The following is a 207,109-nucleotide window of genomic DNA, read 5'->3' on the forward strand; positions in this document are numbered from 1 at the left end:
CCGTTCCATGATCGAAAGTGATTTTTCGACCTCCTCGTCGCTTGGGAGCCCCGATGTGCGGGATGAGCTTTTGGTCTCCAACTGGGTGACGCGCTTGTCGAGCGCATCGAGTTCCTGCTCGAAGGCCTTTCGCTCGTCGGCAGCCAGACGGCATGTCAGTCCCGAAGCCTCCTCCCGGCAGAAGCTTACGTCGCCGGTTTGCTTGTCGAGGCGGATGAAGCCCTTTTCTGTCCGCTCCAGTTGAAAGCGTGCAGGATCCGCAGCACTCTGCGCCAGGACGGCACCGCTGGAGAGAAGCAGAACGGTGGTGGTAAAGATGGCGCGAGCCGACATTGCTATTTCCTCCCAATATCGCATTTTCGAGTAATGCTACCGATGCGATGGACAAGTGCGCCCGTTTGCGGCAAAGCGCAGGGTATAAGCTAGGACACAGCCGGATCATCGCAATGAGTCATGTCATCTATAAGATCGTGCCAGAACCCCTTTGGGCAAGCGCCGAACAATCAGGCCGTTTCGAGGGTGCGCCTGTCGATCTGGCGGATGGCTTCATTCATTTCTCCACCGCAAGCCAGGTGCGCGAAACCGCAGCCCGCCACTTCAAGGGGCAGGCAGGTCTGCTGCTGGTCGCCACTGATGCCGATCGTCTGGGGGAGCAGTTGAAGTATGAACCGTCTCGCGGCGGTAATCTCTTTCCCCATCTCTATGCAAGCCTGACGCTCGATGCGGTCATCTGGAAGCGCCCCCTGCCTGTGGGACCAGATGGATCGCATGTATTTCCAGAGGAGCTTGTCTGATGCCGATTTTCGATCTCGCCCGCAATGCTCTTTTTCTCCTCGATCCTGAAACGGCTCATGGTGCTTCGATCGCAGCTTTGAGATCCGGGCTTCTTCCATCGGTTCATCTGCCGCCCGATCCGCGCTTGCGGGTTTCCTTGGGCGGTCTGGAGTTTCCCAATCCTGTCGGCCTTGCTGCAGGCTATGACAAGAATGCCGAGGTGCCGGGGGCAATCCTTCGTCTCGGCTTCGGCTTTACGGAGGTCGGCACCGTCACACCAAAACCTCAGGATGGAAATCCCAAGCCACGCATTTTCCGCCTGACCAGGGATGAGGCGGTGATCAACCGGCTTGGCTTCAACAATGAGGGTCACGAGGCGGCACTCGCTCGACTGCTGGCAACGAAAATTCAGGGCATTGTCGGCGTCAACATCGGTGCCAACAAGGATAGTGAAGACCGCATTGGCGACTATGTGCTCGGCATTCGCCGCTTCTATGATGTCGCCCGCTACTTTGCCGCCAATATCTCCTCCCCCAATACGCCTGGCTTGCGCGACCTTCAGGCCCGCGAAAGCCTTTCGGCACTGTTGAGCGCAGTGCTTGCAACCCGCGATGAGGAAGCAGCCAGAACGGGGAAAACTGTTCCGGTCTTCCTGAAGATCGCGCCGGACCTGACCGAGGAAGGAATGGATGATATCGCAGCCGAAGCGCTGGCACATCCGCTGGACGGTTTGATCGTTTCCAACACCACGCTTTCCCGCGACGGCTTGCGCGATGAGGCGCAGTCCAGGGAAACGGGAGGCCTTTCCGGCAAGCCGCTGTTTTCCCGCTCAACCACGGTACTGGCAAAGATGCGCAAGCGCGTTGGTCCGAACCTGCCCATCATCGGCGTTGGCGGTGTATCTTCGGCGAAGACGGCGCTCGAAAAAATCCGGGCCGGTGCCGATCTCGTGCAGCTTTATTCCTGCATGGTCTATCGGGGACCGGGCCTCGCTGCCGATATCGTGAGGGGACTTGGCGCGGAACTCGATCGTCTGGACGTCAGGTCTGTCACGGAATTGCGTGATACCAGTCTTGATGCCTGGGCATCCAGACCTCTCTGACTTGTCGGAAAGCCAGACGGCGGCTTTTCGCCACATTCACTAAATTGTTCGGTTAATCTTGAGCATTTGGTGATATCCTCACTCTATGTTACCTTCTGTAACATTGAACGAGGATGGGAAGATGAACATACATCTCAACTTGCCCGCACTCACATTCGGTTGCCTCCTGTTGTGTGCAATCGGTCTGCGTATCGGGATCTGGATGGTCGCTCCGGGCGCTTGAGCCCGAAGCCAAAGCATGTTGCGTAAAAGTGTGCAGCGGTTTTGCGATAACGACATGCGTCAACACAAAGAGTTAGAGCGTCAGGAGCGAATCTGAAAGATCGCGATAAGCTCTAGATCGACGTCAGGCCATGAAGGCTGTTTCAAGTCAGGCAGACAGTACCATCGCCCAATAAGTGCGATTGGTGGACGGCGAGCGTGCCACGGCGACACCTACACGATTGTAACTGCCGAGCATGTTTTGAAGGTGCTTGGGGGAATCGATCCAAGCCTGCACTGCTTCCGTAACCGTGGTTTGACCGCTTGCAATGTTTTCGGCAGCGGGCAAAGGCACGTCATTGCGCTTCATCCGCGCGCCATAATCATCCCCAAAGCCAATGAGATGGCTCATCTGGTTGGCTTTCGCCATACGCACAGCCTGCTCTGCCGCCGCCCGTCCCGTGGGCACGCTTGCAGACAGGGGCGAAAGACCATGCTTCTTTCGCAGTTCATTGACCAATGGCAGCGCGGCCCTGGTATCGTCCGTCGCGCCATCGACTTTTGCTGGGCCGGTGGTCGTTACGCATCCGGCTGTCACGAGAAGCGCACTGCCGCAGCCAAGCAGAAATATACGTCGGGAATTTAAGACGAGATTCGGTGTCATTAGCGTCTGTAGCTGAAAATACGCAGGAGAATGAAGGCTGGTATGACGATGACCGCACCGGCGATCAGGTAATCACCAACGGCGCCCAGCGCATGGAATCCGCGATACCAGAGGTCCAGAACCAGATTTCGGATGCCATAAACGATGTCCCAGGGATGGAGATCGAACATCGCCATGACAAAGCCGACAACGAGGGACACGACAATCAGTTTCACGATTGTGCGGGCTGGCGAATCGCCCAGCATTCGGTTCATCTGATCAGACATTCCTGGCCCTTAAAGTGTGTTGAGACGGATGAGACATAGTTTCGCAGGTGCTCTGTCGCAAGTTTAGACGCAGGCATTCCGATAGAACTTGAGTTTTTTTGTGGCTTGGTTCAGATGCCGCAAATGCAACGAGCCGGTTTCAAGTCATGAGCGCCAACCAGTTTTCTTCCGGTGATGTCATTGCCGATCGGCGCGCCGATTATGCCCGGATGCTGGCGGAAAGTGGCGATCATGCCGCAGCCGCCGAACTCTTCGAGCAGGCTCTCGAAATCGCACCCGATTGGACAGCGGGCTGGCTGTTGGCCGGAGAAGCTCATCAGAAAGCTGGTGCGCGCGAAGCAGCAATCGCGGCATTCGAGCAGGTGATGAAAAGGGATAGGCAGGGCCTGTTCGGCGCAAGTCTGAAACTCGCAGCACTTGACGCCACGCCCGCGCCGGACGCACCGCCCTCTGCCTATGTCGAAGGGCTGTTCGACGACTACGCCGATCGCTTCGAGATCTCGCTGGTCGAGAAGTTGAATTATTCAGTGCCAGCCAAGCTGTTTGCACTTGTCCAATCTCATGGACCGTTCGATCTGACTGTCGATCTCGGTTGCGGCACCGGTCTCTTTGGTGTCGAAATCGCATCAGACACGGCAAGGCTCGAAGGTTTCGACCTTTCAGCCAACATGCTGGCAAAGGCCGGGGAAAAGGGCATCTACCACCATCTCGGCCAGGCAGATCTCTCCCGCACGGATGCGGATACATCGCTCTTCAGCGAGGACCGGCCACGCCATCGTGCCGATCTCGTCTCGGCGGCCGATGTGTTGATGTATCTTGGAAATCTGGATGTCCCGTTTGCGCTGGCTGATGAACTGCTGAAACCTCGCGGTCTTTTCGCTTTTTCCGTCGAAGATGCTGGTAGTTCTACGGACGGCTTCGTCCTGCAGCAATCACTCCGCTACGCGCATACGCAAAGCTATATCGAGACACTTCTGGCAAGACATGTTTTTGATCTCGTGGCCTTGTCTCGTACGGACATTCGGATGGATGCCGGAAAACCGGTTCACGGCATCCTTTTTCTTGCGCGCAAACGCGCCTGATTTGTACGATTCTTGTCTTTTGCGTCAGGAGTACTGTCCTATCTTGATTTCGTAAATGCTGCGGCGCACAATCGAAGCGTCGGGACAGATAGACGGAGACTTCGGAGATGGCGCAGAAGATGGCATTGGGTTTCTACAGCACGGATCCGTCGCGTCACACACTCGCTGAAGATAGCCAGGGTCTCATTTGCGGCGCACTGATTTCTGCGCTCGGGTTTTACTTGTTGAACCGTGTCGGCCTGCTCACGGGCGGCACGGCTGGCGTTGCCTTTCTGCTGCACTATGCATTCAACATCTCGTTCGGCCTTCTGTTCTTCATCGTCAATCTTCCCTTCTATTGGCTGTCCTTCAAACGATTGGGCTTCGCCTTCTCGGCCAAGACCTTCATTGCCATCGGGCTGGTGTCAATCATGACCGAGCTTGAGCAACGCTACCTGTTGATTGGGTATCTTCATCCCTTCTGGGGTGCGCTGATGGGCGGTCTTTTGCTAGGTTTCGGCCTGCTCGCCCTTTATCGGCACCGTGCAAGCCTTGGCGGCGTTGGCATCCTCGCAATCTATGTCCAGGAGCGTTTTGGCATCCAGGCGGGCCTCATTCAGCTGGCCTTCGATGCCTGCGTCATGGCGGCGGCCTTTCTCCTGCTTGAACCGGGCATTGTTCTCTGGTCCATTGTCGGCGCGGTGGTTCTCAATCTGTTTCTGGCGATCAATCACCGGTCGGATCGCTATATCGTGGTGCGCTGATGGCGAATGTAAGCGAAGGCAAGTCTCCGGTCGGATTCTGGGCATCCAGCACGGATCGCCACTCCATCATCGAGGATATGCAGGGCGTGGTTGCCGGGTCCATGCTTGCAGCACTGGGCGTAACACTTCTCTCGGCGGCTCATTTGTTGATTGGTGGTACGGCGGGTCTCGGCTTCCTGCTTCGCTACTCCACGGGTTTCAGCTTCGGCGTGGTCTTCTTCGCGCTTAACCTTCCGTTCTACTGGCTGGCCTACAAGCGTCTGGGCTTGGCTTTCACGATCAAGACCTTCACGGCCGTCGCCCTGACGTCTGTTTTGACGGAGGTACTGCCGTCTCTCATTCCGATCGCTGGCATAGATCCGCTCGTTGCCGCGCTCTTCGGCGGACTTCTCATCGGAACCGGCATGCTCGCCTTGTTCCGCCATCGTGCAAGCCTCGGCGGTTTCGGCATTCTTGCGCTTTACCTGCAGGACCGGCTTGGCTGGCGTGCTGGCTTCGTACAACTGGGTCTCGATCTCGTCGTTCTGGCTCTGGCCTTTCTGGTAGCCACACCCTTCGTCATCCTGTGCTCGATCCTTGCGGCGGTGACATTGAACCTGACGCTTGCCATCAATCACCGCACCGACCGTTATATAGTCCGATAGAGCGTTCCCGGCTGAAGCGCTCTATCTCTTGTTTTCCGCAATTCCGGACGCAAAACCGCTTCCCACTTTTGCTGGAATTGCTCTGACCCCTTCTTTTTCACGCGGAAATCATTACTTCTGACCGCGTGGAAAAGACCTTGGCCGATTATCAGAACGCCCTGCCGGACCTCCTGCCTCGCCCCTTCCTGAAATGGTTCGGCGAGAAAGGCTGGTCGCCGCGTGCGCACCAGCTGGAATTGCTTGCACGTTCGACATCCGGCGAGAATATGTTGCTGATTGCACCAACTGGTGCAGGTAAGACACTTGCCGGATTTCTACCCTCGCTGACCGACTTGACCCGGCGCGGCCAACTCCCGCCGGGGTCGCCCTTTGTGGGTGTCCACACCCTCTACATTTCGCCGCTGAAGGCGCTGGCGGTCGATATCGAACGCAACCTCATGAAGCCGGTTTCCGAAATGGGACTTCCGGTGTCTATCGAGAACCGCACGGGGGATACGCCGCAGGCCAAGCGCCAGCGCCAGAAGACGAACCCGCCGGATATCTTGCTGACGACCCCCGAGCAACTGGCCTTGCTTCTGGCCAACAAGGAAGCGGAGCGCTTCTTCAAGGATCTGAAATATGTGGTCCTTGATGAACTGCACTCGCTTGTCACATCGAAGCGAGGCCACCTGCTGTCGCTTGGTCTGGCCCGGTTGAGACGACATGCGCCTGGTCTTCGCACCATCGGGCTCTCGGCCACGGTTTCTGATCCCATGGATCTGAGGCGTTGGCTTGTCCCGCAGAATACGCCGCAGGATGATGGGCCGGAAGCACCGGCCGGTCTTGTGCATGTGACGGGCGGCGCGGCACCGGACATCACCATCATGACGACGGAGGACCGCATACCCTGGTCCGGGCATGTAGCCACCTATGCCATTCCGGCCGTCTATGAAGAGATCCGGAAGCACAAGACGACGCTGATTTTCGTCAATACGCGCTTTCAGGCTGAGCTCCTGTTTCAGGAGCTTTGGACCATCAACGAAGATAATTTGCCGATCGCGTTGCATCACGGCTCGCTCGATGCGGGACAGAGGCGCAAGGTGGAAGCTGCCATGAGCGCGAACAGACTGCGCGCGGTGGTGGCGACCTCGACGCTAGACATGGGACTTGATTGGGGCGATGTGGATCTGGTGGTGCATGTCGGCGCGCCAAAGGGTGCATCCCGTCTGGCGCAGCGCATCGGTCGTTCAAACCACCGGATGGACGAGCCGTCAAAAGCGATCCTTGTGCCTGCCAATCGTTTCGAGGTCATGGAATGTCAGGCCGCGCTCGATGCCAATTATCTGGGCGCACAGGATACGCCGCCCGTTGGGGAAGGCGCGCTTGATGTTCTGGCCCAGCACGTTCTTGGCATGGCCTGCGCCGAACCCTTCGATGCCTTGGAGCTCTACGGCGAAATCACCAGCGCTTCACCCTATTCCGGGCTCACTTGGGAGCTGTTCGAGCGTATCGTCGATTTCGTTGCGACCGGCGGCTATGCGCTGCGCACCTATGAACGCTATGCCAAGATCCGCAAGACAAAGGAGGGCCGCTGGCGGGTTTCCAATCCGCAGGTCGCCCAGCAGTATCGGATGAACCTCGGTACGATTGTGGAGGCGACGGAACTGAACGTGCGCCTCGTCAAGCGCAACCAGCTGGGTTCAGTCGGGCGCAGCGGTATGTCGCTTGGCAAGGTCGAGGAATATTTTGTGGAGCAATTGGTGCAGGGCGATACCTTCCTGTTTGCGGGCAAGGTACTGCGCTTCGAGGGTATTCGGGAGAACGAATGCCTTGTCACCAATGCCTTTTCGCTGGATCCCAAGATCCCTGCCTATGCCGGCGGCAGGTTCCCCTTGTCCACCTATCTTGCCGATCAGGTGCGGGCCATGCTGGCTGATCCGTCCCGCTGGCATGTGCTTCCTGATCAGGTGCGGGACTGGCTGGCAATCCAGCGCGACAAATCCATGCTTCCGGCGCGTGACGAGCTTCTGATCGAGACCTTCCCACGCGGAAACCGCTTCTTCATGGTCGCCTACTGCTTCGAGGGGCGGCTTGCGCACCAGACGCTGGGCATGCTTTTGACACGGCGGCTGGAACGGGCAGGGGCAAGACCGCTTGGCTTCGTGGCGAATGACTATGCGCTGGCCATCTGGTCGTTGAACGATATGGGTGGCATGATCGAGAGCCGTCGTCTCTCGCTGGGTGATTTGTTCGACGAGGACATGCTGGGCGATGATCTGGAGGCATGGCTGGACGAGAGCTTCATGCTGAAGCGCACGTTCCGGCAATGCGCGGTGATTTCAGGCCTGATCGAGCGCCGGCATCCGGGCAAGGAAAAGACGGGGCGGCAGGTCACCGTTTCGACCGATCTCATCTATGATGTTTTGCGCAGCCATGAGCCGGATCACATTCTGCTGGAGGCGACGCGGCGCGATGCCGCATCGGGTCTTTTGGATATCGGGCGTCTTGGCGCTATGCTGGCACGAATCAAGGGGCATGTGATTCACCGCCCGCTGGAGCGCGTATCCCCGCTCGCCATTCCGGTGATGCTGGAAATCGGCCGCGAGCCGGTTGCTGGCGAGGCGCAGGACTACGTGCTGGAAGAGGCGGCGGATGACCTGATTGCCGAGGCCATGGCGTGAGGCAACCCTCACGGGTAGATGAGAATGATGAATTATAGAATGGCGCTCGCCGCGTCACAGACAGCCGGTCCGGTGGCCAGCGCGGAAATCATGGTCAATGGCGTCGCCGCGCATTGCGACCCGCTGGGCGCGCTGTATCTGCCGGATCTATCCTGCCTTGTCGTCTCGGATCTGCATCTGGAGAAAGGCGCTGCCTTCGCGCGTCGCGGCATGATGCTGCCGCCTTATGATACGCTGGCAACTCTCAATCTGCTCTCCGCCGTCATCGCTAGGTATGATCCCAAAACAGTGATTTCGCTGGGGGATAATTTTCACGACAGGCGTGGCTCGGAACTCATGCCCGCAGCATTCCGCGAAACGATCGGCGCGCTCGCCCGCGGACGTGACTGGATCTGGATCAATGGCAACCATGATCCGGACGGCATTTTCGGTCTGCCCGGCCAGTCCCTGGACGAGCTTTTGCTGTCCGGGCTTGTTTTCCGGCACGAGCCAAGCCTGATTGCAGGACGGGGCGAAGTGGCTGGTCACCTGCACCCTTCCGCCACCGTCGCGCGTCGCGGCAAATATGTCCGCCGCGCGTGTTTCGCTACAGACGGTGCGCGTCTCGTCATGCCTGCCTTCGGCGTGCTCACAGGCGGGCTGGATCTCAAGCACCGTGCCATGCACGGCCTGTTCGATCATGCGGCACTGATCGCACACCTCTTGGGACGCGATCGCATCTACTCGGTCCGTTTCGGGAATCTGATCGGCTGATTACCGCGTTACTTTCGCAAAGCCCTTGGCAAGAATTGGACCCGTGGGTCGACCGGTCGGCGATCCGCCTGCCGGCTCAAGCGTTATCTCGTACAACTGCGCATCCTTGGGCGTGGGGAGGCTTGGCGGAACAAGCCTTGCAGACCGGGCCTGGGGCAGTAACCCCATGGAAACGGGTCCGGTCTCCTTGCTCGGGAGTGTCCAGACCTGCATCGTCCGGTCTCCTGGCACGGAAACATCCGCCAGAAGGCGCACCACGGCTCGCTCGGTGCCGAAATCTTCGACAACGGCCTGAACCTCGCCTGTTTCATTCACCAGCACTGCGACGACCAGCGGCTCGGCTGTTCGTGTCAGGTTCCAGCCAAGGGCAACCGCCAGAACCAGGCTGGCAGCGAGGCCTGCAAAACTTGTGACACGCCAGAAACCGGCATTCTGGATTGAGCGATTGTCGTTGGCGACAACTGGCTCAACCTCTTTCTTCTGCTCCGGCACCTCCTGTTGTTGAAGATCTTTCTCGATCCTTGTCCAAAGATCATGCGAAACCTCTGCAGGTTCGGCTGTCATATCCAGCGGAAGAAAACGCTCTCGCGATTGTGCCACGGCTCGTCGCAGAGCGGCGTTACGCTCCAGTTCGGCCTCCACCGTCTGCATGTCAGCAGGGTCAAGCAGTCCTAGAACATAGTCGTCGGCAACAGCATCCGGCTTGGTCAGATCAATCATGCCATGCACTCCCGAAGGGAGGCGAGCCCTCGGCGTATCCAGCTCTTTGTCGTGCCGAGCGGGAGTGAAAGCCGCCCGGCAATTTCGCCATGGCTGTAGCCGCCGACATAGGCCATCAGAATGCTTTGTCGCTTTGGTTGATCGAGACCCTCAAGGCAGGAGCGCAGCCGCGACGTACGATCGAGCGCCGCCCAGGCGGTCAGAACGCTTTCAGGTTGGTCGGCCTCCTGCAGGCTCTGGATGGCGTCTTCACTGAGGAGATCCTCCCGGCTTCCGTCTCTCAGCATGTTGAGGGCGCGGTTGCGAATAATGGCATGGATCCACCCGCGTGCGCTGCCGCGATCCGGCGCATACTGATGCGCCTTGGTCCAGATGGCAATGAAACCGTCCTGGACAACTTCTTCTGCGAGGTCGCGTCGCTTCACGATTCTCTGGGCAATGGCAACGAGGCGGCCTGCTTCCGCGTCGAAGATACGCTTCAAGGCCTGCCGGTCGCCGCGCGCGCATGCGCCAAGCTCTGTCCCCAAAGGATCTGCCGTCATATCCGCCAAGGTGTTCGTACTCCTAATCTCTTTGTATCCTAATATGGTTCTGCTGAAGATTTGGATGCGAGAGGACAAAAATTTGAAAAATATTTTTTGGCTCTGCATCCAACGTGCTCACCTCCCGTGTCTCATGGTCAGGAAGCGCAAAGTGAAGCGTCTTCCCCAACCGTTGAATGGGAGAACGAGATGACGATGTTCAAGACACTGATGGCAGCGACTGCACTTCTCGGCGCGTCGGCTGCACCATCTCTCGCGGCGCAGGCTGTTGGCCTTGTCGGAGACAAAACGCTGGTCATGTTCGATACGGATATGCCCACTGTTTCTAAGACGGTGGAAGTTCAGGGCGTGACGAAGCTTGCGGGCATCGATCTTCGCCCGTCGAACAAGATGCTGGTTGGCGTTACCTCCGAGAACGTCATCGTCACCATTGACCCGGCCACCGGCAAGGCAACCGAAGTTGCCAAGATGGACAAGCCGCTGATGATGGGCGAGACGCCAGTTGTCGTGGACTTCAATCCCGCCGCCGATCGTCTGCGCTATATGACCGGCACGACCAATCATCGCGTCCATCCGGATACCGGCGCTGTGACCGTGGATGGCAGCCTTGCCTTCGAAGAGGGCGATATGCACAAGGGCGAAAAGCCGAACATTGTCGGTGCTGCCTATACGAATTCATTCGGCAAGCCCGAAAAAACGGCCATGTACAACATCGATGCCACCATTGGCGGGCTGATCCAGCAGACGAAGCCGAATGATGGAACGCTGAAGGCCGTCGGCAAGCTGGGCGCCGAAAAGAAGGCGGCAAGCTATGCCTTCGATGTTCACACCTCTGCAGAAGGAAAGAACACGGCCTGGCTGGTCGCAGACAATGTGCTGCACACAGTCGATCTTGAAACCGGCAAGGCGATGAAGACGGCAGAAGTCACCGGGACCAAGGGCATGATCCGCGACATCACCTTCATGCCTGCCATGTAATGCTTGCCGTCAATCCTTGCGGAACAACAGGCTGGCCCCCCAGCCTGTAACGACTGCGACCATGACACAGAACAGGCCATAGGCCAGCGGCTTCTCATGCGCCGCATCGGTAATGGCCTGTTCGAGACCAGTCTTGACCACGCGAAGAGGAAGATCCTTCTGCGCGATCAGCACGCCGCTCTTGAACAGATATGCATGCACCAGATGGACGCCGTCCGGTACATTGGCAGGTAGCCGGAGCGAAGCACGGAAAAGACTGGAGCTGACGAAGCGAACACCGGTCGTATCGTTCTGGTAGAGCCCCCCGCCAACTTTCAGGCGTCGATAGGCTTCACGAAAATCCGTCAGCTGCGCCGCATTCCCGAGATAGCCGGTTGGTGAAAGCGTCAGATGGCTGATACCGAGACCAAGCCGGTTGAGCTGTGCGACAGGCTGAATGTCGGCCAGCGGCTTTGTACTGGCGATCGAGTAAGATTCGGGCGTCTGCTCGAAGGTCATCGATTGCGTGTTCATCCAGATGCCGAAGACGCGCTCCTTGCGCCGAACGGTGGCATAATCCCGCGGTCCCTCAAGCGTTACCACCACGTCATACTGCCCGATGGCTAGAAACAGTTCGTCGGCATTCGTCAGGGCGCCGAAGACTGTGAGATCTGCACCGCGAAAATCGGACGTGATCGCGATTTCCGTTGTGGATGTGCCGATTTCCAATCCTTCTTTCACCGGAGGCAGCGCTCCCGGCAATCCCTGGGCTTTTGCTGTTGTGAATGGCAGAGCCAGCAGGCCAGCCATCAACAGGTGTCGGACGAGCGGAAGGAGGAACTGTCTCATCCGCGGCCTCCGCCTATCTGCAGCGAATAGAGATCGGCTGGGGTTATGATGAGATCGATTGCGAGGCGCACACCAACCGCCAGAACGAGAAGGGCAAGGAGGGCGCGCAATTGCTCGCCACGCAGCTTCTGGCCCACGCGAACACCATATTGTGCACCGATGACGCCTGCCACCATCAGAATGGTCGCCAGCACGATATCGACGGAATAGTTCGTCGCAGCCTGCACGATGGTCGTGTAGGCGGTCACGAAGATGATCTGAAACAGTGATGTTCCCACGACCACATTGGTTGGAATGCGCAGCAGATAGATCATGGCCGGAACCATGATGAAGCCGCCGCCCACACCCATTACGGATGTCAGAATGCCAATGCCGAACCCCAGGCCAATGACCGGGATCGCAGAGAGGTAGAGCTTGGATTTCTTGAACCGCATCTTCAGCGGAAGTCTGTGCACCCAGTTGTGCTGGCCGGGTCGCTTCAAGGTTACCGGCTGGTTCTTGGCCGCCCGACGCATGGCTCGAAGGCTTTCCATCAGCATCAGGCTGCCGATGGTCCCGAGAAAGACGACATAGAGAAGCGAGATGATGAGGTCCAACTGGCCCATTCGCCTGAGCCATGAAAAGATCCAGACGCCGACGGTCGCACCTGCCAGACCGCCGATCAAGAGCACGCTGCCGAGCTTCACATCCAGCGTTCCACGCCTGAAATGGCTGATTGCACCCGAAATCGACGAGGCGACGACCTGGTTTGCGCCGGTAGCGACAGCGACGACCGGGGGGATATTGTAGAAGATCAGAAGCGGGGTGATCAGGAAACCGCCGCCGACACCGAACATGCCGGACAGAAAGCCCACAGCTGCGCCCATGCCGAGTATGATGAAGATATTCACCGAAAGCTCTGCTATTGGCAGGTAGACTGTCACTGGAACGCCCCTGAAAACGAAAAAAGCTCCGCCGTCGCGGGCGGCTTCGCGTTAAAGCATAATCCGACCGGAGTGAACGAAGATCGACAAGATTATGCTTCACAAACAGAAAGTGGAGCGCCCGCTGCGGCGTAGCGAAAAGTCCAAGTGGCCTGCGGCGCGATCTGGGCGCCGCTAGCCTTATTCGTCATGCGTCCTGCCAGGTGGCAAGTCAAATCAAACAACTCAAAAAACTGAGATTTGTCGATTTGTCCTTAACCGGTCGATCCGCTGACCTTTGCCTGATGCTGTTCCAGCAGCTTGCGAACAAGTTCCTCGGTAATATTGCCGTCGTCAGACATGCCGTTGCTCTTCTGGAACGACTTGATGGCGGCAATCGTCTTCTTGCCCATAAGGCCATCCGGCTGTCCCGCATCATAGCCATTCTTGTTCAAGATAGCCTGAATGTTGCGGATAGCCTTGCCCATATCGATGGAGCCGGTCGAAGTCTGCGCGCCGCCGGACCATTCGGTGGGGATGTTCACGCTATTAGCGCGCTGGTCGAGAGGCTTGACCGTCCAGCTATCGGCAGCGGCTTTGGCCTTTGCAAGCTGATCCGGCTTCAGTGCCCGACCGACTTCTTCGCGCTTGTCCGCAGCATCCTTGTCTCCAGCTTTGGCCGCTACCGCAAACCACTTGTAGCTTTCCTCCAGGTTCTGGGACGTGCCGTTGCCGCGCGCAAAAAGAATGGCGAGGTTGAACTGGCTGTCCGCGATACCGAGATCGGCGGCCTTCGTGAACCAGTTGACGGCTGCCTTGTAGTCAGCGGTTCCCGTTGCTCCCGACGCATAGAGAACGGCGAGATTATGCATGGAGCTTGCATTTCCGGCGTTGGCGGCCTTCTGGTACAGGCTCATCGCCTTCGCCAGATCGCGCTCTACGCCGGTGCCTTTTTCGTAAAGACTGCCAAGACGATATTCTGCAGGCGCAAAGCCACGTTCGGCCGCCATCTGGTACCAGCGCGCCGCTTCCTTCGGGTCCTGCGGGACGCCGTTGCGGCCCTCGGTGTAGCGGGCAGCGATCTCGAACAGAGCCTGAGGATCGCCAGCTGCCGCTGCGTCGGCCAGAGATTTCTGCGCAATGACGGCCGGCACTTCGATCAAGGCTGTCGGTTTCGCAGCGGGTGCAGTCTGCGTCATCGGCGAGGCCGGAACTGCCTCGACCGGTGTGGTCGGCGCCGCCTGAGCAAGCGCCGGGGCTGGTTCCGTCACCGGAGGGAGAGGCTTTTGCGCATTTTGCTGGAGCGCCGTGCCGTCGACGACGTTGCCCGCGCTCGCTCCACTCTCGGACGAAGCGACTGTGCTGCTGGTGGCAGGTGGCAGGCTCATCTGTGCCGATGGGGTTGTCTTTGTGACAGGTGGAGGTGGCGTAATGACCTTGTCCCCGCGGGTGAGGGTATTGATCAACGGTACGGTCATCAAGACGAGCAGAACCGCACCGATAGCCATGAGAATCGGACGGCGATGACGGGTGAAGGTGCTGCGCAAGCCGCCACTCGCGGCGGACGTCGGAACCGCGGATTTGCTGCGTGCTGTCTGGGCCGGCTTCGCTCTCGATTGACCCGCCTTGGCAGGATCGGTTTCCTGCGCCGCGGCCTTTGCCGCGCGCCGCGCAGCAGCGATATAGTCAATTCGCTCATTGTCGCCGCCGGATGACGCTGTGTTGACAGCCTGGCTTGCGCGCACCCGCTCAAGGATCTTGCGGACGTCCGGCTTGCCGGAGCCCGGCTCGAGAAGATCGTTCTCATGTTCCTGAGGTACGACATCGACCGGATCGATGGAGGGCGCGGGTTCAACGAAGGTGCGTTCCGGCTGGGCAGAACGCTTGCTTTCAGTCTTGGAAGCAGGTTTCAGGCGCTTGGAAAGACTGGAGAGAAAGCCGGATTTGCCTTTCGCTTTGCCGTCTGTTTCCACCGGCTCCAAGAGGTCGTCAGTCTCGGGCTCATGATAAACCGGCGCGGTTTCGCGCATCAGTTCTTCCGTATTGCGCGCAAGAACTCTGGGCTCTGGTTCCACCGGGGATGGCGCAGCCATTGGCGCACGGATAGCGGACTGCGGTTCGAAAGCCCCTGGCGACGAGTAGGAGGACGCCGCGCGCGAAGAGAAGTGGTCCTCCATCTTGTCCAGACGGCCCGCGATCTGAACCAGCGTGCGATGCAGGCTGTCGAACGTGGTTTGCGTGCGTTCATCCGAGGCGCGAGCAAGTTGTTCCAGATGCCGCAGATCCTCTGCCAGCCCCAGGAACTGCGCCGGGTCTGACCCAGTGCCTCCCGCCGTCGTTCCCGCGGGCGTTTTGCGATAGGCTTCCACCACTGTTTCTGCAGCCTGGCGGGCAGCCTCGAGAATGTATTCGTCGCTGGTCGCCAGATAATTCTCGATGGAGGCCATGCGCTGATCGAGATCGGCAGGCAAGCCGGCCTGCTCACGCGGAGCCCTCTGCATCATGCTGGTCAGATCGGCGATCTGCTTTTCAAGATGGGAAAGACCCCGCATGTCTCCAGCGGGACTGCGCGCAGTCTCGCTTAGACGCTCCGCGATTTCGTCCAGACGCTGCTCCAGCCGATCAATGGAGCTGCCGTCATTCAGCAGGCTCCGGTTACCGGATTGGGCGCGGTGCAGATGGTCTATGCGGGCGGCGAGATCGTCGAGGCGCGCCACCAGCTGATCCGCTGGCTGCTCGTGCATTGCATCGATGCGGCGGGAAAGATCGGCCAGGTAGCCGGTCAATTCGGTCTGGTTGTTACGGCCGAGGCTCGCAACCACTTCCTCCAGCTTTTCCTCGATTCGCTGGGTTTCCTGAACCTGCGAAAGGCTTTCGAATTTTTCCGTCAGGTAGCTCATTCGCTCTTCAAGACGACGGAAGGCGGCCTGTTCTTCAGCGCTATCGCGCACCCGACTGTTGCTGGCAACGGCCCGGCTGATTTCGTCCAGACGCTGATCGACCTGCGAAAAATGATCATAGACCGTGTCCGGCAGCGGCGAGCGTGTGCCGAGATCCTCGATCACGGCTGCCAGCATCAGCACTTTGTCTTCCAGTGCGCGCAGGGCAGGGCTGTCCGACATCGTGCCGAGTTCGGCCTTGATGCCGTCGATGCGGTAAGCGAGCGCGATGAGCTCTTTCTGGATACCTTGCGTGTCGATGTCCTGGATACGATCCTCAAGCTCGTTCCAGCGGACTTCCATGCGGTGGACGCTTTCCTCGCGCGCCAGCCCATCCATCATAGCGCGAAGCTCATAGAGTTCGCCTTGAAGGCGCTGTGAACCTTCCGGCGCCTGATGATGCATGTCCTCTACGATCTGGGCCAGACGGGCCAGTTCGCTCCGCAGTTCATCGGGAAGGCGCCGATCGGCGGAGAGATCGCGGATCGCGTGGATTTCATGGCGCACATGCTCCATCTCGCGGGAAATTCCCTCGGAGATGTCCTGCTTCAAATCCTGACGCAGCATTTGCAGCGCACCGACAAGATCGCCCACGCTATACTCCGGTGCAGCCGCCGTACGATGACGACGGTGCTCTTCCGGGTGGTGAGCCTCAGAACGACGTTCCTCGGTCCGCCGCGGCTCGCGGTGCCGCTGCTCGGAGGGGGCTTCGCGGTAGGCCTGCGGTTCTCTGTAGTCGCGCTCGCTCGCTCGCTCGTCTAGATGTCTTGCGGGGCTGCGCATTGCCGGTGCTTCCGGCTGACGCTGAGCCTGCATGGACGGGCGGGGCGCCGGTCGGTCCGACGGAGGCAAATAGACGTTGCGGTTTTCTTGCAGCGATGCGTGGGCTGCCCGGTGTGCCGGAGCTCTTTGTTCCTGCCGGAGGCTTTCCTCACTGCGAGCAGTCTCCTGCCTGCGTTGCTGATCGCGCTCATCCTGTCGCTGGCGAGGCTGTTCGTGCGCAGGCTGATCGCCTCGCTGATCACGCGTGCGCTCGCCGCGCTCGTTAGGACGCTCATTGCCAAGGGAACGCTGGCGCTGACGAATTTCGTTCAGGAGATCCTTGTCGATCCGCGGCTCGCGGCCGGACGCCTTGAGCAAGCCTTCAATGCGCGCTTCCAGATTGTCGATGGTCTTGTTCAACGCATCGAGAGAGCGTTCCCCGCGCGGATTTTGATTCAGGCGTGATCCGTTCATGTCTAGCTCGCTCGCTTTCCGCTGCGCAACGTTCCGTCAGGTCTGCTGATCCTCACGTCCAGCATCCTGGTCGGCTGACGATAGACTTCGCGCGCATTCTAGGGCTTTAGCCGCCGAACCTTGTTCAGGGCTTGCCCGCGCGCGAAACTGCATTGCGCCGCAGACCGAAGCGCTGGATCTTCGGTCAGGATTCACCTTTCGCGAAACGTAGTTAATACTGTGTTAACAGGCAGGCGTATGAGGCTGGCAAGTTTGTGATTTGGCAGGAACAGTGCTCTGAAATGGCGAGCGGAATATGTGCCTGAGATAATACATTCACTCATCGGTCCTTCACCTTTGCACGTGATGATCGACAGCGCTCGTCTGTCGCGAATCAGGCAATATGCGTTGGAGGCAGCGCGGGAGGCTGCGCAACCGCAAGGAGCCGTCGATCCGGGGCAAACCTCTGTCGAAGATTTTATCGCGCCGAGACACATTGCTGGATTGACGTTTACGCGCACGTCAATATTTTAGGAGCACAAATGCCGGTCAAGTCCGGCCGCTGATCTGGAGGAGTTCGCGAATGCCTGTCTTCAAGGCCCCTGTCGCCGATACACTGTTTATCCTGAATGACGTGCTCGGCATCGAGCGCTACAACAATCTACCGGGTTTTGCCGATGCGACCCCGGAAATGATCGACGCGATTGCGAGTGAAGCAGCCAAGCTTTCCGAGGAAGTGCTGTTTCCGGTCAACTATTCTGGCGACCAGGAAGGTTGTGTGCGTGCCGACGATGGCACGGTGAAGACCCCGAAGGGCTTCAAGCAGGCCTATGACGCCTATTGCGAAGGTGGCTGGATCGGTCTGGCCGTGCCGGAAGAGTTCGGCGGGCAGGGATTGCCCTATACGCTGCATGCGGCGGTTGGCGAATATACCTCCGCTGCCAACATGTCGCTCATGATGTATCCGGGCCTGACGCAAGGCGCTATTGCCGCGATCCTCGTTCACGGCAATGACGAGCAGAAGCAGACCTATCTGCCGAAGATGGTGGAGGGCAAATGGTCCGGTACCATGAACCTGACCGAACCCCATTGCGGCACCGATCTGGGCCTGCTGCGCACCAAGGCCGTGCCAAATGGCGATGGCACCTACAAGATATCCGGCCAGAAGATTTTCATCTCCGCTGGCGAACACGACATGACGGACAATATCGTCCATCTGGTTCTCGCCCGTATCGAAGGCGCACCTGCTGGCACCAAGGGTATTTCGCTGTTCATTGTGCCGAAGTACATCGTCAAGGAAGATGGCTCGCTCGGAGAGCGCAACAAGGTCGTCTGCGGTGCCATCGAGCACAAGATGGGTATTCACGGCAACGCCACCTGCGTAATGAATTATGACGAGGCGACCGGCTATCTCATCGGGGCGGAGAACAAGGGCCTCAACGCCATGTTCGTGATGATGAACGAAGCGCGTCTGGGCGTTGGCCTTCAGGGGCTGGCGATTTCCGAAATCGCCTATCAGAACGCCGTCGCCTACGCCAAGGACCGCATTCAGGGACGTTCGCTCTCCGGCCCCAAGGCTCCGGAAAAGGCTGCCGATCCGATTATCGTTCATCCGGATATTCGCCGGACCCTGATGACGATCAAGTCGTTCAACGAGGCCGGCCGCGCCTTCATGCTGTGGACCGCGCTGAAGTCGGACATTGCCCATCGTTCGTCTGACGCCAAGGAACGTCAGGATGCCGACGATCTGCTGGGTCTTGCCACGCCGATCCTGAAGGGCGTGCTGACCGACAAGGGCTTCGATCACGCCGTGATGGCGCAGCAGGTCTATGGCGGCCATGGCTACATCGAAGAATGGGGCATGAGCCAGTATGTGCGCGACGCCCGTATCGCCATGATCTACGAGGGCGCCAACGGCATCCAGGCGCTCGATCTGGTTGGCCGCAAGCTCGCCCTGAATGGTGGTCGCGCTGTGATGGCAGCCTTCAAGGAAATCGGCGATTTCTGCGAGGAAAACCGCTCGAACGAGGCGATGGCGCCCTACACCAAGGCCCTGAAAAAGGGCTTGAACGACCTGCAGGCCTCCACCATGTGGTTCATGCAGAACGCCATGGCAAAGCCCGATAACGCGGGTGCCGGATCGACGGACTACATGCACCTCTTCGGTCTGGTGATGCTGGGCTATATGTGGGCGAAGATGGCCAAGTCTGCGCAGGATCTTCTGGCAGCGGGCGATGAGCGCACGGATTTCCTCAACGCCAAGCTCGTTACCGCCCGGTTCTACATGGACAAGATCATGCCGGAAACGGCCCTGCGCAAGGTTCGTATCGAAGCAGGCAGCGACACGCTGATGGAACTGGCCGCCGAAGCGTTCTAAGCTCGCGACCGGCAAGATGCGCTCTCCCCGTTGCGGGGAGGGCAGCTTCAATAATGCTCCATAGGCCATGACCCCCTGTCATGGCAAAAAAATGACAGGCGCCCGGGCGCCCAAGGGAGAGAGACAATGACCGAAGTCTATATCTATGACCATGTGCGCACCCCGCGTGGCCGTGGCAAGAAGGACGGTTCGCTGCATGAAGTGCCGTCCGTCCGTCTGGCAGCCAAGACACTGGAAGCCATTCGTGACCGAAACGGCCTGGACACTGCCAATGTCGACGACATCATCATGGGTTGCGTCGATCCGGTCATGGATGCTGGCGCCGTTATCCCGAAGGCTGCGGCATTCGAGGCTGGCTACTCGACCAAGGCTCCCGGCATGCAGATCTCGCGCTTTTGCGCGTCCGGTCTCGATGCTGTGAACTTTGCCGCTGGAAAAGTGGCAGCAGGCTCGGATGACATCGTTATCGCCGGTGGCGTTGAAAGCATGTCGCGTGTTGGCATGGGCATGTCCGGCGGTAGCTGGTACATGGACCCCTCGGTCAACTTTCCCGGCTATTTCATGCCGCAGGGCGTATCTGCCGATCTGATCGCCACCAAATACGGCTTCTCCCGCGATGACGTCGATGCCTATGCGGTGGAAAGCCAAAAGCGCGCCGCGCACGCCTGGGAGCAGGGCTATTTCAAGAATTCCGTCATCCCCGTGAAGGATCAGAACGGACTCATCATTCTGGATCGTGACGAGCACATGCGTCCCGGCACCGATATGCAGGCGCTGGCTTCGCTGAACGCATCCTTCCAGATGCCGGGCGAAATGGGTGGCTTCGAGGCGGTTGGTCTGCAGGCCCACCCCGAAGTCGAGCGGATCAATTACGTTCACCATGCGGGCAACTCTTCCGGGATCGTTGATGGCGCCGCCGCCGTTCTTGTCGGCTCGAAGGCTGGTGGCCAGACGATGGGCTTGAAGCCGCGCGCGCGCATCCGTGCCTTCGCCAATATCGGTTCCGATCCGGCTCTCATGCTGACCGGTCCGGTCGATGTGACCGAGAAGCTTCTGAAAAAGACCGGCATGTCGATTTCCGATATCGACCTTTTCGAACTGAACGAAGCCTTCGCCGCCGTCGTGCTGCGTTATCTTCAGGCTTTCGAGATCGATCACGCCAAGATGAACGTCAATGGCGGTGCGATCGCCATGGGTCATCCGCTGGGCGCGACCGGTGCGATGATCCTCGGCACGGTTCTGGATGAGCTGGAGCGCCGCGATCTGAACACCGCGCTGGTCACCCTCTGCATCGGTGCAGGTATGGGTACGGCAACGGTTATCGAACGCGTTTGAGAGGGGGAACGGCCATGACTTACAAGAATTTCACCATCGAAACCGATGCAGATGGCATTGCCCTCATCACCTGGGACATGCCGGACAAGAGCATGAACGTGTTCACCGAAGAGGTGATGAACGAAATTGATGCCATCGTCGATCAGGTGGTTGCCGATGCCGCAGTCAAAGGCGTTGTCTTCACCTCCGGCAAGTCGACCTTTTCGGGCGGCGCAGACCTCACCATGATCCGCAGCATGTTCAGCCTTCTTCAGGAGGAACAGGCAAAGAACCCGGATACGGCGATGCAAAAGCTGTTCGACGTTGCAGGCCGCATGAACTGGCTGTGGCGCAAGATCGAAACCTGCGGCAAGCCGTGGGTCTCGGCTATCAACGGCGTCTGCATGGGCGGCGCATTCGAACTGTCGCTCGCCTGCCATGGCCGCGTGGCGTCCAATGCCAAGTCGGTCAAGCTGGCGCTGCCGGAAGTCAAGGTCGGCATCTTCCCCGGTGCCGGTGGCACGCAGCGCGTCGCGCGTCTTGCCAACACGCAGGATGCGCTTCAGATGATGACGACCGGCCAGACTTTGACGCCGCAGCGCGCCAAGGCCATGAACCTCGTGCATCAGGTGGTAGAGCCCGATCAGCTGATCCCGGCGGCCAAGCAGATGATCAAGGATGGCCTGAAGCCGGTTGCCCCTTGGGATGAAAAGGGCTTCAAGGTTCCCGGCGGTGGCATCTGGACGCCTGCCGCAGCCCAGCTCTGGCCAGCCGCTCCGGCGATCCTGCGTCGCGAAACCGCGGGCAACTATCCGGGTGCTCTCGCCATCCTGAAGTGCGTTTATGAAGGCCTGCAGGTTCCCTTCGACACGGGCCTGAAGATCGAACAGCGCTATTTCACGCAGGTGCTGCGCTCCACCGAAGCCTTCTCGATGATCCGCTCGCTTTTCATTTCCATGCAGGAACTGGGCAAGGGTGCCCGTCGTCCGGCAGGCGTGGAAAAGAAGAAGCTCGAAAAGATCGGCGTCGTCGGCGCTGGCTTCATGGGCGCTTCCATCGCCTATGTGTCGGCTGCGGCTGGTATTGCCGTCTCGCTGATCGACCGCGATGACGAGGCAGCAGCCAAGGGCAAGGCCGTTTCCGAAAAGCTGGTGGCCGATAGCGTCGCAAAGGGCCGTATGTCGAAGGAAGATGGCGAAAAGCTGCTTTCCCTCATCACGCCCACGGCTGACTATTCCACGCTTTCGGATGTCTCGCTTGTCGTGGAGGCGGTGTTCGAAGATCGTCAGGTCAAGAAGGACGTGATCGAGAAGGTTGAGGCCGTGCTGCCGGAAACGGCAATCTTCGCCTCGAATACGTCGACACTGCCGATTACGGGTCTGGCGAAGAATTCGAAGCGTCCGAAGCAGTTCATCGGCGTCCACTTCTTCTCGCCGGTCGAGAAGATGATGTTGACGGAAGTCATCGTCGGGGAAGAAACCGGTGACGAGGCGCTTGCTGTTGCTCTGGATTACGTATCGCAGATCAAGAAGACGCCCATCGTCGTCAACGATACGCGTGGCTTCTACGTCAACCGCTGCGTCTTCCGCTACATCAACGAAGCCTATGACATGCTGATCGAGGGTGTTCCGGCAACGATGATCGAAAACGCTGCCAAGATGGCTGGCATGCCGGTTGGCCCGCTGTCTCTCAACGACGAAGTGGCTGTCGATCTTTCCCAGAAGATCATGAAGGCCTCGATAGCTGATCTTGGTGAAGCCTCGGTGAAGCCGGAGCATATGGCGCTGGTCAACAAGCTCGTGGATGATCTCGATCGTCGCGGTCGCAAGAACGGCAAGGGCTTTTACGAATACCCCGCCAAGCCTGCGAAGAAGTTCCTGTGGCCGGGCCTGAAGGATCTCTACAGCCAAAAGCATGCCTCCGAAGTGGATGTAAATGTGCTGAAGCAGCGCCTGTTGGTCACCATCGCGCTTGAGGCTGCGCGCACGGTGGAAGAGGGCATCGTGACCGATCCGCGTGAGGCAGACGTGGGCTCCATTCTCGGCTTCGGTTTTGCCCCTTATACCGGCGGTACCCTGTCCTATATCGACGGTATGGGCGTGAAGACTTTCGTTGCTCTCTGCGAGAAGCTTGCCGCTCAATATGGCGATCACTTCAAGCCGACGCCGCTGCTGCTCGATATGGCTGCCAAGGGCGAGACCTTCTACACGCGCTTCAACCCTTATGGAGCCGAACAAAAGGCTGCGTAATACTAGCGACAGTCGTCTTGCGAATAGGCCTCCTCGTGGGGCCTATTTTTTTGCCCAGGTTGTAGTTACGCTGAAATTGATACTTAATCGCAAATAGCGTTTCTATGGATATTTGTTGATCTTGAAGAAATTGTTCATCTTGCTGACAGCATCGGTGTTATAGCAATAAGACGAACGAGCATCATCGGCACCAAGAGGTTCTCGTCCCCGCCAGTTATATTTCCACGAAGGAACCATCCCGTGAAGAAGCTTTTCGCTGCTGCCGCTGTGGCCGCTCTGTTGTTCCCTGCTGCTTCGTTCGCCGAGACGCTCGCTTTCCCAAGCGACAAGCCTGTTGCTAGCATTACCATTCCTGATAGCTGGAACCCGGAAGAAACAGACACCGGTATCCAGGCAACCTCTTCGGATGAAGCAATCTATCTCGCAATCGACGTAGCGGACGCGGCAGATGCAGGCAAGGTGGTCGATGAGGCCATCAAGTTCCTGGACAAGAACGGCGTCAAGGTCGATGAATCCACCCAGAAGCAGTCTGAAGACACCATCAACGGCATGAAGATGATGAACTTCGATTGGTCGGGCAAGGACAAGGACGGTCCGGTCAACATCGGTCTGTCCGTTCTCGCGCCGTCTGCAAACAAGGTTCTTCTCATCACCTACTGGGGCACCAAGGGCGAGCAGGAAAAGCATGCGCAGGATCTGATCGGTATAATTTCTTCGCTGAAGCCAGCCAAGTAATCGATGATCGATTGATAGTGAAGTCTCTCCCCTCTGCCTTGCGGCGGAGGGGTTTTTCTTTGGGATGCCGCTTACGCCCATCCTTAAAATCGGATACATGACAGAGGGTGACAGCAGGAAGCGTAAATGAGTAATCTTGCCGACGAGCAGTATGGTCCTGACCCATCGTCCTTGCCTGTAACGGACGACCCCAATCTGCGCTTTGCTGCCAGGGATGGCCGTTTGGTGCGATTGCTGTCACAGCTTCCAGCCTTCCGTTCCACTCTGAAAACGCCGGAACCGAGAGAAATTGCGATTGCCTATGTGGCATCCCTAGTCATCGAGGCAGTCGCTGTCTGGGCGCGTTTCGCGGTGGATTCCTATCTGCCCGCAGGTTTCCCTTACCTCACATTTTTCCCGGCAGTGATCCTGACTGGTTTTGTCTTTGGAATGCTGCCGGCCATATTGAATGCTTGCATCTCGGCGTTCGTAGCCTGGTACTTTTTCATTCCGCCAATTGAAAGTTTTGGCTTGAATGCCCAGTCCTTCACCGCGCTGGCATTCTTCTTTCTTGTCATAGCGATTGACCTGGGTCTTTTGCGGCTCCTGCTATCGGCCTATGCTGAACAGCAGCGAGCCAAGGAGGATCTGACCCGGCACCTGCAGATGCAGCAATTGATCTCCGATGAAGTTGATCATCGGCTCAAGAACCTCTTGGCTACAACAAGTGGCCTCATCACGCTTTCGCAACGCTACGCTACAACTCCGCAGGAACTGGGTACGCAATTGAGAAAGCGCATTCAGGCCATGGGGCATTCGATCTCGCTGTTGCGCGGTTCTCTTTCCGGCGAGACGACATCAATGCGGGATACGATCCTCTCTGCAGTGGAGCCGCTCGGCCTGACCTCTGGCGATCGACTGTCGCTAGAGGGGCCAACCCTCAAGCTCAATGCTTCTTCCATTATTTCGCTGAGCCTCATCCTGCATGAACTTGGTACCAACGCCTTCAAATATGGAGCGTTGGCGCAGGAGAGGGGTTCGATCAAGGTCAGCTGGGAGTTTTGTGAGGCTCCGAAACAGGCAGACCGTGAAGAGCGCTGGCTGCAATTGATCTGGGAAGAGCAGGGGGCAACCGGGGTTGAAGCTCCCACGCGTAGTGGCTTTGGCACGGACCTGGTGCGACGGCTTGCAACGGGTTTTGGTGCTCCCTGTACCCTCGACTATCGTCCGGAGGGGCTGCGCGCAGTCTTTCCGATGCGAAGAGACTCAGTGCTTGCGTGATAACAGGAAAAGGCGGCATTCGCCGCCTTGACCAGTTTCGCAGGGTTCGCGGCGGTCAGGCCTTCTTGCCAGCTGCGACCTTCACAGGCGCCGTAGAGCCGCCCATCGGAAGCCATTTGTCGCGCTCGCGCCAGAGCGCAGGTATTGCCAGGAGTCCGATGCACGAGAAGGCGATAGCCGTTTTCGTCAGTTCGGACAGTTCCGGTGTACGACCGTCGAAATAGTAGACGGCATAGACGATGCCGACATGCCAGACGTAGACATAAAGCGAGTGACGTCCGAGCAACTGCAGGAACTTCAGCGACAGAACCCAGATGATGCCATTCGCGATACGGCGGACCCACAGGGCCGGATGCTTGGGTCCGGCAATGATCATCCATGTCATAAGCGTGGCAGCCGCGACAAAGTTGATCAGATAGACTGGACCGAAATCGGCGCGAATTTCCATCGTCGCGAACTTGGCCACGAGGTCGCCTGGCATCAGGCCATGGGCGGTCATGATGCGAAGCGGCAGGAAGAAGGCGCAGATCAGCACGCAGATCGTCGGGATGAACGTATTTTTCGGCGAGAAGATACCCGTCCAGTTGATCTTGTTCAGCGACGTCATGGCGCCGAGAACAAGACCGGAATAGAAGACGATCTGCCAGCCAAACAGGTTGAAGGACGCGCGGATGCCCTGTTCGTCAGGACGCAGGAAAAATTCGTTGATCGGGCCTGTCACCAGCTTCTGCAGGCCGAGCTGTCCGGCCATCCACAGGATGAGCGAACCAGCCATCACATGGGCCCACTTGCCGTCGATAACGAGCTTCACCAGCATCGGCGCAAACAGCATGTAGATGATGTATTGCGGCAGGATATCCATGAAGGTCGGCTGGAACACGAAGGTGGCGATTGCCGCAAGGCGTAGCGGGTCGTCGAATGTCGTGTAGCCTAGCCAGTTGTACCAGACATAGTAAGCGCCGGGCAGGAACATTTGTGCTGCCAGCACGCAGATTACGATCCCCATCGCATACCGATAGAGCTCGAAAGCGCGTGAATAGATCGCCTGACGTCCAGCTGCATAGCCGTTCTTGACCATCTTTCGCACGTAGACCATGCCGATCAAAAGACCAGATAGAAAGACAAAGCCTTGCGCGTCTTCCACGAAGGCCAACTGGTTGTGATTGATGTTCACCAGCCAATAGCCGCCGGCGAATACGAGGTGATTGATCAGCATGAAGACGAGGAAATATCCTCGCATTCCATCGATGAGATCATAGCGTTTCATCGTTCGCATTCTCCTTGGGCGGCACTGATCGCTTTTGCAATCGGTCCGGTGGGCCTCTTCGGGCTGGATGATGAGGCTCTTAACGCGCACTCGGTGGAGCGGTTCCCCGGTGCGGCGTCTATTGTGATTTGGAGATTGTCACAAGTGTGTCATGAACCGTGAGTGAATGTCACGTTCACTCTGCAGCAGCTCGGCGCAAGCCGGCGATCTGCGTGATATACGCGCGCAACGCGGCAGGCTTCACAGGCTTGTGCTGAAGACCAAGACCATATTTTTCGGCTTCTGCGCGCACTTCGGGGGTTCGATCCGCGGTGATCACCAGTCCAGGAACGGCAGCCCCCAGGAGCTTTCGCAGCGTCAGGATTGCATCAATTCCTGTCTCGTCGTCGAGATGATAATCCGCAATCACGATATCGGGAGGGGAACTGCGGTCCGGATACAGTGTGTCCAGATCCGAGACGCTTTTGGCGGTCAGCACTGTACATCCCCAGCCGGACAACAGGAGCTGCATTCCTTCCAGAATACGAGGTTCGTTGTCGATGCAGAGGATTCGCAAACCAGACAACGGCTGTGCCGCGACACGAGATACGGCATCTTTGCGTGGCTTTGCCAGGGTCACCAGTTCACGCGGCATTCTGACCCGAAAGATGGTGCCACGCCCGGGTGTCGATGCGAGCTCGACCGGATGCGACAGCACCCGGGAAATTCGATCGACGATGGAAAGTCCAAGACCGAGGCCGGTCGCTGTTCTTGCACCTTCGTCCAGCCGGGTGAACTCCTTGAACACGGTTTTGAACTTCGAGGAAGGAATGCCGATGCCGGAATCGACGACATCGATGACGACCTCGTTTCCGCGCCGACGGGCACCCACGAGAACCTTGCCGCTGACCGTGTATTTGATCGCATTGGAAACGAGGTTCTGGACGAGGCGCCGTAAAAGATTTGGATCAGTTCGTACCGAAAGGCTGGTAGGCAGAACCTTGAACTTCAGGTTCTTCTCTCGCGCGATCGGTGCAAAGTCCGTTTCGATTTTCTGGAAAAGCTCGCCAAGAGCAACCGTCGCCATTCGCGGCTTCATGGCACCCGTATCCAGTCTCGAGATGTCGAGGACAGCGCCAAGAATACTTTCGACGGACTCCAGCGCTGAGTCGATGTTTCGAACCATCTGGCTGTTTTCCGATTCGCCCAGTCTTTCGACAAGCGAGGAGGAGTAGAGGCGCGCGGCATTGAGCGGCTGCAAGATGTCATGGCCAGCCGCCGCAAAGAAGCGCGTCTTGCCGAGATTGGCTTCGTCGGCGGCGGCTCTGGCCTCGGCCAGCGCGCGATTCACGCGCGTGAGTTCTGCCGTACGCTCCTCCACGCGCTGCTCCAGCGTTTCATTTGCCTGCTTCAGGGCCTGCGCTGCGGCAACCCGTTCCGTCATATCCGTGAAGGTCGCAACGATGCCGTGGTCGGGCATCGTGTTCGAGCGCACTTCGATAATGCGCTCTCCGCCTCGCAATACCAGCGAGAACGGCATGTCGAGCGTCTTGATCCGTGCAATCACCGTATCGACATCGTCACCGGCGATGTGGCCGCGCTCAGCCAGAATGTCGATGATGTCCCGCAGAGGATATCCCACCTGTCCTACCTGTTCCGGCAGGTCCAGCAGAATCCGGAAGCGACGATTCCAGATCGCCAGCTTGTCGGAACTGTCGAAGACGGCAACACCTTGATCCATCTGCGAGAGAGCAGTCTGAAGAATGTCCTGATTGTATTGCAGCGCTTCGGACGCCTGATCCAGCAGCCATGCCGTATCGGCATTCGCGTCTTCCGCCTTCTGCATCAGAATGGAAAGAACCAGTCTTGCGGAAGAGGAGCCGATCGCGCTTCCCAGAAGCTGCTCCGAAAAATGGATCAAGGCCATATCGGCAGCCGTGTCGTCCGATAGCTTGCGCCCAAGCGTGTTCTCGTAGTTGGCAAATGAGCGCCGCATACGCTCGTTACCGAGATAGCGCGCAATGGCAGCCTTCAGATCTCCCACGCTGACGCGTGTCTTCCAGCCTCGTGTCGCAAACTGCGAGCGCGACTGACGCTTGACGAATATGCCCGCCTGGATCCGCTCGACGGGTCGTGGATTGCGCGACAAGGAACCGACGACGAAGGCAAGACAGTTGATCAGCAGGCTGAGCACGACGCCATTGACCAGCGGATCGGAATGCGAGCCGGAGAACAGGTTGGTTCCGGGGACAAGAAAATTGAGGATGGTGGCCGCAAGCTGCGAGTTGTCCGTTCCTCCCAGGCTTGGCAGGAACAGGAGGTAGGCCCAGGCCAGAAAGCCCAGTGACATTCCAACGATCGCACCCCGAGCATTTGCTCGTCGCCAGAACAGGCCGCCAAGCAGGGAGGGCGCAATCTGTGCCGTTGCGGCAAAGGCCAGCAGACCGATGGAAGCCAGACCCGTCTCGCTGTCTCCCGCCCGATAATAGGCATAACCTAGTAGAAGGACGGCGAAGATGGCGGTCCGGCGTATGCGCAAGAGCGGTTTGGCGAAATCCGCCCGGTCGTCGCTTGATACCATCAGCTTTCGACGCAGGAAGATCGGCAAGACAATATCGTTGGAGATCATGATCGAGAGGGCAACGGACTCGACGATGACCATCGCGGTGGCGGCGCTGAAGCCGCCGATGAAGGCAATCAGGGTAATGATCGGCAGATGGTTGGAGAGTGGCAGCTGCAGGACGTAGAGGTCCATATTGCCCGTGCCGCCGAAAGTAATCAGGCCGCCGATGGCCACAGGCAGCACGAAGATATTGATCGCGATTAGATAGAGTGGCAGCAGCCAGCTGGCGCGCCGCATTTCGCCAGCTGTGCGGTTTTCGACCACCGTGACATGGAACTGTCGCGGCAGCATGATGATGGCAAAGGCGGAAAGTCCAATCAGGAGAAGCCAGCGCGACAGCGGCGTCTCATACTGAAGCGCGGCCTCCACCAGCATGCTTTCCGATGCCTTGTGCCATAGATCCAGTGGCCCATCAAAGATGAGAAAAATCACCGCCAGACCGATGGTGAGAAAAGCAATGAGCTTCACCACCGATTCCATGGCGACGGCCAGGATCAAGCCATCCTGATGTTCTGTCGCATCCGTATGCCGTGTACCGAACATCACTGCGAACACGGCCATCAGCAGAGTAACGACCAGTGCCAGATCGATGAAATGAAGATTGCCGCTGCCAAGGCCGAAGGCGGACGGATCCACCATGGCGGCAACGGAACTCGACACCGCCTTGAGCTGGAGCGCGATGTAGGGGATCGCGCCAATCAGCGAGATGAGTGCGACGAGAAGAGCGACGCCGGAATTCTTGCCATAGCGCGCGGCGATGAAGTCCGCCACCGATGTCAGCTTCTCCGCCTTCGCCAGTTCGACGATGCGGCGAACGAGTGGCATGAGAAGCGTGAAAGCGATGATGGGACCAATATAGATCCCGGTGAATTCGAGGCCCTTCTGAGCTGCCAGTCCAACGCCGCCGAAATAGGTCCAGGATGTACAATAGACTGCAAGGCTCAACGCGTAGACCGCAGGCCGTCCGCCGGAGCGTGTACCCAAGCGTCTGCTCCTGCGGTCACCATAGCTTGCTACGGCAAACAGCAGGAGAATATAGCCGCATGCGGACAGAACGATGATCCAGCCGGGCAGCATTGCACCTCCGCCTTGGCATGACGCCAACCTCTTGAGCGACGATACTAGGCGAAAAGCGGCGGCTTGGAAATGAATGCGACCTTGGCAAAAAGTACTAGACCGGAGATGCTCATCGTCCATTGCACCTTCCCAAGGCGGAAGTCGTCGCTATAGTAGAAACAGCGCATGTCATTGAAAATTGAGGGGAACAGTCATGTCTATGGTTAGCGAATTCCGATCTTTCATCGCCAAGGGCAATGTTGTGGATCTTGCCGTCGGTATTATCATCGGCGGCGCCTTCACTGGCATCGTCAATTCGCTGGTCAATGATGTCGTCATGCCCGTCGTGGGCGTGGTCATCGGAGGCATCGATTTCTCCGATTATTTCTTCGCCCTGAGCTCGACCGTTACGGCGCCGACCCTTGAGGCCGCGAAGGCGCAGGGGCCGGTCTTTGCCTACGGCAAGTTCCTGACCGTGATCATCAACTTCCTCATTCTGGCCTGGATCATCTTCCTGATGGTAAAGGGCGTGAACCGCATCCGTGCGGCCGAGGAAAAGAAGCCGGCGGACGCGACCCCGGCGCCGCCACCGGCCGATGTGCAACTGCTGACCGAGATCCGCGATCTTCTCAAGACCCGCGCCTGATCGCGATCCATCAAATCAATCGAATGTTCGTACACTGAAACGAATGGGATTTTGCTCGCGCTTTCCTTTATGAACATGCAACCGTTGGAGATCGATTGCATGACCTTGAAGGAAAGCCTGAGCGCCCGTGCGCTCGCCGCGCCGCAAAGCGGTATCGTTGAACTGGTGAACTATGCACGAGGACGTCAGGGCCTTATCCCGCTCTGGGCAGGTGAAGGCGATCTGCCAAGCCCCGATTTCATCAATCGTGCCACCAAAGACGCGCTGGACGCCGGGGAAACATTCTACACCTGGCAGCGTGGTCTGCCGGAACTGCGCCAGGCTCTCTCGCGCTACTACCAGCGTCATTTTGGCGTTAAGCGGCCATTCGAACATTTCTTCGCCACCAGTTCAGGCATGCACGCCATCAATCTGTGCGTGCAGGCAGTTGCCTCGCCCGGCGACGAGATCGTCTATCTGACGCCGAGCTGGCCGAACATCGTCGCCGCCGTTGGCATTTCGGGGGCTAAGCCGGTGCCGGTCGAGGTGGACTATGTCAACGGTGGCTGGTCGCTGGACGTGACAAAGATTGAAAAGGCGATCACGCCACACACGAGGGCGCTCTTCATCAATACGCCCTCTAACCCGACGGGCTGGACCGCAACGCAGGACGATCTGCAGGCGATTCTGGCGCTTGCCCGTAAGCATGGGCTCTGGATCATCGCGGATGAGATCTACGCCCTTTATTACTACCATGGTGCTCGCGCGCCGTCCTTCATGGATATACAGGCACCTGAAGACCGCATTCTCTACGCCAATTCCTTTTCCAAGAACTGGTCGATGACCGGCTGGCGTGTCGGCTGGATCGTTGCGCCGCCTGAAATCGGTCAGGTGCTCGAAAATCTGATCCAGTATTCCAGCTCAGGGCTGACACCGTTCATGCAACGCGGAGCCATTGCTGCGCTGGAACAGGGGGATGAATTCGTGCGCTCGAATATCGAACGCGCCCGCACGTCGCGGGATATCCTGTGCGACGCGCTGATCGCAACAAACCGCGTGCAGACCCGCAAGCCCGATGGTGCACTTTATGCGTTTTTGAAGATCGACGGCATCGACGACCCTCGTGCAGCAGCCTTCGACATCGTGGACAAAACGCTTGTGGGGCTTGCGCCGGGAACCGCTTTTGGTCCTGGCGGCGGTGCGTTTCTGCGTGCCTGCTTCCTGCGCGATCCCAAGCAGATCACTGAAGCGGCGGGGCGTCTGGCCGAGTATATCGCCAAGCTCTGAGTGCCTTCATGGCGCAGTTGGGTAAAATTGTAGCGAAACTATAGACGCTTCGTTTTCCACTGCCAGAACAATACCTTACCGTTAAGCTCCGCGGTAAGGTCTCCTGAAGCGGAACATGTTTCCATGCTGCCAGAACAAAATTGGCAGGAGCATCGGACATGGCTGTTCTGGTGACAGGTGGAGCGGGCTACATTGGTAGCCATATGGTTTGGGCATTGCTGGATGCTGGCGAAGAGGTTGTTGTTCTCGATCGCCTCTCCACTGGTTTCCGCTGGGCGGTGCCGGATGCGGCGCGCTTTTATTTCGGGGATGTCGGTGACCGCGAAACCCTGAAACGGGTCTTTGCCGAACACAGCATCGATGCGATCCTGCATTTCGCGGGCTCCATCGTTGTACCGCAGTCTGTCGCCCATCCGCTTGAATATTACGAGAACAACACCTCTAAGACCGGCGTTCTGGCCGCTGCGGCCATCGAGGCTGGCATCAAGCACTTTGTCTTTTCATCGACGGCGGCTGTCTACGGCGACGAGGCCGGCGAGGGCCTGGTGCGGGAAACAAATCCCACCGTGCCGAAGAACCCCTACGGACAATCCAAGCTGATGTCGGAGATGATGCTGCGGGATGCCGCGCGTGCGCATGATTTCCGCTACGTCGTGCTTCGTTATTTCAACGTCGCCGGAGCCGATCCGAAGGGACGCACGGGTCTCTCGACGGAAGGGGCAACGCATCTCATCAAGCTCGCCTGCGAAGCAGCACTTGGTCGGCGGCCCTCGATTGACGTCTACGGTACCGATTATTCGACACTGGATGGCACGGGCGTTCGTGACTACATCCACGTCAGCGATCTGGTTGCCGCGCATCTCAATGCCCTGTCATACCTGCGGCGTGGCGGGGACCCGATCGTCGCCAATTGCGGCTATGGCGAAGGCTATTCCGTGTTGCAGGTTATTGAATCGGTGAAGCGTGTACATGGAACGGACTTCCCGGTTCGCTTCTGTCCACGCCGTCCAGGAGATGCAGGAGCCGTGGTTGCGGATTCCACCCTTGCTCGGCGTTTGCTCGGTTGGAAGCCGAAATACAATTCGCTCGACCGTATTGTCACGACTGCGCTCGAATGGGAATCCAATCTCTGGGCGAGACGCGAGGGCGATCTTGCGGCGATCCACCGCAAGCTTGTGGCAAACTTCTGATCCGGAGCCGAAATTCGGCTCAGGCCACCATGCCCCAATCGTCGTCGCCTGCGTCGAACATGCGCTCGAGATTGAGGAAGCAGATCATGCCGCTGTCATGGGCAATGAGGCCGTCGGAGAAGGTGCCGCTGGAGCCTGCCGCAGCCGGAACCGGCTGAAGGCGGCTCGACGGGATCGTCATGATATCCGATACGCGGTCAACCAGCAGGCCTACGGTCATGCCCTTGATGTCGGCCACAACGATGGCGCTACGCTCGTTGACCTCGGTATTGTGCATGCCGAGTTTGACGGCCAGATCGACGATCGGGATGACCGTGCCGCGAAGGTTCATCACGCCGATAACTTCATAAGGCGAATGGGGAATCGGCGTCACCGGCGCCCAGCCGCGAATTTCGCGGATAGAGGTGGTGCGCACGCAAAATTCTTGGGAGTGCAGGCGAAACGCAATGATTTCGAGCACTTCTTCGCCGCTCATCTGTACCGTGTTCATGACGTCAACCCCTTGGAATGATCCATGATCGACCCGAATGAGCTCCCGGCAACAGGCTGAGCCTCAGCCTGTTCAGGTGCAATCCGAATCAGATCGCGTATTCAGCCAAGTATTGTCTGAGAACCTTGATGCTTTGCTAATTTCTGAACACAGAAAGCAGCCAATGATTAACCATCACCCGTTTCGGCAAACTGATTGAGTTTTTCTTGGGAGAATGGTGCTGCAGAGGAGGATTGAACTCCCGACCTCTCCCTTACCAAGTATGTTCTTGTCTGTTGTCATCTATTTGACTTTCTTTCTGAATTTGGCTTTCCCATTTCCTGTTCCCCGGAATTTCCCCAAGGAATGGCATTTATCGAGGCTGCCAAATTGTCCACGTTGATGTGCGCATAGCGCAGAACCATCCGTTCGGATTTCCATCCGCCAAGCTTCATGAGGGCAATCAGATCGCGGTTTGCGGCATAGTGCCAGGTCGCCCAAGTATGGCGACAATCATGCGGCGTGAAGTCGCTTATACCGGCCCGACGACAAGCGCCCTTGAAGCCGGTCTTGATCTGCCCGCCGCCTTCGCCTTTTTCCTCATAGGGCTTGCCATCGGGCCGACGAAACACAGCGCCAGCACGATAAGGCAGATTCGCGAGAGCGGTGACCACAGCAGGGTGAAGAGGAACACCGCGATCATCGCCGGTCTTGGTGTCGAGGAACATCACATGCGACCTTGAGAGATCCACGTCCTTCCAGTCGAGATAGAGAGCCTCAGAAAGCCGAGCGCCTGTGAAAAATAGAAACGTGAGAAGTGGCTTCATATGCGGAGCGCTAGCCTCAATAAGGCTATCGGCTTCGCTTCTGGTTATCCAACGAACGCGGCCTTTCGGCTGTTTTGGGCGAGAGATAATAGGTCTGTCGCAAAGTCGCTTTTTCGCTGCGAAGTGAAGTACGGCTGATACAGGAGTGTATACCTGCCTGTTTCGAGTGGCATGGCTGGCGTTTGGGTACAAAATCCGCGCCGCCTTGTCGATTTCCGCTTGATCGACTTTCGCAAGTGGCATTGTGCCGAAATGACGGGCGACGATATCGACGAACCGACTAGCGCCGCCCTCCTCAAGATACTGAACAGCGGCCTCTAGAAACGTCGCTGTCTTTCTAACTCCATGGATACTACGGTCGAGGATTTCCGCTTCTCGCCGGATACGGATTTCTTCCGCCCGCCCTTTGTCGTCTGTGCCTGTAGTCTCGTCCACAGTGACGCCTCTGATGGTGCCACGGATGTACCAGTTTGCGCCGCTGTGGCGCTTGACGAGTTTGAGGGGCATGACAGCGAATCCACCAGGGCTTTTACATCGGCTTCGGAAAACACCTTCCTGCGACCAACCTGTCGGTAGAAAGGACGATTTTTTAGAACTTCACGCAATGTTCGCGTTGAAACGTGCAGAGCGGAAGCAACTTCGCATTCCGTATAAAGTTTGACCAAGGTCATGATGCACCCTTCCGCCGCTTCAGCTTCTTCAGATCGACGCGAGACATCTTTATCGGGCTGGTGCCTTCACCGATTTTGAATGTCGGTATCTGCCCTCGTTTATGGTACCGCCGAATAGTTCGCGTCGAGCAACCAAGGCTCTGCGCTATTTCATTGATGCCGACCGTCGCATCTTTTTCCTGTCCCATGATAGAATTGTCCTTTGCGCCCTACGGTCAGCTCTGGTTGGCAGCGGATTGATCGGGCGTTACGCCGGATAATAGATGGATATTATCAATATCGCTGACGAGATCCGTTAGGCGTGTCTTGATCATATCAAGGACAACGCGAATGGGACCAGCCTCTTCCGCGGGCAAGATGCCTGCAGCCATCCAGACGATTTCGACCAAGTCTATGATTCGGTCGCCTTCCTCGCTTACCTCGCCGAGACTCTTGATCTCTCCAACCAATTGAAGGTATTCAGTATTTTGCATTTCAATCTCCCTCTATCGGTCTACTGTCAGTGCACATCTGTGGAAGCCGCATCCACGATGTTGAAGTCATAGTTGATGATTAGGTGATCAACTGGATTTAGCTTCTCACGCATGATGCGCACCAACGATGGCAGGTGAGCAATTGTGTCTTCACGACGACTCCACAGGACGCGGTCACTGTCTTCAAGTGTGGTTTCGGCTGCAAAATCCGCCATATGGGCGATGGCTTCCATCAGCGCAGCGACATCTAGGAGCGCTTCCACAACCAGATGTCGTTCATCTTGGGTGATTGTTTTCATTTATGAATTTCCTTCTCGTCAGGATCACCCGTGGTTTCGTCGCCAGCAGAAAGCGATAAATCACGAACTGCCTTCTCCAAGTGGAACACGATTTCCGAATTCATTGAGCGCATGTTCTTTTGCGCCGTCCGTTTGATCATGCCTCTCAACCCGGACGGCAAACGGACGACAAACTGATCTCCGCGCTTTGACGCCTCCATGATTCTCTCCATGATAGTAATTAACTATGTATTGACTCGTAGTGAATTACTAGGATTGTGTCAATTGCGAATGGTAGTTATTTGCTACCAAAACAGGAGAGGCACATGGCACGTGGCGATTTCCCAAGCGCAAAGCAGGACCAATTTAATCTTCGCTTGCCTGATGGGATGAGAGAAAGAATCGCTGAGGCGGCGAAGAAGTCCGGCCGCTCTATGAATGCAGAGATCGTGCATCGCCTCGCAAATAGTCTCGAATCGGCTTCTTATGCTGATTACAGCCTAGGACTCGGAGAGCCGCTAGATGAGTGGCTAATGTTCGAAGCTAACTTTAATAACCGCTCTCTCCGCGAAGAGATGATCGCTCGCCTCTATGAGAGCTTAAAGCCTCAAGAAGATCTCGTTAATGAATTAAGGAATAGGGGGCAGGCATACGAAAGGGAAAATAAAGAATTGGCCTCACTTCTATTGCAGCTTACACCAGAGGAGAGGCGTTTACTTGAGGAACGCCGTGAGATTGCCGCGCAGTCTCTTAAGAAGGTATCTTCAAAGCAATTTGGAAAATTCATAAAACTTAATCCAATAGGCAATAGAGGTCGCTTCACCTTAAGCGTACCGAAAAGTGAATATGCTCCCTTGTTTGAGGATGACGTGAAGTAGATGTAGACATTACTCATAGGTATTCAGCATTAAGACTCGAAGAATGTATTTTGCCGCATAATTATTATGCAACAATTCTAAGTCAAGCCACTGCCTAGCGTGAACAGCTTGACAATAGGAGCTTAGAAGTTTAGCCCACGCTCCCTTTCAATAGGGAGACTCAGAACCATGGTGAAAAATCTTAATATCTCCAATTCGAAGACAGAAGCCGCCCGTTTGGCTGCAATCGCTGAGCTTGAGATTAGTCAAGAACAAATTAACGCTGAGGATATCGGTGCGGATACGTATTCATTCGCAAGAAGCGAAGTATTGTTGCGTGTGACGAAGTACAATTTCGAGACGTTTTTTATGATTACAACTCCGGTTATATTGGATCCGCAACTGTTCGCTCTAGCAAAAAAGGCATCCGAGGCATTGGAAGATATCGAGCAATACCTCGATATGAAAATTTCAAGCTTAGAATAGGACCAGCGAACCCTACGCAAATAGTCGATCGATGATCACCGCTAAAGCGTCTTCTTTGGAGACGCTTTTTTCATGCGTGAAGGCGCGATCGAAATCCTTGGCGGTAAGGTAGACCACGTTATCGATAGCCTTTGCGGATCTGGCTAAACTATCCGCAGCCCGCTTGTGTTCGCGGCAACAAAACTTGGCCCACGGCATCTTCGACTCGAATCGGTCGCCACAAAGTTCGCATATCAGGTCATGCGTTTTCCGGTTTCTTGCCCTGTAAGCTTTTTTGGCTTCAAGACTTGCGCACCTGTTCGAGCAATAGATATTTCTTTCTTCTGTAGGCATGAACTCTGTTTGACAGCTTGCGCAGGATCGGCGCACTTCAGCCATTTCCGCACGGTATTCAGCCTGTCGCGAATATCCTTGACAAGAATGACAACAAAATCGCTGTTCGCGCCTTTGTGGTTTGAAGTTGTCACCACACCAGGCACAATCGACCTCAACAAGATAAGATTCGCCTGCCTGAAATGAGCCTGAACAGCTATTTGAACAGAATTCAGCTTTCTCATATCGGCTTCGAAACTCTTTACCGCAGAATTTGCATGCCTTCGGATGCGCTCTCGATTTCGCAATCAGGTTATATGCCGACTTCCCGATCCGATCATTCGAGGCCCAAGTTTCATAACTGCGACGGGTGATTGCACTTGTAGCGCAGCTGACTGCGCAGAAGCGGCTACCTCGCACCAAGTCCTCATCAGGCACTGGCGACCTACACCAAGAGCAATAATCGCTTGACACAGTGTAATGGCCTTGCGCTTCTTCCCAGGTCGGGCGCACCGCTCCCATTATCGAAAGCGCATCGCTGACGACAAGGTAAGCCTCTTTGTCTGCAGCATCCCAGCTGTGACCAGCCATACACAATGCAGAACGAATCCCGGCACGGCATGCTCCCTCATGCTGGAAGGGGCTGCCGCGCCAATCTTTGAGATATTCAAGCACACGGTTAACCATGTACTTGTGCTTTTCAGGACCGAATATGCGCGTCGGCTTGGGAGCCGACTTGATGCCCTCCCTGAAGGAGCGCCAACCAGAAAATGAACCCCTGCCGAAACCGGCTGTAGCTTCGCGGACCTTGCGTCGATAACTGTTCATGAAAATACCGCGTCAAATACAGCTGCGTTTAGATCTCTGCCCCCTCCCTCAACAGGTGCGGAGGCTTTCGATCCATCTTGTTTTCTGAAAACCACCTCAAGGAACGTTTCATCCATGAGGCCGATGATTTCCCATTCTCTTGGTGTGAGCAGAGTTCTCGATAATGTTGCCCACGCCAGCATTTCGGAAGATGAGATGAGGCTCGGTCCATTTAAGCCTGTTGAGCGCCTTCGGCTGAGTTCCCAGAACGCGCTCCACATATGCTCGCCGTCAGAAGGGATGTCAGGATCATCACCCTCGATCCCGCGTTTGACGGCCTCACATAGGTCGTCGGCTAGCTCTGAAAAAAATCAGCCTCACTATCAGCCTCTTCTTCAACCTGCTTGCGGACCCACGAAGTTGACAGCACCGTCAGGACGTTTTGCTTGGTGTAGTCGAGCTTTTTGCCGCCCCAAGACGCATCGCCTTCCCAGCGCCAGCCGGTAACCGACGCCGCGAGGATCGCTAGATTTCGGCTTTCGATCTCATCCGCCGTCATCTTTTTGTTTGAGCGGCGTTGCAAGCCCTTGTCGAGTTGCCGCCTAAACTCTGCTTTCACGACATCTGAATCGCGTGATGCGATTTCGAGAACGAGACCAGTATTTGCGCCGGTTCCGGGGTGCTTGATATGAACGTCAACAGTTGATGGCTTGATAGTCAGAAGATCCATGTCGCAGATTCCTTATTGTGCGAGGGGAAATGTCGTTGTGGTCGAGAATGGGTGGATTGCCCTTCCCGCTTTGTCCGGCCAGCGGTGAATGACACTTTGAGAAACGCCGGACTGTGTGATCTCAGTCAGAGTGACGAAACCGCCGACGACGAAGCAATGTGATTTGCCCCCACGTAGCCAACGAGGTGTTAAGGGCGTAATCCGTTGAGCTTCCATAACCTTCAGTCCGCCCTTCAGCGGACTGACAGCCTCGACAGACCGATCCTTGAATCCGACCTTTTGCAAAAGATCTTCAGACGGAAGTGGCGCGGCCGAGAACTCGTCAATTTCGACAAATACCCACGGCGGCAGATTTAGGTCGACTCGGTTTGGAGCTTCCGACGAGAAAGCAACATAGGTTTCCGGCCGATCGCGCGCCTCTGACCAACCTGCCAGGTAGATCTCTAATTCCGTTTCTCCGCAGTTCGTCATAATGGCGAAATAGTGGTCATAGATTTCTTCAGCGACCACGCCGCCGGACACCACCAAATCGTCGAAGGTTGAGAAGCGAGAACCCAATGCCGCCGCGATCAGTGCAACCGCGTTGGCAGAACCGCGAACCGCAATGGCTGCCCGCAAATGGGGAATTGTTACTGTCTTCGAATAGAAGCAGTGCACGACACCTTCTGTATCGTAGCCTGCACTATCGGTCATGATGTACGCGCGTTTGGATTGGCGAAGCACATTGATTGCTGTCATCTCATCGTTTCCTGTGTCTGAAGTAAAATGCGCCCAAGCCGTCCGGCGATTGAGCCCGCGACTAGCCCGACTGGACCGGCCATCGAGCCCAGCCCTAAAGCCGAAAGGGCAGGGGCTGCACCCAGGCCGGACATCGCGCCGGAAAGCCCACCCATAAGAGGACTGCCAGACTGATAACCACCAGCGAAGGCGCCAATGAGCGCACCGCCCGCTCCCATTAGATTCTCAGTGTTCGCACTGAATCCAGTTGGTCCGGTGGCAGATTGTGCCGACACCGCAGCACTGTGTTGCATCTTGCGGTTTGCATCCAAAACGCCGCTTGCGACACTCTGCCGAACCCCGTCAGGGAAGCCGTCAACAGCAGCTTGGACCTTCGAAAGATATTGCGGTACCGTGTTGTATCCGTCGCTCGAATTTCCAGCCTTGTTGATTGGCCGACCGGAAAACCACACACTCGTCGCGTCAGCAGCCGTTCCGAATTTATCGATGGACTGGCCAAATTTTGCGAAGAACACGCGATCCTGAACCGCTCGATTGGCGAGGAATTCCCTGATGGACAGTGATTGCCCTACAACCTCTTTTGTCCAAGAGGCGATGTTGTTTCCCATCACCTGATAGGCACCATACGCTCTGTCACCGTTTCGGGTTACCGGTCCAATGGCCGAGTAATTTCCTTCGTATGATCCACTCTCAATCTTGCGGATCGCGGCCGCATAGCTTGTAAGCGTGCTATTCAGGTTCCTGTCGATTACGGGTGCTATTAACTGACCAATCTCGCGACCAGTTTGCGCGACTGAAGTTCTGATGGGAGAAGCTGCAGGCGCATTGGCGGGATTCGATATCCCCCATTGCTTCAATAGGCTGTCGATACCTTTCTGTGCGAAGCTTCTGCCGATAGAAGCAAAGCCGCTCATAAGACGATCGAAAAACTTCTCTCCCTCACGCATTGGCTGGGTAAAGATATCACTCAGCGCCGCACTCATCTCGTCGATGACTGCTTTTTGCTCCTTCAGATGCTCAACTGTACGGATCTCATTCGCCAGACGCTCGCCTGTGGCGCTGTTGATATCGATGTTTGCCGAGCGAAGTTCGGAGTAGACGCGTTGCTCGCTTTCAGTCCGCCCTAGCTGTTGGCGCTCAAACACCAGATCCTGACTGAGCTTTAATGCGTTAAGAGCCTCCTCAGCTGCACCAGCCTCTTGCGCCAACTGCCGAAAGCCATCGCGCATTTGCGGTGTAACGTTGATGCCGCGGGAGAGAGCATCATTTAGAAGTTCTTGTTCAACGCGATAAGCCGTGGAAGCCTGACCTGCGACTCCGAGCGATTGGGCTTCTGCTTCAAGTGCGGAGATATGTTCGCGAACACTGCGAGTGAGAGCGTCATAATCGGTAACCTTGCGGCGTCCTGTTTTGCCGCCCTCAGCGTTTCGCGCCTTGTCGCCTGCAACATTGGCGCGGGCGGTTTGTTCGATCTGCTTTTCTGTGAGCGTGACGCCTTCCTTCAGAGCCTCAGTGCGAACTTTGGCTATCTCGGTTTCCAAGGTCAGCTGTTCGCGTGTGAGCGCTGCACGCCGACCTTGTTCCTTTATGAACTTGTCGGCTTGCTCAACCATCTTCTCGTAAGCCGCCATCGACGAGTTTTCGATTTGACGGAAGGTCGGCCCTGTCTCGTTGGTTGCTCCAAGTTTTTGCCGCAACAGATCCACCGCCGCCGCCGCATCGCTGAGGTTTTTCAGGAGCGGGTTCAGCTGGTCAGCCATCAGCTGAAATTTCGGGTTCGCGTTTGCGATGCCGTATAGAGATTGCGCGACCTGATCAGCGCTGAGCTTGCCGGTATCCAAATTGGTGCGCAGTTGCTCCAGCGATTGAAGCTGTTCTTCCGTAATCAGGCGACGAGGCGCATTGTCGATTATCTGACGGAAGAGATCAAGGACCGCTGCCTTTGCCTCGTCGACCTGTACGCCGCCTTCCTTGATGCCACCTGTCAGGGCGTTGCGAAGCTTTTCGTCTATTGCCTGTGAGGCGTTATCGATTTCGCCAGCCGCACTGGCTGCCTTGCCGCGTATCTCTTCCAGCGCCTGCGCGTAGGTCTTTGCGGCGCTGGACGCCTCACGAGATGATGAGGAGAATGCTGTTAGCGCGGTTACCACCGTTCCGCCGATCAGGAGACCGACAGGACCAGCAACCGCACCAAGCCCGCCGAATGCCGTCGAAAGGCCTCCGGCTGTTCTGGCAACAGCCAGGGCGCGACTGAAGGCGATCAGCGCTTCCGTGCCTTTGCCCAGCGTTGCAATCATTCCGACGATCGAGCGGCCAACCAGCGCCCCGGCAACGATCGAAGCAAGCTGCAGTGCTCTGTCTGCCGTCTGGTCGAAGTTATCCGCCAGCGTATTGAGACCGCCAACCAGGCGCTGCGAGGCACCAAGCGAACTATCGGTCTCGCCTATGTACTTCGTCAGGGCGTTGTTGACCTTTGTCCAACTCTGTTCAATCGTCTGTGTCGAGTTTGCCGCCATCGCCTCGATAGCTGGCAGCCCCTTCAGGAAGGCGTTGAAGAATTCCTGACTGGAAACCTTGCCGTCATTGACCAGTGTTTTCAGTTTTGAGACTGATCCGCCCGCAGCTTCCAGCCCTTGCGCGACTGCGATCAGGATTGGCCGCGCGCCCTCGTTGACGCTGTTGAACTCTTCCGCCTGTACGCGAGCCGAGCCGAGCAGCTGACCAAGCTGTGTCAGCGCACCGGATGCCGCCGTGGCATTTGTGCCAGCAACGCGCAACGCTGTTGCAACGCCACCGGAGAACTTGAGGAGATCCTTCTGGGAAGCACCCAGATTATCGGATGCTTGCGCTGCCTTGCCGAACAGATCCGCGAGCGCCTGCACTGGCGCGGCATTTCGCTGTGCCGACTGAAACAGCTGATCTAGAACCTTGACCTGATTGGTGCCGACGACACCGGCAACCGCGAGGCTGTTCTTTGCAGTGGTCCAGGCATCGGCATATTTCAGGACTTCTCGAACCGAAAGAACACCCGCAAGGCTTGCACCGAATGCTTTCCCGAATGTTCCGACTTGCGTCGAGGTTGTTGCGAGAGCCTGATTGATGCGGGTTGTCGCCCGTACAACGTCCTGTTCCATCTGGCGTGTCGCACGCGAGGAACCGGCAGTCAGCTGGCTGTAGGTGCGTGTTCCGGTTCGTTCCGCCCGCTGCATGTTGCGTTCGAAATCACGAATGCGAGCTTCCAATGCAACCACAAGGCGCTCTTCATCAGCCATTAGATGCTACTCCATTCGTCAAAATTGCCTTCAAAGGTCTGATAGGAGGAAACATTGCTGTCGCCTGCTGCGCAGCGCGCAACGGCCATGGCGGAAGCCACAGCGCCGTCAATCCGCTCGCGGCTCTTGCCCTTGTGAAAGGACTTGTTCCCGGCTGTGTCGGTGTGAGTGACAATGTTCTCGAAATTCCATCGCAGGATTGGATGCGCGCCGTGACGGAACCGCCGACCGAGAATGGCACGCTCCAGTTCTTTCACAGCCGGTGCCATGGTGACCCAACCCTGACGCATCTCGACAGCCGGCAGGCCATCCTCTGTCAAATTGTTCAGCATGTTGCGCGCAAGATGCGGATCGAATGCGATCTCGCGCACGTCATACGTTCCGCATAGTTCGCGGATATGATCCTCGACATAGCGGAAATCGACGACATTGCCGGGCGTGGGTATGATGTAACCGGCTTCCGCCCATTCGACATAAGGCACCTTGTCGCGCTCGCTACGGGCGCGAAGATTGTCTTCAGGGCAGAAGAACCATGGATGGACAATGTAACCGTCGCCCTCGTCGCGCCAGCATCCGACAACAACTGTCAGGTCATTGTTGGAAGAAAGGTCTACACCGAGCCAACACGGTTCATTTTCCAGTTCGGAAAGGTCAACCGGCCATTTGCCTTCGTCATACACCTGCATATCGACAAATGGATCTGCCGAACCATCGAGCCACATATTCAAGTGCAGCTGCTGAAAAGCTGCACGCCGCGACGGAACCTCACGCGCCTGACGTGCCAGCACTCGAAGGCCGGGAAGATCGGGATACCCATAACGAAGGCCGGGATTGACCTCGAACCAGAGCTCTTCATCTTCCCAATCGGCATCGCGAGGCGCTTCAAACAGGATTGGTAGAACAGTCGGATCATCGATCTCCCCACGGTCCACCTTGCGCGCGTAGTCGAAGAATTCGAAGGCGAGATTTTCCGTTCCCCGGCCTGCCGTTGAGATGACCATCAAAAGCGTGTTCGGTGTTTTAGCAAGGCCTGTTTCGATCGCTTCCCACAGATCGCGCTTCGGCCAGGCGTGGATTTCGTCGACCAGGGCAAAGACTGGCGTATGTCCGTGAGCCACGCGGGCATCGGCACTGGCAGCCTCGAAAAACGCGCCGGTCTTTTTGTTGGCGATCTTGTTCTTCGAATCGACCAGGTGAAGGCGATCACTCCAGCCACCTGTCTGAATGATGCTGTAGGCCTCGTTATAGGCAATGCGGGCCTGAGACCGATCTGAGGCCGCAACCATGCATTCGCCGCGAGGAACGTTTTCCGGGCCGATGGTATGGAGAAGCGCCAGCGCTGCACCGAGCGAGGTTTTGCGGTTTCCACGCGGGAGCATCATCGCGACCGTGCGGACGATGCGCCGCCCGTCTTCATGGCGCGGACCGTAGATCCGACGCACAATCCGTTCCTGCCACGGATCAAGCTGAAACATGTTTCCCGGAAGTGTCGATTTAGGATGGCGCAGCAATCGTAGGAACTGCACAGCGCGCTCTCCATAACCGAACGGATCGGGAATAGGACTGTCGTCAAAAATCCAAGAGAGGTTTGTCACCGAACAAATCCTTCTGATTGCTGACAACGGTTTCGCCGTTTTTCATCTTCGGGCGGGAGCGCGAGGCAGGTGTAAGACCAAGTTCAGCAGACAGGCGCAGGACAGTGTTCTGAGCTTTGCCGAGCATCGTTGCAGCGGGGTTTTGCTTCAGGATACCTTTGCCACTGTCCACAAGCGGGCCGTGCAGATCCAGCGCCTCTTGAGCTTTGCGCATATTCCAGAGCGCCATGACGTAGCTGTCGATTGTGCCGAACATGGCATCGGTCAGCATTTGCCGCTCTCTCAAATCTTCGACGACAGCAAGCCATTCGCCGCGCATGGCAGCCGGTATATGCGCCGGAATGATCGACGGCGCTTCAGCCTTCACGCCACCTTCGATGACTTTCAGTTCTGCCTTTCGTCCGCGTGTGCTCATATCGCCACCGCCCTGATTTCCAGCCCCTTGCGTCGACCGATTTCCTTCGTCTCCTTCACGTTGAAAAACCGTCCCTCGTAATCGATCCGGTCGGCAGTGGTGACGCCATCAAGGTAACGGGTGCGGAAAATGATCGACGTTTCCTCTACGGCACCAGGCGCTTTTAAAAACTCTTCTGCTGCCGACTGGATGATCTGAGCGCGCAGCACCGCGACATCAACCCAAACCGATTGCGGCGTTCCGTAATCATCAGGAGCGGAGGAAAACCGCTGTAGCGTGATCTGGCGATCGAGCTTTCCGGCGCGCATCAGATAAGATCCTCCACCAAGGCCGACAGCGTCAGGATTGCGTGGCTTGTCTCGCCATCAGGATCACGCATGATACGAACTGAGGCGAGGCGGCTGTCCGCGCAGTGAAAGCCCGCATCGAGAACAAGGCGCTGATGAAGAGCTATGCGGGCGTGACCGGCGATAATCTTGACACCAACGGTCGAGGGTTCACGCTTCCACACGTGGATATCGCAGTAGATGCGGGTCAATCGGCGGGCAATGCTGTCGCCTTCGTCGACGGAATGGCACTCGCCAAGAATGATGGATGGCGTCGGATTTGGCCGCTCGTTACGGTCGAGAATATTTGCAGCCGGAACATGCGAGGTGATTTCTGCAGAACCAACAAGGCGATCACGAATGGCCTTCTGAAGGGAAAGTTCCGGCGTCATCAATCCCCCCAATTTTCGCGAACGGCTTTCCCGATCGCGCGCTTGATGCGATTGGCAGCCCGCTTTTTCATGAGGCGATATCCCGGCCAGAAGAATGGCTGTGCAGGCGCTTTCGACGTGCCGTACTCGACGAGATGCGGATACCGCACTTCGGAGTTTCCAGCCGTCACGATCACTTCGTTTTCTCCAGCAACACGGCTGCCACCAGGCTGCGAGTATTTGGGCGTTGCTTGGCCGGGAAGCGTGACTTGGATGCTGTCGCGAAGCTGGCCTTCATCGACAGGCGCAAGTGTGCGCTGCGCATCCGCCGTTTCTTCACCGGATTTGGTGAGAGCGGGCTGAACAGCCTCCCGAACGGCTTTCGGAATGGCATTCATGCGCCGCTGAAAACGAGAGAGACCACCGTCAGCCAAAGGTGTACTCCCTGAATTCGTTGATAATCGACCCGACACCGAACGGCATATCCTGCCCACTGACCCCGATCAGCGCGGCTTCCCGGTTCTCGTACCAATAGGCCGCGAGCATCAGCACGGCTTGTTTAAGCGCATCAGGTGTCGGCTCTTGACCCGCGCCGTCATATCGCGCTGCGATCTTGAAGCCGAGCATCCGCTCAACTTGGCTTTGCGCTGCCGTCAGCTTCAATTCGATCAGATCATCGTCAGCCGAGCCGAGATCGTCGGTGATGTTCAGGTGCTGTTTCAACTGTGTGAGCGTGACGATCATTGAAGCCTCATTTCCAGTGAGCGCAACGCCGACAAGGCGTTGCGCATGAGAAGTTTCGGAAGAGCCTTATGCTGCAGCGTTAACGCGCACGATGTTGGAGTTGATCGCAAGCGTTGCGTTCAGCTTCATGAAGTTGTCTGCGGCCGCCAGCTCCTCATTTGCGCTCATCACCAGAGCGATAAACATCCGGCTGGACGGTGTTGAGTCCGCACCTTCAGGTGCATCGTTGAATTGAATTTTGAAAGCAAAGTTGTGCTGACTTTTCGCAGCCGCAAGCAAGGCAATCTGACCAGCATCAGCATAATCGACGCCCGCAACGATCTGCATGTCGCCAGCATCTTTGGTGCCCTTTGCCTTGAGCAGGCGGCTGTTTCCGATCACGCTCATCGTGATGGCTTGAGCGCTATCGCCAATCGTACCCAGCGACTCGATCGGGGTAATCTCGGTCCAGACTTGTGATGTAAAATCGTTTGCGACGAAATCGCCGGTCTTCTGATCGATCGACCCACCGATGAAGAGCTTCGAACCAGCTGTTGAAAAAACAGTCATGACATTTTCCTTTTCAGATGTTGCCGCTCCTTCGCGGCGTCAAGGGCGTTACAGCGCTGACAACCAGGCCGCCAATTCGAGCGGACCATGCGAAGGTCAGGGCGCGTTCGGATGCTGAAGATGTGACGGACCACTGTCGCGGTTGCACCGCATTCACAGAATTCGTTTTCAGGAAGTGCCAGAAATGCTTTTGCCGCCACCTCCCATTCTCGGTCGTATCCACGTTGGCGAGCGGTTGGCCTCACCTTGTCATGGCGGGCCTTGCGCTCGCGCGCACGTTGCTCCTCGCAACGGCATCGAGCAGAACTCGACACCGTCTTTCCACATGCGCAGATGCGAGGAGCGCGGACCGGCATATCAGGCTACCGGCGCGAGTGCGGGATGACCGAGGAGGGCAAGTGCGCCCATCTGAATCGACGCGCCTCCTGCCTTAGTGACATTCAAACGAACGAAGCGTTTCGACCCGATGTAACCAAGCTTGTAGGCGCTGTTTGCCGCCATGGTTGCCGGTGGTTCACCAAGAACATCGTCGTCGGCCACGTCCGTGAACGTGCCGCCGGACGTTGCGCACTCCATCAGTTTGAATGAGAAATCACCGGCACTGGTGATTGCACCGGCATTCACCAGGAAGGTCAGCGAGACAAAGCCCTGCCGGTCGATGACGATGCCGTCAGCGACATCGCTTTTCGAACCGGAAGCCAGTGCTGGCGTCACCTTCAAACCGTTGTAGAGATCCTTGCGCATTCTGCCCTCCTTCGGGCCGCGATATGTTGAGGGAAACCGAGAGGTGACGGCGTTAAGCCGTCGACACCTTTAGGAACTTGATTGCGTTGAAGTCACCAGCGCCGCCGCCGACACGCTTGTAGGTGTCGAACAGGATGCGGCCCTTTTGCGTGACTTCATCGCGCGTGATGCGGACACCCTGACGGTCAACAATCAGGTAGCCCTGTCGGTAGTCGCCAAATGCGATCGGGAAATTTCCAGCGCCGATATCATCCATTTCCTCGTCGATCTCGACGCGATAACCGAGAAGCGGATGATCGACACCCTCAATGAGGTTTCCGGTCGGAGCCCAGAGATAGCGGCCCGTGCTATCCTTGATGGTGCGAATACGAACCGCCGTGTTCGAGTTCATCACGAAAACCGCATTGCCCTTGTATTGCTTGCGGAGAACCGAAATCAGCTTGATCAGCGCGGTCGTGAGGTTGTCGTCGGTCGGCGCTGAGGCGTGGCCTGCCGGGATGTACTGGAACTTGCCCCATTCGCGGGCGAAATCCTTTTCCGGCGCAGTGTCATAGGTGAGCAGCCCGCGCGGTCTACCTTCGACACCATCGCCCCGCATGAAGGCCTCACCCTCAGTTTCGGAGAAGTCATGCGTTGCGTTGGTGATCAGCCAGGAGGCGATATCAACGGCAGCATCATCGAGAAGCTGACGGGTTGCAGCCGGTGCGGCGTAGAGTTCCGCAACACTATAACTCTGCTTGATGAGTTCAGGGCGCGCCGTATCCTGCGGGCGATCGTCGCGCTCCGATACCCATCGCGCGCCACGCTTGGTCAGGGAATAGAAGCGTTCGTATTTGTCGCTGGAGATGCTGACAACCTCAGCAAGGCCGCGCATTGGAGAGAGATCCGTCATCAGCTGGCGGATGCTCATGTCGACGGTTGGAAGCACGAAATAACCGCCTGCCGGATCACTGTCAGACGACGCGGCCTTGATTTCGAACTGCCCGCCCGCAGTCTTGATTTCGTCCAGGCTGCCACCGCGCATGACGGTTGAAAGAGCCTTCTTCTCGATTTCAGCCTGCTTGGCTTCATTCTGGACAGGTCCACCGTTCGGACGGTTCCCCTTTTTCTCCAACTCGTCGAGGCGATCCATCAGAGCTTTAAGCTCAGCGCCGCCTTCAACCTTCTTCAGGCGCTCGTCAACCGCCTTCTGAAGATCCTCAATCGACTTCGTGACGATCGAAACGGGATCTTCGTCGTCGCTTTTGATGGTCAAAGCCACGCTGTTCATCAGCGCATTTTTGGTGACATGTTGCATGTCAGTTCCTTTCGATCTGCGCTGTAGCGCGGTTGAGAGCGGCCGCGAGGCGAAGTGCGCTCGTTGCCGATTTTGCAGAGGTCACAATCGCGCCGGGGTGCATGCCGAACGTGACAAGCGAAATTTCCAGAAGGTCGAGGGACTTGATCAACCGGCCCCCCTTGCGGCTTTCGGCTTTCCCGGTAATGAAGCCGACGCTGAGGCCCTTGATTGCTCCAGAGCGGACCAGTGCGCGAACCTCGCGGGCGCGCTCAACATCTTCGATCTGAAGCCGCCCCTTGACGTGGAAAGCGCCATCACGATCTTCGCCGGTATCCCAAGTGCCGACAGGATCGTTCATGTCGTGAAAGGCAAGCATCGGGATAGGGAAGCGGGCCTTTGTGAGCGTACCAGGCGCTATCATATCGCCCACGCGATCCGGCTCGTTGTACTTCCACGCGATGCCTGAAATAGCGCCCGTATCATCGGTAACGAACTTGGTTTCGATAAAAAGCCGCTCCATCAAGCGACCTCGTCACGGTAGTACGGGCTGCGATCAGCGGCGAAGGTGTCGACCTGAGCGCGCACCCAGGATGCAGCACCCAGCACACGACCAAAGTGCTCGCGGGTAAGTTCTAGCTTTTTGCCGCCTTGTTTCACGTCCCACGAAACAGTCACGTCAAACAAGAAATCGATGACGAGGCGGGTGCGATCATCCGTCGAGACACGGCCAGAGCTACGGCTGGTGAGCTTCGTTAGCGCCGCCTCAAGCTTCGCATTTGCGTTGCGCGCGCGCTCGGAATCAGGCCCTGCAATGGTGAATTTCAAGCCTGTCGGGTTGCCGCCGACAGGATCGAGAAGCTCGAATTGATGGCCCGCGTTCTGATCGGCGGCGCTTTTCAGGATATCATTCAAGTCCATTTTGTGGATCTTCCTGTGATGGATCGAGGGATTGCCCGCCGTCCGGTCTGCTGTTTGGCTGAGGCGCGTTCGGCTGGCTGGCACCCGTATTGGGGTTTGCATAGGTTTCGCCACCTTCGTAGGGCGCGAGATCGAGCCATTCGCGGCCGGTATTCGGATTGATGACGCGCGAGGAGATGAGGCTGTTGATGGCCGTCGCCAGAACCTGAAGATCGACCTTCGAGAAGTCGTCGCGGTCAAAACGGATGGCGAATTTACGGCGATCTTCGCGGGATATCAGCGCACGGCGCAACGCGCTTTCCAGGGCCTTCAGCCACGGTTCGAGGCAGAGCATCAGGAACAGGCGCTGCATTTCAGCAGAATTCGACCAGGTCGCGCGGCTCATTTCGCCAATCATGATGGCGGGAATGTTGAATGCGCGGGCGATTTCCTGAAGCTGGTAGATGCGCAGTTGCTGGAACTGAGCATCTACACTTGAAAAGGTCATAGCCTTCCACTTCGCACCGTCCCACAGAACGCCCGATTTTGCACCGTTCTCAGCACCCTCCATGGCAACCCGCCAAGCGGCGAGCATTTTCTTTGCAGCTTCGTCGCCAAGGTTTTTCTCAAGCTCGATCACGCCACCAGGGCGTGCAGCGGTACCAAACAGGCGACCGGCGTGCTTCTCCATGACGAGAGCAACGCCGATCGCTTCCCGACAAAGGGACAGGGGAGACTTTTCGAACGGTCCACGAAGGTGAACAATAGCGTTCGAGTTAACAACCACACCGCCGATACGATACTCAGGCTGGAGCGTGTCGTCGGGATAGTTCGTCTGAATGTATCCAGGGCGATAGCGGATGATTTCGCGCGGCTGACCGTTGACCCAGTTGACCCATGCAAGCCCGCCTTCATCGCGGGTGAGGGCATCCACCATGACCTGACGGATCAACTCGAAACCGGAAGTCCAGTCGTTCGCCTCGCTACGAAGCAGCCAGTTCGCCGGATGATCCGGTGCATCAGCCTCCCGGCCATCGGCTTCAACAGAAACGACTTTCGCAGGCATCGACGCCGCTGTTTCAGCAATCGTGCGAACCGCCGCCGCAACCGGTGGAGCGCGCAACGCGGTTTCGGCGCTAACAGCAATCCCGGAAGCCGTCGCCGTGCCAGTGCCGAGAAGATCGGCTAGCTGCGCATCGGTCAGCGCCTTTTTTTCGTGTCGATTTCGGAAAAAGTTCAGCATTGCGATTTTATGCCGAATAAATTTTTCCGTGTAAATTTAGACAACTTCGGACAAGGGTCCGATATCTAAGCATCTGTTCTCAATAACAAATTTAGTTTCTAATTGAGAAAAAAATAGAGCGATGGACCTCCCGCCGGTCCCTAAAAAGTGGCGAAAGTTCACTACCACCCCCGGTTATCCGGCGGGATCGGATAGCGTTGCTACATTGAAGTTGCCGCACGCAACAGTTTCGGGCTCAGCACTTCGTAGAGATGGCAGGTTCTGCCGCTTCGTACCTCATTCCAATGTACTTCCACCTTGCCAGCATTACAGCCTGCAGCCTCATACACATGGCTAACCTCACCACGAGGTCCACCAAGCTTTAGCCGCACTAAATCGCCTACCTTCATCGCCTATACTCCATCGTCTTGGCCCGCGTTGCGGGCTGGTTGATATCTGTTTGGGCAAAAGCTCCCCCACTTTGTCGCACATCAAAATGATGGCTCACCAAATGAATGGCCTTCACTTCCTCAAAAGCCCTTGGACGTTCCTGCTTGCTCCAAGTTCCGCTTCTATTCTCTACCTTCATCTCAGAAGGATGCGGCTTTTTGAACCCACTACCAACCCTTCGCAGCCAACTCTTCCAAGCGCCGCAAACGATCCGAATAATGTTGGTCAAACTCAGCTGACCTGCCACTCCAGGACGCTCTTGCACGGAAATGTGGTTGAGTTTTCGGGCCTTGCGAAAAGCGTTCTGGACAGTTGTTCTGTGGACGCCAGCGATTGCCGCAATGGCATTGATGCGCAGGTCACAGTGGCCGCTCTTTTTCACTTCCTGAACCATAACGGCAAGGACAGCACGCTCACCTTCCGTGTAATCTGCTCGCATCCAGTCAGGCAGACAGCTTGAGCCTCCCCATTTCCGCTTATTGCGCCGGGACTTCTCACGGTCCGGCGATGAAGGGTGAAACCGGCGCGAGTTACCTATGAACCGCTGGATATGCTTGTGTATGCCGTGCCTCGCCTTCGAAGCCGGGGCTGTGCGCGCTTCGCCAGTTGCGAAAGCGTGCTGAAGATAAGGATCACGTGGCGCACTAGACATAATCTGAGTGCGCAAAAGAGCAGATGAAGCAGTGATGGAGGTCACAGTTATGCGCCTCCAGCCAGCTGATAACGAGTTTGCTCAGACCGGGGATTTTTCGTGAAGCCTAAAAGCTTTGCGGTCACGAGGGCGGAGAGGACCGGCTGCAACTGCAGCTTAGAGATCCGCGTGGTCGCGGAAAGCTCATAAATGGTCAGGCTAGCGACTTTAGCCTTCCTGTACTCTATGAACGCGGTCAGGACGCGAATGGCAATCGTGGCTTGATCCAGAATCATTGGCTGCCACCTGTAAGGTTGAGCCGTGATTGCTTGGCAACATTGATTGCTTGAAGTGCAGTAAGGTTGAAGCGAGCCTTGAGGAACGGGATGATTGGCCCCTCAACCTCATCCCGATGATTCGCTAACCACCTCGCAGCCTCAGTTATAATGGCTGCCGTAGAACATGCGGAGAACGCAGTTCCCCGGATTTCCCCGGATTGTTCCGAAAAATCTTGGTTTGTTCTGCCTTCTTCTTCCGGGGAATGAGGAGAGGATGGCTTAGAAAAGTCTTGTAAATCAAGCGGTTGAATGGTGCTGCAGAGGAGGATTGAACTCCCGACCTCTCCCTTACCAAGGGAGTGCTCTACCACTGAGCTACTGCAGCAGGAGCGCGTCGATGTGTTGCCGCGCTGCAAGTGAGCGGCCTATTGCCATAGCTTGACCGGCAGCGCAAGCCGCAACTTCTACAAATTTGCCAAAACTCATTAAAACCTGTTCCTCTTCAGCAATCCTTCGCGATCGGCTATGGAGTTCTGCATGAGCGACAATAACGAATCGGACCCTTCAATCGTGCAGCGCCGCCAGCCAACAGAGGCGGAGTTGCGGCGTGCGCGTGCAGCCCAGAAGCTGCGCGAAAATCTGCAACGTCGCAAACAGCAGGCCCGCGCCCGCCGCGATGGAGAGGCCGACCTGACAGATGGACTGCCTGCCGCAAAACCGCACCAATCAGACGATTGAATGACGCGGGCTTGTTACCGAGACGAGCGAAGAATTGAAGGATTTCTCGATTTCGTTTATGCACGCCCCACTTCTAAGACTGGATATTCATCGAGACGGACCGGATCAGGAGAGTGGTCTGAGCCGCGACTTGCAGGCAAGATGATTTGGTTTGGATTGGCGGGACGGCCCAAAAGGCGGCCACTGCCAAACCCCGCAACAGGAAAGGCGGACTTCGCTGTCCGTAAAGATTGAATGGATCGCATCAGAATTTCGGGTGGCAATCGGCTGCATGGAATCATCCCCATTTCGGGCGCGAAGAATGCGGCGCTGCCGTTGATGATCGCATCGCTCCTCACAAGCGATACGCTGACGCTCGAAAACGTGCCGCATCTGGCAGATGTCGAAGGTCTGATGCGTATCCTCGGCAACCACGGTGTCGATATTGCCGTGAACGGTCGCCGCGAGCGGCAGGAGGATGGCTATTCCCGCACCATCCATTTCACCTGCCGCACGATTGCAGACACCACAGCACCTTACGAACTCGTGTCGAAGATGCGGGCCAGCTTCTGGGTCATCGGGCCGCTTCTTGCGCGTGAAGGCAAGGCTCGCGTCTCGTTGCCGGGTGGCTGCGCCATCGGAACGCGCCCCGTCGATCTTTTCCTCGAAGGCTTGCAGGCCCTTGGCGCCAACATCGAAATCGACGGTGGTTATGTCAATGCGACAGCGCCGTCCGGTGGGCTCGTCGGTGCAAAGTACACTTTCCCCAAGGTCTCTGTCGGCGCAACCCACGTCATGATGATGGCGGCGACCCTGGCCAAGGGAACCACGATCATCGATAATGCTGCGCGTGAGCCAGAGGTCGAGGATCTTGCAAACTGCCTGAATGCAATGGGCGCAAGAATTACCGGCGCAGGCACCCGGACCATCACGGTCGAGGGTGTGACGAACCTCTCCGGCGCCCGTCACCGCGTGCTGCCCGATCGCATCGAAACCGGAACCTACGCCATGGCCGTTGCCATGACGGGCGGTGATGTGACGCTCGAAGGCACCAGCGCCGCCCTGCTGGAGAATGCGCTGGATGTTCTGCGCCAGACGGGGGCTGAAATCACGGCAACTGAAACTGGCCTGCGCGTGGTACGAAATGGCCACGGCATTCACCCCGTCGATATCGTGACAGAACCTTTCCCCGGCTTCCCGACGGATCTTCAAGCGCAGTTCATGGCGCTGATGACACGCTCCAGCGGCGTTTCCCACATTACGGAAACGATCTTCGAAAATCGTTTCATGCATGTGCAGGAACTGGCACGTCTGGGCGCCCGTATTTCGCTCTCCGGTCAGATGGCGCGCGTTGAAGGCGTCCAGCGCCTGAAGGGCGCTCCGGTCATGGCAACGGATTTGCGCGCTTCCGTCTCGCTTGTTATCGCGGGTCTGGCAGCCGAAGGTGAAACCATCGTCAACCGCGTCTATCATCTGGACCGCGGCTTCGAGCGGCTGGAAGAAAAGCTCACCCGCTGCGGCGCGGTCGTGGAGCGCGTCAGCGAGTGACAGCTTGCGGCGGTGACGGGTTGTTTCCTGTCGCCGCTCATCCTATCTCCAGAGCCAGATGAACAAGCCGGTTTCGGCGCGATGAAGAGGCTCTCCATGGCAGAGATGACAGAACTGAAACTGCTTGCGCTTGATGATGAAGATCTGCAAATCATCTCGGCCCATATGCAGGATAGTGTGTTCAAGGCATCGGATCTCGAATGGCACGGAAAACGCGGCCATTTCTCTCTGGTGGTAAACCGCTTTGTGTGGGAAAAGGCGGCGCGGGCGAGCGAAGGTTACGAGCGGCGCAAGGCTGCCTTGAGCTTCAAGCGCGTGCAAGCGGTGCGCACTTTGGGTATTGATCGGCGGGACGACCAGGCTGTCTACTCCCTTCTGGCGATACGGTTCTCTCGAAAGGATGAGGGGCCGGATGGCACGATCGAGTTGACCTTGGCGGGTGGCTCTGCGATCAGCCTGGATGTGGAATGTATTGAGGCGCAACTGGCAGATACCGGTGGCGTCTGGGGAACGGAAAACCGGCCGAAGCACGACGCCTGACGGCGGCCTCGCCATTTTCGTTCTGAATGATAGAGGGATGAAACGGTGGCAATCTGGCTGGATCAGACGGCAGGGGACTTTGAAGCGCGGTTCGCGGCATTCTTGACCACGAAGCGCGAAGTTTCGGAAGATGTAAATGCGACCGTGCGGGCGATTGTGGATGATGTCCGCATTCGCGGCGATGAGGCCCTGATCGACTATTCTAGCCGCTTTGATCGCGTCGATCTTAAGCAGGTGGGTTTGCGGGTAACGGACGCAGAGATTGAAGCCGCTTTCGCCGCAGTCGATGATGCCGTCATCGAGGCTCTGAAACTTGCCGCCCATCGGATCGAGAAACATCACGCCCGCCAGATGCCGAAGGACGACATCTACGAGGATGCACTCGGCGTTGGTCTGGGGTCGCGCTGGACCGCCATCGAAGCGGTAGGTCTCTACGTTCCAGGCGGTACGGCAAGCTATCCGAGTTCGGTTCTCATGAACGCGGTTCCCGCGCGCGTGGCCGGTGTCGAGCGTGTCGTCATGGTCTGCCCTGCCTCCGGCGGAGAGATCAACCCCGCCGTTCTGGTTGCCGCCAGGATTGCCGGTGTCTCGGAGATCTATCGCATTGGCGGTGCGCAGGCCGTGGCAGCGCTTGCCTATGGAACGCAAGCCATCGCGCCGGTCTACAAGATCGTCGGTCCCGGCAATGCCTATGTCGCCGCAGCAAAGCGGCAGGTCTTCGGCACGGTCGGTATCGATATGATTGCCGGACCTTCGGAGGTGCTGGTGATTGCCGATGGCGAAAACAATCCGGACTGGCTGGCGGCTGATCTTCTGGCCCAGGCCGAGCATGACGCGGGCGCTCAGGCGATCCTCATTACCGATGACAGAGCACTCGGTCTTGCTGTCGAGCAGGCCGTCGAGCGTCAGTTGAAGACGCTTTCCCGCTCCGAAACCGCGGCCCTGAGCTGGCGCGATTTTGGTGCGATTATCCAGGTACCCGATCTGCAGGCAGCATTGCCGCTCGCCAATCGCATCGCCGCGGAGCATCTGGAGCTTGCTGTTGCCGATCCGGACAAGCTGCTTGCCGGCATCCGTAATGCAGGCGCTATTTTCGTTGGCCGCCACACGCCGGAAGTTATCGGCGACTATGTCGGCGGCTCGAACCATGTTCTGCCGACTGCGCGTTCTGCGCGCTTTTCCTCCGGCCTGTCCGTGCTGGATTTCGTGAAAAGGACCTCCATCCTTCGGCTGGGTCCCGAACAGTTGCGAGAGCTTGGACCGGCCGCCATCACGCTTGCACAATCAGAGGGGCTTGATGCGCACGCCCGTTCGGTTTCTATTCGCCTGAACCAGGGGTGATGATTGATGGCAAATGGGGACTTTCGGCTGTTCGACGTGGTGCTGGACGACAGCATCGGCCGATCGACGCCGGATGTCGAACATGAACGAGCCGTCGCTATCTTTGACCTGATCGAGGAAAACCGATTCGAGCCCGTTGGCCATGCTGGTGGTCCTTACCGACTTCAGCTTTCGCTGATGGATTCCAAACTGGTTTTTTCAATCTCGACTGAAAGCGGGGAGGCGGTTGCCACGCATATCCTTTCGCTGACGCCGCTGCGGCGGATCATCAAGGACTACTTCATGATCTGCGAAAGCTATTATGAAGCCATCCGAAGCTCCACGCCGTCACAGATTGAAGCGATCGATATGGGAAGACGGGGCATTCACAACGAAGGCTCTGAAATCCTGCAAGACCGATTGAAGGGCAAGATCCTCTTGGATTTCGACACGTCGCGGCGTCTGTTCACGCTGGTCTGTGTACTCTATTGGCGGGGGTGAGCATGGAGACCACCGCAGGGTCGAGCCAATCCAAACGCCCGGGCGCAATCCTGTTCATGTGCGGCATGAATGCGATCCGATCTCCCATGGCGGAGGCTATTGCAAAACGTCTCTTGCCTCCCGATATCTATGTCAGATCGGCTGGCGTAAAGGCAGGCGAGGCAGATCCGTTCGTCGATGTCGTACTGGAGGAGATCGGCCTATCGCTGCCCAAACATCCGCCGCAGACGCTGGATGAGCTTGAAGACGATTATTTCGACATCATCGTGACGCTGTCGCCTGAGGCCCATCATCGGGCTCTTGAAGCGACACGAGCCCAGGCAATTGATGTTGAATATTGGCAGACGGCGGATCCGACGCTTGAGACCGGCACCCGTGAGCGCATTCTGGATGCCTATCGCGGGGTGCGCGATGAGCTTTTGAAACGGATCGAGGCGCGTTTCGCCCTGCCACTGCTGCAGGGGCGCCAGACAATCTGAACGGCATCTGACATAAGACCTTGCAAGCTGCGAGATTCGCCTACCTTCGAGGTTCACAAACGTGCGGCGAACGTGTAGTTTCCGCGCAATTTTAAAGCTGCGGCCAAACTGTGGCTGCACATCCAGGACAACACAGGAAGAAAAGCTCTCCATGGCGAAAGAAGAAGTTCTCGAATTTCCGGGCATCGTAACCGAATTGCTGCCGAACGCGACATTCCGCGTGAAGCTGGAAAACGAGCATGAGATCATCGCGCATACGGCAGGTCGTATGCGCAAGAACCGCATCCGCGTTCTGGCCGGTGACAAGGTGCTGGTGGAAATGACCCCCTATGACCTGACCAAGGGTCGCATCACCTATCGCTTCAAGTAGAAAGCGAACCTCTGGGTCTCTACCCGGAAGGCTAGTCCGAGGATCTCCATGCCGCTGGATCAAAAGTTCATTCTCGCCTCGGGTTCTCCCAGGCGCCTTGATCTTCTCAACCAGGTGGGGATCAAGCCATCCCGGCTGATGCCGATGGATATTGATGAGACGCCCAAGAAGTCGGAGCATCCGCGTTCGCTTGCGCGCCGCCTGTCGCTGGAAAAAGCGGAGGCGGCATTTGCAGCCGTGAAGGATGATCTGGCCTGGCGGCAAAGCTATATCCTGTCAGCCGATACGGTCGTGGCCGTTGGCCGCCGCATTCTCGGAAAGACAGAATATATGGATGAGGCTTCGGCGGCACTCCATCTTCTCTCTGGCCGTGGGCACTGGGTTTACACAGGCATTTGCCTGGTGACGCCCGGTGGTCAGTTTCGACAGAAGGTTGTCGAGACGAAGGTGCGCTTCAAGCGGCTGTCGACGCGGGAAATTGAAGCCTACCTCGCGTCCGATCAGTGGCGCGGCAAGGCGGGAGCCTATGCCATCCAGGGCATAGCCGGCAGTTTTGTCCAGAAGCTTGTCGGTTCCTATACGAATGTCGTTGGCTTGCCGCTTTACGAAACAGCCTTGCTGCTGAATGGCGAAGGCTACGAACTGGCTGGATTGTGGCCGGAGAACTGAAATGACCGATACCTCGAAAACGACAGGCGCAAAGGTTGAGCCCTTGCGCAAGGCGCGGCCTTGTCCGGAATGCGGCAAGCCATCGGTTCGCGATCATTACCCCTTCTGCTCGGATCGATGCCGCACGCTCGACCTCTCGCGTTGGCTGAACGGTTCCTATGCCATTCCTGTGGCCGACGATGAAGCAAAGGCGGATGGCGAAGAGCGCTGACTGCGATAGGTTACGGCAAAATTACCGAATGAAATCAATTTCTTGGACCAGCGCAGGGACTATTTTTCACAGAAGGTTCAAAAAAGTTGGCAAAGCCGCTTGCCATGTCCGAACAAGATGTTATAACCCCGCTCGCTCCCGGGGGAAACGCCCGGAGGCTTCGAGAGAAGCCTGAAGGTTTGTAAAAACCCAGATGCCCGGATAGCTCAGTTGGTAGAGCAGCGGATTGAAAATCCGCGTGTCGGTGGTTCAAATCCGCCTCCGGGCACCATTAAACTTCATTACTTTGATAAATGGTTCTCTATCGGCCTCGCTTGTATCTTGCGCGGCTAACCGAATGTTGATGACATCCAGATACACTCCGGGCAGGTGTACCGTCCCAGAGTGAGTTCATGGCAAGTCGAGGCTCCTACAGCGATTTTTTTGCGGCTTTGCGCGCACGGGAATCCGGTGGCGACTATTCCGTCGTCAACCGTTTTGGATATGCAGGTGCTTATCAATTCGGCGAAGCCGCGCTGATCGATCTGGGTTACGCGCCCCGCGATTCCAACGTCTACGATAACATCTACAGCAAAGGTTTCCTCGGCAAGAACGGCATCGGCTCGCTGGCTGAGTTCCTACGCAGTCCCGCAGAGCAGGACAAGGCGGCAGGCGCCTGGTTCACGCTGCTCTGGAGCCGTGTGCGCTATTTTGATCTGGAGTTCTACGCCGGTCAGACGTTGAACGGTATTGCGCTCACCAAAACCGGAATGATTGCCGCAACCCATCTTCTGGGCACGCAAAAGCTTATCGATTTCGTCAAGTCCGGGGGCGTTGTTACCTCCAGCGATGCAAACGGGACGACACTGGTGGATTATCTTCGACAGTTCGCCGGATACGACACGCCAGATAGTTTCGTCGATAACCTCGACAAGGCAAACCGCTTTGTTGCCGGTGGTGGCAATGATGTCTTCAATGGTGGAGCAGGCGTCGATACGGTCGTTTATGCACTGAAACGTGCTGATGTGTCTCTTGTTCAGGATGGCGGCGCATGGATGCTGAGCGCCAGCGGCACCGGGCGTGACCAGTTGATCGCCGTTGAGCGTCTCTCCTTCGCGGATGGCACTCTTGCGCTTGATACGGCAGGCAATGCCGGACAGGCCTATCGGCTTTATCAGGCGGCCTTTGATCGAAAGCCGGATATGATTGGTCTAGGTTATTGGATCCAACTGCTGGACGGCGGCAAGACATTGAAGGATGCGGCAACCGGGTTTCTCGCCTCGGCGGAATTCATGTCAGTTTACGGCAGTTCCGTTTCAAACACTGATTATGTCGCAAAGCTTTATCAGAACGTGTTGCATCGGGCAGGCGAAGCGGCTGGCATGGCCTATTGGATTGGCCAGTTGCAAGCCGGTACGACCAAGGCGTCCGTTCTGGCGGATTTCGCCGAGAGCGTCGAAAACGTCGCCAATGTCAGCGCGGATATCAAAGATGGAATCTGGTACGTGTAGCCGATGCCCGTCACGCTTCGTTGTTCTGCCCGATCTGACATGATAGGTAGCGGATATATTCGGGGGTTGGAGAATGCAGGTGGACGATGAACGGGGAAAAGTGGAGATTTATCCACCCGGTCACGTGGAGCCGCTGCCTGACGAGGAAACGCCCGCGCAGCAACGCAAGCGACGGCTTTCCAACATAGGACTGTTCCTGTTGACGATTGCCGCTTTGGCAAGCGAAGTCGTCCCGTTCGTTCTGGCAATCTGGCTGTGGCAGTAACATCGACAGCTTTGCAAGATGTGACGCCGGCCAGAGTACCGGCTTCAGAGTACCGGCTTCAGATAATCCAGAATTCCGTTCGCCGCCGCTTTTCCCGTCGCCAGGCAGGCCGTGAGCAAATAACCGCCTGTCGGAGCCTCCCAGTCGATCATCTCGCCGGCGGCAAACAGGCCAGGCTGTTTCGTCAGCATGAAATTCTCATCCAGCTCCGCCCAGGAAATTCCGCCTGCCGAAGAGATCGCCTCTTCGATTGGGCGCGGGCGAACGAGCGGAATATGCAGGCTTTTGATCTGCCGGGATAGCGACGCAGCGCTGGAGAAGGCATCGGCGGGCGCACACTCTCTCAACAGAGCGATCTTTACCGGAGACAGTCCTGCCGCCTTTCTGAGCCGGTTTGAAAGGCTCTGCGTCGTCGGCTGTCTCTCCAGGGCTGTGGTCAGTTGCGCCTCGCTACGGCCAGGTGCGAGATCCACAACCATTTCCGCGCGACCGATGGACACGAGATCGTCCCGCAGAGCCTGAGCATGGGCGTAGACAAGGCTTCCTTCCACGCCATGGCGCGAAATCACGAATTCACCCTGCCTCGTGCCGGCGCGGGATGTGATGCTGACGGATTTAAGCGGTTCTCCCGCGAACTTCGCCAGGAAGTAATCGGAGAACGCCACGTCGAAACCGCAGTTGGCCGGGCGCAGTTTCGGGATTTCAACGCCCAGAGAGGCAAGCATGGGCACCCAGGCCGCATCCGATCCAAGTCGGGGCCAACTTGCCCCGCCCATGGCAAGAAGCATTGCACGGCCGGATGAGCGCACTTCACCACTGGGCGTATCGAAGACTGCAGTTCTCCCCTCAAGAGATATCAACCTGTGCCGGCTGTGGAAGCGAACGCCCTGCATCTGCAAGCGTGCAAGCCAGGATCTGAGCAAAGGTGAGGCTTTCATCGCAACCGGAAAGACCCGGCCAGAGCTTCCAACGAAAGTCTTCGTTCCCAGGCCGTTGCACCACCCTCGCAGATCTGTCGGCGTGAACGCGTCGAGGGCAGTGGAAAGGCGTTCAGTTGATGTTCCGAAGCGGTGCCTGAAGACGGTGTAGTCTTCGGAATGCGTGATGTTGAGCCCCGATTTTCCTGCCAGCAGAAATTTGCGCGCAAACGTAGGCATGGAATCGTAGACCGAAACGCTGACGCCACGGAGGCTGAGTACCTCCGCGGCCATGAGGCCTGCCGGGCCACCGCCTACGATGATGACGTCGCTTTGCTGGCTGGACTCTGTCATTTTACATGCCTTGAGGGGAGCCGGATAGCTCCCCGCTTTCAAGGTTGGTCAGGCAAGCCACTGCTGGATGTAGGGCCAGACTTCGACGCTGCCATGATAGATCATGTTTGCCGTGACATAGACAATGACGGCAAGGCCGAGATAGGCGATCCAGCGATAGCGGTGGAGAATGCGCGCAACCAGATTTGCCGCCAGGCCCATGAGAGCAATGGAAACCACCAGGCCGATGATCAGAACGGTGGTGTGGTCCTGCGCCGCGCCCGCAACCGCAAGCACGTTGTCTAGCGACATGGAAACATCGGCGATGACGATCTGGGTCGCTGCCTGTGCGAACGTCTTGTCGACCTTCGTCTTCTCGGCATCCGCATCCGTCATTGCGTCTTCTGCATTGTGATCGGCAGAGCGTAGCTCAACCCACATTTTCCAGCAGACCCAGGCGAGCAGCAGTCCACCCAGGAGTTGAAGACCAACAATTCCCAGCAGGTAGGCCGTTATGGTGGCGAAGCCGATACGCAGCACGGTTGCTGCGATGATGCCGACCAGAATTGCCTTGTTGCGCTGGTGGGCCGGAAGGCCTGCAGCAGCCAGCCCGATGACGATGGCATTGTCGCCCGCAAGCACAAGATCGATCGCAATGACCTGGAATAAGGCAGCCAGGCCAGCGGCGGTAAAAATTTCCATGACGCTTTGTCCCTTATCGCGCACCTGCCCCCCGGCGTGCGCGCCTAATCACTCTTGATGATTGGCTACATAAGATTTTCCGCCGCAAGGCAAGTGTTAAGTGCCGTGCGGCATGAAAATCAGCGGGGAAGATGCGTTCTCATCATGAATTGATGCGCTTCTTGAGGGATGCCACAATCTTCTTGGCGAGCGCTTCATAATCCTCGTCGAAGTGATGACCGCCTGCAATGCCAATGGTTTCGATGCCACGCGGCGCAAGCGCCTTGCAGGCATCTTCATCATCTTCCGTGCCATAGACGCATTGAACCTTCTTGGGATCGATCTTTTGCAGGTCCACAGTCGGATCTCCACCTTCGCCGCTGCCGGATCCACCAAGCCAGCCGGAAACGGAGATTTCGAATTCTGCGGAATTCGAGAGAGCAAGCAGGCTCAGCATTGCAACCCGGCTGCGGTCGGCTTCCGGAAGCTGGTTATAGGTCGCAGGCAGAAGGTCTGCCCCGAAGGAATATCCGATCAGGAGAACGTTCTGAACGCCCCACTGCTTGCGGTAGGCGCGGATGACGCGGCTCAGGTCCGCCGCTGTCGAGACCGCGTCCTTCTTGCTCCAGAAGTAGCGTAGAGCGTCCAACCCTACGACCGGGATCCCGTCTTCCTGCAGAGCGTCGCCAAGGTCCGCATCGATATCGCGCCAGCCACCGTCGCCGGAAATGATGATTGCCATCGTGTTGAGTGTCGGCTTGGTATCGAGGATCGTGAGTGGCAATCCGAGCGGAGAATTATCCTGGCTCGCTGCATCGATTCGGTCGGAAAGCGCCTGGATCAGCGTCTCCTGTGCAGATCGGTCAGATTGTTCGAGGTCGATATCAGGCTGTTCCTTCTTCAGGGCCTGGGCATGCGCCGTCCCATCTGCGGTCGCCGATTTGGTCAGGAATATGCTGGTCGGCGCCGGCAGTGATCCGTCCGACAGCCCATATTGAATGCCGCCTGCAACGGTCTTCTTTTCTGCCGGAGTGCAGAGAACCTTCGGAAGCGCAATCGCAGCACCCGGATCGACGGCAACGGCTTCACCGATCGTGGCCGGAGGGCTTTGTGACATCATGCCCAGCACGTAAGTCGCGCCGGCGCCGATCCCGGCAATGATGGGTGTCCGGTAACTGCCGTTGCCGAGCGAGCGCTGTACCTGCTGGGCAAGCGATTCGATGTCGGAAATCGTGTAAATGCAGTCATCCGGATCCTTGCCCAGCGATGTGATGTACGTCGGCAGATCGATTCCGATGACAACGGCGCCCTTTTCGGTCAGCGCCTCTGCCTGCTTGTCTTCGTCAGCGTTCCAGCCATTCTCATCCGACAGGAGAAAGATGCTCGCCTTGACCTCTCCCTGGGGCATCAGGATGTGAGGGGAGGGAATCATGCCGGTATCGAACTTGGCCTCGACCCGTTGTGCCAGTGCAGGAACCGTAATGCCTTGCGCCAGAAGCAAAGTGCTGATGGCGACTGTCTTGAAGATAGATCTCATTTTCCGACCACGCCTCGCACTCCTCCGCTGATCAGCAGCGTCACGTCCATCAGAGCCAGCACGGCTCCAGTTCCCCCGGCCACGGCAAAATAGCGCGGCTCCCAGCGGGGATGAAATTTCGATTTGAACGCTCTCAATCCCTTGAAGTTGTAAAAGCGTTCGCCGTGTTCAAATAGCGTACTTCCGATCCGGTCCCAGACCGGAGCGACCTCCCGTCGCGACATGCCCGAGAGCGGTGCCATGCCAAGGTTGAACCATTGATAATCGGCATTTTTCAGATGCTCGATCAAACTCACGAACAAAAAGTCCATGGCACCCCGCGGCGCCTCGGGGGCGAACCGCATGAGATCGACGCTCGCTTCCGATTTTGTTTGTGTCAGGAAGACAGTGGCAAAGGCTATGATCTTCTCGTTCATGCGGATGGTCGCGACCGGCATGGAGGAGACATAGTCCTCGTCGAACGCGCCGAGCGAGAAGCCCTTCTCGCGCGTCTGGTGATGTGACAGCCAGGAATCCGAGACGGCTTTGAGCTCGGGCATCAGCGCGGCCACGTCCTCGACCTCGACAATCGAAAATTCCATGCCATCACGCTTGCCCTTGTTCAGAGCCTGCCGAAGGCCCGCAAGTCGCCCCCCCTTGAGGTCAAAGCCCGACATGTTCACGAGCGCCATCTCTCCAAGCTTGAAAGCGCGAAGACCCGCATCGGCGCAAAAGGAAAGCAGCGTAGGAGAGACCTGGTACAGCACAGCCCGACCGCCCGCATCGCGTGCGCGTTCGACAAAGCGCCAGATCATCTCGGCGGTCTCTTCCTTGTCCCCCACGGGATCACCGAGCGCAATCCAGGATCGACCCTGGATTCCGTACATGATGAAACTGCGCCCGCTCTCCGAGAACATCACGTGCTTGTCGCCCATGCGCACGAGGTTCGCATCGGCACTGTCCTGTGCCTGAACAATGCTGACCGCCTTGCTGATTTCGTCTGCGGTGACTTCTTCCGGCCGGTCGAATGCCGGTCGCAGGAGGCTGAAGATTGCAATTGCACCGGACAGGATGCTGACGCCGAGAAGCGCGCGCAGACCACGCGGCGCCTCGCTGAAAAATTCGAACTGCCACCATAGCTGATTGCTATAATCCACGTCTCGATACACGAAGAACAGGATTGTCGTCGCACCGGCCAGAATGATGCCGAGTGTCACGATCCAGGGCGTACTCAGAACCTGATTGAACAGTGATGCGGGCCGCGTAAATCGCTTTCCGTTCAGCAGCATCGCGATGATGAAGATCGCGAGGAACGTTGCCTCTCCCAGTGCCAGCGCCCGGATGAAGGAGAACAGGAAAGCGATTGTTCCCGCGACCAGCGCGACCCACCAGGCGCCATCCAGACGTTGCGCCAGTCCGCGCGACGTGATGACGAGGGCAAGGCCCAGCAGGCTCGAGATGAAGTGCGCAGCCTCGACCACCGGCAGAGGAACCAGTCTCTTCAGGAATTCCAGGTCCGAATCGGGGGTAGGGGTGACGCTGGAGAAGATCAGCATCGTGCCTAGGAGCAGGGCGAATGCAGACAGGAGAGGCGGGGACAGGCGTGCGGCAACATTGCCAATTTCTCCCGCAACCGGGTGCTTGGCAAGCGCGCGCGCCTCCGAGAAGACCACCATGACGATGGCGATCGTCAAAGGCAGGACGTGATAGACCATGCGGTAGAGCACCAGGCTACCCAGCAATTGATCCAAGCTGATGGAGCTTCCCAGAGCGCCGATGATGACCGCCTCGAACACGCCGAGGCCTGCCGGCACGTGGCTGAGGACGCCGAGACCAACCGCCGTCGAATAGATCGCGAAGAAAGATGGCCAGCCGATCGTGGTCGGGGGGAGCAGCACATAGAGCGCAGAGGCGGACACTGCGAGATCGAAAGCCGTAATCAGGAATTGTCGCGAAGAGGTCAGGGTATCGGGCAGACGAAGCCTGATGCCGGCGATTTGGACGCGACGGCCATTTCGCCCGACAAACAGGAGTGATGCCAGCATCAGCAGAATAACGACGGCGCCCACGCGGACATAGACGGGGTCGAAGCCGAGGATCGCCGACAGGCGAGGTGCGGTGACCAATGCAGTCAACGAACTGACCGCCAGCAATCCAAGGCCGAATGCAAAGGTCACAAAGGCGATGACCCGCGCCACATCCTCTGGCGTCAGTCCAAGCCTGCTGTAGGATCTGAAGCGAATTGCGCCGCCGCTCAACGCGCCGAAGCCAGCTGTGTTGCCGATTGCATAGGCGGTGAATGCCGTTGCGGCCACGGGCGCTATGCGCAGCTTCCTGCCGATATACTCCAGTGCATTGAGGTCATAGTAGATCAGAGAGACGAAGCTGAGCGCCGTGAAGATCACCGCGAGCACGATGTCTGTCCATGTCGTATCGGTTAGCGCATCGACGACTTCATCATAGCGAACTTCGTTCGTCAGTTTATAGACAGCAACGGCCATCATCGCGAAAACGATGAGCATGGCCAGCCAGGTCAGGTAGAACCGGAAACGCGCAAAGAAGGCTGCTACTCGGCTCCCTTGCGGAGTGGTGGGATCGTGTATGTCCTGACTATCCATCAATGTACCTGGCAATGCGTTATCTTGGTCAAGGGTCGCGCGCGTCACACACGGATGGCGGTCCAGACAAGGAAACCTAGGCTTCCCGACCGAAACCTCAACAATGTGCAAATAAGAGTTTGTTAACGGTATCCCTCTCGCGCCAACTTGGTCAAAAGTGCGGCGCTGGACAGCGCGCGCAGCCTTTGTGCCAGGACCGATCTATCAGGCCTAGATTGAGATTGTACGAAGACATGCCCCCATCCCGTAGCCCCCATCCGCCCCGGCTACGCATTTGTATGAATTAATCAGTTAAAATACGAGTAAACTGTTCCAATATATGTAAATCAACGCCGCCCGAATCCGAGGGATGATCAGTGATTGTCGTCAAAGCCCATTGCACGGTACTCGCGAGGAACCTCGGAAAAGTATCATATTCGGTAAGGCGTAACGGTTTTTATTTCGCCTCTTCATTGACTTGGCGCTAAGGCCTCGTGGCGTGGGCTATTTCAGCACTTTGGAAAAGCTTTGAAGGCTCGAAGCTATTAACCTTCAGGCAAGGAATTAACCATACAACTAGTTCTACAAGGCGAAGTGTGATGGGCCTATGCCCGCTCCTTCCTGGCATGATGCCGCGCCGACGTACCGGTTTTGGTCCGGTATGCTTTTCATCAAGCAGTGATTTTCATCAGGATCGTCTGGCAACAGCCGCGAGCCTTACCGGTTCGCCGCCCGTGAAAATCAGTGATCGGATGGAACGCGCAAGCCTGCATTCCTCCCTCAAGAGGGGCAGATAATGTTTTTAACCTCTGGATGCAGAGGGTTCGGTAACGATTTTCGCTGATCCTTGAGGGACAGCAGTGTTGGGGACGGGCTTTGGCTCACGAAACGGCAACGGATCAGGCAAGAAAGGCACAGGCGGGCAGCCTGCGCGAACGGCTTGCCTTTGCCGGCCTGGATGCAGAAAGCTGCGAGCTTTTGCGCCGGTTCCGCCCCACACTGGAAGGATGTCTGAAGGAAGGCCTTCGCGATTTCCTGCATAGACTGCAATCATCACCGGATGCGATGCGTCATTTCGAGAGCGATCTGCAGCTGGAAAGATTGCATGACCTGCAGGCTTCCCACTGGAGCGTCCTGACGGATGCACGCTTCGACGCGCTGTATGCGGAGCGGGTGAAGGTGCTCTCTGACGCCGAAGGACGGATGGGGCTTGATCCGCGCTGGCATATCGCTGGCCATGCAGTCATGCTCGAGGCCCTGATTGGCGGTCTCCTCGAACAGATCGGCGGCAGATCTCTGCTTCCTGCCGCTCGCAAGCGCGAGAAGGAAGTGACCGACGCCATCCAGGCGGTCATCCGCCTTGTCCTGGTCGATGTCGAGATTGCGGTGTCGCTTCGGATCAACGAAATCCGGCAGAAGCACCAGCGTGCTCTGGCAACCCAGAGAGAACGCGACCAGGCACAGGCAAACGACCTGTTCGGCCCCGTGGCAGTGGCGCTTGCGAATAAAGATCTGACCGTTGCGGTCAGCGACGAACGTCCGGAAGTCTATGCCGAGCTTTCCTCGTTGCTCGATCAGGCGCAGGACGCCATGTGCGCCTCACTCAAATCGGCCTCCGACAAGCTGCTGCGAGCCGAAACGCTTGCCGGATCAATTGCTGGCCAGACGCTTGAGATCGCGACGGAGGTTGACGCGCAGGCTGAGGCGCTTTCTGCTGCCTTCCAGGAAATCTCGCATCTGACACAGAAGGTGCGTGACAGCGCCGCTGAGTCGGCGGTAGCGGAAAAGGCGACGTCCGACGCTCGCCGCGCGGCCGAAGAAAGTGGTGAGGTTGTCGGACGTGCGATCAATGCCATGTCCGATATCGAGCAGTCGGCAGAAAAGATCGGGCAAATCATTGGCGTGATCGATGAGATTGCGTTCCAGACGAACCTTCTTGCCCTGAATGCCGGCATAGAAGCGGCACGCGCCGGGGATTCGGGCCGGGGTTTCGCCGTCGTTGCTCAGGAAGTTCGGGCTCTCGCACAGCGTTCCGCTGATGCGGCCCGGGAAATCAAGCAACTCGTCAGCGGTACCAAGTCGCAGGTCGAGGCAGGTGTGAAGATGGTCCACCAGACGCAGAATGCGATTGGTGGTCTCGTGCAACAGGTTTCCAGCATCAACGAAACGGTGTCCGGCCTTGCGCGTGCGACAGACGAACAGGTCCGCTCGCTTGAGAAGATGAGCCTCGATGTCGAGGTGCTGGATCAGCGTCTGGCCCGCAGTGCCGAGCGTGCGCGCGCTTTGGGCCAGGAAGGCGATGAACTCAAGACGGTTATCGTGGAACTTGGACGGACAGTGCGGGAGTTCCGGATTGAACGCAGTTCCGACAAGAGCCGCATCTGGGAAGCCAGAAAAACTATGCCGACGAAGGACGCAACGATCGAAGACACCGAGATTTCGTCCGGTGGAATGATGGCGTTCCTGTCGTCTCAGGCAGTTGCGTTGACGGGTTGAGTGGGGGACCGGCGCAGGCCGGACAATTGGATTTCAGCGCGATGTCGCGCTTTGCAAGAAGTTTCGAGAGACGAGGGTCCTGGAATGGCAGTCAACAATAAATCGGCCGAGACGCTCAAGCTGGCAAAGATTCTGGACCTCAACGAGGCGTCCAATCTGCACGGCACATTGACCTCCCTGCGAGGCAAGGATGTCGCGATCGATGCATCCGGCGTCGAACGGGTGGGCGTTCAATGTGTTCAGGTCCTGCTGGCTGCGGCCAATGCCTGGGAGAAAGATAGCAAGAGCCTCGTCATCGACAAGGTTTCCGATGCTTTTCGCAAGACCATGCAGCTCATCGGCATCAACATAGATCACCTGCTCGCGAAGGAGATTCGGCAGTGAAAAAGAAAGTACTTACCGTGGATGACTCGCGGACGATCCGGAACATGCTTCTGGTGACTCTTAACAATGCGGGCTTCGAAACCATTCAGGCTGAAGACGGTGTGGAAGGTCTGGAAGTTCTCGAAGAATGCAATCCGGATGTCATCGTCACCGATATCAACATGCCCCGCCTGGATGGCTTTGGCTTCATCGAGGGTGTGCGTCGGAACGAGCGTTATCGTGCGGTGCCGATCCTGGTGCTGACCACGGAAAGTGACGCGGAAAAGAAGAATCGTGCACGACAGGCCGGAGCGACCGGCTGGATCGTCAAGCCTTTTGATCCCGCGAAATTGATTGATGCGATCGAGCGTGTAACCGCCTGAACCGGGAATTCCTGCGATGGATATGAACGAAATCAAAGAGATCTTCTTCCAGGAGTGCGAGGAGCAGCTCGCCGAACTGGAATCTGGTCTTCTCAAGCTGAATGATGGCGACCGAGACCCGGAAACGGTAAATGCCGTCTTCCGCGCGGTTCACTCGATCAAGGGTGGTGCAGGCGCGTTTGGCCTTGATGACCTGGTTTCGTTCGCACACGTGTTTGAAACGACGCTCGATTGCGTTCGCTCGAACAAGCTCGAACCTTCGCAGGATGTCCTGAAAGTCATGCTGAAGTCAGCTGACGTGCTGGCAGACCTTGTGACCGCCGCCCGCGATGGCGGCGGCGTGGACGAGGGACGAAGCAGGGGTCTTGTCAAGGAACTCGAAGCCCTGGCCCGCGGCGAACTGCCAAGCGGCGGCGCTTCGGAAGCACCCAAGCCACAGGCGAAACCGGCCCCGGCCCCGGCTGCAGTAGCAGTGGCCCCGGCCCCTGCGCCGACAGATGACAGCGGCTTCCAGCCGATCCCCTTCACGTTCGATGAATTCGGCGATGAAGAAGCGACAATCGAGCCGTCCTCCTTCGAAGTGGTCTTCAAGCCGCGGCGCGAGTTGTACAGCAAGGGCAACGAAGCAGCTCTGCTCCTGCGTGATCTCTCCCGCGTTGGCGAGATGAGCATCAATTGCGATATCGACAGTCTTCCCGCCTTCGAGAAGATGGATCCGGAAGCGGCCTACTTCAGCTGGACTATCAACGTAAAGACGACGAAATCCGAGCAGGATATCCGCTCCGTCTTCGAATTCGCGGAATGGGATTGCGATCTCGACGTCAAGCTTGCCGAAAGCACGGACGAAGAGTTGCCGATGATCCCGGTACCGTTCGATCTCGATTTTCTCAGCGATCACGGTGCCGATGACGAGCCGGCTGTCGAGCATCATTCTTCCGAGCAGGCCGCTGCTGTTGCGGCCGCCGAAACGGCAAGCAATGTCAGCAAGATGGCTGCCGCTGCGGCCCGCGTAGAGAAGAAAGAGAGCCAGTCGTCCGCTGCAGCTGCTGCTGCAGCCGCAGCAAGTGCCAATGCGGCGAACGCTGCGGCCGGTGCCGGTCAGACGATCCGCGTTGATCTTGATCGCGTCGATCGCCTCATCAACCTTGTGGGCGAGCTTGTCATCAATCAGGCCATGCTTTCCCAGAGCGTCATCGAAAACGATACGACCGGAACATCGTCCATCAATATGGGACTGGAAGAGCTTCAGCAGCTCACCCGCGAGATCCAGGACTCGGTGATGGCGATCCGCGCACAGCCTGTGAAGCCGGTCTTCCAGCGCATGTCCCGTATCGTCCGCGAAGTTGCCGACATGGTCGGAAAGTCGATCCGCCTCGTTACTGAAGGTGAAAACACCGAAGTCGACAAGACCGTTATCGACAAGCTGGCCGAGCCGCTGACGCACATGATCCGTAACGCGGTCGACCATGGTATCGAGACGCCCGAAAAGCGTGAGGCTGCTGGCAAGAATCCGGAAGGCACGGTCAAGCTGACTGCAAAGCACCGCTCTGGCCGAATCCTGATCGAACTCCAGGACGATGGCGCAGGCATCAACCGTGAACGTGTTCGCCAGAAGGCGATCGACAACGATCTCATTCCGGCAGATGCCAATCTGACCGACGAGGAAATCGACAACCTGATCTTCATGCCCGGCTTCTCGACCGCCGACAAGATCTCGGACATTTCCGGCCGAGGCGTTGGTATGGACGTCGTCAAGCGGTCCATTCAGGCTCTCGGTGGGCGCATTTCCATCAGCTCACGGCCAGGTCAGGGCTCCACCTTTACCATGAGCTTGCCGCTGACGCTCGCCGTTCTCGACGGCATGGTCGTCACGGTGGCCGGACAGACGCTCGTCGTTCCGTTGACGGCGATTGTCGAAACCCTTCAGCCGGAAGCCGCAGCGATCCATTCCTTCGGCGCGAACCAGCGATTGATCTCGATCCGCAACTCCTTCTGCCCGCTGGTGGATGTGGGCCGGATCCTGAATTTCCGCTCGATGCAGGCAAATCCTGTCGAGGGTGTGGCTCTGCTGGTCGAATCCGAAGGCGGCGGCCAGCGCGCACTGATGGTGGATGCAATCCAGGGTCAGCGCCAGGTCGTCATCAAGTCGCTCGAAGCAAACTACACGCATGTTCCGGGCATCGCCGCTGCCACCATTCTGGGTGACGGTCGCGTGGCGCTCATTCTCGATGTCGATGCAGTGGTGGCGGCTTCCCGCGGCCAGTCGCTGCGCGGCGATGGTGCCCTGAAGTCGGATATGTCTTTGGCAGCAACGGGTTAAGTATATGTCGTACGCCGTGAAAAATCTTGCTCAAGGTAGCCGGGAGCTGATCGCTTTCCGTATCGGCGATCAGGAATTTTGCGTCAATATCATGTCTGTACGGGAAATCCGCGGATGGACGAAAGCAACGTCCCTTCCTCATTCCCCGTCCTACGTCATGGGTGTCATCAACCTGCGTGGCGCTGTCCTGCCGATCGTCGATCTCTCGGCGCGGCTGGGCATGCGCAGGGCAGAGCCGACCCCCCGCCATGTCATCATTGTCGCCCAGGTGAAAAGCCGCGTGGTGGGCATGCTTGTCGAGGCGGTGTCGGACATCCTGACGGTAACGGATGAAAACATCCAACCCGTGCCTGAAGTCTCGTCCGATCTCGAAAAACAGTATGCCAGAGGCATCCTGGCGATCGACAAACGCATGATCTGTCTCATCGAACTCGATGCCCTTTTCCCCGATACTGAAAGCGAAGCTGCATGAGAGCCACTGGTCTCAGCGATAGCCGGCAATCGCCGGATGAAGTTCTGGCAAGCGGAGAATATCCGCTGACACGCCGGGACTTGTCCGAAATTGCGGCCATGATTTATGCGGATGCCGGGATCTTCCTGAACGACACGAAGGCGTCTCTCGTCTATTCGCGTCTGTCCAAGCATATCCGCAATCTGGGCCTGAGTGGCTTTCCGGAATATTGCGCCCTCGTCGCTTCGCCGGAAGGAGCGCCGGTTCGGCGTGAGATGTTGTCGCATCTCACAACGAACTTCACTCGGTTCTTCCGCGAAAACCATCATTTCGAACACCTTCGTGACGAAGTGCTGCCGGGCCTGATTGCCCGTGCCAAAAGCGGTGGCCGCGTCCGTATCTGGTCGGCGGCGTCTTCTGATGGCCAGGAACCGTATTCGATCGCGTTGACGGTCATGTCGCTCTTGCCGAACGCGGCCGATTACGATTTCCGAATTCTGGCAACCGATATAGACCCAAAGATTCTGGCTCTGGCCCGGGCCGGGGCCTATGACGAGAATTCGCTGGAAACGGTTACGCCTGCCATGCGCAAGCAGTATTTCCGTGAGGTCACGATTGATGGCCGGCGCAAATTCCAGATCGATGACAAGGTCAAGAAACTGATCACCTACAATGAATTGAACCTGATGGCCCAGTGGCCGTTCAAGGGGCAGTTCGACGTCATCTTCTGCCGCAACGTGGTGATCTATTTCGACGAACCCACCCAGATGAAAATCTGGTCCCGTTTTTCCGAACTCCTGCCGGTCGGCGGACATCTCTACATCGGACATTCCGAGCGTGTGACGGGAGATGCAAAAAATCTCTTCGATAACATTGGAATAACCACCTACCGCTACACTGGCAAAAGTGGGGGGAGGAAAGGATGAGCATGCCAGCAAGAGTTCTTGTCGTTGACGATAGTCCCACGATGCGCGGCCTCATCACGGCTGTGCTGAACAAGGATCCGGACGTAAGCGTCATCGGTCAGGCTGGTGATGCGCATGAAGCACGCGCTGCGATCAAGCAGTTGAATCCGGACGTCGTGACGCTGGATATCGAGATGCCCAACATGAATGGGCTGGAGTTTCTTGAAAAGATCATGCGTCTGCGCCCTATGCCTGTGATCATGGTTTCGACCATGACGCATCAGGGTGCGAATGCAACGCTGGCGGCGCTGGAAATCGGCGCCTTCGATTGTGTTTCCAAACCGGTACCTGGGGATGTTCGTCCGTTCGGCGATCTGGCTGAGAAAGTCAAGGCTGCGGCTCGATCCAATCGCGGACGGGTGCAGACCATGCATGCGCCTTCCGTGTCTCCGGCGGCAGAATACAGGGTCGGGCGCAAGATCGTCGCCATCGGTTCGTCGACCGGTGGGGTCGAAGCACTGATCACGGTCCTGCAAAAATTCCCTCAAAATTGCCCGCCGACGGTAATAACGCAGCATATGCCGCCGACGTTTACCAAAAGTTTTGCAGAACGGCTTAATCGTATCTGTGCCCCTGTTGTGCAGGAAGCAACCGACGGAGCCAGATTGGAGATCGGCAAGATCTATCTGGCGCCCGGTGGCGACCGGCATCTGCAGGTCGTCAATCCGTCAGCCCCGAGCTGTCGTCTTGTCGAGCGCGAACCGGTCAATGGCCACAGGCCATCGGTCGACGTTCTCTTCGATTCGGTCGCTGAACTGGCGGGACGCAATGCCGTTGGCGTCATCCTCACCGGAATGGGACGGGATGGGGCTTCCGGCCTGCTCAAGATGCGCAATGCTGGCGCACGCACGCTTGGGCAGAACGAGAGAACCTGTGTCGTTTACGGCATGCCTCGTGTTGCGAACGACATCGGTGCCGTCGAGCAGCAATTGCCGCTCGGCGCTATCGGTGAGGAAATCTTGAAATTAACTGCTGCCCGAAAAGAAGGTACCGAATAAATGTCTCTCGCTGAAAAAATCAAAGTTCTGATCGTCGATGATCAGGTAACGAGCCGTTTGCTTCTCAGCGACGCCCTGACACAGCTTGGCTTCAAGCAGATCACTGCGGCCGGCGATGGCGAGCAAGGCATGAAGATCATGGCCGAGCAGCCACACCATCTCGTCATCTCGGATTTCAACATGCCGAAGATGGATGGTCTGGGTCTGCTGCAGGCCGTGCGGACCAATCCTAACACCAAGAAGGCGGCATTCATTATTCTGACGGCGCAGGGCGACCGCGCGCTGGTGCAGAAAGCAGCCCAATTGGGTGCCAATAACGTACTCGCAAAGCCATTTACCATCGAAAAAATGAAAGCTGCCATCGAGGCAGTATTCGGAGCTCTTAAATGAACGAACTGGCCGCAGCCAAGCGGATGAATATCATCCAAGGCGAATTTAAAGTGACGGATGATCCCAACGCCGTAATTACGACGATCCTGGGTTCTTGCGTGGCTGCGTGCCTCAGGGACCCCGTGGCCGGAGTAGGGGGGATGAATCACTTTCTTCTTCCCGGAAACGGTCCGGGAGGCATGTCCGGGGGGGATATGTCTCGCTACGGCGTTCATTTGATGGAATTGTTGATCAACGGCATCCTGAAGCGCGGCGGGCGGCGTGACAGACTGGAAGCCAAGATCTTTGGTGGTGCCAAGACCATCGCGAGTTTCTCCAATGTCGGAGAGCAGAACGCGACCTTCGCCACACAATTCCTGCGGGATGAAGGCATAGCGATCGTGGGATCGTCTACAGGCGGTGAATTCGGGCGAAAGCTCGAATATTGGCCCGTCAGCGGTCGCGCTCGAACCTACCCTCTGACAGGCGCGGAAACACAGAAAACCGTGGCCCAGGAACAGCGCCCCGCGCGTCCTGCAAAGCCAGTGGAAAGTTCAATCGAATTCTTCTGATCGGAGAAGCAATGACCGATTTGCATGTTCAGCCATCGCTCTCCGAGGACGAAAAGCTCCCGGACGTTCTGATGCGCGTCGTGACCGAGTTGCACGACGTTGCCTACCTTATCGAACGTATCGAACCGCAACTGCTTGAGCTTGGCGGTGAGTCCGTCCTGCAATCTCCCGATAGCATGAAGGTGCTGCAGGGGATTGATCTGGCCGTTCAGAAAACGCGCGGGCTTGCCGAGTTCATCGACACTATCACAGCGGATATTCCCGACAACTGGACAGTCGACCTCACAACCGCTTTGAGTCTCGTCAAGCTGGCGGAAATGCACAAGGCGTTGAGCAGCGGCATGCGTCATGGTCATTCACAGCCTCTTTCCAAGGCGGCAGGAGATTTTGATTTCTTCTAATTTATAACTGTCTCCACCGTCTCGATGGGGCTTTGCGAAACGCTCGCACAAGCTTCGCCGCGTAGGTTGTGTGAGGGCAAAGGCCTACATGACCTATTAGACGGTGCGGGAACAGAATGAATCTGTTAGCTCAATTTAATCAAATAATGAAGAATTTCGGGTCGTTAGGCCAAACCAAACTGCTGACTTTGGCAGGGGTTGGCCTCGTATCCATGGCGATTGTCATCGCTGCCGCCCTCTATGTGAACAAACCGGCCTTCGAAACACTCTATGTGGGACTGGAACAGGCAGACCTGAACAAGGTCAGCGTTGCGCTGGCCGAAGCAGGTATCAACTTTGCAGTCGGCCAGGACGGTTCAAGCATACAGGTGCCGGTTGGTATGACCAGCCGTGCGCGTCTTCTGCTTGCCGAGCGTGGCCTGCCAAACAGCAGCAATGCCGGCTACGAACTGTTCGACAAGGTTGGCTCGCTCGGCCTGACCTCCTTCATGCAGGAAGTCACGCGAGTGAGGGCGCTGGAAGGCGAAATCGCTCGCTCGATCCAGCAGATCAGTGGCGTTGCAGCCGCACGCGTGCACATCGTCATGCCAGACGTCGGCAACTTCCGCCGCGCCGGTCAAAAGCCGACGGCCTCCGTCATGATCCGCGCCTCGACGGAAGCTGGTCGCAAGGCGGCTTCATCCATCCGCCATCTTGTCGCCTCTGCCGTTCCCGGGCTTGAGGTCGACGATGTGACAATTCTCGATTCGACTGGCCAGTTGCTGGCCTCCGGCGATGAAAGCGGCAATAGCAGCCTTTCGCGCTCTATGAATGCCGTTCAGTCGGTCCAGCAGGAACTCGAAAGCAATATCGACAAGGCACTCGCACCCTTCCTCGGCATGGACAATTTCCGTTCCAGTGCAACTGTGGTGCTGAACACCGATACCCAGCAGATCCAGGAAACCGTGTTCGATCCTGAATCGCGTGTCGAACGTTCGGTGAAGATCACGAAGGAAGCGCAAAAGTCTCAGCAGAAGCAATCCGACTCTGCGGCAACAGTCGAGCAGAATATCCCGCAAGCCGCGCCGCAGGCCGGCGGTGCTGGTGGTCCGGAATCGTCCGACCAGTCGGACAAGAAGGAAGAGCAGACCAACTACGAAATCAACTCGAAGACGACGGCAACGACAAGGAACGGCTATCGCCTCGAGAAGCTTTCCATCGCGGTCGTCGTCAATCGTGGCCGCATTGCGCAGATGGTTGGCGAACCGGTCGACCAGCAGAAGATTGATGCTTACCTGGAAAAGATGAAGCAGATCGTTTCGACGGCTGCGGGGCTTAGTGCGGATCGGGGCGACGTCGTAACAGTCACGGCAATGGATTTCCTCGAAAACCAGTTGCTTGACCAGTCTGCTGCAAGTGGTCCGGGCTTCGGCGAAATGCTGACGCGCAACATGGGCGGCATCATCAACTCCGCGGCTTTCGTCCTTGTCGCCTTCCTCGTCGTCTGGTTCGGCCTGCGCCCGGTCGTCCGCAGCGTCACCGGTACGGCCGTCAGCACGGAGACCGCTGGCGAGGCTGCCGGACTGGAACTGCCGGACTTCTCACCTGCCGGCGCCAACCCCGCCCTCGCAGAAGGCTTCGGAGCCGACTTCGGTTCGGACTTCGGGTTCGACAGCTCGAACGATCTTTTCGGTGCCGAGGACGATCCGAACGGCGGCTTCAACCGGCGCGTCAAGGAAGGCCCGGAGAAGCGCTTGGCCCGCATGGTGGAAATCAGCGAAGAGCGCGCTGCCAAGATCCTGCGCAAATGGGCTGTGGATCGCGCCGCCTGATCAGGCAAAGACAGATAAACCAGAACGCGAGAGGGTCGGCGAAATGCCGGCCCTTTTTGCTTTTGTGCCCTCAATTCAGACAGGCGCTGATCCTGCAAGCCTCGGCGTAAGACATTGGTTCAGCGCCGTGTTCCATACTTCAGGCGTCACAATATAATTTTGTCAGACGGCCCGGCTTGTGTGTATAAGGGAAAGGGAATTCGAAAACGTGCTCAAGGTTATGGCAATTCTACGATCCCCGCCTACAATGTAGATGATTCGACGTGCCGATGCGGGAACGGAAGAGGAGTTCGCCCTGACCGACGACTGATCGACCACTGTTGACCGGAGAGATGATCTCGCCGGAAGGAGAAAGGCGGAATGGAGTTGCGAGCCCCGGAACAGTTTGCGGGTAACATGGTGCAGCCCGAAGTGCTGGCCTCCACAACCTTTAGCCGTGAACAATTTCTCGCTAAGCTGTCAGCCAGCGGGTCATCCGGTCAGATTCAGAGCGCCATGGCGCAACTGACGGACTATGTCGGTGCCTCTCACTACCTCCTGGCGCGCTACGACCTTATTCAGGAAAATGGGCTTGATTTCATCGTCGCGTCAAATTGGCCGTTCGATCTGGTGCGCCGCATGGGCAGCGATCTTGCGCGCAGCTATGGGCGTTCCACCGAAATCGAAAAATGCCTGAGCCTGCTGACACCGCAATTCGCTCTTCTTCCGGATGATTTGAGCCTGCCGAAACATGTCAGTCAGCAATACTGTTCGTTGACTTTTTGCGTCGGGCGAACCCGCTTCTCGGTCATGCTCCTGTTTTCGGAAGGACTAATCCTGTCGCAGGATCGTCTGCGCGAGGTGGGGCTGCTGGCGGCCTATGTCCTGAGCCTTGGCGACACGCGAGAACTGCGGACCGAGCGAGACTTCGAATTGACCGACCGGGAACTTGAATGTCTTTTCTGGATCGCCGAGGGCAAGACCAGCGACGAGATTGCCGTAATTCTCGGCATCTCCCGCAATACGATCAATAACTATATCACGAGCGTGATGCGCAAGACGGCAACCAAGACCAGGTCGGAGGCGATCGCCTACGCTGTTCGCAATAATCTGGTTTAGGCAGTATCGATAACTCATGTGAGTTGTCTGCGGAACAAAAACGGGAGTTCTCTTGACAATCGGTCAGCGCGTTTCGAGCCGCTCGGATATCTTCCCAAAGCTCATCAACATGCAGCGGGCGCTGAATGCGCGGAACTTTGCCGTGTTTCGCGTTTCAGGATCCGGCTTGCCCAACAAGCGCAAGCTGGTTTGCGAAATGGAGAACTGGGGCGTTTCTGCCGCCGAGCATTGCGGCGCCTTCCTGCAGGCCTATGGCGACCGGCTGCTGAACCACATCGAGCTGTCACTTCTCCCGATGATCTGGAAGTCCAGGGGTCACACCGAGACCAGGCTGTCGATCAAGGGTTCGGGCATGACTGTCCTGCTGGATGGTCAGCAGCTTTCCTTCGAAGGGATCGCCTTCCCGGTTCGGCTGGGCGCCTTAGGCAATGGTTATGTCGCCTTTGCCGGGTCTGCAATGGACCTCTCGAACGACCTTGTCATTGACCAGCACGTGCGCAGTTGCCACGTCATGATGGACCTGCTCGCTATGGACGAGCGGCGGTCCATCCCTGCCGAGTCACTGAGCGAAAGAGAAGTGGCCTGTCTTCAGCTTGCAGGCGATGGGCAGATCAGCGAAGAGATCGCCGAACGGCTTGGTCTCTCCGTTCATACGGTCAATGCCTATCTCGGTTCCGCCACCATTAAGCTCGATGCCGTGAACCGGATACAGGCTATCGCCAAGGCCATACGCCTTGGCTTCATTCACTAAAGCATGGCGCGCAAAAGTGTGCAGCGGTTTTGCGACAACGACATGCGATAAAACAAAGAGATAAGCGTCAGGAGCGAATCTGAAAGATCGCGACACGCTTTAAATGGCTACGAAGATTGAGTTCAGCCGGCCAGCGCGGTTGGCGTTCTGATGAACCGCGCCGCATGCAGGCTGCGCGAAAGGAAGCGCGTATTTTCCTCCGGGTCGTCAGAGGGGTTCTGGAAGGAAATATGGTCGATCTCTATGCCGGCGGTCTTGTCCGTCAGCATCAGTCTTGCATAGACGGAAAGGCCCTGCGGCTTGATCTCAAGATCCAGGATGACTTCCGGTCGACCGTCCCATTCCAGCTTGTAGTCGCCACCGGAACCGAAACTTACAGTGCCTGGATGGAAATACAGTTCTGCAGCCGAGGAAACCAGGTCGGCAATGCTGCCATAGCATTCGAGGCGCAGCAGCGAAATCAGGTCGGCCGCATCCAGCATTCTTAATTCTGTTGCAACTGGGCTGATCGCCTGAGCCAGGATTTTTTCACGTTCAAGCGAATAGTTGCATTTTTTCATGGCGTTCAGCGTATCCGTTTTTGAGGCGATCGCGAGGCGTAGACTCGATGAATCAGTTCGGCCACTGCCTTGTAAAAGGCTGGTGGAATGACACTATCCACCGAGACTTGCGCAAACATGGAGCGAGCGAGCGGCGGATCCTCAAAAACAGGAATGTTATTCTGCTCTGCGATTTCGCGAATTTTCAATGCGATCAGGTCACTGCCCTTGGCAACAACCACCGGCGCATCGCTTTCTTCGCGCACATAGCGCAGGGCCACGGCATAGTGGGTCGGGTTTGCAATCACGAGGGTTGCGCGCGGGACATTGTTGATCATGCGCTGGCGGGCGCGGCTGCGCATGACGGCACGCTGGCGTCCCTTGACCATCGGGTCACCCTGCGACTGCTTGTGCTCGTCCTTGATTTCCTGCTGCGACATCTTCAGTTCGCTGTACCAGTGATGCCGCGTCCAGAAAAAGTCAGCTGCCGCAAGCACACCGGTCGACAGCAGAATCACCACCATCATTTTCGTTGCGGCCACATAGAGCATGTCCGGCACCACTTTCGGGTCGGCGAACATGGCATCCAGCGAATGCATGAAGTCACCACGCATCGCAAAGAACATGCAGATGCTGACGACAACGATCTTGAAGAGCGATTTCCCGAATTCCACCAGGCCAGGTACGCTGAAGATACGCTCCAGCCCTTTCATGGGAGACACGCGGGAAATCTGCGGACGTACGCGTTCGAGAACGGCGGAGGGCAGGTTCTGTGCAAAAGAGGAAGCCAGACCGAACAGGCTGAACATCAGCATGGCAGGCAGCAGGAAAGAAGCCGTTGCCCAGCCGATATGCACACCGATCGACACGATATCCGAGGCGTTTTCCAACTGCCACTGATCCGGCTGTGCGATGATGTCCTTGAGCGTTTCCCCGAGGTCGAGTGTCCGGCCCGGCAGGAAGAAGATGAGGTAACAATAAAACGCAAGAGATGACGCGAAGAGCGTCACCTCTTTCGAAAACGGAACGTTACCTTTTTCAGCCGCGTCACGAAGTTTTTTCTCGGTCGGGCTTTCTGTTTTACTTTCTTTATCCTCAGACAAGGCTTCATCCCTGTGTCAGAGCGCCAGGTGCTTGACGCTCTTTCAACCGAAGATCGTCATGATCTCCGGAAAGCGACGGAATGAACCTTTCGAGTTCACTCCGCTTATGCGGCCGCCGGAGCCTCGCCAGCTGGCGCGGCCTCCTTGAGCTGTATCTGGCCCGCATTGGCCAGACGAATGGCTTCCTGCGCTACGGCGCGCCGTGCGATAGCCACTTCGCGCGGATTGATGGCCGCGTTGGAGCCGAGATCGGACTCGATCATGCGACGCTGGCGCGGGCTGATGGCAGACAGAACGGCTTCCTTGATTTCCGCCGAGGCCCCACGCAGGGCCATCGTCAGGATATCGCCGGCAATGTCGTTCAGCAGCATCACGCGGCTGCGCTGCGGCATGGCCAGAAGATCGTCGAACAGGAAGATCTTCGGACGTACCTTGTTGACCGATTCTTTGCTGATTGTCTCCAGCGACGTGAGCAAATTGTCGACCTGTGGCTTTTCCAACTCGTTCATGAGTTCCGCAACCTTGTTGGAACCGTTCGAGTTGCGCTCGGCTTCGATCAACTGGATCAGTTCGATGACGCGGTTCTCGATGATCTGCGCCGCCTTCGGGCTCACATCCTTCATGTTGACCGTACGGTTCATGATGTCGGCCCGCTGGGCGTCGGGAAGCTGCATCAGGAGCTTCGCACCGAAGGACGAGGGCAGCATGGAGAGGATGTAGGCGATGGTCTGAGGATGTTCCTTCAGCATGAAGCGACCGACAAAAGCCGGGTCGGCATCCTGCAGGCGGTCCCAGATCGACGTCTCGTAAGCCTGGAATGCGGTACGGCGACCCAGCAGCCCATCCACTTCTTCCGGTGTCAGGCCCTCTTCGAGGATGCTTTCGATGGCGCGTGCGTTGTCCATGAGACCCGCACCTTCGGTGAACAGGTCCTCAAATTCATTGACCAGCTGCAGAAGTTCATCCGGCGGGATTTCGCGCAGTGTCTGCGCAGCTGCAATGATTGTTTGCAGCTCGCTCTGGGTAAAAAACTTCAACAGCTTGCCAGCAACCCCCTTGCCCATCGCAAGAAGGACGGCGGCGGCCTTTTCAGCTTGGGATAACGGTTTCTTGGAGACTGGGCCTCCGAAATCGTCAAAGTCCATCATGGTCTTCCCTCACTGTCCCTCATGGGATCAGACTTTGTTTGTACTCAACACTTCCGTTAGCTTGACGCCGAACCGTGTGTCGTCATTTTCGAGCACCGTGATCTCACCCTTGGCAATCCTGCGGCCATTGACGGTGATTTCGACCGGTTCTCCGATCTTCTTGTCCAGCGCGATAATGGCGCCTTCCTCAAGACCCATAAGCCCCGAAACTTGCATCTTGCTTGTGCCCAGGACGATTTCGACCGTAATCGGAATATCCATGATCAGGTCGAGGTTCGAATTGAGCGCGCTCCCTGGCTCCGGCATGGATGATGACGCCGACGAACCGAAGGACGCACCTCCACCGAAGTCACCTCCGAGCGAGGCACCACCGAAATCAGAACCGCCGCCGAAATCGGAGCCACCAAAGGCAGTATCCGATCCAAGATCGGCACCGAACGGAGATTCGGAGGCCGATGCAGACATGCCGAAATCGTCACCGAGGCTGCCGGTTTCGTCAGCTTTCAGCACGCCGCGCAGATCGTCGATCGCCTGATCCAGTTCCTTTTCGTCGCTGGAAGGGGCGAACATATCGTCCGGATTGAAAGGTGTCTTATTCGTAGCCATGAATTGATTATTCCTGTTGAAACTTGCGTCAGGCTGCCCATGCTAAATTACGAACCTGGCGGGTCACTTCATGAGATGTCTCAGCAGTTCGTCTTCGGTGCTGATGTTGTCCTTGACGCGTACCGTGTAGCGATCGCCTGAGCGACCGAATTCGCACGCATAGAGATCTTTCCCGTTGGCGCTGACATCGACCCGGACATCTCCCTTGTCCTCGAAGGCGATGACATCGCCTGCCATCAGCTTCGAAATGGTCTTCAGCGTCAGCGATTGCAGACGAATGCGCGCCTGCAGAGTGATTTGCGAGCGGCGCACCTGTTCGGCAATGCGATCTGCCCATTCCTGCTTCTGTTTCGAAAGCTGTGCCCGGGATTTCGGTGTCACGACCTTTGTCTTCAGGAGCGCCGTCTGCGGTATGACCAGGGCGATTTCTGACGAAACATTGCCGATCTCGACGGCCATGCGGATAGTAGCGCCGAATTCAGGCTTCTCATCCTTGTCCGCTTCCGGTCTGGCGGCCGCGTTATAGGGGCGCTCCAGCATCGCTTCGAAACCACCGGCTGCATTGACGCCCGAACGCAGAACATTCGCAATGCGCTCGAACACCATGGAGGCCAGATCGATTTCAATGTCCGAAAGGGGACGAGGATCCGGTTGAACGATGATGGCCGGATCTGCGCCCAGCATACGCTCCATCAATGCGATGACGAAGCTGTTGCCACAGGCGAGAACGAAGTTCGGGCACCAGTTGCGCAAGGATCCGTCAGCCAGGCACACGACATCGCCCAGCTGTGCGATAAGGTCCTGCATCAGGCCCGACTGGAAGCCGATATAGGAAACGTCGATGTGGATATTCGTCTCGCTGTGAAAGACATCCGGCAGAAATTCCGAATAGAGCTGGCCGAAATCGGCGGCAAGCTTTTCCACGGTCTTGTAGTCGCCCAATCCGCCGGTGAGCTTTGCAAGAAGCGCGAGATCCATACCGGAAGCCATGTCGTCGGTGCTCTTGGTCATCTGGGTCAGGCCGCCTTGCTTTCGCCACCGCCACCCGGATTCATCATTTCCTGCTCGACGGCGTCAATCGACGGACGCTCATAGCCGGAGATCGTCTTGCGACCATACTCAAGCGCGACCTGCGGAACCGAGCCGTTCATGTAGGCAATCAGGGTCTGCTTCACGACGATGTAGAGGCGATGCTGCTTGGAACGCACGATCTTGATCTGGTTGCAGAGCGGCGCGACCATGCAATAGGACAGGAAGATGCCAAGCATGGTGCCGACGAGCGCCGCACCGATCAGGCCGCCGAGAACCTCCGGCGATTCGTTGATCTTGCCCATGGCCTTGATAACCCCGAGAACGGCGGCGACGATACCGATCGCCGGAAATGCGTCACCCATGGTCGTCAGCGAATTGTAAGGCTTCATCTTGTCGTGCAGGATGGTTTCGATTTCCTCGTCCATCAGCGCTTCGATTTCATGGCTTCGGGCATTGCCGATGATGATGAGGCGAACATAGTCACAGATGAAGGAAGTCAGTTCCTTGTTCTTCAGGACCGTCGGAGCGGTCTGGAAGATCGAGGATTCCTCCGGATTGTCGATGTGCGCTTCGATCTCGTTACGTGACTTGGTGCGAAGGTCGCGCATGAGAGAATAGAGAACACCCAGAACATCGAGGTAGTTGCGCTCCTTCGGAACCGCATACTTGAAAGCCTCTCCGATCGCCTTGCCCGAATCCTTCACAACCTTCATCGGGTTGGCCATGATGAAACTGCCGACACCGGCACCGCCGATGATGACGAGCTCGAAGGGCTGGACAAGCACGTCCAGATGGCCGCCCATGGCCATGTAGCCGCCGAGAACGCAGCCCAATGTGACTATAAATCCGATTATGATTGTCATCGTACACCTGCACCATGTTCGTATCAGGTTCCTGAATTACTGGCGCTGGCTTGCGTGAGGCTGGGTTTATAGCTGTTTAAGTAAATCGAAAAATTGCAGCGGCATGGTTTCGCAGTGGAACAGCCTCGCACAAGTCTCTCTGCCTATGGATTGGCATGATCAGGGTTCTCTGTGGAGCCCGCACATTCGACCCCACCAGCGTGTCGGAAACATCTGAACCATCACGGAGCCAGAGACGAATGCAGTCCGGTTTGTATGTCGGTATTTCTTCGCAGATCGCGCTTGAGCGCCGCTTGAACACGATCGCCGATAATATGGCGAACATGAACACGGTTGGCTTTCGAGCGACCGAAGTGAAGTTCGACGAAGTACTCAGCAAGACACGCAACGAACTCAACGCGAAGGTCGCCTTTGTCAGCCAGGGCAATGACTATCTGTCCACGCGTAGCGGCGGCTTCGATCATACGGGCAACCCGCTGGATGTTGCGATCAAGGGCGATGCCTGGTTTGCGATCGACACCCCGCAGGGTCAGGTTCTGACGAAAGATGGACGCTTCACGCTGAAGGAAACGGGCGAGCTCGTTTCCAACATGGGCTATCCGGTGCTTGATGCCGGTGGCGCACCCATCCAGCTGGACCGCACCGCCGGTCCGCCGGTAATCGGTCCAGATGGTCGCGTGACGCAGAACGACAGGCCTGTTGCCACGCTCGGGGTCTTTAGCACGGACATATCCAAGGGATATCTGCGCTTTGAGAATGGCGGCGTAATTCCCACGCAGGCGCCGCAGCCGGTTGTAGATCGCGTCGATATCAGCGTTGTCCAGGGCTATCTCGAGCAATCGAACGTCAACGGCATCGGCCAGATGACCGAACTCATTCAGGTCAATCGCAGCTTCGAAGCCATTTCTTCGCTGATGCGCGACACGGAAACCAATTTCAGCGAAGCCATCAAGACCCTCGGCGGCTCGCGCTAATTTCTCGGTGAAGGCTGAATCATGAACGGCAAGTCCGTGGAACCGGTGCCGAACGGCAAGCTGACCCAGATGGCGTCGCTCGTTGAACGCTTTACCAAACCCGAGGTCGCAGTGGCCCCTGGCGGTCATGTGCGCACAATTGCAGCCGGTCATTACACGGTCTCAGGACTTTCGAAGCAGGTAAGGCTTGGCGAATTCGTCGCGCACCGCAGCAAGACCGGCATCCATCTGGGCGAAGTTGTGCGGGTCGAACCGGATCTTGTTTATGTCTGCCCCATCGAACCCGGTGAACCGATCGGTATCGGCGATGTGGTCATCCGCAAGGGCGCTTTCCGCATTGCGCCGGACGACAGCTGGTGTGGCCGCACCATCAGTGCCCTGGGTGACCCCATCGACGGAAAAGGCCCGCTGGTCAATGGACCGGAGAAGCGGTCGATTTCCAACACGGCTCCACCTTCGATGACGCGACAGCGTATTGAAGAAGGATTTCGAACCGGCGTGCGTGCCATCGACATCTTCTCGCCGCTGTGCCTAGGCCAGCGTCTCGGCATTTTCGCCGGGTCCGGTGTGGGCAAATCGACGCTTCTTTCCATGATCGCGCGCGCGGTGGCCTTCGACAAGGTCGTCATCGCGCTTGTTGGCGAGCGTGGGCGAGAAGTGCGCGAATTCATCGAAGACACGCTGGGCGACAACATGGCGAAATCCATTGCCGTCGTTGCCACCAGTGACGAGAGCCCGATGCTGCGCAAGATGGCGCCGTTGGTTGGGATCACCATTGCGGAGCACTTTCGCGATCGAGGCGAAAACGTGCTGTTCATCGCCGATAGCATCACCCGATTTGCCCATGCGATCCGAGAGGTCGCGGTTGCGTCCGGCGAGCCGCCCATCGCACGTGGCTATCCTGCCTCCGTGTTTACCGAGCTGCCGCGCCTGCTGGAGCGTTCGGGTCCGGGTCCGGAAGGAACGGGTACCATAACGGCTATCATTTCGATCCTGGTGGATGGCGACAATCACAACGATCCGATCGCCGACTCCGCGCGCGGGATTCTGGATGGACACGTGGTGTTGGAGCGTAGCCTTGCCGAAGAGGGACGCTATCCGCCCATCAATCCCTTGTCGTCCATCTCGCGTCTTGCACGCAAAGCTTGGACTGGTGATCAGGAAAAGCTCGTTTCGAGGTTGAAATCCCTCATTCATAAATTTGAGGAGACGCGGGATCTGCGACTGATCGGGGGGTATCGCGCCGGCAGTGACGCCGATCTCGACATGGCGATCAAGCAGGTTCCCATCATCTACGACGTACTCAAGCAAGGTCCAGGAGATCCGCCGGCAGAGGATGCCTATGCGGATCTGGCAGGCGCCTTACGGGCCGGTGCAGGCCCCGGGAACCTGAGACAGAGAGGTTGAACATGCAGCAGGACAACGACGAAGAGATCAAGCCTTCGCGCACCCGTCGGCGATCTGGATCTTCCAGCGATCGAATGCTGGCTGGTGCCGGAATCCTTCTGGCAACCGCATCAGCGCTCTTCCCCTGGTACGTTTTCTTCAACGAGGACAAGTTCGGCATCCGTGTCGAAACAATGGATCACACGCGCGACCTGCCAGACACGCCGGCCCGGAACGTCTTCAGCGTATCGCCGCTTGCCATGGTCGATAACACGCCCTCCGATACGCCGAAGGACCCGCTGGATCCAACCGACAATCTGACGACAGCGACGGTTGCCTCGCCTGACAAGACCGATGGGAATGAAGGGGCGGGGCTCATGCAGCCTCTGCCCGGCAAGAATACGTTCCGCCTCATGCATGTTGCCAATGGTCGGGCGCTGATCGAAGACAGCAAGGGCATGTACATGGTGCGTGTTGGCTCGATCCTTCCAGATAACAGCCGTCTTGCAACAATCGAGCAGCGCGGCGGACGCTGGGTGATCATAACCTCCACCGGTGAGGTGTTAAACGATCAGGCCTCGGGCAGTCCGTAAGTCTGACGCAAGGATATCAGCCTAGGCTTCAATTAGAAAATGGAGAGAAGCCTATGCAACCCATTCAATTGTTCGATCTGGCATCGCGTCAAGCGGAATGGCTTTCCATTCGCCAGCAGGTCGTTGCTGGCAACATCGCCAACGCAAACACGCCAGGTTACAAATCCAAGGATGTCACACCCTTTTCGGCGGTGATGAACGAGACCAACATCGCCATGGCGCGCACCAATGCGGCGCACCTGTCGGGTCACTCCCTGGATAGTTCGATCGATGTGAACATCGAAGAAGAAGATCTCAATCAGGAAATCGGCGTCCAGGAATCGGGAAACACCGTTTCCCTGTCGCAGGAACTCACCAAGATGGGTGGGATCAAGCGTCAGTACGATATCGGGAACACGCTGGTTAAGTCCTTCCACAGCATGATGCTGATGACAGTCAGGAGGTAATGATCCATGGATCCGCTAGCCGCATCGCTCAGGATTGCCGGTTCGGGTTTGGAAGCCCAATCCACCCGCTTGCGCATTGTTTCAGAAAACATCGCCAACTCGCGCACGACGGGTGATACGCCCGGTGCTGATCCCTATCGCCGCAAGACGATCACCTTCGGATCGGAGCTGGACAAGCTGTCCGGCGCCCAGGTTGTCGACGTCAAGAAGCTCGGCACCGACTCCTCTGATTTTCACGAGGAATACGATCCCGGCAATCCGGCCGCCGATGCCAAGGGCATGGTGAAGATGCCCAATGTGAACGTGCTGATCGAAATGGCCGACCTTCGGGAATCCAACCGCAGCTATGACGCAAACCTGCAGACCATCAAGCAGACGCGCGAAATGATTTCCTCCACTCTCGATCTTCTGAAGGGCGCATCGCAATGATTGACGGTATCCAGAAAGTCGCCGGTCTCTCCATGACGCGAGATCTCGGCGAGGTGACTTCCTCTTCGAGTGCTGCTTCTGCATTTGGCACCGGCGGTTCTGCAGCAAGCACGGGCGCTTCCTTCTCCGAAGTGCTCGGCAATATGGCGGTCGATGCCGCCAACAGCTTGAAGAGCGCGGAAGCCATTTCCTTCGACGGAATTACCGGCAAGGCGAACACACGTGAAGTCGTCGATGCCGTTCTCCAGGCGCAGCAGTCGCTGCAGACGGCCATCGCCTTCCGCGACAAGATCGTCAGCGCCTATCTCGACATCACCAAAATGCAAATCTAGCGGTTCAAGGACATCAGATCGATGAGAGCACTTTCCGTCGCAGCGACGGGCATGGATGCCCAGCAGACCAACCTCGAGGTCATCGCGAACAACATCGCGAACATCAACACCACTGGCTACAAGCGCGCCCGCGCCGAGTTTGCTGACCTGTTGTATCAGACCGAACGGGCTGGCGGCGTTCCCAACCGGGCTAACCAGGCGATTGTTCCGGAAGGTGCAAACATTGGTCTCGGCGTACAGACCGCCGCTGTGCGCAACATCTTCCAGCAGGGCGAACTCACCCAGACCGAGAACTCCCTCGACGTTGCCGTCATCGGTCGCGGCTGGTTCCAGGTGCAGGCTCCGGATGGCTCGACCATGTACACCCGTGCAGGCGCCTTCAATACCAATGCGCAAGGCCAGCTGGTGACGATCGACGGCTATGCCGTGGTCCCCAACATCACCTTTCCGGCCGATGTGACGGAAACGGTGATCAACCGTTCCGGCGAAGTCAGCGTCCGCATCGGGAATGCCACGACCTTCACGCCGCTCGGCCAGTTGACCATGGCGAACTTCGTCAACGAAGCAGGCCTGAAGCCAATGGGTGACAATCTCTTCCAGCAGACGGCTGCTTCCGGTGAGGCCATTGTCGCAGCTCCCGACGATCCGGGCTTTGGTTACCTCAAGCAGGGCTATCTCGAATCCTCGAACGTCGATGCCGTGAAGGAAATCACCAACCTGATCGCGGCACAGCGTGCCTATGAAATGAACTCGAAGGTGATCACGACAGCAGACGAAATGGCGTCGATCGTCAGTAAGAACCTGAAGTAATCTTGAAGGGGTGGCAGACATGATGTTTCGCCGGAATAGCCGGAAGCGGGTCGGATTGCAGGGCATTGCCCTTGGTCTTCTTGCTGGTCTTTTGGCGCCGTCCGCATACGCCGATATGGGCTATGCGGTCGTGCCGAAGCAGATCATCTATCCGGGTCAGGAAATCGATGCCGCCCAGCTTCAGGAAGTCGAAGTCACCAATCCGAACCTTGCTGGCGGCTATGCCTCCGGTATCGACCAGGTCATGGGCAAGGTCAGCAACCGCACGCTTCTGCCGGGCCGCACCATCCAGCTCAGTGCCCTGCGTGAGCCCTACGCGGTCAAGCGCGGCGCGCCTGTGCGCCTCACCTTCAGCCTCGGCAACATGACCATCAGTGCAACAGGTACGCCTCTCGACAATGCAGCGGTCGGCGACGTCATCAAGGTTCGCAATCTGGATTCGGGCGTCACCGTTTCGGGAACGGTCATGGCGAATGGAACAGTGCAGGTGATGGCGAAATGATGAAGCGTCTTCTTGTGGCAGGCCTTGCCTTCCTGTGCCTTCTAACACCAATTCAGCCGGCCTTTGCCGATGCTTCGCGCATCAAGGATATCGCATCCCTGCAGGCAGGTCGTGACAACCAGTTGATCGGCTACGGTCTGATCGTTGGTCTCCAGGGAACGGGCGATAGCCTGCGATCCTCACCCTTCACCGAGCAGTCCATGCGCGCCATGCTGCAGAATCTCGGCATATCGACACAAGGTGGCCAGTCGGCAGCGAAGAACACGGCGGCCGTCATGGTGACGGCCAATCTGCCGCCCTTCGCCAGCCCCGGCAGCCGTCTGGACGTAACGGTAAGCTCCCTCGGCGACGCAACGTCGCTGCGTGGCGGTACTCTTATCATGACCTCGTTGACCGGCGCCGACGGCCAGATCTACGCCGTCGCGCAGGGCTCGGTCATCGTGTCTGGTTTCTCGGCGCAAGGGCAGGCGGCTTCCGTCACCGAAGGTGTGACGACAGCGGGCCGCGTTCCAAACGGTGCCATCATCGAGCGCGAACTCCCATCGAAATTCAAGGACGCCGTCAATCTGGTGCTGCAATTGCGCAACCCGGATTTTTCCACGGCGGTCCGCATTGCTGATACCGTGAACCGCTTTGCCGCCCAGCGCTATGGAGGTGCGATCGCGGAGCCTCGCGACTCGCAGGAGGTCTCGGTCGCGAAGCCGAAGACGGCTGATCTGACGCGGCTGATGGCGGAGATTGAAAATCTTGTCGTCGAAACGGATACCCCTGCGAAGGTCGTCGTCAATGAGCGAACCGGCACGGTCGTCATCGGTGCCGATGTGAAGGTATCGCGTGTGGCCGTCAGCTATGGAACCTTGACCGTCCAGGTCACGGAGACACCGCAGATTATTCAGCCGCAACCCTTTTCCAATGGTGAGACCGCCGTTCAACCCCAGACCGATATCAGCGTCATGAAGAGCGGCAGCAATGTCGCCATCCTCAACGGACCGGATCTCAGGACGCTGGTTGCAGGTCTCAACAGCATCGGCGTCAAGCCAGATGGAATTATCGCGATCCTGCAGGGCATCAAGTCCGCAGGCGCGCTTCAGGCGGAGCTCGTCATACAATGAAGTCTGATCTGGAACCTGTCATGTTCGCGCTTGGCCGCAGGAAATCTTTCCTGCGAATGGCGGTGGTTGGAGCGCTTCTGCTTCTGGTGCCACAGGTCAATGCACAGCAGGCGACGTCGCTGCCGCAGGATTCGACCGCTGCCGATATCGAGAAGTTCTGCACGAACATCGCCGATTCAGCGCGCGATCAGCGCTACCTTCTGCAGAAGCAGGAACTCGAAAAGCTGCAGGCGGATGTGGACGAACGCATCGCCGTTCTGGAAAAGCGCAAGGCGGAATATGAGCAGTGGCTCAAGGTTCGCAACGAGTTCATGGCAAAGGCAGATGCCGGCCTGATCGAAATCTTCAAGACAATGAAAGCAGACGCGGCAGCGCCCCGGCTTGAGCAGATGAGGCTCGAACTGGCTGCAGCGATCATCATGAAACTTCCGGCACGTCAGTCCGGCCTGATTCTGAGTGAGATGGATCCGCTGAAGGCGGGTCAGATTTCCATGATCATGTCCAGCGCGTCCGACCCCAACACATCCAAGGATCGCCGCACATGATCAAGCGCATTTCCGTATTTTGTGTAGGCCTGCTTTTGACAGGTTGCGCCAGTCAGACGGTCAAGGAGATCGGCAATGCTCCGTCGATGAGCCCGATCGGCAGCGGTCTTCAGTATGCACAGACGCCGCAGATGTCGTCCTATCCCAAGCAGCCACGCCACATGGCGAACGGTTATTCGCTGTGGACCGATAGCCAGGCAGCGCTCTTCAAGGATGCGCGTGCATTGAATGTGGGCGACATCCTGACGGTCGATATCCAGATCAATGATAAAGCGGATTTCGATAACGAAACCGACCGCAGCCGGACAAACTCCACAGGTTTGAAGTGGGAAGTCGGTGCAAGTCTTCTGGGTTGGAAGCCGAAGACGGATGGTGACTTGAGCACGGATTCCGATACCTCTTCGAAGGGCAAGGGATCAACCAAGCGCTCGGAAAAGCTGAACCTTCTGGTCGCAGCGGTCGTGACCGGCGTCCTCGAAAATGGAAACCTTCTGATCAGCGGCTCGCAGGAAGTGCGCGTCAATCACGAAATTCGCATCCTGAATGTGGCGGGTATTGTTCGGCCACAGGATGTTAACGCCAAGAACAGCATTTCCTATGACAAGATCGCCGAAGCCCGCATCTCCTACGGCGGTCGCGGTCGCCTGATGGAAGTGCAGCAGCCGCCAGTCGGTCAGCAGGTTGTCGACCTGTTCTCACCTTTCTGATGACGGCCTGAAGGGATACTGGGATCATGGAAGACGCAGCAGAAGGCGCTGAGACCAAGAAAAAGGGTGGCGGCATGGTGGCCACTATCGCTGGCGTCGCCATCGTCACTCTGATCGGCGCCGGTGGCGGCTGGTTTCTCGGTGGAATGATCGCGCCGAAGGATCCGGCTGCCGAAAAGGCTGCAGAAGAGAAAAAGCAGGAAGCGGCAGCTGCCGCGGCGGCCGCCGCCCATGGCGGTGGCAAGAAGGAGGAGGGCCTCCCTCACATTTCCACCCCTGCGACCGGCGTCGTGCAGCTTGAGCCTATCACGACAAACCTGGCCTATCCTTCGGACAACTGGGTTCGACTTGAGGTGGCGCTGGCGTTCAAAGGGGCGCCTGAAATGCCGCTCGCTGAGCAGATCCACCAGGATATCATGGCCTACATGCGGACCGTCTCGCTCCAGCAGATCGAAGGTCCACGCGGATTTCAATATCTTAAGGACGACATTCAGGAACGTGTTGACCTTCGTTCGCAAGGCAAAGTATCGAAAGTGATGTTCAGAACCTTCGTGATCGAATGATTCGACTCCTTGCGCTGCTCGCCGTCTTCCTGATGGCACCGGGACTGGCATTTGCACAGCAATCGCCAGCTGACCTTTTGAATCTGCCGGTGGATGGCTCCGCGGCGGCGTGGATCATCCGTACCTTCGGACTGCTGACGGTGCTTTCCATTGCGCCGGGCATTCTGGTGATGGTCACCAGCTTTCCGCGGTTCATCATTGCTTTTTCCATTCTCCGAACAGGAATGGGTCTGGCAACCGCGCCTTCCAACATGGTCCTGATCTCCATGGCCCTGTTCATGACCTTCTACGTCATGACGCCGACCTTCGATCGTGCATGGACGGAAGGCGTACAGCCCCTGCTGCGCAACGAAATCAACGAGGCGGAAGCGGTACAACGGATCGGGGAGCCCTTCAGAGCTTTCATGAGCGCCAACACGCGTGAGAAGGATCTGACGCTCTTCGTGGACATCGCGCGAGAGAAGGGCCAGTCCGTCGGCACGCCGGAAGCTGTAGACTATCGCGTGCTGATACCGGCTTTCATGTTGTCTGAAATCCGGCGCGGCTTCGAGATCGGCTTTCTGATTGTCTTGCCATTTCTGGTGATCGACATGATCGTCGCTGCCATCACCATGGCCATGGGTATGATGATGCTGCCGCCGACCTCCATCTCTCTCCCCTTCAAGATCCTGTTTTTTGTCCTCATCGACGGCTGGAACCTCCTGGTGGGAAGCCTCGTCCGCTCGTTTAACTAACGCAATCAGGCGGGCAAAGATCGAATTTTTCACGCCCGGACGCCGTTCCATTCAGGCTCGACCGATCATTTCTTCCGTTCCCTGTCGCTTCCAACTGGCGAAGCTTTGCGCGGACTGCTCATTTTCGAGGCGATTTCGGGCAGGCACGATCGTCTCCATATCGTACGATGCGCAAGTGCGAACAAAGCTTCTCAAGCGTTAACAGCCAGCCCTTCGAACTCGAAATCATGTCGTGACGGCACACATTGCCTTTCTGTGAAGCAGGTCGAAAAAATTTAATTAAAACAATGCGATAATTCTTCTGGTCATAGTCTGTAAATCATTATCCACCGGAGTGTTTGCATAGGTCGAACTTTAGAATGCGGTTTAAGGAATCCGCAATGAATCTCTGCAAATATCCTTGGCATATGACGCGTTTGGTTTCCTTCGAGTACACGGAACCGAGTGGGCATGAAGCCAATCGTCATTGCCGGTAGTTTAAGTCCGGTATGTCCCCAACGAGTATCCAGTAACAAGGGACTAGAATACTATGTCATCAATTATGACGAATAGCTCGGCTATCTCAGCGCTCTCCACATTGCGCTCCATCAGCAGCAGCATGGAGAAGACCCAGTCGGCGATCTCATCGGGCTATAGCGTCGCAAGCGCTTCCGACAACGCCGCTTACTGGTCGATCGCGACAACGATGCGCTCCGACAACAAGGCACTTGGCACCGTCAAGGACGCTCTCGGTCTGGGTGCTGCTACCACTGATACAGCCTACACCGCGATTGAATCTTCCATCAAGGTTGTCGACCAGATCAAGACCAAGCTGACTGCTGCCTCCCAGCCGGGCGTCGACAAGGACAAGGTTCAAAAGGAAATCAAGCAGCTTCAGGACCAGCTGAAGTCGATTGCAAAGTCTGCATCCTTCTCCGGTCAGAACTGGGTTCTGCAGGATGATAACAATACGCCGGAAACCAAGGCAATCGTTGGTTCGTTCAACCGTGACTCTGAAGGCAATATCAGCCTGACGACCCTGGAATACGACACCACAAGCTCCACCCTGGTCAGCTTGCAGACCGATGGCACCAACGATACGTCTGGCGACGGCATCCTGTCCAAGGAGCGCACCGGCCTGACCTATGTGGACGACGCTGGTCAGACACAGACAGACGGCGAAGTCGCCGATGGCATCTTGGGCTTCACGATCACCGGTACCACCGATCGCAACACGATGGCGCAGATCCTGTCTGGTGTTGAAGCTGCACTGAAGGAAATGACCGATGCCGGCGCTGACGTTGGTGCCATCAACAGCCGTATCGAACTGCAGAACTCCTTCGTCGAAGACCTGATGGACTCCATCGACAAGGGCGTTGGCAAGCTCGTTGACGCTGACATGAACGAAGAGTCGACCCGCCTCAAGGCTCTGCAGACGCAGCAGCAGCTCGGCATCCAGGCTCTGTCCATCGCAAACAACGACTCGCAGAGCATCCTGTCGCTCTTCCGCTAAGCGAACTCAGGTTAAGCAAAGTTTAAGATCGCGCCCGGCCAGGGCGCGATTTTTTTTGTTTCTGGGTAAATGTTTCCCTTCGGTCCGCTAATCTTTTCCTTAACCACTTCAATATTTGTTAACCTTAATCAGTTGATATGGACTCATACAAGCGGTGCGTCCCGATAACCATTGGAAGCAGGACGAGCATGAGGCGCAACACCCCTTGCCGGTAGACCCGGAATATCAAGTCCACTGTTTTCTTGTAGGGGCCAATTATGACCAGCATTCTGACCAATACCGCAGCGATTGCAGCGCTCTCCACTCTGCGCTCCATCGCCAGCGATATGGAAACAACGCAGAACCACGTATCTTCCGGATATCGCATCGAAACGGCCTCGGACAACGCTGCTTACTGGTCGATTGCCACGACGATGCGTTCGGACAACAAGGCTCTTGGCACAGTCAAGGACGCTCTCGGCCTTGGCGCTGCGATGACGGATACGGCTTACACGGCTCTCCAGAGCTCGATCAAGGTTGTCGACGAGATCAAGGCCAAGCTGACGGCTGCCTCGCAGCCCGGCGTGGACAAGGAAAAGGTCCAGAAGGAAATCACGCAGCTCCAGGACCAGCTGAAGTCGATCGCGAAGTCGGCGTCCTTCTCCGGTCAGAACTGGGTTCTCGAAGACCCGACCACGACTCCTGAGACCAAGGCCATCATCGGTTCCTTCAACCGCGATGCGACCGGCAATATCAGCCTCACAACGCTGGAGTACGACACCACGAAGTCCACTCTGGTCAGCCTCGACGCAACGGGTGCAAACGATACGGCCGGCGCTGGCATTCTCTCCAAGGAATGGACGAACCTGACCTACGTCGATGAGACCGGCAACACGCAGACCAACGGCGCGTTGGCAGACGGTGTGCTGGGCCTCACCATCACGAACACGACGACACGTGATGAAATGGCGCAGTATCTCGTTGCAACGGATCAGGCCCTGAAGGAAATGACCGATGCGGCAGCTGACGTCGGCTCGATCAACAGCCGTATCGATCTCCAGTCCAACTTCGTTCAGGATCTGATCGATTCCATCGACACCGGTGTTGGCAAGCTCGTGGATGCCGACATGAACGAAGAGTCGACAAAGCTGAAGGCTCTGCAGACACAGCAGCAGCTTGGCATCCAGGCTCTCTCGATTGCCAACAACGACTCGCAGAACATTCTGACACTCTTCCGTTAATCGTAAGACGTTTCAGACCTTCAAAAGGGAGGCCGCGCAGTTTGCGCGGCCTCCCTTTTTCGTTCAGGATTCCTGATACGGACGGTTCGGCTTCTTCCCCAACCTGTTGTCTATGGAAAAAGATCAGCCTCGCACAAGACAAATGCGGCTTTATCGACCTCGGGATGCGAGTCTGCTGAATGCTCTGTTCGGAGCAGATCGGGCTGGCCATTCACATACGCCCGAACGTCTGCCGAAAACTTGGTCGGCTAACGTCTGCATGATGCAATCGCGCGTTTAGCCCGGTCCGGCATGTCCCAAATCATATCCAGGGGCGATATTCGAAATGACAAGTATTATTACCAACACCGGCGCTCTGGCGGCGCTTCAGACACTGCGTTCCGTCAATCAGAACATGGAGCAGGTGCAGGCGCGCATTTCGTCGGGTTACCGCGTCGAGACCGCTGCTGATAACGCTGCCTACTGGTCGATCGCAACCACCATGCGGTCGGACAACAAGGCGCTCAGCACGGTTCAGGATGCTCTCGGTCTTGGCGCAGCGACCACGGACACGGCCTATACGGGCTTGGATTCCGCCATCAAGGTCGTCGATCAGATCAAATCCAAGATAACGGCTGCATCACAGCCAGGTGTCGATAAAACCAAAATCAACAAGGAAATCGAACAGCTGAAGAACCAGTTGTCATCGATCTCCGAATCAGCGTCCTTCTCCGGAGAAAACTGGCTTTTCAACAAGGATAGCGCAAATCCGGGCGTCAAGAATATCGTTGCATCTTTCAATCGCGCTTCCGATGGTGCCGTAAGCCTGACGACGCTCGCTTTCGATACGGCAACCTCGACCCTCATCGATACCGAAGACGCCCAGCGCGGCGTTCTGACCATGGACTGGACCGTAGATCAGCCTGACGGTAGCGGCGGTACGGTTGCAGCGGACTACTTCCTGATCAATGCCGATTCCGCCTCCGGTGCATCTGGAACCGAAATTGCCATCAGCAATACGACCTCGGCAGAAGATCTCGCCGGAATGTTGAGTGCGACAGAAAAGATCCTTCAGCGCCTGACCGATTCAGCGTCAGCGCTTGGTGCCATCACCAGCCGTATCGACATGCAGGAGCAGTTCGTCTCGACCCTGATGGATGCGATCGATACCGGTATCGGTCGTCTGGTCGATGCAGACATGAACGAGGAATCGACCCGATTGAAGGCCCTGCAGACGCAGCAGCAGTTGGCGATCCAGTCGCTCTCCATCGCGAACACCAACGCCCAGAACATTCTGCAGCTCTTCCAGCAGTAGTCACAAATCGTTGAAACGATACAAGGGGTCGCTGCTCGTCGGAATGGCGGCCCCTATCTTCACCTTCGCGCAAGTTTGAATTCCTAAAGTTCCAAAAAATTCACGCTGATCCGATAAATTTGTCGGGACATGTTTGGCATGCAGTAGGGTATGGCGAAAATCATGGTGGCTAGCTTTCGACGACTTGTGCCTTCGAGCGCTTCACCATGCGAAGGTCCGGCCTTTCGCAGTGCAGGAGAGGGACGATGACGGCATCCCTGACGCGATATCTGAAGGACTTTTCCACGCCTCCCGCGGCGCCGGTTCCGGTCGTCGCATTTGAGCTCGACAATGATTTCCATTTCGAGCCCCCAGCGCCAGAACCGTCTGTCGATCTGGAGGCGGAACGGGCAGCTGCATTTGCAGAAGGGCGCGCCGAAGGCGAGGCGGCCAGCGATGCGCGCTGGGAAGCGGAACGCGAGCGGCTTGTGGCCGAGCATGAGGCTGCTCTGATTGAACTACGTCATGAAATGGAAAGACAGAGCGCTGAACGTCTTGTCGAAAGCCTCGAGCGCATGCGCGAGGAGGCTGCCGTCGCCCTGGAGACGGCGGTGACTGCGGTTCTTGCGCCAGTGATGGAAGAGGCCGTTGCGCAAGCTATGGTCGCTGAACTTGCGCAACAGGTCATTGAGGCCCTGAAAAGCGAAGACGTCGCGAAACTGACGGTCCACGGCAGTCAGAACCTGTTTGAAATGTTCACCAAAGCCTTGGGCGAGAATGCCCCGGACATGCGGCACATCGAGACATCAGATCTCGATCTGTCCGTCGATATCAATGAGGCTGTCCTGGTCACCCGGCTTTCTGCCTGGGCTGGCAGCCTGAAGAAAGTGCTCGCATGAGCGAACAGAATCATCATCACGGCAAGAACGAAATCATCATCGTCAAGAAGCATGGCGGTGGGCACGACGGACATCACGGTGGTGCCTGGAAGATCGCCTATGCCGACTTCATGACAGCGATGATGGCGTTTTTCCTCGTGATGTGGCTGGTTAACGCCGCGAACGAAAAGACGACGGCATCTGTCGCCAGCTATTTCAACCCGATCAAGCTTTCGGACCAGACCCCGGCAAAGAAGGGCCTGGAAAAGCCGGTCGATGCCGCTGAAGGCGAGGAGAGCAAGGAGCGCTCCAAGGTCAAGGCCGATGCCGACAAGGTCGGGGCTGCCGCCGCAACTGGCGAGGATATGACGCAGGCCTCGGGTGAAGAAGCCAACTTCTCGGAAGCGGACTTCTTCCAGAATCCCTATTCCGTCCTGGCGGAAATCGCTCAGGAAGTCGGTCAGCAGGCCAATGTCAGCGCAAAGGGTGAGGGCGGCGCGAGTTCATCGGGCCCCGCAACGGGCGCAGACGGCGGCGAAGCCTATCGCGATCCGTTCGATCCCGACTTCTGGACCAAGCAGGTTGAAGTCACCCGTGCTGACGGACAGGCCAAGGCGCCGGCAGAAGTCAAGCCGGTCAATCCTTCCAACGAAACCATGCCGGAAATGCTGCCGCCGACGCCGCCTTCTGCGACGCAAACGCGCGGAGAACCGCCGAAGAACCCGGCAAACGTTGCGCAGGCCGGTGCCCCGGCCGCCGATATGCAACTGGCATCCGTCGCTCTCCCGCGACCCAGACCCGACCCTGCAACGGTGCAGGCGGATGCGGCGGCAGCGGCTGCTGCGGCTGCAGCCGAGGCACGCAAGGCTGATGAACTGAAGCAGCAGATCGAAAGCCAGATTGCAGGCATTTCGGGCAAGCTGGCGGAAGGTTTGATCGTGACGCCGGCTGAAGGTGGGCTTCTGATCACGATTTCCGATCAGCTCGATACGCCGATGTTCAATGTCGGTTCAGCCGTTCCTCGCAAGGAACTGGTGCTGGCCATGGAGAAGATCGGTGCAATTTTGAAGGATCGGAAGGGAAGCGTCATCATTCGTGGACATACGGACGGTCGTCCGTTCAAGTCGGGTGAAAACGACAACTGGCGGCTTTCCTCCCAGCGCGCCCACAGCGCCTATTTCATGCTGACCAAGGGCGGGCTTGCCGAAGACCGGGTAAAGCAGATCTCCGGTTATGCGGATCGGCGCCTTCAGGTTCCCAATAACCCGCTGGCTGATCAGAACCGGCGTATCGAAATCCTGCTTGAGGACGGCAAAGCCTGATGAACTGGCGAGCACGCCATGCTCTGTCTCTGCTTGCGGCAACGGCCATCGCGCTGGTTCTGCCGATGGACAGCCGTGCCCAGCAATCGCAAGAGACGCTGGAGCCCTACCAGATGCTGCGGTCCCTGCAATTTGTGCAGGATACGGTGGTCATGGGCGATCACTCGGCCGGTGCCATGCAGCGCTTCATGCTGTCCACCATCGATAAGCGGTTGCGCACCGCCGATATGCGCGTTTTCGAGGATCCGAGAAACGTCGACGCGGCGCTGATCTATGCCATGAGCGGCGGCAATCCCTCCACCCTGGAACTGATTGTCTCGAAGGATACGGCTGGCAATTTCGACAACCGTGTCGCCAATGCGCTGCGCAAATACCTGAGTGGTCGCGGTACGATGGTCGCGAGTGGTCTCGCAAACATGGTGCCGGAGTACCGCGATCAGCGGATCGGCCCTTACCTTGCGCTTGTCGCTGGCAATGTGATCATCGCGACGGATCAGAAGAAGGCCCTGGAGTTCTATGATACGGCACGCCTGCTGGCGCCCGGAACCATCATTGAGGAAGCGGCTCTGCGCCGGTCTGTCGCGGTCGCGGTCGAACAGGGGCTCGTTGCCAAAGGCTTCGGCTACGCACGCCAGTACGCAAGACGCTTCTCCCATTCTCCCTATGCCAGCCAGTTTGCGGATCTTTTTGTCGCTCTGGTTTCAGCTCATTTTGGAGAGATCACCGCCGAGGACCTGGACGGTGCGCTGGAAGTCATGGCGGATGATCGGGCGCGCGAGATCTATCTGAGACTTGCACGCCAGGCGACCATTGAAGGAAAGACCGAGCTTGCCAAGCTGGCTGCCGACAAGGCGGCTGAGCGCGGAAAATCACTCGCCACCAGCGGCCTGTCTGCTGCGAGCCTCTTCAGCAATGTTGCGCGCATGCCTGCGGGCAAGATGCAGGAGGCCGTCAAGGCCCTCGATCAAATTCCCGATAATGAACTCAGTGCAGAGGATCGCGCGCTGCGTGATGCCGCACGACGAATTGCCGCCGAGGTTCTGAAGGCTCCCAGCCTCGAAAGCCTCGGGCAAGACAAAGCAGAGACAATCCCCAATCAGATCAGTGCAGAACAAACCTCTGCACTGCCTGCGCATGATGCAGCAGGAGCCACGGCGAAGGGAGTTCAACCTCCTGCCGGTGAGGCGAAAGCGCTCGATCCCGACTTCAAGTCCTATGTCGACAAGGGTCGGTCCAAGCTGAGCGCTATCGATGAACTGCTGAAAAAGGACAAGTAGCGCGATGATTACGTCGGCCTTGAATTTGGGCGCGCCCGCCAGCGGCGCGGCGCCTCAGGACGCCGTGCAGGGACGCGGTGTAAAAGAAAAATCAGACGACTTCGGCAATGCTCTCTCCAGCGTCTCTCAACGCGAGTCCAAAGGGCAGGGCGAGGATCAGTCCGGGGCGAAGGCCTCAACCTCCGCCGATCTGGAGGCTGATGCCGATGCGCAGCCGGCGAATACAGTTTCGCGTGTTCGTATTGCGGGCAGCACGAACGCCTCGGCGGCGCTGCGCCTTGATCTCGCCATCGCAGGCAAACTAAACCCGAAAGTGGGTGCCGAAGTAAACTCCTTTGTAGCCGAGCCTCAACAGATCGAGGGCGACCCGAAGACGCAGAAGCAGGATAAGGCTGAGAAGGCTAAGACCAAGGCGCAGGGCAAGAACGCTGATGACGACGTCTCGTCCGATAAGACTGAAATAACCGCCAATCTTGAGCCCGACGTAAAGAAAACGGATGCCGAAAAGGCCGATCCGAAAACGGCAGCCACAGATGCAAATTCCGTGCTGTCACTGCTTTCGGGCTCGGCTGAAGCTGCAGCGGTTGCTCATTCCGGAGTGAAGATCACCAGCGGCAAGGCATCTGGATCCGGTGATTCCAATGACGGGAACCGCGATGCTGCACCGCTACAGAAACAGGTCGCTGCTGCGGATACACTGATGGCAACCGAACTTGATGTACCGGCGGAACTGCCGGTGGAACTGCCGGAGACCGGCGCTGGAGGCGGTGAAAAGACGTTCCGCTTTACTGGTCCGCGCGGCAGCAGTCTGGATATGGTCATCGGCACGGGCGCTGATGGCAAGACGACATTTGAAACCGGACGCAGTGGTAATGGCGGTGCCGAACAGGTCACGGTGCTCGATGCACGCCGGTTCCTGGGTTTTGGTACGTCCCAGAACGCAACAGCCCTGACGACAGCCATCTCGCAGGATCAGGACTGGGCTGCTGCCATGCATCCCAGTTCCGCTCTGTCGAATGCGGCTGCCCAGAGCAGCACCGGTAACGTCGTCAATACGCTGAAACTGCAGATGACGCCGGTTGATCTGGGGTCGGTCACAGCGACCTTGAGGCTCGTTGGAGAGCAGTTGAGCGTTCACCTGACTGTCGAGACGAGGGCGGCGCACAGCCAGCTCACAAGTGATAGCAGCGGCATTCTGGACGCGCTGCGCTCGCAAGGCTTTGCAGTGGATCAGGTGACGGTGACGATCACGCCGACATCGCAATCGGATAATTCGCAGCAGTCCAATGATGCCGGACAGCGTGGTGCCATGGCCGGGCAACAGGGCAATGGTGGCGCAGGGCAGGGACAGGGGCAGCAATCCGGACGTGCCGGAGTGCCCTTCATGACAGGAAATGATGACTATGAGACAGCCGCAGATCCGCGCTCTGGCGCTGCTTCTGGGCGCGATGTTCGCGCTGGCGATATCTATCTCTGATGCCGCTGCAGTAGCTGCTGGCGCCTGTGAGAAGGAAATCCAATCGGCTGCAGCAAAGTACCAGATCCCTGAAGGTATCCTGTATTCGGTCGGTCTGACAGAGACTGGTCGCAAGGGCAGCCTTTATCCCTGGGCGCTCAATATCGAGGGTAAAGCCTACTTCCCGGAGACCCCGATGGCCGCCATGCAGGCCTTCGAAGCGGCTCGTCGGGAGGGCAGGCAACTCATCGACATGGGTTGCATGCAGATCAATCACCACTTCCATGGCGAGAATTTTGCGTCTCCCCAGGAGATGCTGGACCCGCGGCGGAACGTCGAATACGCCGCGAAGTTTCTCCGCAACCTCCACGACCGCCACGAAACATGGACGATGGCGGTAGCCAGATACCATGCGGGACCGAACAATGACCCGGCACAAAAGCGGTACGTCTGCCGCGTCATTGCGAATCTGGTCGCGACGGGTTACGGCAAGTGGACACCGGGGGCTGCAAATTTTTGTCAGTGAATACAACTAAAAATTGGTTGCAGGGCGCCGCCGAATAGGGAGTGGCTGCAGATAGACTGATTTGGCGAAAAAGTGGCAAGAAAAGATCAGTTTTACGTTACGTTAACTTTTCCACTAATTTTTTGTGGGGAAAAATTGTCGCACCCACTAGATATAGAGCAAATCAGGAGCCGACCCTTAATCAACTATTAAAATCTATGGTTAATTTTGCGTAGTTGTTCATGAAGCCGCCGATTCGTACCCATAGATCATCGAGGCACCACACTGATTCGGAGGCGGACGAATGATCGTAGTGGTTGATGAGCGTGAGCTCGTGAAAGAGGGTTACACCTCATTGTTTGGGCGTGAGGGAGTACCCTCAACAGGGTTTGATCCCAGAGAGTTTGGCGAGTGGGTATCGACTGCGGCCGATACGGATATCGCAGCAGTTGAAGCGTTTCTGATCGGTCAGACCGAGCATGCGCTGGAACTGCCGCGTGCAATCCGGGATCGTACCGCAGCACCAGTGATTGCTGTGAGTGATCAGCCTTCGCTGGAAGCAACGCTGGCATTGTTCGACAGCGGCGTCGACGATGTCGTGCGCAAGCCGGTTCATCCCCGGGAAATCCTGGCACGTGCGGCGGCAATCCGTCGTCGTGTGAAGGCATTGACGAACTACACCGATATCGGACCGATCCGCGTTTTCGACGATGGTCGCGATCCGGAAATCCAGGGCGAGATCTTCCCCCTGCCGCGGCGTGAGCGTCGCATTCTCGAATATCTAGTCGCAAACCGCGGACGTCGCGTGTCGAAGACCCAGATCTTCAACGCCATCTACGGTATCTTCGACGAGGAAGTCGAAGAGAACGTCGTCGAAAGCCACATCAGCAAGCTGCGCAAGAAGCTGCGCAAGAAGCTCGGCTTCGACCCGATCGATAGCAAGCGTTTCCTTGGCTATTGCATCGACTGGAGCTGATTGAGCTTTCCCGAAAATAGACAGTGATTCACTTGGCATTAGCCGAGTTTAGCCCCGGAAATCGACAGCGATTTCCGGGGTTTGTATTTTGTATCTGCCTGTAGCGCTCTCGGTCTGACTTTGCTTCAGGATGTTCGGAATGGCTGATGAACAGCCGAAACAGCCAGCTTCACGCAAGGCCCGTCATCTAGTGTTGCTACCACAGGCAGAACGAGGAATTGATATGAGCCTTTACGGAACCATGCGGACCGGCGTGTCCGGAATGAATGCCCAGGCAAATCGTCTCAGCACGGTGGGCGATAACATCGCGAACGCCAGCACGGCCGGTTACAAGAAATCGTCGACCCAGTTTTCGTCGATGATCCTGCCGTCTTCCGAAGGTTCCTACAATTCCGGCGGCGTCAACACCACCGTCCGTTATTCCATCAACGATCAGGGCGCCTTCAGCTACACGACGTCCTCGACCGATCTGGCGATTGATGGTGAAGGTTTCTTCATCGTCGCTGGAGCCGATGGCACCGACTACCTGACCCGCGCAGGCAATTTCGAAGTGCAGGAAGACGGCACGCTGCAGAACTCGGCTGGCTTCACCCTGATGGGTTATCCTTACAAGGCCAATGAGGATCCGACGATCGTCATCAATGGTTTCGAAGGTCTGACGGAAATCAACGTCACATCTGGTGGCATGACAGCGACGCCTTCAACAGAGGGTCTTGTGGCAGGCAACCTGCCAGCCAAGGAAGCAATCGGGTACACAAAGTCCTCTTCGCTCGTCGCCTATGACTCGCAGGGTAATGGCAGGCTTTTGAACCTGACCTATGAGAAGACCGCTGATAATGAGTGGGAACTGACGGTCGACTTTACCGATTCGGGCACGCCGCCGGTCACCACCAACTTGTCGACCACAACGCTGACATTCGACGCCAACGGCAAATTGACGGCGCCAGCGGCACCGATCACCACCACGGCCATCCCATCCACAAGCCTTGGCGGTGCTGAACTGGGTGCGCTGGACATCGACCTCTCCAAACTGTCCCAGCTGGGAGCGGACTACTCGATTACCGGTAACATCAACGGTCAGGGCGCCAGCGCCGTCGACAAGGTCGAGATCAGCAAGGATGGCGTCGTTTCCATTCTCTACAAGAACGGCCAGTCGGTTCCGACCTATCGTATCGCCATGGCAAACGTGCAGAGCCCCAACAACCTTCGTCCGGTCGCTGGTAACGTCTACTCCCAGAGCAATGACTCCGGCGTCGTCGTCATGGGCTATGCGGGTTCCGTCGGTTACGGTGACATTCTGTCTGGTGCGCTGGAAGATTCCAACGTCGATATCGCCGAAGAACTGACCACGATGATCGAATCGCAGCGCAGCTACACGGCCAATTCGAAGGTCTTCCAGACCGGCTCCGAACTTCTCGACGTACTCGTGAACCTGAAGCGCTAACGCCAAGGCTCTCGCTGGAGTAATGTAACATGACGCTTTCCACCGCACTGAATACAGCCCAGGCCATATTCAACAATACCTCGAAGCAGACGCAGGTCGTTTCGACGAATATCGCCAACGGTCAGAACGCGAACTATGTTCGCCGTTCCGCCTCGTTGACTACGGCTGGCAACGGTGCGCTGGTTGCGTCTGTCGACAGAGCCCAGAACAATTCTCTGTTGCGGCAGACCATCACGGCAACCTCTGTTTCCACCGGCCAGTCCACTCTTCTCACCGGTCTGCAGGAAATGCGCGACCTGATGGGCAACAACGAGTATGACAACTCGCCGAGCAAACGCCTTCAGGACCTCTTCGACCAGTTGAGTTCTTATGCTGCCTCGCCGACATCGACCACGCTCGGGTCGACCGTCGTGTCGAACGCGCAGGATCTGGTGGATACGCTGAACAATATCTCTGCTGGCGTTCAGGGCATTCGAACCCGCGCCGACGCAGAAATCCAGAGCCAGGTCGACAAGCTGAATGGCCTGCTCGGCCAGTTCGAGGCTGCCAACAATCAGGTTGTTGGTGCAAAGATCACGGGATCGGATGCCAACAACGCGCTGGATAATCGCGAAACGATCCTGAAGCAGATTTCCAGCATCGTGGGTGTCTCGACTGTCGTTCGCGACAATGGCGATATGGCCATCTACACCTCCGAAGGCACCACGCTTTTCGAAACGATCCCGCGCACGGTATCCTTCAGCTCGACCAATGCCTATGCGGCGAATGTCACCGGCAACCCGATCTACATCGATGGCGTTGCGATCACGGCAGGAGAGGGCGGAGACACCAGCGCATCCGGTTCGCTGCAGGCCCTTTTGCAGATCCGTGACGAGATCGCGCCGAAATTCCAGAGCCAGCTCGACGAAGTTGCGCGCACCTTGATCGTGTCCTTTGCTGAAACCGGTCCTTCCGGGGCACTGCCACCTCTCGCGGGTCTCTTTACAAACGGTGTGGATGATGCGGTCGATGCGACCGGCACGGTCATTCCGGGTCTTGCGGCATCCATCAAGGTCAATCCCCTGGCCAAGGGCAATCCGACCATGATCCGCGATGGCGGGTTCAATGGCGCTGCTTATGTCGTCAATACGGGCGGCTCAGGCTACTCGAAGCTGCTCGACAGCTATACGCAGGCGATGAAGACGACGCGCAGTTTCGACCAGGCGACGGAAGTGAAGGGCACGCTGAGCCTCATGACCTACTCGTCGGCTTCGACGTCCTGGCTGGAAGCGATCCGTAGCACGGCCACAGCCGCAAACGAAACCAAGACGGCGATGGAGGCACGGGCCTCGGAAGCCTACACAAGCGAAACCGGCGTCAGCCTCGACGAGGAGCTCTCCCTGCTTCTCGATATCGAGCAGTCCTACAAGGCGGCGACCAAGCTGGTCAGCACCATCGATGAAATGATGGCAGCCTTGCTACAAGCGGCAGGATAAGACATGAAGACTTCATTCAGCTCGACGATTTCAGTTCAGACCAGCCTTAGAACGGCAATGGCGAAAGCCCAGAATGAACTGATGAAGGCAAACGAGGAGGTCACTACCGGCGTTCACGCCGACATGGGTGTCTCTCTCGGATCGCAGACCGCACGCAATCTTGATCTGACGCGCGATGTCATGCGGATCGAGTCGCAGCTGACAACAAACTCGGTCGCCGTGACGCGTCTGGACTCTTCCGAGGCGGCACTCAACAATATGTCGACATCGGTCGACAAGGTTCGCGGCGCACTCGCCTCGCTTACCTCCAGCGCGTCGACGCTGGACGATGCCCGACGCACGCTGACCTCCGCGCTCGATTCGTTCACAGACGCGGCGAACTCGTCGGTTGCTGGTGAATATCTGTTCGCGGGCACGAACACTGACGTCAAGCCGCTGACATCCTTCACGGAAGCCGGATCGCCATTTAAAGCGGCTTACGATGCGGAACTGAACCAATTTTTAAGTGCCAACGGGATACCTTCCAAGAGCGCCATGACGGCAGCTCAGGTGGACAGTTTCTTGACGGATCTCGAAGCAAAGTTCAGCGGTACCACGACCTTGACCGACCCGCCCCACGCGGGCCAGGCCGGACAGGATTTCTGGACCACGTTCGTTTCCAATGCAAACGATACGAACATGACGACGCGCATCAGCGCCAATGAGGTGGTCGATACATCCACCAACGCGAATGGGTCCGGTTTCCGCAGCTTCGTCTTCGCCGCCGTCGTTTCCAACGAATTCTTGACGACAGACATCCCGGAAGCTTCGCGGCAGGCAGCGGTAAAGGTTGCCAGCGGTGCCATCGGCCGGGCCGAAACCGGGATCACCGCCGCTCGCTCAAACCTTGGTATTTCCAGCGAGCGCGTGAAGAACGCGAATGAGTCTCTCGAATCTCAAAAGAAGATCTTCGAACTTCATCTGAATGATCTGCAAGGTGTCGATGCCTATGAGGCATCCACCCGCGTAACATCGCTGAAGGCTTTGCTGGAAGCGTCCTATACCTTGACGTCAAGAATACAACAATTGAGCCTCGTAAACTTCCTTTGATGATTGAAGGAAGTGACTGAAAATGAAGGATACATGAATGTACCAGTTTTCATATGCCGAGATCATGGAGGACGACGTCGCGGACGCCAAAAGCCGCGAACGTCAGGCGCTCGATCGCTCGATCGAACTCCTGAAGGCGGCCCGTGATACTGCCGAGTATTCCGGCGCCACCATCGAGGCCTTGTTTTTCACCAGGCGTGTCTGGATCCGCTTTATCGAGGATCTGCGCCAGCCGGAGAACGAGTTGAACGCCGAGCTGAGAGCCAACCTCATCTCCATCGCCATCTGGATCTTGAAAGAATGCGAGCGGATTCGTCAGAGACAATCGCAGAATTTCCAGGGCATCATCGACGTGACCACCATCATCAGGGATGGACTTAAATGAAAAGTACGCTGCGCATTTCGCTGAAGTCTGGCGAACGAATCTTCATCAATGGCGCGGTATTGCGCGTTGACCGCAAGGTAGCCCTTGAGTTTCTCAACGACGTGACATTCTTGCTGGAGAACCATGTTCTGCAGCTGGAAGACGCCACCACCCCTCTGCGTCAGCTCTATTTCATCGCGCAGATGATGCTGATCAATCCGGAAGGCAAGGAGCAATCGCTCGCCATGTTCCGGAAGTCGATCACCATGCTGCTGGCCTGCTTCAAGGATGACGAAGTTCTGGCCGAACTGAAGCGCATCGATGCAATGGTTGTCAGCGGCCGTGCCTTCGATGCCTTGAAGGCCATCCGCGGCCTCTACGCCATCGAGGATCGTATCCTCAACAACCAGGAAATGACGCCGGCTACCGTCGAGCAGATTCGCCGGGAAATCGCGCCATGGCGGTAGATTCGGTTTCAAAATCAACCGCGGCGTCGAACCCTTGGGCCAATGCCGGAGCTTCGACCAAGGACACGGACAAGGCGAGCGTCAATTACGACAGCTTCCTGAAGCTTCTCATCGCACAGATGAAGAACCAGGATCCGACCTCGCCGATGGACGCGTCGGAGCAGATTTCTCAGCTCGCCTCCTTCTCGCAGGTCGAACAGACCATCCAGACGAACAACCACCTGAAGAGCATGCTTCAGGCCGAAGCCCTGACGCGCGCCGGTGACATTGTCGGCAAATATATCATGAGTGCCGATGACACCGTGACCGGCAAGGTCAAGGAAGTTCAGGTCTACTCGGATGGCGTGATGGCTGTGACGGAGGGCGGCGGCAAGGTTCTGCTGCAGGCTGGCGTCGTGGTGTCTGACCGCGAAATTCCAAAGCCGACGACCACGACGACGAGCGCAACCGGTTCATCGACCGAGACCACGACGAACACAAATACCAACACGAACAACGGCAGCTCCAGCTGAACGGCTGGGCCGCCGTCCCGAAAGGTTCGTGGCATCACATTTGAATTCCATCCGCGCAAATTTGCGTTTCCACCTTTGCGCGGAGATGGTCTAAGCGAGAGCTTGGACGGTCCTGAATGATTCGGGGCCATGGAGTGGCGACATGAATGAAGCCGATGCCCTGGAGATCATGCAGGCAGCAATGCGCACTGTGTTGATCGCAGCCGGTCCCGCAGTTCTGGCGGGCATGCTGGTCGGTGTCATCATCGCCTTTATCCAGGCCTTGACACAGATCCAGGAAATGACCCTGACATTCGTGCCGAAGATCGTCGCTATCCTTCTGTGCTGCGGTCTTGCTGCTCCCTTCATCGGATCGCAGATCAACCTGTTCGCGGAGCTCGTTTTCTCCCGGGTCCAGTCCGGCTTCTGACGCCCTGAACAATCCTGCCATCCTCGCGCAAGCTTCAGCCCCTAATCTTGCCATGACGAGGTGCGCTCTGCGCACCGCCTTCTCATGAGGAGATGGAAAGAAGCGATGGCACAACCACCTGCATTAGCAATTCCGAAGGTTAATCCCAGCGGCCGCGATATTGGTTTCGCCACAGGCATTATCGCAATCCTGTGCGTACTCTTCCTGCCTATTCCGACCTTCCTGATTGATATCGGTCTGGCTTTCTCAATCGCCTTTTCCGTCCTCATCCTTATGGTCGCGTTGTGGATCCAGCGACCGCTGGATTTCTCATCATTCCCGACGATTCTCCTGATCTCGACAATGATCCGTCTGTCGCTGAACATCGCGACGACCCGAACGATCCTGTCTCATGGTCACGAGGGGCATGATGCTGCCGGTGGCGTGATCGCGGGCTTTGCGTCTCTCGTCATGTCCGGCGACTTCATGATCGGGGTGATCGTCTTCTGTATTCTCATCACGGTGAACTTCATCGTCATCACCAAGGGTGCGACGCGTATCGCGGAAGTCGGTGCCCGCTTCACCCTCGATGCCATCCCCGGCAAGCAGATGTCGATCGATGCCGACCTTTCGGCCGGTATCATCGATGAAAAGGAAGCGCAGCGCCGCCGCCGCGAACTCGAAGAAGAAAGCATGTTCTTCGGTGCCATGGACGGTGCGTCGAAGTTCGTCCGCGGTGACGCCATCGCGGGTCTCCTGATCACGGGCATCAATATCTTCGGCGGCATCATCATCGGCTACTTCCGTCACAGCATGGAAATCGGCCAGGCGGCAGATGTTTTCGTCAAGCTCTCCGTGGGCGACGGTATCGTTTCGCAGGTTCCGGCCCTCATCGTGTCTCTGGCAGCCGGCTTGCTCGTCACCCGCGGCGGCAGCTCCGGCACCGCCGACAAGGCCGTCATTGATCAGCTGGGCGGCTACCCGCGCGCGCTTTCAATGTCTGCCGGTTTGATGGCGACGCTCGCACTCGTTCCTGGGCTTCCTTTCGTGCCCTTCATTGCGCTTGGTGGCGTTATGGCCTTTGGTGCCTGGATGGTTCCGCGCCGGCTGGAAGCCGAAAGCAAGCAGCGCCGCGATGCCGAAGAAAAGATGGCAGTGCAGACGAAGGAAGCCGACAAGGATTCCGTGAAGTCGATGCTGAAGACATCCGAGATCGAGCTGGCTCTGGGCAAGCAGGTCTCGACACGTCTTCTGGGCGCGCATCAGGAGCTGGCGTTCCGCGTCGGCAAGATGCGAAAGAAGTTCGCGACCCAGTACGGCTTCGTCGTGCCTGAGATCAAGGTCACCGACGACATCGCCATCCCTGAGAAATCCTATCAGATCCGCATCCATGGCACGACGGTCGCATCCAACATGCTGCGCGTCGGCGATGTTCTCGTCGTGACCGGCTCCGGTCGCAAGCCCAGCATCCCGGGGGATGAGATTCGCGAACCGGCCTTTGGCATGCCGGCCATGTCCATTCTCGAAACCTTTGCGGAAGACCTGAAGCGTGAAGGCTTCCACCCGATCGACAACGTCTCGGTCGTGCTGACGCATATGAGCGAAGTCATTCGCAACAATCTGCCGCAGCTTCTGTCCTATAAGGATCTGAAGATCCTGATTGATCGAATGGATCCCGAATACAAGAAGCTGGCAGACGAAATCTGCTCCTCGCACATGTCCTATTCCGGCTTGCAGGCGGTCCTCAAGCTTCTTCTCGCGGAGCGCGTTTCCATCCGCAACCTGCATCTCATTCTGGAAGCGGTTGCCGAGCTTGCTCCCCATGTGCGCAAGACCGAACAGATCGTGGAACATGTGCGAGTGCGGATGTCGCAGCAGCTTTGCGGCGATCTGGCCGACAACGGCGTGCTTCGTGTTCTGCGTCTCGGAAGCAAGTGGGACCTGCTGTTCCACCAGGCCTTGAAGCGGGATGCCAAGGGTGATGTCATCGAATTCGATATCGATCCCCGACAGCTGGAGGAATTCAGTGAGCAGGCAAGCCGTGTCATTCGTGAATTCATGGACCGTGGTCTCCCATTCGTGCTTGTCACATCGCCCGAAACACGCTCCTATGTGCGCATGATCGTCGAACGATTGTTCGCCACCCTGCCTGTACTTTCCCACGTGGAACTGGCAAAGGGACTCGAAATCAAGATTCTAGGCTCGATTGGATGATAACCGACCCGCAGGGCTCAATGCTCGCCTTCTTTCTGGCTTTCTGCCGGATTGGCGGCTGCTTCATGGTCCTGCCGGGTTTTTCCAGTGCACGCATTCCCGTGAACGTTCGGCTGATCGTAACGATTGCCATCACGCTCGCGGTCCTGCCTGTCCTCTGGCCCACCATTTACAGTCGCACGACAGCACCGACTGCAGCCTATATGGGTTTGATCTTCTCGGAGCTGTTCATCGGCATCATGTACGGCATGATTGCCAGGCTCTATGTTCTCGGACTGCAATTTGCCGGGGCCGTGCTGACAAGCTCGATCGGCTTCACGGCACCTGCCGGGCATGACATTCTCGAAGACACGTCCGAAACCAGTGTCACCAGCTTCCTCACGTTCAGCGGACTTCTTCTGCTTTTCATGATGGATTTCCATCACGTCGTCTTCCGGGCACTGGTCGATTCCTATGACACGACCCCGCTCGGCGCCCTGATCGAACCCCAGAAGATGCTGATTACGCTGACGGACACCCTGCGCGCCTCGACGTCAATCATGCTGCGCCTCGCCAGCCCATTCTTGATTTATGGTCTTTTGTTCAACGTGGCTGTCGGTCTGGTCAACAAGCTTGCGCCGCAGATCCCTGTCTTCTTCATATCAACGCCGTTCCTGATCGCAGGCGGCATGTTCATGCTCTATCTGGCCATCGGCGCCTTGACCCGGCAGTTCGCCGAAGGCTTCGATGTGATGTTCAACGCATTCTGAGGGTGCCATGGCTGGCCAGGAACCACGTTCGAAGAAGTTGAAGCGCCTCGTCAACGTCCAGCGGCAGCTGGAGCGGATGGCGGAGGGAGAGCTTGCCGCAAATACCGAGCAGCGCCGCGAGGTCGAGCAATCCATGGAGGTCGTCATGGAGGCGATCAGTTCCGGCAAGCCGGTGCATATGCAGTTCTCCCGCAATTATTCGGAACGCTATGGTCGCTTGATGATCAAGGACAAGCAGCTTGCCGGTGTGCAGCAGGTTCTGGAAAGCAAGGTTCTGCGCGAACGAACCAAAGGGGACCGGCTTGAGGAGCAGATGAAGGAGGCGCGTGAACTCGAAGATCGGGAACGCGACGATAATGCCATTTACGAACTTCTGGAACTGACGCTGCTCACCGGTTCCGGCAAGGATCACACCTGATCCCTGTTCTTTCCCTCGTTAATCTTCGAATTGTCTGGTTATTAAATTCATTTAATACAGATACTTACATATAGACCAATCACCGCGCGCGCATTCCATCAGGCACAACTAATATTTTTTGCCTTGGCCCCAGATTTGCCAGAACAACGCCAGCCTGCAGCAAGGTTCACTCAGCATAATCACCTCCAACACGACATGAGGGCTCCTTGTTCCGTGATCTCAGCGCGGTCGTATTGATGGCCGACACGTGATCGATCACCCGGTGTCCGTGAATTCGGGAGGCGTTCGCTGCATCTGTGCGTGCACGTGTGTCTTCCGTTCCGACTGATGCAAAGACCGCATGGCCTGGATGTGACAGGCGGCGGTGCTTGTTCAACGAAAGGACGTGGAGATGGCAATCTCTCCTCCAACCGATCTTGTGATGGATGTGCTGCGTGCGGCCGATCCGACTGCCGTTCAGGAGGCTCAGGCCAAGCTGACCGCAAACCGGGCCGCCTACAGTGCGACGAAGCTTGCCGCAGCCGGGAAGGGCTTCGGTGCCACGCTGGAAGGGCTCGATGGCATTGGACACAAGACCCGTATCGATGTTGCTCACGAAAGCAAGAAGTCTGCGGAAATGCCGGAAGAATATCGAAAGTTCGAGGCTTCGATTCTTCAGAACTTCGTCAATACGATGATGCCGAAAGACAGCGAAGCGGTCTACGGCAAGGGGTCTGCAGGTGAATTCTGGCAGAGCATGATGTCGGAGCAGATCGCCGATCAGATGTCCAAGAGCGGCGGCATCGGTATTGCGGAGCAGGTGTTCAGGCAATCCCTGGATCGCATGCGCAATGAAGCCACGCCCAATGCAACAACCGACAAGGACAGCCGCAATCGTGCAGTCAGCATGATCGACGAATTCGAACGCAAGGTCTTCGATCTGGCGCCGTCAGAGCGCAGCGAGGCATAATATGAATACCATTGGGGCAGAAAACATGGATGTCATTTCCACCGATTATCGCATCAAGACGGTGCTGGGCCGCCTGGAGATGATCATCGACAATGAGAACGAGCGAATCGGCAAGGATGCGATGTTCGACCTCAAGGTCTCGAATGCGCACAAGAGCAGATGCCTTTACGAATTGACCATGCTGGTTCGCACGACCGATCCCAAGGAACTGGCCTTTAACCACAAGCAGCAAATGCATGTTCTGAAAGACAAGCTTGCCTTGAATGCTCGCCGGGTTGAAGCGCATCTTCATGCCGTGCGGTCGGTCGCCGACATTCTCAAGAATGCCGCGCGCGATGCCGATGGCGATGGCACCTATACCCAAGAACAATTCCTTTACAGCGAAGTCTGATGATCAAACTCCTTCTCACCGGTCTCTGGGTTTGCGCCGTGACCTTGGGCGCGGTCTACGGATCCGTCCAGATGTCGAAACCGAAGCCTGTCGTCGACGAGGCAACGCAGTTGCGCAACAAGTCGGAACTGGTGAAGGGGGAGAACATCAACGTGCCTGTGCTCAGCAAGGGCGCGGTTCAGGGGTACTTCATCACACGGATCTCCTTCCTGATGGACAAGGAAAAGATCAAGGGCGTGCATCTTCCAACGACCGAGATGATGACCGACGAACTGTTCACCCTGCTTGTCGGCAACAAGATGGTTGATCTGGGAAATACGAAGGCCTTCGATCTCGACGGTTTTCGAAAGGCCATCAAGGAAAAGCTGAATGAGCGTTTCCAGGGCGAATATGTTCTGGATGTGCTGGTCGAACAGCTGGATTACCTGTCCAAGGACGACATCCGCACCAATGGCGAGCGTCCGCAAGGCAAGCAGGTTCAGCCGACGAAAATTGTTGAAGGCGTAAAACTCGAAGCTCCCGCCAAATCCGGTCACTGACCGTATCCGGCCGGGCTTACTCCCAGTCTGCTTATCGCTTCAGGTTCTGTTGCAACGGGACAGGGAGATGAGCAGGATCCGCTCGACCGCACCGCTATGCGGAGAGCTGGAAAAACGAACGCAACCAATCGAGTGAATTGATGCTCTCTTCCGAAGCAGGCAAGCCGACCGTCAGACATAGACCTGCGACCGCAGAGGCGAAGGGTTGCAGGCCTGCTGGCCGGCAGACCGGGGTTCTGCCATGACCTTCCTGAAATCCGTTCGCGACGGAAAACCCAGTCTCGGCTTCTGCCTCGATTTCTCCTTCCACAGCAAGCTGGAAAATCTCTCGCTTCTGGAGGCCATGACGGATGTGCGGGTCGGCTATCGGGCCGTTTCCTTCGTCAATCTGCCGCAACTTCTCAAGAGCGCCGTCAATCCTGCCTATCGCGAGCGCCTTCAGCAGCGGATCCTTTTGCCGGGGACGCCGGGCGTTGCGAGGATAATTCGTGTGGTAACCGGCCGATCCTTGTGCACGGCAATGCCGCCGCAGGATTTTGTACCTGTCCTTCTCTCTTTCATGGCAGAGCCTCGCAGGATCGTGCTTGCCGGGCGAGATCGTGTTCGTCTCTCGGCAGCACGGGATCATATTCGGGCGCAGGTTCCCTGGCATCAGGTCTATGCGACGCATCTTTCGCCTGCCAGTCCGGGGGATCAGACAGACCGGCTGCGTGCCGAAATCGGCGGTGTTCGTCCGCATCTGGTCCTGCTGGATTGCGAGACGCTACGCGACGAAATTGTCATGGAGCCCGCGCTCGCAAGCGCCTATGATGGCCTGGCCCTGATTGCGCCTGCCTATTTTGCGAGTGCCCCGGCCATTTCTGGCGGTTCCAGCCTCGCAGAGGACCCCTCGTTAACGATTTGTTCGCCAAATAAATTTAGCTTGTCTTAATCAAAGGCAGGCGCGTCCATGCGCGCCAATGGCATGGTTGATACGACGATGGCGATCGGCAGCACGAAAAATGAGCGGCTTGCAGAGCCTGCATTACCGGATGCATCCAGCAGGAGCGCCGGCAAATCAATGCTGTCTGCTGTCATCCTTCTGTCAAGCGCAGCTCTTGGTGCGTTCATCCCAGGCGTGCTCCCCCTTGATTTGCAGCAGAGCTATCAGGCGTCAGCCGTCTATTCGCTCAGGCCGTTGCCGCAGTCGACGGACGCAATTGCGGAAGCAGCGCGCGCGCGACTGACGCAGCAGGAAACCCTGGCCGCCATTGCAAAGCAGCTCGACTGGAACCGGTTGGGTAAGACGGGTGAGCAGTCCCAGACAAGCATTGGCTTCCTCAGAGAATTGATGACCGGCAGGGAAATGACGCTCGGTCGCTCCGAGGCGGCTCAACGTGAGCGCCTGGAGCAGATGCTGCTTGTCTCCGCGGCGGGCTATCCCGGCGCCATTCTCGTCTCGGCATCCTCGACCGACGCGCAATTTGCCGCCGATGCAGCCAATGCAGCGGCGATGCAACTCGCTTCCCTTGAAGGTGGAGCTTCGTCTTCCGGAAGTGGCTCTCAGATCGATATCGCTCGAAAAGCGCTCGAACAGGCCCAGATCGCACTCGATAATGCCGGTGTTACAGATGAGGCCGTGCGCGCTGAACGCCAGATCGAGGTTGAACGTGATGCCTTGGCCGCTGATGTAGAGCGGCTCCAAGGGCAGATCGATGATCTGACGAAGCAGGCAGAAACTCTTTTGAAGATGAAGTTCTCGGATGTGCTTTCTCAGCCATTGCCCGAGGAACTGGCCCAAACCGGCCTGGAGAGCCTGCGTCAGCGTTACCTTTCCGCCCAGATGAACGTGGATCAACTTTCTGCCGAATTAGGGCCGCGTCACCCGCGTTTCCTGGCGGCAAAGGCTGCCGCCGACGAGGCGCGCGCAGCCGTTGCCAAGGCCTTGTCCGGCGTCGTAGCGGATCTCAACCGGCAGAAGGCGCGGGCTGCAAAGGACCTGGATGGCGTCAAGCCGAAGCTTGAGGTGCTGCAGAAACGAAGCGTTCCAGAGCCCGTTACGCGACGCCTTGAGCTTGAAAAGAATGTCGAGAATGCGCGGAAGATCTATCTGGATCGTCTCCGCGCAGCAAACATAAGCCAAGCCTCAACGATAAAGGCGGAGCTGACCACAACGGCGACAGCGGCCAATGCGTCCGTGATCGGGATGCCCCATTGGGTCTACGCGATCCTTGGCGCGCTTGCAGGCTTGTGCCTCGGTGGAGCATGCCTTCCATCAAGACGCCTGTCGCATTCGGTGGAGGGTACTGGTTCTCCTGCAATGTATCCGCTGGTCGCGGATGCCGGGACCATCCATGAAACCCATGCCGTTGAGCCGCAGCCGGAAGTGGCTGCTGCGTTGCTGCAGCCCCCGGTTTCGCTGCAGCCCTACAGAGCGTCGCAGCCCAGCGTGCAGACCCTGCGTGAGTTGGAGGAGGTTGCATTGGATCTGGATGCGCAGGAGACCCGCCTGGATCCGGTTCGCGTGCCGCATTTCGAGGATTACTACGGTTCAGATCTCGACCCGATGCAAGATCGCGCCTTCCATCATGCTGACCGCAGCGAGCGCCGCGCCAAGAGTGAGGAGTTTGAAGCTGTCGCAGCCAATGACGATCGCTCCCTGGCCTGGCTGACGGAGCTAGTTCTCGCCAACAGAATGTCGGAAGCAAGCGGCGAGCCGCTACCTTATCTTCTGGCCACCATCATGCAGGGCCGCAGCCCGGCCAGTGAAATCCCCGAGGCTGCGGACGGGGCAACCGAGGCTGAACTTCAGCAGCTTCTGGCTGAGCTCGAGATCCTGCGGCGCGAATTGGCGCAGCACGAAGCCGCCGAACGGCAGAGCCGCTTCGCAATGGCGAGCTGAGCGCGGATCCTCGTCCTCTATCGGTTTATGGTTCGGCCCTGAGCGCCGTACCGCGCCTCCCTCTTGCATTCCAACGCCCGAGAGCCTAGTCACCGGCATCTGAAGTTCGTCCAACACAAGCAGGCGCTTGAAGGGACTTCGGATCCCTGATGGTGATCATCAGCGAATGGATGTGGTGAATTGTCGAGATTCGGCCCGATGCCTGATCTGTACGACCACCCGACCTTTCAGATGCATCACATATCTGGCGGTGGTTCGGCGCCTGAGCAGGAGGGCATGCCTTGGCAGATATCATTGATGGCAAGAAATCCGCAGCAGTGGTTACCGATGCGGTCAGCGAGGCTGCTGGCCGTCTTCATCGTGAAGCGGGGTTGCAGCCGGGGCTCGCCGTGGTCATTGTCGGTAATGATCCTGCAAGCCATGCCTATGTCGGAGCCAAGAGCCGCATGGCCAAGAAGTGCGGCTTCAACTCCATGCAATACACGTTGCCGGAAGAGACGACGCAGGATGAGTTGGAACAGCTTGTCGAGAAGCTGAATGCTGATCCGTCCGTCCATGGAATCCTAGTTCAGCTGCCGCTGCCTGGCCACCTTCAGTCCGAGGCGGTCATTCAGTCCATTCGCCCGGAGAAGGATGTGGATGGGCTTCACATCGTCAACGCAGGCAAACTTGCCACGGGCGATCTCGCAAGCGGATTGATCTCCTGCACACCCGCCGGTGCAATGCTGCTTCTGCGCGACCGCCTCGGCGCGGATCTTTCCGGTCTGAACGCTGTCGTCATCGGTCGCTCCAATCTCTTCGGAAAGCCGATGGGGCAATTGCTTCTCGCCGCCAATGCAACCGTCACGATGGCTCATTCGCGCACGAAGGATCTGCCTGCCGTCTGCCGTCAGGCCGATATCCTGGTCGCCGCTGTCGGTCGCGCGCAAATGGTCCGAAAGGATTGGGTGAAGCCCGGTGCAACCGTCATCGATGTCGGCATCAATCGGATTGATGCGCCCGAGAAAGGGGAGGGCGGCACCCGTCTTGTCGGTGATGTGGCCTTTGATGAATGTGCCGATGTTGCGTCCGCAATCACCCCTGTTCCAGGAGGCGTTGGCCCGATGACGATTGCCATGTTGATGGCAAACACCGTGATTGCGGCCTATCGTTCTGTCGGCAGGCCAATCCCGAAATTCTGAGACGTTTCAGGCGGGTGCCGTCGCCGTTGAGGCGCGCAGGATGAGTTCGGCGCGCCAGAGTTCCCGTTGCTGCGCATCGAGCTCCTCGCCATTGACGGCTGCAATCAGGCGTTCGGCAACCCGGCGTCCCGCATCGCGGATCGATGAGCGCGTGGTGGAAAGCGGGGTGCTGAAATGCTCCGGCCTCAGCAGATGCAGATCGTCATCATGGGCGATGAGCGAGATGTCGGCGCCGACTTCGAGACCTGCCTGCCGGATCGCCCGAACGGCTCCAAGAGCCAGAACCGTACTGGCGCAGAGGACGGCAGTCGGAGGGTCTTTGCGTTCAAGAAACCGGGCCATGTGCTGGAAGCCGTGGCCGTCTGTCATCACCGTGCTGCTGACCAAAGCAGGATCGAGGGACAGTCCGCGAGACCCCAGCGCCTTTTCTATTCCCAGTCTCCGTCGCTGTGCGAAATCGAGATCGGCAGGGCCGTTCAGCATGGCAAACCGTCGATGGCCAAGATCCAGCAGATGCTGCGTAGCTTCGGAAAACGCAGCTTCGTTATCGACGTCGAGATAGGGATAGTCTTCCGCAAGGTTTGCAGAGCGGCCATGAACGATAAAGGGCAGGGGCAGGGACTTTGCCATGGCGATACGTGGATCCCGCTCCCGCATATAGGCAATGTAGTAGCCGTCGATCGAGCCGCTAGAAACCAGATCCCTGATGGCCTGTTCTTCCTGCTCGCGCTCGGCTGGCATGATCACGAAATGAAAGTCGTGCTTCAGACATTCATCCGCAAGTCCGCTCTGGAACTCTGCAAAATGAATATCGACCGGTTGTTCGGGTGTGATGGGCATGACGATGCCGAGCGACCCGACTTTTCCCGTGGCGAGCCTTCTGGCCACCCGGTTTGGCCGGTAGCCCGTTTCCTCTGCTGCCCTTAGAACACGGGCGCGCGTCTCCTCGTTCACCTCCGGATACCCGTTCAAGGCGCGACTTATGGTCGTCTGGGACAGACCCAGGAGATTGGACAATTCCTTGAGATTCACAACCCTTTACTCCCTTCGGGCTGCTGAGAATGACCGTATTACCCTCGTTCAAAGCGCTTCGGAAGCCGAAATTTTGCATTTTGGAAAAAATCCAACAAATTCGACTTCTTGGCGGTGTGCCCTATTCTATTTTGAGCCGCTTGCTCGTGTGAGGTGTGATGTCGCTCTTGACTCTCCCCCACATGCTATGTGTACTTTGTCTCCAAAGCGCTTTGGAGACGCTTCAGATTTTGGTCCTTTGGGCCGATCCGTTCATGATGGGAGGACGATTTATGAAACATTTCTTGCTGGCTGGCGTCGCAGCCTTGTGCCTTGGCGTGGCTTCAGCATCCGCTGCCGATCTCAAATTCGCACCGGGTCAGGATGCGAAGTTCAACTGGAAGAGCTACGAGGACTTCAAGAAAGCCAACGCCAATCTCAAGGGCCAGAGCCTGACGATTTTCGGGCCATGGCGTGGCGATGACGAGAAGCTTTTCCGCAGCGTTCTGGCTTACTTCAACGATGCGACCGGCGCGAATGTTCAGTATTCCTCGTCCGAAAACTACGAGCAGCAGATCGTTATCGATACGCAGGCCGGTTCGCCGCCGAACATCGCCATCCTGCCGCAGCCCGGCCTCCTGCAGGATCTGGCCTCCAAGGGCTTCCTCGTCAATCTGGGTGCCGAGACCGGCAAATGGGTGGAAACCAATTATGGCGCGGGCAAGTCCTGGGTGCAGCTTGGCACCTATAAGGGCAAGGATGGCAAGGATGGATTCTTTGCCTTCCCTTACAAGGCGGATCTGAAGTCGCTTGTCTGGTATGTTCCGGAAAACTTTGAGGAAGCCGGTTACAAGGTGCCGAAGACCATGGAAGAACTGGTCGCGCTTTCCGACAAGATCGTGAAGGATGGCGGCACACCCTGGTGCATCGGTCTGGGTTCAGGCGGTGCGACCGGCTGGCCGGCAACTGACTGGGTCGAAGACCTCATGCTGCGTATGAACACGCCGGAAACCTACGACAAGTGGGTCAGCAACGAAGTCAAGTTCAACGATCCGAAGGTCGTCAGCGTCATTGAGGAATTCGGCAAGTTCGCCAAGAACGAGAAATATGTGAACGGTGGCGTTGCCGCTGTCGCCTCGACGGATTTCCGCGATAGCCCGAAGGGTCTCTTCGGCATTCCGCCCAAGTGCTACCTGCACCATCAGGCCTCGTTCATTCCGACATTCTTCCCGGAAGGCACGAAGCTCGGCACGGATGCAGACTTCTTCTATATGCCGACATTCGCTTCAAAGCCGGAACTCGGAACGCCTGCTCTTGGTGCTGGTACGCTCGTGACCATCACGAAGGATTCGCCTGCCGCCCGCGCCTTCGTGGAGTTCCTCAAGACGCCGATCGCGCATGAGGTCTGGATGGCGCAGTCCGGCTTCCTGACGCCATACAAGGGCGTGAATACGAACACCTATGCCAATGATGCCCTGAAGAAGCAGGGCGAAATTCTCTCCACCGCCACCACCTTCCGCTTCGACGGGTCCGACCTGATGCCCGGCAAGATCGGCGCTGGCGCATTCTGGACCGGCATGGTGGATTATGTCGGCGGCAAATCTGCCAAGCAGGTTGGTGATGAGATCCAGAAGGCCTGGGACGGCCTGAAGTAAGTTCGCGATGTATGGGCCGCCGGGCGTCTCTCGTCCGGCGGTACGGGAGGTCTCCGCAGCAATTCGACGGGAATTGCTGCGCCCGGATGAGGCGCCGCTTGAATCTTGAGGTTTGAAGCTTGAGGCTCACGCGGCGCCTTGCCCAAAAAGCCGGCATGATCAGCCGGACAAGAAACGGCCCGAAGCGGGCTTGTGAGGAGGGGACATGGTTTCGCAAATTGTGTCGGCCATCGGTGTGATGGTCGTTGGCGTGTTCATCTGCGCGCTATACTACTGGATGTCCGACAAGATCCTGAATGCCATCTTCCCGGTGCCGGTGGGAAACGTCACCCTTGCTTCCCGCAACCTCAACCGCCGTGCCGTCGTTCGTCCCTGGCTGTTTCTGGGTCCAGCCCTTCTGCTGCTCGGCATCTATCTGGTTTATCCGGTGGTCGCGACGTTCATCCTGTCCTTCTATGACAGGGCGGGCGTGGAATATGTCGGTCTTGCCAACTATCGGTGGGCCTTCTTCGATTCAGGTTTTCGTCAGTCCATCTTCAACAACATTCTGTGGCTCGCCGTCGTTCCAGCAGCCTGCACCTTCTTTGGCCTCGTGATCGCAGTTCTGACGGATCGCATCTGGTGGGGCAACATCGCCAAAAGCATCGTCTTCATGCCAATGGCCATCTCCTTTGTCGGCGCATCTGTCATCTGGAAGTTCATCTATGAATATCGCGGTGGCAACGACACGCAGATCGGCCTGCTGAATGCCATCGTCACCTGGTTCGGTGGCGACCCGCAGGTGTGGATCTCGATGCCATTCTGGAACAACTTCTTCCTGATGATCATCCTGATCTGGATCCAGACCGGCTTTGCTATGGTCATCCTGTCGGCGGCGCTGCGTGGCATACCCGAAGAAACCATCGAGGCCGCTGTCATCGACGGCGCGAACGGCTGGCAGATCTTCTGGAAGATCATGGTCCCACAGATCTGGGGAACGATCGCCGTCGTCTGGACCACGATCACCATTCTCGTTCTCAAGGTCTTCGACATTGTGCTGACCATGACCAACGGCCAGTGGGACACCATGGTTCTGGCAAACCTGATGTTCGACTGGATGTTCCGCGGCGGCGGCGATAGCGGACGAAGCGCCGTCATCGCGCTCATCATCATGGCAGCCGTCACGCCGATCATGATCTGGAACATCCGTCAGGCCAACCGCGACGCAGGAGGACATTGATATGACGAGCCTCACCACCCGTCTGAAGCGCGTCGGTCTCCCACGCCTCATCGTTCACCTTTCCGTGCTGTTCATCGTCATCCTGTGGCTGATACCGACGCTCGGCATTCTGGTTACCTCCGTTCGGGACAAGGGCCAGATTACCACATCCGGCTGGTGGACGGCGTTCGGCAGCTCCTCGCAAACCAGCGCCGGTCGGCTGGGTGATCCTTCCACCGCCAAGCAGGAAGGTGCGAACTATGTGATCCGTGGTTCCGTGTTCGAAAACGGGCAAAGCGGAACCGTCAAAGCCTTTGGTATCCGCGTTCAGGAACCGGCTGCTTTTCCGGCGGGCAAGCCTGCCGATCTGGGTGAGGGCGAGTCGCTGACCGTGCAGGAGGATGGCGCTTATGTCTATTCCAGGAACGCGCCGTTCGAAGGCTCGCGTGGCAAGCGCATCTACCTGACGGTCACGACGCCGCCGGTGTTTACGCTCGATAACTATCGAACGGTTCTTTTCTCGGAAGGCATCGGGCAGGCCTTCATCAATTCGCTGACGGTAACGATCCCGGCGACCATCATCCCCATACTAATCGCTGCCTTTGCCGCCTATGCTCTGTCATGGATGCATTTTCCGGGTCGCGCGCTGATCATTGCGCTGGTTGTCGGTCTCATTGTCGTGCCGCTGCAAATGTCGCTGATCCCGCTCTTGAGGCTCTATAACGAAGTCGGCAATTTTCTTGGAACGTCATCCAAGACTTACGCAGGCATCTGGCTGGCGCACACCGCTTTCGGCATGCCGCTCGCCATCTATCTGCTTCGCAACTACATCGCCGGTCTTCCCAAGGAGATCATCGAGAGCGCACGTGTCGATGGCGCCTCTGATTTCGAGATCTTCCTGAAGATTGTTCTGCCGCTCTCCTTCCCGGCCTTGGCGTCCTTCTCGATCTTCCAGTTCCTCTGGGTGTGGAACGATCTTCTTGTCGCCATCGTCTTCCTCGGCACAGGCCGTGATCAACTGGTCTTGACTGGAAGTCTGAACGCACTTCTGGGATCACGCGGCGGGAACTGGGAAATCCTGACGGCTTCGGCTTTCGTCACCATCCTGGTGCCGCTGGCCGTCTTCTTCGGGCTTCAACGCTATCTGGTACGCGGTCTCCTTGCCGGTTCGGTCAAGGGCGGCTGAGTATCTCTCCATTCAAGGTTCAATCTGCATGACTGTTTATCCTCAGACGACCGAAGCGCCGGACGCCGACTGGTGGCGCGGCGCGGTCATCTACCAGATCTATCCACGCTCCTATCAGGATTCGAACGGCGATGGCGTCGGCGATCTGAAGGGCATCACCGCACGCCTGCCGCACATCGCGGCGCTCGGCGCGGATGCCATCTGGATTTCGCCCTTCTTCCCGTCACCGATGAAGGATTTCGGCTACGACGTTTCCAACTATGTCGACGTCGATCCGATGTTCGGCACGCTCTCCGACTTCGATTCGCTGATATCAGAAGCGCATCGCCTGAAGATCAAGGTGATGATCGATCTCGTCATCTCGCACAGTTCGGATCAGCACGCCTGGTTTATCGAGAGCCGTTCCAGCCGCGTCAATCCCAAGTCGGACTGGTATGTTTGGGCCGACGCAAAGCCGGATGGCACGCCGCCCAATAACTGGCTGTCGATTTTTGGTGGGTCGGCTTGGGCCTGGGACCCCACCCGCATGCAGTATTATCTGCATAACTTCCTGACCTCCCAGCCGGATCTCAACCTGCACAATCCGGAAGTGCAGGATGCGCTGCTGGAGGTGGTTCGCTTCTGGCTGAAGCGCGGCGTCGATGGCTTTCGCCTCGATACGATCAACTTCTATTTCCACGACAAGGAACTGCGCAGCAACCCGTCGCTTGCACCGGAGCGGCGCAATGCCTCGACCGCGCCTGCCGTCAATCCCTATAACTTCCAGGAGCATATCTACGACAAGAACCGCCCGGAAAACATCGAGTTCCTCAAGCGCTTCCGCGCCGTCCTGAACGAGTTCCCTGCCATTGCTGCAGTGGGCGAAGTCGGCGACAGCCAGCGTGGTCTTGAGATCGTCGGGGAGTACACCTCCGGCGGCGACAAGATGCAGATGTGCTATGCCTTCGAATTCCTGGCACCCGACCCGCTGACCCCGGAGCGCGTGGTGGAAGTGCAGCATGCCTTTGCCGCAGCGGCACCGGAAGGCTGGGCCTGCTGGGCCTTCTCCAACCACGATGTGGTGCGCCATGTCTCCCGCTGGGGTTCGGATGTCATCGATCGCGAAGGCTTCGCCAAGCTGCTGGCCTCGATCCTGCTGACCCAGCGCGGTTCCGTCTGCATCTATCAGGGCGAGGAATTGGGGCTGACCGAGGCGGATATTGCTTTCGCCGATCTTCAGGACCCCTATGGCATTCAGTTCTGGCCTGAATTCAAAGGCCGCGATGGCTGCCGCACACCTATGGTATGGGATGACCATGCAACGCATGCGGGCTTCTCCGGCGCTGAAAAGACCTGGCTACCGATCCCGGTCGAGCACCAACTGCGGGCGGTCAATGTGCAGCAGGGCGATGAGAACTCGGTGATGGAGCATTACCGTCGCTTCCTCGCCTTCCGTAAACAGCATCCGGCGTTCGCCAAGGGTGACATCGAGTTCTTACCAGTGGATGGGGCTGTCCTGCGTTACCTCCGCAAGCTTGGAAACGAAGTGGTGCTGTGCCTCTTCAACATGAGCGGGGATGAAAGCACGACGGAACTGCCGTCCGGCGATTGGAGCCTGCTGGAAGGCCACGGCTTTTCCTGCGAGGTCACAGAGCGCAGCGTGACGCTTCCAGCCTGGGGTGCCAGCTTCGCAAGGCATGCCTGATGGAAAGCTCCGGGGGCGATCCTTTCTCCCCCGGAGCGTCTTGAGAATAAGCATCGCGACGCCCATCGGCGGCTAAGCGACGGACAAAAGGGGAGAGACATGACGGGATTGGTGCTGAAGGATATTCGCAAGGCCTATGGACAGGTCAAGGTTCTGCACGGAATCGATCTGGATATCGCCGAGGGCGAATTCGTCGTGTTCGTCGGTCCGTCCGGCTGCGGCAAGTCCACCCTGCTGCGCATGATTGCCGGGCTGGAGGAAATCACCAGCGGCGACATGTACATCGATGGCAACCGCGTCAATGATGTGCCGCCCTCGCGGCGCGGCATCGCCATGGTGTTCCAGTCCTACGCGCTCTATCCGCACATGACCGTCTACGACAACATGGCCTTCGGCATGCGGATTGCGGGCGAAAACAGGCAGGAGATCGATCGCCGCGTTCGCTCCGCGGCGGATATCCTCCAGCTCACGCAATATCTGGAGCGTCTGCCCAAGGCGCTTTCGGGCGGCCAGCGCCAGCGCGTTGCCATCGGTCGCGCCATTTGCCGCAATCCCAAGGTCTTCCTGTTCGATGAGCCGCTGTCGAACCTGGATGCCGCATTGCGCGTTGCGACCCGTATTGAAATTGCCAAGCTGAAAGAGCAGATGGCCGATACGACCATGATCTACGTCACCCATGATCAGGTGGAGGCCATGACACTGGCCGATCGTATCGTCGTCCTGTCCGCCGGACATATCGAGCAGGTCGGTGCACCGCTGGAGCTTTACGAACGCCCGCAGAACCTCTTTGTTGCCCGCTTCATCGGTTCTCCCGCCATGAACGTCATTCCGGCGACTGTCACCGAGACCGGGCAACAGACGCGGGTCGATCTCAAGGGCGGCAAATCGGTTCTTGTGCCCGTTGCGACCGATGCGTCCGAGCGCGGAAAGGCGGCAAGCTTCGGTATTCGCCCGGAAGATCTGACGGTTACGACGGGCGAGGACTATCTGTTCGAAGGCAAGGTCTCTATCGTCGAAGCCCTCGGCGAAGTTACGCTTCTCTACATCGAAGGCCTGACGGATGAGGAGCCGATCATCGCCAAGCTGCCGGGCATCCACAAGGTAGAGCGGGGCCAGTCACTGCGTTTCGCAGCGGATTCGCAAAAGATGCATCTTTTCGACGCTGCAGGCCAAACCTATAGACGATGAGTTAAGGCTGTTGGCATTCTGGTTGTCAGGAATGTGCTGATAAAGAGCAACTGTGTGCCAACCAAACCGTCTGTTAAGCTCTCGAGGCTAGGCTTTTCGCATTGAATGCAGTGAAATGCCGGGGCTGCCATGACAACGAGCCAGAAGAACTATCTGAAGCGCGAAGAATCTTTCATGTACGACCGCGAAAGCCGGTTCAAGATGGAAGATACCATGAATGCGGGCCGCATCGAGTATACCGAAAAGCATGTCATGCACATGGCTGCCCGCCGTTGCGACGTGGTGCGGATTTCGATGAGCGGCGCGACCCTGACATTCCTCACCAAGACGGATCTGCCGCGTGAATTCGTGCTGGATATCCCCGATGCACGCATCATGAAAATCGGCTGCGTGCTGATGCGTCAGAATTCCAACAACTCTGCCGAAGTCCGCTTCCTGCGCCTGTTGACGCAGAAGGAGCTCGACCGCATCTTCATCTTTTCAACCCATCCGGCGCATAAGGACAAGACGCTGGATGTGCGAAGCTGGTAAGCGCGGATAGGAGCTGCCTTCTCGCGTGCCGCCTCGCGGAGTATGATGATGAAGAGCCGGTTCCTTGCTTACTCCTGCGCAGTCAAAGGCGTCGATGCCGTCGCAGCTGATTCCGATAGGTCGTTCCCAAAGCACACGCACGACCAGTTTGGATTAGGCTATATCGTCCGAGGTGCTCAACAGTCGGCCAGCGGCGTCGGCTCCGTCGAGGCGCAAGCCGGGAATGTCATCTCCGTAAACCCCGGTGAAGTGCATGACGGTTCGCCGATCGGCGGTGGCGGACGTGCCTGGCGCATGGTCTATCTTGATCCTCACCTCGTCTGGGCGGCTGGGCTCGATGTAAGTGAACACCTACAAGGCCAGATCGAATTTCAGCGCCCAGTGATAGGTGACCCCCGTCTGCTGGGAAAGACGGCGGCATTGTTCGATGCGGTCACGAGCCCCCATACTTTCGACGTGGCTATGCCCATGGAGGAACTTTTGTTGTCCATCTTGCCGCATATGGCAGAGGTGACTGTGCCGAAAGTGAAGGGGCGATTGAACATCACGCGGGCGCTCCAGCGGATCAACGACGATCCCGCCTCTTCATTGTCACTGGAAGATTTGGCCCACCTGACTGGAGGAAGCCGGTTTCAGGTTCTGCGGGCTTTTACCATGACAACCGGACTTTCGCCGCACGCATATCTCATGCAGAAGCGCCTGCAACTTTCTCGTCGGCTTATGCGGGCTGGTCGCCCATTGGCAGAAGTGGCGCTCGAAGCAGGCTTTGCCGATCAGAGCCATATGAGCCGTTTGTTCTTGAGAACGTTCGGTTTCACGCCCTGAAGCTACGCAAAGGCTCACAGATCGGACGCACGATCTTCGGCGTGATTGCCGCTCTGCCAATGTCGCGGATGTGTTTGTCCGCCTCGCTGAACTGCAATTTCGTTCAAGACCGGACCGCATCGCCTATCCCATAACAGGCTCGAAAAAGGGAGCCTGTTCATGCGCAAACGTGCAATTCGACGACAACCGATAATATCTCCGATGAAGACGGAGGTAGGACTATGAGCTGGGATTTTTTCCTCACGTCGTTATTCATCGTCGCCACACCTGGCACAGGCGTCGTCATCACACTGGCCGCCGCATTGACCGAGGGACGCAGGGCGGCTGTCGTTGCAGCATTTGGCTGCACCCTTGGCATCGTGCCGCATGTCGTTGCGGCAATTAGCGGGTTAGCTGCGGTTTTACACAGCAGTGCTCTGGCATTTACATGCATCCAGTATGCCGGTGTGGCCTATCTGCTCTACATGGCCGTCATGATGCTGAGGGAAAAGGGAACTCTGACAGTGACCATCGAGCCGGTTCGTCGGTCAGATCGGCAGACAATCACCCATGCGGTGATGGCCAATCTTCTCAACCCCAAACTCTCGCTGTTTTTTCTGGCTTTTTTGCCGCAATTCGTCAGTGGGAAAAAGGAAGCGGCGATCCAGGAAATGCTGCAAATGTCCTTCGTCTTCATGGCCATGACGCTGGCGATCTTCATTCTTTACGGATTATGCGCAGCGTCGGTCCGCGATCGCGTCATAGGCAATCCGTTCATCATGAGCGCGCTACGGCGCAGTTTCGCCGCAGCTTTCGTGGCACTCGGTCTCAAACTCGCTCTGAATGCCGGGTGAAGGGATAGCTTCGCCCTGCGTCATCGTCACCCGAAAAATACGCTGGCACCCTGGTCGGCGGGGCCGACATGGCGGCGGAACGGGGCGAAGAGTTCGCGGCCCATGCCGAACTCGTTGTCATCCAGATTGGCGGTTGCCAAGGCGCGCGTTGCGAACTCTGCCGCATCCACCAGCACTTCCAGCGTACCGTTGACGGCATCGAGCCGAATGAGGTCGCCGGTCTGAATGCGGGCAATCGGGCCGCCGTCGGACGCTTCCGGCGTGACGTGGATGGCAGCGGGCACCTTGCCCGATGCGCCGGACATGCGTCCATCGGTCACCAGCGCCACCTTGAAACCGCGGTCTTGCAACACGCCGAGCGGCGGGGTGAGGCGGTGCAGTTCCGGCATGCCGTTGGCCTTCGGACCCTGGAAACGGACGACGGCAATGAAGTCCTTGTTCAATTCGCCCTTCTTGAAGGCGTCCTGCAATTCCTGCTGATCGTGGAAGACGATGGCCGGTGCCTCGATCACATGGCGCTCGGGCTTTACCGCAGAGATCTTGATCACGCCCTTGCCGAGGTTGCCGGTCAGCATCTTCAGGCCGCCCGTCGGCTGGAACGGTGTTTCGATTTTCGTCAGAACCTTCGCATCGCCGCTTTCCTCGGGGCTTTGCTCGCGCACGACAGCGCCGTTCTCGTCCAGCCTTGCCTCGACCGTATAGGCTTCAAGCCCTTGGCCGAACACAGTGCGCACATCGTCATGCAACAGGCCTGTCTTCAGAAGCTGCTTGATGAGGAAGCCCATGCCACCAGCCGCGTGGAAGTGGTTCACGTCTGCCAGACCATTGGGGTAGACGCGGGCAAGCAGAGGCACGGTATCGGACAGCTCGGAAATATCCTGCCAGGTCAGAACGATCCCCGCCGCACGCGCCATGGCGACCAGATGCATGGTGTGGTTCGTCGAGCCACCCGTGGCATGCAGACCAACGACACCGTTGACGATGGACCGTTCGTCGATCATCTCGCCTGCAGGGGTGAACTCATTGCCAAGACCGGTAATCGAAAGGGCGCGCTTGACGGCCTCGCGCGTGAGCGCTTCGCGCAATGGCGTGCCGGGATTGACGAACGAAGCACCCGGCATATGAAAGCCCATGATTTCCATCAGCATCTGGTTGGAGTTTGCCGTTCCGTAGAAGGTGCAGGTGCCGGGGCCGTGATAGGACTTGGATTCCGCTTCCAGCAGTTCGGCGCGACCGACCTTGCCTTCGGCGTAAAGCTGGCGAATGCGCGACTTTTCATCGTTGGGCAGACCGGATGTCATCGGTCCCGCTGGAATAAACACGGCTGGCAGATGCCCGAAGGTCAGCGCCGCAATCACCAGACCCGGCACGATCTTGTCGCAGATGCCGAGATAGACGGCTGCATCGAACATGTTGTGCGATAGGCCGATGCCCGCTGCCATGGCAATCGCATCGCGGGAGAAGAGAGAAAGCTCCATGCCTGGCTGGCCTTGGGTCACGCCATCGCACATGGCGGGAACCGCACCGGCAACCTGTGCTACGCCACCGGCGTCGCGCGCAGCCTCGCGAATGATCGGCGGAAAGATCTCATAGGGCTGATGGGCAGACAGCATATCGTTATAGGCGGTGATGATGCCGAGGTTCGGCACGACATCGCCTGCAAGAGCAGTCTTTTCCGAGGGGGAACAGACAGCGAAGCCATGGGCAAGATTGCCGCAGGACAGCGTGGAGCGATGAACGCCGCGGGAAATGGCGCGCTGGACCCGGTCGAGATAGGCTTCGCGATGCGGCTTGGAACGCTCGACGATACGGCGGGTGATTGCTTCAATGCTCGAATGGGCAGCCATGCTCAATCCTCCTTCAGATGCAACAGCACGGTTGGGAGACCATGCTGGCGCAATGTGTGCTTATGTAGTTTCATGTGCTGCTTGAAAGGCAGCGTCGGGTTCGCTCAGGGCGCCCAGTAAATCTCGACGGTCGATGGCGCGCGGTTCAACATGGCGCGGATCGGCATCTCGAACACGTCCGTTCCGGCCTCGGCCTTTTCCAGAACCTCTTTCTTCGCATCGCCTTCGATGTGCAGAACCAGAAAGCGCGCATCGGCAAGGCTCGGAAAGGTAAAGGTCAACCGCTCTTCGCCAGCGCCTTCCGCTTCCATCGTCATCACGCCACGCGGCGCATCGGCATCGATTGCGCGCGCCAGATGATTGCCGCCCGGGAAGAAGGACGCCGTATGTCCATCTGCTCCCATGCCGAGAATGACGACGTCGAACGGATTGCCGATATCGGCGGTCTTCTCCGTCGCAATTGCCGCCGCCTGCAGGGCGGAGGCGACATTCTGGTACAGTGGCTGGAAGTTTGCAGCCGCAGCCTGGTTCTTCAACAGGTGCGTTGCGACCAGCAAATGGTTGGAGCGCGGGTTGTCTGCCGGAACGAATCGTTCGTCCACGAGGGTGATCGTCACGAGGCTCCAGTCGAGATCATGCGCCGACAGGTCTTCAAACAACCGCTTCGGTGTTGATCCGCCAGACACCGCCATGGATGCGCTGCCACGGGCAGAAATCGCATCGCTCAGGTGTTTCGCGATATCCGTGGCCAGATTTCTGGCCAGCGCGTCTGCGTCTGCGAAGGAATGAAGACGTGCCGCCATGATATTATCCCTCGTGCCAGGTTCTGCCGTCACGCTCGATCAGAGCGATGGATTGGCTGGGTCCCCATGTTCCGGCGGTGTAACCCTGCGCCAGCTGGCCGGTTGTTTCCCAACCTTTGAGGATCGGATCCACCCAGCGCCATGCAGCTTCCACTTCGTCGCGGCGCATGAACAGCGTCTGGTTCGAACGGATCACATCCATCAGGAGCCGCTCATAGGCATCCGGATTGCGAACGTTGAACGCTTCCGCAAAACTCATGTCGAGCGATACGTTGCGCAGACGCATTCCACCCGGGCCCGGATCCTTGATCATCAGCGACTGCTTGACACCTTCATCTGGCTGCAGCCGGATGATGAGCTGGTTTGCGGTGATGCGGCCAGCAGCGTTTTCAAAGATGTTGTGGGGGATCTGCTTGAAGGTGATCACGATCTCGGACATGCGGCCGGTCAGACGCTTGCCGGTCCGGATGTAGAACGGCACGCCCGCCCAACGCCAGTTGTTGATTTCGGCCTTGATCGCGACGAAGGTTTCCGTGTTGGAAACGCCGCCTTCGAGCTCTTCGAGATAGCCCTTGACCGGACCGCCTGCAGAGGCGCCGGCGCGGTACTGTCCGCGCACCGTCATCTGCTCGACATTGCTGTCGTTGATCGGCTTCAGAGCACGCAGAACCTTGAGCTTTTCGTCGCGAACCGCTTCGGAATCCAGCGAGGACGGCACTTCCATTGCGACAAGGCAGAGAAGCTGCAGGATATGGTTCTGCACCATGTCGCGCAGTGCGCCAGCCGTATCGTAATAGCCTGCGCGCCCTTCAAGGCCGACCGATTCCGCCACGCTGATCTGCACGTGATCGATGTATTGCGCATTCCAGAGCGGCTCATACAGCGCGTTTGCAAAGCGCAGCGCCATCAGGTTCTGAACCGTTTCCTTGCCGAGATAGTGGTCGATACGGAAGATCTGCTCTTCCTTGAACACCTTGCCGATCGTGTCGTTGAGCTCCAGCGCCGAAGCGAGATCGCGACCAATCGGCTTTTCCACGACGATACGGGTCGATTTGGTGATCAGCTTGTGATCACGGATCTTTTCCGAAATGGCACCGAAAATGGCAGGAGATACGGCAAGATAGAAGGCGCGAACGCGATCCTTGCCATCGTCCAGAAGCTTTTTCAGCTTGTCCCAGCCGCCATCGGACTTCGCATCGACAGACACGTAGAACAGTCGATCGAGGAAGGTTTTCACCTGCGCGTCATCGTATTCGCCGGGCTTCAGATGTTCCTTGAGGGCCGTATCTGCAAACTTGCGGAATTCGTCATCGCTCAGAGCACTGCGCGAGGCGCCGATGATGCGGGTGGGTTCCGTGAACTGACCCTCGATCTGGCGGTGGTAGAGCGCTGGAAGCAGCTTGCGCTCGGCAAGGTCTCCGGTGCCGCCAAAGACGACATAGTCAAAGGGTTCCACGGGAATGATCTGGCTGCTCATGCCTAACTCTTTCGAAGTTCGGGGTTGCGTACTCAATAATCTAATCGATTTAAAAAAGCCAGCCCCTTTCGTCGGGATCTGCTTTTCACATCAGAAACGGTCGCGTAGCGCGTACCATGTCAGCGCCAGAAACAACAGCGGACTTCGCAGGCGCGAACCGCCAGGGAAAGGCGGGACCTTCAATTCCTTGAGTATATCCAGTTCGTTGCTGTTTCCGGCAATGGCATCGGCATACATCTTGCCGGAATAATTGGACAACATCACGCCGTGACCGGAAAATCCGCCGATCGAGGTAACGCCGGGCATGACCTCTCGCACAAAGGGTTTGCGCGGCATGGTGATGCCGACAGATCCACCCCAGCCATGCGTGATGCGGATGTCCTTCAGTTCCGGATAGATTTCCGCGATCTGCCTGCGAATGTGCTTCGAAATGTCACGCGGACTGTCTGCAGTGTAGGCCTCGCGTCCGCCAAACAGCAGCCTGTTGTCCCGGCTCTTGCGGAAATAACGCACCACGAAACGCGAATCGGCCACCGCCTCCGATCCGGGGAGAATGTTGGGGAAGGCATCGAGCGGTTCGGTGGCCCCGATGAAGGAGCGGATCGGCATGACATGCGCCGCTGTCTGGGGTTCCAGATTGCCGATATAGGCGTTGGTCGCAATCAGCACCCGTTCTGCGGTGATGGTGCCGCGCGGGGTATCGATCGTCGTCTTTCCACTCGCGGGGCGAACGGCTTTCGCCGGTGTCATCTCATGGATTTTGGCACCTGCCGCTGCGGCAACGCGCGCCAGTCCCACAAGCAGCTTGAGGGGATGAATGTGCCCCGTTCCCATGTCGCGAATGCCATGGTGATATAGGTTGGAACCAAGGCGTTGCGAGGTTTCCGCCCTGTCCATGAAGCGCACATGCGGATAGTTGTAGCGTGTCGCCAGAACTTCCGCCGATTGTCTGTAATCCCGCTCATAGGCCTGTTTATGCGACACATTCATCTGGCCGGGGGTATAATCCATGTCGATGCCATGGATCTCGGCAAATTCCAGCAGATGCCGTTTGGCATTCTCGGCAAGATCAAACAGAAGTTTGGCCCGCTCATAGCCCAGTTCCTCCTCCTGCTCGTCCGGCCAGGCGCGCTGACCGGTTCCAAGCTGGCCGCCGTTGCGGCCAGAGGCTCCGTCTCCGAAACGTGAAGCCTCGATCAGCACGACCGAAACCCCGCGCTTGGCCAGATTGTAGGCCGCTTGCAGACCGGTGTAGCCGCCGCCGATGATGGCGACATCCACTGTGGTGGAGCCAGCGAGGGCCGGATAGTCCGGCCGTTCTCCAAGGCTGTCCTGATACCAGGAGATGCCGGGTGCGATCGGGCTTTGCCAGTTCATGTGCTGTCCCGCATCAAACGTTCAGGAGCAGGAATTCGCGCTCCCATGGGCTGATCACCTGCATGAAGGTTTCGAACTCGCCACGCTTCACGCCCGCATAGAGGCCGATGAACTCCTTGCCGAACACCTCTTCCAGCGCTGGCTCATCCTCGAGAAGAGCCACTGCCTCCAGCAGGCCGCGCGGCAGCTCGATCGATCCCTCGTTTGCGGAATCATAGGTCGGCTCTGTCGGCTCGATGCCTTTCATGATGCCGAGCCAGCCGCAGGCCAGCGAGGCGGCAAGCGCCAGATAGGGGTTTGCATCCGAACTTGGCAGACGGTTTTCCACGCGTCGCGCAGCCGGTTCCGAAATCGGAACGCGAAATGCCGTCGTGCGGTTGTCATAGCCCCAGGCATTGTTGACAGGGCATGCCATGTCCGGCGTCAGTCGCCGGTAGGAGTTCACGTAGGGCGCAAACATCACCAGCGAACTCGGCACGTATTTCTGCATGCCGCCGATGAAATGGAAGAAGGCTCGGGAAGGCGAGCCATCCTCGTTCGAAAAGATGTTCCTGCCGGTTTTGGTGTCCACGACCGACTGGTGGATGTGCATGGCAGAGCCGGGCTGGCCCTGCATGGGTTTGGCCATGAAGGTCGCATAAATGCCGTGCTTCAGGGCCGCTTCACGGATCGTGCGCTTGAACAGGAACACCTGGTCCGCCAGCTGGATGGGATCGCCGTGCCGCAGGTTGATCTCCAGCTGTGCCGGTCCCTCTTCGTGGATCAGCGTGTCGATCTCCAGTCCCTGCTTTTCGGAGAAATGGTAGATATCGTCGATCAACTCGTCGAATTCGTTGATCCCGGCAATCGAGTAGCCCTGACCGCCAACGATCGAACGGCCGGATCTGCCTTTCGGTGGATGCAGCGGGTAGTCCGGATCTTCGTTGATTGCCACGAGATAGAATTCGATCTCTGGCGCAACGACGGCCTTCCAGCCTTTTTCCTCGTAAAGGCGCAAAACGTTCTTCAGCACATTGCGCGGTGTGTAGGGCACCTGTTCGCCCGTCGTTCCGACGACATCGCAAATCACCTGCGCAGTCGGGTCCGTTTCCCATGGAACGACGGAAAGCGTGGAAAGATCGGGCACCAGCTTCAGGTCGCTGTCGCGCGGTTCGTATCGAAAGTTTTCCGTCTCGTCCGGGTATTCGCCGGAAATCGTATGCCGATAAAGCGCAGACGGAAGCGCGAGCGAGGTATTCGAGGTGAACTTCGATGTCGGCATCATCTTGCCGCGTGGCACGCCTGCAAGATCCGGCGTGATGCATTCCACATCCTCGATACCACGAGCCTTCAGCCAGGCCGCAGCCTCGCGCCAGCTTGAAACACCGCGCAGCGAGGTCAAGGGTGGCTGCGTGGCGGCAGATTTGAGAACGCTTTTCGAAGCAGGTGCAGACGGCTTCTTTCTGGGCGGCATGATTCACCGGTCGTTGTTGACGATAGCATCGCATCATAGTCGCAACCGCATGATTGGCGAGGGGGCCGCATTGACTTTATCGGCATTCCGACAAACACAGAAGCCGGAAATGACCAAGGGACTGCGGGCGATGAAGCCGATGTATGATGTGATTGTGCTGGGTGCGGGCGCTGCGGGCATGATGTGTGCGGCGCAGGCAGGTCAAAAAGGCTGCTCGGTTCTGGTGCTGGATCATGCACGCTCACCGGGCGAAAAGATCCGTATCTCCGGTGGCGGTCGCTGCAACTTCACCAATCTTCATGCAAGCCCTGCCAACTACATTTCGGGCAACCGGCATTTCGCCAAATCCGCACTCGCGCGCTACTCCGCTATGGATTTCGTTGCCCTGGTCGATTCCTATCGTATCCCTTGGCACGAAAAGACGCTCGGCCAATTGTTCTGCGATGACAGCGCCAAGGACATCGTGCGGATGTTGCTCGAAGAAATGCGCAAAGGACAGGTCGAGCTGCAGTTGCAGCAGACGATCTCTGCGGTCGACAAGACGATCGACGGTTTTCGGGTTCGCCTTGAGCATACGGATGTTGAGGCCAGGGCCTTGGTCGTTGCCACAGGCGGCAAGTCCATTCCCAAGATGGGCGCGACCGGCTTCGCCTACAAGCTTGCTGAGCAGTTTGGCATTGCCGTGACGGAAACGCGTCCTGCCTTGGTGCCATTGACGCTCGACCCAATGCAGCTTGAGAAGCTCTCACCGCTGTCTGGCGTTGCGGTCGATGCGCGGGCATCCTGCGGGAAGACTGATTTCAAAGAGGCACTTTTGTTTACCCATCGTGGCCTGAGTGGACCCGCGATCTTGCAGATTTCTTCCTACTGGCGCGAGGGTGAAACGATCGGTCTTCATCTTCGTCCGGACTTGAACCTCATGCAGCGATTGAAGGATGCCAGGCAGGCCAACGGCAAGCAGGCGATCCAGACCGTGCTTGGCGATATTCTGCCAAAGCGTCTTGCCCAGTATCTGTCCGACGAGAACGGATTCTCGGGGACCATGGCCGACCAGAGCGACCGCAAGCTTCAGGCGGTTTGCGACAGTCTCCAGAATTGGCAGATCTGTCCGGCAGGCTCGGAGGGGTATCGAACTGCGGAAGTGACGCTGGGTGGAGTGGATACGAACGAACTTGATCAACGTTCCATGCAGTCGAAGAAAGTACCGGGTCTTTATTTCATCGGCGAGGCCGTCGATGTGACCGGCTGGTTGGGTGGCTACAATTTTCAGTGGGCCTGGTCATCTGGATACGTATGCGCCGAGGCGCTGGGAGTTGCTACACCAACCGCGTGAATAAGCATTTCTCTGAAGTCACAGGTTGGTAAAATGCCGGTCAATTAGAATGCAACTAATTGATAGAATTAAAATTTAAATCCGATTCTTGCTTTGTTTATTTTTCGTTCATTGGTGGGTGCGAGAACTTGGGAGAACAGTCCGCATGAGGCTGGTAGCGCTGGATCAGCGAAAATAATTCCAAGGGGAAAAGCATGATGATCGATCGCATGCTCGCACGTTTCAAAATTCAGACGAAAGTCATCGCATTTATTGTGCCTTTTGTCGTCAGCATCTCCGCAGTCGGCCTTTCCGGCCTTTATGCGTCGAGCCTTCTGCAGTCGCGGATGGACATGTCAAATTCGGTGCTTCAATCGCTGAGCGGTTTCAAGGATGTCTATTCCGGCATGGGTTCCTTCCTCCAGAATACGACGGAAGAGGCGAGGTCCAATCTGAAGAAGCAGATTGAGACGCAGTCCAGCCTGCTTCAATCGGTTCGTTCTGGTGCCAATTCAGATGAGAGCCTCACCGAAATCGAAAGTGCCGTGAAGGGAACGGAGGCGATCGGTTCGCGTGTCGATCAGCTCTGGACGCAGTATCAGCAGGAAAAGACGGTCCGCCAAAACCTGGACGATGGTCTTGCGACCTTGGTGCGCAGCCAGACGGACCTGCTCAATTATGCCACGAGCGCGCGCGAAAACCTCGCCGCCGATGAAACCAAGGCAAAATCTCTCCTGCGTGATGCGGAAAAGCTCACTCGCGGCGCCAACGTGATCGCCAAGCTGGTGGCTGATTTCAACGGCAAGACCGCGCCACAGGAGAAAATGGATGTCCTGAAGGAGCAGGTCGGTGATTTCGCCCAGGCCGTGGCAGCCATCGGTGAATCTCTTCCTGCGGAGCAACAGGCGCTGGCCGGACAGCTGACGGACAATCTGAAGCAGATCCGGGATCTGATGGCCATTCCGACCGCCAGTGAAACGACGGTGGACAACATCGACCGTATCGTCAATCTGATGCGCCCGTTCTCCATCCGCCTGCAGGGTATCTCTACACTGAAGGCCCGTCAGGCTATGGAGGTGTTTGGCCAGCTCGACGAGCCGATTGCCCGTGCAACCCAGTTCCTGGCCACGACGCGGCAGATCTTTGATGCCATTCGCGCAATCGAGCTGAAATCGGCGCATTATGGTGCCAAGCCGACGGCGGCAGGACTGCGGGAACTGCAGGATGCCTTGATGATGCTGGAAATCCCGGTCGGTGTTCTCGAGACGGACAAGAATTCCTCAGAACAGGTTCGCCAGCGGGCTGCTGCAATGCTCCCCATTTCCGCGAAAATGGACAAGGATGCTGCCGCGCTGTTGGAGCTTTCCACCAAGCGTGCTGCTGAATTCAAGGCTGCTGCTGCAGATATCGATCGGATCTGGGCAACATTGACCCGCTTTGCCGCTGCCCAGCGCGATGCCGCAGGTGTCGAGCGCGACAAGGCGAACCAGATCTCGGTCACCGCCATGATGCTGGGTATTCTCGTTGCAATCTTCGCCGGTATCGGCCTTGTCTTCACCTTCAAGGGACCGATCCTCGCCATTTCTGCCGCTATGCGTCGTCTTGCCTCCGGCGACCTTGATACGTCCATCGATGGCGAACAGCGCCGTGACGAGATCGGCGACATGGCGCGTGCTCTTGGTATCTTCAAGGAAAATGCCCAGGAAAAGGTGCGCATCGAAACGGCCAGTGAACAGGAGCGTGCGGCTGCAGATGAAGAGCGTCGCCGTAACGAGCTGGAGAAGCAGGAAGCCGATCGACAGATCCAGTTTGCCGTCGGTGCGCTTGCACAGGGCCTTGAGAGGTTGGCCGCTGGTGATGTCTCCTCGACGATCGACACGCCTTTCGTCGGTCGCCTGGAACAGCTTCGCGTCGACTTCAATGCGTCGCTGACCAGGCTGCAGCATACGATCGGTCTCATTCAGGAGAATGTGGGCGCCATACAGAGCAATGTTCGACAGATGTCGCAATCAACCGATGATCTGTCCCGCAGAACCGAAACCCAGGCGGCGTCCTTGGAGCAGACTGCGGCAGCCGTCAGCGAGGTAACCTCGAATGTTCGTTCGGCAGCCGAGCGAGCGCGCGAGGCCCATGCCATCGTGGATGACACGCGTCGCAATACGGATGGATCGCTGATCATTGTTCGCAACGCCGTATCAGCGATGCAGCGGATTGAAGGAGCATCGCAGAAGATCGGTCAGATCACCGAGGTTATCGATGCCATCGCATTCCAGACCAATCTCCTGGCGCTGAATGCTGGCGTGGAGGCTGCGCGTGCAGGCGAGGCTGGCAAGGGCTTTGCTGTCGTCGCGCAGGAAGTGCGCGAACTGGCACAACGCTCTGCGGGCGCTGCAAAGGAGATCAAGGAACTGATCACCGCCTCGACCATAGAGGTCGACAAAGGCTCCGATCTCGTTCAGCAGACCGGACAGGCTCTCGAAACGATCGGTGACCAGGTCACACGCATCGCGCAGCAGGTGGAAAGCATTGCCCATGTTTCGCGCGATCAATCCTCTGCGCTGCAGGAGGTCAACGGTGCCGTGAACCAGATGGACCAGTTGACACAGCAGAATGCCGCGATGGTCGAGGAAACCAGTGCTGCAAGCCGTCAACTGGCTGACGAGGCCGATCAACTGGTCGAACTGCTGCAGCAGTTCAAGGTGGCCAGCCATGCGGGCACCCACCATGCCCATCAGCGGCATCGCGCGGCATAGCGCTGTCTTGTACCGAAGATCAGCAGGACAGGAACCTCCCGGCAGTCAGTTGGGAGGTTCTTTACTATGTGGGCACAGGCAGCACCGTGGCAACCGCGGGTCTTCAGCAGTTGTTAAGTGTCGTCTTCCACACTGATCTCCTGCGTTCGATGGAACGTAGTGACAACCAGAACGCAAAGACATTCGAGCCGAGCGTATCAGTTAGAGGATCATGCCATGCAGAAGCAAAGTGCACGTGCCATCGCTCTCACCATCGCACAGGAGCAGGCAAATTTCCGCCTTCGGCTTTTGGCTGTGTCCGGATTTGCCACCTTGGCGCTTCTCTGCCTCTCACTGTGACATTCATAAAAATCAAGGGCAGTGCGGCGCATTGGCGTCCCGCTGCCCTTCTATCCAGGCATTCTGTCATTAATACGTGTTAAGTTAGAAATTTAGAACTCTTTTACTGACCCTTGGTAAATTGACAAAGATCAGTCGTTTATGGGGGTCCACATGTCTAAATTTCTTCCAGCCTCAGTGACGGCGCGGATACTCGGTCTCTGTCTTCTTCTCGTTGTCACCGCTGTTGCTTGCGTTACCGGTATGACTTACTGGAATGTGCGCGCGGAAATTACAGGCCGGTCGAAGGATGATGCACAATCTGCCATGCGTGCCATGGCAACGCTCTACACCGCCGCTATTCCGACATCCACGATGCAGGTTAAGGATGGCATTGTAACCGCCGTTTCACAGTCCGGCAAAGTTGCCGTTGCCGACCATGTCCTTGTTGACCGGGTTGCCCAATCCATCAATGGCGTTGCAACCATCTTCGAAAAACAGGGCGCGGATTTCGTCCGCATCTCGACCAACGTCAAGAAAGAAAATGGTGATCGCGCCATCGGTACGAAGCTGGCTGCGGACCACCCGGCGCAGCCATACCTGGCACGCGGCGAGGCCTATTTTGGCCCGGCCACTCTTTTCGGCCGTGACTTCATCACAGGCTATTTCCCGGTCAAGGATGCTACCGGTGCAACAACGGGAATGCTGTTCATCGGCATCCCGCTTGAAGTCTACTTCGCCGAGCTCAAGGCATCCGCGACACTGATGCTGGTGACGGCCTTGATTGCAATCAGCTGTGTTGGCCTCATCGGTTTCGTCATGACACGCAGGCTGGTTCGTCCTTTGCCGGTACTGACCGACACCGTTCGGGCCATTGCCGAGGGCCAGGATGTCACAGTACCTTTCACAGACCGTGCGAACGAGTTTGGCAACATCGCCCGCGCGCTCGAAATCTTCCGCAGAAATGCAGAGGAAAAGCAGATGGTTGAAGCCCGGTCCGAGCAGGAGCGTGCCAAGGCGGATGCAGAGCGTTTGCATCACGATGAAGAGAAGGCGCATCTCGACGGTCAGATCAATCAGGCCGTGGCTGAACTCGGCTCTGCCTTGGCCCGTCTTGCGCAAGGTGATCTGACCCGCACGATCGAGACGAAATTCGCTGGTCGGCTCGAACAGTTGAGGCAGGATTTCAACGCATCGATCACGCGGTTGAGAGAGACGATCTCGCAGATCCACGGAAGCGCGATGACCATTGAAAACGGCACCGCCGCTCTCAGTCAGTCTTCCGGCGATCTGGCTCGGCGTACGGAATCGCAGGCCGCCTCCCTTGAAGAGACCGCCGCTGCCGTCGACGAGATCACGGTCACCGTCTCCAATTCTGCAGAACGTGCTCGTGAGGCAAACCTTGCCGTTGCTTCGACCCGCAAGACTGCGGACAGTTCCGCAACGGTAGTCAACAGCGCCGTGGAAGCCATGTCCCGCATCGAGGAAGCGTCTGGCAAGATCGAATCCATCATCGAAGTCATCGATGAGATTGCCTTCCAGACCAACCTTCTTGCCCTGAACGCGGGTATCGAGGCAGCTCGCGCAGGCGAGGCAGGCAAGGGCTTTGCCGTTGTGGCGCAGGAAGTGCGCGAACTGGCGCAGCGTTCCGCCAGCGCAGCGCAGGAGATCAAGGCGCTGATCAACCAGTCGAGCGCCGAAGTGCAGAATGGTTCGGAACTCGTGCAGCAGGCCGGCAAGGTCCTTGCCAGCATCAGCGAGCAGATTGCAGGGGCAAGCCGTCATGTCGAGTCGATCGCAACCTCCAGCCAGGATCAGTCTTCCGCGCTGAAGGAGATCAACACGACCGTCAACAAGATGGATCAGTTGACCCAGCAAAACGGGGCAATGGTGGCCGAAACTAATCAGGCGAGTTCGAGACTTGCGGCAGAAGCTGCCCTGCTTCGCGAACTGGTCCAGCAATTCCGTCTGGAGAACACGACGTCTGGTACGCGGCGCGCAGCCTGATCCCGGCTCGACACATCAAAAAAGGGCGGTCCGCAATGGCCGCCCTTTCTGTTTTCAATCATGACAATGAGATGTTGCCTACCTCGGTTGCGCAACGACAACCGGTATCATGAGGTCGCCCCAGTTTCCGTTGCCGCCGTGGTGGCGGGCTGAGCGGACGAGCTCAACCGAAACGCCTGCCTCGACTGCTTTCATGACGGCGTGGTTCAGCCGATGTAGCTCGTTGGCAAGCATGCGGATGGCAGATTGCTGGTCAGTGCTCATCGATGTCGCCTGTTCTTCGGCGCGTTCCTTGACTCGGGTCTGGGGTGTCATGGCATTTCTCCTCTTGTGTTGGGGGTTCTTGAACGGTTGCAGATGGGATTGAAGCCTCGCCCTTGAGGTCAGGTTGGGGAGGGCGAGGCTTCGCGAGCTCACTCCGCCGCGGGGCGGAATTGCTCATGTTCGGTCGATTCCTTCATCGCTGTCGTGGAGGACTGGCCACCGCTGATGGCAAGCGAGACGGCGTCGAAATAGCCGGTGCCCACTTCGCGCTGATGCTTGGTGGCCGTGTAGCCATTGATTTCGGCGGCAAATTCCGCCTCTTGCAGCTCCGAATAGGCCGCCATCTGGCGCTCCTTGTAGCCACGCGCCAGTTCAAACATGCCGTAGTTCAACTGGTGGAAGCCAGCCAGCGTGATGAACTGGAACTTGTAACCCATGGCGCCCAGTTCACGCTGGAACTTCGCAATCGTGGCATCGTCGAGGTTTTTCTTCCAGTTGAACGATGGCGAGCAGTTATAGGCGAGCTTCTTGCCCGGATGCGCCCTGTGCACGGCTTCGGCGAACTTACGGGCCTGCTCCAGATCGGGTTTGCCGGTTTCCATCCAGATCAGGTCGCAATGAGTCGCGTAGGCGATGGCGCGAGCGATGCAGGGCTCAATGCCGTTCTTGACCTGATAGAAGCCTTCGGACGTGCGCCCGGCATCGTAATCCACGAAAGGACGATCCCGCTCGTCGATGTCGGATGTCAGCAGTTTCGCCGCTTCCGCATCGGTTCGCGCCACGATGAGTGTCGGAACGCCCATGATGTCGGCTGCCAGGCGTGCAGCGTTCAGGTTGCGGATATGCGCAGCGGTCGGGATCAGAACCTTGCCGCCCAGATGGCCGCACTTCTTCTCAGAGGCCAACTGGTCCTCGAAGTGAACGCCAGCGGCACCGGCTTCAATGAAGGCCTTCATGATTTCGAAGGCGTTCAAGGGGCCGCCAAAGCCGGCTTCCGCATCGGCAACGATGGGTGCAAACCAGGTCTCGACAGAGAGACCCTTGCCTTCGGCGGTCTCAATCTGGTCTGCCCGCTGCAGGGTGCGGTTGATGCGCTTGGCAAGCTCCGGCGCCGCATTGGCCGGATAAAGCGATTGGTCCGGATACATGGCAGACGCCGTATTGGCATCTGCCGCAACTTGCCATCCGGACAGGTAGATGGCCTTCAGGCCCGCACGAACCATCTGCATGGCCTGATTGCCAGACAGTGCACCCAGTGCATTGACGAAATCTTCGCGGTCGAGCAACTCCCACAGACGGATCGCGCCACGCTCAGCCAGCGAATACTTGATCTCGACCGAGCCGCGCAGACGCTTCACATCGTCTGCCGTGTAGGGACGCTCGATGCCGTCAAAGCGGCCTTTGGGTGCGGTTGGAACAAGATTGTAAAAGTCTGTCATTGTGCTCTCTCCCGATATGTATTCGCGGCTAAGACAGAAGATCTTCGCGGCGTTTCGATGAGAGTAGATTTACATTGCGTTGCAAAATGGCGCCAGAAAATAAGCAAAATCAGCAGGATGAAAGAGGTTAGGATGTGTTGCAATTTACAAAACGCGTTGTAAACTTGTCAAAATTGTAAATTCTCTCTCTGTTGGCGATTGTCAAAGGATGTGACATGGCTGAACGCAAGATTTTTGCAGGACCCAAAGTGCGACGCTTGCGACAGAGCCTGGACCTGACGCAGACGGCCATGGCGGAGGGGCTCGGAATTTCGCCATCCTACTTGAACCTCATCGAGCGAAATCAGCGACCTTTGACGGTTCAATTGCTGCTCAGGCTGGCGTCCGTCTACAAGGTCGATCTGGAGCAGTTGCAAGCTGAAGGTGGTGGTGCAGCGGCTCAGTTGCGGGAAGTCTTTGCTGATCCGTTGCTGGCGGGTGAAATCCCTGGCGATCAGGAATTGGTCGATCTGGCTGAAGGGGCTCCGAATGCGGCAGGCGGCGTCCTGAAACTGTATCGCGCCTATCGGGAGCAGGCGGTCAGGCTCTCTGATCTTGCAGAAATCCTGGCGCGCGAAGGCCATGAGACATCTATCTCCGGAACCAGGTTGCCGATCGATCTCGTGCGGGAAAAGCTGGAGGGGCGCTCCAGTTTCTTTGCGCGGATCGAGGCGGCCGCGGAAGCCTTCCTGGCCTCTCTTCCGTCAGCGGATGATCCGGCCGGTCAATTGAAGGCGTGGCTGAAAAGCAGTCATGGCATCTCGGTGCGCATCCTGCCGGTGCATGCCATGCCGATGTTGAGGCGTCGCTACGATCGGCATTCGATGCGGCTGTTTTTGTCAGAGCGCCTGTCTCTTGCGGAACGTCGTCGCGAGGTGGCGCAGGAGGTTGCCTTGCTGGCGCTGCGGGAAGAAATCGCTCAGGAGCTTCAGGATCTTGCATTGCCGGTCGCGGAGGCGCAGCGGATTGCCCGTTTTGAACTGGCCCGGCTCGGCGCGCTGGCGCTGATGATGCCGTACGGAACCTTTCTGGCGGCGGCACAGCGTGCGCGGTTCGACGTCGAGGTTCTGGCGGCTCGGTTCGATGTGTCATTCGAGCAGGCGGCATTCCGCCTGTCCATGCTCGGCAGACCCGGCAGTGCAGTGCCTCCGTTTTTCATCATGGAAGTGGATCACGCGGGAAACCATCTGCGTCGCGCGGGCGTGCAGGGCTTTCCGAAAGCCAGGTTCGGCGGCAATTGTCCGAAGCTCGGTCATCACCTTGCGTTCTCCCAACCCGGTCAAATTCTGGTGGACTGCGTGGAGATGCCGGATGCAACGCAATTCCTGACGATCTGCCGAACCATCGACAGCCCACATGCCGCCTATGGCGAAAGGCTTCGCCGGACGGCGCTTTTGCTCGGCTGCGAGCTGGAAGCCAGCGGTGACATAATCTATCGCCAAGCGGCGGAAATGCCTGCGGCACGTGTTCTAACGGGAACCGCGTGCCGTCTTTGCGAGCGGCAGGGCTGTCTGTCCCGGGCAGAGCCTCCGGTCACGCGTCCGCTCGGGCTGGACGAGATGGTGACCGGGCTAAGCGCCTATGACTTCCAGTAGAGCCAATTTGAACAAGCCTTGTGCGCTGCCGAACATTTAGGCTTGTGGCACACCTTTTTCCTTTCTACTCTTCTGAAACGACGTAAAAATTCCGGGCGCGTTTGACGCGAAGCCGGAGAAGAATGGAACAGGAGTTGTTATGAGACAGACCACCTTGCGCCTCGTCGCTGCCGGCGCCGCTTTGGCAACGACAATCCTCACGACCTCCGCCCTGCCAACCATGGCGTTGGCGCAGGAACGCGTGGTTCATGTCTACAACTGGTCTGACTATATCGATGAATCGATCCTGGAGGATTTCACCAAGGAAACCGGCATCAAGGTTGTCTATGACGTCTTCGACAATAACGAGATCGTCGAGACAAAGCTTCTGGCAGGCGGCTCGGGTTACGATGTCGTGGTACCCACCGGGCCATTCCTCGCCCGTCAGATCAGCGCCGGTGTCTTCCAGAAGCTGGACAAGTCCAAGCTGGCGAACCTCTCCAACATGTGGCCGCAGGTCATGGAGCGCCTGGCGAAGTATGATCCTGGCAATCAGTTTGCCGTCAACTATATGTGGGGCACCACCGGCATCGGCTACAATGTCGACAAGGTAAAGGCGGCTCTCGGTGATGTTCCCATCGATAGCTGGGATGTTCTCTTCAAGCCGGAAAACGCCAAGAAGCTGAAGGGCTGCGGCATCAATATCCTGGATGCGTCCGACGAAACCTTTGCAATTGCCATGAATTATCTCGGCAAGAACGCCGACAGCAAGGCCTCTGCCGATCTGGTGGCCGGTGGCGAGGTCTACAGGAAGATTCGCCCCTATGTGAAAAGCTTCAACTCTTCGGCCTATATCGATGAACTGGCGAACGGGGATACCTGCATCACCATCGGCTGGTCGGGAGACATTCTCCAGGCAAAGAAGCGCGCGGTTGAAGCCAAGAACGGCGTCAAGGTGAACTACGTCATCCCGAAGGAAGGCACCTATATGTGGTTCGACAACCTGGCGATCCCGGCAGATGCCAAGCATGTCGAGGAAGCGCATGCCTTCATCAACTACCTCATGAAGCCGGAGGTGATAGCCAAGGCCTCGAACTTTGTTCAGTACGCCAACGGCAACCTCGCCTCGCAGAAGTTCATCGATGAATCCGTTGCGAAGAACCCGTCGGTCTATCCGAACGAGGCAACGCTCGGAAAGCTCTTCACCATCTCGCCCTACGATCCCAAGGCCCAGCGCGTCCTGAACCGCGAGTGGACGTCGATCAAGACCGGCAAATAAGCGTTGAACGAACACATTGCCGGAGGTTCCGGCAATGTGAAATTGTTGGGTGAAGCAGGGGCTCGGGCATGGCCAGATCTTTGGGACCGGTAAAGCGCAAATTCTCTCCCTGGACCGAGCCGCATGCCGTGCCCTTCATCCGCTTTGAGAATATCACCAAACGTTACGGCGATTTCGTTGCGGTCGATAACCTGTCGCTCGATATCTATGAGCGGGAATTCTTCTCGCTCCTGGGGCCGTCGGGCTGCGGCAAGACCACGCTGATGCGCATGCTGGCGGGCTTTGAAGCGCCGACCGAGGGACGCATCCTGTTGCAGGGTAAGGATCTCGCCAACACGCCACCCTACAAGCGCCCCACCAACATGATGTTTCAGAGCTACGCGCTCTTCCCGCACATGACGGTCGAGAAGAACATCGCTTTCGGCCTGGAGCAGGATGGCCTGCCGAAAGGCGAAATTTCGGCGCGTGTCGATGAGATGCTGAAGCTGGTGAAGCTGGAAGCCTTCGCCAAGCGCAAGCCCGCACAGCTTTCCGGCGGACAGCGGCAGCGTGTTGCGCTGGCGCGCTCGCTTGCCAAGCGCCCGAAGGTTCTTCTGCTGGACGAGCCGCTGGGTGCTCTCGACCGCAAGCTGCGCGAGGAAACGCAGTTCGAACTCATGGATATCCAGCACACGCTCGGCCTGACATTCCTGATCGTCACCCACGATCAGGAAGAGGCGATGACCGTATCTGATCGGATCGCGGTCATGGACAAGGGTGTTGTGATGCAGGTTGCAACGCCTGCCGAAATCTATGAGGCGCCCAACACCCGTTATGTTGCCGAGTTCATCGGCGATATCAACATTCTGGAATGTGCCGTTATGGCAAACACGGGCGAGGTCCTGCAGCCTGGTCATCCACCTGTCGTCAGGCTGGATAGCCAGGGCGTTTCCATCGCCGTGGAGCAGGAATGTGCTGCCGCTACAGGCGCATCCGTCGCCTTCGCCATAAGGCCTGAAAAGGTCCGCATCGCGCTGGATCAGCCCGTCGATGTCAGTGTCAATGCGGTCCATGGCGAGGTCTGGGATATAGGCTATCTGGGAGATTTTTCCGTCTTTCTCGTCAAGCTTGCCGATGGGCGTGTCGTCCGTGCGGCGCAGGCCAATGTGTCGCGTCTCGTTGATCGGCCCATCACCTTCGGCGACATGGTCTGGCTCACATGGCCGCTTGATGCCGGCCTTGTCTTGACGCGCTAGGGTGAAGCCATGGCAGAGATTGCAGCCCCGACCCATCGCAACCCCGCCCGCTGGCTCGTCGTGGCCATACCCTACATCTGGCTTGTGCTGTTCTTTGCCGCGCCCTTCTTCATCATCCTGAAGATATCCCTGTCGGATACGGCCATTGCCATGCCGCCCTACACGCCGGTCTTCGAAGGTTTCGGTGACATCGGCTCGTTTTTCGCCGGGCTGGATCTCGATAACTACAGCTTCCTGACCGAAGATCCTCTCTATCTCGATGCCTATCTCTCCTCCCTGCGCATTGCCTTCATCTCGACGCTTCTGCTTCTGCTGATCGGATACCCCATGGCGCTGGCCATGGCGCGGGCACCCAGCACGATCCGCCCAACGCTGATGATGCTGGTCATTTTGCCCTTCTGGACCTCCTTTCTCATTCGTGTCTATGCCTGGATCGGCATCCTGAAGCCGGAGGGGCTGCTGACACTTCTGCTCCAGACGCTCCACATTCTGGGGCCGGACGATCAGGTTCAGATCTATCGCACCGATTGGGCGGTCTTCATCGGTATAGTTTATTCCTATCTGCCCTTCATGGTCCTCCCGCTTTACGCGGCTCTGGAAAAAATGGATGGCACGCTTCTGGAGGCGGCAAGCGACCTTGGTTGCCCGCCCTGGAAAGCGTTCTGGCGCATTACTTTTCCGCTATCGCTGCCGGGCGTCATCGCAGGCTCGATGATCTGCTTCATTCCGATCACCGGCGAATTCGTGATCCCCGATCTTCTGGGCGGCGCGAGCACGCTGATGATCGGCAAGACGCTCTGGACCGAGTTCTTCGGCAATCGCGACTGGCCGCTTGCATCTGCCGTTGCCGTTCTGCTGCTGCTCGCGCTGGTCGTTCCCATCGTCATCTTCCAGAACCAGCAGCGGAAGGTGACGTGACATGAAACCGTCGCGCTTCGACAGCACCGTCCTGACGCTCTGCTTCGCTTTCCTCTATATCCCGATCATCATTCTCATCGTCTATTCGTTCAACGCGTCAAAGCTGGTCACCGTCTGGGGCGGCTTTTCGCTGGAGTGGTACAGGGTGATGTGGAGCAACCAGGGGCTCATGGATGCTGCCTGGGTCACCGCGCGGGTCGGGATGCTGAGCGCGACACTCGGCACGATCCTTGGAACCCTCGCAGCCTTGACGCTGGTGCGCTTTCCAAGGTTCCCGGGACGTATCCCCTTTACCGGGATGATCTATGCACCACTTGTCATGCCGGAAGTAATCACCGGTCTGTCCATGTTGCTGCTGTTCGTGGCCATGAATATCGACCGCGGTTTCTGGACGGTAACGATCGCTCATACCACCTTCACCATGTGCTATGTGGCAGTCATCGTGCAGTCGCGCCTGCTGACCTTCGACAGATCACTGGAAGAAGCGGCAATGGATCTCGGCTGCCCACCGGTCAAGACCTTCTTCCGCATCACGCTGCCGCTCATCGCGCCCGCCATCATCTCGGGCTGGATGCTGGCCTTCACGCTGTCGCTGGATGATCTGGTAATTGCAAGCTTCACGACGGGGCCCGGGGCCACCACGCTTCCCATCAAGATCTATTCGCAAGTCCGCTTAGGTGTGACGCCGGAAATCAATGCCATCTGTACGATCCTGATCGGTCTCGTGACAATCGGTGTAATCTGCGCATCCATCAGCTCAAAGCGAACGGAGCTGCGTCGTATCCGCGACGAGCATGATGCCATTCGCGCGGCAACTTGAAGCTATCTCAAGGCCTTGAGGTTCCCGGGATTTGAAACTGCTCATGCATCGGCCAGATAACCGGATTCGGCCAGGCACCGCCGATGAACAGCCTGTGGCTGGCCACTCCGTTCTCGATTGTGCCGGAAAGCGACAGGCTTCGGGTTTCATAGGGAATGACACCCGCCAGGCTGAGCCGATAGGGTGCGACAGCGATGGATGCGGAACTGAGTTCGGCGCTGCTGCCGTTGATCTTGCCCACCGCTTCCAATGTTTCGAAACTACTGGAACTTTGACCCGCCTGCTGGAGGGAGAAATACGAAGTTCCTCCGGCCAGCGTCATGAGCCTTGAAAGATCGAGTCCCCCAATGCTTCCAGATTTTGCCTGAAAGCGAAAATCGCCAGTCACGTCGTCGGGAGAGGCCTGTAATAGTGTCTTCGATAGCTTCATCCGGGCTTGCAGGCTGCCTGTCCCCGTGATGAATGGTGAAGACCAGGCAAGCGCTTTACCAAGGCTGCCGAGATCGACATCCTTTGCGGCAATCCTCAGCTTGGTGGAAAGCTCCGGCACCTGAAGCAAGGTCAGTTCGCCTGTCAGGCTGCCCTGAAAGAGATCGCTATCCAGAACCTCGATCTGCGTCTGGTTTGCATTCGAAACGATGCTGACTGCCGCATTGTCGAGCGTCACCGGGCCAAGTGCCGCCGAGGCTGCCGAGAACCGCACATCGAGGCCGATCTGGCGTTCGAGAAGCGAGGCCCGCTTGGCTTTGTCCTCGCCAATGGTTTGATCCTCGCTGGCTATAACATGTCCGAGCCGGGCCAGGTCGATGGTATCGAAGGCGAGAGTCCCGGTCAGGCGAGGTGGACTGGACGCTGTCGCCATGGCCAGATCCATGACCCCGGTGCCTTTGGTGCCGTTGGCTGCGACCGAAAGCTGGTCGAAACGCAGAACGTTTCCGATCGTCAGCAGCTTGGCCGTCAGCGAGAAGTTGGTCAGTCGATCGGCGATGTGGACAGGGATATTTCCCCATGTCACAGCCTCTGCGACTTTGGGCACGGAAATCTTCAGGTCACCAGACATGAAGGCATAACGCTGCAGATCTGCGGCGCCGCGGAAGCTTGCTGTTACCAGCGGAGACTGCAGTGTGGCATCCACCTCGCTTCCCCTTCCGGCAAGCAGCAGCAGCGGGTTCACGGCGCTGACATCCAGCGATACAGGCTCATTGTTTGCGATAGCCTCGATTCGCAGGCGAGCAGACCTTGAGAGCCGGGGCCAGTCGAGGCTGCCCTCGATCTTGTCGATCAGAATAGAGCGTCCGGTCCGGTCTTCTATCCGCAGAGAGCCCGAAACGATCGAAATGTCGCCGATCACCGGGTCGCGTTCAAGCTGCAACTGGTTGTCAACGGCAGACTGAGACTGTCCGAGTCTGTGCAAGGTTTGGCCAAGAACGCCATCTGAACTCCAGTTCAACGACCCATCCTGATTTTGGCGCAGAAGGACCTGCGGCTCCGTCAGAGTAAAGTCCTGAAACACAGGTGTTCCCCGCAGTGCCTCCCAGATGCTGAACCGTGCCGACAGCGATGTCACATGGCCAAGTATGGGAGCATCGGGTCTGTCTTCTTGGCGGATGGCGATATCATCAATCTTGACAACCGGTCGGGGCCAGAAGCTGAGCGAAGGCGTTCCTCGGATGACCACATCATGGCCCAGCCATTCCTCGACTGCGCTTTCCATGCGCTCACGAACGAGATCGGAGGAAACAAGCAGCGGCGAAAGCAGGCGGAACAAAACCAGCAAGACAAGCACGAGCCCACCCGCCGCAAGGGCAATTCGGACCGGCATGGTACGGAGCAGGTTCTGGTACATAGACTGAGTTTTCACGTGTTTAGATTGTGTCGCATTGTCGTTTGCCTTGTGGGTTACCGGATTTATTGCTGCCTTGCAAACAACAGCGGCTCGAGCTCTTTATCTTGCAGTGCAACATGCTATAGCTTGGCGATCAGGGTGGAGGTGTATGCTGATGACAATTGAAATGCCGCTTTGGACGCCGAGCGAAGACTTCAAGAACGCGCAGCCATTGTCGCGTTTCATGACATGGTTGAGCGAGCGCGAAGGGACAACATTCCCGGATGTGGATGCACTTCATGTCTGGTCGGTGGAGAATCGGGATAAATTCTGGTCCGCCATCTGGGATTTTTGCGGTGTCGAGGGCGAGAAGGGGGAGCATGCGCTGATCGATGACGGTCGCATGCTGGAGGCCCGTTTCTTTCCCGATGCGCGGCTGAACTTTGCCCAGAATCTTCTCAGGCAATCCGGTGAAACTGATGCCCTGATTTTCCGGGGTGAGGACAAGGTGTCCTATCGCTGGGGTTGGGATGAGTTGAAGGGTCGAGTCTCCCGTCTGCAACAGGCTTTTGCGGCAATGGGCATAGGCGAGGGAGATCGCGTTGCAGCCATGATGCCGAACCTGCCGGAGACCATCGCCTGCATGCTTGCGGCAACGTCCCTCGGTGCCATCTGGTCGTCATGCTCCCCTGATTTCGGTCCGCAAGGCGTGCTCGACCGGTTTGGTCAGATCGAGCCGAAGCTGTTCATCACCTGCGACGGCTACTGGTACAATGGCAAGCTGCAGGATGTCTCTGCCAAGGTGCGGGATGTGGCTGCCGAACTCAAGGTGCCAGTTCTGGTCGTTCCTTATGCGGGAGATGCCGCCGCATTGGCCGGGTCAATCCCGAATGCCCGGACGCTGGAGCAGTTTGTTGAAGGTTTTGAGGTCCGGCCGCTTGAGTTCCGGCAGCTTCCCTTTTCGCACCCGCTCTACATCCTGTTCTCCTCCGGCACCACCGGAGTTCCGAAGTGCATCGTGCACTCTGCCGGCGGAACTCTCTTGCAGCATCTGAAGGAACATGTGCTCCACTGCGGCATCCAGCCTGGCGACCGTCTGTTCTACTTCACCACCTGCGGCTGGATGATGTGGAACTGGCTGGCTTCCGGCCTCGCCGCTGGTGCAACGCTCTGCCTTTTCGACGGGTCCCCGTTTGCGCCGAACGGAAGCGTGCTATTCGATTACGCTGCAGAAGAGAAATTTGCGGTTTTCGGCACCTCCGCCAAATATATCGACGCGGTTCGGAAGAGCGGTCTGGAGCCGTTGAAATCACACGATCTGAGCGCCTTGCGTCTGATCACCTCAACGGGATCACCTCTCTCGCCGGAGGGTTTCACCTTCGTCTACGAGGGCATCAAGCGGGACGTGCATCTGGCGTCCATCTCTGGAGGCACCGACATCGTGTCCTGCTTCGTGCTTGGCAATCCGCTCAAGCCTGTCTGGCGCGGTGAGATCCAGGGGCCGGGTCTTGGACTGGCGATGGATGTCTGGAACGATGACGGGCAATCCGTGCGCGGCGAAAAGGGTGAACTCGTCTGCACGAAGGCTTTCCCCTCAATGCCGGTGATGTTCTGGAACGATCCGGACGGCAAGAAATATCGCGCCGCCTATTTCGAGCGTTTCGACAATGTCTGGTGCCATGGCGACTTTGCCGAGTGGACGAGCCATGGCGGTCTCGTCATTCATGGACGTTCGGATGCAACGCTCAATCCCGGCGGTGTGCGCATCGGCACCGCAGAAATCTACAATCAGGTTGAGCAGATGCCGGAAGTGCTTGAAGCGCTTTGCATCGGTCAGGACTGGGACGATGACGTCCGTGTCATCCTCTTCGTGCGCCTGGCCAATGGCTACACGCTCGACGACAATCTGGTGGCGGCCATCAAGAACCGGATCCGTACCGGCTGCACACCGCGGCATGTGCCAGCCAGGATCATTGCGGTTACGGATATTCCCCGCACCAAGTCTGGCAAGATCGTTGAGCTTGCCGTGAGGGAAGTGGTTCATGGTCGTCCGGTGAAAAACAAGGAAGCCTTGGCCAACCCGGAAGCGCTGGATCTCTTTGCCGATCTGGATGTGCTAAAATCGTGAATCGAAATGGATTTGTTTCATTGTGGGGCGAAATTGTCATCTGGTGAACCAACGATCCATCCATCATAACAAGGTGTCGTATTTTAATGTCTTGTTAAGGCGCAGAGGAGACGATCAGGTATCGGCCCATGAGGCGGCAAGAGAATTGTCCCTATGGGTCGCTCCGGAGATAATCCATCAGCATACCATAAACTCAAAGGCAGCCCCGGCTGCCTTTTTTTCTGTCTGCCATTGGGTTTTTGGCAGTGTTGTTCCTGATTCTCAGCGCTCCATTGTTCTGGATACAAAAAGAACCGGAATGAGACCGACCAGCACGATGATGAGGGCGGCGACGGAGGCATCTTCCACTTGCGCTCTCGATGCATCCTCATAGACCAGCGTCGCCAGCGTGTTGAAGTTGAAGGGGCGCAGCAGGATCGTGGCGGACAGTTCCTTCATGGTCTCGACGAACACGAAGAGGCCGGCCGTCAGCAGCGCTGGCCGCATGTTTGGCAGAAGGACGAACAGCAAGGTTTGTCGTCGGTTTCGGCCCAGCGTTCTTGCCGCCATATCGAGATGCGGCGAAAGCTTCTGGAAACCGGCATCCACCGTGCCCTCCGCCATCGTCAGAAAGCGCACGCTGCAGGCATAGAAGATGGCGAAGCCGGAGCCCGAAAGAAGCAGGCCCGTGGAAATGCCCAGATGCGCACGCAGGATCGCGTCCAACGTGTTGTCGAAGGCGGCAAGCGGAAACAGGACGCCGATTGCAAGCACGGTTCCCGGCATGCCATAGCCGAGTGACGCGATACGACCTGCCAACCGGGTAGAATGGCTTGTGTCCTTGCGGTGCGTGTAGGCAAGCATGAAGCCGATCATCACCGTTGCCAGTGCTGCGGCGCCCGAAACCTGCACGCTGTTCCACAAGGCCTTGATCAGTTTCGGTTCTGCAAGCAGTTCCAGCCGGATGCTTGCATAATGCATCAGCATTGCGAAGGGGAGAAGGAAGCCCAGCGCAACAGGCAGAAGACAGGCGACAGCGGCCAGCGAGCCGCTCCCGAAGCCAAGCGGACGCCGCACATGGTCATTCACGCTGGATGTCGTCCTGTTTGCGGAAAAACGCTGGCGACGCCGTGCGATCCGCTCGATGGAAATCAGAACAATAACAACGGCAAGCAACACGAGTGCCAGCTGTGCAGCACCGGACAGACTACCGCGGTTGAGCCAGCTGTCGTAGATCGAGAAGGTGATCGTGTTGACGCCGAGATATTCAACCGCGCCGATATCATTCAGCGTTTCCATCGCGACAAGGGTCAGGCCGATCACAATGGCGGGTCTCGCCATGGGGAGCTGAATTCGCCAGAGCGTTCGCCAGAGCCCCGAACCCAGCGTGCGCGCCACATCGCTTGCCGCCCGCCCCTGCATCAGGAATGTCGCCCGGCAAGCGAGATAGATATAGGGGTAAAGCACGCTGGACAGGATCAGCACGGCGCCACTGAGCGACCGGATGTCTGGAAACCAGTAGTCGCGAGCTGTCTTGAAGCCAAGGATCGACCGGAGTGCCGTCTGGAGAGGCCCTGTGTAGTCAAGGAATTCCACGAAGGTATAGGCTGCGATGTAGGAGGGGATCGCAAGCGGCAAGACGAGCGCGACCGACAGGATGCGCCTGAATGGAAACTCGAACGTGGTGACGAGCCATGCCGTCGCAATACCGAAGAGGGCGCTGAGCACTCCGGTCATGCTCACGAGAAGAAGCGTCCGGCTCGCGGCCTTTGGCAGCACATTGACGAAGACATGAGACAGGCTGTCCGTACTGCCGGAAACGGCGATCCAGACCACCGCACCGAGCGGCATGGCCGATATCAGTGCGATGAGCACCGCCAGGACGGCGAGCGAGCGTGTCTCTTCCTTCACCACGCGCGGATAATCATGACTGGCTGGAGGCAAAACCGGCATCCCTTCTTCGTCCGGTCCCTCTACATCAAGACATCAGGAATCGGAATGCCGTCCTACGCGATCCGTTCAATTCGCCAGCACACGCGGCGAGGGGAAGGTGATCTCGACCAGTGTTCCTTCGTTTGGTGCCGAATGGATGGTAAACACAGCGCGATTGGCGTCTACCATAGCCTTCGTCAGAGGAAGACCAAGCCCGGTTCCGTCACCACGCTTCCGAGACGCACCGGCCACCTGCCGGAACGGCTTCATCGCCAGTTCGAGTTCGGAGCGTGTCATCCCGATGCCCGTGTCGCGCACCCGCAGCACCACGCTTCCATTGGTCTCGTAGGACGTGGAAACCACGATCTGTCCCCCGGACGGCGTGAAGCGAATGGCGTTGGACAGGATGTTGAGGACGATCTGCTTGACCGAGCGAAGATCTGCCACCACCGGAGGCACAGAATGGCTGAGCGCTGTGCGGATGATGACGCGCTGGGTATTTGCCTGCGGCTGAACAAGCGAGACAGCTTCGGCAATCGTCTCGTTGAGGCCCACCGAGACGAAATCCAGTTCCATCTCTCCCGCCTCGATCTTGGAGATATCCAGAAGATCGTTGACGATATCGAGGACATGGCGTCCTGAGCGGCCGATGTCGTTGGCGTATTCGATGTAGCGTGCGTGTCCGATAGGGCCTAGCCGCTCGGTCGCCATCATGTCGGCAAAGCCTATGATTGCGTTCAGCGGTGTGCGGATCTCGTGGCTGACATGCGCGAGGAAGTCGCTCTTGTGGGCGTTCGCCGTTTCGGCTGCGCGCTTGGCGCTGCGCAACTCGTCCTCGGTCCGCTTCCACTGGGTGATATCGCGAATGACCGCGCAATAGCCATTGGAGGACGTCAGTTTGCCGATTGTCATGAAAAGCGGAACGAAACCACCGCCCGCTTCACGCCCGATCACCTCACGCCCATCGTTCAACAGGCTGACGACGCCGTGGCTGCTGAGACCATGCAGGTAATCGAGAACGGATTTCTGACTCTCATGGGCAAACAGCATGACGAACGGCTTTCCGCTGGTCTGCTCGTTATCATAGTTGAACAGCGCGTTGGCGGCCCGGTTCATGGAACGGATAGTTCCGTCAGCACCCATCAACACAACGCCGTCTGTCGCGGTATCCAGGATTGCCCGCAATTCCTCGACTTCGACCTGCAGGCGGGAAATCTCGCCTGCCTGCCGCGTGTGCTCTTCAAGCGCCTCCGCTGACATAGCCGGTGCCGCGTCTGCGGAAGGCTCTGTCATTTCCACAGTGGCCTGGCTCGGCATCAAGGCGAGAATGAGAGCCGTTGCGCCATCGTAGCGAACGGATTGCAACCGCGCCGCCACGGGAACGATGGAATCATCCTCGCGAACCACAACCATCCCGCCCGCTTCGTGCGTCTTGTCGTCGAGATCCTGACGCTGCAAAAGCGCATCGAGACCGCCCACGGCATTAAGATTATCAAGACCCGCATAGCCCGTGAGGCGCAGGAACTCCGGATTGGCATGGATAAGGGTGTCGCCGCTATGGACCAGCAGAGCGACTGGCATCTGATCGATGATCTCGGCTGTCAATTCCGGCCGGGGACGCAAGGGAATGGCCTGCGCGTAGGCTTCTGCAAGCGAGATTCGGTCATCGTCGGCAGCGGTCTCGTCATCCTTTACCGCTTCATTTTCTTCTGCCTGCACGTCGGGATCGGCTGAATCGACAGGCTCGTCAGATAGCTCGAGATCGTGCTCGACAGGCTCCGGAAGGTTGTCCGTGCCGGTTTCTTCTGGCTGAGGCGTTGCGGCATCCAAAACCGGCTCTTCGTCAGCTTCGAGCAGCGAGCGGGGCGCAAAGGATGCGGCCGAAGCAGAAGCAATCGGCGCTACATTACTATCTGCCTCTGCCTCTGTCTCGGGAGTGTTCACTGCCTGCACGTCGCTCGGCTTCGGATCCTGCTGTTCCTCAGCTGTGACTTTCGGCTTTTCCGTTTTCGGATCCTCACCGCGGCGAAACGCGTCCAGCTTCCGGGCGATCTCGCGAAACGCTGCCTGTTCGCCCGCCGTCAGGCCATCCTGCAGATTGCTCCGGCGTTCGTCGAAACGGATAACCTTGTCGGAATAACGCAGGCCCGGATTTTCGATAATGCGCAGAACGGGCTTTTCGAATGCGGGCAGGGGGATCGGAGTATTGATTGCAGCAGGCGCGTCAGTCGGTGTAGCCCTCTCGTCGCCTTCCTCTGGAACCCACTCGTCCAGCTCGACATAATAGGCCTCGACCTCTTCCTCCGTTACCGCGTCATCAGTGGTCGCGCTCTCGTCCGTCGTCTCAGCGATGGGTTGCGATGCATCCGCATCAGCCGGTTCATCGCCCGCCATTTGAGAAGCGGCGTCGTCGGACTGCGGCACGGTTTCGGCTTCAACCTCTGTTGTCGCAACCTGCGCGTCTTGAGATTCCGCCGCAATGACAACCGGTGTCAGCTCAAGGTTCTCGACCGTTCCATCGCCATTCGCTGCGTCGTTCGTTGCGTCTGGCGCTTCTTCGGCTGCGCTCTCATCCTGCGTCGCATCCTCTGCAATCACCGGATCCGAACCGGTTTCCAGGAACGTCAGGCCGATTGCGTTCTCGTCCTCTTCCGCGTCCGCAAGCCGGATGATGCCAAAACCCCGGAAGCCATCGAATTCCCGATTGCGCGAATAGGTTGGAAGTGCTGCCAAATCGATGGGCACGACTGCCGATGTACCCTCCACAGGCCACCAGATTGTCTTGCCGGACCAGGTGTCACGCCGATTCAGCAATTCGGCAATCTTTCCTTCCGGATCGAGATTGAACAAGGCAGCCACGTCCGTGAAGGAAAGGCCGACGATTTCTGCGGCGTGCGGCCCAACGGATGCGGCCAATTCCGGCGAGATCTCGCTGAAATAGCCATCGGCATCGATTTTCCAGACAAAACGCGTGGCACGCGTCTCGCGGCGCAACGACCGGTGGATGGATACTGGCTCTGTTGCCGGGCTCTCCAGGTCGCTGGCGTCAGGAATGAGCGCGCTGTTTGCGACGCTCTCTTTCAGGGGTTCGACAACCGCTGCTGAAGTCTCCGTCTCGTCAACGATGTCTGCATGGTCTGCCGGATCTTCATCGCCCTGCGACACGAAGTCTGGATCCTCGTCGAGTTCCTCCTCCATGTCATCGATGGAAGTTACGGCATCAAGCGCCGTCTCGAATGCAGCGTCCGCGACAGTGCCGCTGGCGGTCGGTTGATCCGCGACACGATCCTCCGCGACTGCAGTCTCTGTTTCAACCGCTTCGACGGTCGGGGAGGGTTGAACAAGCATCACAAGGTAAAGAGCTGGCTCATCGCTCAGGCGCGCAATGGCTGTCGGAAAGCTTCCGAAATCGGTCGGTACGGCGCGTTTGATAAGCCGGTCCGGTCCGGACCCGGCAAGCCTCACCAGCAACTGTATCGTCTGGGAAGACAAGGCAAGCCCGGAAAAGCCGGACGAGGCGGTGATTACGTCCCCCTGATGTTCCAGAACGGCCATATGGGTGGAAGGGTCATCGAAACCCTGCAGCATCTGGCTCGCGCTGGTCAGGCTTGCCGGTTGCGCCTCGCCAGCCGGGACCGCAAGAAGCACGGCATGTTCGCCGTTCGGAAGGGAAATGAGTTCCAGATTCGCTTGTACGGTCACCCGGTCAAAACCCGCAGTCATGCGAATGAGAAAACTGCGCGTGTCTCCGGTGTTCTGCAAGGGGCGCGCGCTGGCCTTGGCCTGCCTGAAGGTCAGGTCGGTTGCGGGCGGCCCCTGTTCGATCAGATCATAAATGCTGGCCTGGCCGAAAAGCTGCGCACCGGCCCCATTGGCCCAGATCACCTCATCCATTGCAGCCGAGAAGATGATCACCGCTTTGCCCGCGGCATAGTTCAGCCTCACGCGCTCATGCACGGCAAGATCAATGAATGGGTACTGTACAGAGGACATGAAGCTTCCTTGCACCGGGACCGTCACCATTTGTTAAGACGGTAGATTAACACATTGTTAGTAACTTCCCAGCCCTCGGGCGTCCATGCGGCAGGGAGAATAAAACCCGAACAGGGTTAATCTGTAAAATCTTATTGTGCGCCGCACAAAAATATTGCAATGCACAACGGGATGGTCTATATAGAAGGTCATGGAGCTTTCCTGATTGGGGCTCACCGAAAAAAGGACAGATCACATGGCATACAGAACTGATGACATTTTCTCGTTCTCGACCTTCGATCCGAGCAAGCTGACGGACAGCTTCCGTGAATTCGCCGAGAAGGGCGCAACGCAGTCCCGCGAAGCCTTTACCAAGATGAAGGACGCTGCTGAAGAAGCGACCAAGGTTGTGGAAACCACCATGCAGACGGCCCAGTCCGCCTCTGTCGAAATCGGCCTGAAGGCCATCGACGCAATGCGCACCAATGCTGACCTGTCGCTGACGCATATGGAATCGCTTCTGGGCGTCAAGTCCGTGGCGCAGTTGATCGAGCTTCAGACGGCCTTCATCCGCAAGCAGGCTGAAGTTGCGGTCGAGCAGGCCAAGGCTTTGCAGGAAACAGCGCGCAAGGTTTCGGAAGACGTGTCCAAGCCTGCCAAGGATGCGGCTGAAAAGGCGATGTCTACTTTCAAGACTGCCTGATACGTATATCCTCCCAAGGATAGGCCGGACATTCGTGTCCGGCCATTTTTGCATGCGGGGCAAAAGAAGGGCTTGCAAAAACAACGCAATCCCCTTATGTCACGCCGCAGAGCAGCGGATCGAACGGTCCGCAGCCTGATGTGCGGTTGTAGCTCAGTTGGTTAGAGCGCAGGTTTGTGGCACCTGAGGTCGGAGGTTCGAGACCCCCCAACCGTACCATTCCCCCTTTATGGTTGACGCTGTTATTCGGTCACGAAACGTGCCCTGTTTTGTCCGACGATCTCCTGTAGAAACGAAACGACGGTCCTGATGCGTGCCATGTCACGCAGGCTCTCGTGATAATTCGTCCAGTAGGCGCGGCGGATTGAGATGGCCGGAAGAATGCGGCGCAGTTCCGGCACCTGGCTTGCGATGTAATCGTGCAGGATGCCGATACCAGCGCCTGAGCGAACCGCCTCCGTTTGACCGATTGCGCTGGAGATCTCGAAACTGGCATCCCAGTTGCGCATGATTTCACCGGTGAAATTCAGTGACGGGGAAAAGATCAGATCTTCCACATAACCGATCCTTGCATGATGCCGCAGGTCTTCGACATCGCGCGGGGCGTCGTGCCGCTTGAGATAATCCTCGGATGCATAAAGTCCGAGCGTGTAATCGGTCAGGCGGGCGCAGATCAGTCGCCCCTGCGAGGGCTGCTCGACAGTAATGGCAATATCCGCCTCTCGGGAAGAGAGCGAGAAGGAACGCGGAACGGGCACCAGTTGGATGCGCAGGTTCGGATGCCGCCGCATCAGAGGTCCGAGTCTTGGGGCCAGAAATGATACGCCGAAGCCATCCGGAGCGCCAATCCTCACGATGCCGTCGATAGGAGCATCGACATTGCCCGCTCGTGCCTGCGCCGCCAGCATCTCGGCCTCCATGCGTTCCGCCGTGGCATAAAAGGCATGACCCTCAGCCGTGAGATCGCATCCACTGGGCTTGCGGATCAGTAGCCGAGTCCGCAATTGCTCTTCAAGCGCATTGATGCGCCGCCCGAGCGTCGCATGATTGAGCCCGAGCCTCCGGGATGCCGAAAGCAACTGGCCTTCACGAGCGACGGCGAGAAAAATGCGCACATTGTCCCAATCCATTGGTCCTGCCCTGCACTATAAAATTTGCACAATGGATGCGTAAATCATGGTGTTGTCTTGTGCAAATGAAAGCGCATACTGCGGCCACAACACTGGAGGAACACCATGTATCAAATCGGACATTTCATCGACGGCAAGAAGGTTGCCGGTACGTCGGGCCGCAAGCAGGGCATCTTCAATCCCGCGACAGGCGAAGTGCAGGGTGAAGTCGCTCTTGCCAGCCAGGAAGAGCTGAACGCTGCTGTTGCCAGCGCCAAGGCTGCGCAGCCGAAATGGGCTGCCATGAACCCGCAACGCCGCGCACGCGTGTTTATGAAGTTCGTTCAATTGTTGAATGATAACATGGATTCGCTCGCCGAAATGCTGTCGCGCGAGCACGGCAAGACGATCGAAGATGCCAAGGGCGATATCATCCGCGGGCTGGAAGTCTGCGAATTCGTCATCGGCATTCCGCATCTGTCCAAGAGCGAGTTCACGGAAGGCGCTGGTCCGAACATCGATATGTACTCGATCCGCCAGGCTGTCGGCGTCGGCGCTGGCATTACGCCTTTCAATTTCCCGGCCATGATCCCGATGTGGATGTTCGCGCCGGCAATCGCCTGCGGCAATGCCTTCATTCTGAAGCCATCCGAGCGCGACCCTTCGGTTCCGATCCGTCTGGCCGAACTGATGATCGAGGCTGGTTTGCCGGAAGGCATTCTCAACGTCGTCAACGGTGACAAGTCGGCTGTCGATGGCATCCTCACCCATCCGGACATCGGCGCCGTTTCCTTCGTCGGCTCCACGCCGATCGCTCGTTATGTCTACGGAACGGCGGCCATGAACGGCAAGCGCGCCCAGTGCTTCGGTGGCGCTAAGAATCACATGATCATCATGCCGGATGCGGACCTCGATCAGGCTGCCAACGCGCTGATGGGGGCTGGCTATGGCTCTGCCGGCGAGCGTTGCATGGCAATCTCCGTCGCTGTGCCGGTGGGCGAAGATACGGCAAACCGCCTCATCGAGAAACTCACACCCATGGTGGAAAGCCTTCGCATCGGTCCTTATACCGATGACAAGGCCGACCTTGGACCGGTTGTCACCAAGGAAGCGCGCAATCGTATTCTGGGCCTCATCGACAGCGGTGTCGAAGCAGGTGCAAAGCTTGTGGTCGATGGTCGAGACTTCAAGCTACAGGGCTATGAAAACGGCTACTTCGTCGGCGGCTGCCTGTTCGACAACGTGACGCCGGACATGGACATCTACAAGACCGAGATCTTTGGTCCCGTTCTCTCGGTCGTCCGCGCCAAGACCTACGAAGAAGCACTCGATCTGCCGATGAAGCATGAATACGGCAATGGCGTTGCCATCTACACCCGCGATGGTGATGCAGCCCGCGACTTCGCCAGCCGCATCAATATCGGCATGGTGGGCGTCAACGTTCCGATCCCGGTTCCGCTGGCCTATCACTCCTTCGGTGGCTGGAAGTCTTCATCCTTCGGCGATCTCAACCAGCACGGCACGGATTCCATCAAGTTCTGGACCCGGACCAAGACGGTGACCAGCCGTTGGCCTTCCGGCATCAAGGAAGGCGCCCAGTTCGTCATGCCGACGATGAAGTAATCATCACTCGATCAGACCAGAAAGGCGGCTCGCGGAGCCGCCTTTTTTGTGCGTCTTACTGAAGCATGTCGTAGCTAAAACTGTGCAGCGGTTTTGCGACAACGACATGTGATGAAAAAGAGACTTGAAGCGTCAGGAGCGAATCTGAAGGATCGCGACACGCTTTGAAACGAAAACGGCCCCGCCGGTCGGGCAGGGCCATTCAATATACCAGTCAGCGGACGCGTTTACGTCACTTGCTGACGAAACGGCTCAACTGATGACGGATCGACGCCTTGAAATCGGAAACGATCTGGTCGCCTTCGTCGTCTGCGACCTTGATCGCCAGTCGTACCATGCTGACCGTCAGGTGGCACATGACAAAGGCCGTACGAACAAATTCCTCACGCAGATTGGCTGGAACGAAGGCCTCCGAAGCCTTGCAGAACATGTCGGCGATCTGCCGCGCTTCCTTGATGTCGATATCTTCGAGCAGCTTGTCCGCCTGTACGGCATTGATCAGATCCTGAACATGCGGATGGGAGCGCACGAACTTCGCATAAAGCGTGATCATCTCTTCGGCAGCATCGGCAATGCCACCCGCTTCGTTGATCTGCGGCAGCGCGCCGGCCAGGATCGAACGCAGTTGTGAAATGTAACGCTCGTAGAGTGTGGCAATGATTGCCGTCTTGTTGGGAAAGTACTGATAAACGGAAGCAATCGGCCCGCCTGACAGGCTGGCAATTTCCTTCATCGTTACCGCGTCGATCCCCTTCTGGCCGATGAGGTCCATCGCCACCTTCAGGATCTCATCGATCCGCTCGCGGCTCCGTTCCTGCTTCGGAATGCGGCGCAGGGCAAAATGCGAACCTACATCACGCCTGTCGGCCATCTGGTTTCCCGTTGCGTCCATTCTAAGTCTCCCCTCAACAGGTGCGCCTGGCAGCATAACAAGTATTCCTTGCGGAAAGCTTGCGAATGCACGTTTAGCGAAACCCTCTCTCGCATCTTCAACTGGAGAACCCCGTATCGCTCCAGTCATCCCATTCGCCTCGAAGCCAGATCAGATCGAACGATTTAAACTGAACTTCATTGACATCACACATTGCCAGATTGCATCTGACGATCCCGACTGTCCCGCATGTAGCTCGCCGGAACTTTGGAAATCTTAACTTCTTTAGTAAAGAAGAAGCATTCCTCTGTTCTTGGACGCTCATATAGCTTACTGCCCGTGTAAGCTGACGTCTGACAGGTTATCAAAACACAATTTCTGCTTCGCGCCCGCGTCTGCAACGTTTGCGCTTATCTCTGTCAGTACTTCATGTTGTACAGGCGTTCAACTGCGGGAACCCATCAATATCTCATTTTTTGAATACGGTTTTTTGTAGATGATTATTTAGCGCTTCCGGACCCATGCGATCATAGCGGGCATTAGGAATGACAAAAATATAAGTCTTACAATATGATGCGTACCGACATAGGCGGGATCGGCATGCAGTATAATCGCCATGGCGGCCATGGTCTCAAGCCCTCCTGGGGCAAAAGCGATGAGAGCCGCTGACAGCGGAATGCCAAGTATGCGCGATACACCCAACGCAACGGCGACCGAAATGACGCCGGCGATGATGGTGACTGTCAAACCTGCCATACAAGCCGACTTCAGGTCTGATAGGCTAACACCCGCAAATCTTGATCCGATCATGCTGCCGAGAACGACATAAATCGGAATTTGCAGCCATGTCGGGATCCCGCCTTCAACAAGATGGGTAAGGTGCGCCGTGCTGGAGACGACCATTCCGCCAACCAGCAGAGCAGCCGGTACGCGAAGCCTGTCTAGGCCGCGTCCAAGCAGGAAACCCGCCGCTCCCATTATCGACAGAGCAAGAGGGGTGATCGTGGTGGAAGCCACCGGCATTGGCGTGCCAACCGGGGCGCTCATCTCGACAAACAAGGGCACGAGAAGCGTCAAGGCCAAAACTCTCACGCTCTGAATGACACCGACGCTCACGAGATCGCTTTTGACCCCCGCAGCCAGTGCAAGGACATAGCTGAGATGTCCAGGGCAGGCCGCCAGCATGGACGTCATGGGGTCGTATCGGAAGATCGCCTTCAGGACTGCATAGACGATCAGCAGAAGAGCAAGCGACATTGCCGCCAGCGTGATGAAGCTGAGGGGCCATGCCTGTGCCGCTGAAAGAACCTCCGGCGTAACACCCGATCCCATCGACAAGCCGACCGACAGGAAGGCGATGTTGCGTACAAGGTGGGGAACCTTGAGATCAAGCCCGGCCAGACTGCCGAGCGTGACCAGTGCCGCAGGTCCGATGAGATAAGGAGCGGGGAGTGAAAGCGCCGAAGCAATCAGGGCGCCAATCGAGCCAAGAGCGGCGGTGATGGCAACCGGCCAGATATCCTTCGAAAACATTTTCACCTAGCAGCGCTGTGTGGCAGACCAGCCAAGGGGTTAGCCCTCGCGTTCAGCCTCAACCCGGGCGAACGCGCCATGCGGTCATCAGGCCGGCAGAGCGGCACGCGGGCGCGGCGCAAGATCGTCGAGCCCTAGCAGGAAGTTGATCTGGGGACGCGCCTTTACCAGATCGTCGATCGAGTATTCCGTCAGGACGTCGAAGAAGGCATTCAGCGCCTTGCGAAGCGCGGAATTGAGGCCGCAGCTATCGACAAGGGGACATTCGACGGCGCCGTCCTCGAAGCATTCTGCCATGGCAAAACTGTCTTCCGTCACCTTCACGACGTCGAAAAGGGAGATCTTGTCGGCAGCACGGCCGAGGCGAACCCCACCATTGCGGCCGCGGACAGTCTCGATGAGGCCTGCCTTTGTCAAAGGCTGCAGGATCTTGAACAGAAACAGTTCGGAAACGCCATAGGCCTTGGCGATCTCGGGAATGCGGCTCAGGTTGCCATCATTCGCTGCGCAGTACATCAGCATACGTACGGCGTAATTCGTCTGCTTGGTCAAGCGCATGCCAGTCTCCGTGTTTCCGTTCGACACACATATAAGCCTTGAGCTTCTTTTGAACAATTCCAAAATATGAAAATTTTGTTCATCTTAAGGTGCGCCTCACAGGGCCGTGAGTTGACTGTGTTCCTCTTTTCCTGAATGAGCCAGTCCAGAATTATTAGTGGAGGGATACATTCATGAGAAAAATCACGCGCATTGCTCTGGCGGGCGCTCTGGCGCTGATGTCGTCTACGGTCGCTCATGCCGCAGGCGAGGTGAACATCTATTCCTATCGTCAACCGGAACTGATCAAGCCGCTTCTTGATCGCTTCACGAAAGAAACCGGCATTGCAACCAACGTCCTGTTCCTCGACAAGGGACTGGTGGAGCGGATCAAGGCTGAAGGGGTAAACTCCCCGGCGGACGTGATTCTCACCATCGATATCCAACGTCTCACCGAAGCGAAGGATGGCGGTGTCGTTCAGCCGGTGAAGGACAATGCGCTCATCAACAAGGACATTCCGGCGTCGCTTCGCGATGCGGATGGAGAATGGTTTGGCCTCACCACCCGTGGTCGCGTGGTTTATGCCTCCAAGGATCGCGTCGCCCAGTCCGAGATCACCTATGAAGAACTGGCTGACCCGAAGTGGAAGGGCAAGATCTGCATTCGCGATGGACAGCACGCCTATAACATCGCGCTCTTTGCCTCGATGATCGCCCATCACGGTGCAGACTATACGCAGACATGGCTGACGGGTCTGAAGAACAACCTTGCGCGCAAGCCGGACGGCAATGATCGTAGCCAGGCGAAGTCCATCATGGCTGGCGAGTGCGACATCTCGCTCGGCAACACCTACTATGTCGGCCTGATGATGACGAACGACAAGGCGCCGGAAGAGAAGGAATGGGCGAAGTCGATCAAAGTTCTGTTTCCGAACGTCAAGGATCGCGGAACGCATGTGAACGTGTCCGGCATGGCGCTTGCTAAGAATTCTCCCAACAAGGCCAACGCGCTGAAGCTGATGGAATTCCTGGCGTCGGTCGAGGGCCAGAAGATCTATGCCGAGCAGGTGTTCGAGTATCCGGTCATGGCGGGCGCTGAGCCATCCGCAATCGTCAAGTCCTTCGGCACCATCAAGCCGGATACGATTGCGCTGACCGAGATTGCCAAGCATCGCAAGCAGGCATCGGAACTGGTCGACAAGGTGGGCTTCAACGAAGGTCCTTCGAAGTAAGCCTGTCGTAGATCAGATTTCAGTCATCGAAACGCCGGTGGTCACTCCATCGGCGTTTTTTTGCGTCGTTCAGATGCCAAGCCGGTCTCTCAGCCCATACCACCACGCGCCGAGCTGCGTGATCGGCACGCGGAAGCGGCTTCCTCCGGGGAAGGGCAGGTTCGGTAGCGAAGCCCAGACATCGAAGCGTTCCGCATGGCCCGCCACCGCTTCGCCTAGAATGCGGCCCAGAAGATGCGTCGTCGTCACACCGTGACCGCTGTCGCCGTGAGAGAAATAGACGCGCGGTGAGAGGCGCCCGATATGGGGAATACGGGTCAAGGTCAGGGCAAAGTTTCCGCCCCAGGCAAAATCAATGCGCGTCTGGGCCAGTTGCGGGAACGTTTTCAGCATCTTTGGCCGGATTGCCTCGGCGATATCATGCGGATCGCGCCCATCGTATCCGATGCCGCCGCCGTAGAGAATGCGATTATCGGCGGTCCGGCGAAAGTAGTCCAGCACATAGTTTGCGTCCTCGACGCAGAAATCCGCCGGCAGCAGAGACTGCGCCAGCGCTGGATCGAGCGGCTCCGTTGCAATGATCTGGCTAGAGACAGGGAGCACGCGCTCGCTGATCGCCGGAAACTGCGGGGCGAGATAGGCATTGCCGCAGATCAGAACGTATTCACAAGTTACGGAGCCCGCAGCCGTGCGCACGACCGGTCGCTCGCCATCGTCCATCTGCAGAACGCGAGAGCGCTCGAAGATCCGGCCATTCTGCTGTTCGAAGGCCCTCGCTTCTCCAAGAACCAGATTGAGCGGATGAATATGCCCGCCCAGGCGGTCGATCATGCCGCCGGCGTAGCGATCAGTCTGCACATAGGCTCCCACTTCGGATCGCGAGACCATTTCGAGACCGGGATGGCCGTAGCGCTCCCAATCCTGCTTGTGCACCTCCATCTCGCGCATCTGTTTCTGGGTAAAGGCTGCGAAGAAACCGCCCTCCCGCAGATCGCAATCGATAGCGTAGCGGGAGATCCGCTCCCGGATGATCGCGCCGCCTTCGAGCGACATTTCACCCAGCCTGACCGCCTTTTCCTTCCCGTAGCGTGCCGAGATCGTTGCCAGATCCCGACTATAGCCGTTGACGATCTGGCCGCCATTTCGTCCGGACGCACCGAAGCCGATGCGTTCCGCTTCTAGGATGACCACGGAGAAACCCCGTTCGGCGAGAGCAAGGGCTGCCGAGACGCCTGTAAACCCTGCGCCGATGACACACACATCGCATTGCAGATCTTCAGCCAGCGAAGGCCGAATGCGCCTGTCGCGGGCCGATGCCGCGTACCAGCTGTTCGCATGACCAGCATTGTTCGACAGGGCGGATACGGACGTCATTCGGCTCCCCGCTAGATTGCAAATCGCTCCGGGCGATAGGCGGATGCATCCATGAAAGGCTTTTCGCCACAGATGGCTTCTGCAATCAGGCGGCCCGTGACCGGCCCGAGCGTCAGGCCATGATGCGAATGGCCAAAGGCAAACCACAGGCCATCATGACGCGGCGCCTTGCCGATGATCGGCATCATGTCGGGCGTACAGGGGCGCGCTCCCATCCAGGGTTCGCGGTCAAGGCGCTCGCCAAGCGGAAAGATCGTCCGGGCTACAGCTTCGGCGCGCTCAAGCTGCACAGGCGTTTTTGGTGCGTCCCGAAGCGCAAATTCGGCGCCGGTCGTCAGCCTGATGCCTTGGTTCATGGGGGCGAGGAAATAACCGCGTTCGGCATCCATGGTCCAGCCATTCAACACCTTGTTGTCGCGCGTGCCGTAATGCATGTGGTAGCCGCGCTTCACACCGACGAGGAAACGATAGCCGAGCGGTGCCGTGACGGTATCAGACCACGGGCCGAGAGCGATGACGACGTCTTTTGCCTCGATGGTGCCTTCATCCGTCGTCACCCGCCACCCGGCGCCGGTGCGCACAAGCGTCGTCGCATCACCGCGCACAAACCGGCCGCCGAGCCTTTCCAGCAGCTTCACATAGGCCATGGTCAGCGCGTGCGGATCGAGCACCGACCAGGGTTCGACCCATGTCAGGCCACCGACAAAGTCGTTTGAAAGATGCGGTTCCTTCTCGGCCAGTTGCCTGGCATCCAGCACCTTGAAATTCAGGTCGTATTCCCGCTTCAGCCGCTCGGCCTCCCTGACTTCCGCATCCTGTTTGGCCTGTGTGCGGAACGCTTCCGTCCAGCCGTCCTTCTTTATCAGATGCTCGCAATCCGCTTCACGGATCAGGGCGTCGTGTTCGGAGATGGAATGCTCGATGAGAGGCGCATAGGCCTTGGCGATCACCTGATGCCGGCTGACATTCGAATTCCACCAGTACTTCGCCAGAAACTTCGCGACCGATGGAACAGCGCTCAGGTGATAGTGCGCGTCGATCCGGTTGTTCAGCGCATAGCGCAGGATCATGCCGATCTGCTGGGGAAAGCCATAGGGAACAACGCCTTCGCGCTGAATAAGGCCGGCATTGCCATAGGAGGTTTCTTCGCCGGGCCCGCGGCGGTCCACCAGAACAACGGATTTTCCACGTTTCGCCAGATGCACGGCGGTTGAAACGCCGATGATACCCGCACCCAGAACAATTGCATCTGCCGACATGAATGACTGTCTCACGCTGTATTGAATTCGTGGGTGAACATGCGTCCGTGCGGGATCGCTTGCAAACGAAAACTGCAATCGGGGCATCAATCCCTGTTCTTGAATGGGGCACGGAACTTCTGACACGACCTCTTGTTGGGCGGGCTCTCAACAGGAAGGAGAAACTCATGTTTTATACCGACGGAAAGCTGCAATATCCGGTGCGTGTCGAAAAGCCGGATCCGCTGTTTGCCCGTGCGCTTCAGCAGGCGATTGGCGGCGTGGAAGGCGAGATCCGGGTCGCCATGCAGTATTTTTTCCAGGCCTGTGGAGCACGAGGAAATCCCAAGTTCCGCGATCTCTTGATGAATACGGCAGCGGAAGAACTGGGCCATATCGAAATGCTGGCGACAGCCGTTGCTCTCAACATGGAAGGCGCCCCTCTTTCGGAGAGGGAGGCAGTGGCCAAGGATCCCGTAGCCAGCATGGTCATGGGTGGTATCAATATGAAAAACATTCTGTCCGCAGGGCTCTCCGCCATGCCGGTAGACAGTGACGGCGTGCCCTTCAACATGTCGCACATCTATGCAAGCGGCAATATCGCCGCCGATATGACCGCTAATGTTGCGGCTGAATCCACCGGAAGGGTGCTGGCCGTTCGTCTGTACAATATGACGAATGATCCGGGCATGAAGGACATGCTGTCCTATCTGATTGCGCGCGACACCATGCACCAGAACCAATGGCTGGCCGCGTTGGAAGAACTCGGCGGACACCAGGGGGCGTTTCCCATTCCCAACAGCTTCCCTCAGGAAGAAGAAAAGCAGGAATTTTCCTATGCCTTCCTCGGCTTCCAGGCAGATGGAGCGCCGCCTGTTTCCGGGCGATGGTCCGAGGGGCGCTCAATCGATGGCAAAGGCGAGTTTACAAGCACGCCCCTGTCCTCAGCCCTTGGACCGGAACCCGTGCTGGGCAAGGCCAAGCCGGGAAGCGGCGCGCAATCCGAGCAGATGTAATCGTCATCTGCATTTCCGGTCAGGCGTCCGCGCCCTGAACATAGCATACCTTCTCCCGCTGACCGAGCGGGAGAAGGTATCACTCGATCCCTTCACATCTTGCCCGCACCGGCGTTTGCCTGGACGTGGCTCGGAACTTCCGCTGCGGGAAGTGGCGCATGGGCATAACGGTCAGGCTTCCAGCCAAGGTCTGAAGATATGGGCTGCTTTGCATCCTGGTTCAGGACAGCGGCAAAATTCGCCGGCTTATCGTTGACGGTAGAGCCATTGTCGAAGAAACGCGTGCCGCCCTGGATCGCAACCGCAGTCTCGGGGCCGCCATTCTTGATCTCGAAGACGTTGTGCTCCGAGTAGATGGCCGACTCCTTGCCAATGCCGAAGCCGCTGCGGAAGACCGGATATTCGCCCTTCGCCTTCAGAGCCAGTGCATGCTTTTCCTCGAGATCCTTTGCCCCTTTGATCGGCAGGGCAGCCGTTCCGGTAAAATAGTTATTGTAGCTGTGCACCTTCCCGAAACGAACGCGTGGGCTTCGTTGTCCCGCATTGTCAAACCAGTTGGCCCGGTAAGTGACATTCAGCTTACCTGCATCCGATGTCCGGCTATCACTGCCGCCAATCAGCGAAGTCTTGTCGTGGCCGCTGAAGTGGTTGTAGGTCAGGGTCACCAGATCGGCGCCGTTGGTGATGTCCACCTGTCCGTCGTGATGCTGCACCTTCTGCTCCGGCAGATTGTTGGGGAAGGGATAGACTGGCGGGAAGAGATGGTCGGGTCTCTCGCCATCGGTGAAGGTGCAATGGTCGATCCAGACCCGCTTGCCGCCGCTGATCGAGATGTTGTCGTACTCCGAATTCCATCGACCACCCGGACACTGTTGCGGCCCCTTGGCTGCATCCACATGTGTCTCCTGGCAGCCGGGATAGCTCGCATCGATCTTCCAGCTGTCACCGGGATCCCAGGCCGGAAAGTAATCGAAGGCATCCTCGAAGGTGATATTGCGGATGATGACGTTTTCCGTCCCTTCGCCAATCACGAGGTTTCCCTTTGTGATCCGGGCATCCTTGCCAAGACCAATCAGAGTCGTATTTGACGTCAACTTGATCACAACCCGCGCCTTCTGCCTCTCCGCAGACCGCTTGCGCGCTTCCTCAAGAGGTCCTGTCAGGTCGCGGATCGGTTTCTTCTTGTCATCCAGCCGCACATTCCAGGTGGAAGGTGCGTAGGCCGTTCTATAGGCCTCGAAGCTATAGCCCGGATCAGCGTAGTCCTTTTCCAGCAATTCCCTGTTCTGATCATCGACCGACAGGTTGATCGTCCCGCTCACCTGAATGATTTTCGATATGCTCGGCTCCCCACCAGCCTGAAGAGCATTCAGTAATTCCGAGCGGTTCGTGACCTTGTAGACATGACGATCCACGGCATCAGCGCCGCCAGACGTTCCTCCGGCCCATCCATCATTGGCTGCCAGCGTCTGGCGCAGATGGTCTCCCTCAGCGGCTGCTTGCGGCAACGGCATTACAAGAGCGGCGGCCATCAGCGCGGCGAGCCGATGTTTCAGGTCCAAGGATGTCATGATCGTCTCCTCCCCAAGAAAGAAAGAGCTCATCTTATATGATGTGCTAAGCAAGTCATATTACAAATTTTAACTTATGTACGGTCGCTCTGGTCGACATGAAAAAGGGCAGCCGTGGCCGCCCTCAATGTCAGTCTATCAATATTCTACCTAGTTCAACTGCGATGCCAGTTGAGCCCTAGCGCGGTTGACCCGGCTCTTGATCGTGCCAACAGGGCACCCGCACCGTTCGGCTGCAACCTCGTAGCTCTGGCCCTGCAGCAGGATGATGTCGACGGCATCCCGATAATGTTCTGGAAGACTAAGCAGGGCGCGGTGAAACTCGTGGGCGCGGACAGACCATTCCTGTGGCGCATTGACGGTGGGCCGTGCCGATGCGCAATCCTCCAGGCCTACGGTCTCACGCTTTGATAATCCGAATTTTGTGCAGAACGTGTTGCGCAGGATCGTAAACATCCAAGATTTCAGGCTGGTCCCTTCTTGAAACTTGTCGAGGTTCGCCAAGGCGCGCGTCAAGGTTTCCTGCACGAGATCGTCAACATTGGTCGGGCTTCTGTCCAGTCGTCTAGCGAATGATCTGAGTGCTGGTATCAACTGTACCATCTCTGCCTGCACACGATCGCGTCCGTTCACATTGGTCATGATGTCTGCCTCCATTCCCTCTCGACCTCAAACAAGGGGTGTGGCGCATAGTTCCCGGAAATGCTGAAAACACGATACATTGTCTGCTTTAGTACAAGGTCGTCTCCGATCACACGACAGTTCGGGATAGTGCCGTAGGGAATATCGGGAACCTCATTCTGGCTGATGCAGTTGTGGTAGCAAGGAGGATGCAGAAATGGAGATGACCAACACATCCCGAGCCGGTCTTCGCGTCAGTTGCATCGCGATACTTACCTCGATGAGCTTGCTTGTCCCGGCAAGCACTTTTGCGCAGACGCCCAGTGGTACGACAAAATGCCAAGTGCCACCACAACAATTGTCCCAGAACGGTCAGGCAGCCAATGGCCAATCCGCGAACGAGCATGCTTCTTCGCAAAGCCTGAGTGGTAGCCTGGCGGATTGCAAAGGAGTTCTGAAACCACCTGCGACAGGCGACCAAGAACTTGTGGAACCAGCGCCCCAGACAGGCAATATGCCCGTTATCAAGCCAGGGCAATCCCCAGTCCAGCAGGGCGGTTGACGCCGTCGATATCTCGCTTGAAAGCGCAAAAAAAGAAGCGGCTCGTCGGCCGCTTCGTCTTTTCAGTCGCAGGATTACCGCTTGGTCTTGACGGGTTGGGACGTTGCCCTCGCCATTCGCATGGCGCGAAGTTTCTCGGTTTTCTTTTCCCGAGCAATCGCCTCAGAGTCGATAATGGCCTTCGCCGCCCTGTCTGTCGCTTCCGCCCGGTCGCGCGGCGAGAGCTTGGCGGGGGTTAAAGTCGCTTCTTCCATGGACATTGGGACCTACCTTTCTCGTCAAACGGAATTGCAAAATCGCCCGATCAGCGGCCTCCTCGGCCAACTGCTTTCTTGGGCGCCGGCAGAAGGCCTTCACGCTGTGCCTTCTTTCGCGCAAGCTTACGCTGGCGGCGGATGGCTTCGGACTTTTCTCGTGCGCGCTTTTCGGACGGCTTTTCATAGGCGCTGCGCGCCTTGATTTCCCGGAAGATACCTTCACGCTGCATCTTCTTCTTCAAGACCCGGAGGGCCTGATCGACATTGTTATCTCGAACTAGAACCTGCAAAACATCTCCTTTGCATCGTGACCGTTCAAACCTTGCAGCCCGTTACCGATCCTATGCTAATGGTATCAAGATCGGCGCGCGTCAGCTGAAGTTGACATGTGCCTGCATCGCCATGTCGTCGATCGACGATCTCATGTCACAACTTATGTAGGGCGCGCTCAAAAACCTTCAACCCTGACAGGGCCAGCGGGTTGAACCGATGCTTAAATCAACTTATCATATTTATTTGACTGAGATATATGATAAGTGAGGGGTCGATGCTGATCCGGCGGCTGCCGGATCGTGGAATTACTGTGAAAAGCACCTAGCGAAAGGGAGGCATTCGTGACCATCCATCAAAATCTCATTGCCGGTGAATGGGTCGGCAAACAAGGTTCGGAAAACATCAATCCATCCGATACCAAGAACGTCGTGGGCGTTTATGCACAGGCCTCGGCTGACGATGCCAAAGCGGCTATTGCCGCGGCAAAAGCAGCATTCCCGGCCTGGTCCCGTTCCGGCATTCTGGAGCGCCACGCGATTTTGAAGAAGACGGCGGATGAAATCCTCGCCCGCAAGGAAGAGCTCGGACGCCTCCTTTCGCAGGAAGAAGGCAAGACCTTGCCGGAAGGCATTGGCGAGACCATTCGCGCCGCGCAGATCTTCGATTTCTTTGCCGGTGAAACCCTGCGTCTGGCAGGCGAAGTGCTACCGTCCGCGCGCCCGAACATCGGAGTCGAAATAACGCGCGAGCCGCTGGGGCCGATCGGCATCATCACGCCGTGGAACTTCCCGATCGCCATTCCCGCCTGGAAGATTGCCCCGGCACTTGCCTATGGAAACACGGTGGTCTTCAAGCCAGCGGATCTGGTTCCCGGTTGCTCTTGGGCCATCGTCGACATTCTACACCGTGCGGGTCTGCCGAAAGGCGTGCTGAACCTTGTGATGGGCCGCGGCTCTGTCGTTGGTCAGGCCATGCTGGATAGCCCGGATCTCGCAGGCATCACATTTACCGGCTCCACCGGAACCGGCAAACGCGTGGCGCTGTCTTCCATCGAGCATAATCGCAAGTTCCAACTGGAAATGGGCGGCAAGAACCCGATGGTGGTTCTGGATGATGCAGATCTCGGCGTTGCTGTCGAAGCGGCTGCCAATTCCGGCTTCTTCTCCACGGGCCAGCGCTGCACTGCCTCTTCGCGCCTCATCGTCACGGAAGGTATTCACGACAAGTTCGTGGCTGCTTTGACAGAACGTTTGAGCAAGCTGAACGTCGATCACGCGCTCAAGGATGGAACGCATATTGGCCCGGTGGTCGATGAGAAGCAGCTCCAGCAGGATTGCGATTACATCGAAATCGGCAAGCAGGAGGGCGCCAAACTCGCCTTTGGTGGAGAGCGTATCGAACGCGATACCCCCGGCTTCTACCTGCAGCCGACGCTGTTCACCGAAGCAACAAACCAGATGCGCATCTCGCGCGAAGAGATCTTTGGGCCTGTTGCTGCCGTCATTCGCGTCAAGGACTACGAGGAAGCTTTGGCGGTTGCCAATGATACGCCATTCGGCCTGTCTGCCGGCATCGCCACGACCAGCCTGAAGCATGCCACCCATTTCAAGCGCAATTCGGAAGCCGGCATGGTCATGGTCAACCTTCCGACCGCTGGCGTCGATTTCCACGTGCCCTTCGGTGGCCGGAAGGCTTCCTCCTTCGGCCCGCGCGAGCAGGGAAAATACGCGGCGGAATTCTTCACAGTCGTCAAGACCGCCTATACGCTGGCTTAAGTCATCCATCAGGTAAACGATCAAGCCGACGGGGTCTCTCCGTCGGCTTTTTCAATGATGACGTGGTTGCTGCTTGCCTCACAACTCTTTTGCAAGACTTGGGCGCACTTTCAGTTTATGAAAGCGAACCAATTGTTTAGGGGGGAGAGCGATGGCAGATATTCTAGTTTCGCAACTGACAGATCCGTTTCGAATCGGGATGATGTTCTTCCTGCTCGTCACGGCGATCCGCACCCGCGATACGATGGGCATGAAGGCGCCTCTAGCCATGGGCGTGGTCTTCGTTGCGATCCTGCTGCCCATGACCACGGCGGCCAGCGCAGAGGTTGCGCGTTTCACGTCCATCGGCCTCGGCATCGTTTCCAATGCCCTTATCCTCGGCGTCTTTCTGGTTGGCTGGTTCTTCTGGGAAAAACGAAAAAGCTGATTCCGCAATAAGAAACAGGCTGGCGGTAAGGCCAGCCTGTCGTGTTCCTTCGAGAGGAATGGTCTGGATTACTGTGCGTCGTCCGCAAAGATATCCTTCTTGTGGGTGTTGCCCGGAACCAGCAGTGCACCGATGACGACAGTCGCACCTGCGATGATGATCGGGTACCACAGACCGCCATAGACGTTGCCCGTCTGCGCAGAGATCGCGAAGGCCGTTGCAGGCATCAGGCCGCCGAACCAGCCGTTACCGATGTGGTATGGCAGGGAGAGGCCGGAGTAGCGAATGCGTGTCGGGAAGAGTTCGACCAGCATGGCTGCAATCGGGGCATAGACCATCGTCACCAGGATGATGAGGTAGGTCAGGATCAGGACCACGGTAATCTTCTGGCCGCTGAAGATGTCGAAGAAATGCGCGGCCTTGATGACAGTCGTATTCTTGTCGGCGGAAGCCGGGTATCCGGCAGCCGTCAGGGCATCATTGACAGACTTTGTGAAGGCGGCCGGAGCCGTCTTGGCAGCATCGCCTGCCAGCTTGGTCGCGTCATAGGACGGGATGACCGTGTCGCCGATCTTCACCTGTGCAACCGTTGCCGCGGGGTCCTGCACCGAGGTGTAGTTGACCGAGGAACGGGCAAGCGTCGACTTGGCGATATCGCAAGAAGACGTGAACTTGGCAGTGCCGACCGGGTTGAACTGGAACGAGCAATCGCCAGGAGCTGCGGTGACAGTGACGATAGTCTGCTGTGCGGCATGGAGTGCCGGGTTGGCGACCTGCGTCAGCATCGGGAACACGAACTTGTAGGTCAGTGCCGCAATCAGGCAGCCTGCGAGGATGATTGGCTTGCGGCCGATCTTGTCCGACAGCGAACCAAAGAACAGGAAGCCACCGGTGCCGAGGATGAGCGACCAGGCAACCATGACGTTTGCCGTGAAGCTGTCGACCTTGATGACGTTCTGCAGGAAGAACAGTGCATAGAACTGGCCGGAGTACCAGACGACGGCCTGGCCAGCGACGAGACCAAAGAGTGCGATGAGTGCAAACTTGCCGTTCTTCCAGGTGCCGAATGCTTCACGCAGCGGCGCCTTGGAGGCAGCACCCTCTTCCTTCATCTTCTTGAAGGCAGGGGATTCGTTCATCTGCATGCGGATGTAGAGCGAAATCAGCAGAAGAACGATCGAGCCGAGGAACGGAATGCGCCAGCCCCAAAGATCGAAGGCCTTGATCATGCGTGGCGTACCATCCGGGTTCATGATGGCAGCACCGGCTGCATCGAGAACCGCAGTAGGAGCCCAGTTGGCGTTCACATAGCTCTGCACGGCCAGAATGACCACGAGCGACAGCAGAAGGCCGAGCGTCGCTGTCGTCTGGATGAAGGCTGTGAAATAGCCACGCTGGTTGGAAGGCGCATGTTCGGCCACGTAAACCGCGGCACCGCCATATTCACCACCAAGGGCCAGACCCTGAAGCATGCGAAGCACGATCAGGATGATCGGTGCGGCAGCACCCCAGCTGTTGTAGCCGGGCAGAAGGCCAACGAGGAAGGTCGAGAGGCCCATGATGAGAATAGTCATCAGGAAGGTGTACTTGCGGCCGACGAGATCGCCCAGCGCTCCAAACACCAGCGCGCCGAACGGACGCACGATGAAGCCGGCAGCAAAGGCCAGAAGCGCAAACACGTTTCGCGTGGCTTCCGGGAATGCGGTAAAGTACTGGGCGCCGATGATGGCTGCCAGTGAACCGTAGAGATAAAAGTCGTACCACTCGAAGATTGTCCCGGCAGAGGAGGCCATGATGACCTTCTTTTCCTCTGCGGTCATGGGCCGTGACCGGTCCCTCGCATTCATCTCGATTGCTGCCATGTATTCCTCCTCCTTGTGTCCGGCCTTCCGGCCGGAAAATGTCTTTCAACATCCATCGCGATCGCCACCTCCGTAGCTTTCGCTTGCCCCGAGTGCGGCCCTCTACCGCCTCAAGGCTTTCACGTGCCCCCGTGGCGGCACGCCCTCCATTTGCCCCGCGGTCCGAATGTCCGGATCAAGCTTGCGCTATGTCTACATCATCGCCAGAACGATGACCTGGGAGCTTGAAGCTAACACAGCCCCAAGGACTGAATCAGAACGACTTTGGTCTAAGAGAGTAAGCAATGCATCTAAAAATTGAATTACAATATAAAATGCGTCCAAAGATAGGCGCTTCCCACATGTTGCATTTGCTCACTGGATGGATCGAAGCATAGGTCGCGCTGACTGAGTAGACAGGTTGAAAGATCAAATGTTCAATAAAGAGAACGAGGTGGAAACGGGTCCATGAAACCTTCCTGTGTTGTGCACTGCGATTGGAGCATAGCCGACGAAAAGCGGTGGATGACAGTAGCCCGTCGTAAGGGAAACGATTGGCTGATCTCCGAGCCTCAAAAAGTTGGACCGACAACCACCCTGTTTGATCGAGCCACTGCGCAAAACCAGGAGAATGGTTGCGTGTTCTTTGGTTTCGACTTTCCGATCGGTGTTCCGAGTACCTATGGCGAAAAGACCGGCTTCAGCAATTTTCGCGATCTGCTCGATGTGCTTGGCCACGATGAATGGTCTGATTGGTTTCGCCCCGCTGACAAACCTTCAGAGATTTCGCTGAGGCGCCCCTTTTATCCGGCGCGCTCCGGCGGCACGCTTCAGGCACATCTGTTCGAGGGCCTGGGTATCGGGAAAGAGAATTTGCTGCGTCTGTGCGAGCGTCCGGCTCCAGGCCTTTCGCCACCCTCCATGCTGTTCTGGACCATGGGTGCATCGCAGGTGGGCAAGGCGGCAATTGCCGGGTGGCGAGAACTGATCCAGCCCTTTCGTCAAAGGATCGGGATCTGGCCCTTCGATGGCGGTCTGGCCGATCTGTTTCGGGCTCAAAAGATAGTGGTCGCAGAAAGCTATCCGGCGGATGCCTATGCGAAAATTGGCATTCCGCGAAGCCCGGTGTGGAGCAAGCGAAGGCAGGAGGACCGGCAGCGGTTCGCGCCCACTATCCAACAATGGTTCGCGGCAAGGCCGGATCTGCAACCGGATGACGGTCTGCTCGAAATGATCGACGATGGCTTCGGCAGTGATGCTAGCGGCGAAGATCGCTTTGACGCGCTGATGGGCCTGTTTCCGATGATCGAGATCGTTGAGGGGAGACACACCGAAGGGGTTCCGGATCTGGTGGGTTGCCGCGATTGGGAAGGCTGGATCCTCGGACGCAGCTTGACCGCGCGGGGTGACGAAGCGCCCATGAGTTCTCGATTTATTTCGACTTCGCTTGAGGATATGACAGGGGGAATCGATGCCGCTGTCAGACAATATGGCGGGGCATCACCCGACGGAGACATGGGCATGACATCAGGACGATACTATTCCAACATGGGCGGACTTCCGGGACAGACGGAGCTTCTGTCGAGCAAGGCAACGTTCAAGACGGCCTATGCAGTCATCCCGAAGCGGGTCATGTCAGATATCGTCACCAGCGTGCTGCCACATTGGGATGCGACGCGCGCCTGGATCATCGCCCGACCGATGACCGGTTTTTCCGAGACCTTCGCGCAGTATATCATGGAGGTCGCACCCGGTGGCGGCAGCGAAAGGCCCGAGCCGAACGCGGCAGCCCAGGCAGCCATCTTCGTGGTCCAAGGCGAAATGACCATAGTGCTGGATGGCACAGCTCACGAGTTGCGCGAAGGCTCGTTTGCCTATCTGCCTGCAGGGGCGAAATGGACCCTGAAGAACAACAGCCAGAGCCTCGCCAAATTCCATTGGGTGCGCAAGAAGTTTCAGGCCGTCGAGGGGCTGGAACTGCCTCCTGCCATCTTCAGCCATGAGGATGACCACCAGCTTTCCGCCATGCCGGATACCGATGGAAAATGGGCAACCACCCGTTTTATCGATCCCGCGGACGTGCGCTACGACATGCACCTGAATATCGTGACCTTCCAGCCGGGTGCACTCATTCCATTCATGGAAACCCATGTCATGGAGCACGGTCTCTATGTTCTGGAAGGCAAGGCCGTTTATCGCCTGAACGATGACTGGGTAGAAGTCGAAGCCGGAGATTTCATGTGGCTGCGCGCCTTCTGCCCGCAGGCTTGCTATGCCGGTGGACCGGGGCGCTTCCGATATCTGCTCTACAAGGACGTGAACCGTCACGTCGATCTTTGGTGAGCTCCGCATTTCCAGGAAAAGTGTCAGCGGTTTTCCGTCCGGAAATGCGACCAGCTGATAAACAGTGCCCCCGACGAGCATCTCATCGGGGGCATTTTTCGTTTCATCAGGCAACACGCTTCAGCGCATCGCCAATCATGGAAACGATCGTCTCGATCTGCTCCTTCTCGATGATCAGCGGCGGCGAGAGAGCAATGACATCGCCGGTAACGCGGATCAGCAGGCCCTTCTTGAAGCAGTCCACGAACACGTCATAAGCGCGTGTTCCCGGTGCACCATCACGCGGGCTCAACTCGATGGCGCCAACGAGGCCGAGATTGCGCACATCCACCACATGCGGATGATCCTTCAGGCTGTGCAGCGCCTCCTGCCAGGTCTCTGCCAGACCGGCAGCGCGCGTTAGAAGGTTTTCTTCCGCATAGATTTCCAGTGTCGCAATGCCAGCGGCACTGGCCACCGGATGACCGGAATAGGTGTAGCCGTGGAAGAGCTCTATGGCATTCTCCGGTCCGTTCATCAGCCCGTCATAGACCTTGCGGCTGGCGAATACCGCGCCCATCGGGATGGCACCATTGGTCAGGCCCTTTGCCGTGGTGACGAGATCCGGCACGACGCCGAAATAGTCGGTCGCAAAAGGTGTGCCGAGACGGCCGAAACCGGTGATGACTTCATCGAAGATCAGCAGGATGCCGTATTTCTGCGAGATCGCGCGAATGCGCTCCAGATAGCCCTTCGGCGGAAGGATGACGCCGGCAGACCCAGACATCGGCTCGACGATGACGGCGGCAATGGTTTCCGGCCCATGCAACTGGACCAGACGCTCCAGATCCTCCGCCAGTTCCAGACCATGCGCCGGCAGACCCTTGGAGAAGGCATTGCGCTCGATATCCAGCGTATGGCGCATGTGGTCGGCTGGGATCTGCGGAAAGACGCGACGATTGTTGACGAGGCCGCCGACGGAAATTCCGCCGAAGCCGACGCCGTGATAACCCTTCTCGCGGCCGATGATGCGGCTGCGCGTACCCTGGCCGATGGCGCGCTGATAGGCGATCGCGATCTTCAGGGCCGTATCGACGGACTCGGATCCGGAGCCAGTGAAGAAGACGCGATCGAGTTCAGCGGCAACGCCACCCGGGGCGATCCTTCCCAGTTTTTCGGCAAAATCGAACGCGATCGGATGGCCCATCTGGAAGGTCGGGGCAAAATCCAGCGTGCGCAGCTGTCGTTCCACGGCATCGGCAATGCGCTTGCGACCGTGACCAGCGTTGACGCACCAGAGGCCAGCCGTGCCGTCCAGCACCGTATTGCCATCGACGTCGGTATAGTACATGCCACTCGCGCTGGCGAGCAGGCGGGGAGCAGCCTTGAACTGACGGTTCGCCGTGAACGGCATCCAGAAATTTTCCAGCGTCGGCGTGTTGGATGGCTTTGTATAGTCCATGGCGGTTCGGCTCCTTCGGCACAGCATGTCACGCTGGTGTGAGCGATTTTGGAGATGTCAACAAGTCCTTTTCTCTCAATCTGTAAGCTATTGATTTTTCGATCTAAGAGTTGCAGAATTTGCGATATCTTCAACATCCGAAACAGTGGGTCTATCGTGTCTGTCGATGTCGGTAACCGTCTTCGCCATCTGCGCATGGCGCATAAGCTTTCACAGCGGGAGTTGGCCAAGCGCGCGGGCGTGACGAACTCCACCATATCGTTGATCGAATCCAACGCCTCCAATCCGTCCGTTGGGGCGCTGAAGCGCATTCTCGATGGCATTCCCATCGGGCTCGCAGAATTCTTCGCCTTCGAGCCGGATAAGCCGAAGAAGGCCTTCTATGCGGCAGAAGAGCTTGTCGAGATCGGCAAAGGCAAGATCTCCTATCGCCAGATCGGCGATAATCTGTTTGGCCGCAGTCTGCAGATCCTGAAGGAGTGCTACCAGCCGGGCGCCGATACGGGCAAGGTTCCGCTTGTTCACGAAGGAGAGGAGGGCGGTATCGTGCTGTCCGGTCGGCTCGAGGTGACGGTGGATGAGGAGCGCCGGATCCTCGGACCCGGCGACGCCTATTATTTCGAAAGCCGCAGACCACATCGTTTCCGCTGTGTCGGGCCTGTTCCCTGCGAGGTCATCAGCGCCTGCACGCCGCCAACCTTCTAATCTCAAACGGAGCGCATCAAGCCGCCATCCACCTTCAGGCTCTGGCCGGTGATGTAGCCCGCGCCTTCAGAAACGAGGAAGGAGATGGTGGCCGCGATTTCCTCCATCGTGCCATAGCGCCTCATCGGCACGCTCTCACGCCGCTCCTCTGTGCCGGGCAGACTGTCGATCCAGCCGGGCAGAACATTGTTCATGCGCACATTGTCGATGGCATAGCTATCGGCAAACAGTTTCGTATAGGCCGCAAGCCCTGCACGGAACACGGCAGAGGTGGGGAACATGGGCGATGGCTCGAACACCCAGGCGGTCGAGATGTTGACGATCGCGCCAGCCTTTTGCGCCTGCATGATGGGCGCCACCAGTCGAACCGGGCGGATGACGTTCATGAGATAGACATCCATGCCGGTGTGCCACTGTTCGTCGGTGATATCCAGAAGCTGCGCGCGCGGTCCATGGCCGGCGGAGTTCACCAGCGCGTCGATCCTGCCCCACTTTTCCATAGCGCCATCGATCAGCCGCTTGAGATCATCGTTCGATTGGTTGGAGCCGGTCACGCCGATGCCGCCAAGCTCTGTGGCCAAGGCTTCGCCCTTGCCGGAGGAGGAAAGGATGGCAACCTTGTAGCCATCGGCGGCGAGCCGCTTTGCGGCTGCCGCGCCCATGCCGCTGCCGCCCGCCGTAATGAGTGCCACTTTCGTCTCTGACATGATCTCTGCCTCCATAAGCTACAGCGCGGCGCGTTCGATTGAACGCGCGAACGACGCTGTAAGACTTTAAAATACTGCATATCGCGCTAAACCGAATCCGGTTGAGCGCGATATGCATTAGTGAGGCAGAGATATCACCGAAGGAAGCGACTGCAAGGCCGTTTGCGACCAGAAGACCTAGAGAGCAGCTTCAACGCCGAGGTGTTCCGCGGTAATCCAGAACACGGCATCCTGGGATTCTGCTGTCTCCAGCCATGTGAATTCCAGGTGCGGGAACTCCTCTTCCAGAATTTCGCGACCGGAACCGATTTCGCACAACAGGCCGCCCTCGGGCGTCAAATATTTCGGTGCCTCGCGCAGGATTTCGCGAACGAGATCAAGTCCGTCTTCCCCGCCATCATGGGCCATGCGCGGCTCGGCCTGATATTCCGGCGGGTAGCCGGCAAGGGCTTCATGATCCACATAGGGCGGATTGGTGATGATGAGATCGTAGCGTCGCCCATCAAGTGGCTTGAAGAGATCACCCTGGTGAAGCGTCACCTGACCCTCCACCTCGTGCTCGGCGACGTTGAGCCTCGCGACTTCCAAAGCATCGGCAGACAGGTCAACCGCATCGACCTCCGCCTGCGGGAAGAACTTCGCCATGATAACGGCAAGACAGCCGGAACCGGTGCAGATATCCACGGCACGTTCCACCATCATCGGATCGGGCAGCCAGTTGGAGCCATGCGGGTTCGTGTATTCCGCAAACAGGATTTCGCCGATATGTGAGCGAGGAACGATGACCCGCTCGTCCACGTGAAAGCGCACACCCTGGATGTAGGAGTGACCGGTTATGTAAGAGGACGGTTTGCGGGTGGACACGCGCGTCTCGATCCGCTCCGCCAGAAGCTTGCGTTCGTGGGGCAGAAGTCTTGCATCCAGAAACGGGTCCAGCGTATCGATCGGCAGGTCAAGCGAATCGAGCAGCAGGAAAGCAGCGTCATCGCCTGCATTTCCCGTGCCGTGACCATAGGCCAGATCTGCCGCGTTGAAGCGCGAAATGGCATAACGCCAATAGTCGCGCAGCGTTACGAGTTCCTGAGTGATGAGGTCAGTGTTCAAGATCGTCTCACTTCCTGACTTGGGTTTTCGCAGTTCCAGGTTATGGCAGTTCTAGTTTATGGCACTTATGGAATATGGTCGTGCAAACTGCCCTCGCTGTAGAATGGTGCGTGCGGCTGGTCAACAGAGTGAAGAACAACGGTGCGAAACAGAAATGCGCGCGGTCAGCGGCCGCCAGCCCGGTCTGCGGGAAGGGGGCCGGGCCAAGCCGGCAAGCCGAAACTGAAGGCTGCGCCAGAGGCGGCTGCGGGCAAGCGCGTGACCCTGGCGCGGGCGCTTTCCAAGCTTGGCTTCTGTTCGCGCACGCAAGGGGAAGATCTGGTGCGGGCGGGCCGCGTTTCCGTTGATGGAAGTATCACGACCGACCTCGAAACCTGGGTGGACCTCGACACCGCAAATATCACCGTGGATGGCCGACCTGTCGTCGCAGAAGACCATGTTTATCTGATGCTCAACAAACCGCGCGGCCTCGTCACCACCCGTCACGATCCGCAGGGTCGGGCAACAGTCTATGATTGCCTGAAACATCTGCCGGACCGGCATCTTTCCCCGGTCGGACGTCTGGACAAGGCGAGCGAAGGCCTGTTGCTCTTCACCAACGACACGCGATTTGCCGATGCGCTGCTTGATCCCAGAACGCATGTTTCTAAAACTTACCATGTACAGATCGACAGGCCTGCGGACGACACGCTCATTGAGGGCCTGCGAGCCGGAGTAGTGCATGACGGAGAAAGACTGAGCGCCAGACGCGTGGATGTCTTGCGGCAGGGCGAGAAAAACGCCTGGCTGGAAATTGTGCTCGATGAGGGCAAGAACCGGCAGATCCGCCGAATGCTGGAGGCTCATCAGGTCGAATGTCTCAGGCTCGTGCGCGTTGCTATCGGCGATCTGACGCTTGGAGATCTGGCGAAAGGTGAAAGCCGCAATCTGACGGAAGGCGAGGTCCTCGCACTCAAGCGGCTTTCTGGCGGGAGTTAGAGCACGTCTTGAAGGGTGATGGAAAGCAGCTCCAGTTCCTGCCCGCCCGCCATGACGACATCGCCCACACGTTTTCCCACAAGCTGCCTCGCAACGGGCGATACGTAAGAGATGCTGCCTGCCTTGGGGTCTGCTTCATCTTCCCCCACGATCCGGTAGGTCTGAACCCTGCCGTCCTCCCTTGAGAAGGTGACGGTGTGGCCGAAAGCGACCACCTCGGTATCTGTCGGATCCGGTACAATCTGGGCAGTCCTGACCCGTTCCGTCAGATAGCGCAGGTCACGCAGCGGTCCGGCAGCCTGTCGTCTTCTTTCGTTGATGTCGTCGATTGCGCTGGAAGCCTGGTAGGCCTCTCGCGCTTCTTCCAGCTGCCGCTTCAGTTGCTCCAGTCCAGCCTCTGTCACAAGGTTTGGATGCGGCGATATGGGGCGGTCCGGCAACAGGGTTTCCGCTGCCGTTTCTGCACTCTCTTCTTTTACGAAGGCCACACTCATGACGGGCTCCTTCTTCTGGATCAGACCTCTGGCTCTACAGCGCGGCGCGTTCGATTGCTGGGTCGTTCGTACACCGAACAGGCAGAGAAGGGAATGTCATGCGCCTGAAGCAGGCTTCGCCGGGGGGGGGGTCGCCAGTCAATGATCAGGAACTGTGACGGCCGGTAAAAAGGCCATCAGTGATCGCCTTCACGCTGTCTTCAGAGCAGAGTCTCTTGATGCTGGCGTAAGTCACGTCTGTGTCCTGCCGCCCTGACCAACGCACGCAATCGTTAAATTTTGCAAGCTTCTGCGCGTCTGTCAGCGGCCTTTGAATAGCCCCGTTGGCGTGAAGTCGTTCGGTCGAGAACCTGCGGCCGTCTTTCAACGCAATATGGACGTGATGTGGCAGTCGTTCGACCCCGCGTTCTTCTTCAACGCTGTACGAAGTCATGGTGATCTTCGCCATAAGACAACGCGGTTCGGGCCGTATGGCGGCTTGCGGTGTGAAGTCACCAAGCGACAGCCCGCCGTTCGTCAATGCGACGGCAAGGCAATATTGCATCGAAAATCTGGCCTGCATTTCATCGGAAGGATCGGGATAGGCGAGATTGTCGACCGCTGAGCGCCCGACTTTCGTGTCGATCCGTTGGATGTCCTCGACTGAAAATCCATGCTCCTTTTGCAGATCCAGAGCGGCATCTATCGCTCGATGCGTGGAGGCGCAGCATGGATGGAGTTTCGTCACGAGACCGCGTGTTTCGATGACGTGCTTCTCGTCCCAGGACAGATCCGCCCAACCTGCTGCCTCGTCACCGCCAAAGAGATCCAGAAAGCCCTGGGGACGTTCCAGAATATCGAGCCTCCCCGTCAATCCCGATTGGGCCAGCAGCGCGGCCTCAACCGCGTTTCGGGCCGCGATACCCGCGTGGAAAGGCTTTGCGCCGGTGCCAAATTGTCCTTTTGGACCTGAGGCCATGCTGGTGGCAAGGCTCATGGCGTGTGAGATCTGAGCCTCATCAAGTCCTAGGAGGACTGCCACACCTGCGGCGGCCCCTATACAGCCAATTGTCGAGGTTCCATGCCAGCCCCGGTTATAGTGTGAGGGGATGGTGCCGACGCCCACGGATGACTGCGCTTCCAGCCCGGCCAGATAGGCTCTGACCAGCATGGGGCCTGAGAAATCATTGCTGCTTGTCGCGACGGAGAGAAGTGCTGGCACCAGGACCGCTGAGGCATGCGCGCGTGCGGGATGGAAATTGTCGTCGAAGTCGAGGCAGTGGGCGGCGGTGCCGTTGATCAGGGCTGCAACGGAGCGCGATGCGCGGCCTCCCGTGAAAACCAGCGATGGTCCATCTGGTTTGATTTCATTTGCGAAAGCTGCGGCGACAGACTGTGGTGCCGCGTCATTCATACCCGCCATCATGCAGGCAATCGTATCCACAATTGCGTCTTCCGCTCGTTCCATTGCGAGAGCGGAAAACGATGGTCTTGAAACGAGTTGTCGCGCAATTCTTTCGAGAACCGTTTTCATTCCACCACTTCCTTGCAAATCTCTCGGCGAGCGGCATTGATGAACGGCGACATTAATCGGCGCAATCTTATGCAAAAGACGGGTGACGTTATCCGGGAGAACGAGCATGAAAAAGTCGGGTGACGTACAGATCAGCATCAAGCATATTCAGGCCTTCGATGCGATTGCGGCCACTGGTTCAACCATTGCCGCAGCCGTTGATCTGGGTATTTCTCAATCCAACACGAGCCGTCTTTTGCATCAGCTGGAGGTCTATCTCGGCGTGCGGCTGTTCGACAGGGATAAGAACCGGCTCTCGATGACGCGTGAAGGGATGCAGTTGGGTCCGCAAATCCGAGCGATTGCCGACAAGCTGATGGCCTTGAAGATCACGGCTCAGGAACTGGAGGAAGGACGCTCCACCGACATTCCCTTGAGACTGGCATTTCCCGCAAGCCTCTCGGCGACCCTGGTGCCGCGTATGATAAAAAGCTTTCTGGCCGAAGCTGGTCCGGTGCGAATCGAGATTGCCTCTGGAAATTACCTGGCGATTGAACGGATGGTGGCGGAAGGCGCTGTCGATCTCGGCTTCACGCGCCTGCCTTCGCCGACGCCGGGACTTCGTGAAGAGCATGTCATGCCGACACGCAATATTTGCGTCCTGCACAAGAGCCATCCACTTGCCGGAAACTCGAAGATCGACGTTGAACAGTTGAAGACCGAGAACCTCATTCTTCTCAACCGCGAGCGTGCTGTCCGTCACGAACTGGAAGCCATCTTTTATCGCGCCGGTCTTCGCCGCCGCCCGGCCATCGAAGCGCATTCCGTCGGCTGCGGCTGCGCACTTGCCGCAGAAGGGCTTGGCATCGCAATCGTCAGCGAATTGCTGGCGCTGGAATATCGGGCTTTACCACTGGCATTCGTTCCGCTGGAACCGACCATTTCCGTCGATTACGCCATTGTCAGTTCCGAACTCTCGCCACTTCCGAAAATCGCTGTGCCGTTCTTGAACTACATCCGGGAATGGGCTTAAGCCAGACGTCAGGCTGGAGAGGGAGTGGCGACGGCATGATCAATTTCAGGCAACTCGAAGTTCTGAAAACGCTGCTCGCGACAGGTTCAACCATTGCTACCGCAAAAAGCATGGGGCTCAGTCAATCCGGTGTGAGCCGTCTGCTTCAGCAGCTGGAAACCGATCTCGATCTACGCTTATTCGACCGGGACAAGGGCAGGCTTATTCCCACGCCTGAGGCTGGCATTCTGGCGCGGGATGCCGAGACCATCCTGCTTGGGTTAAACAGATTTTCGGGGCTGGCAGAAGATCTTCGAAGCGGTGCAAAGGGCCCGGAACTGGTGCGCGTCGGGCTTCCCAGCAGCATGTGGGAAAATTTTGCGCCCGCCATGATGACGGATTTCGTGCGCGACTATCCTTCCGTGCGCATCGAAACCTTTTTCGAGACAACGTCCAACATCGCACGACTGGTCGAGCAGAAGGTCATCGATTTTGGCTTTTTGCGCAACGAACACCAGGCTCTTCCGGGCATCGATATGGAAATCGTCGCAACGGGAACCAGCGTGTGCGTTCTGCCTGAAGGGCATGAACTGGCATCCTTGAAAGAGATCCACGCCAGGGATTTGCGTGGGGTACCGCTGATTCTCATTGGCCGCCAGAGGCCAACGCGCATGCTGCTCGATCAAACCTTTTCGCGCGAAGCTGTAAAGCAGAACGTGAAGATCGAGACCCATACCAATAGTTCCGCCTGCTCCTATGTGGCGCACGGCTTGGGGGTTGCCATTTTGAGCAGCTTCTTCGCCAATCTTTACCAGCACCTTCCCATCGTTCAGCGCCCCTTCGTTCCGGTGACGACGCAGGAATTCGCGCTGGCGACACCGTCCGGCACATCAGCTTCGCTTGCAGCCAAGGCCTTGATGGAAGCGCTCAGGCGGCAGATCCAGATCTCCCAGAAACGCGCCACCGGTTGATGCCGTTACAGGTCTTCGCCAGTTCGTTGGCCTGACGCTGCTCGCAGAATATGCATTATTCTATGACAATAATGCATAAGATTGCGCCCATTTTTTTGATCCGTCATAGTCTTCCTCATAACAGCCGGTGACTTTGCAGATCCGGTCCCGACAATCGTGTTCAGGGGAACCGATGATTAGATTCATATTCCATCGACTGTTGATGGCGATCCCGACATTGGTGATCGTCGCCATCACAGTTTTCGCGCTCATTCGGTTCATACCCGGTGATCCGGCAGCTCTCATGCTGGGAGATATGGCCACGCCGGATCAGGTTGCCGAGATGCGCAAAGAGCTTGGCCTCGATACATCTCTGCCGCAACAATTCCTTGTGTGGACGGGCAACGTCTTAAGCGGCGATTTTGGCCAGTCCATCGTCAACAAGGAGCCGGTTCTGCCGCTCGTCGTTTCACGCTTCATGGTTTCTGCCGAGATCGTGATCGTCGCCGTCATTCTGGCCAGCCTCATTGCCGTGCCTGCCGGTGTTATCGCGGCATGGCGCCAGAACAGCGCGACGGATCTTTTCCTGATTGGCACGGCAACCGTTCTGCTGTCGATCCCGACCTTCTGGCTCGGATTGCTTCTGCTCCTCTTCTTCGGCCTGAAACTCGGCTGGCTGCCGGTGCTGGGCTATGTGTCTATCTCGGACAATTTTACGTCTGGCCTGCTCTATCTGGTCCTGCCGATCATGACACTCGTCATCCATGAGGCTGGCGTTTTGATCCGCATGGCGCGTGCCTCCACGCTGGAGGTTCTCAGGCTGGATTACATAACCCATGCCCGCGCCAAGGGCTTGTCCGAGCAGGCGGTTCTCTGGAAGCACGCTTTCAAGAACGCCTTCGGTCCAACCTGGACCATGATCGGCCTGATCCTTGGAAATCTGCTCGGCGGCATCGCCGTCATCGAAACCGTCTTCACCATTCCGGGCCTTGGCCGACTGATGGTCGATAGCATTTTCCAGCGCGATTACCCCGTCATTCAGGGCTGCCTTCTCTTCGTCGCCATGTCCTATGTGATCGTCAACCTGATTGTCGACCTCCTCTATCCCCTGTTTGATCCGCGCGTGGTGGCCGAATGAAACACGTTTCCCTCAATGGCCTGATCGGCGGCATTCTCATCGCCTTCCTTCTGATAGTCGCCGCCCTGAGCCTGTTCTGGACCCCCTTTGACCCCATGAAGCTGAGCTTCACTGCACGGCTTGCGGCACCTGGCCCACTCCATCTGCTCGGCACGGATGAGTTCGGTCGCGATGTCCTGAGCCGCCTGATGGTCGGCGCGCGGGCCAGCGTCTGGATCGGCTGCCTCACGGTTGGCTTTGCAGTGATTGCAGGCACCCTGATTGGTCTGGTGAGCGGCTATGCTCGCGGCTGGATCGATGGCCTGATCATGGCGGTCAACAACGCCCTGCTGGCTTTCCCCGGCATCCTGCTGGCGCTCGGACTTCTCGCGGTGTTCGGCGCCAATCAATACGGCATCATCTTCGCCCTTGGCATTGCCTACACGCCATCCATGGCGCGCGTCGTTCGGGGCGCTGTGCTGTCCCTGCGAGAGCGGGAATTCGTTGAAGCGTCGCGCGTGATGGGCAATGGCGAGATCTTCACGATGTTCCGGCACATCCTGCCCAACTGCCTCGCGCCGATCACCGTGCTCGCCACCTCGATGTTCGGCTGGGCCATTCTTTCGGAAAGTGCCATGAGCTTTCTAGGTCTCGGCGTGCCGCCGCCGGCGCCCACCTGGGGCAATATGCTGGCGGCTGGCCGCCCCTTCATCGAACAGGCCGTCTGGCTCGGTCTTTTTCCCGGCCTCTGCATCGCTCTCACACTGCTTGGCATCAACCTTCTTGGCGATGCGCTACGCGACAAACTCGATCCCCGCATGAGAGGTTTGAAATGACTGAAGGAAAACTTCTCAGCGTCCGTAATCTCTCGCTGCAGATCGCCCGTCGTGATGTCGGTGTCGTCAACGACGTCAGCTTCGACGTGGCTCCGGGCGAAATCTTCGGCATCGTCGGCGAAAGCGGGTCTGGCAAATCGCTTGCGACACGTGCGCTCGTCTCACTGCTGCCGCCCGTCATACGCAAGGTGGCAGGCACGGTCATCTTCAAGGGCCGCGACATCACAGCCATCAGTGAGAAAGACTTGCGCTCACTGCGTGGTGCGGAAATCGGGTTGGTGTTTCAGGAGCCGATGACCTCTCTCAATCCCTCCATGACCATCGGGCGGCAATTGGAGGAGGGGCTGGCGCTTCATACACAGGATCAGGCATCGGGGCGGCGTGAGAAAATCCTCTCCATGCTGCAACGCGTCGGCATTCGCGATCCCGAAAGGGCGCTTAACGCCTATCCGCACGAGTTTTCCGGCGGCATGCGCCAGCGCATCATGCTGGCCTCCGTCATGCTGTTGAAGCCAGCTTTGCTGATCGCCGACGAACCGACCACTGCGCTGGATGCCGTGATCCAGCGCGACGTCATGGAACTGATGGTGGAACTGACGAAGGCGGAAGGCACCGCCGTCCTTCTCATCAGCCATGATCTGCCGATGGTGGCACGCTACACCGACCGGATTGTCGTGATGGAAAAAGGCTCCATCGTCGAAGCTGGCACGACGGAACAAATACTGGAGCGCCCGCAGCATCCTTATACGCGAAAGCTTCTGTCATCCTTGCCTGTGCGCGGCGAAGTCCGACCAATCGATACGACATCCGCACCGATGATTTCGGCCCGCAACATCGTCGTCGATTATCCTGGACGCAAATCGCTTCTCAAGAAGGGAGAGCCGAAACGCGCTCTGCACGGTGTCTCGATAGACATTCATGAAGGCGAAGTGGTGGCGCTCGTCGGCGGCTCCGGCTCCGGGAAGACGACGCTTGGGCGAACGATTGCCGGACTGGTCAAGGAAACCGAAGGTGAGATTCTCTTCCAGGGCCGCACCCGTGACCACGACTGGCGCGACTATCGTCTCAACTGCCAGATGGTCTTCCAGGACCCCTATTCCTCGCTCGATCCCAGAATGACGATCTTCGCCCTCGTTGAAGAGGCGCTGCGTCTCGTTCCCGGAATTGATCGGGCGGCCAAGATGAAGCGTGCGTATGAAACGCTGGACGAGGTTGGTCTTGGTGCCGAATTTGCTCTTCGCTATCCGCACGAACTTTCAGGCGGGCAGCGCCAGAGAGTGGCGATTGCCAGAGCTATTGCGCGCCGGCCCCGGTTCCTGATTGCCGATGAACCTGTCTCGGCGCTCGACGTGACTGTCCGTGCGCAGGTGCTCTCGCTCTTTTCCGATCTCCAGAAACGATACGGCTTTTCCTGCCTGTTCATCAGCCACGATCTCGGCGTGGTCGAACAGGTGGCCGATCGCGTTATCGTCATGCAGGACGGCAGGATCATCGAGCAGGGTGATCGCAACACGATCTTCGACACGCCGAAGGAGGCCTATACGCGGCGTCTTCTCTCGGCAATTCCCGCACTTGATCTCAACGAGACCGGCGGCGTGAAACTCAAATGGCGCCTGGAGGCGTGACGATGAATACAGCACCCATGACATCTGCCAGCCTTGGTTCAACGACCGAGAGGCTGAACGCAATTTGCGACGCGCAGCCCTTCATTACGCGCTTCTGCATAAAGAATCTCCGCACTGGTGACGTTTTCGAACGCGGCGCCGATGAGGAAACACCATCGGCAAGCACGCGCAAGACGTCCATCATGATGGCAGCGTTGAAGGCCGTGCATGAGGGCCGGCTCGATCTCGATGAGAAAATTGTCTACGAAGCGCGTTTTGCCGAAGAAGTCGCAAGCGGAATGTTTCGCTATCTGACGCCTGGGATCGTGATTTCGCTTCGCGATGCCATCACCGGCATGATGGTATTGTCCGACAATGTCTGCACCAAGATGGTGTTCGAGCGGCTCACTCTGAAAGAGGTAAACACCTATTGCCAATCCATCGGGATGGTGGGCACGCACCACCGTTTCCTGATCCCGCCGCTGGCTCTCTCTCCCGATCATTCGCTGAAATCCGTCACCACGACAACCGCACGCGACCAGATGTTCCTGCTTCAATCGATTCTGGATGCGCAGGTCTCCGAAGAGGCTTCAAAGCGTCTCGGGGTTTCGCAAGCCTTGAGCAGCTATGCCTTGCAGACGCTGAAAAATCAGATCCTGCGTTATGCCATCCCCTCGCGTCTGCCCTTCGGTACGGTGGTTGCGCACAAGGGTGGCACCGGTAAGCGCGGCCGGATGAACGCGGGCATCGTCTACGACGACGGCCAGCCGCTCTACATCATCACCGCATTCACGGATCAGGTTCCGCAGGAAATGCCGGATGGCACGCCGGGTTACACCGTGTCTCTCGAAACCATCGGACGCCTCTCGCGCGTCTGTTGGGACGATTTTCGAGCCTGACCCAACAGCATCGCAACAAACAAGAACAGAGGGTAGAACATGAAAAGCTTAACTCTTGCCGGAACAATGCTGATCGCGCTTTCGGGCGTGGCCGAGGCGCGCGATATCGTGATTGCGCAAAGTTCGGACTTGCGCAGCAACATTCCAGGCGTCAACCGGGATGGGAATACGGACGGCGTCATTCTGCACATCGTCGAAGGACTGGTGGGCTATGCCAATAACGGTGAGGTGAAGCCTCTTTTGGCGCAAAGCGTGGAGACATCCGCCGATGGGCTGACCTACACATTCAAGCTTCGCCAAAACGTCCAGTTCCACAATGGCAAGCCGCTGACGGCTGATGATGTGGTTTGGAATTGGAACCGCTACATGGATCCGGCCACGAAATGGACCTGCATTAAGGATTTCGACGGCGGAACCGTGAAGGTGACGGGGATCAAGGCCGTCGATGCGCAAACCGTCACCATGTCGCTGGAGAAGCCTTCGGCGGTTTTCCTCGGTCTGATGGCGCGGCCTGAATGTGGCTATACCGGAATGATCTCGAAGGATTCGCTCAAGGCCGATGGCTCTTTCGATAAGCCCATCGGCACCGGTCCGTTCAAATGGAACGAGTGGAAGAAGGGCGAATACATTCAGCTGTCCAAATTCGACGGTTATCAATCGCCAGCCAATGACGGCAAGCCGGATGGCATGGTCGGCTCAAAACGTCCGCTTGTCGATGGCATCAAGTTCATGGTCATCCCCGATGCATCGACCGTGAAGGCGGGCCTGCAATCAGGCGTCCTCGATACGGCGGAGATTTCTCCCGACCTCATTCCGGAATTCGAAAAAAGCCAGAAGGCGAAGGTCATCATTTCGCAGAACAACGGCAAGAACCTCTTCTACATCCAGACGCGCGATCCCGTGTTGAGCAAGCCGGGCGTTCGCCGTGCCATGGCGATGGCGCTCGACATGGATGAGCTTGTTGCTGCGGCCTCCAACGGTACGGGCAAGGCGAACGGCTCCATGGTGGCGTCGGACTCGATTTATTTCAGCGAGACCCAGAAGACGCGTCTTCCCTTCGATCTGGCGGCTGCGAAAAAGGAACTGCAAGCCTCCGGCTACAAGGGTGAGCAGATCAACATCATCGCCAACAAGCGCGGCAATGTTCCAAGCTTCCCGGCGGCCGTTATCGCACAAGCCATGTTGCAGCAGATCGGGCTCAATGTGCAGATCGAAGTGCTGGACTATGCGACGCAGGTTGATCGCCGTCGTTCCGGGAACTACCAGATCATTTCGCAATCGGTTGCACCGCGTCTCGATCCGGCCCTGATGTACAGCTTCTACGTGGGCGACAAGGACAAGAATGCCTCGCTGATGTGGGACAACCCCAAGGCAATCGAATTGATGAAGGCCGCCTTTGCCGAGATCGACCAGAAGAAGCGGCAGGTGATTTTCGACCAGTTTCATGAACTCATGCTGCAGGAAATGCCGGGCATCTTCCTTTACGACATGATCGATGTCTGGGGCGCAACGAAGTCCCTGCAAGGCCAGCCTGTCTGGCAGTCCAATGCACGGCTCTGGGAAGTGTCCGTCGCCCAATAACCCGTCATGCAAGGCACCGCATTCGTGCGGTGCCTTTCAACCTGACAGAAGCCTCCGCCATCGTCGATGCGCGGGAATGGTTTCGCTTTGCCTTGAGGAACAGCATGCCAGATCAAACCGCCCTGAAATCCCTGACGCAATTGATTGAGCGTCTCGCGCCTGATTTTACTGCCCTGAGCGACCGGATCTGGGATTTTGCGGAACTCAAATTCGACGAATTCAAATCGGCTGAACTCCTCGTTCAGACACTGAAGCAGCACGGATTTGCCGTCGAGCAGGGCATCGCGGGTATGGAAACCGCTTTCATCGGCCAGTATGGCGGCGGCAATCCCGTCATCGCATTTCTGGGCGAATACGACGCGCTTGCCGGCATGAGCCAGATTGCGGGCATCGATGAACCGCGTGAGGGCAAATCCGGTGCCAGTGGCCACGGCTGTGGTCATAACCTGCTGGGCGCAGGCTCGCTGTTGGCTGCTGTCTCGCTGGCGAAGCATCTGGAGGCCAACGGCCTGCAAGGCACGGTGCGATATTATGGTTGTCCCGGAGAAGAGGGCGGTTCCGGCAAGACCTTCATGGTGCGGGCAGGGGCATTCAGTGACGTGGATGCGGCGCTGACCTGGCATCCGGCCCCTTTCAACGGCGTCAGATCGACAAATAATCTGGCGGTGCTGGAATATTACTACCGGTTCAAGGGCATTGCGGCGCACGCCTCCAATGCTGCTCACCTTGGTCGCTCTGCACTTGATGCGGTTGAACTGATGAATGTCGGCGTGAACTTCCTTCGCGAACATATGCCACAGGATTGCCGCGTCCATTACGCAATCACCGACGCGGGCGGGCGCGCTGCGAACGTAGTTCAGGCAAAAGCCGAAGTACTTTATCTTGTGCGTGCGCCCGAGATGTCACAGGCCTTGGCGCTGGCGGAACGCGTCGATCAGGTCGCGCGCGGGGCGGCGATGATGACGGGAACAGAGGTCGAGATCATATTTGATACTGCTGCGACAAACCTTCTACCGAACCTGACGCTCGAAAATGCGATCCACGAAAATCTGGTGGCGATCGGGCCAGTCCCGTTCGATGAGGCGGACATCGATTTTGCTCGCAAGATCCAGGCGACATTCACGCAAGAAGCTATCAACAGCAGCATCAAGCTTTACCAGATCAAGCAGGATGTCTTCTCCAACGAGAAGATCGATGGATCGACACCACTGCACACGGGCTTGCGTGCCTTCGAAGGCCAATCCCACTTTCGCGCGGGCTCGACCGACGTCGGAGATGTCAGCCGCGTTACCCCGACCGCACAATGCTGGGCTCCGGCCTGGGCAATCGGAACCAATCCGCATACATGGCAGGTGGTCGCACAGGGAAGAAGCGCGGCGGCGCACAAGGCGATGCTGCACGCTGCGAAGGCTCTGGCCTCAACGGGACTGGATCTGGCAACCTCACCGCACTTGCTGAGCAAGGCACGGGCAGAGTGGGAAGCCGCAATGAAGGACGAGCCTTATGTCTGCCCGATACCCGCTACCGTCATGCCCGGCATAAGGCCATCGGTGAAATAATGCGAGGCAATGGTTCACTGGCGTAGGACGCTATAAATCTACAAGCCTGGCGATCTCAGATCGCCAGCTATCCCCTGACATCCTCGGCAGGTGTTCGTCGCTGGCTCAGAAGAGAGCTTCCGAAGACGAATCGGCCTTCCCATCTCAACTGGCGAAATGATGGGAATGTTATCTCCAGTCACCGGAGGGAAAGCAAAAACCACCGCAGCTTAGTTTAGGGAGACGTACCGAGAGAATTGGCTGGGGAACCTGGATTCTCACATGATTTCAATGACTTAGTTGAAAAGCCTTGAAATTCCCTCTGTTTTCCTGCCGCGAGCGACCGTGGATGCCACCTTTGTGCCCTGGCTTTGGGCATCAGTCAACAGGACGGGCGAGCGGCAATAATTTCCGCTCTGGCGAAGAAGGTTACAGTGCCCGGGATGGCCGCTTCGCGCCATAAGCGGCCAAGTCTGAGCTGTTGATGATGATCCCACTCCATACCTGTTGCGAGCATCCGGTGGATTTTTTTGCGGTCGTTTCAGGTCCGAAGGAGAGTTCTGTGCGCCCAAAGCCGAGACGCTCCGATAGTGTCAATCCTGTGCGGTCGGGCGCACTACGATGCTGCCGATTTCCACGTCACTGGGTTGCTCGATTGCGAAGGCTATCGCCCTTGCGATAGCTACCGGGGAAATGGCGAGCGCTTCCTTGCGGGTGACAATAGCCGCTCTGATGTCAGGATCGGCAATGGAGGCATACGCGAAGGTCGTGTCAATGAAACCCGGGGATATCTCCGTTACGCGCAGGTTTTTTCCCGCTTCCTGCCGCAGACCTTCTGTGGCTGTCCGCAGTGCATTCTTGGTCGCGGCGTAAACGCCCATCGTTGGCACGATCTTGAGGCCAGCGGTTGATACGACGTTGATGACGTGCCCGCTATCTTGGCCCGTAAACACGGGCAGAACCGCAGCGATACCGTAGAGCGCGCCCTTCAGGTTTACGTCGATCATGGCGTCCCATTCATCGACCTTCAGCGCTTTGAAACGCGACAGCGGACCGATGCCTGCATTGTTGATGATGACATCCAGCCGCCCGAAACGTTCGCAGGCAAGCTTGACCAGATCCTCCAGATCTACAGCTCTAGTTACGTCGATGGCCCGATAGACAGCTTCGCCGCCCGCCGCCTCGATTTCTCCTGCTACACTGGCGATCTCCGCTTCGCTTCGTGCACCGAGCACAAGGCGCGCGCCTCGCGCGGCAAGATGGATAGCTGTCGCCCGGCCAATGCCGCGCCCGGCTCCAGTGATGGCAACGATCTTGTTCTCAATGGTCATGATAGGGGGCTCCATTGTCTGCATGAGAAGCAAAATCTAGGCAGCGCATCTCGGATGATCTATGCTTGAACAACCATGTCTTTGTCGCGATCCGCCAAACCAATAGCCGATCCGTTCTCCGAGGTTCTTGCAGCCTTGGGCGCGCGGAGCGTCCGGGGCACCGGCCTCGAAGCGGCGGGAGACTGGGCACTCGCCTTCGACGGGCGAGCGCGGTTGAAGTTCGTCGCTGTCACAAGAGGCCAGTGCTGGCTTCTTCTTCCGGATCATTCGCCACAAGCACTTGTGGAAGGCGATGTCGTTCTCATCCGCGACACGCGTTATGCGGTGGCGAGTGACCCTGCCGTCGAACCGATGGATGGGATGCCGCTCTACGCGGCTCCGGGACAGGACTTGGTACGGCTGGGCGCTGCAGACGAAACGGCGCTGATAGGGGGTGGCAGCGGCTTTGCCAATGGCAGCGCCGCGTTCGTTCTCGATGCGCTCCCGAAATTTTTGCGTATTGATGCCAGGTCGTCCACCGCCGAGGCTGTCGCGAGAACGTTGAATGCTCTGAGGATAGAGGTCGCCCACGCGGAACTGGGTGGCTCACTGGTTGCCGAGCGACTGGCGGAAATCCTTATTATCACGGCCGTTCGCGCTTTCGTGGCCACCAACCCTAAGAACAGTGTCGGCTGGGTCACCGCGCTGGCGGACCCGAGGATCGGCAGGGCGCTGAGATTGATGCATGGGGATGTCGCGTGCCGCTGGACAGCGCCCATGCTGGCGTCGGAGGTCGGCATGTCGCGTTCGGCCTTCACGCAACGGTTCACCGCGCGTGTCGGCCGGCCGCCTCTCGACTACCTTACTCACTGGCGCATGGTCCTGGCGCAGCAAAAACTGAATGCGGGCGAGACCGTCGCGGCCGTTGCTTCCGCCGTTGGCTATAACTCGCAAAGCGCCTTTGCTCATGCTTTCAAGCGGACTTTGGGACGGACGCCACGATCGGGCCGATGATGACAGCGTCTAGGCTTCCCGCCGCGTCTTCCTGCCAGATCCGGGATGTCTTCGATGTCCACTTTGAGGCCAAGAGGAGACATTGCTTCAGCCGACGATCGTCTTCACGAAATCGGCGAAGGCGCGCGCTTTTGCACTGGCCAGCCGCCCCGTTGGAAAGACAGCCCACAGGTCGATGTCCGGGAGCGTCCAATCCTCCAGCACCCGGAGAACTTCGCCGTTCTGCAGTTCCGGCCAGAACATCCAGTCCGATGTTACTGCCAGTCCCATATCTGCCTTGACGGCAGCGCGAATGCCCTCGGCGGCGGTGAAGCGTACCCGTCCTGACACCGCGACAGAGGCCTCAGTACCATCTCTGCGGAACGTCCAGCTATTCCCAAGTTGGGTATAGACAACGGCCTGGTGCGTGGCGAGGTCTGCTGGAGCCTGCGGGATGCCATGCTGCTTGAGATAGGCAGGCGTCGCCACCACGGAACGGTGGCCTGTCGCGATCCTGCGGGCGACAGCGGTACTGTCGGCGAGTTCGCCCATGCGCAGCGCGATGTCGATACCTTCGGATACAAGGTCGATCACGCGATCGTCGAGAACGACATCGACCTCAAGGTCGGGATGGGCGGCCAAGAACTCCGCCAGTCGAGGGATCAACATCAGCCTGGCGAATGTCGTTGCCGCACTGACACGGAGGCGGCCAGACAAGCCCGCCCCGGCGCCCTTCGCCTCCAGTTCGGCCTCATCGGCTTCCTGGATTGCCGCCTTTGCACGTTCATAGAATCGAATGCCTGCATCCGTCGGCGAAAGGCCGTGCGTGGATCGGATAAGCAGCCGAACCTGCAACCGATCCTCAAGCTGCGCAATCGTCTTCGAGATCGCCGGCTGACCCACGCCGATCTGTCGCGCGGCGTGCGAGAACGAGCCTGTCTCCACCACTCGCACAAATGCGCTCATCGCCTGCAGTCGATCCATCGCCTATTCTCCCTAGGAATAAACATTATCGCCTCAAGCTGTCTGCCGCAAGGTTCGAGGAATGGGCATACCTGTCTTCAACGGAACACGATCTGATGGAGACACACAATGATCCAAGTCCACGCTTTCGCTACTCCGAACAGTGTCAAGGTGCTAATCGCCCTGGAAGAGTTGGAGATGCCCTACGATCTCAGGCCTATCAACGTGCGCATAGGCGCGCAGAAGGCTGAGGCATTCCTCGCTCTCAACCCGAACGGCAAGGTGCCTGTCCTGGTCGACGACGGATTTGTCCTGACCGAGAGCGCTGCCATCCTCGTCCATCTCGCTGAGAAGACCGGCAAGCTGTTGCCAAAGGATGGCGCCGGCCGCGCTCGTGTCTTCGAACAGCTTTTCTTCCACGCCTCGGGCTTGAGCCCTGCTTTCGGCAATGCCGGCTTCTTCAAGCGCTCATCGCCCGAGCCCCAGCCGATCGCCGAGGCCCGCTTCACCAACGAGGCAGAACGGCTCCTCGGACTGCTCGATGCCAAGCTTGCCTCGCAGCCCTTCATGGCCGGAAAGGAGTTTACGATCGCCGACATCGCCCATTTTGGCTGGATGTGGCGGATCCAATTTCCTGGGCTCACTATCGACGGTCGCCCCAACCTTTCCCGCTGGTACCAGGCGGTGGCTGCACGCCCCGCCGTCCAGCAGGCCATTGCTCGCGTCGAAGCAGCCGTGCCCGCCACCTGATTCTTCCCCACCATTTCCGCCTGAGCAAACATTGGAGAACCACCATGTCCAAATTCGACACCTACAAGAATTCCTTCCCGAATGCCCGCCTGACCCGCACGCCGAGCGGTGTGCTCGAAGTCGCGCTTCACACCAATGGCGGCAAGCTCGTCTTCAACGGCCATACGCACGAACAGTTCGTCGATCTGTTTCATCAGATCGGCTCTGATAGCGAGAACCGGGTCGTGATCCTCACCGGCTCGGGCGACGCCTTCATGGATGCGATCAGCCCCGATGGCTTCGACTTCTTCTCGCCGCGTGGCTACGACAAGATCTTTCGCGAGGGCCGCAAGGTTCTGATGAACATCCTCGACATCGAGGTGCCAATGATCACGGCGCTCAACGGGCCGGTGCTGCTTCACTCGGAATATGCGCTGCTCACCGACATCATTCTTGCGACGCCGGAAACGGTCTTCCAGGATAAGCCGCATTTCGACTTCGGCATCGTGCCCGGTGATGGCGTCAACCTGCTCTGGCCCGAAGTGATCGGCAGCATCCGCGGCCGCTATTTCATCCTGACCCGCCAGGTACTCGATGCGGCAACCGCCAAGGACTGGGGCGTCGTTAATGAGGTCGTGCCGGCCGACAAGCTTCTCGCCCGAGCCCATGAGATCGCCGAGGGTATTGCAGCGCTTCCGCCGCTGACCTCGAGCTATACCCGCATCGCGCTCACCCAGAAGCTGCGCCGGATCATCGATCAGGACGGTGGCTACGGTCTTGCTCTCGAAGGCATCAGCGCCGCCGAAGTCGCTCGTTCCCTGGCCGCACAGGGCTGATCACCTTTCAAGTTTACCAACGGACTTCAGGGGCATCCTGAAGTCCAGAAATGCCCGACACGACAGACCCAGTTCCAATTCCAATTCAAGGAGAATGACCATGACCCTTCAATCCAAGCTTGACGCTTTCAGAGCTGACTTCGAAGCCGGCAAGCCGCCTTACAACGTGCCGTACTCCGTGATCGAGACGATGCACCGCGCCACTTCCGAACTGATTGCCTCTGGTGCTGCCCAAAAAGCCCTGAAGGCTGGCGACAAGTTGCCGGAATTCACCCTCTCCGATCCTGACGGCAATCCGGTTTCGTCGGCTGAGCTTCTGGCGCATGGCCCGCTGGTGATCAGCTTTTACCGTGGTGTCTGGTGCCCGTATTGCAACATGGAGCTCCAGGCCCTGCAGGAAGCCCTCCCGCAGTTCGAAGCACTTGGCGCAAAGCTTGTTGCTATTTCCCCGCAAAACCCGGTCAACAGCCGCAAATCGGTGCGCCAGAACAACCTTACCTTCCCAATCCTGTCCGACACGCATAACGATGTCGCAGCCGCCTGTGGCCTGCGTTTCGAGATGCAGGATTATCTGGTCAACCTCTACAAGTCGCTCAAGAACGATCTTCCCACCTTCAACGGCGACCCGAGTTGGACGCTGCCCATGCCAGCCCGCTACGTTGTCGGCCAGGATGGCTTCATCCTTTATGCCGAGGTGAACCCGGATTACACCCGTCGTCCTGAGCCGGAAGACATGTTGCCCGCGCTTCTTGCCGCAGCCACCCGCACCGCCGCCTGATCGGTCCACACCAGAGCACCCTGTCTCTTCTGAGGCAGGGTTGAGAGGATATGCGATGAAGAAGACATTTCTTATCACGGGTGCCAGCAAGGGCATCGGGCTGGCGCTTGCGAAGCGGCTGTCGGCTCAGGGTGACGCGGTGATCGGCATCGCCCGCCATGCAGTCGACGACTTTCCCGGCACCCTGCATGAGTTCGATCTGGGTAACGACGAAACGCTCGACAGGCTTGCCGACATCGTACGCGATAGCGGCGTCGACGGCATCGTCAACAATGTCGGCCTTGTTCGTGCCGCGCCGCTGGGTAACATCTCCTTCGATACGCTGGACGAGGTGTTGCGCGTCAATCTGCATCCGGCACTCGTCTCGGCGCAGGCGGCTCTTGTCGGGATGAAGGCACGGGGATGGGGCCGGATCGTCAACATCTCCAGTCTGACCGTCCTGGGTAGCGTGCAACGCACGAGTTATGCCGCCGCGAAGGCCGCACTCGTCAGCTTCACACGGAGCTGGGCGCTGGAACTTGCGGCGACCGGCATCACGGTTAATGCCGTGTCGCCTGGCCCCACCGAGACCGAGCTATTCCGAGCCAACAATGCACCCGGCAGTGAGGGGGAGGCACGCTATCTTTCCGGAGTCCCAATGGGGCGCTTTGGCAAACCAGAGGAAATCGCAGCCGTAATTGCCTTCCTTCTTTCCAACGATTCAGCGTTCATGACCGGGCAGGTGTTGCAGGTCGATGGCGGGGCATCGATTGGGAGGGCATCGATTTGAGGTTCGCTTAGGCTCGTCGAAAGCGGACAAGCAACAGAGCTTAAAGGTCAGCGTTACCTTCTTCTTCAACGCAATATTCGACCGTGGATTTCCGCCCCGTTGCAGTCTTTGGCTGCGGGTTTCCAGCCCATTTTGCCGAGACCCGTTTCAGGGCGACATAGTTTAGCGTAAGCGCTGTGGCATCCAGCCGGAAATCTGCTGGGCACATGATTCCAATACCCAATCCGTAGCATGCTGGCACCAGCGAGTAGCCCAGCTTCCGAAAGCTTTTTCGATGAAGGCGTAGGTCATTACTGATAGGCCAAGGCTCAACACGACCGTTACTGCGACAAGCAGCCACCCGCTAAAAGGATTTCCCAAATTAAAATCCACGTTGATCCAGATGGCAATCCAGATCGCGATCGGGTGGATGAGATACAAGGAATAGGAGATATTTCCCAAGCGAACCAAGACATCTGGTACCACGAAACGCAATGTCTTTTCCGCCATCACAAGAGAGACAAAAAGAGCGGCAAGTGGCAGTCCAACGCCTGTCATGCCGTGAGCGATGTTCCAGTTCGACATGTACTGGGCTACGCAGCATGTGAATGAAAATGCTACCGCCAGCATGGCTGATGTCGCAGATCCAAAGTGCACATCGCTTCGATACAGAACTCCAGTGAGGATCCCGATCAAAAACAGGCTGTTGATCGGGTTCAGGAAAATCGCTCTTGCGGCAGACCAGTCTGGCGGAACGACGGTAGGATCCAGCCAGTAATTGCCTTCCAGCAATGCCATTCCAATTAGCGCAATCAGTGCCCAAATCAGAATGACCCTCAACAAGTATTTTCCGAACGCCAAAGAGAGTGCGAAAACGCTGTAAAACGCAACTTCGTAGGTAATCGACCAGCCGACGGTGAGGGCAGGTTCGAAAATGTTCGGCCCAGTTGCGTTCAAGGTTGGCATGAAGAAGAGGCTGCGGAAGAGGAGTTCCCCCGTCTGGCGCTCACCGTTGAACTCGATGCCAAAAATTACCAGCGTACAAATGAGATAAAGCGGGTAGATGCGGACGAGCCGGCGAACCAGGAAGTTTAGCGGGTTCTGGGTCTGCAGGTCGTCAGGTTTGCCCTTGGTGGAGGAGAGAAAGATGACGAAGCCGCATATGAGGAAAAACATATCCACGCCCATGATGGACGCCGGACGGAAGGCTCTGATCGCCATTTCGCTATCATAGCCGCCGGTGAACAACATGGAATGCCACAGCATCACACCAAAGGCGCAAACTCCTCTCAGGGCTTGGACCGTCTCGATCCGCTGATTAGTTAGCATCATCTAATTCTCCCATTGAGGGAGATTTATGCGGGCAATTCTTGGAAAGATAGCATCAATTTGAGTGTGTATCGGAACTTAGGCGTGTGTTGTGCTAATGCAACGGTTCAGTTGCAGGTTGAGAAAGGCCAGATGGGTATCAAGTGTCTCCAGAAGGTCCGGCGCGCCTTTACAGATCATCTCGCGCTGACCGAACCAGGCAGACCAAGGCGCCAAAGATGAATTTCCCGCCTTCGCCCGTATTGCTTCCGATTTTGAGATACGCCTTGGCCTGATCTATGAGGGCGCCAAATGCGGGGATCTCCGAGCTTTAGGGGGAGCAGAGATAGCGGTGACTTGAGGGCATGCCGCCGCATCTAGCTTGAACAGAGTGCCAGCCTTCGATGCTGCTGTAACTCCCAGCAACTTGTCCCCGAGAATATATAGCTCGGGTTCAAATGTTCTTTGAGTGTCAGGAGCCGGAGGGGATTCCCGAGCTGATACTGGCGGAAGCGTCGGCGGCGGACTTAATGGCATGCCGCTGCGCCTTGGCGACGTATCATTTGACAAACATTACTTGTTCGCAAGTGCAATAATTCTGGCGGAAGACCGCCCCGGTAGTTCGCCCTGATGGCGTCGATGTGCGAGATCGGGACAAGGTTGTTGAGGAGATATCTGGTAATACTGAAGTGGGCAGCCATACGAAAAGCCTGAACTTTGCAACTCGAGGCGTTACGATCATCCGTTTAAGAGTGGCAACGGCCTTCCGTATCCTCAACGAGAGGGAACGGTCACGAAGATGATGACGATGAATTCGCCGACTTCCCGCAGGTGACAATCGTTACGGGTGCCAATTTGGCACTTGAAAGACACCCCGACCTTTTTTGCCAAAGATTTTCGAGGCGGCAATCAGATAGACGGCTTGTGCGGGCTTACGTGCAGTGACGCACCCAGATTTGCGCACTTACGATTGGATGGAAGCCTTTGTCTTTGCGGTGATCTTCTACGGCGAAGGTACGTGACATATAGCCGCTCAAAACAGGATCCAACTCTTGCACCCGGGCGGTAGCAATCTAATGAATATTGCCAATCGTTCAGGCGGCCTAAGTTCCGCCCAGCCTTGCTGGCAGAATCTGGGAGGCGAGTTAAGCTGACTGGAGAGAGTCTTGAAGAACTGGCGGGATGACCTCAAACTCAATGCTGTGAGCGTAGATCAAATGGCCTGCTGCGGGTTTTCCGGACACCGAGTTAAGCTAATCCTACCTTGTTTTCAAATTCCATAGGGCTGAGATAGCCCAATGTCGAATGGCGACGCTTTGGGTTGTAGAAGCGCTCGATGTAGTCGAACACGTCCGCCTTTGCATCGTCCCTCGTCCTGTAGACCTTGCGAGCTGTCCTTTCCGTTTTAAGTGATGAGAAGAAGCTTTCCATGGCGGCATTGTCCCAGACATTGCCGGATCGGCTCATCGAGCAGGTGATGCCGTGGTCGGCCATGAGACGCTGGAACTGCTCGCTCGTGTATTGGCTGCCCTGGTCCGAATGGTGGAGAAGCGCATCCGGCTTGCCTCTGCGCCAGATGGCCATGATCAGCGCATCTGTGACGAGCTGGGCCGTCATGTTGGCATTCATCGACCAGCCAACGACACGGCGCGAGAACAGGTCGATGACGGCCGCTACATAGAGCCAGCCCTCAGCCGTCCAAAGATATGTAAAATCGGCCACCCACTTCTGGTTCGGTCTTGCTGCCGCGAAGTGTCGGTCTAGCACATTCGGCATGATGACCGCGCGCTCGCCGTCGTCTTTCGG

General features: G+C 57.6%; 193 protein-coding genes, 3 tRNA genes and 1 pseudogene (1 of these 197 only partly in view). 122 read left to right on the plus strand and 75 right to left on the minus strand.

Annotation, left to right across the window (positions count from 1 at the left end):
• Window positions 1–333: the 5' portion of a hypothetical protein gene (locus ASD54_RS14375; protein ID WP_062555271.1), read on the minus strand. It extends 72 nt beyond the left edge of the window; the window shows 333 of its 405 coding nt (coding positions 1–333); it begins with the start codon at window positions 331–333; its stop codon lies beyond the left edge, outside the window.
• A 113-nt stretch (window positions 334–446) separates the two neighbouring features.
• Between ASD54_RS14375 and ASD54_RS14380 the strand changes: the two genes are divergently transcribed.
• Window positions 447–794 (plus strand): DUF952 domain-containing protein, encoded by a 348-nt coding sequence (locus tag ASD54_RS14380; RefSeq protein WP_062555272.1) that lies wholly within the window; start codon window positions 447–449, stop codon window positions 792–794.
• A complete protein-coding gene (locus tag ASD54_RS14385; protein WP_062555273.1) occupies window positions 794–1,876 on the plus strand; it encodes a quinone-dependent dihydroorotate dehydrogenase in 1,083 nt (360 codons plus the stop codon). The genes ASD54_RS14380 and ASD54_RS14385 overlap by 1 nt, the downstream gene beginning before the upstream one ends.
• A gap of 370 nt (window positions 1,877–2,246) precedes the next feature.
• On the opposite strand, the gene ASD54_RS14390 is transcribed toward ASD54_RS14385, so the two are convergent.
• Together ASD54_RS14390 and ASD54_RS14395 are read right to left on the minus strand one after the other, a co-directional pair.
• Window positions 2,247–2,741 (minus strand): CAP domain-containing protein, encoded by a 495-nt coding sequence (locus ASD54_RS14390; RefSeq protein ID WP_062555274.1) that lies wholly within the window; start codon window positions 2,739–2,741, stop codon window positions 2,247–2,249.
• Window positions 2,741–3,007, minus strand: coding sequence for a DUF6460 domain-containing protein (locus ASD54_RS14395; RefSeq protein ID WP_062555275.1), 267 nt, complete (start codon window positions 3,005–3,007; stop codon window positions 2,741–2,743). The genes ASD54_RS14390 and ASD54_RS14395 overlap by 1 nt, the downstream gene beginning before the upstream one ends.
• A gap of 146 nt (window positions 3,008–3,153) precedes the next feature.
• Between ASD54_RS14395 and ASD54_RS14400 the strand changes: the two genes are divergently transcribed.
• The 5 genes from ASD54_RS14400 to pdeM all read left to right on the plus strand — a co-directional run bounded on the left by ASD54_RS14400 (window position 3,154) and on the right by pdeM (window position 8,889).
• Window positions 3,154–4,089 carry a methyltransferase gene (locus ASD54_RS14400; RefSeq protein WP_062555276.1) on the plus strand — a complete coding sequence of 312 codons (936 nt, stop codon included), beginning with the start codon at window positions 3,154–3,156 and terminating at the stop codon, window positions 4,087–4,089.
• A gap of 107 nt (window positions 4,090–4,196) precedes the next feature.
• A complete protein-coding gene (locus tag ASD54_RS14405) occupies window positions 4,197–4,832 on the plus strand; it encodes a YitT family protein (RefSeq protein ID WP_062555277.1) in 636 nt (211 codons plus the stop codon).
• Entirely contained in the window at window positions 4,832–5,476 is a 645-nt protein-coding gene (locus ASD54_RS14410) for a YitT family protein (protein ID WP_062555278.1), read from the plus strand. Before ASD54_RS14405 ends, ASD54_RS14410 begins: the two co-directional genes overlap by 1 nt.
• A 137-nt stretch (window positions 5,477–5,613) precedes the next feature.
• Window positions 5,614–8,136, plus strand: a complete 2,523-nt coding sequence (locus ASD54_RS14415; RefSeq protein ID WP_082547231.1) for a ligase-associated DNA damage response DEXH box helicase — start codon at window positions 5,614–5,616, stop codon at window positions 8,134–8,136.
• A gap of 39 nt (window positions 8,137–8,175) precedes the next feature.
• Window positions 8,176–8,889: a ligase-associated DNA damage response endonuclease PdeM gene (gene pdeM, locus ASD54_RS14420; protein ID WP_244484766.1), complete on the plus strand. Its 714-nt coding sequence runs from the start codon at window positions 8,176–8,178 to the stop codon at window positions 8,887–8,889.
• Here pdeM and ASD54_RS14425 read toward each other — a convergent pair whose 3' ends face one another.
• Both ASD54_RS14425 and ASD54_RS14430 read right to left on the minus strand, forming a co-directional pair.
• The gene (locus ASD54_RS14425) at window positions 8,890–9,609 is read right to left on the minus strand and encodes an anti-sigma factor (protein WP_062555281.1); all 720 of its coding nucleotides are present in this window, start codon (window positions 9,607–9,609) and stop codon (window positions 8,890–8,892) included.
• On the minus strand, window positions 9,606–10,151 hold the full coding sequence (locus ASD54_RS14430) for a sigma-70 family RNA polymerase sigma factor (RefSeq protein ID WP_062555487.1): 546 nt from the start codon (window positions 10,149–10,151) through the stop codon (window positions 9,606–9,608). The genes ASD54_RS14425 and ASD54_RS14430 overlap by 4 nt, the downstream gene beginning before the upstream one ends.
• 189 nt (window positions 10,152–10,340) lie before the next feature.
• Between ASD54_RS14430 and ASD54_RS14435 the strand changes: the two genes are divergently transcribed.
• Complete coding sequence (locus ASD54_RS14435; RefSeq protein ID WP_062555282.1) at window positions 10,341–11,129, plus strand: DUF4394 domain-containing protein; 789 nt, start codon at window positions 10,341–10,343, stop codon at window positions 11,127–11,129.
• A gap of 9 nt (window positions 11,130–11,138) precedes the next feature.
• Here ASD54_RS14435 and ASD54_RS14440 read toward each other — a convergent pair whose 3' ends face one another.
• From ASD54_RS14440 to ASD54_RS14450, 3 genes are all read right to left on the minus strand, one after another.
• The gene (locus ASD54_RS14440) at window positions 11,139–11,918 is read right to left on the minus strand and encodes a TIGR02186 family protein (protein WP_062555488.1); all 780 of its coding nucleotides are present in this window, start codon (window positions 11,916–11,918) and stop codon (window positions 11,139–11,141) included.
• Between the two features lie 35 nt (window positions 11,919–11,953).
• On the minus strand, window positions 11,954–12,880 hold the full coding sequence (locus tag ASD54_RS14445) for a sulfite exporter TauE/SafE family protein (RefSeq protein WP_062555283.1): 927 nt from the start codon (window positions 12,878–12,880) through the stop codon (window positions 11,954–11,956).
• Window positions 12,881–13,134: 254 nt separating this feature from the next.
• Window positions 13,135–17,034, minus strand: a complete 3,900-nt coding sequence (locus tag ASD54_RS14450; RefSeq protein ID WP_062555284.1) for a peptidoglycan-binding protein — start codon at window positions 17,032–17,034, stop codon at window positions 13,135–13,137.
• A gap of 562 nt (window positions 17,035–17,596) precedes the next feature.
• Here ASD54_RS14450 and ASD54_RS14455 point away from each other — a divergent pair.
• The 5 genes from ASD54_RS14455 (at window position 17,597) to ASD54_RS14475 (ending at window position 24,948) form a co-directional block, all read left to right on the plus strand.
• Window positions 17,597–19,390 carry an acyl-CoA dehydrogenase C-terminal domain-containing protein gene (locus ASD54_RS14455; protein WP_062555285.1) on the plus strand — a complete coding sequence of 598 codons (1,794 nt, stop codon included), beginning with the start codon at window positions 17,597–17,599 and terminating at the stop codon, window positions 19,388–19,390.
• Between the two features lie 126 nt (window positions 19,391–19,516).
• Window positions 19,517–20,725, plus strand: coding sequence for an acetyl-CoA C-acetyltransferase (locus ASD54_RS14460; RefSeq protein ID WP_062555286.1), 1,209 nt, complete (start codon window positions 19,517–19,519; stop codon window positions 20,723–20,725).
• 14 nt (window positions 20,726–20,739) lie between these two features.
• Window positions 20,740–22,953 carry a 3-hydroxyacyl-CoA dehydrogenase NAD-binding domain-containing protein gene (locus tag ASD54_RS14465; protein ID WP_062555287.1) on the plus strand — a complete coding sequence of 738 codons (2,214 nt, stop codon included), beginning with the start codon at window positions 20,740–20,742 and terminating at the stop codon, window positions 22,951–22,953.
• 240 nt (window positions 22,954–23,193) lie between these two features.
• A complete protein-coding gene (locus tag ASD54_RS14470) occupies window positions 23,194–23,688 on the plus strand; it encodes a hypothetical protein (RefSeq protein WP_062555288.1) in 495 nt (164 codons plus the stop codon).
• Window positions 23,689–23,814: 126 nt separating this feature from the next.
• Window positions 23,815–24,948 carry a DUF4118 domain-containing protein gene (locus ASD54_RS14475; protein WP_062555289.1) on the plus strand — a complete coding sequence of 378 codons (1,134 nt, stop codon included), beginning with the start codon at window positions 23,815–23,817 and terminating at the stop codon, window positions 24,946–24,948.
• Between the two features lie 55 nt (window positions 24,949–25,003).
• Here ASD54_RS14475 and opgC read toward each other — a convergent pair whose 3' ends face one another.
• Together opgC and ASD54_RS14485 are read right to left on the minus strand one after the other, a co-directional pair.
• Entirely contained in the window at window positions 25,004–26,215 is a 1,212-nt protein-coding gene (gene opgC, locus ASD54_RS14480; RefSeq protein WP_062555290.1) for an OpgC domain-containing protein, read from the minus strand.
• Window positions 26,216–26,390: 175 nt separating this feature from the next.
• Window positions 26,391–29,894, minus strand: coding sequence for a NahK/ErcS family hybrid sensor histidine kinase/response regulator (locus ASD54_RS14485; RefSeq protein WP_062555291.1), 3,504 nt, complete (start codon window positions 29,892–29,894; stop codon window positions 26,391–26,393).
• Window positions 29,895–30,093: 199 nt separating this feature from the next.
• Between ASD54_RS14485 and mscL the strand changes: the two genes are divergently transcribed.
• From mscL to galE, 3 genes are all read left to right on the plus strand, one after another.
• Window positions 30,094–30,519 carry a large conductance mechanosensitive channel protein MscL gene (mscL, locus tag ASD54_RS14490; RefSeq protein WP_062555292.1) on the plus strand — a complete coding sequence of 142 codons (426 nt, stop codon included), beginning with the start codon at window positions 30,094–30,096 and terminating at the stop codon, window positions 30,517–30,519.
• Between the two features lie 99 nt (window positions 30,520–30,618).
• Entirely contained in the window at window positions 30,619–31,785 is a 1,167-nt protein-coding gene (locus ASD54_RS14495) for a pyridoxal phosphate-dependent aminotransferase (protein WP_062555489.1), read from the plus strand.
• 158 nt (window positions 31,786–31,943) lie between these two features.
• The gene (gene galE / locus ASD54_RS14500) at window positions 31,944–32,975 is read left to right on the plus strand and encodes a UDP-glucose 4-epimerase GalE (RefSeq protein ID WP_062555293.1); all 1,032 of its coding nucleotides are present in this window, start codon (window positions 31,944–31,946) and stop codon (window positions 32,973–32,975) included.
• 19 nt (window positions 32,976–32,994) lie between these two features.
• Here galE and ASD54_RS14505 read toward each other — a convergent pair whose 3' ends face one another.
• From ASD54_RS14505 to ASD54_RS14530, 5 genes are all read right to left on the minus strand, one after another.
• Window positions 32,995–33,465 carry a chemotaxis protein CheW gene (locus ASD54_RS14505; protein WP_062555294.1) on the minus strand — a complete coding sequence of 157 codons (471 nt, stop codon included), beginning with the start codon at window positions 33,463–33,465 and terminating at the stop codon, window positions 32,995–32,997.
• A gap of 278 nt (window positions 33,466–33,743) precedes the next feature.
• A complete protein-coding gene (locus ASD54_RS14510; protein WP_062555295.1) occupies window positions 33,744–34,778 on the minus strand; it encodes a site-specific integrase in 1,035 nt (344 codons plus the stop codon).
• 379 nt (window positions 34,779–35,157) lie between these two features.
• A complete protein-coding gene (locus ASD54_RS14520) occupies window positions 35,158–35,415 on the minus strand; it encodes a hypothetical protein (RefSeq protein WP_062555297.1) in 258 nt (85 codons plus the stop codon).
• 26 nt (window positions 35,416–35,441) lie between these two features.
• The gene (locus ASD54_RS14525; protein WP_062555298.1) at window positions 35,442–35,714 is read right to left on the minus strand and encodes a hypothetical protein; all 273 of its coding nucleotides are present in this window, start codon (window positions 35,712–35,714) and stop codon (window positions 35,442–35,444) included.
• Entirely contained in the window at window positions 35,711–35,914 is a 204-nt protein-coding gene (locus ASD54_RS14530) for an Arc family DNA-binding protein (RefSeq protein ID WP_062555299.1), read from the minus strand. The genes ASD54_RS14525 and ASD54_RS14530 overlap by 4 nt, the downstream gene beginning before the upstream one ends.
• A gap of 105 nt (window positions 35,915–36,019) precedes the next feature.
• Between ASD54_RS14530 and ASD54_RS27525 the strand changes: the two are divergent.
• Together ASD54_RS27525 and ASD54_RS14540 are read left to right on the plus strand one after the other, a co-directional pair.
• A pseudogene (locus ASD54_RS27525) lies at window positions 36,020–36,166 on the plus strand (Arc family DNA-binding protein); the annotation flags it as partial.
• A 573-nt stretch (window positions 36,167–36,739) separates the two neighbouring features.
• Entirely contained in the window at window positions 36,740–37,036 is a 297-nt protein-coding gene (locus ASD54_RS14540; protein WP_062555301.1) for a hypothetical protein, read from the plus strand.
• A gap of 12 nt (window positions 37,037–37,048) precedes the next feature.
• Here the strand turns inward: ASD54_RS14540 and ASD54_RS26620 are convergent, their stop codons facing one another.
• From ASD54_RS26620 to ASD54_RS14640, 19 genes are all read right to left on the minus strand, one after another.
• Entirely contained in the window at window positions 37,049–38,176 is a 1,128-nt protein-coding gene (locus tag ASD54_RS26620; RefSeq protein WP_156379226.1) for a hypothetical protein, read from the minus strand.
• Between the two features lie 334 nt (window positions 38,177–38,510).
• Window positions 38,511–38,885, minus strand: coding sequence for a hypothetical protein (locus ASD54_RS14555; RefSeq protein ID WP_062555304.1), 375 nt, complete (start codon window positions 38,883–38,885; stop codon window positions 38,511–38,513).
• 12 nt (window positions 38,886–38,897) lie between these two features.
• Window positions 38,898–39,623 carry a hypothetical protein gene (locus tag ASD54_RS14560; protein WP_062555305.1) on the minus strand — a complete coding sequence of 242 codons (726 nt, stop codon included), beginning with the start codon at window positions 39,621–39,623 and terminating at the stop codon, window positions 38,898–38,900.
• Window positions 39,620–42,895 carry a tape measure protein gene (locus tag ASD54_RS14565; RefSeq protein ID WP_062555306.1) on the minus strand — a complete coding sequence of 1,092 codons (3,276 nt, stop codon included), beginning with the start codon at window positions 42,893–42,895 and terminating at the stop codon, window positions 39,620–39,622. Before ASD54_RS14565 ends, ASD54_RS14560 begins: the two co-directional genes overlap by 4 nt.
• Window positions 42,895–44,490: a terminase TerL endonuclease subunit gene (locus ASD54_RS14570; protein WP_156379227.1), complete on the minus strand. Its 1,596-nt coding sequence runs from the start codon at window positions 44,488–44,490 to the stop codon at window positions 42,895–42,897. The genes ASD54_RS14565 and ASD54_RS14570 overlap by 1 nt, the downstream gene beginning before the upstream one ends.
• Window positions 44,465–44,905, minus strand: coding sequence for a phage terminase small subunit P27 family (locus ASD54_RS14575; RefSeq protein ID WP_062555307.1), 441 nt, complete (start codon window positions 44,903–44,905; stop codon window positions 44,465–44,467). The genes ASD54_RS14570 and ASD54_RS14575 overlap by 26 nt, the downstream gene beginning before the upstream one ends.
• Entirely contained in the window at window positions 44,902–45,213 is a 312-nt protein-coding gene (locus tag ASD54_RS14580) for a phage head closure protein (RefSeq protein ID WP_062555308.1), read from the minus strand. Before ASD54_RS14580 ends, ASD54_RS14575 begins: the two co-directional genes overlap by 4 nt.
• Window positions 45,213–45,623: a DUF3168 domain-containing protein gene (locus ASD54_RS14585; protein ID WP_062555309.1), complete on the minus strand. Its 411-nt coding sequence runs from the start codon at window positions 45,621–45,623 to the stop codon at window positions 45,213–45,215. Before ASD54_RS14585 ends, ASD54_RS14580 begins: the two co-directional genes overlap by 1 nt.
• A complete protein-coding gene (locus tag ASD54_RS14590; RefSeq protein ID WP_082547217.1) occupies window positions 45,623–46,036 on the minus strand; it encodes an HK97-gp10 family putative phage morphogenesis protein in 414 nt (137 codons plus the stop codon). Before ASD54_RS14590 ends, ASD54_RS14585 begins: the two co-directional genes overlap by 1 nt.
• On the minus strand, window positions 46,029–46,346 hold the full coding sequence (locus tag ASD54_RS14595; RefSeq protein WP_062555310.1) for a head-tail connector protein: 318 nt from the start codon (window positions 46,344–46,346) through the stop codon (window positions 46,029–46,031). Before ASD54_RS14595 ends, ASD54_RS14590 begins: the two co-directional genes overlap by 8 nt.
• A 66-nt stretch (window positions 46,347–46,412) precedes the next feature.
• On the minus strand, window positions 46,413–46,895 hold the full coding sequence (locus ASD54_RS14600) for a hypothetical protein (RefSeq protein WP_062555311.1): 483 nt from the start codon (window positions 46,893–46,895) through the stop codon (window positions 46,413–46,415).
• 357 nt (window positions 46,896–47,252) lie between these two features.
• On the minus strand, window positions 47,253–47,639 hold the full coding sequence (locus ASD54_RS14605) for a hypothetical protein (RefSeq protein ID WP_062555312.1): 387 nt from the start codon (window positions 47,637–47,639) through the stop codon (window positions 47,253–47,255).
• Between the two features lie 52 nt (window positions 47,640–47,691).
• Window positions 47,692–48,936, minus strand: coding sequence for a phage major capsid protein (locus ASD54_RS14610; RefSeq protein WP_062555313.1), 1,245 nt, complete (start codon window positions 48,934–48,936; stop codon window positions 47,692–47,694).
• Window position 48,937: 1 nt separating this feature from the next.
• Complete coding sequence (locus ASD54_RS14615; RefSeq protein WP_062555314.1) at window positions 48,938–49,438, minus strand: HK97 family phage prohead protease; 501 nt, start codon at window positions 49,436–49,438, stop codon at window positions 48,938–48,940.
• Complete coding sequence (locus tag ASD54_RS14620; RefSeq protein WP_062555315.1) at window positions 49,438–49,836, minus strand: hypothetical protein; 399 nt, start codon at window positions 49,834–49,836, stop codon at window positions 49,438–49,440. The genes ASD54_RS14615 and ASD54_RS14620 overlap by 1 nt, the downstream gene beginning before the upstream one ends.
• Window positions 49,823–51,058 carry a phage portal protein gene (locus ASD54_RS14625; protein WP_082547219.1) on the minus strand — a complete coding sequence of 412 codons (1,236 nt, stop codon included), beginning with the start codon at window positions 51,056–51,058 and terminating at the stop codon, window positions 49,823–49,825. The genes ASD54_RS14620 and ASD54_RS14625 overlap by 14 nt, the downstream gene beginning before the upstream one ends.
• Window positions 51,059–51,443: 385 nt before the next feature.
• On the minus strand, window positions 51,444–52,184 hold the full coding sequence (locus tag ASD54_RS14630) for a hypothetical protein (RefSeq protein ID WP_156379228.1): 741 nt from the start codon (window positions 52,182–52,184) through the stop codon (window positions 51,444–51,446).
• A 2-nt stretch (window positions 52,185–52,186) separates the two neighbouring features.
• Complete coding sequence (locus tag ASD54_RS14635; protein WP_062555317.1) at window positions 52,187–52,414, minus strand: hypothetical protein; 228 nt, start codon at window positions 52,412–52,414, stop codon at window positions 52,187–52,189.
• 292 nt (window positions 52,415–52,706) lie between these two features.
• Window positions 52,707–52,781 (minus strand) — tRNA-Thr (locus ASD54_RS14640).
• Between the two features lie 152 nt (window positions 52,782–52,933).
• Between ASD54_RS14640 and ASD54_RS14645 the strand changes: the two genes are divergently transcribed.
• From ASD54_RS14645 to ASD54_RS14700, 12 genes are all read left to right on the plus strand, one after another.
• On the plus strand, window positions 52,934–53,134 hold the full coding sequence (locus ASD54_RS14645) for a hypothetical protein (protein ID WP_062555492.1): 201 nt from the start codon (window positions 52,934–52,936) through the stop codon (window positions 53,132–53,134).
• 234 nt (window positions 53,135–53,368) lie between these two features.
• Entirely contained in the window at window positions 53,369–54,661 is a 1,293-nt protein-coding gene (gene murA, locus ASD54_RS14650; protein WP_062555318.1) for a UDP-N-acetylglucosamine 1-carboxyvinyltransferase, read from the plus strand.
• Window positions 54,662–54,766: 105 nt separating this feature from the next.
• The gene (locus ASD54_RS14655) at window positions 54,767–55,201 is read left to right on the plus strand and encodes a DUF2948 family protein (RefSeq protein ID WP_062555493.1); all 435 of its coding nucleotides are present in this window, start codon (window positions 54,767–54,769) and stop codon (window positions 55,199–55,201) included.
• A gap of 45 nt (window positions 55,202–55,246) precedes the next feature.
• Window positions 55,247–56,542: a histidinol dehydrogenase gene (hisD, locus tag ASD54_RS14660; protein ID WP_062555319.1), complete on the plus strand. Its 1,296-nt coding sequence runs from the start codon at window positions 55,247–55,249 to the stop codon at window positions 56,540–56,542.
• 6 nt (window positions 56,543–56,548) lie between these two features.
• On the plus strand, window positions 56,549–57,022 hold the full coding sequence (locus tag ASD54_RS14665; protein ID WP_062555320.1) for a UPF0262 family protein: 474 nt from the start codon (window positions 56,549–56,551) through the stop codon (window positions 57,020–57,022).
• Window positions 57,023–57,024: 2 nt separating this feature from the next.
• The gene (locus ASD54_RS14670) at window positions 57,025–57,501 is read left to right on the plus strand and encodes a low molecular weight phosphatase family protein (protein ID WP_062555321.1); all 477 of its coding nucleotides are present in this window, start codon (window positions 57,025–57,027) and stop codon (window positions 57,499–57,501) included.
• A gap of 151 nt (window positions 57,502–57,652) precedes the next feature.
• Window positions 57,653–57,871, plus strand: coding sequence for a translation initiation factor IF-1 (infA, locus tag ASD54_RS14675; RefSeq protein WP_007759621.1), 219 nt, complete (start codon window positions 57,653–57,655; stop codon window positions 57,869–57,871).
• A gap of 48 nt (window positions 57,872–57,919) precedes the next feature.
• Window positions 57,920–58,540 carry a Maf-like protein gene (locus tag ASD54_RS14680; protein WP_062555322.1) on the plus strand — a complete coding sequence of 207 codons (621 nt, stop codon included), beginning with the start codon at window positions 57,920–57,922 and terminating at the stop codon, window positions 58,538–58,540.
• Between the two features lies 1 nt (window position 58,541).
• Window positions 58,542–58,751, plus strand: coding sequence for a DNA gyrase inhibitor YacG (gene yacG, locus ASD54_RS14685; protein ID WP_062555323.1), 210 nt, complete (start codon window positions 58,542–58,544; stop codon window positions 58,749–58,751).
• A 195-nt stretch (window positions 58,752–58,946) separates the two neighbouring features.
• Window positions 58,947–59,022: transfer RNA gene (locus ASD54_RS14690), tRNA-Phe, on the plus strand.
• A 121-nt stretch (window positions 59,023–59,143) separates the two neighbouring features.
• Window positions 59,144–60,241, plus strand: a complete 1,098-nt coding sequence (locus ASD54_RS14695) for a DUF4214 domain-containing protein (protein WP_062555324.1) — start codon at window positions 59,144–59,146, stop codon at window positions 60,239–60,241.
• Window positions 60,242–60,314: 73 nt separating this feature from the next.
• Window positions 60,315–60,506, plus strand: coding sequence for a hypothetical protein (locus tag ASD54_RS14700; protein WP_162249584.1), 192 nt, complete (start codon window positions 60,315–60,317; stop codon window positions 60,504–60,506).
• 44 nt (window positions 60,507–60,550) lie between these two features.
• Here the strand turns inward: ASD54_RS14700 and ASD54_RS14705 are convergent, their stop codons facing one another.
• The 4 genes from ASD54_RS14705 to mprF form a co-directional block, all read right to left on the minus strand.
• Window positions 60,551–61,777 carry a TIGR03862 family flavoprotein gene (locus ASD54_RS14705; RefSeq protein WP_062555326.1) on the minus strand — a complete coding sequence of 409 codons (1,227 nt, stop codon included), beginning with the start codon at window positions 61,775–61,777 and terminating at the stop codon, window positions 60,551–60,553.
• A gap of 48 nt (window positions 61,778–61,825) precedes the next feature.
• Window positions 61,826–62,458: a TerC family protein gene (locus ASD54_RS14710; protein ID WP_062555327.1), complete on the minus strand. Its 633-nt coding sequence runs from the start codon at window positions 62,456–62,458 to the stop codon at window positions 61,826–61,828.
• A 142-nt stretch (window positions 62,459–62,600) separates the two neighbouring features.
• On the minus strand, window positions 62,601–63,974 hold the full coding sequence (locus tag ASD54_RS14715; RefSeq protein WP_062555328.1) for an AcvB/VirJ family lysyl-phosphatidylglycerol hydrolase: 1,374 nt from the start codon (window positions 63,972–63,974) through the stop codon (window positions 62,601–62,603).
• On the minus strand, window positions 63,971–66,571 hold the full coding sequence (gene mprF / locus ASD54_RS14720; RefSeq protein WP_082547220.1) for a bifunctional lysylphosphatidylglycerol flippase/synthetase MprF: 2,601 nt from the start codon (window positions 66,569–66,571) through the stop codon (window positions 63,971–63,973). Before mprF ends, ASD54_RS14715 begins: the two co-directional genes overlap by 4 nt.
• A gap of 855 nt (window positions 66,572–67,426) precedes the next feature.
• Here mprF and ASD54_RS14725 point away from each other — a divergent pair.
• From ASD54_RS14725 to ASD54_RS14785, 13 genes are all read left to right on the plus strand, one after another.
• A complete protein-coding gene (locus ASD54_RS14725) occupies window positions 67,427–69,046 on the plus strand; it encodes a globin-coupled sensor protein (RefSeq protein WP_062555329.1) in 1,620 nt (539 codons plus the stop codon).
• A gap of 84 nt (window positions 69,047–69,130) precedes the next feature.
• Window positions 69,131–69,430 (plus strand): STAS domain-containing protein, encoded by a 300-nt coding sequence (locus tag ASD54_RS14730; RefSeq protein WP_062555330.1) that lies wholly within the window; start codon window positions 69,131–69,133, stop codon window positions 69,428–69,430.
• The gene (gene cheY1, locus ASD54_RS14735; RefSeq protein WP_062555331.1) at window positions 69,427–69,792 is read left to right on the plus strand and encodes a chemotaxis response regulator CheY1; all 366 of its coding nucleotides are present in this window, start codon (window positions 69,427–69,429) and stop codon (window positions 69,790–69,792) included. Before ASD54_RS14730 ends, cheY1 begins: the two co-directional genes overlap by 4 nt.
• Window positions 69,793–69,808: 16 nt before the next feature.
• Complete coding sequence (locus ASD54_RS14740; protein WP_062555332.1) at window positions 69,809–72,112, plus strand: chemotaxis protein CheA; 2,304 nt, start codon at window positions 69,809–69,811, stop codon at window positions 72,110–72,112.
• Window positions 72,113–72,116: 4 nt separating this feature from the next.
• A complete protein-coding gene (locus tag ASD54_RS14745; RefSeq protein ID WP_062555333.1) occupies window positions 72,117–72,584 on the plus strand; it encodes a chemotaxis protein CheW in 468 nt (155 codons plus the stop codon).
• On the plus strand, window positions 72,581–73,489 hold the full coding sequence (cheR, locus tag ASD54_RS14750; RefSeq protein WP_062555334.1) for a protein-glutamate O-methyltransferase CheR: 909 nt from the start codon (window positions 72,581–72,583) through the stop codon (window positions 73,487–73,489). Before ASD54_RS14745 ends, cheR begins: the two co-directional genes overlap by 4 nt.
• Window positions 73,486–74,526, plus strand: coding sequence for a protein-glutamate O-methylesterase CheB (gene cheB, locus ASD54_RS14755; protein WP_062555335.1), 1,041 nt, complete (start codon window positions 73,486–73,488; stop codon window positions 74,524–74,526). Before cheR ends, cheB begins: the two co-directional genes overlap by 4 nt.
• Window positions 74,527–74,916, plus strand: coding sequence for a response regulator (locus ASD54_RS14760; RefSeq protein ID WP_062555336.1), 390 nt, complete (start codon window positions 74,527–74,529; stop codon window positions 74,914–74,916).
• Window positions 74,913–75,467, plus strand: coding sequence for a chemoreceptor glutamine deamidase CheD (cheD, locus tag ASD54_RS14765; RefSeq protein WP_062555337.1), 555 nt, complete (start codon window positions 74,913–74,915; stop codon window positions 75,465–75,467). The genes ASD54_RS14760 and cheD overlap by 4 nt, the downstream gene beginning before the upstream one ends.
• Window positions 75,468–75,478: 11 nt before the next feature.
• Window positions 75,479–75,868, plus strand: a complete 390-nt coding sequence (locus ASD54_RS14770) for a hypothetical protein (protein WP_062555338.1) — start codon at window positions 75,479–75,481, stop codon at window positions 75,866–75,868.
• Between the two features lie 116 nt (window positions 75,869–75,984).
• Window positions 75,985–77,679 (plus strand): flagellar basal-body MS-ring/collar protein FliF, encoded by a 1,695-nt coding sequence (fliF, locus tag ASD54_RS14775; protein ID WP_062555339.1) that lies wholly within the window; start codon window positions 75,985–75,987, stop codon window positions 77,677–77,679.
• Between the two features lie 396 nt (window positions 77,680–78,075).
• Entirely contained in the window at window positions 78,076–78,777 is a 702-nt protein-coding gene (locus ASD54_RS14780) for a LuxR C-terminal-related transcriptional regulator (RefSeq protein WP_244484767.1), read from the plus strand.
• 109 nt (window positions 78,778–78,886) lie between these two features.
• On the plus strand, window positions 78,887–79,528 hold the full coding sequence (locus tag ASD54_RS14785) for a helix-turn-helix transcriptional regulator (protein ID WP_082547232.1): 642 nt from the start codon (window positions 78,887–78,889) through the stop codon (window positions 79,526–79,528).
• A gap of 122 nt (window positions 79,529–79,650) precedes the next feature.
• Here the strand turns inward: ASD54_RS14785 and ASD54_RS14790 are convergent, their stop codons facing one another.
• The 6 genes from ASD54_RS14790 to motA all read right to left on the minus strand — a co-directional run bounded on the left by ASD54_RS14790 (window position 79,651) and on the right by motA (window position 84,819).
• Window positions 79,651–80,088 carry a hypothetical protein gene (locus ASD54_RS14790; RefSeq protein ID WP_062555342.1) on the minus strand — a complete coding sequence of 146 codons (438 nt, stop codon included), beginning with the start codon at window positions 80,086–80,088 and terminating at the stop codon, window positions 79,651–79,653.
• Between the two features lie 5 nt (window positions 80,089–80,093).
• A complete protein-coding gene (gene flhB, locus ASD54_RS14795; RefSeq protein ID WP_062555343.1) occupies window positions 80,094–81,170 on the minus strand; it encodes a flagellar biosynthesis protein FlhB in 1,077 nt (358 codons plus the stop codon).
• Window positions 81,171–81,274: 104 nt separating this feature from the next.
• Window positions 81,275–82,318, minus strand: coding sequence for a flagellar motor switch protein FliG (fliG, locus tag ASD54_RS14800; RefSeq protein WP_062555344.1), 1,044 nt, complete (start codon window positions 82,316–82,318; stop codon window positions 81,275–81,277).
• 27 nt (window positions 82,319–82,345) lie between these two features.
• A complete protein-coding gene (fliN, locus tag ASD54_RS14805) occupies window positions 82,346–82,924 on the minus strand; it encodes a flagellar motor switch protein FliN (protein ID WP_062555345.1) in 579 nt (192 codons plus the stop codon).
• Window positions 82,925–82,987: 63 nt separating this feature from the next.
• Window positions 82,988–83,935, minus strand: a complete 948-nt coding sequence (locus ASD54_RS14810; RefSeq protein ID WP_062555346.1) for a FliM/FliN family flagellar motor switch protein — start codon at window positions 83,933–83,935, stop codon at window positions 82,988–82,990.
• Between the two features lie 5 nt (window positions 83,936–83,940).
• A complete protein-coding gene (gene motA, locus ASD54_RS14815; protein WP_062555347.1) occupies window positions 83,941–84,819 on the minus strand; it encodes a flagellar motor stator protein MotA in 879 nt (292 codons plus the stop codon).
• 239 nt (window positions 84,820–85,058) lie between these two features.
• Between motA and flgF the strand changes: the two genes are divergently transcribed.
• The 38 genes from flgF to folD all read left to right on the plus strand — a co-directional run bounded on the left by flgF (window position 85,059) and on the right by folD (window position 119,412).
• Window positions 85,059–85,793, plus strand: a complete 735-nt coding sequence (flgF, locus tag ASD54_RS14820) for a flagellar basal-body rod protein FlgF (protein ID WP_062555348.1) — start codon at window positions 85,059–85,061, stop codon at window positions 85,791–85,793.
• Window positions 85,794–85,814: 21 nt separating this feature from the next.
• Window positions 85,815–87,200, plus strand: a complete 1,386-nt coding sequence (gene fliI / locus ASD54_RS14825; RefSeq protein ID WP_062555349.1) for a flagellar protein export ATPase FliI — start codon at window positions 85,815–85,817, stop codon at window positions 87,198–87,200.
• Between the two features lie 2 nt (window positions 87,201–87,202).
• A complete protein-coding gene (locus ASD54_RS14830; protein ID WP_062555350.1) occupies window positions 87,203–87,772 on the plus strand; it encodes a hypothetical protein in 570 nt (189 codons plus the stop codon).
• A gap of 53 nt (window positions 87,773–87,825) precedes the next feature.
• Window positions 87,826–88,218, plus strand: a complete 393-nt coding sequence (gene flgB, locus ASD54_RS14835; RefSeq protein ID WP_062555351.1) for a flagellar basal body rod protein FlgB — start codon at window positions 87,826–87,828, stop codon at window positions 88,216–88,218.
• A gap of 6 nt (window positions 88,219–88,224) precedes the next feature.
• Window positions 88,225–88,647 (plus strand): flagellar basal body rod protein FlgC, encoded by a 423-nt coding sequence (flgC, locus tag ASD54_RS14840; RefSeq protein WP_062555352.1) that lies wholly within the window; start codon window positions 88,225–88,227, stop codon window positions 88,645–88,647.
• Complete coding sequence (locus ASD54_RS14845; protein ID WP_062555353.1) at window positions 88,644–88,979, plus strand: flagellar hook-basal body complex protein FliE; 336 nt, start codon at window positions 88,644–88,646, stop codon at window positions 88,977–88,979. Before flgC ends, ASD54_RS14845 begins: the two co-directional genes overlap by 4 nt.
• Before the next feature lie 21 nt (window positions 88,980–89,000).
• Window positions 89,001–89,789, plus strand: a complete 789-nt coding sequence (gene flgG, locus ASD54_RS14850; RefSeq protein WP_062555354.1) for a flagellar basal-body rod protein FlgG — start codon at window positions 89,001–89,003, stop codon at window positions 89,787–89,789.
• Window positions 89,790–89,811: 22 nt separating this feature from the next.
• The gene (gene flgA / locus ASD54_RS14855) at window positions 89,812–90,291 is read left to right on the plus strand and encodes a flagellar basal body P-ring formation chaperone FlgA (protein WP_244484768.1); all 480 of its coding nucleotides are present in this window, start codon (window positions 89,812–89,814) and stop codon (window positions 90,289–90,291) included.
• A complete protein-coding gene (locus ASD54_RS14860; RefSeq protein ID WP_062555495.1) occupies window positions 90,291–91,403 on the plus strand; it encodes a flagellar basal body P-ring protein FlgI in 1,113 nt (370 codons plus the stop codon). Before flgA ends, ASD54_RS14860 begins: the two co-directional genes overlap by 1 nt.
• A 20-nt stretch (window positions 91,404–91,423) precedes the next feature.
• Window positions 91,424–91,948: a MotE family protein gene (locus ASD54_RS14865; protein ID WP_062555496.1), complete on the plus strand. Its 525-nt coding sequence runs from the start codon at window positions 91,424–91,426 to the stop codon at window positions 91,946–91,948.
• On the plus strand, window positions 91,945–92,655 hold the full coding sequence (flgH, locus tag ASD54_RS14870) for a flagellar basal body L-ring protein FlgH (protein WP_062555356.1): 711 nt from the start codon (window positions 91,945–91,947) through the stop codon (window positions 92,653–92,655). The genes ASD54_RS14865 and flgH overlap by 4 nt, the downstream gene beginning before the upstream one ends.
• Before the next feature lie 26 nt (window positions 92,656–92,681).
• On the plus strand, window positions 92,682–93,218 hold the full coding sequence (locus ASD54_RS14875; protein ID WP_062555357.1) for a flagellar basal body-associated FliL family protein: 537 nt from the start codon (window positions 92,682–92,684) through the stop codon (window positions 93,216–93,218).
• Window positions 93,215–93,952: a flagellar type III secretion system pore protein FliP gene (gene fliP, locus ASD54_RS14880; RefSeq protein WP_062555358.1), complete on the plus strand. Its 738-nt coding sequence runs from the start codon at window positions 93,215–93,217 to the stop codon at window positions 93,950–93,952. Before ASD54_RS14875 ends, fliP begins: the two co-directional genes overlap by 4 nt.
• 529 nt (window positions 93,953–94,481) lie before the next feature.
• Window positions 94,482–95,444 carry a flagellin gene (locus ASD54_RS14885; RefSeq protein ID WP_062555359.1) on the plus strand — a complete coding sequence of 321 codons (963 nt, stop codon included), beginning with the start codon at window positions 94,482–94,484 and terminating at the stop codon, window positions 95,442–95,444.
• 257 nt (window positions 95,445–95,701) lie between these two features.
• Entirely contained in the window at window positions 95,702–96,664 is a 963-nt protein-coding gene (locus ASD54_RS14890; protein WP_062555360.1) for a flagellin, read from the plus strand.
• 325 nt (window positions 96,665–96,989) lie between these two features.
• Window positions 96,990–97,958: a flagellin gene (locus tag ASD54_RS14895; RefSeq protein WP_062555361.1), complete on the plus strand. Its 969-nt coding sequence runs from the start codon at window positions 96,990–96,992 to the stop codon at window positions 97,956–97,958.
• A 245-nt stretch (window positions 97,959–98,203) separates the two neighbouring features.
• The gene (locus tag ASD54_RS14900) at window positions 98,204–98,836 is read left to right on the plus strand and encodes a hypothetical protein (RefSeq protein ID WP_062555362.1); all 633 of its coding nucleotides are present in this window, start codon (window positions 98,204–98,206) and stop codon (window positions 98,834–98,836) included.
• Window positions 98,833–100,137 (plus strand): MotB family protein, encoded by a 1,305-nt coding sequence (locus ASD54_RS14905; RefSeq protein ID WP_062555363.1) that lies wholly within the window; start codon window positions 98,833–98,835, stop codon window positions 100,135–100,137. Before ASD54_RS14900 ends, ASD54_RS14905 begins: the two co-directional genes overlap by 4 nt.
• Window positions 100,137–101,414, plus strand: a complete 1,278-nt coding sequence (gene motC / locus ASD54_RS14910; protein ID WP_062555364.1) for a chemotaxis protein MotC — start codon at window positions 100,137–100,139, stop codon at window positions 101,412–101,414. Before ASD54_RS14905 ends, motC begins: the two co-directional genes overlap by 1 nt.
• A 4-nt stretch (window positions 101,415–101,418) precedes the next feature.
• Window positions 101,419–102,891, plus strand: coding sequence for a flagellar hook-length control protein FliK (locus ASD54_RS14915; protein ID WP_062555365.1), 1,473 nt, complete (start codon window positions 101,419–101,421; stop codon window positions 102,889–102,891).
• Window positions 102,863–103,396 (plus strand): lytic transglycosylase domain-containing protein, encoded by a 534-nt coding sequence (locus ASD54_RS14920; protein ID WP_244484769.1) that lies wholly within the window; start codon window positions 102,863–102,865, stop codon window positions 103,394–103,396. Before ASD54_RS14915 ends, ASD54_RS14920 begins: the two co-directional genes overlap by 29 nt.
• A gap of 283 nt (window positions 103,397–103,679) precedes the next feature.
• Complete coding sequence (locus tag ASD54_RS14925) at window positions 103,680–104,351, plus strand: winged helix-turn-helix domain-containing protein (RefSeq protein ID WP_062555367.1); 672 nt, start codon at window positions 103,680–103,682, stop codon at window positions 104,349–104,351.
• 223 nt (window positions 104,352–104,574) lie between these two features.
• Window positions 104,575–105,795: a flagellar hook protein FlgE gene (locus tag ASD54_RS14930; protein ID WP_062555368.1), complete on the plus strand. Its 1,221-nt coding sequence runs from the start codon at window positions 104,575–104,577 to the stop codon at window positions 105,793–105,795.
• A gap of 29 nt (window positions 105,796–105,824) precedes the next feature.
• Window positions 105,825–107,270, plus strand: coding sequence for a flagellar hook-associated protein FlgK (gene flgK, locus ASD54_RS14935; protein ID WP_062555369.1), 1,446 nt, complete (start codon window positions 105,825–105,827; stop codon window positions 107,268–107,270).
• Between the two features lie 3 nt (window positions 107,271–107,273).
• On the plus strand, window positions 107,274–108,359 hold the full coding sequence (locus ASD54_RS14940; protein WP_062555370.1) for a flagellar hook-associated family protein: 1,086 nt from the start codon (window positions 107,274–107,276) through the stop codon (window positions 108,357–108,359).
• A gap of 37 nt (window positions 108,360–108,396) precedes the next feature.
• A complete protein-coding gene (gene flaF / locus ASD54_RS14945) occupies window positions 108,397–108,744 on the plus strand; it encodes a flagellar biosynthesis regulator FlaF (protein WP_062555371.1) in 348 nt (115 codons plus the stop codon).
• On the plus strand, window positions 108,741–109,190 hold the full coding sequence (gene flbT / locus ASD54_RS14950; protein WP_062555372.1) for a flagellar biosynthesis repressor FlbT: 450 nt from the start codon (window positions 108,741–108,743) through the stop codon (window positions 109,188–109,190). The genes flaF and flbT overlap by 4 nt, the downstream gene beginning before the upstream one ends.
• Entirely contained in the window at window positions 109,181–109,702 is a 522-nt protein-coding gene (gene flgD / locus ASD54_RS14955; protein WP_062555373.1) for a flagellar hook assembly protein FlgD, read from the plus strand. Before flbT ends, flgD begins: the two co-directional genes overlap by 10 nt.
• Before the next feature lie 142 nt (window positions 109,703–109,844).
• Window positions 109,845–110,111: a flagellar biosynthesis protein FliQ gene (gene fliQ / locus ASD54_RS14960; protein ID WP_062555374.1), complete on the plus strand. Its 267-nt coding sequence runs from the start codon at window positions 109,845–109,847 to the stop codon at window positions 110,109–110,111.
• Between the two features lie 105 nt (window positions 110,112–110,216).
• Window positions 110,217–112,304, plus strand: coding sequence for a flagellar biosynthesis protein FlhA (gene flhA, locus ASD54_RS14965; RefSeq protein ID WP_062555375.1), 2,088 nt, complete (start codon window positions 110,217–110,219; stop codon window positions 112,302–112,304).
• Window positions 112,301–113,053: a flagellar biosynthetic protein FliR gene (gene fliR, locus ASD54_RS14970; protein ID WP_062555376.1), complete on the plus strand. Its 753-nt coding sequence runs from the start codon at window positions 112,301–112,303 to the stop codon at window positions 113,051–113,053. The genes flhA and fliR overlap by 4 nt, the downstream gene beginning before the upstream one ends.
• 7 nt (window positions 113,054–113,060) lie before the next feature.
• Window positions 113,061–113,471 carry a hypothetical protein gene (locus ASD54_RS14975; protein ID WP_062555377.1) on the plus strand — a complete coding sequence of 137 codons (411 nt, stop codon included), beginning with the start codon at window positions 113,061–113,063 and terminating at the stop codon, window positions 113,469–113,471.
• A gap of 391 nt (window positions 113,472–113,862) precedes the next feature.
• Complete coding sequence (locus ASD54_RS14980) at window positions 113,863–114,420, plus strand: rod-binding protein (RefSeq protein ID WP_062555378.1); 558 nt, start codon at window positions 113,863–113,865, stop codon at window positions 114,418–114,420.
• A gap of 25 nt (window positions 114,421–114,445) precedes the next feature.
• Entirely contained in the window at window positions 114,446–114,811 is a 366-nt protein-coding gene (locus tag ASD54_RS14985) for a hypothetical protein (protein WP_062555497.1), read from the plus strand.
• Window positions 114,811–115,350 (plus strand): hypothetical protein, encoded by a 540-nt coding sequence (locus ASD54_RS14990; protein WP_062555379.1) that lies wholly within the window; start codon window positions 114,811–114,813, stop codon window positions 115,348–115,350. The genes ASD54_RS14985 and ASD54_RS14990 overlap by 1 nt, the downstream gene beginning before the upstream one ends.
• A gap of 241 nt (window positions 115,351–115,591) precedes the next feature.
• Entirely contained in the window at window positions 115,592–116,281 is a 690-nt protein-coding gene (locus tag ASD54_RS14995; RefSeq protein WP_156379230.1) for a hypothetical protein, read from the plus strand.
• A gap of 18 nt (window positions 116,282–116,299) precedes the next feature.
• Window positions 116,300–118,231 carry a hypothetical protein gene (locus tag ASD54_RS15000; RefSeq protein ID WP_156379231.1) on the plus strand — a complete coding sequence of 644 codons (1,932 nt, stop codon included), beginning with the start codon at window positions 116,300–116,302 and terminating at the stop codon, window positions 118,229–118,231.
• Between the two features lie 281 nt (window positions 118,232–118,512).
• A complete protein-coding gene (gene folD, locus ASD54_RS15005; RefSeq protein WP_062555382.1) occupies window positions 118,513–119,412 on the plus strand; it encodes a bifunctional methylenetetrahydrofolate dehydrogenase/methenyltetrahydrofolate cyclohydrolase FolD in 900 nt (299 codons plus the stop codon).
• 6 nt (window positions 119,413–119,418) lie between these two features.
• Here the strand turns inward: folD and ASD54_RS15010 are convergent, their stop codons facing one another.
• Window positions 119,419–120,444 (minus strand): substrate-binding domain-containing protein, encoded by a 1,026-nt coding sequence (locus ASD54_RS15010; RefSeq protein ID WP_062555383.1) that lies wholly within the window; start codon window positions 120,442–120,444, stop codon window positions 119,419–119,421.
• A gap of 272 nt (window positions 120,445–120,716) precedes the next feature.
• On the opposite strand from ASD54_RS15010, the gene ASD54_RS15015 reads away from it, so the two are divergent.
• From ASD54_RS15015 to ASD54_RS15050, 8 genes are all read left to right on the plus strand, one after another.
• Window positions 120,717–122,078, plus strand: a complete 1,362-nt coding sequence (locus ASD54_RS15015) for an ABC transporter substrate-binding protein (protein ID WP_062555384.1) — start codon at window positions 120,717–120,719, stop codon at window positions 122,076–122,078.
• Window positions 122,079–122,283: 205 nt separating this feature from the next.
• Complete coding sequence (locus ASD54_RS15020) at window positions 122,284–123,297, plus strand: sugar ABC transporter permease (protein WP_062555385.1); 1,014 nt, start codon at window positions 122,284–122,286, stop codon at window positions 123,295–123,297.
• Window position 123,298: 1 nt separating this feature from the next.
• The gene (locus tag ASD54_RS15025) at window positions 123,299–124,462 is read left to right on the plus strand and encodes a carbohydrate ABC transporter permease (protein WP_062555386.1); all 1,164 of its coding nucleotides are present in this window, start codon (window positions 123,299–123,301) and stop codon (window positions 124,460–124,462) included.
• 28 nt (window positions 124,463–124,490) lie between these two features.
• Entirely contained in the window at window positions 124,491–126,146 is a 1,656-nt protein-coding gene (locus tag ASD54_RS15030; protein ID WP_062555387.1) for an alpha-glucosidase family protein, read from the plus strand.
• A 99-nt stretch (window positions 126,147–126,245) separates the two neighbouring features.
• Window positions 126,246–127,334 (plus strand): sn-glycerol-3-phosphate ABC transporter ATP-binding protein UgpC, encoded by a 1,089-nt coding sequence (gene ugpC, locus ASD54_RS15035; RefSeq protein ID WP_062555388.1) that lies wholly within the window; start codon window positions 126,246–126,248, stop codon window positions 127,332–127,334.
• A 174-nt stretch (window positions 127,335–127,508) separates the two neighbouring features.
• Window positions 127,509–127,865: a hypothetical protein gene (locus ASD54_RS15040; protein ID WP_062555498.1), complete on the plus strand. Its 357-nt coding sequence runs from the start codon at window positions 127,509–127,511 to the stop codon at window positions 127,863–127,865.
• Between the two features lie 48 nt (window positions 127,866–127,913).
• Entirely contained in the window at window positions 127,914–128,690 is a 777-nt protein-coding gene (locus tag ASD54_RS15045) for an AraC family transcriptional regulator (protein ID WP_348272047.1), read from the plus strand.
• A gap of 221 nt (window positions 128,691–128,911) precedes the next feature.
• Window positions 128,912–129,523 (plus strand): LysE family translocator, encoded by a 612-nt coding sequence (locus tag ASD54_RS15050; protein ID WP_062555389.1) that lies wholly within the window; start codon window positions 128,912–128,914, stop codon window positions 129,521–129,523.
• Between the two features lie 26 nt (window positions 129,524–129,549).
• Here the strand turns inward: ASD54_RS15050 and edd are convergent, their stop codons facing one another.
• The 5 genes from edd to ASD54_RS15075 all read right to left on the minus strand — a co-directional run bounded on the left by edd (window position 129,550) and on the right by ASD54_RS15075 (window position 136,480).
• Complete coding sequence (gene edd / locus ASD54_RS15055) at window positions 129,550–131,370, minus strand: phosphogluconate dehydratase (RefSeq protein ID WP_062555390.1); 1,821 nt, start codon at window positions 131,368–131,370, stop codon at window positions 129,550–129,552.
• 104 nt (window positions 131,371–131,474) lie between these two features.
• The gene (gene pgl / locus ASD54_RS15060) at window positions 131,475–132,173 is read right to left on the minus strand and encodes a 6-phosphogluconolactonase (RefSeq protein ID WP_062555391.1); all 699 of its coding nucleotides are present in this window, start codon (window positions 132,171–132,173) and stop codon (window positions 131,475–131,477) included.
• A 4-nt stretch (window positions 132,174–132,177) separates the two neighbouring features.
• The gene (zwf, locus tag ASD54_RS15065) at window positions 132,178–133,650 is read right to left on the minus strand and encodes a glucose-6-phosphate dehydrogenase (RefSeq protein WP_062555392.1); all 1,473 of its coding nucleotides are present in this window, start codon (window positions 133,648–133,650) and stop codon (window positions 132,178–132,180) included.
• A 90-nt stretch (window positions 133,651–133,740) separates the two neighbouring features.
• Window positions 133,741–135,027: an FAD-binding oxidoreductase gene (locus tag ASD54_RS15070; RefSeq protein WP_062555393.1), complete on the minus strand. Its 1,287-nt coding sequence runs from the start codon at window positions 135,025–135,027 to the stop codon at window positions 133,741–133,743.
• 13 nt (window positions 135,028–135,040) lie between these two features.
• Window positions 135,041–136,480, minus strand: coding sequence for a glutamine synthetase family protein (locus ASD54_RS15075; RefSeq protein WP_062555394.1), 1,440 nt, complete (start codon window positions 136,478–136,480; stop codon window positions 135,041–135,043).
• A gap of 130 nt (window positions 136,481–136,610) precedes the next feature.
• Here ASD54_RS15075 and ASD54_RS15080 point away from each other — a divergent pair, with 130 nt between their 5' ends.
• The 4 genes from ASD54_RS15080 to ASD54_RS15090 all read left to right on the plus strand — a co-directional run bounded on the left by ASD54_RS15080 (window position 136,611) and on the right by ASD54_RS15090 (window position 142,870).
• Complete coding sequence (locus ASD54_RS15080) at window positions 136,611–137,813, plus strand: NAD(P)/FAD-dependent oxidoreductase (RefSeq protein WP_062555500.1); 1,203 nt, start codon at window positions 136,611–136,613, stop codon at window positions 137,811–137,813.
• Between the two features lie 194 nt (window positions 137,814–138,007).
• Entirely contained in the window at window positions 138,008–140,545 is a 2,538-nt protein-coding gene (locus ASD54_RS15085) for a HAMP domain-containing methyl-accepting chemotaxis protein (protein WP_062555395.1), read from the plus strand.
• 216 nt (window positions 140,546–140,761) lie between these two features.
• Window positions 140,762–140,884 (plus strand): hypothetical protein, encoded by a 123-nt coding sequence (locus tag ASD54_RS27455; protein ID WP_280139192.1) that lies wholly within the window; start codon window positions 140,762–140,764, stop codon window positions 140,882–140,884.
• A gap of 153 nt (window positions 140,885–141,037) precedes the next feature.
• The gene (locus tag ASD54_RS15090; protein ID WP_062555396.1) at window positions 141,038–142,870 is read left to right on the plus strand and encodes a methyl-accepting chemotaxis protein; all 1,833 of its coding nucleotides are present in this window, start codon (window positions 141,038–141,040) and stop codon (window positions 142,868–142,870) included.
• Between the two features lie 78 nt (window positions 142,871–142,948).
• On the opposite strand, the gene ASD54_RS15095 is transcribed toward ASD54_RS15090, so the two are convergent.
• Window positions 142,949–143,185, minus strand: coding sequence for a hypothetical protein (locus ASD54_RS15095; RefSeq protein WP_062555397.1), 237 nt, complete (start codon window positions 143,183–143,185; stop codon window positions 142,949–142,951).
• 98 nt (window positions 143,186–143,283) lie between these two features.
• Window positions 143,284–144,573, minus strand: coding sequence for an isocitrate lyase (gene aceA / locus ASD54_RS15100; RefSeq protein WP_062555398.1), 1,290 nt, complete (start codon window positions 144,571–144,573; stop codon window positions 143,284–143,286).
• A gap of 215 nt (window positions 144,574–144,788) precedes the next feature.
• Between aceA and ASD54_RS15105 the strand changes: the two genes are divergently transcribed.
• The 5 genes from ASD54_RS15105 to ASD54_RS15125 all read left to right on the plus strand — a co-directional run bounded on the left by ASD54_RS15105 (window position 144,789) and on the right by ASD54_RS15125 (window position 150,438).
• On the plus strand, window positions 144,789–146,207 hold the full coding sequence (locus ASD54_RS15105; protein WP_062555399.1) for an XRE family transcriptional regulator: 1,419 nt from the start codon (window positions 144,789–144,791) through the stop codon (window positions 146,205–146,207).
• A gap of 220 nt (window positions 146,208–146,427) precedes the next feature.
• A complete protein-coding gene (locus ASD54_RS15110; RefSeq protein WP_156379238.1) occupies window positions 146,428–147,465 on the plus strand; it encodes a polyamine ABC transporter substrate-binding protein in 1,038 nt (345 codons plus the stop codon).
• 68 nt (window positions 147,466–147,533) lie between these two features.
• Complete coding sequence (locus ASD54_RS15115) at window positions 147,534–148,700, plus strand: ABC transporter ATP-binding protein (RefSeq protein WP_062555401.1); 1,167 nt, start codon at window positions 147,534–147,536, stop codon at window positions 148,698–148,700.
• Between the two features lie 9 nt (window positions 148,701–148,709).
• A complete protein-coding gene (locus ASD54_RS15120) occupies window positions 148,710–149,618 on the plus strand; it encodes an ABC transporter permease subunit (protein ID WP_062555402.1) in 909 nt (302 codons plus the stop codon).
• Window position 149,619: 1 nt separating this feature from the next.
• The gene (locus ASD54_RS15125) at window positions 149,620–150,438 is read left to right on the plus strand and encodes an ABC transporter permease (protein WP_062555403.1); all 819 of its coding nucleotides are present in this window, start codon (window positions 149,620–149,622) and stop codon (window positions 150,436–150,438) included.
• Between the two features lie 7 nt (window positions 150,439–150,445).
• Here the strand turns inward: ASD54_RS15125 and ASD54_RS15130 are convergent, their stop codons facing one another.
• Window positions 150,446–152,299: an AsmA-like C-terminal region-containing protein gene (locus tag ASD54_RS15130; protein WP_156379232.1), complete on the minus strand. Its 1,854-nt coding sequence runs from the start codon at window positions 152,297–152,299 to the stop codon at window positions 150,446–150,448.
• A gap of 139 nt (window positions 152,300–152,438) precedes the next feature.
• Here ASD54_RS15130 and ASD54_RS15135 point away from each other — a divergent pair, with 139 nt between their 5' ends.
• Window positions 152,439–154,391, plus strand: coding sequence for an acetoacetate--CoA ligase (locus tag ASD54_RS15135; protein WP_062555501.1), 1,953 nt, complete (start codon window positions 152,439–152,441; stop codon window positions 154,389–154,391).
• A 261-nt stretch (window positions 154,392–154,652) separates the two neighbouring features.
• Here ASD54_RS15135 and ASD54_RS15140 read toward each other — a convergent pair whose 3' ends face one another.
• The gene (locus ASD54_RS15140; RefSeq protein ID WP_244484770.1) at window positions 154,653–156,221 is read right to left on the minus strand and encodes an iron ABC transporter permease; all 1,569 of its coding nucleotides are present in this window, start codon (window positions 156,219–156,221) and stop codon (window positions 154,653–154,655) included.
• Between the two features lie 168 nt (window positions 156,222–156,389).
• On the minus strand, window positions 156,390–160,295 hold the full coding sequence (locus tag ASD54_RS15145) for an ATP-binding protein (RefSeq protein ID WP_062555502.1): 3,906 nt from the start codon (window positions 160,293–160,295) through the stop codon (window positions 156,390–156,392).
• A 235-nt stretch (window positions 160,296–160,530) separates the two neighbouring features.
• Between ASD54_RS15145 and ASD54_RS15150 the strand changes: the two genes are divergently transcribed.
• Both ASD54_RS15150 and ASD54_RS15155 read left to right on the plus strand, forming a co-directional pair.
• Window positions 160,531–160,977, plus strand: coding sequence for a phasin (locus ASD54_RS15150; protein WP_062555406.1), 447 nt, complete (start codon window positions 160,531–160,533; stop codon window positions 160,975–160,977).
• 142 nt (window positions 160,978–161,119) lie between these two features.
• Window positions 161,120–161,196, plus strand: a tRNA-His gene (locus ASD54_RS15155).
• A gap of 23 nt (window positions 161,197–161,219) precedes the next feature.
• On the opposite strand, the gene ASD54_RS15160 is transcribed toward ASD54_RS15155, so the two are convergent.
• Window positions 161,220–162,107: a LysR family transcriptional regulator gene (locus tag ASD54_RS15160; protein ID WP_062555407.1), complete on the minus strand. Its 888-nt coding sequence runs from the start codon at window positions 162,105–162,107 to the stop codon at window positions 161,220–161,222.
• Between the two features lie 105 nt (window positions 162,108–162,212).
• Between ASD54_RS15160 and ASD54_RS15165 the strand changes: the two genes are divergently transcribed.
• Window positions 162,213–163,709 (plus strand): CoA-acylating methylmalonate-semialdehyde dehydrogenase, encoded by a 1,497-nt coding sequence (locus tag ASD54_RS15165; RefSeq protein WP_062555408.1) that lies wholly within the window; start codon window positions 162,213–162,215, stop codon window positions 163,707–163,709.
• A gap of 232 nt (window positions 163,710–163,941) precedes the next feature.
• Here ASD54_RS15165 and ASD54_RS15170 read toward each other — a convergent pair whose 3' ends face one another.
• The 3 genes from ASD54_RS15170 to rirA all read right to left on the minus strand — a co-directional run bounded on the left by ASD54_RS15170 (window position 163,942) and on the right by rirA (window position 166,671).
• Window positions 163,942–164,601: a TetR family transcriptional regulator gene (locus ASD54_RS15170; protein WP_244484759.1), complete on the minus strand. Its 660-nt coding sequence runs from the start codon at window positions 164,599–164,601 to the stop codon at window positions 163,942–163,944.
• Between the two features lie 483 nt (window positions 164,602–165,084).
• Complete coding sequence (locus ASD54_RS15175) at window positions 165,085–166,113, minus strand: AbrB family transcriptional regulator (protein ID WP_062555409.1); 1,029 nt, start codon at window positions 166,111–166,113, stop codon at window positions 165,085–165,087.
• Window positions 166,114–166,200: 87 nt separating this feature from the next.
• Complete coding sequence (rirA, locus tag ASD54_RS15180; RefSeq protein WP_062555410.1) at window positions 166,201–166,671, minus strand: iron-responsive transcriptional regulator RirA; 471 nt, start codon at window positions 166,669–166,671, stop codon at window positions 166,201–166,203.
• A 218-nt stretch (window positions 166,672–166,889) separates the two neighbouring features.
• On the opposite strand from rirA, the gene ASD54_RS15185 reads away from it, so the two are divergent.
• Entirely contained in the window at window positions 166,890–167,882 is a 993-nt protein-coding gene (locus ASD54_RS15185; protein ID WP_244484771.1) for a Fe(3+) ABC transporter substrate-binding protein, read from the plus strand.
• A gap of 69 nt (window positions 167,883–167,951) precedes the next feature.
• Here ASD54_RS15185 and ASD54_RS15190 read toward each other — a convergent pair whose 3' ends face one another.
• On the minus strand, window positions 167,952–169,256 hold the full coding sequence (locus tag ASD54_RS15190; protein WP_062555412.1) for an FAD-binding oxidoreductase: 1,305 nt from the start codon (window positions 169,254–169,256) through the stop codon (window positions 167,952–167,954).
• An 11-nt stretch (window positions 169,257–169,267) separates the two neighbouring features.
• On the minus strand, window positions 169,268–170,515 hold the full coding sequence (locus tag ASD54_RS15195) for an FAD-binding oxidoreductase (protein ID WP_062555413.1): 1,248 nt from the start codon (window positions 170,513–170,515) through the stop codon (window positions 169,268–169,270).
• Window positions 170,516–170,682: 167 nt separating this feature from the next.
• Between ASD54_RS15195 and ASD54_RS15200 the strand changes: the two genes are divergently transcribed.
• Window positions 170,683–171,510, plus strand: coding sequence for a manganese catalase family protein (locus ASD54_RS15200; RefSeq protein ID WP_062555414.1), 828 nt, complete (start codon window positions 170,683–170,685; stop codon window positions 171,508–171,510).
• 92 nt (window positions 171,511–171,602) lie between these two features.
• Here the strand turns inward: ASD54_RS15200 and ASD54_RS15205 are convergent, their stop codons facing one another.
• The 4 genes from ASD54_RS15205 to rpsU form a co-directional block, all read right to left on the minus strand.
• Complete coding sequence (locus tag ASD54_RS15205; protein ID WP_200958469.1) at window positions 171,603–173,081, minus strand: hypothetical protein; 1,479 nt, start codon at window positions 173,079–173,081, stop codon at window positions 171,603–171,605.
• Window positions 173,082–173,231: 150 nt separating this feature from the next.
• Window positions 173,232–173,723 carry a sigma-70 family RNA polymerase sigma factor gene (locus tag ASD54_RS15210; RefSeq protein ID WP_062555505.1) on the minus strand — a complete coding sequence of 164 codons (492 nt, stop codon included), beginning with the start codon at window positions 173,721–173,723 and terminating at the stop codon, window positions 173,232–173,234.
• Between the two features lie 615 nt (window positions 173,724–174,338).
• Complete coding sequence (locus ASD54_RS15215) at window positions 174,339–174,524, minus strand: hypothetical protein (RefSeq protein WP_062555415.1); 186 nt, start codon at window positions 174,522–174,524, stop codon at window positions 174,339–174,341.
• A gap of 44 nt (window positions 174,525–174,568) precedes the next feature.
• A complete protein-coding gene (rpsU, locus tag ASD54_RS15220; RefSeq protein ID WP_062555416.1) occupies window positions 174,569–174,811 on the minus strand; it encodes a 30S ribosomal protein S21 in 243 nt (80 codons plus the stop codon).
• A gap of 324 nt (window positions 174,812–175,135) precedes the next feature.
• Here rpsU and ASD54_RS15225 point away from each other — a divergent pair, with 324 nt between their 5' ends.
• Together ASD54_RS15225 and ASD54_RS15230 are read left to right on the plus strand one after the other, a co-directional pair.
• On the plus strand, window positions 175,136–176,569 hold the full coding sequence (locus tag ASD54_RS15225) for an aldehyde dehydrogenase family protein (protein ID WP_062555417.1): 1,434 nt from the start codon (window positions 175,136–175,138) through the stop codon (window positions 176,567–176,569).
• A 151-nt stretch (window positions 176,570–176,720) separates the two neighbouring features.
• The gene (locus ASD54_RS15230) at window positions 176,721–176,996 is read left to right on the plus strand and encodes a hypothetical protein (RefSeq protein WP_062555418.1); all 276 of its coding nucleotides are present in this window, start codon (window positions 176,721–176,723) and stop codon (window positions 176,994–176,996) included.
• A gap of 68 nt (window positions 176,997–177,064) precedes the next feature.
• Here the strand turns inward: ASD54_RS15230 and ASD54_RS15235 are convergent, their stop codons facing one another.
• Complete coding sequence (locus ASD54_RS15235; protein ID WP_082547234.1) at window positions 177,065–178,816, minus strand: MFS transporter; 1,752 nt, start codon at window positions 178,814–178,816, stop codon at window positions 177,065–177,067.
• A gap of 1,542 nt (window positions 178,817–180,358) precedes the next feature.
• Here ASD54_RS15235 and ASD54_RS15240 point away from each other — a divergent pair.
• Complete coding sequence (locus tag ASD54_RS15240; RefSeq protein WP_062555506.1) at window positions 180,359–181,180, plus strand: bifunctional allantoicase/(S)-ureidoglycine aminohydrolase; 822 nt, start codon at window positions 180,359–180,361, stop codon at window positions 181,178–181,180.
• Window positions 181,181–181,286: 106 nt separating this feature from the next.
• Here ASD54_RS15240 and ASD54_RS15245 read toward each other — a convergent pair whose 3' ends face one another.
• Window positions 181,287–182,621, minus strand: coding sequence for an aspartate aminotransferase family protein (locus ASD54_RS15245; RefSeq protein WP_062555420.1), 1,335 nt, complete (start codon window positions 182,619–182,621; stop codon window positions 181,287–181,289).
• A 156-nt stretch (window positions 182,622–182,777) separates the two neighbouring features.
• Here ASD54_RS15245 and ASD54_RS15250 point away from each other — a divergent pair, with 156 nt between their 5' ends.
• Window positions 182,778–183,326, plus strand: coding sequence for a cupin domain-containing protein (locus tag ASD54_RS15250; protein WP_062555421.1), 549 nt, complete (start codon window positions 182,778–182,780; stop codon window positions 183,324–183,326).
• A gap of 2 nt (window positions 183,327–183,328) precedes the next feature.
• On the opposite strand, the gene ASD54_RS15255 is transcribed toward ASD54_RS15250, so the two are convergent.
• Both ASD54_RS15255 and prmB read right to left on the minus strand, forming a co-directional pair.
• Window positions 183,329–184,033 (minus strand): SDR family oxidoreductase, encoded by a 705-nt coding sequence (locus tag ASD54_RS15255; protein WP_062555422.1) that lies wholly within the window; start codon window positions 184,031–184,033, stop codon window positions 183,329–183,331.
• Window positions 184,034–184,210: 177 nt separating this feature from the next.
• Window positions 184,211–185,137 carry a 50S ribosomal protein L3 N(5)-glutamine methyltransferase gene (gene prmB / locus ASD54_RS15260; protein ID WP_062555423.1) on the minus strand — a complete coding sequence of 309 codons (927 nt, stop codon included), beginning with the start codon at window positions 185,135–185,137 and terminating at the stop codon, window positions 184,211–184,213.
• Window positions 185,138–185,359: 222 nt separating this feature from the next.
• On the opposite strand from prmB, the gene ASD54_RS15265 reads away from it, so the two are divergent.
• Window positions 185,360–186,115 (plus strand): pseudouridine synthase, encoded by a 756-nt coding sequence (locus ASD54_RS15265; RefSeq protein ID WP_062555507.1) that lies wholly within the window; start codon window positions 185,360–185,362, stop codon window positions 186,113–186,115.
• Here ASD54_RS15265 and greA read toward each other — a convergent pair.
• Together greA and ASD54_RS15275 are read right to left on the minus strand one after the other, a co-directional pair.
• Entirely contained in the window at window positions 186,112–186,609 is a 498-nt protein-coding gene (gene greA / locus ASD54_RS15270) for a transcription elongation factor GreA (protein ID WP_062555424.1), read from the minus strand. The genes ASD54_RS15265 and greA overlap by 4 nt on opposite strands.
• A gap of 145 nt (window positions 186,610–186,754) precedes the next feature.
• A complete protein-coding gene (locus ASD54_RS15275; protein ID WP_062555425.1) occupies window positions 186,755–188,122 on the minus strand; it encodes an MmgE/PrpD family protein in 1,368 nt (455 codons plus the stop codon).
• Window positions 188,123–188,228: 106 nt separating this feature from the next.
• Here ASD54_RS15275 and ASD54_RS15280 point away from each other — a divergent pair, with 106 nt between their 5' ends.
• The 8 genes from ASD54_RS15280 to ASD54_RS15315 all read left to right on the plus strand — a co-directional run bounded on the left by ASD54_RS15280 (window position 188,229) and on the right by ASD54_RS15315 (window position 197,659).
• Complete coding sequence (locus tag ASD54_RS15280; RefSeq protein WP_062555426.1) at window positions 188,229–189,134, plus strand: LysR family transcriptional regulator; 906 nt, start codon at window positions 188,229–188,231, stop codon at window positions 189,132–189,134.
• Window positions 189,135–189,172: 38 nt separating this feature from the next.
• Window positions 189,173–190,084: a LysR family transcriptional regulator gene (locus ASD54_RS15285; RefSeq protein WP_062555508.1), complete on the plus strand. Its 912-nt coding sequence runs from the start codon at window positions 189,173–189,175 to the stop codon at window positions 190,082–190,084.
• 172 nt (window positions 190,085–190,256) lie between these two features.
• Window positions 190,257–191,201, plus strand: a complete 945-nt coding sequence (locus tag ASD54_RS15290; protein ID WP_062555427.1) for an ABC transporter permease — start codon at window positions 190,257–190,259, stop codon at window positions 191,199–191,201.
• The gene (locus tag ASD54_RS15295; protein WP_062555428.1) at window positions 191,198–192,016 is read left to right on the plus strand and encodes an ABC transporter permease; all 819 of its coding nucleotides are present in this window, start codon (window positions 191,198–191,200) and stop codon (window positions 192,014–192,016) included. Before ASD54_RS15290 ends, ASD54_RS15295 begins: the two co-directional genes overlap by 4 nt.
• Entirely contained in the window at window positions 192,013–193,641 is a 1,629-nt protein-coding gene (locus ASD54_RS15300) for an ABC transporter ATP-binding protein (RefSeq protein WP_062555429.1), read from the plus strand. The genes ASD54_RS15295 and ASD54_RS15300 overlap by 4 nt, the downstream gene beginning before the upstream one ends.
• Window positions 193,642–193,658: 17 nt before the next feature.
• On the plus strand, window positions 193,659–194,519 hold the full coding sequence (locus ASD54_RS15305; protein WP_156379240.1) for a serine hydrolase: 861 nt from the start codon (window positions 193,659–193,661) through the stop codon (window positions 194,517–194,519).
• 39 nt (window positions 194,520–194,558) lie between these two features.
• The gene (locus ASD54_RS15310; RefSeq protein ID WP_062555430.1) at window positions 194,559–196,100 is read left to right on the plus strand and encodes an ABC transporter substrate-binding protein; all 1,542 of its coding nucleotides are present in this window, start codon (window positions 194,559–194,561) and stop codon (window positions 196,098–196,100) included.
• Between the two features lie 104 nt (window positions 196,101–196,204).
• The gene (locus tag ASD54_RS15315; RefSeq protein ID WP_062555510.1) at window positions 196,205–197,659 is read left to right on the plus strand and encodes a M20 family metallopeptidase; all 1,455 of its coding nucleotides are present in this window, start codon (window positions 196,205–196,207) and stop codon (window positions 197,657–197,659) included.
• Window positions 197,660–198,231: 572 nt separating this feature from the next.
• On the opposite strand, the gene ASD54_RS15320 is transcribed toward ASD54_RS15315, so the two are convergent.
• A complete protein-coding gene (locus tag ASD54_RS15320; RefSeq protein WP_244484772.1) occupies window positions 198,232–198,972 on the minus strand; it encodes an SDR family oxidoreductase in 741 nt (246 codons plus the stop codon).
• Window positions 198,973–199,044: 72 nt separating this feature from the next.
• On the opposite strand from ASD54_RS15320, the gene ASD54_RS15325 reads away from it, so the two are divergent.
• On the plus strand, window positions 199,045–199,962 hold the full coding sequence (locus ASD54_RS15325) for an AraC family transcriptional regulator (protein ID WP_062555432.1): 918 nt from the start codon (window positions 199,045–199,047) through the stop codon (window positions 199,960–199,962).
• A gap of 87 nt (window positions 199,963–200,049) precedes the next feature.
• Here the strand turns inward: ASD54_RS15325 and ASD54_RS15330 are convergent, their stop codons facing one another.
• The gene (locus ASD54_RS15330; RefSeq protein WP_062555433.1) at window positions 200,050–200,925 is read right to left on the minus strand and encodes a LysR family transcriptional regulator; all 876 of its coding nucleotides are present in this window, start codon (window positions 200,923–200,925) and stop codon (window positions 200,050–200,052) included.
• Between the two features lie 108 nt (window positions 200,926–201,033).
• Here ASD54_RS15330 and ASD54_RS15335 point away from each other — a divergent pair, with 108 nt between their 5' ends.
• From ASD54_RS15335 to ASD54_RS15350, 4 genes are all read left to right on the plus strand, one after another.
• Window positions 201,034–201,654 (plus strand): glutathione S-transferase family protein, encoded by a 621-nt coding sequence (locus ASD54_RS15335; RefSeq protein WP_062555434.1) that lies wholly within the window; start codon window positions 201,034–201,036, stop codon window positions 201,652–201,654.
• Between the two features lie 44 nt (window positions 201,655–201,698).
• Window positions 201,699–202,469 carry an enoyl-CoA hydratase/isomerase family protein gene (locus ASD54_RS15340; protein ID WP_062555435.1) on the plus strand — a complete coding sequence of 257 codons (771 nt, stop codon included), beginning with the start codon at window positions 201,699–201,701 and terminating at the stop codon, window positions 202,467–202,469.
• 100 nt (window positions 202,470–202,569) lie between these two features.
• Complete coding sequence (locus tag ASD54_RS15345) at window positions 202,570–203,247, plus strand: peroxiredoxin-like family protein (RefSeq protein WP_062555436.1); 678 nt, start codon at window positions 202,570–202,572, stop codon at window positions 203,245–203,247.
• Between the two features lie 55 nt (window positions 203,248–203,302).
• Window positions 203,303–204,016, plus strand: a complete 714-nt coding sequence (locus tag ASD54_RS15350; protein ID WP_062555437.1) for an SDR family oxidoreductase — start codon at window positions 203,303–203,305, stop codon at window positions 204,014–204,016.
• Between the two features lie 162 nt (window positions 204,017–204,178).
• Here ASD54_RS15350 and ASD54_RS15355 read toward each other — a convergent pair whose 3' ends face one another.
• The gene (locus ASD54_RS15355) at window positions 204,179–205,327 is read right to left on the minus strand and encodes an acyltransferase (RefSeq protein WP_082547223.1); all 1,149 of its coding nucleotides are present in this window, start codon (window positions 205,325–205,327) and stop codon (window positions 204,179–204,181) included.
• A 1,224-nt stretch (window positions 205,328–206,551) separates the two neighbouring features.
• Window positions 206,552–207,109, minus strand: a 558-nt coding sequence (locus tag ASD54_RS15360) for an IS3 family transposase (protein ID WP_156379233.1), incomplete at its 5' end; no start/stop codon positions are given.

It is taken from the genome of Rhizobium sp. Root149 (genome assembly GCF_001427345.1).
GTDB lineage: Bacteria > Pseudomonadota > Alphaproteobacteria > Rhizobiales > Rhizobiaceae > Neorhizobium > Neorhizobium rhizoryzae.

Coding starts and splice junctions, on each gene's coding strand:
- ASD54_RS14380 (WP_062555272.1), top strand. CDS start 447: ATGAGTCATGTCATCTATAAGATCGTGCCAGAACCCCTTTGGGCAAGC.
- ASD54_RS14385 (WP_062555273.1), top strand. CDS start 794: ATGCCGATTTTCGATCTCGCCCGCAATGCTCTTTTTCTCCTCGATCCT.
- ASD54_RS14390 (WP_062555274.1), bottom strand. CDS start 2,741: ATGACACCGAATCTCGTCTTAAATTCCCGACGTATATTTCTGCTTGGC.
- ASD54_RS14395 (WP_062555275.1), bottom strand. CDS start 3,007: ATGTCTGATCAGATGAACCGAATGCTGGGCGATTCGCCAGCCCGCACA.
- ASD54_RS14400 (WP_062555276.1), top strand. CDS start 3,154: ATGAGCGCCAACCAGTTTTCTTCCGGTGATGTCATTGCCGATCGGCGC.
- ASD54_RS14405 (WP_062555277.1), top strand. CDS start 4,197: ATGGCGCAGAAGATGGCATTGGGTTTCTACAGCACGGATCCGTCGCGT.
- ASD54_RS14410 (WP_062555278.1), top strand. CDS start 4,832: ATGGCGAATGTAAGCGAAGGCAAGTCTCCGGTCGGATTCTGGGCATCC.
- pdeM (WP_244484766.1), top strand. CDS start 8,176: ATGGCGCTCGCCGCGTCACAGACAGCCGGTCCGGTGGCCAGCGCGGAA.
- ASD54_RS14425 (WP_062555281.1), bottom strand. CDS start 9,609: ATGATTGATCTGACCAAGCCGGATGCTGTTGCCGACGACTATGTTCTA.
- ASD54_RS14430 (WP_062555487.1), bottom strand. CDS start 10,151: ATGACGGCAGATCCTTTGGGGACAGAGCTTGGCGCATGCGCGCGCGGC.
- ASD54_RS14435 (WP_062555282.1), top strand. CDS start 10,341: ATGACGATGTTCAAGACACTGATGGCAGCGACTGCACTTCTCGGCGCG.
- ASD54_RS14440 (WP_062555488.1), bottom strand. CDS start 11,918: ATGGCTGGCCTGCTGGCTCTGCCATTCACAACAGCAAAAGCCCAGGGA.
- ASD54_RS14450 (WP_062555284.1), bottom strand. CDS start 17,034: ATGAACGGATCACGCCTGAATCAAAATCCGCGCGGGGAACGCTCTCTC.
- ASD54_RS14455 (WP_062555285.1), top strand. CDS start 17,597: ATGCCTGTCTTCAAGGCCCCTGTCGCCGATACACTGTTTATCCTGAAT.
- ASD54_RS14460 (WP_062555286.1), top strand. CDS start 19,517: ATGACCGAAGTCTATATCTATGACCATGTGCGCACCCCGCGTGGCCGT.
- ASD54_RS14465 (WP_062555287.1), top strand. CDS start 20,740: ATGACTTACAAGAATTTCACCATCGAAACCGATGCAGATGGCATTGCC.
- ASD54_RS14475 (WP_062555289.1), top strand. CDS start 23,815: ATGAGTAATCTTGCCGACGAGCAGTATGGTCCTGACCCATCGTCCTTG.
- opgC (WP_062555290.1), bottom strand. CDS start 26,215: ATGAAACGCTATGATCTCATCGATGGAATGCGAGGATATTTCCTCGTC.
- ASD54_RS14485 (WP_062555291.1), bottom strand. CDS start 29,894: ATGCTGCCCGGCTGGATCATCGTTCTGTCCGCATGCGGCTATATTCTC.
- mscL (WP_062555292.1), top strand. CDS start 30,094: ATGGTTAGCGAATTCCGATCTTTCATCGCCAAGGGCAATGTTGTGGAT.
- ASD54_RS14495 (WP_062555489.1), top strand. CDS start 30,619: ATGACCTTGAAGGAAAGCCTGAGCGCCCGTGCGCTCGCCGCGCCGCAA.
- galE (WP_062555293.1), top strand. CDS start 31,944: ATGGCTGTTCTGGTGACAGGTGGAGCGGGCTACATTGGTAGCCATATG.
- ASD54_RS14505 (WP_062555294.1), bottom strand. CDS start 33,465: ATGAACACGGTACAGATGAGCGGCGAAGAAGTGCTCGAAATCATTGCG.
- ASD54_RS14510 (WP_062555295.1), bottom strand. CDS start 34,778: ATGCCCCTCAAACTCGTCAAGCGCCACAGCGGCGCAAACTGGTACATC.
- ASD54_RS14520 (WP_062555297.1), bottom strand. CDS start 35,415: ATGCAAAATACTGAATACCTTCAATTGGTTGGAGAGATCAAGAGTCTC.
- ASD54_RS14525 (WP_062555298.1), bottom strand. CDS start 35,714: ATGAAAACAATCACCCAAGATGAACGACATCTGGTTGTGGAAGCGCTC.
- ASD54_RS14530 (WP_062555299.1), bottom strand. CDS start 35,914: ATGGAGGCGTCAAAGCGCGGAGATCAGTTTGTCGTCCGTTTGCCGTCC.
- ASD54_RS14540 (WP_062555301.1), top strand. CDS start 36,740: ATGGTGAAAAATCTTAATATCTCCAATTCGAAGACAGAAGCCGCCCGT.
- ASD54_RS26620 (WP_156379226.1), bottom strand. CDS start 38,176: ATGAACAGTTATCGACGCAAGGTCCGCGAAGCTACAGCCGGTTTCGGC.
- ASD54_RS14555 (WP_062555304.1), bottom strand. CDS start 38,885: ATGGATCTTCTGACTATCAAGCCATCAACTGTTGACGTTCATATCAAG.
- ASD54_RS14560 (WP_062555305.1), bottom strand. CDS start 39,623: ATGACAGCAATCAATGTGCTTCGCCAATCCAAACGCGCGTACATCATG.
- ASD54_RS14565 (WP_062555306.1), bottom strand. CDS start 42,895: ATGGCTGATGAAGAGCGCCTTGTGGTTGCATTGGAAGCTCGCATTCGT.
- ASD54_RS14575 (WP_062555307.1), bottom strand. CDS start 44,905: ATGAGCACACGCGGACGAAAGGCAGAACTGAAAGTCATCGAAGGTGGC.
- ASD54_RS14580 (WP_062555308.1), bottom strand. CDS start 45,213: ATGCGCGCCGGAAAGCTCGATCGCCAGATCACGCTACAGCGGTTTTCC.
- ASD54_RS14585 (WP_062555309.1), bottom strand. CDS start 45,623: ATGACGCCGGAACTTTCCCTTCAGAAGGCCATTCGTGATCGCCTTGTT.
- ASD54_RS14595 (WP_062555310.1), bottom strand. CDS start 46,346: ATGATCGTCACGCTCACACAGTTGAAACAGCACCTGAACATCACCGAC.
- ASD54_RS14600 (WP_062555311.1), bottom strand. CDS start 46,895: ATGACTGTTTTTTCAACAGCTGGTTCGAAGCTCTTCATCGGTGGGTCG.
- ASD54_RS14605 (WP_062555312.1), bottom strand. CDS start 47,639: ATGCGCAAGGATCTCTACAACGGTTTGAAGGTGACGCCAGCACTGGCT.
- ASD54_RS14610 (WP_062555313.1), bottom strand. CDS start 48,936: ATGCAACATGTCACCAAAAATGCGCTGATGAACAGCGTGGCTTTGACC.
- ASD54_RS14615 (WP_062555314.1), bottom strand. CDS start 49,438: ATGGAGCGGCTTTTTATCGAAACCAAGTTCGTTACCGATGATACGGGC.
- ASD54_RS14620 (WP_062555315.1), bottom strand. CDS start 49,836: ATGGACTTGAATGATATCCTGAAAAGCGCCGCCGATCAGAACGCGGGC.
- ASD54_RS14625 (WP_082547219.1), bottom strand. CDS start 51,058: ATGCTGAACTTTTTCCGAAATCGACACGAAAAAAAGGCGCTGACCGAT.
- ASD54_RS14635 (WP_062555317.1), bottom strand. CDS start 52,414: ATGATTCTGGATCAAGCCACGATTGCCATTCGCGTCCTGACCGCGTTC.
- ASD54_RS14645 (WP_062555492.1), top strand. CDS start 52,934: ATGAGCGACAATAACGAATCGGACCCTTCAATCGTGCAGCGCCGCCAG.
- murA (WP_062555318.1), top strand. CDS start 53,369: ATGGATCGCATCAGAATTTCGGGTGGCAATCGGCTGCATGGAATCATC.
- ASD54_RS14655 (WP_062555493.1), top strand. CDS start 54,767: ATGACAGAACTGAAACTGCTTGCGCTTGATGATGAAGATCTGCAAATC.
- ASD54_RS14665 (WP_062555320.1), top strand. CDS start 56,549: ATGGCAAATGGGGACTTTCGGCTGTTCGACGTGGTGCTGGACGACAGC.
- ASD54_RS14670 (WP_062555321.1), top strand. CDS start 57,025: ATGGAGACCACCGCAGGGTCGAGCCAATCCAAACGCCCGGGCGCAATC.
- infA (WP_007759621.1), top strand. CDS start 57,653: ATGGCGAAAGAAGAAGTTCTCGAATTTCCGGGCATCGTAACCGAATTG.
- ASD54_RS14680 (WP_062555322.1), top strand. CDS start 57,920: ATGCCGCTGGATCAAAAGTTCATTCTCGCCTCGGGTTCTCCCAGGCGC.
- yacG (WP_062555323.1), top strand. CDS start 58,542: ATGACCGATACCTCGAAAACGACAGGCGCAAAGGTTGAGCCCTTGCGC.
- ASD54_RS14695 (WP_062555324.1), top strand. CDS start 59,144: ATGGCAAGTCGAGGCTCCTACAGCGATTTTTTTGCGGCTTTGCGCGCA.
- ASD54_RS14700 (WP_162249584.1), top strand. CDS start 60,315: ATGCAGGTGGACGATGAACGGGGAAAAGTGGAGATTTATCCACCCGGT.
- ASD54_RS14705 (WP_062555326.1), bottom strand. CDS start 61,777: ATGACAGAGTCCAGCCAGCAAAGCGACGTCATCATCGTAGGCGGTGGC.
- ASD54_RS14710 (WP_062555327.1), bottom strand. CDS start 62,458: ATGGAAATTTTTACCGCCGCTGGCCTGGCTGCCTTATTCCAGGTCATT.
- ASD54_RS14715 (WP_062555328.1), bottom strand. CDS start 63,974: ATGAGATCTATCTTCAAGACAGTCGCCATCAGCACTTTGCTTCTGGCG.
- mprF (WP_082547220.1), bottom strand. CDS start 66,571: ATGGATAGTCAGGACATACACGATCCCACCACTCCGCAAGGGAGCCGA.
- ASD54_RS14730 (WP_062555330.1), top strand. CDS start 69,131: ATGGCAGTCAACAATAAATCGGCCGAGACGCTCAAGCTGGCAAAGATT.
- ASD54_RS14740 (WP_062555332.1), top strand. CDS start 69,809: ATGGATATGAACGAAATCAAAGAGATCTTCTTCCAGGAGTGCGAGGAG.
- ASD54_RS14745 (WP_062555333.1), top strand. CDS start 72,117: ATGTCGTACGCCGTGAAAAATCTTGCTCAAGGTAGCCGGGAGCTGATC.
- cheR (WP_062555334.1), top strand. CDS start 72,581: ATGAGAGCCACTGGTCTCAGCGATAGCCGGCAATCGCCGGATGAAGTT.
- cheB (WP_062555335.1), top strand. CDS start 73,486: ATGAGCATGCCAGCAAGAGTTCTTGTCGTTGACGATAGTCCCACGATG.
- ASD54_RS14760 (WP_062555336.1), top strand. CDS start 74,527: ATGTCTCTCGCTGAAAAAATCAAAGTTCTGATCGTCGATGATCAGGTA.
- cheD (WP_062555337.1), top strand. CDS start 74,913: ATGAACGAACTGGCCGCAGCCAAGCGGATGAATATCATCCAAGGCGAA.
- ASD54_RS14770 (WP_062555338.1), top strand. CDS start 75,479: ATGACCGATTTGCATGTTCAGCCATCGCTCTCCGAGGACGAAAAGCTC.
- fliF (WP_062555339.1), top strand. CDS start 75,985: ATGAATCTGTTAGCTCAATTTAATCAAATAATGAAGAATTTCGGGTCG.
- ASD54_RS14780 (WP_244484767.1), top strand. CDS start 78,076: ATGGTGCAGCCCGAAGTGCTGGCCTCCACAACCTTTAGCCGTGAACAA.
- ASD54_RS14785 (WP_082547232.1), top strand. CDS start 78,887: ATGCAGCGGGCGCTGAATGCGCGGAACTTTGCCGTGTTTCGCGTTTCA.
- ASD54_RS14790 (WP_062555342.1), bottom strand. CDS start 80,088: ATGAAAAAATGCAACTATTCGCTTGAACGTGAAAAAATCCTGGCTCAG.
- fliG (WP_062555344.1), bottom strand. CDS start 82,318: ATGATGGACTTTGACGATTTCGGAGGCCCAGTCTCCAAGAAACCGTTA.
- fliN (WP_062555345.1), bottom strand. CDS start 82,924: ATGGCTACGAATAAGACACCTTTCAATCCGGACGATATGTTCGCCCCT.
- ASD54_RS14810 (WP_062555346.1), bottom strand. CDS start 83,935: ATGACCAAGAGCACCGACGACATGGCTTCCGGTATGGATCTCGCGCTT.
- motA (WP_062555347.1), bottom strand. CDS start 84,819: ATGACAATCATAATCGGATTTATAGTCACATTGGGCTGCGTTCTCGGC.
- flgF (WP_062555348.1), top strand. CDS start 85,059: ATGCAGTCCGGTTTGTATGTCGGTATTTCTTCGCAGATCGCGCTTGAG.
- fliI (WP_062555349.1), top strand. CDS start 85,815: ATGAACGGCAAGTCCGTGGAACCGGTGCCGAACGGCAAGCTGACCCAG.
- ASD54_RS14830 (WP_062555350.1), top strand. CDS start 87,203: ATGCAGCAGGACAACGACGAAGAGATCAAGCCTTCGCGCACCCGTCGG.
- flgB (WP_062555351.1), top strand. CDS start 87,826: ATGCAACCCATTCAATTGTTCGATCTGGCATCGCGTCAAGCGGAATGG.
- flgC (WP_062555352.1), top strand. CDS start 88,225: ATGGATCCGCTAGCCGCATCGCTCAGGATTGCCGGTTCGGGTTTGGAA.
- ASD54_RS14845 (WP_062555353.1), top strand. CDS start 88,644: ATGATTGACGGTATCCAGAAAGTCGCCGGTCTCTCCATGACGCGAGAT.
- flgG (WP_062555354.1), top strand. CDS start 89,001: ATGAGAGCACTTTCCGTCGCAGCGACGGGCATGGATGCCCAGCAGACC.
- flgA (WP_244484768.1), top strand. CDS start 89,812: ATGTTTCGCCGGAATAGCCGGAAGCGGGTCGGATTGCAGGGCATTGCC.
- ASD54_RS14860 (WP_062555495.1), top strand. CDS start 90,291: ATGAAGCGTCTTCTTGTGGCAGGCCTTGCCTTCCTGTGCCTTCTAACA.
- ASD54_RS14865 (WP_062555496.1), top strand. CDS start 91,424: ATGTTCGCGCTTGGCCGCAGGAAATCTTTCCTGCGAATGGCGGTGGTT.
- flgH (WP_062555356.1), top strand. CDS start 91,945: ATGATCAAGCGCATTTCCGTATTTTGTGTAGGCCTGCTTTTGACAGGT.
- ASD54_RS14875 (WP_062555357.1), top strand. CDS start 92,682: ATGGAAGACGCAGCAGAAGGCGCTGAGACCAAGAAAAAGGGTGGCGGC.
- fliP (WP_062555358.1), top strand. CDS start 93,215: ATGATTCGACTCCTTGCGCTGCTCGCCGTCTTCCTGATGGCACCGGGA.
- ASD54_RS14885 (WP_062555359.1), top strand. CDS start 94,482: ATGTCATCAATTATGACGAATAGCTCGGCTATCTCAGCGCTCTCCACA.
- ASD54_RS14890 (WP_062555360.1), top strand. CDS start 95,702: ATGACCAGCATTCTGACCAATACCGCAGCGATTGCAGCGCTCTCCACT.
- ASD54_RS14895 (WP_062555361.1), top strand. CDS start 96,990: ATGACAAGTATTATTACCAACACCGGCGCTCTGGCGGCGCTTCAGACA.
- ASD54_RS14900 (WP_062555362.1), top strand. CDS start 98,204: ATGACGGCATCCCTGACGCGATATCTGAAGGACTTTTCCACGCCTCCC.
- ASD54_RS14905 (WP_062555363.1), top strand. CDS start 98,833: ATGAGCGAACAGAATCATCATCACGGCAAGAACGAAATCATCATCGTC.
- motC (WP_062555364.1), top strand. CDS start 100,137: ATGAACTGGCGAGCACGCCATGCTCTGTCTCTGCTTGCGGCAACGGCC.
- ASD54_RS14915 (WP_062555365.1), top strand. CDS start 101,419: ATGATTACGTCGGCCTTGAATTTGGGCGCGCCCGCCAGCGGCGCGGCG.
- ASD54_RS14920 (WP_244484769.1), top strand. CDS start 102,863: ATGTTCGCGCTGGCGATATCTATCTCTGATGCCGCTGCAGTAGCTGCT.
- ASD54_RS14925 (WP_062555367.1), top strand. CDS start 103,680: ATGATCGTAGTGGTTGATGAGCGTGAGCTCGTGAAAGAGGGTTACACC.
- ASD54_RS14930 (WP_062555368.1), top strand. CDS start 104,575: ATGAGCCTTTACGGAACCATGCGGACCGGCGTGTCCGGAATGAATGCC.
- flgK (WP_062555369.1), top strand. CDS start 105,825: ATGACGCTTTCCACCGCACTGAATACAGCCCAGGCCATATTCAACAAT.
- ASD54_RS14940 (WP_062555370.1), top strand. CDS start 107,274: ATGAAGACTTCATTCAGCTCGACGATTTCAGTTCAGACCAGCCTTAGA.
- flaF (WP_062555371.1), top strand. CDS start 108,397: ATGTACCAGTTTTCATATGCCGAGATCATGGAGGACGACGTCGCGGAC.
- flbT (WP_062555372.1), top strand. CDS start 108,741: ATGAAAAGTACGCTGCGCATTTCGCTGAAGTCTGGCGAACGAATCTTC.
- flgD (WP_062555373.1), top strand. CDS start 109,181: ATGGCGGTAGATTCGGTTTCAAAATCAACCGCGGCGTCGAACCCTTGG.
- fliQ (WP_062555374.1), top strand. CDS start 109,845: ATGAATGAAGCCGATGCCCTGGAGATCATGCAGGCAGCAATGCGCACT.
- flhA (WP_062555375.1), top strand. CDS start 110,217: ATGGCACAACCACCTGCATTAGCAATTCCGAAGGTTAATCCCAGCGGC.
- fliR (WP_062555376.1), top strand. CDS start 112,301: ATGATAACCGACCCGCAGGGCTCAATGCTCGCCTTCTTTCTGGCTTTC.
- ASD54_RS14975 (WP_062555377.1), top strand. CDS start 113,061: ATGGCTGGCCAGGAACCACGTTCGAAGAAGTTGAAGCGCCTCGTCAAC.
- ASD54_RS14980 (WP_062555378.1), top strand. CDS start 113,863: ATGGCAATCTCTCCTCCAACCGATCTTGTGATGGATGTGCTGCGTGCG.
- ASD54_RS14985 (WP_062555497.1), top strand. CDS start 114,446: ATGGATGTCATTTCCACCGATTATCGCATCAAGACGGTGCTGGGCCGC.
- ASD54_RS14990 (WP_062555379.1), top strand. CDS start 114,811: ATGATCAAACTCCTTCTCACCGGTCTCTGGGTTTGCGCCGTGACCTTG.
- ASD54_RS14995 (WP_156379230.1), top strand. CDS start 115,592: ATGACCTTCCTGAAATCCGTTCGCGACGGAAAACCCAGTCTCGGCTTC.
- ASD54_RS15000 (WP_156379231.1), top strand. CDS start 116,300: ATGCGCGCCAATGGCATGGTTGATACGACGATGGCGATCGGCAGCACG.
- ASD54_RS15015 (WP_062555384.1), top strand. CDS start 120,717: ATGAAACATTTCTTGCTGGCTGGCGTCGCAGCCTTGTGCCTTGGCGTG.
- ASD54_RS15020 (WP_062555385.1), top strand. CDS start 122,284: ATGGTTTCGCAAATTGTGTCGGCCATCGGTGTGATGGTCGTTGGCGTG.
- ASD54_RS15025 (WP_062555386.1), top strand. CDS start 123,299: ATGACGAGCCTCACCACCCGTCTGAAGCGCGTCGGTCTCCCACGCCTC.
- ASD54_RS15030 (WP_062555387.1), top strand. CDS start 124,491: ATGACTGTTTATCCTCAGACGACCGAAGCGCCGGACGCCGACTGGTGG.
- ugpC (WP_062555388.1), top strand. CDS start 126,246: ATGACGGGATTGGTGCTGAAGGATATTCGCAAGGCCTATGGACAGGTC.
- ASD54_RS15040 (WP_062555498.1), top strand. CDS start 127,509: ATGTACGACCGCGAAAGCCGGTTCAAGATGGAAGATACCATGAATGCG.
- ASD54_RS15045 (WP_348272047.1), top strand. CDS start 127,914: ATGAAGAGCCGGTTCCTTGCTTACTCCTGCGCAGTCAAAGGCGTCGAT.
- ASD54_RS15050 (WP_062555389.1), top strand. CDS start 128,912: ATGAGCTGGGATTTTTTCCTCACGTCGTTATTCATCGTCGCCACACCT.
- edd (WP_062555390.1), bottom strand. CDS start 131,370: ATGGCTGCCCATTCGAGCATTGAAGCAATCACCCGCCGTATCGTCGAG.
- pgl (WP_062555391.1), bottom strand. CDS start 132,173: ATGGCGGCACGTCTTCATTCCTTCGCAGACGCAGACGCGCTGGCCAGA.
- zwf (WP_062555392.1), bottom strand. CDS start 133,650: ATGAGCAGCCAGATCATTCCCGTGGAACCCTTTGACTATGTCGTCTTT.
- ASD54_RS15070 (WP_062555393.1), bottom strand. CDS start 135,027: ATGAACTGGCAAAGCCCGATCGCACCCGGCATCTCCTGGTATCAGGAC.
- ASD54_RS15075 (WP_062555394.1), bottom strand. CDS start 136,480: ATGCCGCCCAGAAAGAAGCCGTCTGCACCTGCTTCGAAAAGCGTTCTC.
- ASD54_RS15080 (WP_062555500.1), top strand. CDS start 136,611: ATGAAGCCGATGTATGATGTGATTGTGCTGGGTGCGGGCGCTGCGGGC.
- ASD54_RS15085 (WP_062555395.1), top strand. CDS start 138,008: ATGATGATCGATCGCATGCTCGCACGTTTCAAAATTCAGACGAAAGTC.
- ASD54_RS27455 (WP_280139192.1), top strand. CDS start 140,762: ATGCAGAAGCAAAGTGCACGTGCCATCGCTCTCACCATCGCACAGGAG.
- ASD54_RS15090 (WP_062555396.1), top strand. CDS start 141,038: ATGTCTAAATTTCTTCCAGCCTCAGTGACGGCGCGGATACTCGGTCTC.
- ASD54_RS15095 (WP_062555397.1), bottom strand. CDS start 143,185: ATGACACCCCAGACCCGAGTCAAGGAACGCGCCGAAGAACAGGCGACA.
- aceA (WP_062555398.1), bottom strand. CDS start 144,573: ATGACAGACTTTTACAATCTTGTTCCAACCGCACCCAAAGGCCGCTTT.
- ASD54_RS15105 (WP_062555399.1), top strand. CDS start 144,789: ATGGCTGAACGCAAGATTTTTGCAGGACCCAAAGTGCGACGCTTGCGA.
- ASD54_RS15110 (WP_156379238.1), top strand. CDS start 146,428: ATGGCGTTGGCGCAGGAACGCGTGGTTCATGTCTACAACTGGTCTGAC.
- ASD54_RS15115 (WP_062555401.1), top strand. CDS start 147,534: ATGGCCAGATCTTTGGGACCGGTAAAGCGCAAATTCTCTCCCTGGACC.
- ASD54_RS15120 (WP_062555402.1), top strand. CDS start 148,710: ATGGCAGAGATTGCAGCCCCGACCCATCGCAACCCCGCCCGCTGGCTC.
- ASD54_RS15125 (WP_062555403.1), top strand. CDS start 149,620: ATGAAACCGTCGCGCTTCGACAGCACCGTCCTGACGCTCTGCTTCGCT.
- ASD54_RS15135 (WP_062555501.1), top strand. CDS start 152,439: ATGACAATTGAAATGCCGCTTTGGACGCCGAGCGAAGACTTCAAGAAC.
- ASD54_RS15140 (WP_244484770.1), bottom strand. CDS start 156,221: ATGCCGCTCGGTGCGGTGGTCTGGATCGCCGTTTCCGGCAGTACGGAC.
- ASD54_RS15145 (WP_062555502.1), bottom strand. CDS start 160,295: ATGTCCTCTGTACAGTACCCATTCATTGATCTTGCCGTGCATGAGCGC.
- ASD54_RS15150 (WP_062555406.1), top strand. CDS start 160,531: ATGGCATACAGAACTGATGACATTTTCTCGTTCTCGACCTTCGATCCG.
- ASD54_RS15160 (WP_062555407.1), bottom strand. CDS start 162,107: ATGGATTGGGACAATGTGCGCATTTTTCTCGCCGTCGCTCGTGAAGGC.
- ASD54_RS15165 (WP_062555408.1), top strand. CDS start 162,213: ATGTATCAAATCGGACATTTCATCGACGGCAAGAAGGTTGCCGGTACG.
- ASD54_RS15170 (WP_244484759.1), bottom strand. CDS start 164,601: ATGGACGCAACGGGAAACCAGATGGCCGACAGGCGTGATGTAGGTTCG.
- ASD54_RS15175 (WP_062555409.1), bottom strand. CDS start 166,113: ATGTTTTCGAAGGATATCTGGCCGGTTGCCATCACCGCCGCTCTTGGC.
- rirA (WP_062555410.1), bottom strand. CDS start 166,671: ATGCGCTTGACCAAGCAGACGAATTACGCCGTACGTATGCTGATGTAC.
- ASD54_RS15185 (WP_244484771.1), top strand. CDS start 166,890: ATGTCGTCTACGGTCGCTCATGCCGCAGGCGAGGTGAACATCTATTCC.
- ASD54_RS15190 (WP_062555412.1), bottom strand. CDS start 169,256: ATGACGTCCGTATCCGCCCTGTCGAACAATGCTGGTCATGCGAACAGC.
- ASD54_RS15195 (WP_062555413.1), bottom strand. CDS start 170,515: ATGTCGGCAGATGCAATTGTTCTGGGTGCGGGTATCATCGGCGTTTCA.
- ASD54_RS15200 (WP_062555414.1), top strand. CDS start 170,683: ATGTTTTATACCGACGGAAAGCTGCAATATCCGGTGCGTGTCGAAAAG.
- ASD54_RS15205 (WP_200958469.1), bottom strand. CDS start 173,081: ATGACATCCTTGGACCTGAAACATCGGCTCGCCGCGCTGATGGCCGCC.
- ASD54_RS15210 (WP_062555505.1), bottom strand. CDS start 173,723: ATGACCAATGTGAACGGACGCGATCGTGTGCAGGCAGAGATGGTACAG.
- ASD54_RS15215 (WP_062555415.1), bottom strand. CDS start 174,524: ATGTCCATGGAAGAAGCGACTTTAACCCCCGCCAAGCTCTCGCCGCGC.
- ASD54_RS15230 (WP_062555418.1), top strand. CDS start 176,721: ATGGCAGATATTCTAGTTTCGCAACTGACAGATCCGTTTCGAATCGGG.
- ASD54_RS15235 (WP_082547234.1), bottom strand. CDS start 178,816: ATGACCGCAGAGGAAAAGAAGGTCATCATGGCCTCCTCTGCCGGGACA.
- ASD54_RS15240 (WP_062555506.1), top strand. CDS start 180,359: ATGACATCAGGACGATACTATTCCAACATGGGCGGACTTCCGGGACAG.
- ASD54_RS15245 (WP_062555420.1), bottom strand. CDS start 182,621: ATGGACTATACAAAGCCATCCAACACGCCGACGCTGGAAAATTTCTGG.
- ASD54_RS15255 (WP_062555422.1), bottom strand. CDS start 184,033: ATGTCAGAGACGAAAGTGGCACTCATTACGGCGGGCGGCAGCGGCATG.
- greA (WP_062555424.1), bottom strand. CDS start 186,609: ATGAGTGTGGCCTTCGTAAAAGAAGAGAGTGCAGAAACGGCAGCGGAA.
- ASD54_RS15275 (WP_062555425.1), bottom strand. CDS start 188,122: ATGAAAACGGTTCTCGAAAGAATTGCGCGACAACTCGTTTCAAGACCA.
- ASD54_RS15280 (WP_062555426.1), top strand. CDS start 188,229: ATGAAAAAGTCGGGTGACGTACAGATCAGCATCAAGCATATTCAGGCC.
- ASD54_RS15290 (WP_062555427.1), top strand. CDS start 190,257: ATGATTAGATTCATATTCCATCGACTGTTGATGGCGATCCCGACATTG.
- ASD54_RS15295 (WP_062555428.1), top strand. CDS start 191,198: ATGAAACACGTTTCCCTCAATGGCCTGATCGGCGGCATTCTCATCGCC.
- ASD54_RS15300 (WP_062555429.1), top strand. CDS start 192,013: ATGACTGAAGGAAAACTTCTCAGCGTCCGTAATCTCTCGCTGCAGATC.
- ASD54_RS15305 (WP_156379240.1), top strand. CDS start 193,659: ATGACATCTGCCAGCCTTGGTTCAACGACCGAGAGGCTGAACGCAATT.
- ASD54_RS15310 (WP_062555430.1), top strand. CDS start 194,559: ATGAAAAGCTTAACTCTTGCCGGAACAATGCTGATCGCGCTTTCGGGC.
- ASD54_RS15315 (WP_062555510.1), top strand. CDS start 196,205: ATGCCAGATCAAACCGCCCTGAAATCCCTGACGCAATTGATTGAGCGT.
- ASD54_RS15325 (WP_062555432.1), top strand. CDS start 199,045: ATGTCTTTGTCGCGATCCGCCAAACCAATAGCCGATCCGTTCTCCGAG.
- ASD54_RS15330 (WP_062555433.1), bottom strand. CDS start 200,925: ATGGATCGACTGCAGGCGATGAGCGCATTTGTGCGAGTGGTGGAGACA.
- ASD54_RS15335 (WP_062555434.1), top strand. CDS start 201,034: ATGATCCAAGTCCACGCTTTCGCTACTCCGAACAGTGTCAAGGTGCTA.
- ASD54_RS15340 (WP_062555435.1), top strand. CDS start 201,699: ATGTCCAAATTCGACACCTACAAGAATTCCTTCCCGAATGCCCGCCTG.
- ASD54_RS15345 (WP_062555436.1), top strand. CDS start 202,570: ATGACCCTTCAATCCAAGCTTGACGCTTTCAGAGCTGACTTCGAAGCC.
- ASD54_RS15350 (WP_062555437.1), top strand. CDS start 203,303: ATGAAGAAGACATTTCTTATCACGGGTGCCAGCAAGGGCATCGGGCTG.
- ASD54_RS15355 (WP_082547223.1), bottom strand. CDS start 205,327: ATGATGCTAACTAATCAGCGGATCGAGACGGTCCAAGCCCTGAGAGGA.